Source organism: Actinoplanes octamycinicus (assembly GCF_014205225.1).
GTDB classification, from domain to species: domain Bacteria; phylum Actinomycetota; class Actinomycetes; order Mycobacteriales; family Micromonosporaceae; genus Actinoplanes; species Actinoplanes octamycinicus.
Window position 1 is genome coordinate 57672 of the sequence record NZ_JACHNB010000001.1, and the last position, 230686, is coordinate 288357.

Here is a 230686-nt window from a genome sequence, read left to right on the forward strand (position 1 = left end):
ACCGGCTGCGCGCCCCACTGCTGGTCGTGCACGGCGAGAACGACAGCAACGTGCCGGTGATCGAGGCCGAGCAGGTGGTGGCCGCGCTCGCCGCCCGGGACGCCCCGCACCGCTACCTGCTGTTCCCCGGCGAGGGGCACGAGCTGCTGCACCGGGCGTCGCGCGACGAGTTCCTCCGCGAGACGCTCGGCTGGCTGACCACCCACCTTCAGCCGACCAGCAGCAGCACGACCAGCAGGTAGCACAGCACCGCCGCGACCGCGCCGGCCCACCGTCCCGCTCTCGTCGTGGGGCTGGACCGGCGGCGCGTCATCCACATCAGCACGTTGTCCACAGGCGCGCCCCCGCGATCCCTCCTTCCGCGCCACACTGTCTTCGGGGGGCTCCCCCTGGGTGGGCGGGGACTGGCACGTGGCCGCCTGACCGGCCTCATTGCGGGTCCAGGCGCTGCTCCAACCGCTCGATCCGCTCGATCAGCGGCTGCAGGGCCTGGGCCAGCAGCTGGGCCGGGCCGGCGTCGCCGGTGTTGCGCAGCTGCGCGTAACCCTGCGCGGCGGCCGTGTTGGCCTGCAGGTGGCGGTAACCGGCCAGGGCCGAGGCGACCCCGCGGCGGGTCAGCCGCGGCTCGGCGCCGGCCGCCCGCAGCACCCGGCCGCCCGCGCCGTCCGGCTCGGCCACCAGCCCGAGCAGCAGGTGCTCACACCCGACGTAGTTGTGCCCCAGGCCGACCGCCTCGCCCACCGCCAGCTCCAGCGCGCCGGCCGCCGGGACGCTGAAGTGCACCCCGGCACCCGGGCCGGGCGGCTCGTCGGCCGGCTCCCGGTCCAGCTCGCGGGCCAGTCGGGCCGGGTCGATCTCCAGCGCCTGCAGCACGTGCAGCGACAGGTTGCCGCCCTCCTCGATCATCGCGCCGAGCAGGTGGCCGGTGCCGACCGCGGTGCGCGAGGCGGCCCGCGCGCGCTCCACGGCCAGCCCGATGACCACCCGGGCCCGGCCGGTCATCAGCGGGAAGCGCTCCTCCAGGTCGGCGCCGGCCAACTCGGACAGCGACGTCTCGCGGATCGCGGTGACCCGGCGCACCGCCTGCTCCAGGGCCCGCTGGCAGATCGCCGAGACCGGCAGCCCGGTCTCCTTGACCGCCTCGGCCAGCTCGTCCGGCAGATACACGTTGATCTTCGGCATGGGGCGCACCCTTCGTCCGGCTTGGGGTTATCAACCTATACCCCCATTGGGGTTACAACAAGCACCGGCAGTGGGCAAGCGCACGTTGCAACGTGGCGACCTGCGGAGAAGTCTGGAAACGAACCTGCTGAAGCGCGAGCGGAAGGCGCCACATGTCCCTGCGACCCGGAGCCCGGGCCTGGGCGGTGTGGGCCGCCGGCCTCGCCGCCTACGTCGTCGCCGTCCTGCACCGCACCTCGCTCGGGGTGGCCGGCCTCGACGCGCAGCACCGGTTCGACGTGGGCGCCGGCGCGCTCGCCAGTTTCGCGGTGCTCCAGCTGCTGGTCTATGCCGGCCTGCAGATCCCGGTCGGGCTGCTGCTCGACCGGTTCGGATCGCTGCGGCTGGTGGTCTGCGGCGGTCTGGTGATGGCCGCCGGGCAGACCCTGATGGCCTACGCGGACGGGATGACCGGCGCGATCGTGGCCCGGGTGCTGGTCGGCGCCGGCGACGCGATGACCTTCATCAGCGTGCTGCGCCTGGTCCCCCACTGGTTCCCGCCCCGCCGGGTGCCGGTGCTGACCCAGCTCACCGGCATCGTCGGGCAGCTCGGCCAGATCCTCTCCGCGGTGCCGCTGGCCGCGGTGCTGGCCGCCGCCGGCTGGACCACCGGGTTCCTCGGCGCGGCCGGTGCCGGGCTCGTCGTCTCGCTGGCCGCCCTCGCGGCGCTGCGCGACACCCCGGACCGGCGGATCAGCAGCGGCCACCCGATCAACCTGCGCCGGCTCGGCGAGGACCTGAGCGGCGCGTGGCGGCACCCGGGCACCCGCCTCGGCCTCTGGACCCACTTCACCACCCAGTTCACCGGCACGGTGTTCGCCCTGATGTGGGGCATCCCGTTCCTGATCGCCGGCGAGGGGCTGACCCGCGGCCAGGCCGGCAGCCTGCTCACCCTCTTCGTGATCACCGGCATGTGTGCCGGCCCGGTGCTCGGCACCCTGGTGCAGCGTTACCCGCTGCGCCGCTCGCTGCTGGTGCTCGGCATCGTCGCGATCAACCTGGGCGCCTGGGCGCTGGTCCTGCTCTGGCCCGGCCGGGCGCCGCTCCCGCTGCTGATCCTGCTGGTGGTGGCGCTCGGCTCGGGCGGTCCCGGCTCGATGATCGGCTTCGACTACGCGCGGACCTTCAACCCGCCGCACCGCCTGGGCACCGCGACCGGCGTGGTCAACGTGGGCGGGTTCGTCGCCTCGCTGCTCACCATCGAGCTGATCGGCCTGATCCTGGACGCCCGCACCGGCGGCCGTGCCGACTATCACATCGCCGACTTCCGGGTCGCGATGTCGGTTCAGTTCCTGGTCGCCGCGGTCGGCCTGGCAGGCATCCTGCGCACCCGGAAACTGGCCCGTCGCCGCCTCGAGGAGGAGGAAGGCATCGTCATCCGCCCGCTGCGGGTGGCCCTGGCCGAGCGGCGTGGTTTAGCGGCGAGCCGAGCGGTAAAGGCGGAGAGCTGGCGCGACTGAGAGGGGGCACATGACCGAGCACGCGCAATCCCGGATCTGGTCCGGCATCGACATCCCGAAAACCCTGGCCGGCACGCTCGCGGCGGTCTCCGCCGCGGTGGTCGGGTCGTTCCTCGGGGTGGCCGGCACGCTGATCGGCGCGGCACTGGTCAGTCTGATCAGCTCGATCAGCACCGAGATCTACCACCGCTATCTGGAGCGCGGCACCAAGAAGCTGCAGGCCGCCTTCGTGACCGCCCCGGCCGCCGTGGGGACGCCGGAGGTGGCCGCGGCCCCGCAGTCCCCGGCGGCCCCGCTGCCGGTGTCCTCCGCCGGCACGCCGGGATCCCCCGAGACGCCCCGCTTCGCCGCGGCTTCCGCCGGCCTTCCCGGCACCTCCGCCCTCAGCCTTTCCGGCAGCTCGCCGACCGGCCTTCCGGCCACCTCCGGCACCCTTTCCCCGGGGCCGACGCGGCGGATCCGGTGGAAGCGGATCTGGCTGGTGGCCGGCGCGCTCTTCGTGCTGGCGCTGGGCACGCTCACCGTGGCCGAGCTGCTGGCCGGCCGGTCCGCGGCGGATGTCACCGGCGGGCGGGACGGCAGCGCCCCGACCGTGTTCCACTGGACCGGCAACGACTCCGGCGACGATCAGAAGCAGGCCCCGGCCGGCACGCCGAGCGACTCCGAGCAGTCGCCGGCCCCGCAGCCCACCGAGACCGGGGAGAGCACGGGCACGACCCCGGCCGACCCGGAGACCGGCGCCACCGAGCCGGCCCCGCAGCAGACGACCGGGGCTCCGACCGAGCCGGCGCCGACCGGCGGCAGCGAGGAGGGCCCGGACCAGGGCACCGATCAGGGCACGCAGCCGGACGCCGGGACGGAGCAGCAGGGCGCCGCCGAGCAACCGCAGCAGTAGGAGGGAGACCCCGATGGACGCGCAAGGTGTGCTGACCGAGGCGTACGGTCGCCTGCCCGATCTGGTCGCTACCGCGATCGACGGCCTGACCCCGGAGCAGCTCCGCTGGACCCCGCAGCCGGGCGCCAACTCGATCGGCTGGCTGGTCTGGCACCTCACCCGGGTGCAGGACCACCACCTGGCCGAGCTGCTCGACACCGAGCAGGTCTACCTCACCGGTGACTGGGCCGCCCGGTTCGGCCGCAAGCCGGACCCGTCGGACACCGGTTACGGGCACACCGCCGCCGACGTGGCCGCGGTCGTCCCGGAGAGCGCCCAGGCGCTGACCGATTACTACCAGGCGGTCCACGACCGTACCGTCGACTATCTCGCCACCTTGACCGACGCGGACCTGGACCGCGTCGTCGACCGTCGGTGGGACCCGCCGGTGACCCTCGGCGTCCGCCTGGTCAGCGTCTACGACGACGACGCCCAGCACGCCGGCCAGGCCGCCTACCTCCGCGGCCTGCTGCCCTAGGTTCCGTCCCAGGGGATCGACGACGTTCCGTCCCAGGGATCGACGACCGTGACATCCGGTGGACCGGGCCCGTGACATCCGGCGGCCCGGGCCGGTGACAGGTGTCAGCGGTCCGCCGGCCGCACCGGCACTACCGTCGGCTGTGGAGCTGAGGGGGAGCGATGCCGGAGTATCGGGCGAGTCAGACCGCGGTGCTGGTCTGCCAGGGGCGGGCCGCGGCGCACGGGCGGCTGGCCCCGGGGCGGTTCGCCGATCCGACCGCGATGGCGCTGCTGCGCGCCAACGAGCGGGCGCTGGTCGAGCTGGTGCGCGCGGAGCGGCAGCCGGCCGACTGGAACGAGCGGGTCGGCTTCGAGATGGTGACCCGCTGCGCCGAGATGATGGTGCCGCGGACCGTGGCCATCGACGAGGCGATCCGGGAGCGTCCGGCCACCCAGGTGGTGATCCTCGGGGCCGGGCTGGACGGGCGGGCCTGGCGGCTGCCGGAGCTGGCCGACGTCCCGGTCTTCGAGGTCGACCAGCCCGCTTCCCAGCAGGACAAACGGGACCGGGTGGCGGCGCTGGACGGCAAGCCGCCGGTGTTCGTGCCGGTCGACTTCGGCCGGGACCGGCTCGGCGACGCGCTCGCCGCGGCCGGGCATCGGGCCGCCGAGCCGACCACCTGGGTGTGGGAGGGCGTGGTGCCCTACCTGACCCGGGCCGAGGTGGCGGCCACGGTCCAGGCGGTCGCCTCGCTCTCCGCCGCGGGCAGCCGGTTGATCGTCAACTATCAGGCCCGCTCGGCGAAGGCCCGGCTCGGCCGCCTCGTCGTGCAGGGCATGGCCAGGCTCGCCGGCCGCGCCAACCCGTGGGCCGCCGAGCCGTGGCGCTCGACCTGGCCGCCGGCCGCCATGGCCCGGCTGCTGAGCCGTCACGGCTTCACCGTCCGCCGCGACGACCATCTGCGCACCCTGGCCACCGGCATGCTGGACGGGCGCTCGGACACCGTCTCGTTCCGCTCCGGCCGGGTCGCCGTCGCCGACATCTGACCGCGCCCAGGCAGGACCGGTCCGGCCGGGAAGATCAGGCGGCGGCTTCCAGGACCGCTTTCAGCTCCAGGATGCCGCGTTCCACGCGGGCCCGGACCGCGGGCGCCAGGGCGTCCGGGAGGAGATCGGTCGTCCAGACGATTCGGGTACGCCCGTCGCCCTCCACCACCTGGAACGCCGCATGATGGTAGGTCAGCGGCAGCGCCTGCCCGTCGATCACCGAGTACGCCAGCCGGCGCAGCTCGTGGTCGACGGCGACGATCCGTTCCCGGATCCGGGCGCCGCCCGGCATGGTCAGGGTGCGCAGGTCGCCGTCGATCTCGGCGGCCACCACCCGCCCGGGCAGCAGCCGCTCGTGCACCGCGCCGACGTCGGCGATCGCCTCCCACGCGCGCTCCGCCGTGACGTCGACGAACGCCTCCACACGAACCGTGGCCACTCTCGGATCCCTGCCTTTCCTCGTCGATCTCGTCACTCGGGGGTCAGGGCGCCGAGCAGCCCGGCCGCGTCCGCCGCCTGCCACGGCTCGTCCGGCTGGCCGGTCACGGTCAGCGCCACCGAACCCTGCGCCACCCGGCCCGGAACGTAACCGCCGAGCGTGTCCGCGTCGGTGACGGCGGCCAGCACGGTCCGCCCGGCCGCGTCCGGCGGCGCGCTGTCCCGCGGCGCGCCGGCCAGCGCCCGGATCGCCTCCGCGGTGACCTCGGCGTCCGGCGGCAGCGTGGCGTAACCACCGTCCGGGAAGGCCAGCACCACCCGGCCGGCCCGGCCGGCGGCGTGCCAGGCGGCCAGGTCGAGCAGGGTCGGCCGGGGGCGGGCGGTGAAGTACTCCCACTGGTCGGCGGCGGCGCGGGCCAGCTGCCCGCCGTGCCCACCGGCGTCGTGGAAGGCGCCCCGGGAAGCGAGGCTGTGCTCGGTCCAGAGCAGCCGCCGCTCCTCGACGTCGATCACCATCGGCATCAGCGCCTTGGCGTTGCCCCGCAGGTCGAACCGCTGCACGACGCGCGCGGCGTCGAAGTGCCGGGCGCCGCCCGCCCAGGGCAGCGCGAACCCGGCGAACGCCTCGCTGAGCAGCTCGAACGGCACGTCGTTGTAGCTGAACACGACCGGCGCCAGGTAGCGGACGCCGAGCTCGCGGAGCGCGGGCAGGTAGAGCTCCAGATACTCGGTGGCGCCGGCCGGCGGCGGGGCCGAGGTGAAGTCCCCGGAGTGCACCGCGGCGCTGCCGTGGTAGCGCAGTCGGGTGTAGTCGCAGTGCCCCATCCGCTGCCAGGCCGCGTCGAAGAAGACGCCGGACAGGTCGAGGTCGACGCGGTGCGTCGCGGTGTCCTCCCAGTGCAGGTAGAACCGCAGCCGGTCCCCGGCCGGCAGATCACGCAGGCTGCCCCGGGGCCAGCTGGCCAGCCCGCCGGAGGAGACCCGGGCACGCAGCGGGGTGGGCACGTCGGCCAGGGTGGCGTCGAGGACGGCCAGGTCGAACCGGCCGAGCCGGGCAGCCCGGCGGGTCAGCTCGGCGTCCGCGGCCGCCCGGACCGCGGCGATCGGGGCGGACGGCAGCGGATCCCGCCGCTCCGGCTCGGTCCATGTGCGACCGACGTCGCTGGCCGGGAAGAACAGGCGCCGCGGGGTGCCGGGCGCCGGGGCCGCACCCCGCGCGGCGATCGGCGCCGCTCCCGTCCGCCGCCGGCCGAGCCGGGCAACCGCCCCGGCCGCCGCCCGGAGCACCCCACCCGCCGATCCGGCACCCGCCGCGCGCAGCGCTTCACCGACCGCGCCGCCCGGCGCCGCGCCCGCCGCCGCACGCAGCGCCTCACCCACCGCGCCGACCGGCGCGGGGGCGGCCGGGACCCGGACCGTCCGGTCGCGCCCGGCCAGCTCGGCGCTCGCGGTGGCGACCACCGCGGGTGCCACCCGGGCCACGCCCGCCCGGGCGCCGGCCTCGACCGCGGCCAGCGCCGCCGGGTCCGCCCCGGCGGCCCGCAGCAGGTGGTCGAGCCGCCGCCACAGGGTTCCCGGCCGCTCGGCGAGCAGCTGGACCGCGCCGGGCACGTCGCCCTGCTCCAGCGCCGCCTCGACCTCGCCCGCGTGGCTGCGCACCCGCACGCCGATCCGGCCGTCCGGCTCGTCGACCAGGACCAGCCGCCGCGGGTGCGCCGCCACCGCGGCCCGGACCGCCCGGCCCAGGGCGCTCTCCGCCGCCGTCCGGGTGCCGCGCAGCGCGGCGAACGCGACGGCGGCCGCCGGGAACGCGCTGACCCGCTCGAACGGGTGCAGCCGCTCGCCGATCCGCTTCCAGACCGTGGGGTGCCGCTGCAGGTCCTCGGCGGCCGCCACCCCGCACGCGTCCAGGTGGGCGAGGACCGCCCGGCGCAGCGGCCGGGTCAGCGCCCGCACCCGGGTCACCGGCACCTGCGGGCGCCGGACACCGCGGACGGCCGGCGCGGCGGTGCGCGGCGGCAGGATCAGGCCGGGGTCGCCGCCCGAGTACGCCCACAGGGTGCGCGCCGCGTCGGTCGCCGTCCGCCAGCACTCCCGGGCCTGTCCGACCACCGCGGCGTGCAGCGAGGTCAGCGCGGTGGCGTGCAGCGCCCACGCGATCACCAGCGCCCGGGTCTCCCGCGGCACCGGGCCGGGGTGGGCGTGCAGCCAGGTGAGGTCGTGCGGATCGGTGCGCGCGACGAGCGTACGCAAATCCTCTCGATCGCCGGCGCCCAAGGCCTGGGACCGCGTGACGATCCGGTCCCGCGCCTCGATCGCGGACTTCTCCGGGTCGGTGTCGAGGCGCAGCACGCGGACCCGCAGCGCGGGGCCCGGCGCGCCCGGGTCGCGCTCGGCCGTCATCGTCAGGTATCCGGAGCCGGCGGCGAGGCGGCGTCCGCAGATCGGGCAGCCGCTGAACTCGGCGGGCGGGAAGCAGGACGGGCAGACCGGGTGGCCGCACGGGTCGAGCGGCGCGCCGACCTCGTCGCGGCCGCAGAGCACGCAGGGCGCGCCCTCGGCGGCGAACAGGTGGGTCAGCAACCGGTTGACGAAGACCGTCTCGATGTCCGCCGGAGTGTCCGGAAAGGATCGGTAGAGCGGGGTCAGGTCGCGGTCCGCGCCGACCAGGTCGTCGAGGGCGGCGAGCAGCCAGCCGGCCCAGCTGTCCCGGGCCGGCGGGCGGGCGGTCAGCAGCGCGGCGCGCAGGTCCCGGTGCAGCACCCAGCCGCGGGCGGCCAGGTCGGCCTCCACCGTGGCGGTCCAGGCCGCGCCGTCCGGGACCGGTCCACCGGACGGCGGCGGCAGCACCAGGTGGTGCCGGCGCAGCATGATCGTGGCAACGGCGTCCATCGCGGGACTCCCCCGGGTCCGGGAACGAGAAGGCGATGGGCGGAGAGAAGCAGCGCTAGTCCCGTCGATTTGCAGTCGAAAAGAAGGAAGCACCGCGGAGAGCCGCCCATCGCCGGTTCCCGATCCTAGGGATCGGCGACAAGCGGCTCCACCCGATTACCCGTCAGGCCGAGGCCGGCTCGCTCAGCGGCAGCCGGACCAGGAAGCGGGTGTCGCCCGGGACCGACTGCAGCGAGATGTCGCCGCCGTGGCCGTTGACCACGATCCGGTACGAGATGTCCAGCCCCAGCCCGGTCCCCTCGCCCACCGCCTTGGTGGTGAAGAACGGCTCGAACACCCGCTTCTTGATCTCGTCGGGCACACCCGGGCCGGTGTCGCCGATCGAGACCACCACCCGGTCGTCCTCCCGGTAGGTGCGCACGGTGAGCGTGCCGGCGCCGGACATGGCCTGCACCGCGTTGTCGATCAGGTTGGTCCACACCTGGTTCAGCTCGGCCGGGTGGGCCGGGACCTGCGGCAGCGTCCGGTCGTACTCCTTGACCACCCGGACCCGGTCGCCGATCTTGTGGGCGAGCATCACCAGCGTGCTGTCCAGCCCGCCGTGCACGTCGATCCACTGGTGCGCCGAGCGGTCCACGTGCGAGTACTGCTTGGCGGCGTTGACCAGCGAGGACACCCGGCCGGTGGCGTCCTCGATGTCGCTCATCAGCTGCTCGGTCTCCAGCGCGTACCCGATCCAGTGGATCGCCTGGTCGAGCAGCTCCGGCGCCTCCAGCCGGTTCAGGATCTCGGTGAGGCAGCCGGTGTCGATGCCGCCCTGGGCGAAGATCGGGGCGACGTCCCAGCCGTTGGTGACCCCGCGCTCGTCCATCCAGTCGCCCAGCTCGTCCTCCAGGTCGGCGATCTCCATGGCGGTGCGCACCGGCGCCTTGGCGGCCCGCTCGATCACCTCCTCCTGCAGCTCGAGCAGGGCGGTCAGCCGGTCCGGGGCGACCTTGCCCTTGGCCAGCTTGCCGAGTTTCATCCGCATCGCGGCGACCCGCTCGCGCAGCGCGCCGGTGGCCCGGGCGGCGGCCGCGGCCGGGTTGTTCAGCTCGTGCATCAGGCCGGCCGAGAGCGCGCCGAGCGCCTGCAGCCGTTGCCGCTCGCCGATCGCCGCCTGCGAGTTGCGCATCCCCAGCGCCAGGCCCTCCAGCAGGTGGATGGCCATCGGGAACCACTCGCGCATCAGGTGGCCGAAGTCGCGGGCGGACAGCACGAAGAACTCGCTGTCGGAGAGCGCCCGCATCGAGCCCATGTAGTTCTGCGGCACGCCGTCGTCGCGCAGGTACGCGTTGGTGGCGCCCATGTAGACCCCGCGCTGCTCGGTGCGGACCGTCTGCACGTCGTCCTGCCCGACCCGGCGGGTCAGCGAGATGGTGCCGCTGAGCAGCACGAAGAACTGGTCGGCCGGGTCGCCCTCGCGGAGCACCAGGCCACCGGCCGGCACCCGCATGGTGCAGCCGTGCTCGGCGATCCAGGCGAGCTGCTCGCCGGTCAGTTTCTCGAACAGGAACAGGGTCTTCAGCTCGTCCGGCGTGAGCCGGCCCGGCTCGCAGGGTTCCAGCCGGATCTCGTCTGTCGCATCAGCCATCTTTACTGCGCCTCCAGGTAACGGTGGACCAGCGCGACGGCCATCGCTCCCTCGCCGACCGCCGAGGCCACCCGTTTGATCGAGTTGGCCCGGACGTCGCCGGCCGCGAAGATGCCGGGGACACTGCTCTCCAGATAGAACGGATCGCGGTCGCGATCCCATCCCCGTGGACGCTCGCCGTTGGCGAGAAGGTCCGATCCGGTACGCACGAAGCCCTTCTCGTCGCGCTGCACCGCGTCACCCAGCCAGTCGGTCCGCGGCTCCGCGCCGATGAAGACGAAGAGGTAACCGCACTCGACGGTGGCTTTCGTCCCGCCCTTGCTGTCGCAGATGGTGATCGCCTGCAGGTGCCCGTCGCCGTGCGCCCCGATCACCTCGCAGCGGGTCCGCACCTCGATGTTCGCCACCTGGGCGAGCTGCTGGATCAGGTAGTACGACATCGACGCCTCGAGCGAGTCGCCGCGCACCAGCAGGGTGACCTTGCGGGCGTACCGGGAGAAGAAGAGCGCGGCCTGGCCGGCCGAGTTGGCCCCGCCGACGATGTAGACGTCGCTGCCCGCGCAGGCCGGCCCCTCGGTGGCCGCCGAGCCGTAGAAGACGCCCGAGCCGGTCAGCCCAGCCACCCCCTCGGCCAGCAGCGGACGGTAGGAGACGCCGGTGGCGAGCAGGATCGCGTGCGCCGAGATCTCCCCGCCGTCGGCGAAGGTCAGCGTCCGGGCCGAGCCGTCCGTGCGGAGCCCGACCACCTCGCGGGTGTTCAGCGTCTCGGCGGCGAACTTGTCGGCCTGCCGCCGGGCCCGGTCGGTGAGCTGGGCGCCGGAGATGCCGTCCGGGAAGCCCAGGTAGTTCTCGATCCGGGAGCTCTGGCCGGCCTGGCCGCCGACCGCCTGCCGCTCGATCAGCAGCGTTTTCAGCCCCTCCGACCCGCCGTAGACGGCCGCGCCCAGCCCGGCCGGCCCGCCGCCCACGATGATCAGGTCGTAGAAGTCGCGGCCCGGGGTCACCGAGAGCCCGGCCGCCTCGGCGACCTCCTGCACGGTCGGCCGGGGCAGCGCCCGCCCGTCCGCGGTGACCACCAGCGGGATCGACTCCGGCCCGGCGTCGGCCGCCTCCATCAGGCGGCGGCCCTCCGGCTCGTCGGCGCCGAAGTACTTGTACGGCACCAGGTTGCGGGCCAGGAAGTCGCGGATCTGGAAGGACGGCTCGCTCCACCGGTGCCCGACCAGGCGCAGGTCAGGCAGCTCCTGGTCGCCGGTGGCCTGCCAGGCGTCGAGCAGCGCGTCGAGCACCGGGTAGAGCTTCTCCTCCGGCGGGTCCCACGGTTTCAGCAGGTAGTGGTCGACGTCGACGACGTTGATCGCCTGGATCGCGGCGTCGGTGTCGGCGTAGGCGGTGAGCAGCGCCCGGCGGGCGTGCGGGAACAGGTCCATCGCCTGCTCCAGGAACTCGATGCCGTTCATCTGCGGCATCCGGTAGTCGGCGAGCATCACGGCGACCCGGCCGCCGCGCAGTTTCAGCTCCTTGAGCACGTCGAGCGCCTCGGTGGCGGAGCCGGCCCGGATGATCCGGTACCGGTCGGCGTAGCGGCGGCGCAGGTCGCGGGCGATCGCCCGGGAGACCGAGGGGTCGTCGTCGACGGTGAGGATCGCGGGTTGGCCCATGACTGGTTACCTCAGCTCCACATCGTTGTACTCGGGGTGGCGGTCCAGATAGCCGGCCACGAACGGGCAGGTGGCGATGACCGGGACGGCCCGCGAGCGGGCGTCGTCGAGGGCGGCCCGGGCCAGCCGGCCGGCCAGCCCACGGCCGGAGAAGGCCTGGTCGATCTCGGTGTGCAGCAGCTCGATCCGGTCGCCGTGCCGGCGGTAGTGCAGCACCCCGGCGGACTCGCCGCCGACCAGCACCTCGTAGCGCTCCTGCTCGAAGCTGTCCACCACGACGGCGGTGCCGGCGTCCCAGTCGCCGGCCTGCGCGCTGCCCTCCACCCGCAGCTTGCGCCGGGCCCGCTCGTAGAACGTGGTGCGGCCGAACCGGATCACGTTGGCGGCGGCCGGGATCGGCTCGATCTCGATCGCCGCGCCGGGCTCCGCGTAGCCCTCGATGATCCCGTCCACCTCGATGGCCAGCCGGCCGCTGGTGGAGAGCACGTCCAGGCAGAGGTGCTCGGAGGTGTCCAGCACCAGGGAGCGGTTGAACGACGAGTGCGCGGCGGCGGCGCTGACGATCAGGCCCTCCACGTTCGGCGAGACGATCGGGCCGCCGGCCGAGAAGCTGTAGGCGGTGGAGCCGGTCGGCGTGGCGACCAGCACGGCGTCGGCCGCGTAGTTGACGAACCGCTTGCCCTCGACCCGGATGCCGACCGCGGCCAGCCCGTGCCCGGGCACCCGGACCAGGGCGATGTCGTTGAAGGCGGTCACCGTCCGCCCGTCCGGCAAGGTCGTGCGCACCGCGGTCCGCGACTCGATCCGGTACGCGTGGTCGTCGATCGCCGAGAGCGCGTCCTTGAGGTCGGGCAGGTCCACCTCGGCCAGGAAGCCGAGCCGCCCGACATTCACCCCGAGCACCGGGGTCTTGCGCCCCTCGACCAGCCGCATGGTGCGCAGCATGGTGCCGTCGCCGCCCAGGCTGACCAGCAGCCCGGCCCGCTCCACCATCTCCTCGGCGGAGACCGGGACCGCGGTGCAGTCGATGCGGGTGATCTCGTCGGGCAGGCCGAGCACGGTCACCCCGCGGGCGGCCGCCCAGCTCACGATGGTGTCGACGGCCGACCCGCAGTCGCGGCGCGGGTGCAGCACCAGACCCACCACTTTGATCATGCCCATCAGTGTGCGCCCCCTTCCCCGTTTCGGATGTCAGCCTCGCACGCCGGGCGCGCGATCGGCGACCGATGCCGGGGTGGCGGGAAGCACTTGAATTCTGGTGGGCAGCGCGACGTCGTACCCATGATGTTGAATGCCGGTCATGACACGGTGGCGGGCGGTAGTCACGGATCTCGACGGCACGGTGGTCGGCCCGGCCGACGCGATCAGCCCAGCCACCCTGAACGCCGCCGCTCAGCTGCGCTACCGCGGGGTGCCGCTGCTGGCCGCCACCGCCCGGACCCGGAACGGGGTGTTGCGTCTCGGCGCCTTCGCCGGACACCTCTCGGTCGCGGTCTGCCACGGCGGGGCCCTCGGCTGGTCGCCGGCCGAGGGGGACCGCACCCTGTGGCAGCGCACCCTGCCCGCGACCGAGCTGCACGACCTGGTCGCCTTCGCCCGTGACCTGCCCGGGTCCGGCCTGTGCGCGTTCGGGGTGGCGTCCTGGGACCTCACCCCGGAGTACCTCGCGCTGCGCGGCCGGCCACCCGCCGAGCCGTGGCGGGAGGTCCCGCTGGCCGCCCTCGCCGACCAGCCGGCCTTCGGCGCCGCGCTCCGGCACCGCACGCTGAGCTCGGACCAGCTGATCGAGCGACTCACCGAGGCCGGCTTCGCCGGGCGCACCACGCTCACCTACTCGGCGCCGCACCTGGTCGAGATCGGTCCGCCCGGGGTGGACAAGGCGACCGGGGTGGCCCGCGCCCTGGCCTGGCTCGGCGTCGCCCCCGCGCACACCGTGGCCTTCGGCGACATGCCCAACGACCTGCCGCTGTTCGCGCTGGCCGGGCACGCGGTGGCGGTCGGCGCGGCGCATCCGGCGGTGCTGGCCGCGGCCACCGCGCACGCGCCCGGCCTGGCCGAGGACGGTTTCGCCCGGCACCTCGCCGAGCTGGGCCTGATCGACGGCTAGCAAGGCGACCGACGGTGAGCGTGGGGTTGATCAGAGGCTCTGATCAACCCCACGTTCGTCTCCACCCCTTGTCGCTGGTCACTTGCTTCGCGTACAGTTGTCGCATGCCATCCACCACCGCCGGAAGCGGACGGAAAACGGGGAAAGGGTCCGGCGCCTCACGCCTGCCGCGTCCACAGAAAGCCATCCGGGAGTAGAGGTATGCCGTACAACCTGGCAGACACAGTGTTCGGCCGCGAGATCGCTGAGGAGAACCGGGCCCGGGGACGCGAGGAGGGACTGGTCCATTCGATGCAACTCATCCTGCAAAGCCGTTTCGGTGATGTCCCCGGCCTGGAGGATCTGGCGCAGAAACTCGTGGCCGACGATCACGCGGCGAACGTGGCCCGGATCATGAACGGCGCCTCGCTGGAAGACCTGCGGCAGTCCTGACGAATCGACGCGTCAGCACCTACCGCCCATCCCGGACGGCCAGGGCCAGGAAGCGGTCGTCGCCGTCCTCGTAGTGAGTGATGGTCCAGCCGGCGCCGGCCAGCAGCGGGGCCAGCCGGGCCTCGCCGAGCGGCTCGTCCGGGCGCAGCGTCCGCCCGTGCCGGGTGGCCAGGGCGGCCCGGCCGACCGGGTGGAAGATCGCCAGGCGGCCGCCGGGCCGGGTGACCCGGGCCAGCTCGGCCAGCCCGGCCGCCGGGTCGGGCAGATGGTTGACCAGGCCGGCGGCGAAGACCACGTCGACCGCGGCGTCGGCCAGCGGCAGCCGCCGTGCGTCCGCCACGGCCAGGCTGGCCGCCGCGTCCCGGCCGGCCCGGCGGGCCTCGGCCAGCATGTCCGGGGTGAAGTCGAGGCCGAGCACCCGCCCGGCCGGGCCGGCCGCGGCGGCCAGGGCGGGCAGCGCGCGCCCGGTGCCGCAGCCAACGTCGACCGCGACATCGCCGGGGCGGACCCCGGCCTCCCGGACCGCGGTCGCGTAGGCCGGCAGGTCGTCGCCGAACTTGACGTCCCACTGCGCTGCCCGGGCCGCGAAGAAGGCCCGGCTCTCGGACAGGTACCAGCGATCCGGATCGGCCAGATCCGGGTGCACGTGGCGGATCACCGGCCACTCCGGGTCGCGGTGGTCGATCACCACCTGGGCGCGCCGCTCGCCGTCCCCGGCGGTGAACCGGTTGCGCGGGCCGCCGCGCAGGTAGACCAGGATCTGGTCGGTGGCCGGTTCGAGCACGTTGAGCGCCGAGTCGAAACCGCCGGCCCCCGGCCCGGTCAGGCCGAGCACCGCGTCGATGCTCCAGGCCCGGGACGCCGGCGGGAACGCCGCGGCCAGCCGGGAGGCGAAGGCGGCCGCCGCGCCCGGGTCGCCGCCGTCGACGATCACGGTGAGCGGCGCGCGCGGCGCGAGCACCTCGGCCAGCAGGGCGGTGACTTCGCTAATCCGTTCCGGCACGCCCCCCAGAATGCAACCGCGATGTGACGGACGCAACGGTTCACTCACTTAACCACGCCGGTGTGAGCTGCGCATATCTCTGGATAGCGTGCCATGTATGGAATCACTGGAGCTGGCCGATTTCCGGGCCGCGGTCGCCCGCGCCTACCTCGACGCCGGTGATCTGGCGGCCTTCCGGGCCCGCCGGGACGAGCTGTTCGCCACCCACCCGCAGTCCCCGATCCCGCCGGCGGACCGGCCCGGCTTCGCCGGTCTGCGGTACTTCCCGGCGAACGACGCGATGATCGTCGACGTGCCGCTGCGGCCGGCCGAGGGCGAGCTGACCATCGACACCGGTGGGCCGGACGGGGTGGTCCGCTACACCCGGGCCGGGATCCTGGCGACCCCGTTCGGCGAGCTGACGCTCTGGTGGATCGCGGCCTACGGCGGCGGCCTGTTCCTGCCGGTCCGGGACGGGACCTGCGGGCGGGAGAGCTACGGCGGCGGCCGCTACCTGACCGACACGGTGAAGGGCACGCACGGCCGCGGCCTGCGGTGGCTGGGCGCCGACCGGGTCCGCCTCGACTTCAACTACCTCTACAACCCGAGCTGCGCCTACGACCCCCGCTGGGCCTGCCCGCTGGCGCCACCGGAGAACCGGCTCACCGACCCACTGCCGGCCGGCGAGCTGTCATACCACTAGCGGCCGGCCCGGTCCGACCAGGAGCGGCCGGTGGCCAGGTTGGTGCGGCCGCCGTCGTGGACGGCGGTGTAGACGGCCCGGGCCATCGGGGTGCCCCAGTGCGAGCGCGGGCCGCCGTAGGCCGCCGGTGGGCCGTCGAGCGGGCACAGCACGCAGACCGCGTCGGTGGCGGTGCCGGTGGCGTCCAGGCCGAGCGCGTACAGCGCCTGGGTCTTCGCCTCGGTCGCGGTGGCGACCGCGTTGATCAGCGCGCCGTCGCCGAGGCGCTGCGGGATCCAGACGACGATGTTGATGGTGCCCGGGCGGTGGGCGAAACCGGTCACACCGGGCTCGGCGGCGCGGATCGGCGCACCCAGGCCGACGGTGGCGTAGACCTGCACGCCGTCCTCGCCGGCGGCCACCACGTCGTGCACGTCGACGCCGGTCAGCAGGCCGACCCCGGGGCCGGTGAGGCTCAGCTGGGCGGCCAGCTCGGCCAGGTGCGCCTCCGGGTCGGGGCGGGCGTAGGACATCGGCACGCTGGCGTTGATCAGCCACTCGCGCGGGCCGGCGCCGCCGCCGAGGACCGCGCTGGAGGCGGCCAGCACCGGCTCGGGGAACCGCCAGAGCAACAGCGGCACCTCGTGCCCGTCTTCTCTGCGGTGCGTCAGCGAGGGCTCGGCGAACATCCCGTAAATCCTACGGTGACCAGCATCAACCGGGCCTTTCGGCCTTACTTGGGGCCCGATCGCACGGCACCATTGAGCTATGAGCGAGGTCAAGCAGGCACTGGTGCAAGCGGCGGACGCGGCTCGGTTCGCCCCGTCGATCCACAACACCCAGCCGTGGCGCTGGGTGGTCCGGGCCGACCGGCTGGAGCTGTTCGCGGTGGCCGAGCGCCAGCTGCGCGCCCACGACCCGGACGCCCGGATGTTGCTGGTCAGCTGCGGGGCCGCGCTGCACCACGCGCAGGTGGCGCTGGACGCCGAGGGGTGGTCGCACACGGTGGACCGGCCGGCGTCGCTGACCCCGGACGCGCCGCTGGCCGTGCTCACCCCGGGCGAGCAGCGGCCGGCCGAGGCGTCCGCCACCCGGCACCTGCAGATGCTCCAGGTGCGGCGCACCGACCGGCGCACGGTGAGCGAGGAGGAGGTCCCCGAGTCGGTGCTGGACGAGCTGGTCAAGGCCACCGAGCAGGCCGGCGCCGGGCTGCACGTGCTGGGCCGCGACCAGGTGCTGGACCTGGCGGTCGCGGTGGAGCGGGCGCAGGCCGCCGAGGCCGCCGACGACCGGGCCGCCGCCGAGCTGGCCACCTGGGTCGGCGGGGAGCGTCCGGAGGGCACCGGGATCCCGTCCTCGGCCCTGCCGGCCGAGGTGCCGCTGACCACGGTCGCGGAGCGCGACTTCCAGACCGCGGGCACGGTCGCGGCAGGCGAGGGGCACGACCGTTCCGCGACGTACGCCGTGCTGTACGGCACCGGTGACGCCGAGGCGGACTGGCTGCGCGCCGGCGAGTCACTGAGCCGGCTGTGGCTGGCCGCGACCGAGCACGCGGTGAGCCTGCTGCCGTTCAGCGGCCCGGTCGAGATTCCGTTCACCCGGGAGGCGCTGCGCCGGATGCTCGGCGGCACCGGCGTGCCCTACCTGGCGATCCGCCTCGGCCTGCAGGACCCGGCGCACGCCGCCCCGCCGCACACCCCGCGCCTGCCGGCCACCCAGGTCATCGAGATCGCCGACGAGGAAAAGCCCTGACGGCTGGGCAGGCCCCGCCCACCCAGGGGGAGCCGCCCGAAGACAGTCTGGCGCAGAATTCCCACCCCGCGGGGCCAAGCTGTGGACAGCGCGTGAGTGTGGAAAACCGGCACCGTGTCGGCAGCAGCAGGCGCAGCGGCACTTCGGAAACGCGCCTACCGGGGCCGAGGCGGGCGGGGTCGTGCAGCACAGGGCGCAAGGGCGCACGCGGCTTCTGTGGACGGCGGGCGGCGGTTTCCGGGCTGTCAGCGGGCCCGCATGACACGCGCCGCGGTCGTGAGCGGGGCCGGTCAGCGGGCCCGCATGACACGCGCCGCGGTCGTGAGCGGGGCGGGCCTCGCGGGCCGACTGGCACGGGGCCGGTGGTCGTACCGGAAAAGGATCCGGACGGGTGCGGGCGGCATCGCGGCAGCGGGGATGGTTCTGATCGCTGAGGCGGGCCTCAGTGCGGGTCGCCCTCCGGGCCGAAGGCGGTCAGGAAGCGGTCGCGGAAGGTGTTCATCGGCCAGACCGGGGCGTCGGGGGCCGGCTTGACGCTGCTGGTCCAGCCCCAGGAGGCGATCCGGTCGAGGATCTTCGGATCCTTGGCGACGATGGTGATCGGGACGTCGTGGCCGGCGTTCTGGCCGACCACGACCGAGGCCGGCTGGTGGTCGCCGAGGAAGACCATGACCAGGTTGTCGTCGGCGTATTCGGTGGCCCAGCCGATCAGGCTGTCCACCGAGTAGGCGATCGACCGGGCGTACTCGGTCTTGACCCGGGAGTCGTCCTTCCAGACGCTCTTCGGGTCGGTGGTCCGGGCCTGCGGGCCGTAGACGCTGCCGTCGCCGAGCCGGTCCCAGTCGAGCATGCTGGGCACCGGCGCCCACGGGGTGTGGCTGGAGGTCAGGGTGATCTCGGCGAGCAGCGGGCCGCGGCCGGGCTTGGCGTACTCGAACTTCTGGAACTGCGCCAGGGCGTACTGATCGGGCATCGGCGACCAGCTGAACTGCGGGCCGTGGTAGTTCAGCGCGGCCTTGTCGTAGACCTGGTCGTACCCGTAGAACTGGCCCTCCGGCCAGGCGAAGATGACGCCCGGCTCGATGCCGACGGTGCGGTGCCCGGCGTTCTTGAACGCCCTGGTCAGGGTGAGCCGGTCGGTCGCCATCAGGCTGCGGTAGCGGGACTCGTTGTTGACCCACATCCCGGACAGGAACGTGGAGTGCGCGAGCCAGCTGCCGCCACCCGCCGTGGACGAGGTGAGGAAGCCGCTGCGGGCGGCGAACCCGGCGGCGGCCAGTTTCCGGTCGCCGTCGCCGAGCGCGGTCAGCACCGCGCCGTTGAACGCCGGGTTCTCCACCGCGTCCCGGCCGTAGCTCTCGATGAACGAGACCACCACGTCCTTGCCGCGCAGCGCGGTGAGCAGCTGGCTGCCGGGCCGGTCGTGGTAGCGGTCGTCGGCCGCCTCGGCCACGAACCGCCGCTTGTCGGCGAGGTCCTTGGGCAGCGCCAGCGCGGTGTCCCGGGCCAGGTCGGCGGCCGCGTGCGCGGCCACCGGGATGCCGCCGATCAGCTGGTAGCCGATCGCGAACAGGGCGGCCCAGGCCACCCCGGCCGCGCCCATGCCGCTCCAGGCGAGCCGCCGGTGGCCGACCGCGACCGCGGTCAGGCGCAGCATCGCCCAGGTCATCCCGGCGATCAGCAGCGCCGCCAGCAGCACCGCGCCGGCCGCCACCCCGATCGCGGATGCCTTGCCGATCGAGTCGATCAGGAAGTGGAAGCCGTCGTCGAAGAGCGTCCAGTCCAGCACCGGGTCGAACCGGCGGGCCAGCACCGCGAAGAACCCGATGTCCACCAGCTTGACCACGGTGAGCGCGCCGAGCAGCACGCCGAGCCCGGCGGCCGTCCAGCGCCGGGCCCGGACCGGCACCAGGAGCAGCACCGCGCCGGCGACCAGCGCCTCGATCGGGATCCGGAGTAGCGCGGTGTACCAGTGGTTGCCCGGCGGCAGCCGGGTGATCTGGTCCGGCAGGATCAGCGCGACGAAGACCAGAACAGCGGCGAAACCCGTGGTCACGTGGCGGATGACCCGGCGGTACGACTTCGGTTGGCTCACATCTCCTTGATACGCCGGTCTGCCGGTCCCGGTTCGAACGCCCCCGCCCATGACAAAAGTCAGTGGATGAGTGAGTGCTCGCTCATTAGGGTGGGCGGCGTGGAATCCCGACGCAGACGACAGCCGGCCCTGGCGCCGGACGAGAGGCGGGCCGCGCTGATCGCGGCGACCATCCCGCTGCTGCACGAGCACGGCACCGAGGTGAGCACCCGGCAGATCGCGCACGCCGCCGGGGTCGCCGAGGGCACCATCTTCGGCGTCTTTCAGAACAAGAACGAGCTCGTGGTCTGCTCGGTCGTCAAGGCGCTCGACCCACAGCCGGTGCTGGACGCGCTGGACGCCATCGACCGCTCGGCCCCGCTGCGGGACCGGCTGCGCGAGGCGGCCGAGATCGTGCACACCCGGTTCGAGCGGAACGCCGGCCTGATGCACGCGGCCCGCCGCCTGTTCATCGCCGGGGAGAGCAGCCCGGAGGCCCAGCATCAGATGACCTCGACGCGGGGCAAGCTGCTGGCCGCGGTCACCGCGGTGCTGGAGCCGGACACCGACCGGCTGCGGATCACACCGGCCGAGGCGGCCCGGCTGCTGCTGCTCTACTGCGGCGCCAACACGTTCGGGCCGTTCGGCGAGGGGGACGCGTTCAACGGCGCCGAACTGGCGTCCCTGCTGCTCGACGGCATTCTTCTATCCGATTCGGGGGAGCAAGCGACGTGCTGATCAAACTGCTTCGCGTGCACCTGCGGCCGTACTGGAACACGATCGGCGTGATCGTGCTCTTCCAGTTCCTGCAGACGCTCGCGACGCTCTACCTGCCGACCCTGAACGCTGACATCATCGACAAGGGCGTGGTCACCGGCGACACGAACTATGTGATGCGGGTCGGCGCCGGGATGCTCGGCATCACCGTGCTGCAGATCGCGGCGCAGATCGTGGCGGTGTATTTCGGGGCGCGCACCGCGATGGCGGTCGGCCGCGACCTGCGCGAATCGATCTTCACCCGGGTGCAGCGGTTCTCCGCGCGTGAGGTGGGCCAGTTCGGCGCGCCGTCGCTGATCACCCGGACCACCAACGACGTGCAGCAGATCCAGATGCTGGTGCTGCTCACCTTCACGCTGATGGTCTCCGCGCCGATCATGTGCGTCGGCGGGATCGTCCTGGCGCTGCGCCAGGACCTGCCGCTCTCCGCGCTGCTCCTGGTGATCATCCCGATCCTGATCGGCGTGATCGGCCTGATCGTCAGCCGGATGCGGCCGCTCTTCCGCAGCCTGCAGGTCAAGCTCGACCGGGTGAACCAGGTGATGCGCGAGCAGATCACCGGCATCCGGGTGATCCGGGCGTTCGTCCGCGACGAGCGCGAGCGGGCCCGTTACGAGGTGGCCAACGACGACCTGACCCAGGTCTCGCTGAAAGCCGGCAAGATCATGGCGCTGATGTTCCCGACCGTCCTGCTGATCGTGAACCTGTCCAGCGTGGCGGTGCTCTGGTTCGGCGGGCACCGGATCGAGGACGGCGCCATGCAGGTCGGCGCGCTGACCGCGTTCCTCAGCTACCTCATGCAGATCCTGATGTCGATCATGATGGCCACCTTCATGTTCATCATGATCCCGCGGGCCGAGGTGTGTGCCGAGCGGATCCAGGAGGTGGTCACCACCGACTCCTCGGTGACGCCGCCTGCGGCGCCGGTCACCGAGGTGACCCGGCACGGCGAGGTGGAACTGCGCGATGTCAGCTTCCGCTATCCGGGAGCCGAGGCCGCGGTGCTTTCTGACGTACGCCTGGTCGCCCGGCCCCGGGAGGTCACCGCGATCATCGGGTCCACCGGCAGCGGCAAGACCACCCTGCTGCACCTGATCCCCCGGCTCTTCGACGTGACCGAGGGCTCGGTGCTGGTCGACGGGGTGGACGTGCGCGAGCTCGACCCGGGCCTGCTGTCGCGGCTGGTCGGGATCGTGCCGCAGCGGCCGTACCTGTTCACCGGCACGGTCGGCTCCAACCTGCGCTACGGCAACCCGGACGCCACCGACGAGGAACTCTGGGCGGCGTTGGAGGTGGCCCAGGGCAAGGACTTCGTCGAGCGGATGGAGGGGCAGCTGGACGCGCCGATCGCGCAGGGCGGCACCAACGTGTCCGGCGGGCAGCGGCAGCGGCTGGCGATCGCCCGGGCGCTGGTGCACCGGCCGGAGATCTACCTCTTCGACGACTCGTTCTCGGCGCTCGACTACGCCACCGACGCGGCATTGCGGGCGGCGCTGACCGAGCACATCGCGGACGCCACCGTGGTGATCGTGGCGCAGCGGGTCAGCACGATCCGGGACGCCGACCGGATCGTCGTGCTGGACGACGGCAAGGTGGTCGGCACCGGCACGCACGACGAACTGATGGACGGCAACCCGACGTACCGGGAAATTGTTCTTTCTCAGCTCACAGAGCAGGAGGCGGCCGCATGACCGCGCCCACCCGCCGCCCGATGGGCCCGGGAGGCGGCCCGCCGGCCGCCCGGATGATGATGGCCGGCGGACCGCCGGAGAAACTGCAGGACTTCAAGGGGTCGACGAAGCGGCTGCTCGGCATGCTCAAGCCGCAGCGGGCGCTGGTCGCGCTGGTGCTCGCCTTCGGCATCGTCGCGGTCTTCCTGTCGGTGCTCGGGCCGAAACTGCTCGGCAAGGCCACCGACGTGATCTTCGCGGGCGTGGTCGGCAAGACGCTGCCGGCCGGCGTCACCCAGGAGCAGGCCGTCGAGGGGCTGCGCCAGCAGGGCAACGACAAGGTCGCCGACATGCTGGCCGCCATGCACGGCGTGGTGCCCGGCCAGGGCATCGACTTCGACGCGCTGATCCGGGTGCTGGCCTGGGTCGCCGTGGTCTACCTGTTCGCCTGGGTGTTCGGCGTGTTCCAGGGCCGGATCACCGCGCGGGTGGTGCAGACCGCTGTCTACGACCTGCGCAACCAGGTCGAGGCGAAACTGTCCCGGCTGCCGCTGTCGTACTTCGACAAGCAGCCGCGCGGCGAGGTGCTGAGCCGGGCCACCAACGACACCGACAACATCGCGCAGACCCTGCAGCAGACCTTCGCCCAGCTGGTCACCGCGCTGCTGACGGTGGTCGGGGTGCTCGGCATGATGTTCTGGATCTCGCCGCTGCTGGCGCTGATCGCGCTGGTCACCATCCCGGTGTCGTTCTTCCTGACCACCTTCGTCGGCAAGCGGGCGCAGCCGCAGTTCGTCGCCCAGTGGAAGACCACCGGCCAGCTCAACGGGCACATCGAGGAGATGTTCACCGGGCACACCCTGGTCAAGGTCTTCGGCCGGCAGCAGGAGGCGGAGGGCGCGTTCCGGGAGCACAACGACAAGCTGTACGCGTCCAGCTTCCGGGCCCAGTTCATCTCCGGCCTGATCCAGCCGGCCATGATGTTCATCAGCAACGTGAACTACGTGCTCGTGGCGGTGGTCGGCGGGTTGCGGGTGGCGTCCGGGTCGCTGTCGCTCGGTGACGTGCAGGCGTTCATCCAGTACAGCCGGCAGTTCAGCCAGCCGCTCACCCAGGTGGCCAGCATGGCGAACCTGGTGCAGTCCGGCATCGCGTCGGCGGAGCGGGTGTTCGCCCTGCTGGACGCGCCGGAGCAGTCCCCGGACCCGGCTGCGGTGCCGCTCCCCTCGGTGCAGGGGCGGATCGCGTTCGAGAACGTGTCGTTCCGGTACACCCCGGACAAGCCGCTGATCGAGAACCTGTCGCTGACGGTCGAGCCGGGCCAGACGGTGGCCATCGTCGGACCCACCGGGGCCGGCAAGACCACGCTGGTCAACCTGCTGATGCGGTTCTACGACGTGACCGGCGGGCGGATCACCCTGGACGGGGTGGACATCGCCACGATGCCCCGCGAGCAGCTGCGCGAGCAGATCGGGATGGTCCTGCAGGACACCTGGCTGTTCGGCGGGACGATCGCGGAGAACCTGGCGTACGGGGCTGATTCTTTTGAGGAGTCCGCAGTCGTCCAGGCGGCCGAGGCGGCGCACGTCGACGGCTTCGTCCGGATGCTTCCCGAGGGCTACGAGACGAAGATCGACGAGGAGGGATCGAACGTCAGCGCCGGGCAGAAACAGCTGATCACGATCGCCCGGGCGTTCCTGGCCGAACCCAGCATCCTGATCCTGGACGAGGCGACCAGCTCCGTCGACACCCGTACCGAAGTGCTGATCCAGCGGGCGATGGCGACGCTGCGGACCGGGCGGACCAGTTTCGTCATCGCGCACCGGTTGTCGACGATCCGCGACGCCGACCTGATCCTGGTGATGGAGAACGGCTCCATCGTGGAGCAGGGCACCCACGATCAGCTGATCGAGGCGGGCGGGGCTTACGCGCGGCTCTATTCGGCGCAGTTCGCCCAGGCGGTCGTCGAGGTGGACTGACCGGCGCGGGGCGGGGTCTTCAGGACCCGCCCCGCCACTGCTCCATGCTCTCCATGAGGTGTTTCACGTTCGCCGGCGACCGGAGCAGGTAGTCCGTCTCGACGATCGAGTCCCATTCCGCCTTGCTGATCAGGACCGCAGAACCTCGCTCCGAGACGACCTCGACGGTGGTGTGGTCCTTGTTGACCCGGTCGATGAGTGAGTCGAGGGTCCTACCAGCTTCGTCGGCGCTGATTGACGCAGCCACGAAGCCCACCGTAGCCGACGAAGAGAACGGGGGCGGCCTCGCGGCCGCCCCCGTTTTTTCGGGTCAGGTGGTGCTTACTTGATGGTGATGGTCTTGGTCGCCGAGTAGCCGGACGCGATGCCCGTGCTGCTGTTGCCGGAGACCAGGGCGCGCACCGAGACCTTCGTCTTCGACTTGATCGACACGCTGGTGCGGTAACCGCTCGCCGTCGTCTTGCCGGAGCCGATGGTGGTCCACTTGCCGCCCACCAGCCGCTGGACGGTGACCGTCTGGCCGGTGGCCTTCGGGTTGCCGTAGACGATGACGCTCAGCTTGCCCTTGGTGGAGCCCAGCGTCAGACCCGGGTTCTGGGTCAGCTTCACCGTCACGGTCTTGGAGTTGATCTCCTGCGACCGGGCGACGAACGCGTACCCCTGGGCCAGCGACTTCGTGACGAACTTGAAGTTGCCACTGCCGTCCGACTTGACCCGCTCCCAGAAGGACATCTTGGTCGGGTCGGTGGTCGGCAGCGCCGACGCCCAGAGCTCGACGTAGGTGTTCGGGGCGGCCTTGCCGGTCAGGGTGACCGCTCCGGCACCCTTGGCCGGCCCGGAGGCGGACAAGGTCGGCGTGACCGCTGGGGTCTTGTCGTCGCTCTTGATCGTGACCGTCGCGTCGCCGTTGACCACCGAGCTGCCGAACGGGCCGACGTTGCCGAGACGGACCGAGAAGGTCTCGTCGTCCTCCATGTCCCGGTCATTGATCACCGGCACCTTGATGGTGCCCTTCATGTCACCGGCACGGATGGTCAGCGTGCCCTTGGTGAGCGTGTAGTCCTTGCCCACCTTGGCGGTGCCGTCCGCCGTGTAGTACGGGATCGTGGTGTCCTGGACCGTCGAGGTGGCATCCCCCGTGAAGGTCAGGTTGACCGGGATCTCCGCGTTGCCGGCGTTCTCGCTCACCGTGGCGTCCGCGATCGACACCGCCGGCGGCAGGTCCATCGGGTCGTCAGCGATCTTGACGGTGGTCGACGACGGCGCGAAACCCATCGGGATCGGGGTGATCTCGCTGGCGGTGATGACCAGCGTCTCGGTCGGCTCGTCGATGTCGTCGTTCAGGATGTCGATCGCCGGCGCCGAGTAGCCGCCGGACTGCGCGGCGAAGTTGCCGCCGCCCGTGGTCAACAGGCCTTTCTCACCCGGTCGGATCTCGGCGTCGAAGGTCGCGAGCGCGTCCGCGGCCTTGTAGTCGGCACCCGCGGTCGCCGGGTCGGTAGCACCACCACCGACGCTGAAGCCGATGTGGTACGTGTACTGCGAGATGCCGACGACCGTACCGGTCACCGCGATGCTGCCACCCTCGGTGACGGTGCCCTGCGCGAAGGTGAGCTTCGGCATGGCGTCGTCGTTCGCGATGGTCACCCGCGCCACCTTCTGGGTGACGTCCGTCGACGTGGTGACGTTGGTGGAGTTGCCGGCGTTCGAGGCGAACGTGACGTTGAACGTCTCGTCCCGCTCGTAGACCTCGTCCCCGTAGACCGGGAGGTCGAAGTACCCGACCGTGTCGCCGGCCTTGATCGTCACCGAGGTGGCGCTTGGGTGGTCGAAGTCGTTGGATCCCGCGCCGGACCCCTGGTAGGTGGCGCTGCCCGCAGGCGCGTAGGTGGCGTCGAAGACGAGATCGACGGCGGCCGGGCCGCTGAGCGTCACCGGCACCCGGGCCAGGGTCGAACCGCTGTTGCCCTCCTGCACCTTCACGTCCGCGGTGGTCCAGGTGGGCGCCGCGTCGTCGTCGTCGATGGTGAAGCTCTGCTCGCCCAGCGAGCTCTCGTCCACCACTCCGGACGGGCTGGTCAACGACAGCTTGAAGGTCTCGTCCGGCTCGGCGTTCGTGTCACCGATGATGGTCACCGGAATGGCGACGTCCTTGGTCGCGTCCTTCGGCACCGTGACGGTGCCGGCCGCGCCCTTGTAGTCCACCCCGTTCTTCGCCGTACCGTCGACGAAGGTGTAGTTCAGCACCGCGTCCTGCGGGGAGTTGGTGTCGAAATGGATGTAGATCTTCTTGTCCGACGAGCCGACGTTCCCCTCGGCGAACGTCCGGTTGGTTGGGGAGTCCGTGCCGTTCGGGGTGTTCTTGGAGTACACCAGCGTCTTGCCCGCACCGGCATCGGTGACCACACCGGTCGCCGTCGACTTGGTGCCGAGCGTGGAGGTCGCGCCGCTGACCGGCTCGCTGATCGTGACCTTGACGCCTTCCGGCCCCTCGAACGCGCTCGGACCCGTCGGGTTGGTCGTGGTCGTCAAGGACAGGTTGGTGGAGGTGGCGTACTTCGCCACCGTGACCGACGACGCCGCGGCGACAACGTCAGTGGTCGACCCATTGTCGGTCGATCCCACGATCGCAGCGGACGCGGTCCCGCCCAGGGTGTCACCGGCCACCGCGATGTCGAGCGGCACGCCCTTCTCGGAAGGGTTTGTCAAGTTGACCGGGAAGATGAGACGGCTTCCCTCGACCGCCGTCGGCGCGTCGCCGATGGTGGCGACCGGAACGGCGTCGTCGTCCTTGATCCCGATCTTCACCGAGCTCTGGGCGCTGACCACAGCGCCGCCGAGCGTCGGGCGGCTGGCGTCCTTCTTGACGACGAAGTACTGGGTGTCCGTCTCGTCCGAGTTGTCATCCCAGAGCGTCACCGTCGCCGTCCCGGACGTCTCGTTCGCCGGGATCGTGATGACCGCGTCCGCCGCCAACGCCGTGTAGTCCCGGTTTGCGCCACCCTGCGAGGTCGCCATGTCGGTGGCGTAGCTGGTTCCCGCGAAGTCGGCCGTCTGGACCGGGATGGTGACGTCGTGCGGCGCCGGATTCGTCGAGGTCGCGGTGATCGTCACCGTCTTCTGGGTACCGCTGGTCGCCGTCTCCGCGACCGTGGTCGCACCACCCAGGACGATGTCGTTGGTCGCGTCGGGCTCCCAGATCGTCCCGGTCCCGGTTGACGTGCCACTCGCACCCGTGGCGGTCAACTGGAACGTCTCGTCGGCACCTTCGCCAGGGGAGTCGGCCGTCGTATCTACCGTCACGGTGATGGTATTGGTGCCACCGGCGGCCGTGCCGGGGAAGGTGTAGCTGGCAATACTCGGCGTCCCGGTGAAGTCCGTTCCCTTGGTGGCCGTGAGACTCGGGGTCTCGGCGCTCCCGACCGTACCGAAGGCGATGCTCCCCGACGAGGTGGTCCCGGTGTAGGTGACGGTGAAGCTGGCCGTTCCCCCCTCCCAGACACCAGCGGGGCTGACGGTGAGATTATTGACCTTCGTGTCGGCGATCGTCGCCGTCGCGCTGGTCACGTAGCCGGTGTTCGCCTCCGTGGCGACCAGATTGAACGTCTCAGGGCCTTCAGCCGAAGAGTCCGCAGTCGTGGGGACGGTTACCACGATGGTGTTGGCGGAACCACCGGCGGTTGTGCCGGGGAAAGCTCCTGCGGCAATGGTGGTCGCAGGGCTACCCGTACCGCCGGGCACCGTCGGAACGGTGGTGTAGTCGGTCCCGCCGCCAGTCGCCGTGCCGGCGCTCGTAGTGAACACGATGTTATTCGCCGATGCTGCTGAACCACTGTAGGTCACCGTGAAGCTGGCCGTTCCCCCTTCGTTGACGACGGGGGAGCTGATGGTCAGGTTGGAGATGACAGTGGCGTGCGCCGGTGACGCAATGAACGTCGCGGGGACCAGGGCCACCGCCGACACCGCGACAGACGTCATAACCTGCCGGATTCGCTTACGTCCCCAGAATGTGAACGGCACTCGCTCGTGCAGCGCCGTTTGGATTGGTCGATGACGCATTCTCTTCCTGTCTCCTTCGGCGGCTGGGCTACCTCCAGCGGGGAGGCCCCTGGCTTTGCGTCCCCGCCTTACGGCGGGTTTGCCTGTTCGGGTACCGCACCTAGGGCGGTTGGGGGTGCCGGCCATACCGGCCCTCAGCAGCGCGAACACGGGACTGAAGGTCCACGTGAGGCGGAGCCATCCGTAATCTAACCGGCATATCGGACCGTTTTTGGCGGAACGCCTTTTTCCGGCGGAGAAAGCTTCACGACCGAGAGGAGCGTCACTTCACCTTGACGGTCACCGGGTCCGAGGCGCCGGAGAGGACGCCGAGGGACGGAGTGGAAGCGATCACCGCGCGGTATACGTAGGTGCTGCCGGACTTCAGGGACTTCAGCGTGGTGGTGAACTTGCCGGCCCCGTTGAGCTCGCCGGTGTCGGCCTCACGCCACTCGCCGGACACCTTCTGCTGGATGATCACCCGCTGGTCCGGCTCGTCCGGGTCGCCCTTGACGGACAGCGTCACGGTGCGCTTCGAGGAGGAGACCACGACCAGCGCCGGGTCCTGCTTCACCTGGACCGTGCGAATCGGTGAGCTGAGCCCGTTTGCCCGCGCCATCACGCGGTATCCGAGGGTGAAGTTCGGCGTGAACTGGTAGACGCCGTCGTCGTCCGCCTTCGCCGTCAGCACGGTCCGGAACGATCCGCCGGTGGTTCCGGCCGCGGTCAGCAGCTCGACCTTGGCGTTCGCCCCGGCCACCCCGGACAGGGTCACCCGGCCGACGCCGACCACGCTGGTCGGCGCGACCAGGGTGGGCGCGGACGGCTTGTCGTCGTCGACGATGGTGACCTTGGCCTCGGACTTGGCCAGTGTGACGCCCGTCGGGGACGGTGCTCCCAGCCGTACCGTAAAGGTCTGGTTCTGCTCGTCCCGCTTGTCGGCCAGGACCGGAACCCGGATGACTGCCGTCGGCGACTCCGAGGTCAGCTTCAGCTGACCGCTCGACTTGGTGTAGTCCTTGCCCGCGTCAGCCGTGCCGTCGACAGTCGCCCATGGCACGGCGATGGTCCGCTCGGTCGCCTTGGTGACGCCGCTGAAGACCAGCGAGACGGTCACCTCGGCCGACCCGTCGCTCTCCCCCACCGTCTCGTCGCCGATCGTGACGGCCGGCGGGGTGTCGCTCGGGTCGTCGGCGACCTGGAAGGTCAGCACGTTGCCGCCGAAGGAGATCTTGATGGTCTCGGTGTCCTCGTCGGTGGCGTCCCGATTGAAGTGGATCGTGCCGAGCTTGATCCGGGTGCCGCTGGGCGTGCCGCCGGGGATGGTGATGTCGTCGTCGGTGAGGTCGTAGTCCGTGTTCTCGACGGAGCTGGCCACCACCGGACGATCGAAGTCGAGGTCTCGCTGGGCCACCCCCTTGGTCGTCCCGCCCAGCTCGAAGGTGTCACCCTCGGTCAGCGTTGCCGAGGTCTGGCTCAGCGTGATCACCGGTTTGGTCTCGTCGTCCGCGATCGTCAGCTGGCCCTGCTGGGTGGGGCCGGCGGCACCGAGCTCACCAGGGGCGACCTCCACGGCGAGCCGGGCCGACTCGTCGCCCTCCCAGACGGTGTCCTGTCGGATCGGAACGTCGACGGTCGCGCTGGTGGCACCCTGCGGGATGCGCACGGTCCGAGGCGGATCGGTGTAGTCGGTCTCGCCCTCGTCATTGCCGCTCGGCGTCGCGGTGCCCGGCTGCATGCCGATCGTGAAGTCGACGTCTTCCTCGGCCCGTTCACTGAGCGTGATCCGGAAGGTGGCGACGCCGCCCTCCGGTGCCCGCGCATCGCCGGTCACCGTGAAAGACGGAACCTTCACGTCCAGGTCGCTCTCCAGGATGACGACGGCACCGACATCGCCCCCGATGGTCGCACCGGTCGGCCCGACGGAGAGCACCTGGACCTGGAAGGCCTCCGCCTTCTCCCGCAGCCTGTCGTCGACGACCGGGATCCGGATGGTGTCCTCCGGCCGGCCGGCAGGCACGGTCAGCGAGGCCACCCCGTCGGCAAGATAGTCCGCGGCGTTAGCGGTGCCCGGCAGGACCTGGTAGCTGATGGACACCGGCTGCTCGGTCGAGGTGGCGGCGTTCCCACCGGTGAAGGTCAACCGGACCGGCACGTCAGCGAACCCGGCGTTCTCCGGCACGACGGCGTCGCCGAGGCTGACCGTGGGCGGCAGATCTGCCGGGTCGTCGGTGATGGTGTAGCGGGTTTCGACCGGGGCGACCGTACCCGGCTCCAGCGTCACGTTGTCCGCAGTCACCTTGAGGGTCTCGACCGGCTCGTCGATCGCGTCGTCGAGCAGCGAAATCGTCTTCAGCGTCACCGGGCCGGTGCTGCCGGCCGGCAAGACGGCGAAGTCGGCGGAGGCGCTGTAGTCGTTCGACTCGGCGGCGTTCGCGCCGTTGGCGGCGTCACCGATCGGGATCAGCGAGTACTTCATGTCGTCCTGGGCGACGCCGGTCGGCGTGGCGACGACGTCGATGGTGCCGCCCTCCGCGCCCGCCACCGCGTTCAGCGCGATCGTCGGCGCCGGGTCGTCGTCGGTGATCACCAGGGTGCCGGTCTGGCCGGCCTCCTGACCGTCCTGCACCACCTGAAGGCCGGCCTTCTCGACCGCCTCGTACATGGAGTCACCGAGGATCGGCACGTCGATCGTTCCGCTGTCCCGGCCGGCGTCGATCTTCAACTTCATCGGCGGCTCGGTGCGGTCTCCCGCGTCGGTGCTCTCGTCGGTGAGCGTGACGTCGAAGTAGGTGTCCACCTGCGCCGCCTCGTCCAACTGCACGGTGAAGCGGGCCGGCTCGGCCTGGCCCTCGACGGCGGTCACCTCGGAGGTGACGGTGAAGCCGGTCGGCGGGGCCGGGTCGACGAGCTTCACGGTGACCTCGTTGGAGGGGGTGATCGCGGTGGCGTTCGCGCTGTCCCCGCCCTGGCTCAGCCGAACCGTGACCGTCTCGCCGTTCTCTGCCTCGTCATCCGGCAACACCTCGATCCCGAAGGACTCCTGCGCCGACGGCGGCGTGAACGTGATCTGCCGCGAGCCGAAAATGAAGCCCTGGTAGTCGACATCCTCGGTGGCCGTCTCGGAAGAGAGGTCGGGCAGCAGCACGATCGGCTTCTCGGTCTTGACCGCGGTATTGCCGTCCGCGGAGAAATCCAGATCGGCGACAAGCTCGGTCGTCTGGCCCTCGACTGCCTCGATCTCGGTCGGCACCACGACGTTCGGCGGCAGCTCGGTTTCCCCGTCCTCGATCGTCGACTCCGCCGAGTAGTGGCCCAGCGAACCGTCGGCACCCAGGTCGATCGTGACGCGGACCTTCTCGGCGAACTCGTCGGTCAGATCGACCGCCAGGTCGGTGTTGCCCAGATCGATGCGGGCGTCACCCGGAAGAAGTGAGCCGGAAAGCGTCAATCCGTCGGTGGTGAAATCGCCGGCTTCTGCCGGAGAGTCAGAGATACCCTCCACCTTCGCGGTCCAGGGAATGGCGTCCTGCGCCGTGTTGCGCACGGTGGCGCCGAGCGCCTCGGTGGCACCCTCCTCCTCGTCGAACGACGAGACAGTCAGTTCCGGGGCGTCGTCGTCGTCCGCGATCGTCAGGGCGCCGGACTGTCCGCTCTCCTCCCCGTCCAGCTGTACCTTGACGGTCGCCGTCTCGGTGGCCTCGTAGGCCGCGTCATCAAGAATCAAGACGTCCACGTCGGCGTACTCGGCGCCGGCATCGATCTTGAGCTTCATCGGTGCGGAGTAGTCGCCCACGCCGGTGCTGTCGTCGGTGAAGTAGACGTCGAAGAACTCGTCCTGGTCGGACGGCTCGGCCAGGGTGACCCGGAAGCGGGCGGGCCCTTCCTGGCCCTCGGTGGCCGCCACCTCGGGCGTGATCGTGTACTCCGGCGCGACGTAGCTCTCGTCGTCGGTGATGGTCAGCGTGACCGGGTTGTCGGGGACCCCGCTCGCGTTCTCCGGGTCCTGCAGGCTGAGCGAGACCGTCTCAGCCGACTCCCAATCATCGTCGTCCACGGTGGCGAAGTGCACGGTTCCCCGGCCGGACGGGTCGAAGTCCACCCGGCCGGTGGCCGGTTCCTGGTAATCGTCGCCCTCGGTGGCGCTTCCCGGGGTCAGCGTCCAGCTCGCCGACACCGGCTTCTCGGTCTTGGTGGCCTCGTTGCCATCACCGAACTCGAGGTCAAACGGAACTTCGTAGGACGCGCCCTCCCGCATCGCCATGTCCCCGGGCGGGGACGCCACGATCGTCGGCGGCAGCTCGTCGTCGGCGTCCTGGATCGTCCCGATCACGCCGAAGCCGTCCTGTCCGCCCACCCCGACAACGATCATGACCTGCTCGTCGAACTCGTCGGTCTTGTCGGCCAGCAGGTCGATCGAGCCGAGGTCGATGGTGTTCTGCCCGGGCTCGATGGACCCGTACTCCACCAGACGAGAGGCGTCGATGTCCGCCGGCTTCGCGGCAGGCCCCTCACCCGGGAACTGATCCGTGATCACATGGGCGTAGAACGGGGTCCGCTCGTCGACCGGATCGTTCACCGTGGCGCTGAGATCGACCGTCGAGCCCTCCTTCTTGGTGAATCCCACCGGCGTGAGCGCCGGCATGTCGTCGTCCGTCAGGATGACCGAGTGAGCCACCCCGTCGACCACCACGGAAAACGTCTCCATGGGCTCGAAGAGCTTGTCCCCGTGGATCGTCACGTCGACGGTTGCCGCACCGATATCGGAGTCGGGGTCGTAGACGACGTCGGTCTCGGCGACCGGGTCGAAGTCGACACCCGCGGTCGCGTGGCCGCGTCCCCCGTTGTCCGCCGCGTTGACGTCCTCTTCAACGGAGACACGCAGGGTGACCGGCTCGGCCGGAGCCGGTTCCGTGGTGATCGCCAGAGTCGCGGTGTGCGTGTCGGCGTCACCTTCGGCGAATTCCCCCATCCACCCGGTCATCACGGCCGGTTCGTCGTCGGCCGAAGCGGGCACCCCGATCACGAAGACCGACCCGAGACCGGCCGCCACCGCAGCCACCACCGCCTTGCGGAACCTCGCCGGTGACCACAACCGGGACGAAACCCGATAACGCATGCGGAACTCCTTAGATCACCGATGCGGCTCTGAGCTGCGGAAATACGTCACGCCGCCCTGATTATGGCCGTCGGGGATCCGGCTTATCCGGCAATCACCGTTTCCCGCGTTCATCGATCATCCGCTGTCGCCGGTTGTCCGATCCCGCACAGGCGGGACGCATGCGGCCGCCGCAAATGAACGGCAACGACCACATTCACATCCTTCATATTCGCGCGTCCGCTGTGGTGCGGACCGCATGCTCCCGGCACCCCTCTGTCAAGGGGTTGGTGTGAGGGGTGTTTTAGGGTGGTGGTTGGCGGGTCCGGGTTGTGACTTTTCCGAAGTGTCGATCTTGGGGTTTGGGTCGGCCGCGCTGGAGTTCAGAGTCGCCCCCGTGTGTCCTCCCGGACCCGTCGCTGTCTGTTGTGCCGTGTGGTCGTCTTTGATCATTTGGCGGTAGACGGTGTCGGACAGGCGTCGTTTCAACGCTCGCATGGCTTCCATCGCGGTTTTGCCTTCGGCGCGTTTGCGCTGGTAGTAGGCGCGGCCGGGGGTGTCGAAGCGGAGCTGGGTGATGGCCATGATGTGCAGGACCCGGTTGATGCGCCGGTTCCCGGCCCGGTTGAGCCGGTGATGATGGTTGTCGCCGGAGGACACGTCGATGGGGGCGGTGCCGTTCCAGGTGGCGAAGTGCCCGCGGGTCGGGAAGCGGCTGATGTCGCCGATGTCGCCGAGCAGGCGGGCGGCGCCGGAGGGGCCGATGCCGTTGAGGCTGGTCAGCTGGGTGCCGGTGGCGGCCAGCACGGTCTTCAGCTGCCGGTTGGCTGCTTTGATCTTGGTGTCCAGGGTGGTGAGCTCGTCGGCCAGGTCGCCGGCCAGCTGATAGCGGGTGGCGGTGACGATGTCGCCGGCCGGGACGCTGACGCGTTCGAGCAGGGTGCGGGCCTGGTCGGTGGTCAGGTTCTTCTTCGCGCCGCCGGGGATCAGTTCGAGCAGTAGCTGGTGCAGCCGGTTGATGGTCTCGGTGCGGGTGGCGCCGAGCTGGTCGCGGCGGTCGGCCAGCAGCCGCAGCGCGACGGTGGCGCCGTCGGCGTGAACGCGGCGCAGGCCCGGGGTGCGCAGGGCGGTCACCGCGATGTGGTGCGCGTCGTGACCGTCGGTTTTACGGCCGTGCCCGGTGTCAAAGTTGCGGGCTTTCGCGGCGAGTTTCGCCGGGACGTCCAGCACGGTTTCGCCGTCGGCGACCAGCCGCTGGGCCAGGTGCCGGCCGATGCCGTTACAGCCCTCGACCGCCCACACCCGGCCGGCGTGACGGCGGCCGGCGGCGAGCATCTGCTGGTAGCCACCGGTGTCGGTGCCGTACCTGCCACGGGCCAGCACCTGTTCACGCTCGTTGATGATCTCGATCGTCGCGGACCGCTTGTGCGGATCGACTCCAATGATCAGCTGACCCATGTACCCGTTGACCTTCCCGTCGTCGCGGCAGAACCACACCAGCGGGAGGGCAACGCTACTTACAGCTGGGCAAACCCCTCTTCAGCCACTCCGCGCCACGGTGACCGGCAGGGTCCAAGCCGGGAGAGAGCCACACCCCGCCATATGAGTGGGCAGCGCGGGCCTGAGCACCCTACCGATCACCTCGACCAAGCCTGGCCGGGCCGCGGTCGTACACCAAATTCTCTTTAAGTAGCGCGGGCCGCACGCGGCGATCTGGCCGCTGGCGCGTCCAAAGCGATCGCCGCGCGCTTCATTGCCCGTGGACGGTCACGGTCACTTCGGACGCGATGCCCGCCGCTGCTCACGATCCGCGACGCGGCCCGGCGGAGAAGGCCGGAGCAAACCGCGGCGCGACGGTGAGGGCAGAGAGGTCAGAGCAGGCCGGAATCGGCGCGGCGGGAAGGGCGGAGAGGTCAGAGCGGGCCGGGGGCGGCGCGGCGGGAAGAGCGGAGTGGTCGGAGCGGGCCGGGGGCGGAGGGGTCGGAGCGGGCGAGAACGGCGCGGCGGTGAGAGCGGACAGGTCAGAGGAGGCCGTGGCGCATGGCGGTGGTGACGGCGGCGGTGCGGTCGGCCACGTCCAGCTTGTTGAAGACCCGGAGCAGGTGGGTCTTGACCGTCGCTTCGGAGATGAACAGGCGTTTGCCGATGTCGGCGTTGGTGAGGCCGGCCGCTACCAGCTTCAGGACCTCGGTCTCGCGGGCGGACAGGGCCGGCGGGGCGGGGCTGCGGACCTGGCGGACCAACGTGGACGCCACGCTCGGCGCGAGCACCGTCTCACCCCGGGCCGCGGCGCGGACGGCGTCGGCCAGCTCGGCCGGGGAGGCGTCCTTGAGCAGGTAACCGCTGGCGCCGGCCTCGATCGCGCGGAGGATGTCCCGGTCGGACTCGTAGGTGGTCAGCACCATCACCTTGATGTCCCGGTCGCCGGCCAGGATCCGGCCGGTCGCCTCGACCCCGTCCGCGCCGGGCATCCGCAGGTCCATCAGCACGATGTCGGGTCGCTCGCGGAGTGCCAGCTCGGCCCCCTCGGCCCCGTCGGACGCCTCACCGATCACGGTCAGGTCCGGTTCGGCGTCGAGCATGCCGCGCAGCCCCATCCGGACCACCGGGTGATCGTCCACCAGCAGAATCCGGATCATGCGGCGACCTTCGAAAGACGACAGCAAGGGGTGCCGGTCATGCGGCGACCTCCGGACGACGGCGGCAAAGGGTGCGGGTCACGCGGGGACCTCCGGACGACGGCGGCAAGGGGTGCGGGTCACGCGGGGACCTCCAGCTCGATCGTGGTTCCGGTGTCCGGGTCGCTGCGGACGGTCAGCGTGCCACCCACCTGCGCGGCCCGCGCCCGCATGCCGCGCAGCCCGAAGCCGCCCGCCGCCGCGGTGTCGAAGCCCGCGCCGTCGTCCCGCACCACCACCCGCACCGAAGCCGCAGAGTACGCGAGCAGCACCGCCACCTCGTTCGCCTTGGCGTGCCGGCGGGCGTTGGTCAGCGCCTCCTGGGCTGCCCGCAGCAGCACCACCTCGACCGCGGTCGGCAGTTCCCGGGGCTCCCCGGTGACCCGGAAGCCGGCCGGCACGCCGGACTCCTCGGTGAACCGGGTGGCCTGCCGGCGTACCGAATCAGGCAGTCCGGAGGAGAGAGCGGCCGGGGACAGGGCGGCGACGATGGCCCGGCTCTCCGCCAGGTTGTCTTTCGCGGTGCGCACCGCGAGCGCGAGGCGCTCGTCGCGCAGCGCCGGGTCGGACGCCTGGATCAGCGTGATGATGCTGGTGAACCCCTGGGCCAGGGTGTCGTGGATCTCGCCGGCCAGCCGGGTCCGCTCGGCCTGCACGCCGGCCTCGTGGGAGAGCCGTTCCACCTCGGCCCGGCTCGCTTCCAGCTCGGCGATCAGGTTGGCCCGGTCGGTGCTCTGCCGGACCACCCGGACGATCCACAGGCCGAGCCAGATGCCGGAAGCGGCCGAGACCCCGGCGATCGCCAGGTCGGCTCGCAGGTCGCCGGTGCCGGTGAGCCAGTCGGCGGTCACCGGCACCGCGTTGACCAGGATCACCGTGCCGATCGCGATCTTCAGCGGGGCCATCTGGAAGATCAGCGGGATGACCGCGAAGAGCAGCCAGGTGGCGGTCGGCGTCGCGACGATCGCCACCGAGAAGAGCGCGATCTGCACGAACAGGACGCTCACCGAGGCGGCGTCGTCGGCGTTCCGGCGGATCATCCGGCGCCCGGCCACGACGTGCATCACGGCCATCGCGGCCAGGGCCGAGACGGCGACGACCCGGCGGGCCGGTGGGGCGTCCGCCACCGCGACGGCGATCGAGACGACGACCGCGATCACCGCGAAGTAGACGTCCCACCACAGTGTGTGATCGCTGTGGACCGCCTCCCGATGACTCATCGGTCCTTGTCGCTCCACCGGAAGGTCGTCAGGCACAGCACCAATCCGATCACACACCAGGCGCCGAGCACCATCGCGATCCGGCCCAGCTCCCAGGACCCGGCCGCCTCGAACTGCTTCATGCTGTCCGGCAGGAACACGTACCGGAAGCCCTGGGCCATCCATTTGATCGGGAAGAGCGAGGCCACGGTGATCAGCCAGGACGGCAGCACGGTGATCGGGGTGATGAAGACGCCGGAGATGAACTGCAGGAACACCACCGGCACGTTGAGGATCGCGCCGGCGTTGCGGGCGTGCTTGACGATCCCGCTGACCGCGATGCCGAGCAGGGTGCAGACGGTCACCGAGAGCACGAACACCCAGGCGAAGGTAAGCCAGTGGCTCGCGTCCGGCATCGGCATGTCGAAGACCAGCCAGCCGACCAGGAGCAGCAGCGCCGCCTCGGCCACCGCCAGCACGAACACCAGCAGCAGCTTGCCGGCCAGGTAGGACACCATCGGCAGCGGCGTGCCGCGCAGCCGCTTGAGGGTGCCGTCCTCCCGGTCCATCGCCAGGCCGGCGCCCATCGTGACGAAGCCGGTGGTCAGCGCGCCGTAGGCGAGCATGCTCGCGGTGTAGACCTGGCTGGCGGTCACCCCGGTGCCCTCGTAGGAGTCGCCGAAGATCGTTCCGAACAGCAGCAGGAGCATCGCCGGGAAGAGGAACGTGAAGATCACCGAGGTGCGGTCGCGGAGGAACTGGAGGATCTCCACGTGCCCGCGGCTCAGGCTCATCGAGGCGGCCGACGCGCTCCGGGCGGTGGTCGTGGCGGTCATCGGTTCGCTCCGATCAGGGTGAGGTAGGTGTCCTCGAGGGTGGGCCGGGTGATCGTCAGGGTGCGCAGGTCGATGCCGTCGGCGACCAGCTTGCGGATCAGGTCGCTCGGGTCGGCGAGTTCTTCGGTACGCGTCCGTCCCGCTTCCTGCCAGCTCACCTTGGCGCCGGCCGCGGCCCGTCCGCCGAGCGTGGCCGGGGTGCCCTCAGCGACGATCCGGCCGTCGGCCAGCACCGCGAGCCGGTCGGCGAGCGCCTCGGCCTCGTCCAGGTAGTGCGTGGTGAGCAGGATCGTGGTGCCGTCGCCGGCCAGGGTGCGGATCAGCTCCCAGAACTGGCGGCGCGCCTCCGGGTCGAAACCGGTGGTCGGCTCGTCGAGGAAGAGCAGCTCGGGCTGCCCGACGATGCCCAGCGCCACGTCCACCCGGCGACGCTGGCCGCCGGAGAGCGTACGGATCTTGCTGGTCTTCTTGGCGGTCAGGCCGACCAGCTCGATCACCTCGTCGGGCCGGCGCGGCGCCGGGTAGAAGCCGGCCACGTGCCGGACCATCTCGCCGACCGTGAGGTCGGCGGCGTCGGCGGCGTCCTGCAGCACGATGCCGATCCGGGTGCGCCAGGCCCGCCCGGCGGCGCCCGGGTCCTCGCCGAGCACCCGCACGTCGCCGGAGCTGCGGCGCCGGTGCCCCTCGAGGATCTCCACCGTGGTGGTCTTGCCGGCGCCGTTCGGCCCGAGCAGCGCGAAGATCTCGCCGCGGGCCACCACCAGGTCGATGCCCTGGACCGCTTCCTTGTCCCGATAGGTCTTGCGTAGACCGGTTACCTCGATGGCTTCCATACCGACGATCGTCGCTGTCCGGGGCGTCCCGGCGCGACGACCGCGCGGCGGTCACCGGTTGTCCACCGATCGATGGACACGCCGGTCACTCCCAGCGGAAGCTCCGGGCGGCGGCGGCCGGCCAGACCACCGCCCAGGTGGCCAGGGCCAGCCAGATCGACAGCGGGATGCTGCCGCCGTCCAGCAGGGTGTCCCGCAGCGCCTGGGCGTGCGCGGCGAGCGGCAGCAGGAACCAGCCGGCCGCGCCCAGGTCCGGCGCCGCGAACATGATCCCGCCGACCGAGAGCATCAGCACGTAGATCAGGGTGGCCGCGCCGGTCGTGGTCTCCGGCTTGAGCACGCTGGCCAGCAGCAGCGCCAGCCCGCTGTATCCGGCCGCGGCCAGCACGGTGACCCCGGCGGCGGGCAGCAGCTGGCTCAGCTCCGGCCGCCAGCCGACCAGCACGCCGACCAGGCCCAGGAAGAGCACCTGCAGGACGATCTGGACCAGGACCGCGGCGGTCTTGGCGAGCAGCAGGCCGGGGCGGGTGAGCGGGGAGGCGCCGAGCCGTTTCAGGACGCCGTAACTGCGCTCGTACCCCGTGGTGATCGCCTGGCCGGTGAACGCGGTGGACATCACGGTCAGCGCGAGCACCCCGGGCACCACGAAACCCAGCCGGTCGTCGGTGGGCAGGTTGGTGACGTGGGTCAGGCCGGCGCCGAGCAGGACCAGCAGCGGCACGCCCATGGCCAGCACCACGGCCTCGCCCCGCCGGGCGGTGAGCAGCAGCTCCATCCGGATCTGCTTGCCGATGACGGTGCGCATCGGGGCCCGGCCGGGCGCCGGGGCGAAGGTTCCGGCGCTCACTGGGCGGCTCCCACGGTGTGCTGCGAGGTCAGGGACAGGTAGACGTCTTCCAGGGTGCGGCGGCGGCTGCTCACCGCGGTGACGTGCGCGTCGGCGGCGGCGAACCAGCCGAGCACGTCGGCGAGCGCCCGGGTGTCCAGGGCGCCGGTGATCGCGTACTCCCCCGGGGAGGTCTCGGTGACCTGGTGCAGGGCCGTCAGCCCGGTCAGGTCGAGGCCCGGGTCGGCGCGCACCTCGAGCAGGTCGATGCCGGCCGCGGCGGTCAGCTCGGCCGGCGTACCGGTGGCCGCCACCTCGCCGGACCGCATGATCACCACGTCGTCGGCGAGCCGCTCGGCCTCGTCCAGCAGGTGGGTGGTGAGCAGCACCGAGACGCCGTCGGCGCGCAGCTCCTCGATCAGCTGCCAGGTGGTGTGCCGGGCCTCGGTGTCCATGCCGGCCGTCGGCTCGTCGAGGAAGACCAGCTCGGGGCGGCCGACCAGGGCGACCGCCAGGCTGAGCCGCTGCTGCTCGCCGCCGGAGAGCCGGCGGAACCGGGTCTTCTCGAATTTCCGCAGGCCGAGCCGGTCCAGCAGCATCTCCGGGTCCAGCGGGTGGGCCGCGAAAGAGGCGAACAGCCGGAGGATCTCGCCGGCCGCGGCCCACGGGTAGACGCCGCCGGACTGCAGCATGATGCCCAGGCGCGGCATCAGCGCGTCGTGCTCGGCGATCGGGTCCATGCCGAGGACCCGGGCGGTGCCGGCGTCCGGGCTCCGGAAGCCCTCGCAGACCTGGAGCAGGCTGGTCTTGCCGGCGCCGTTGTGCCCGAGCAGGGCGAGCACCCGCCCGCGCGGGGCGCTGAGCGACACCCCCTTGACGGCCGTCGTGTCGCCGTAACGCACCACGACGTCACGTATCTCCACCGCGGCCACGTCGCCACCCACCATGAGCTCCGCCCATCCGATCCGCCTCCGGCCACCATACGGCGGCGTCCCCCGACCACCATCCGGGGCAGGCCGCGGATGGTTTCGCTCACTACCCTGTCGGCCGCGCCACGCCGCCGCCTCATCCCACGGGCGCATTCCGCTCCTCCTCCGGGCCGCCGGTAGGGTTCCCGGCATGGCGGAGCGGACCCGGGTCGTGGAGATCTACACCGACGGGGCCTGCGTGCCGAACCCGGGACCGGGCGGCTGGGGCGCGGTGCTGCGCTGGGGCGCCGCGGAGAAGGATCTGTGCGGCGGCGAGGCCACCCCGACCACCAACAACCGGATGGAGCTGACCGCCCCGATCCGCGCGCTGGAGTCGCTGACCCGGGCGCCGCTGGTGGTCGACATCTACACCGACAGCGTCTACGTGCGGGACGGGATCACCAAGTGGATCCGCGGCTGGCGGGCCAACGGCTGGCAGACCTCGGCCCGGCAGCCGGTCAAGAACGTGGACCTGTGGCAGCGGCTGGACGCCGCGGTCCGCCGGCACGAGGTGCGCTGGCACTGGGTGAAGGGCCACGCCGGGCACCCGGAGAACGAGCGGGCCGACCGGCTGGCCGCCCGTGGGCTGCAGGAGGCGCTGGCCGCCGCCAAGCTCTGATCAGCCGCCGGCTCGCTGGGACAGGGCGTTGAGCGTACGCAAGAAGGCGTCCCGATCCGCCGGCGGCAGGTCACCGAGCAGCGCTGCCTCCGCCGAGCGGATCTCGGTCTGCACCGCGAGGTGCACGGCGCGGCCCTGAGCGGTCAGCCCGAGCAGCCGGACGCGCCGGTCGGCCGGGTCCGGCTCGCGCTCGATCAGCGCGCGGCGCTGCAGGTCGTCCAGGATCGGGATGAGCCGGGTCTTGTCCGCGCCGATGCTCGCGGCCAGCGCGGCCTGGGTCCGCACCGACCCGCCGGCCAGCGCGTTCAGCACCGCGTAGGCCCACATCGACACCCCGTGCCGGGCCAGGATCGGCTGCTCCATGGCGATCAGCCGCCGCCCCAGCCGGGCCATCATCGCCCCGAGATCGTCCCGCTCCACCCGCGCAGCCTTTCACGCCCGCCGGGGTTGACCGTTCATAAGCACGAGCGGATGATAAGCGTATGCATACGATTACCGAGGATCTCCGCCCGCTGCACGCCGCGGCGGTCCGCGCCACCGTCGACCTGGTCGCCCGGGCGACTCCGGCGGACCTGGGCAAGCCCACCCCGTGCGCCGGTTGGGACCTGGCCGCCCTGCTCGCCCACATGACCGCCCAGCACCACGGCTTCGCCGCGGCAGCCCGGGGCCGCGGCAGCGACGAGACCGTGTGGGCGCCGGGTCCGCTCGGCGACGACTTCATCTCCCGGTACGCCGACGCCGTCACCGACGTCCTCGACGCCTTCGCCGTCCCGGATCTGCTCGACCGCCCGTTCGTGCTGCCCGAGTTCGGCACCGACCGGCCGTTCCCCGGCCGCCTCGCGGTGACCTTCCACCTGGTCGACTACGTCGTGCACGGCTGGGACGTCGCCACCGCCCTGGGCCTGCCCTACCACCCGGCCCCGGAGATCGTGGCCGCCACGCTCCCGATCGCCCGGGCCGTCCCCGACGACGAGAACCGGCTGGCCCCGGGCGCCGCCTTCGCCCCGGCCCGGCCGGTCCCGCCCGGCGCCGACCCGCTCACCGAGATCCTGCTGCTCCTCGGCCGCCGCCCTTGATCGCTACCGTTCCACCCGCCCGGCGATCCGAGCCAGAGCACGTGTCGCCGTCCTCCGGCTGTGCGCCACAGGTGCCTCACCGCGGTTGAGACACCCGCGACAGCCAGCCGAAACACCGCAAGACGCGCTACGGCCCGGACCAGAGCGCGGGTCACGGCCGACCGGCTGGGCGCCACGGGTGCCTCACGACGGTTGAGACACCCGCGAGAGCCAGCCGAAGCACCGCCAGGCGCGCCGCGGCCCGGACCGGAGCGCGGGTCACGGTCGACCGGCTGGGCGCCACGGGTGCCTCACGGCGATTGAGACACCCGTGGAAGCCAGCCGGAACACCGCGAGGCGCGCTACGGCCCGGGCCGAAGCGCGGGTCACGGTCGACCGGCTGGGCGCCACGGGTGCCTCACGGCGATTGAGACACCCGTGGAAGCCAGCCGGAACACCGCGAGGCGCGCTACGGCCCGGGCCGAAGCGCGGGTCACGGTCGACCGGCTGGGCGCCACGGGTGCCTCACGACGGTTGAGACACCCGTGGGAGCCAGCCGGAACACCGCGAGACGCGCTACGGCCCGGACCAGAGCGCGGGTCACGGTCCACCGGCTGGGCGCCACGGGTGCCTCACGGCGACTGAGACACCCGTGACAGCCAGCCGAAACACCGCGAGACGCGCCACGGCCCGGACCAGAGCGCGCGTCACGGCCGACCGGCTGGGCGCCACGGGTGCCTCACGGCGACTGAGACACCCGCGAGAGCCAGCCGAAACACCGCGAGACGCGCCACGGCCCGGACCAGAGCGCGCGTCACGGCCGACCGGCTGGGCGCCACGGGTGCCTCACGGCGATTGAGACACCCGTGGAAGCCAGCCGGAACACCGCGAGACGCGCTGCGGCCTGGACCGGAGCGCGCGTCACGGTCGTCCGGCTGGGCGCCACGGGTGCCTCGCGACGATTGAGACACCCGTGGGAGCCAGCCGGAGAACCGCGAGGCGCGCTGCGGCCTGGGCCGGAGCGCGGGTCGCGGTCGGCTGGGGCGGGGGTGGGGCGGGCTGGGGCGGGGCGGCGCCTGCTCAGCGGCGGATGAACTGGTCGGCGGCCAGGGCCAGGTCGGCCTGCAGGGCGCGGGGGTCCCGCCGGGTGGTGTAGGCGGTCAGCGCCGCGTTGATCGCGTTCTGCCAGGGCTGGGAGCAGGCCGACCCGTGCGCGCAGGACGGGACCGGGGTGCCGGACCGCCAGTCGGCCATCGCGGACTGCTGGTAGGCCGAGAGGCCAGCGGACGGCACGTCGGTCCGGGCCGGGATCGAGCCCTTGGCGGCGTTGAAGTCGTGCTGGCCGGCGGCCGATCCGACGGTTTTCAGCCAGCACTCGGTGCCGGCCATGTTCAGCGTGCCGGTGGCCATGGTGAACGCGTCGGCCAGCCACTGGAAGGTGGTGCCGTTGCCGGGGAAGGTGAACCAGGCGTACCCGGGGAAGCCTTTCGCGGTCAGGTCGGCCGCCTCCCAGTCGCCCATCAGCTGATAACCGGCCTTGCCGTCGATCAGCAGCCGCTCGGCCTGCGGCCAGTCCAGGCTGTCCCGGTCCGGGTTGCCGAAACTCAGCAGCCGGGTGAAGTCGGCGACCGCCCGGGTCACCGCGGCGCCGGCCCAGTCGGTCTCGCCGGTGAACAGGCCGGCGAACCCGGACGCGCCCAGGTCGCTGATCAGCACCGCCTCCAGCAGCATCAACTGGGTCCAGTCCCGGCCGACGGCGAGCGGCGCCTCGACGCCGGCCGCCCGCAGCGCCGCCAGGTCGTCGAGGAAGGCCGGCAGATCCTTCGGCGGGGTGCTGGGCAGGCCGGCCCGGGCCAGCACCGCCGGGTTGGCCCAGATCACGTTGGCCCGGTGGATGTTGGCCGGCACCGAGTAGATCTTGCCGTTCACGGTGAGGTCGTCGACCAGCCCGGCGGGCAGCGCGGCGCGCAGCCCCCAGGCGTCGTAGTAGGCGGTCAGATCCTGCACCTGACCGGCGTCGATGTACTCGGTCAGCTCGGCGCCGGCGTGCGCCTGGAAGGTGTCCGGCGGATCCTTGCGGGCGATCCGCCGGGTCAGCTCCCGCTTCGCGTTCACCCCGGCGCCGCCGGCCACCGCGCCGTTCTCGAAGCGCTGGCCGGGACAGTCCGCGGCGAACCGGGCGACCAGCGCGTCCAGCCCGGCTTTCTCCCCGCCCTCGGCCCACCAGGTGAACACCTCGACGGTGCGGGGCGGGGGCGGCTCCGGGTCGCCGCCGGACCCGCAGCCGGCGGCACCCAGCAGCGCGGCCACTGCCAGAACGGCCACCATGCGCATGCCGCTCAGACTATTACCGATCGCCGCAAAGCGCCGTGTCGGATCATCCCGCGGCCAGCGCCGGCTCGGGCAGGTCGCGGCGGGCCCGGAACGGCCCGAAGGCCACGATCAGGCCGGACAGCGCATAGGTCACGGTCATCACGGCGACGGCCGGCCGATTTCCGTACGCCGTGGCGAGCACCCCGCCGAGCACCGCGCCGAGCGGGATCATCCCGTAGTTCACGAACTGCATCGCGGTGAGCACCCGCCCGAGCAGCTCCGGCGGCACGTAGGCCTGGCGGAAGCTGCCCACGATCACGTTCCCGGCGACCACGAACGCGGACACCAGCGCGGTCCCGGCGACGAAGGCGACCAGCCCGGCCCCCGGCGCGGCGAACGGGATCAGCAGCGACGACACCCCCGCCGCCACCTTGCAGACCAGCATCGCCCGGGCCGCGCCGAACCGGCCGACCAGGAACGGCGCCGCCCCGGCCGCGGCCACCCCGCCCAGCCCGGACCCGGAGAGCAGCAGCCCGACCGTGCCGGTGCCCACCCCCACCTCGCGGACCAGGAAGACCACGATGATCGCGGTGTAGCCGGTCAGCGCCAGGTTGGCCACCATGCCGTTGAGCATCAGGTTGCGCAGGTAGCGATCGTGCAGCAGCCAGCGGACCCCGGCGCTGATCTCCCGGGTCAGGTGCTGCCGGGGCGGCCGGGCGACCGGGCGCTCCGGTCGGCGGATCAGCGCCAGCCCGAGGAACGAGGCGGCGAAGCTGGCCGCGTCCACCGCCAGGCCGGCGACCGCGCCGGTGACCGCGGCGAGCAGCCCGGCCAGGGCCGGGCCGGCGATCTGGGTGGCCGCGTCGCTGCCGTGGGTCAGCGCGTTCGCCCGGACCAGATCGCCGGCGGAGAACATGGCCGGCAGATAACCGGTGTGCGCGACCTCGAAGAACACCGAGGCGACGCCGGTGAACAGGGCGACCGCGAGCAGGTGGGCGACCGTGAGGTGGCCGAGCCAGGCGGTGACCGGCACGCTGGCGACCAGCAGCGCGCTGACCACGTCGCAGGCCAGCAGGACCGGGCGCTTGGCCATCCGGTCCACCCAGGCGCCGGCCGGCAGCCCGATCAGCAGCCAGGGCAGCCACGCGGCGGCGGTGAGCAGGCTGACCGTGAACGCGTCGGCGTCCAGCACCTGCACCGCGAGCAGCGGGGTCACCACGGCGGCCACCGAACTGCCGAGCTTGCTGACCGTGAGCCCGCCCCACAGCTTGCGGAACTCCGGATCGGCGAGGATGCCGGTCATCACGGCCTCGCCGGGAAGCCGCGGCCCATCACGAACACCGGCACCCGGTCCTCCCGCGGGGCCCGGCCGCGGTACCTGAGCACCAGCGCCTCCAGCTCGGCGCCCAGCTCGGCCAGCTCCTCCGGGGACAGCAGCAGCCAGAAGTCGGCGGCGATCGCGCTGGTCACCCACGGCTCGGTGCGCGACGCCGGGCTGCCCAGCCAGGTGCGGATCAGGTCGATCTGGCGCTGCAGGCCGATCGCGTCGGCCGCCTCGGCGGCCTCCGGGGAGAAGTCGGCCGGGTTCCACGACAGGCGTGGGTCGCCCATCCGCCACCAGTGCTCCTTGCGGTTGCGGGCCAGCTCCGGGGCCTCCTCGATGAGCCCGGCGTCGGCCAGCACCCGCAGGTGGTGACTGACGTTGGCGACCGCCTGGCCGGTGGCCCGGGCCAGCGCGCTGGGCATCGAGGGTCCGTCGACGCGCAGCGTGTCGAGCAGGCGGCGGCGCAGCGGGTGGGCGACGGCCTTGAGGACGGCCTCGTCACGGATCTCAGCCATGCCCCCAGCATGCAAGGTAAAGAACTGTTGCGCAACAAGTATTTACCAATGGCGCCGGCCGTTCCGGCGGGACGGAGGCGTACCGGAAACCGGTCTTGATCGTGAATGAGCCGGGGCGCGGGCCGGCCCCCAGGCGAACCGCGCCCCGGCTGCCCACTCAGACCTCGGCGGTCAGCTCGAAGACCTGGGTGGTGGGGTGGCCGGCCCGCTCGTGCACGCGCATCACGGCCTCCTTGCTGGGCCCGGTGCTCAGGCAGAACACCTTGCCGGACTCGGGGTCGAGCCAGGCGCGCTCGAAGTGCACACCCTCCTCGCCCTCGATCTTCAGGTCGGCGTCGTGCGCCGCACTCAGCTGCTCCGGGGTGACCCCGAAGAAGCCGTCGTGGACGTCCATGAACTTCGCCATCGCCTATGTCTCCTCGCAGTGCGGCGCATCAGTGACCCGCTCAGCGTGCTCCGGCCGGCGCCGTCGGACATCGGTCATAACACCTAGGAAGCGGGTGCGGCGCTCCTAAAGTTCCGCTGTGATGCACAGCAGTCCGGTCCTCATCGGACGAGCCGATCTCCTCGACCTGGCCGGGCGGCGGCTGGCCGAGGCCGCCGGCGGCGCCGGGGCGTTGCTCTTCCTGGCCGGCGAGGCGGGGATCGGCAAGACCCGGCTGCTCGGCGAGATCAGCCGGCGGGCCACCGGCTTCCTGGTGGTCGCGGCCGGGGCCGCGCCGGGCGACGCCGGGTCGGCGGCCGGGCTGCTCACCGACCTCGGCGCCCGGCTGTCCCGGATCGCCGCCACCGCCGAGGCCGGGGCGCGGATGACGGAACGGCTGCGGGAGGAGCCGGCCGGCGACCCGGACCGGCACCGGCGGCTGCTCGTCACCGACCTTGTCGAGCTGCTCGACCAGCTCGCCGAGCGACCGGTTCTGATCACACTGGAGGATCTCCACTGGGCGGACGACCTGACCCTGGAGGTGCTCGCCCGGCTCGCCCCACGGGCCCGGTCCCGGCCGCTGCTGGTGGTCGGCACCTACCGCAGCGACGAGCTGTATCCGCGGGTCCCGATGCGGATCTGGCGCACCCGGCTGCTCACCCAGCGGCACGCCGAGGAGGTCCGGCTGCCCCGGCTCGGGCGCGCCGACACCGCGGCGCTGGCCGCCGCGATCGCCGGGAGCACGTTGCCGAATCCGGCCGTGACGGCGGTCTTCGATCGCAGCGACGGGATCCCGCTGCACGTCGAGGAGTTCCTGGCCGCGGCCGACAGGGTGCCGGACACGCTGGCCGACGCGGTGCTCTTCCGGGCCGAGCAGCTCAGCCCGGACGCGCGGGCGCTGGCCGGCGCGGCGTCGGTGCTGGGCCGGTCGTTCGACCTGGACCTGCTCGCCGCGATCACCGGCGGGCCGCCTGAGGTGCTCGACGGCGCGCTGCGCGAGCTGGGCGAGCGGTTCTTCGTGCAGGCGCGGGCGGACGGGACCGCGTTCGACTTCCGGCACGCGCTGATCCGCGACGCGCTGTACGCCGACCTGACCCCGCTGCGCCGCCGGGAGCTGCACGGACGGGCCGCCGAGGCGGCCGCGGCAGCCGGCTTCGCGGCCGCCTTCCTCAGTGACCAGTACGAACGGGCCCAGCGTCCGGAGGAAGCCTTCCGGTACGCGGTGAGCGCCGCCGCCGAGGCCGCCGCCCTCTCCGCACACCAGGAGGCGGCCGAGCTGTACCGCCGGGCGCTGCGCACGCTGGCCGCCGGGGCGTCCCGGGCGGCGCTGCTCACCGCGTTCGCCGGGGAGCTGGCGGCGATCGACGACAACGACGGGGCGGACCGGGCGTACGCGGAGGCGTACCGGCTCCGGCTCCACGCCGGGGAACCGCTGGCCGCGGCGGCGCTGCTGCCCGGGTGGGTGGCGGTGCGGCACCTGCTCGGGGACGGGCTGGACCGGCGCACCGAGATGCTCCGGGCCGGGCTGCCGCTGGCCGCCGGGGACGGCGAGGTGCTCGGTCAGCTGCACGCGGCGCTGGCGGCGGCGTACATGCTGGACCGCCGGCTGCCCGAGGCGCTCGACCACGGCCGGCTGGCGCACGGGTGCGACGTGGACGCCACGGTCGGCTCGGTGCTGCTCTTCCTGGGCCGGCTCGACGAGGGGTACGCGCTGCTGGAGAGCGTGATCGAGCGGGCCGCCGCGGCCGACCGGGAGCGGGAGGCGGCCCGGGCGTACCGGATGCTCGGCTCGTCCGCCTCGGTGCTGGTCGACTACGACCGGGCGGAGCGCTGGCTGGCCGAGGGGATCGCCTACGCCGACCGGGTGGAGCGGTTCAACGACCGCCACTACATGGCCGCCCACCTGGCCCACGTCCGCTGGGCGACCGGCGACTTCGACGGCGCCGCGGCGCGGGCCCGGGCCGCGCTCGCCGACGGCCGGGGCGGGATCACCACCCGGATCACCGCGTTGCACGTGCTCGGCTATGCCGCGCTCGGCCGCTCCGACCTGGCCGCGGCGCGGGCCGCGCTGACCGAGGCGGCCGAGCTCGGCGGCGCGATGCGCGAGCTGCAGCGGGTCTCGCCGGCCTGGTGGGGCCTGGCCGAGCTGGCCCTTCTCGAGGAGGACGCGGACGCGGCGATCGCCTGGTGCGAGGAGGGCTACGCGGCCTCGGCCGCGGTCCGGGACGCTTCCTACCTCTTTCCGTACGCGGTCAGCGGCACCCGTGCCTACCTCGCCGGGAAGGGGCCGACGCAGGCACGGGACTGGCTCGGCCGGGTGGCCGGCCTGCTCGTCGAGCGGCAGATCCCCGGAACGCTGGGCGCGCTCGACCACGCCTGGGGACTGATCCACCTGGCCGAGGGGCAGACCGGTAAGGCACGCGCCTCGCTGTCCGCGGCGGCCGCCTTCTGGGCCGGGCGGCGGCGGTTCTGGGAGGGCACCGCGGTGCTGCTCGACCAGGCCCGGTGCGCGCACCGGTCCCGCCGGCCCGGGGACGCGGCGGCGCTGGTCGCGGCGGCCCGCGCGGCCTGGGACCCGCTGCCGGCGGTCTGGCTGGCCGGCACCCCGGCGGGCGGCTCCGCCGCGCCGCCGCTGCTCACCGCGCGCGAGCTGGAGATCGCCCGGCTGGTCGCCTCCGGCCGCACCGACCGGGAGATCGCCGGGGAGCTGGTCATCTCGCCGCGGACGGTGGCGGCGCACGTCGAGCACATCCGGACCAAGCTCGGGGTGACCCGCCGCACGCAGATCGCGAGCTGGCTCGCAACGGTTGAGCCTTCGAGCTAATTCCATTGGGGTACGTCAAACGGGCCATAGCTCACGGTCTATCCGGATCGGCACAATACGCACATGACCGCTCCGGGCAACACCGTCATTCTGCTCGTCCTGCTCAGTGCGTTCGCAGGCTGCGTCGGGTATGCGGTGGGACGCTGGCACGAGCGGCGGGCCAGCGGGGACGAGCGGGAAGAGGCGTACCGGGACGGCTACGACCAGGCGGCCCGGAGAGCGTTCAGCCTGGCCGCCCGGGTGGCCGGTCGGCGCCGGCGGGGCGCGGTCCGCGCGTCGGCGGCGGTGTCCCGGTCGGGTGAGCCCGCCTCGGCCGCGCCCGCGCCGGAGCCGACCGCGCCACTCGGTCCCATCCCCGTGCCGGGCACTCCCGCGCCCGCACCGGCACCGTCCGCGGGCGCTCCGTTCCCGGCTCCCGAACCCGCACCCGCACCGTCCGCGGGCGCTCCATTTCCGGCTCCCGCGACCCCGGCCGCCCCCGCTCCGTTGGCGCCGTCCATCTCCGCCGCCGCCCCGGACCCGGTGCCGATGCCGGGCCGGCGGAGGGCTGCGGCCGCGGGTCCGCCGGAGACCCCGGTGGTCGGCTTCCCGGCCCCGGCACCGCACGTGGTGCCCGGGATCCCCGGGCCTCAGGCGGTCGGCGGGGTGCACTACTCGTCGCTGCCGGACCCGCAGTGGTCCGGGATCGCGGAGGCGGAACCGACCGCCGAAGTGCCACCACCCCGCCGGCACGCCACCTCGCCGGAGGGCGGCGGGCGGCACGGCGTACCGGAGGAACTGGTCCGGGCGGCCACCTACAAACTCACCGCCGACCGGGTGGCCCGTGCCAAGGTGCACGACCCCTCCACCCCGGCGCCGCCTCCCGAGCCCAGCTTCCCCACGTCTCCGCCTGCCTCCTCGACCTCGCCCACTCCCCCTTCCTCCGCCTCGCCGCCTTCTCCTCCGCCGGAGCCACGGAGGCGCCCACCGGTGCCCCGGCCGCGCGGTCTGTGAGCGGATTCCTGTCGTACCCGGGGTCCGACCGGGGCTGCGGCGTGGCCAGGAGCGCACCTGGCAGCGGCCCGCCACACTCCTGACCTCGCCTCGCACTCGGCCGGACCCCGGAACAGCGCTAGGTTCGGGGCATGGTCACCGTCGATGACGTTCGGCGGATCGCCCGGGATCTGCCGCGCAGCGAGGAGCACCTGATCCGGGACCGAGTGAAGTTCCGGGTGGGCAAGATCGTCTATGTCGCGTTCTCCCGCGACGAGACGACGATGGGGTTCGGCTTCCCCAAGGAGGAGCGGGCCGCCCTGGTCGCCGCCAGCCCCGCCAAGTTCCAGCTGCCCCGCGAGTCCGACATGCGCTTCAACTGGGTCGTGGCCCGGCTGGACCAGCTCGACGAGGAGGAGATGACCGAGCTGGTCCTGGACGCCTGGCGGATGGTCGTCCCCAAGAAGGTCTGGACCGCCTACCTCCCACGCCTGGCCTGACCCCGGCACCGGCTCGGCACAGCGGTGGCCGGTGGCCGGCTCGGCGGCGGCTGCTCGTCGTGGTCGGTTCAGGCGGCGGTCTGCTCGTCGCCCTCGACGAACTCGGTGAGGCGGAAGGTGCCGTGGATCTCGTCCGGGTGGGCGACCACCCAGAAACTGCTGCCGTCGTCGAAGGCCAGCTCGAAGACCGGGTCCAGCTCGCAGAGCATCGCGAAGCCCGCCCACTCCTCCTCGCTGAACTGGACGAACCGCCCACCGGCCGACCACCCGTCCGCCTCGGCGGCGATCGTCACGTCGATCTCCTCGTCGCAGAGGAAGGTGACGCTGTTCGCCTGCCAGATCAGCCGGGCCCGGCCCGCGTAGCGATCCATGGCCGCCACCCTGACAGCTCCACCGCGCCCGCGCCAGCGACCAACCGAATCGCCCGCGCGTGCCTCGGGCAGGCACGCGCGGGCGATTCGGCGTACCGAAAAGGGGCGGTCCGGGGTGGAAGCGGTCCGTCAGACGGCGGTTTCCACCGGGGTGTCGGCGCCCTCCAGGAAGAGGCGGCCGGCCTCCTGGGCCGGGACCGGGCGGGAGAAGTAGTAGCCCTGGGCGAAGCCGCAACCCATCTCGCGCAGCGCCGCCAGCTGGCCGAACTCCTCGATGCCCTCGGCGACCGTGGCCATGCCCAGGCTCTTGCCGAGGCGGACGATGGTGTCGGTCAGGGCGGTGTCGCCGGTGAGGACGCCGCCGAGGCGTTCGACGAAGGAGCGGTCGATCTTCAGCGTGTCGACCGGGAAGCGGCGCAGGTAGGCCAGCGACGAGTAACCGGTGCCGAAGTCGTCGATGGCCAGGGTGAGGCCGAGGGCCTTGAGCCGGACCAGCTGCTCCAGGTTCGCCTCGGTGTCGGTCATCAGCACCGACTCGGTCATCTCCAGGCAGAGCCGGTCGGCCGGCATGCCGGTCTCGGCCAGCACCGCGGCGACCGTCTCGGCGAAGTCGACCTGGTCGAACTGGCGGACCGACACGTTCACCGACATCTTCAGCGGCCGGCCGTCGGCGGCCTTGCTCCACTCGACCGCCTGGCGGCAGGCCTCGTGCAGGACCCAGCGGCCGAGCGGCACGATCAGGCCGGTGGCCTCGGCGATCGGGATGAAGTCCAGCGGGTTGATCATGCCGCGGGTCGGGTGCGGCCAGCGGACCAGCGCCTCGAAGCCGACCACCTGGTTGGTGTCCAGGTCGATGGTGGGCTGGTAGTGCAGGCGCAGGTCGTGGTTCTCACACGCGGCGCGCAGGTCGTTCTCCAGTTCCAGGCGTTCGACCAAGCCCTCCTGCATCTGCGGGCGGTAACTGGTGAAGATCCCGCCACCGGCCGTCTTGGCGTGGTGCATGGCCAGGTCGGCGTGCCGGAGCAGCTGGTCGCCGTCCTCGGCGGAGGCCGCGGTGGCCAGGCCGATGCTGGCCCGGACGTGGATCTGCCGGGCGCCGACCTCGATCGGCGCCTCCAGGTCGTCGAGGATCCGGCGGGCGACCCGCTCCGCCTCGGTGAACGACGCCGCCTCGATCAGCACCGCGAACTCGTCGGCGCCGAACCGGGCCACCACGTCCTCGGACCGCACGCAGGTCTGGATCCGGTCGGCGATCTGCACCAGCAGCTGGTCGCCGGCCAGGTGGCCGAGGCTGTCGTTGACCCGCTTGAAGCCGTCCAGGTCCAGGTGCAGCACGGTCAGGTCGGCGGTACGCCGCAGCGCCGCCACGGTCTGGTCACGGAACAGCGCCCGGTTGGCGAGCTGGGTCAGCGGGTCGTGGTACGCCTCGTGCACCAGCTGGTCCTGCAGTTCCTTGCGCTCGCTGATGTCCCGGGTGTTCAGCACGAAGCCGCCCACGTGCGGGTCGTCCACCAGGTTCGTGATGATCATCTCGGAGGGGCGTTTGCGGCCGTCCTGGTGGGTGTGCACCACCTCACGGGTGGCGGTGGCGTACGGCCGGGCCGCCACCTGCCGCATCGCCTCGGCCAGCCGCATCGACACCTCGGCGTCGAGCAGCTCGGTGTAGTGCCGGCCGACGAACACCTCCGGCGGGTAGCCGAAGACCCGCTGCATCGACTCGCTCTGGTAGGTCACCCGGCCGTCCGCGTCGATCACCGTGATCACGTCCGAGCTGTGCCGGATCAGCGCGTGGAAGTGCTGCTCCCGGGCGTACAGCTCGGCGGTCCGCGCCTCGACCCGGGCCTCCAGGTTCCGGGTCAGCCCGCGGTTCTCCAGCAGGGTGAGCACCTGCCGGCCGATCAGCAGCAGGATCAGCAGCGAGCGGGTGTACGCCACGAACGGGCTGCTGTGCCCGGTGGTGATGTGGAACAGCACGCTGGCGAAGAGCGCGGCCCCGACCGCCGCGTACGGCAGCATCACCCCGCCGATCCGCATCCGCGGGCTGAACTCGCTCTTCAGCGGCTCGGCGTCCTTGGGCCGGGCGGCACCGACGGTGATCAGCCCGAAGCCGATCAGCCAGCCCAGGTCGATCATCGACCCGGCCTGGTAGTCGTGGATCATCCGCAGGTAGGCGTAGCCGATGTCGGAGGCCGCGAAGGCCACCATCCCGAGCCCGAAGAAGGTCAGGTCGGCCGAGCAGCGGTAGAGCGCACGCCGCTGCGGCAGCATGTAGCCGACCATGGTGGCGATCACGATGTCGCCGAGCGGGTAGAGCAGGGTGAGGTAGAACCCGAGCCCGTCGTCGGCCGGGTCGAGCCGGCTGTCGACCACGAAGACCCAGCTCACCAGCACCAGCGAGACCGCGACCAGCATGCCGTCGAGCACGCTGCGGGCGCGGTTGACCAGCGGCTGCGCGGCGCTCGGCAGGACCAGCAGGCCGATCGGCGCCAGCGCCAGCAGACCGAGGTACCCGGCGTCGGCCAGGGACGGGATGACCGTGTCACCGCCGGTCGGCCAGAACTCGACCAGCGTGTAGCAGAGGCCGGCGCCCCAGCTCAGCACCCCGGCGCCGAGCACCGTCCAGCCCCAGCGGGCCCGGCCGGTGAAGAGCCGGGCACGCCACCAGCAGGTGGCGGCGGCGACCCCGGCGGCGGCGGCGAGTGCCCAGCTGGACAGGCCCGGCCCGCCCACCCCGGCGACGATCAGCACGGTGAGCACCGCCAGCACCGATGCGACGGCGATGCAGATCCGGACCCAGCGGCGGATGTCCGCTGGTCCTTCCGCGTTGTTGAGAGTCATCGCGACGCCTCCGCCTCGGTTTACTGGTCAACCGGGGCTATCGGGCCGGATCGCGCGGGGATGAGAGGAGGGCCGGGTGCAAAGCGGTAGCGCCCGGCCCGGGGGTCGGCGAGAGGCGGGGGCTAGACCAGCCCGTCCTCGTAGGCGGCGATAACCAACTGGACCCGGTCCCGTACGCCGAGCTTGGTGATCGCCCTGGTGATGTGCGTCTTCGCGGTCAACGGACTGATCACCAGCCGCGCGGCGATCTCGTCGTTGGACAGCCCGGTGGCGACCAGCCGGACCACCTCGCGCTCGCGCTCGGTGAGCACCGCCAGCCTGGTCCCGCCGGGCGCTGCCGCCCGGACCGGCCGGTGCGCGAACTGGCCGACCACCCGGCGGGTGACGCTGGGGGAGAGCAGCGCGTCGCCGCCGGCCACCACCCGGACCGCGGTGCGCAGGCCCTCCGGGTCGATCTCCTTGGTCAGGAAGCCGCTGGCGCCGGCGGCGAGGGCGGCGAAGACGTACTCGTCGGTCTCGAAGGTGGTCAGGATGATGATCTTGGCAGTGCTGAACTCCAGGATCCTCCCGGCGGCGGTGATCCCGTCCATGCCGGGCATCCGGATGTCCATCAGGATCACGTCCGGAGCAAGCGCCCGGGCGGCCCGCACCGCCTCGTCCCCGGTCGACGCCTCGCCGACGACCTCGATGTCCCGGCCACGCCGCAGCAGGCTGCGGAACCCGGCCCGGACCAGGTGCTGGTCGTCGGCGATGAGCACGGAGATCGGCATGTCACCCTTTCAGCAGCGGGAGGCTCGCCCGCACCGAGAAGCCCCGGGTGGTGGGTCCGGCGGTGAGCGCCCCGCCGAGCGCGGCCACCCGCTCGCGCATCCCGGAGATCCCGTGCCCGTCGGCGGCCGGCTCGGCCCCGGACCCATCGTCCCGCACGTCGACCAGCACGCCGTCCGACGCGTACCGGACGGTGACCACCGCCCGGGTGGCCCCGGCGTGCTTGACCGTGTTGGTCAGCGCCTCCTGCACCACCCGGTAGACCGCGATGGCGACCGGCGCCGGCACCTCGACCGGGTCGCCGAACTCGTTCAGCGAGACCGGCAACCCGGCCGCCCGGACCTGCTCGACCAGCCGGGCCAGGCCGCCCAGGCCGGGCACCTCGCCGCCGCGCAGCACCCCGACCAGCGCGTGCAGGTCGGTCATCGCCCGGCCGCGGACCTCCTGGGCCAGCTTCAGCGAGGCGCGCGCCTCGGCCGGGTCGTCGTCGAAGGCGTCCATCGCCACGTTCAGGTGCACGCCCACCACGGCGAGCGTGTGCGAGACGACGTCGTGCAGGTCGCGGGCGATCTCCACGTGCGCCTGCGCGGACCGGCGCTGGTCCAGCTCGGCGCGCCAGCGGGTGGTGTTCCGGTAGGCGACCGTCCCGGCCAGCGCCGCGGTCAGCCACAGCCCCTCACCCCCCAGATGGGCGAACACCCAGTCGGTGGAATGCCGGTCGACTGCCCAGTCCCAGGCGGCGCCGTACCAGAGGAAGATCACCGCGACCGCGACGGCGGTCCGCGGGTGCCCGGCCAGCACCGTGACCACCAGGGCGGCGGTGGCCGGCCACACCCAGCCGGACCCGATCAGCTCGGACGAGCGCCAGCCCGCGACGATCAGCACCGAGAGCAGCAGCGCGGTCCGCGGCCGGCGACGGGCCAGCAGCACCAGCCCGGCGAGCATGACGGCCAGTGAGACAGTCATCACATTCTGCGCGTTTCCGCCGGTCATGGCGAGACCGGCGGGGATCCCGGCGAGCGTCGCGGCGGCGGCGAGATAGATGAAGTTCATGCTCAGGACGCTAGGCGCGACGCCCGGCCCGGCGCGTCGTCCGGCAGTAGTCACCCGCATCGACGCCTCCCGCGTACGAGCTACATCGTTCGATGTATGCCGCCTCGCTGGTTAAGGTAATCGAGTGACCGCCGCGGAACTGCTCGCCGCTTCAGGCCGCTTCTCGATCGCGCCCGGCCTGTCCGATCGTGAACTCAGTGACCTGGAGGCCGAGTTCGGCTTCACGTTCGCTCCGGACCACCGCGCCTTCCTCGCGGCCGGCCTGCCCACCGGCATCGGCTGGCCGGACTGGCGAGGCCGCGACCGGTCCGCGCTGCGCGCCGCGGTGACCGCGCCGGTCGAGGGCGTGCTGTTCGACGTGGCCGAAAATGATTTCTGGTACGAGGGGTGGGGCGCCCCGTTCGGCGACCGGGTCGCCACCGCCCGGGCCGGCCTGATGATCGCGCCCCGGATGGTCCCGCTCTACGCCCACCGCTACCTGCCGGCCGCGATCCCGGGCCATCCGGTGCTCTCCATCTACCAGAGCGACGTGCTCTGTTACGGCGCCGACCTGACCGACTGGCTGAACCGCGAGTTCGGCCTCGGCGAGCCGGCCAACCGCCGGGTCCGCGCCACCGTCCCGTTCTGGAGCGCCCTGGCGTCCTGAAAGCTCAGCCTCCGGAAAGCTCAGCCTCCGGAGGCTTCCCGCTTCGCCTTGGCCCGGCGCTTCCCCTCGTGCATGGCCTGGACCCGGGCCACCGGGATGGTGTGCCCCTCGGCCACCAGATCGCCGGGCAGCGTCTGCGGCGCCGGCATCGCGGCCGCCCACGGGTCGGCGTCGCCCAGCAGCCCGACCGCGGTGTGCACGGTGAAGTCCGCCGGGGTCACGTCGTCCAGCTGGTCCCAGGAGACCGGGAACGACACCGGGACACCGGGACGGATCCGCGGGCTGTAGGCGGCCGCCACCGTCGCCCCACCGGCCCGGGTCGCGTCCAGGAACACCTTCCCGTGCCGGTCCTCGCGGATGAACGCGGTGGTCGCCAGCTCCGGGTCGATCCGCTCGGCGCGGGCCGCGACGGCCCGCTGGGCGGCCGCCACGTCCTCCGGCGCCGGGTCGCCGCCGAGCGGCACGAAGATGTGCAGCCCCTTGGAACCGCTGGTCTTCACCGCCCCGGCCAGCCCGCAGTCGGACAGCGCCTGCCGGACCAGCCGGGCCGCGCCGACCACCACCGCGAAGGAGTCACCCGGCGGCGGGTCCAGGTCCATGATCAGGTGGGTCTGCCGGTGCGGGGCGTCGATCGTGGCCAGCGCCGGGTGGAACTCGACGGCCCGCTGGTTGCCGAACCAGAGCAGGGTGCGCCGGTCGTTGCCGAGCGCGTAGACCACCTCACGGTGCGACGCCTCCGCCCACACCTTGGTCCGCGGCACCCACTCCGGGGTGTATTTCGGCAGGTTCTTCTGCATGAACTGGTCCTGGCCGCGAAGCACCCGGATCACCGAGAGCGGCCGGTCCCGCAGCACCGGGATCAGCCGGCCGGCCATCGCGTCCAGATAGTCGATCAGGTCCCGCTTGGTGGCCGCGGCCCCCGGGAAGATCTCCTGATCCAGATTGGTCAGCGGCACACCGTCGCGCTCGTCAGCCATGCCGTCCATCATCCACCGGGACAGCGGGTGTCGCCGCCGCTGCGCTCCACGCACTGCGAGATCGTCGGCGTCGGGGCAGGCGGCGGCGGTCGCCGCACGACGCCGATCTCGTCCAGCGCGACCGGCGTCATCAGTCCGCCGAGGACCAGCCCGCCCAGGGTGAGCACCGCGCACACCGAGGCGTAGATCCGCCGCCGGCCGGCCACGCCGATCAGGGTGGCCGCGAGCGGGGCGACGACCAGCAGGACCGCGCAGGCCAGCAGGAACCAGCCGCCGCGCACCGGATCCTTCGCCTCGGTGTCGGGCAGGCGGAACGAACAGCTCAGCGCCACCACGAACAGCATCGGCGCACCGACCAGCCAGACGATCAGCAGGCCGGTCATCCATCCCGCCGCCGGTCGCACGCCGGGCACGTCACTCCCCCGCGAACCGGGCGGCGAGGTCACGATGCCGGGCCACCGCCCGCGCCGAGTCCTCCCCGTCGACGGTCGCCCCGGGCATCCGGAACAGCGTCTCCAGCTCGTCGGCGAACCGCCGGTGCTGCTCGCTCGCGTACTCCCGGCAGGGCAGGCAGGTCACGCTCGCCGGGCGCGGCGACGTCATGGCCCGCGGCACCCGTTGCCCGCACCCGGTCGCCACCTCGGCCGGCAGGTCCGCCACCAGCCCGAAGGTCCGGGCCAGCAGGTTGCGCACGTCCGCCCCGGCGCGCACCAGGTTCACCTCGACGTGCACATGCGGATCGGTCACGGTCGCAGCTTCTCACGGTTGTCACTTCTCGGTACGCCCCGAGCCCGTCCCGCGGTCACCGGCGGCGGAGCCAGGCCAGCGCCAGAGCCGGCGGGAGCACGCCGACCAGGTACCAGAACAGGTCACCCGGGTCGAAGCTCACGCCGAGCACCAGCCGGGCCACCACGCTGCGCGCCGACAGCTCCGCCGGGATCGGGGTGAGCTGCAGGAACTCGACCGCCCAGCACCATCCGGCGGCGATCAGCGCGACCCGGACGACCGGCAGCCGCGGCCACAGGGCGACCACCCCGGCGAAGACCGCGCTCGCGTAGAGCGCCGTCCCGGTGGCCTGCTCGACCAGCCCGGTGCTCAGCATCGGGCTGCCGGTGACCGCCCGGATCGCGAAGGCCAGCAGCACACAGCCCACCGCGGCGCCGGCCGCCGGGAGCCGGGTGCGCAGATCGGACACGCGCAGCAGGTTACCGGGCCGGCTCAAGCCGCCGGGTAGATCCGGACCGGGGTGATCAGGACGGCGGCCCGGCGCTGCTCGGCCATGGTCCGGTCGAACTCCGGCCAGTCGTCGTGGGTGCCGCCGGCCGCCGTGAAGATCTCGCGGAGCAGCAGGCGCAGACGCTCCGGGTCGAGCCACGGCTGCGGGTCGTCCGGGCCGGCCAGCTGGGCCCGGCCCTCGACGGTGGCATAGCGCCAGCCGCTGCGGAAGGCGACCGCCAGGGCCGGCCGCTCCCGCAGGTTGCGCAGCTTCACCGGGCCGTAGGTGACGAAGGCCAGCACCCGCGAGCCGTCCGCCGGGTGGTCGATCACGCCGGTGTTGACCAGCGTGGACTGCACGGATCCGTCGGCCCGGGCGGTGGACACGATGGCCAGTCCGGTCTCGCTCCGGCTCAGCTCCCAGGCACCCTCAAGCGTGGTCACCCGCCCAAGGTAGCGGGCCGGGGGGTGGGGGCGCGCCCCCGTCCGGGGTGGGCAGCCCCCCTCGCACGGGACGGTCACGGCGCACAAGCTGCTCGCGCAGGGTCCGGAGCCCGCGCAGTAGCCTGCACGGGTGCTGATCAGTTTCGGATGTCCGGTGTCCGGCGCGTGGGCCCGGCCGGAGACGCTGACGTCGATCGCCCAGCAGGCGGAGGAGCTCGGCTACCACGGCCTCTGGGCGTTCCAGCGGCTGCTCGTCGGCCAGGAGCAGGAGCTGGCCCCGGTCTACCACAGCGTGCTCGACCCGATCGTCGCGCTGACCTGGGCCGGGGCCGCCACCTCCCGGATCCGGCTGGGCGTCTCGGTGCTCAACCTGCCCTACGTGTCACCGGCCTACCTGGCGAAACAGGCCGGGACGCTGGACCGGCTCACCGGCGGCCGCTTCGACCTCGGGCTGGGCACCGGCTGGTCGGAGCCGGAGTTCGCGGCCACCGGATCCGACCCGAAGCCGCGCGGCCGGCGTACCGAGGAGTACCTGGCCGTGCTGCGTACCCTCTTCACCGACGAGGTGTCCGCTTTCGACGGCGAGTTCTACCGGGTGCCGCCGAGCCGGATGCGCCCGCTCCCGGCCCGGGCCGGCGGGCCGCCGATCCTGCTCGGCGGCAGCGCCGAGATCGCGCTGCGGCGGGCCGGGCGGATCGCCGCCGGATGGGTGAGCAGCAGCCGGGCCAGCCTCGCCGAGATCGAGCGCGGGGCCCGGGTGGTCCGGGAGGCAGCGGCCGCGGCCGGCAAGGACCCGGATTCGGTACGGGTGGTGGTGCGCGCCGTGGTCAGCCCCGAGTGGTCCTGGGCCGAGATGCGCGCCCAGGCCCGGCGGTACGCGGAGGCCGGCGCCACCGAGCTGTTCTACGAGCCGAACTGGGATCCGCGGATCGGCGGGCCGGACGCGGATCCGGACCAGGCCGCCGCGCTCGGCAAGGAGATGCTGGTCAATCTCGCACCGGAGTGATCAGCAGGCCGGGCGGGTGTCTACCCTTGCCGGGTGGACCAACCCTCGCCGACCGTCTACCGGACCCGCTCCTGGACGAACCGGAACCGGGCGCTCGCCGGCCTGGCCGCGCTCGGCCTGCTGCTGATCGGCTACGCGATCGGGCGCTGGCAGGACACCCCGGCCGCGCCGGCCGCCGCCGCACCCGCGGCGCCCGTCTCCGCGCCCGCGTCCCCCTCGGCCGCCGCCTCCCCGTCCGCGACGCCCGAGCCGGTCCCGGTGAAGTACGGGCCGCTGCAGGCCGAGGCGGCCGACGAGCTGGCCGGGATCCAGACCCAGGACACCGAGGACGAGGGCGGCGGGCAGAACGTCGGCTGGATCAGCCGGAGCGACCACCTGCGGTTCGACGACTTCGTCTTCGGGGAGGTGCCGGCCACGAAGGCGCGGTTCCGGGTGGCGTCCGGGGCCGCGGTGTCCGGGCGGGTGCAGATCCGGCTCGACACGCTGGAGAGCGAGCCGATCGGGCAGGTGTCGGTGAGCAACACCGGTGGGTGGCAGACGTGGCGTACCGATACCGCGGCGCTGACGCCGGTGACCGGTACGCACACCGTCTTCGTGACCTTCGCCGCCGATGACGACAGCGAGTTCATGAACGTGAACTGGATCCAGTTCGACCACTGAGTGGTCGCCCTTCACCGCGTTCTCACGCGCCTGCGCCCGCCACGATCTCGATCTTGCGCGGCTTGCGCTCCTCCAGGAGCGGGATGCTCAGCGTGAGGACGCCCTGGTCGTAGCGGGCCTCCAGGCGGTCGGTGTCGAGCTTGTCGGAGAGTTGCACCTGCCGGCTGAAGACGCCGACCGGGCGCTCGGCGATCAGGTAGCGGACGCCCTCCCGCTCGGCGCGACCCCGCTGCGCCCGGACGGTCAGCACCTTGCCGTCGACGGTGATGTCGATCGACGCCGGGTCGACGCCGGGCAGGTCGATGTCGATGAAGAAGGTGTCGTCCGCGCGGTAGGCGTCGAGCCGGGCGCCCGCGGTCCGGGCGGAGGTCTCGAAGACCCGGGCGGTGAGACGCTCGAGGTCGCGCACGGTCGGGGTGCTGAGCAACATGGGTGGTTCCTCGTTCCGTTACTTGAGTGTGGGTGACTCAAGTCTGCGAACCGAGAATTTCACGCTGCGATTCCCCCACGTTGTGGTGACGGCGGCCACCACTCACGACCGGCGGGACGGGGCCGAGCGGCCGCCGGTTGCGAGCGTCAGGCCGACCGCCCAGCGCGGAGGTATTCCGCACCTCAGAACCCTTCGCCGTTTCGAACAGGTGTACTAAGCTGGCCCGGTGATCCTGCACGCTGACCTGGACTCTTTCTACGCGTCGGTCGAGCAGCGCGACGATCCGGCGCTGCGCGGCCGGCCGGTCCTGGTCGGCGGCGGCGTGGTGCTCGCCGCGTCGTACGAGGCGAAGGCCTGCGGGGTGCGCACCCCGATGAGCCTGAGCCGGGCCCGGGCGCTCTGCCCGCAGGCCGTGGTGGTGCCGCCGCGGATGAGCGCCTACTCGGCGGCCAGCAAGGCGGTGTTCGCGGTGTTCCGGGACACCACGCCGATCGTCGAGCCGATCTCGATCGACGAGGCGTTCCTCGCGGTCGACGGGCTGCGGCGGATCAGCGGGACGGCCGAGGAGATCGCCCGGCGGCTGCGCGCCGAGGTGCGCGCCCGGGCCGGGCTGCCGATCACCGTCGGCGTCGCCCGCACCAAGTTCCTGGCCAAGGTCGCCAGCGGCGTCGGCAAACCGGACGGCCTGCTGGTCGTCCCGCCCGGCGCCGAGTTGGAGTTCCTCCACCCGCTGCCGGTGGAGAAACTCTGGGGCGTCGGCCCCAAGACGGCCGCCAAGCTGCGCGAGCGCCAGATCCACACGGTCGGCCACGTGGCCCGGGTCGGCGAGGCCGCCCTGGTCGCGATGCTCGGCGCGCACGCCGGGCGGCACCTGCACGCGCTCGCCCACAACCACGATCCGCGGCGGGTCACCACCGGCGGGCGGCGCGGCTCCATCGGGGCGCAGTGCGCGCTCGGGCGGGGGCGGTCGTTCGACGAGGTGGAGGCGGTGCTGGCCGCCCTGGTCGACCGGGTGACGCACCGGATGCGCGGCGCCCACCGCGCCGGGCGCACGGTCACGCTGCGGCTCCGCTTCGCCGACTTCCAGCGCGTCACCCGGTCCCGCAGCCTGCTCAAAGCCACCATGCAGACCGGCGCCGTCCTGCGCACCGCCGTCGAGCTGCTGCACGAGGCCCGCCCGCTGATCACCGAGCGCGGCCTCACCTTGGTCGGCGTCGCCGTCAGCAACCTGGACGGCGAGGGCAACGTCCAGCTGGAGCTCCCGTTCACCAGCCCCCGCCAGGACGGCCTGGACGCCGCCGTCGACCAGGTCCGGAACCGCTTCGGAGCCACGTCCCTCCACCGAGCCGACATGCTGGGCCGCCACATGCACCCGTCCGTCCCCCTCCTCCCCGACTAAGTCCCCCTCCGGACCCGCACCGCGGCCGCGCCCGGTCCGCCACCTCCACCCGACCGCCGCACCACCCGGCCCGCCATCACCGAGACCACCGCGCCGGCACGTGCCACCCGCGACACCAGACCACCCCTCCGTCACCAGACCGCCCCGCCACCAGCACCACCGCGCTGACACTCGCCGCCCGCGACACCAGACCGGCCGACCACCAGACCACCGCCACAACCGCGCTGACCCTCGCCGCCCGCGACACCAGACCGGCCGACCACCAGACCACCGCCACGACCGCGCTGACACTCGCCGCCCGCGACACCAGACCGCCCCACCACCACCGACACCACCGCGCTGACGCTTACCGCCCCCGACACCAGACCGCCCGACCACCACGCCACCACCACCCAAACCACCGCGCTGCTACTCCCGCCCGCGACACCAGACCGCCTCCTCCACCACCGGACCGCCAACCCAGGAGACCGCCAACCCACCGGACCGCCCACACCCGGACCGGCCAGACCGCGACCGCACGCCCAGACCCCGGGTGGCACCGGACGGTGTGCCGGGGGCTGGCCGGCGCCGCGACGGCCCCCAGTTCGGCGTGGCGGGTGCCGGGCCGGTTGGGCGTGGCGGGTGCCGGGACGGCCGGCTGGGCGTGGCGGGTGCCGGGACGGCCAGTCGGACGTGGCGGGCGCCGGGACGGCCAGTCGGACGTGGCGGGCGCCGGGACGGCCAGTCGGACGTGGCGGGCGCCGGGACGGCCAGTCGGACGTGGCGGGCGCCGGGACGGCCAGTCGGGCGTGGCGGGCGCCGGGACGGCCAGTCGGGCGTGGCGGGTGCCGGGACGGGATGGTGGGGTTGATCTCCGGGACCACCCACGGACCGTGAAGAGGGCGGCGATTGCTTTGGACGCGCAGCGGCCAGATCGCCGGGCTCGGCCCGCGCGGGAGCATGCGATCCGTACCCCGGCGGACCTGCGCATCAAAAGAATTTGATCTTGATGGTGGGAATTGACGGGTGCGGATGCCGACGGCGATCAGGGTGGCGTGGTCCGGAGGATGCGGCCAGGTGAGGCTCGTCCGACGGCGGCGACCGCGGGGATCGGCGGCCAACTCGGGTGAGGCAGACTGCAGGCGTGCGGAAGATCTACGTGATTGGGATCGGGGCGGGTGACCCGGACCATCTGACCCTGCAGGCGGCCAAGGCGATCGGGCGGACCGATGTGTTCTTTCTGCTGGACAAGGGCGAGGCCAAGCAGAGTCTGATCGATCTGCGGGAGCGGCTGATCCGTGGGTATTCGCACCCGCGCAAGCGGATCGTCGAGGGGCGGGACCCTGATCGGGATCGGACACCGGCGGATTACACCGGGACGATCGCGGACTGGCGGACGCGGCGGTCGCAGGTGATCGAGGAGCTGATCGCCGAGCATCTGAAGGACGACGAGATCGGGTCGATCCTGGTGTGGGGCGACCCGTCGCTGTACGACTCGACGATCGCGATCCTCGAGGAGATCCTCGGGCGGGGGGCGGTGACCTTCGAGTTCGAGGTGATTCCGGGGATCAGCAGCGTGTCCGCGCTCGCCGCCAAGCACAGGATCGGGCTGAACCGGGTGGGGCAGCCGTTCCAGGTGACCACCGGGCGGCGGCTGGCCGAGGGCTGGCCGGAGGGCGTCGACGACGTGGTGGTGATGCTGGACGCGCAGCAGGCGTTCACCGGGCATCCGGACGCGGAGATCTACTGGGGCGCCTACGTGAGCACCGAGGACGAGATCCTCGCCGCCGGGCGGGTCGCCGACGTCGCGGACGACATCGTGGCGACCCGCACCGAGGCGCGCGAGCGGCACGGCTGGATCATGGACACCTATCTGCTGCGGCGGCGGCCGCACTAGTCCCGCCGCCACAGGCACGGCCGGAGGTACAGGCACGGCCGGTCGTCACAGGCTCGGCCGGCTGGCGCAGGCACGGCCGGGCGTCAGAGGCACGGCCGGGCGTCAGAGGCACGGCCGGCTGGCGCAGGCACGGCTGGGCGTCACAGGCTCGGCCGGCGGGCGCATGCGGCAGTCCGTCACAGGCGCGGCCGGCTGGCGCAGGCACGGCAGGCCGTCACGGGCACGGCCGGCCGGAGCGAACCGGCCGCCGGAGCGAACCGGCCCGCTGGCGCAGACCGACCGGCCGGCGCTGGCCGCGCGGGGCGGTCAGTTCAGCAGCTCGATCGCGATCGACTCGTCCGGGTTCATGATCGAGTCGATCGCGATGATGCGGCCGCCGGCCACCGTGAAGCTGAGCGCGATCCGCAAGCCCTGCTCGGTGCGGACGAACGCACCAGCCGCGCCGTCGATGAGCGCCGGCATCGCGGCCTGGGCGCGCCCGGAGAAGAACCGCGCCGCCTCGTCCGCGCCGCGCAGCCCGACCCGCCCGTCGCCGCCGCGCATCACCACGTCCGGGTCGAGCAGCGCGAGCAGGCCGGCGAAGTCACCACCGCGGGCGGCGGCCAGGAACGCGTCGACGATCTGCCGTTGCCGTGCCGCGTCCGCCGCGCCGGCCGGGGAGCCGCCCTGCACCCGGCGCCGGGCCCGGCTGGCCAGCTGTCGGGCGGCGGCCGGGCTGCGCCCGACCACCGTGGCGATCTCCTCGAAGGAGACCGCGAACAGGTCGTGGAGCACGAACGCGAGGCGTTCGGCCGGGGTGAGCGTTTCCAGGACGACGGTGAGCGCCGCCCCCACCGAATCGGCCAGCATCGCCTCCCGTTCCGGGTCCTCGGCGCTGGGCAGCTCGGTGACCGGCGGCTCCTCCCGGCGGGACGCCCGGGACCGGAGCATGTCCAGGCAGACCCGGCTGAGCACGGTGGTCAGCCAGGCCGGCAGGTTGTCGACCGCGTCGCCGCCGGTCCGGCTCAACCGCAGCCAGGTCTCCTGCACGGCGTCCTCGGCCTCGGCGCCGGAGCCGAGCATCCGGTAGGCCACCGCCCGCAGCCGCCCCCGGTTCGCCTCGAACTCGGCGGCCAGCAGCTCATCACCCATTTTTCGGTCCCCCTGTCACATCTGCACGACGCGGCGCGTCACAGGTCCGACGAAGCAAGTCCCACCGATGTGACAGGAGCGAATCATGGAACCGCGCCTCAAGAAGACCGCCCCGCAGCCGGACGTGACCAAAGCGGTGAACCTGCTCTACAAGTCGGCTTTCTCGGCCGGGGTGCCGAAGACCGTGCTGGAGCTGGTGCACCTGCGGGCCAGCCAGATCAACGGGTGCGCGCCGTGCGCCGACTCGGGCGCGCGGAGCATGCGGCAGGCCGGCGAGACCGACGACCGGCTGTTCGCGGTGCCGGTGTGGCGGGAGACGCCGTATTTCACCGAGCCGGAGCGGGCCGCGCTGGCGCTGTCGGAATACGCCACGAGGCTCGCCGACCGGCCCGACCCCGTCCCGGACGCGATCTGGGACGAGGCCGCGAAGCACTTCACCGACGAGCAGCTGGGGGCGATCGTGCTGTGGATCGCCACCAGCAACTTCTTCAACCGGATCAACGTGACCACCCGGCAGCAGGCCCCGCAGGTGTGGGGTTGAGCCCGGTGGATCAGGCGTCTTCGAGGTCGCCCTCGGTCTCGAGGTAGAGCTGCTGGAGCGCGGCCAGCGTGTCCGGCGACGGCGAGTCCCAGAGCTTGCGGTCGGCCGCCTCCAGCAGGCGCTCGGTGATGCCGTGCAGCGCCCACGGGTTCGACTTGCGCATGAACTCCTGGTTCTCGGCGTCGAGGGCGTAGGTCGTGGCGAGCTGCTCGTACATCCAGTCGGTGACCACGCCGGCGGTCGCGTCGTACCCGAAGAGGTAGTCGACGGTGGCGGCCAGCTCGAAAGCGCCCTTGTAACCGTGCCGCCGCATGGCGGCGATCCAGCGCGGGTTCACCACCCGGGCGCGGAAGATCCGCGCGGTCTCCTCGGTCAGGCTGCGGGTCCGCGTCGCGTCCGGGTTGGTGGAATCGCCGATGTACGCCGCCGGCGCCCGCCCGGTCAGCGCCCGCACCGTGGCGATCATGCCGCCGTGGTACTGGAAGTAGTCGTCGGAGTCGGCGATGTCGTGCTCGCGGGTGTCGATGTTCTTCGCGGCGACGTCGATGCGACGGTACGCGTTCTCCATGTCGCCCCGGGCCGGGACGCCGTCCAGATCCCGCCCGTAGGCGAACCCGCCCCACACCGCGTAGACCTCGGCGAGGTCGGCGTCGTCCCGCCAGTTCCGGCTGTCGATCAGGGGCAGGATGCCGGCGCCGTAGGCACCCGGGCGGGACCCGAAGATCCGGGTGGTGGCCCGCCGCCAGTCGCCGTGCTCGCCCTGGTCGCGCAGGGCGTGCTCGCGCACGTAGTTGTCCGGCTCGTCCAGCTCGGCGACCAGCTGGACGGCGTCGTCGAGCATCGCCACGACGTGCGGGAACGCGTCCCGGAAGAAGCCCGAGATGCGGATCGTGACGTCGATCCGCGGGCGGCCCAGCTCTTCCCGGGCGATCGGCTCCAGGCCGGTGACCCGCCGGGAGGCCGGGTCCCAGATCGGGCGGACTCCGATCAGCGCCAGCACCTCGGCGATGTCGTCGCCGGCGGTGCGCATGGCGCTGGTGCCCCAGGCGGAGAGGCCGACCGATTTCGGCCAGTCGCCGTAGTCGGCGCGGTAGCGAGCGAGCAGCGAGTCGGCCATCGCCTGGCCGGTCTCCCAGGCGAGCGCGCTGGGGATGGCCTTCGGGTCGACCGAGTAGAAGTTGCGGCCGGTGGGCAGCACGTTGATCAGGCCGCGGAGCGGGGAGCCGCTGGGGCCGGCCGGGACGTAACCGCCGTCGAGGGCGTGCAGGACGTTGGTCAGCTCGTCGGTGGTGCGGGCGAGCCTCGGGACGACTTCTTGGGCGGCGAACCGAAGAACCTTCCGGACGTCGTCATTGTCCGAGATCTCGGACACGTCGGTCGGCCAGCCGGCCTCTTCCATCTTGGTGATCAGCGCCCGCGCCTGCTCCTCGATCGCGTCGGTCTCCGCGGTCGTGGCTTGGTCGGCGAGGCCCAGCGCCTCCCGCAGGCCGGGCAGCGCGGCGACCTGGCCGGCCCACATCTGCCGGGCGCGGAGCATGGCCAGCACCAGGTTGATCCGGGCCTCGCCGGTCGGCGCGGCGCCGAGCACGTGCAGGCCGTCCCGGATCTGCACGTCCTTGACCTCACACAGCCATCCGTCGATGTGCATGATGAAGTCGTCGAACGCCTCGTCGTCCGGGCGATGCTCCTGGCCCAGGTCGTGGTCCATCTTGGCGGCCTGGATCAGGGTCCAGATCTGCGCCCGGATGGCCGGCAGCTTGGCCGGGTCGAGCGCGGCGATGTTCGCGTGCTCGTCGAGCAGCTGCTCCAGGCGGGCGATGTCGCCGTACGACTCGGCGCGCGCCATCGGCGGGATCAGGTGGTCGACCAGCGTGGCGTGCGCCCGGCGCTTGGCCTGGGTGCCCTCCCCCGGGTCGTTGACCAGGAACGGGTAGATCAGCGGCAGGTCACCGAGCGCCGCGTCGGTGCCGTCGGAGGCGGACATGCCCACGTTCTTGCCGGGGAGCCACTCCAGGTTGCCGTGCTTGCCGACGTGCACCACCGCGTGCGCGCCGAACTCGTCGGCCAGCCAGCGGTAGGCGGCCAGGTAGTGGTGGCTCGGCGGCAGGTCGGGATCGTGGTAGATGGCGACCGGGTTGGCCCCGAAGCCACGCGGGGGCTGCACCATCACCACGATGTTCTCGTCGCGGAGGGCGGCGAGGACGATGTCACCGTTGTCGACATACAGCTCGCCGGGCGGCGGGCCCCAATGCTGCTCGACGCTCTCCCGGAAGTCCTCGGGGAGGGTGTCGAACCACGATTGGTACCGGGATGCCGGAATCCGCACCGGGTTACCGGACAGCTGCTCCTCGGTGAGCCAGTCCGGGTCCTGTCCACCGGCCGCGATCAGGGTGTGGATCAGGCCGTCGCCGTCGTAGGAGCGGAAGTCGCCGACCTGGTAACCCCTCTCGGCCAGCGCCGCGAGCAGCGCGACCGTCGACGCCGGGGTGTCCAGGCCGACCGCGTTGCCGATCCGCGAGTGCTTGGTCGGATAGGCGGAGAGCATCAGCGCGATCTTGCGCTCAGCCGGCGGGATGTGCCGCAGCCGGGCGTGCGCGACCGCGATCCCGGCCACCCGGGAGGCCCGCTCCGGGTCGGCCACGTAGACCGACAGGCCGTCCGGGTCGATCTCCTTGAACGAGAACGGCACCGTGATGATCCGGCCGTCGAACTCCGGGATCGCCACCTGGGTCGCCGCGTCCAGCGGGGTCAGGCCGTCGTCGCTGGCCTCCCAGGCAGCCCGCGAGCTGGTCAGGCAGAGTCCCTGCAGGATCGGCACGTCCAGGTCGGCCAGCACGCCGACGTCCCACGCCTCGTCGTCGCCGCCGGCGCTCGCCGTGGCCGGGCGGGTGCCGCCGGCCGCCAGCACCGTCACCACCAGGGCATCCGCTGTGCGCAGCTCGGCGAGCAGCTCGGGCGGGGCGGTGCGGAGCGAGGCCGTGAAGATCGGCAGCGGCCGGGCGCCTTTCGCCTCGATCGCCTGGCAGAGCGCCTCGACGAAGGCGGTGTTGCCGGCCATGTGGTGGGCGCGGTAATAGAGCACCGCGACGGTCGGCACCCGCTCCTGCGCGGCGGCCTCCGGCCGGGGAAGGATGCCCCACTGCGGGCTCTCGACGGCCGGCGCGAAGCCGTTGCCGGTCAGCAGCACGGTGTCGGAGAGGAAGTCGTGCAGCGCCGCGAGATTGTCCCGGCCGCCCTGCGCCAGGTAGCGGTGCGCGTCGGCGGCGATGCCGGCCGGGACCGTGGAGAGTTTCATCAGGTCGGCGTCCGGCGCCATCTCGCCGCCCAGCACCACCACCGGGACGTCCCCGGCGAGCAGCGTGTCGAGGCCCTCCTCCCAGGCCCGGCGGCCGCCGAGGATCCGGACCACGACCAGCTGCACCCCGTCGAGCAGGGCGGGCAGGTCGGCGACCCCGGTGCGGGCCGGGTTGCCCAGCCGCCAGGCCGAGCCGCTGGCCCGGGCGCTGAGCAGGTCCGTGTCGGACGTCGACAGCAGCAGAAACACGCGTGCGCTCCCCTCGGGGTCCGCGCCCCGGGTAGTAGAGATCAACGGCGACCGGAGTTCCTGGCTCCCGGGCTTGAGCCTCGGCCGGCTCAGGGCCCGGTGACAGTGGCGGGACCGCGCCGGACTCGCACCGGCTTCCTCCGCGGCGTCGCCGCTCGATTCGGTTGTTCGCTACACGCTAGCGGACGCCCGGACGCGCCCGGCCTGTGACGCCGCTGACGATTCCGCCGCCCGCCCGGCGGGGGTGTGACGCCGCTGACGAAGTTGTGATGCTGCCGACCCGAGGCTGCGGTCCTGTCGGCGGCCGCCCGTAGTATCCGGGCCGTGACAGCCCACCGACAGTCCGACACCGACGCCTGCCCCGGCGCGCTGCGGTTGCATGCCGCCGCCGACGGGCTGCTGGCGCGTGTCCGGCTGCCCGGGGGCCTGCTGACCGGCGCCCAGCTGGGCTCGCTCGGCGAGCTGGCCGAGCAGTTCGGCGACGGTCGCCTGGAGCTGACCTCCCGGGCCAACCTGCAGCTCAGGGCCCTCCAGGAGGGTGACACGGCACGGTTGGCCGACCGCTTGCGCGCCGCCGGGCTGCTGCCGTCCCCGACCCACGACGCGGTACGGAACATCGCCGCCCCACCGCTGGCCGCCGCGCGCCTGCGGGCGCTGGTCGAGGAGCTGGACGCCGCGATCCGGGCCGATCCGGAGCTGGCCGGGCTGCCGGGCAAGTTCCTGTTCGCGATCGGTCAGGTGCCGCTCGCGGCGGATGTCGCGGCGATCCCGGACGGGCCGCGCTTCGGGCTCCGGTTCGGCGGCCACGACACCGGGCTGCGGGTCGACGCCGGCCGGGTCACCGAGGCGCTGATCGTGAGCGCGCACGCGTTCCTCGCCGAGCGCGAGGCGCAGCGCGGTGGCCGGGCGGCCGCCTGGCGGTTGCGGGAGCTGGCCGACGGGCCGGCCCGGGTCTCGGCCCGGGCCGCGGCGGCGCTCCGGCTCACGCCGGTGAGCGTGCCGGTGGCGACGCCGGCCGAGGTCGTGGACCCGGGCGCGCTGGTCGGCGTGGTGACCGACAACGATCAGGCAGCAGCCGGCGCGTTGGTGCCGCTGGGACGACTGGAGAGCGCGCAGATCCGGGTCCTGGCCGAGGCGGAGCGGCTGGTCGTCACCCCGTGGCGGGGTGTGCTGGTGCCGGGCCTCACCGGGTCCGCGGCGGCGGCCTGGATCGAGCGCCTGGCCGCGGCCGGGCTGGTGGTGACCCCGACGTCCCGGTGGACCGGGGTGACCGCCTGCGCGGGCCGGCCGGGGTGTGCGCGGTCGCTGGGCGACGTGCGGGCCGACGCCGAGGCGGCGAGCCGGTTCGTGGAGGGGCTGCCGGCGCACTGGGTGGGCTGCGCGCGGGCCTGCGGGAGCCCGGCGGGCGACCACGTGCGGATCGAGGCGACCGGGGAGGGTTACGCGGTGACCCGCCGCTCCGGCGACGGCCGGCCGGCCGGGGAGGCGGTGCCGCACGGCGAGGCCGGCCCGGGCGTTGCGCCGGCCGGCGATCCGGGGCCTCGGCGGGACGAGGCGGCCGGTCCGCGCTCGGCGAAACGGCGGGACGAGGCGGCCGGTCCGCGCCCGGCGAAACGGCGGGACGAGGACGGCCCGAGTTCGGCGAGACAGCGCGACGAGGCGGACGATCCGGGCGCGGTGCGCGGGCCGGGCAGGGCGGGGACATTCCCGGTGGACGTGCTGGGGGACGTGGTGGCGGGGGCGAGGAGAGCCTGATGGATTACATAACGGACGGCGCGGAGATCTATCGGCGGTCGTTCGCCACCATCCGGGCCGAGGCGGACCTGGACGGGCTGCCGGCCGAGGTGGCCCGGGTGGTGGTCCGGATGATCCACGCCTGCGGGATGGTGGATCTGGTGCGGGATGTCCGGTTCAGCCCCGGGGTGGCGATCGCCGCGCGGAAGGCATTGCTGGACGGGGCGCCGATCCTCTGTGACGCCGAGATGGTGGCGTCCGGGGTGACCCGCTCGCGGCTGCCCGCGGGCAACGAGGTGGTGTGCACGTTGCGCGACCCACGCGTACCGGAGATCGCCGCCCGCATCGGGAACACCCGCAGCGCCGCGGCCCTCGATCTCTGGGGTGACCGCCTCGGCGGCGCGGTGGTGGCCGTCGGCAACGCGCCGACGGCGCTGTTCCGGCTGCTGGAGATGGTCGCGGCGGGCGCGCCGCGACCGGCCGCGGTGCTCGGCATCCCGGTCGGTTTCATCGGGGCGGCGGAGTCGAAGGAGGCGCTGGCCGAGTCCGGCCTGGAGTATCTGATCGTGCAAGGCCGGCGGGGCGGCAGCGCGATGACGGCGGCCGCGGTCAACGCGCTGGCCTCGGAGGCGGAATGAGCAACGGCGCGCTCGGGACCGGCTTGGCGGTAGGCATAGCGGGGCGAGGCGCGAGGAGTGGCGTCGCGCTGTAGAGCGGCTTGGCGATAGCACGGCAGGGCGCGACGAGCGGCTTGGCGGGCACGGTGGGGCCGACGAGCGGCTTGGCGGGCACGGTGGGGCGCGAAGAGCGGCTTGGCGGTAGGCACGGTGGGGCGGGGCGCGACGAGCGGCGCGGCCTCGGGGACGAATCGGGACGATGACGGACGGCACGGCGGCGGGGCGATGACCGGCGGCGGCGCGGGAGTGGAACGGGACATGACGAACGACGTGGTTCGCGGGCGGCTCTACGGGGTGGGGCTCGGGCCCGGTGACCCGGAGCTGGTGACGGTCAAGGCGGCGCGGCTGATCGCGGCGGCCGACGTGGTGGCCTACCACGCGGCGCGGCACGGGCGCAGCAACGCGCGGGCGATCGCGGCCGGCTACCTGCGGGACGGGCAGATCGAGGAGGCGCTGATCTACCCGGTGACCACCGGGACCACCGATCACCCGGGTGGGTACCAGGGCGCCATCGACGAGTTCTACGAGCAGGCCGCGGCCCGGCTCGCCGCGCACCTGGACGCCGGCCGGGACGTGGTGGTGCTGGCCGAGGGCGATCCGTTCTTCTACGGGTCCTACATGCACATGCACAAGCGGCTCGCGCACCGCTACGAGACGGCCGTGGTGCCCGGGGTGACCTCGGTGAGCGCGGCGTCGGCGGTGCTCGGGCGGCCGCTGATGGAGCGGGACGAGGTGCTCACCGTGCTGCCCGGCACCCTGCCGCCGGACGAGCTGGCCCGCCGGCTCGCCGCGACCGATTCGGCCGCGGTGATGAAGCTGGGGCGGACCTTCGACGGGGTGCGGACCGCGCTGGAGCAGGCCGGACGGCTCGGCGACGCGTTCTACGTGGAGCGCGCGACGATGGCCGCGGAGCGGGTCGGCCGGCTGGCCGAGGTGGATCCGGCGACCGTGCCGTATTTCTCGCTAGCCCTGCTGCCGAGCCCGGCCGCGACCGTCTTCATGACCGATTCCGGGACGAGCGCCACGCCGGACGCCGAGCCCGAGCCCGGCTCCCGGGCCGGTTCCGGGACCGGGTCCCCGGCCGGTTCCGAAACCGGGTCCCAGGCCGGTTCCGAGACCCGGTCCGAGGCCGAGGCCGAGGCCGAGGCCGAGGCCGGGACGGTGACCGTGGTCGGGCTCGGGCCGGGCGCGGCCGAGTGGCTCACCCCGGAGGCGCGGGCCGCGCTGGCCGAGGCCGACGACGTGGTGGGCTACACCACCTACGTCGACCGGGTGCCGGTCGACCCGCGGCAGCGGCGGCACGCCTCGGACAACAAGGTCGAGGCGGAGCGGGCCGCGTTCGCGCTGGACCTGGCGAAACGGGGGCGCCGCGTGGTGGTGGTCTCGTCCGGCGACCCGGGGGTGTTCGCGATGGCCGCCGCGGTCCTGGAGGTCGCCGAGGATCCGCAGTGGAAGGACGTGCCGGTGCGGATCGTGCCCGGCCTGACCGCCGCCCAGGCGGTCGCCTCCCGGGCCGGCGCGCCGCTCGGCCACGACTTCTGCGTGCTGTCCCTCTCCGACCGGCTCAAGCCGTGGCCGGTGATCGAGAACCGGCTGGCCGGGGCGGCCGCCGCCGACCTGGTCATCGCGATCTACAACCCGGCCTCGCAGACCCGCAAGCAGCAGCTGGTCCGGGCCCGGGAGCTGCTGCTGGAGCACCGCGCGCCGAGCACCCCGGTGGTGGTCGGCCGGGACGTCGGCGGCCCGCAGGAGACGGTCCGGGTCACCACGCTGGGCGAGCTGGACCCGTCCACCGTCGACATGCGCTGCCTGCTGATCGTCGGCTCGTCCCAGACCAAGGCGGTGACCAGGGCAAACGGCGAGACGATGGTCTATACCCCACGGCACTACCCGGCCGCGTGACGTCCGCATGGCGGTGGCTGACCATCGGCCACCGCCGGGGAAATGAATCCCCGGCTCCCGAACCGCACCGAAGGGCAACCGCACTGCATCGACGAGTTACCTGACGGCAACGCGCCGCCGAGCCGATGGGAGGGGCCACTGGAAAGCAACTCCGTGAAGGGCTCCCCCTAACCATGTCTCTCGCCGGTCGCCGCGCTGCCATCCTGGCCTCTTCACTCCTCCTGTCCGTCCTCGCCCAGACCGGTGCGGCCGACGCCGCCACCCCCACGCCGGCCCCGGCGAAGAGCCCGGTCCCGGCGAAGACCCCGGCCCCGGCGCCGGCGAAGACGACCATGCCGGTCAAGACGACCGCACCGGCCCCGGTCAAGACCACCACGCCGGTGAAGACAACCGCGCCGGCGCCGGTCAAGACCACCACGCCGCCGAAGAGCGTCGCCAAGGACGCCACGCTGGCCACCCGCCTGGCCGCCGTCCAGGTGGCCAAGACGATCAACTACTACCCGTCGAACGCCGGCTGGTCGGCCATGTGGACCAGCTTCGACCCGGTCCGGATCGAGGCGGACCTGGCCCGGGCGAAGTCGCTGGGCGCCGACAACGTGCGGGTGATCGTCTTCCCGACCGCGTTCGGCTACCCCACCCCGAAGGCCGACTACGCCGCCAAGCTGAGCAAGTTCGTCAGCATCGCGGACGGGCAGGGGCTGACCGTCAAGCTCACCCTGTTCGACTGGTGGGCCGGTTACACCGACGCGACCGGGAGCGCCAAGTGGGCGAAGGCGGTGCTCACCCCGTACGCGACCGACCCGCGGGTGCTCTCCGTCGAGGTGCAGAACGAGTTCGACCCGACCGACGCGAAGGCGTCCGCCTGGGTCAAGAAGATCATCCCGAGCATCCGGGCGGCGGTGCCGGCCATGCCGCTGACCCTGTCCGTCTCCGGTACCACCGGCTCGAACGGCCTCACCCAGATCCGCACCGTGCTGGCCGCCTCCCCGCTCGACTACCTGGACTTCCACTTCTACGGCAACTCGGAGCGGGCGCTCGCCGAGATCACCAAGGCGCAGGCGGCGGCCGGCCCGTTCCCGATCGTGATCGGCGAGACCGGCCTGAGCACCGCCACCGGCACCGAGGGTGAGCAGGCGGTCTACCTGGCCCGGGTGTTCCAGGCGGCCCGGACGGCCGGCGTCGGCTCGGTCGCCCCGTGGACCCTGACCGACTTCAGCACCGGCGCGATCCCGGCCAACTCGGCGGTCTCGAAGATCCCGGCGCAGTACAAGTTCGGCCTGTTCCGGGCGGACGGCTCGGCGAAGGCCGCGGCCGCCGTGGTGCGGACCTACTGGTCCGGCGAGGCGATCACGAACAGCGTGCTGGACCTGGGCTTCGAGGCGACCGCCGGCAACTCGCCGTGGCGGCCCTACCTGGCCGAGGAGGGGGTCGCGGTGCGCGCCTCCGACGCCGCGCACAGCGGCGCCTGGTCGGCGAAGTTCAGCCGGACCACCCGCACCGACGGTGGCCTGCCGTCGGTCCGGATCGCCCCGATCACCCCGGTGCAGCCCGGCCAGAAGTGGCGGGCCGAGGCCTGGGCCAAGGGCCAGAACGCGACCGGGACCAACGAGATCGCGCTGAGCTGGTTCGACGCGAACGACCGGTGGCTGGGCCAGACCTCGTCGAAGCGGGTCGCGGCCGGCACCACCGGCTGGACCAAGCTGACCGTGAACGCGACCGCCCCGGCCGGGGCGGCCAGCGTCCAGCTTCACCTCAAGTCGGGCGACAACAAGGGCAGCGTCTGGTTCGACGACGTGACGCTCTCCTGACCCACCCCGATCCTCGCGAAGAGGCGCTCGTAGGCCTCCAGGGTCCGGTCCCACGAGGACGGGTCCGCGTGCCGCCGGCCGGTCAGGCCGGCGGCACCCGTGATGCCGGCGACGAGCGCGGCCGGTTCGCCCGGCGGGACGAAGACCGTGCCGGAGTACGGCCCGGCCGCCTCGACCAGCCCGCCCACCGAGGTGACCACCACCGGCAGCCCGTGGCTCATCGCGATGTGCAGCGGCCCGCTGGCCGAGCTCCGCCGGTACGGCAGCACCACCGCGTCAGCCGCCGCGAAGTACGCGTTCACCTCGGTGTCCGGCACATACCGGTTGACGAAGGTGATCCGGTCCCGGGCCGGCGACGCCGCGATCAGCTCGGCGGGCAGCGTCCAGCCCTCCCAGGTCTCCCCCACCACGGTCAGGTGGTATCCCGGGCCGAGCGCCGGGAACGCCTCGATCAGGTCCTCCAGGCCCTTGTACGGCCGGATCGTCCCGAAGTACAGCAGCCGCACCACCCCGTCCGGCCCGGGCACCCGCGCCGCCCCGGCCGCGTGGTGGTCGAACGGCCCGTGCAGCGCGATCTCGGCCGGCACCCCGTCCAGGTCGTACGCGGCGGCCAGCGCGTCGCGGTCGAACGCCGAGTGCACCACCACCCCGGAGGTCCGGCTCAGCAGCGGCCGGATCGCCGCCCGCACGTACCGGGCCGCCCACCGGTGCCGCAGCTCCCCGGTGTCCTGCACCTCGTGGAACTCGACCACCACCCGGATCCCGAGCCGGCGCGCCGCGGCCGCCAGCACCAGGTACGAGTGCAGCACCGCCCCGGTCCACCACTGCAGCACCAGCACGTCCGGCTGTCGTTCGCGGAGGAACGCGACGGCTCGCGCCAGGCTGGGCAGCGCCCACCAGTCGACGCCGTCGAAGACCGGGACGCTCTCGGCGTACCGTAAATCGCTCAATTCCTGCCCGACCCGAGCGCGCCCGGGGTAGAGGCGGGCCGGAAGCAGCCGCCGCATCAGGATCGCGCTGACCTCGAAGCGCTCCTCGAAGGCGTTGCTCAGCCGGCAGGTGTAATAGCTGATCCCGGACAGGAAGTGCCACCCCGATCCGGCGACCACCACCTTAAGACGCCGCGATGCAGGCACGGTAGACCTCCTCGATTCGGGGGACGACGCGCGCGGCGGTGAACTCCAGGCCGCGCCGCTGACCGGCCGCGCGCAGCCGCGCGGCCAGCTCCTGGTCGGTGAGCACCCGCAGCAGCGCGGCGTGCAGCGCGGCCACGTCGCCGGGCGGCACCAGCAGTCCGCTCTCGCCGTCCCGGACCACGTCGGTGAGCCCGCCGGCGGCCGAGGCGACCAGCGGCGCGCCGGCCAGCATCGCCTCCACCGCCACCTGGCCCATCCCCTCGTTCAGCGACGGGACGGCCCCGGCCGCCGCGCCCCGCCAGGCGGCCATCACCTCGGCGTGCGGCACGTCGTGCCGGATCAGCACGCCCGGCGGGGGCGGCGGGGTGTCGTCGCGGCGGGTGCCGAGGCAGACCAGGGCGGGCGCGGGCCGCGGGCCGGCCCATCCGGCGACCAGTTCCCGGTACGCGTCGAACAGCACATGGATGCCCTTGTGCGGCCCGAGCGCCCCGACGAAGAGCAGGTAGTCGCCGGTCGGCAGCCAGTCCGGGCGCGGGGTGTTCCGGGCCAGCTCGTCGAGGCCGTCCGGGACCAGGCTGGAGACCACCTGGACGGGCAGGTCACCGGGCAGCCGGGCCAGGTCCAGGGCGCGCGCCACCGAGCTGGAGATGGCGGTGAGCGCGTCGATGCCGCGGTGCCGCTGGGCGTGCAGCCCGGCCGTCAGGGCCGCCGAGCGGGGCCGGCCGTACTGCGCGGAGGCGCAGCTCACGCACCGGGACAGCCGGGGACCGGGGCACTGGCCGCCGTCCCGGGCGAAGGTCTTGCGGACGCAGGTCAGCCCGAAGTCGTGCGCGGTGTGCACGTGCGGGCGCCCCAGCCGGGACCGGCGCAGCGGCAGGTAGCTGTACATCAGCCAGTCGTGGCTGTGCACCACGTCGAAGTGCTCGGCGCGCAGCAGCCGGGCGATCGCGGCGGTGGCCAGCGGGTCCGGACACGTCGGGTGGAACGGCTTGTCCGGGTTCTCGTTCATCGCCGGGAGCAGCGTGTTCGCCACGCTGCGGACCCGGTGCACGCGCACCCCGTTGATCGTCTCGTGGCCCGGCGCGGCCGGCGTCGCCAGCGTGAGCACGGTGACCTCGTGGCCGCGCCGGACCAGCTCCTCGCTGCTGGTCGCGATGCTGCGCTCCAGGCCACCGATCACCGGGGCGTACAGATTGGACAGATGCAGGATCTTCATTTCTTGGCAGCCCTCTCCCGTGCGAAACAGGCAGCACCCACGAGCAGCGCCCCCGCCGACTGCCCGGCCAGCCAGGCGACGCCCGCGCCGGTCACCCCGGCGCCGGGCAGCAGCAGCCAGGTCAGCGCCAGGCAGGAGACCGCGCGGACCAGGTTGAGCCGGCGGCAGAGCCGGAACTCGCCGCGCGAGCGCCAGTGCGCGACGGCCAGGTTGGTGACCGCGTCCGGGAGCGCGGCCAGCACCAAAATCTGCAGCAGCAGGCCGCCCTCGGCCGCGTAGCCGGCGCTGAACAGCCCGAGGATCCGGTCGCCGGCCACGAACAGCACCCCGGCCGGGACGCCGACCATGGCGAGCACCACGAGAGCGGCCCGGCGCAGCCCGGCCCGGGCCGCGTTGGTGCGTTCCGCGTAGAGCGCCGAGGCGACCGCCGGCGACACCATGAACAGCATCGACGCGGTCATCCAGGCCAGGTAGAAGTGCGCGGTGGCGCCGGCCCCGAGCCGCGCGGTGACCAACACCGGCAGCAGCGCCGCCGGACCGGCCTGGGTCAGGTTGATCAGGTGGTGCCCGGTCAGTGCGGTCCGCAGATGCGGCAGCTCGGCGCCCAGGCCGCTGAGCCGGGGACGGGCGCCGGGCCGCAGCCGGCCCAGCCCGGAACTCAGCGTCAGGGCGCTGACCAGCAAGATCGGCAGCGTCCAGGAGAGCACCACGGCGCCGGCTGAGTGCACCCCCACGGCGAGCAGCGCGGCGAGCGCACCGATCTTCCCCACGGCGAGGACCAGGTTGCGTACGAACATCCCGTGCCCGGCGCGGTGGGCCACATAGACGTTGTCGAGCAGGGTGGTCGCGGTGACCGCGGTGGCCGCGCAGACCAGCGCCGCGGCGCCGAGCGGGTGGGCCAGGAAGCCGAAGTTCGCCGCCGCCATCGGGACCAGCACCGCACCGGCCGTGGCGACCGCCGCGGTGGCCGCGCAGCCGGCCAGCAGGCCGCCGCCGACGATCCGGGACCAGACGTCCGGGGCGCTGCCCGGCAGCCGCTGGATGAACATGTGCCCGGCGCCCAGGTTGGCGAGCATGCTGATCGCGGTGGCCGCCGAGATCAGCGCGGTGGCCGTGCCGATCTGCGGCTGCGGGACGACCCGCGCGGCGAGCATCCAGTAGAGGTAGCCGAGCCCGCCGTTGGCCACCGTGGTCGCCATGATCAACAGGCTGTTCCGGGCCAGCGAGTCGTCCAGCACCCGCCGGGTCGCGGTGATCAGCACGCCGCCCGCCCCCGGACCGCGGCGCCGGCCTGAGCGGCCTGTCCCCGGCCCGCCGCACCCGATTGGGCGGCCTGTCCCCGGACTTCCGCGCCGGACCGGGCGGCCTGTCCCTGGACTTCCGCGCCGGACCGGGCGTAGAACACGGTGCCCGCCCCGCCCACGCTGATCCCGACCGGCCGCAGGCAGCCGTCGGCCGGCAGGGCCGGCACCTGCACGCTGAGCGCGTAGACCTTTCCGGTCACCACGGTCACCTGCCGGGACGCGACGAGGGCCCCGCCGATCCGCAGCCGCAGCCACTGGGTGGTGGTCGGAAGACCGGAATTGGTCACCCGTACCGGCACCGTGAGGCCGCCCGCCGGGACCGCCACCGGGGTGCGGATCCCGGCCGCCCAGCCGTTCAGCGCCACAGTGAGATAGCCGGGCAGCTCGGGCCGCGCGCCCCGCTCCACGGCCCGGATCGCCACCCCGCCGACGGCCAGTGCCAGCAGGACCGGCAGCAGCAGCGCCGCCGCGGTCCGGGTCGCCGGCCGCGCCCGCCACCCGAGGTCGCCGCCCGGCCGCTGCTCCGGCAGGCCGGGCCGAGCCGAGCGGCGCAGCAGCGCGACCAGGGCCAGCGCGGTGGCCAGCAGCGCGGCACCGACGATCAGCGACGCCGGGCGGACCGGCACCCCGAGCGGATGCAGCAGCAGCGCCACCGCGGGCAGGGTGAGCAGCCCGGAGAGCACCACCAGGCCGGTCCGGAGCACCGGGATCCCGGCCTCGGCCGGCGGCCCGGTCACCGCGCGCACCCACAGCTCACCGATGGCGAGCAGGGCGAGCAGACCGGCCGGCAGCAGGATCGGCCACGGCAGTCCGGCGGCCGGGATCAAGATCGACAAGCTGGCGTACGCCACGACGAGCGGCCGCAGGATCGGTTTCATCAGTTCCCCTCGCGCCTCGGCAGCGGCTGCCCGCCGTCGGCCGGTCGCGGCGCCGGCTGGCCATGGGCCGGTTGCGGACCCGGCTGGCCTTGCGCCGGTTGCGGACCCGGCTGGCCTTGCGCCGGTCGGCCTTGCGCCGGTCGGCCTTGCGCCGGTTGTGACGCCGGCTGGCACGTGGGGGTGCCTCGGCCGGTCGGGGACACCCCGGGGCACCAGCCGGCGGCCGTGACCCGGTCTAGGCTGCCGAAGTCGAAGCGATAGATCGCCAGATGCGGCCCGTCGTAGATTTTGATCAGCCACGGCAGGCTGTCGAACTTGGTCAGCTGCGCCCGATCGAAGGCGGGCACGCCGTCGTGGCGCAGCGGCTCGTTCGTCTCGAAGTAGATGTTGATGTCCGGCACCTGCTCGGCCATCCGCCGGTCCACCACCAGGAACTCGAACCGCCACGCCCGCAGCTGGGCCAGCAACGCCGGCGGCATCGGCTGCCCGGGCCGCACGCGGTACAGGTCGTAGGCCGGGAAGCTGGCCGAGCCGGTGGTCGGCTGCTGCTCGCCGTAGGAGCCGAGGATCAGCCCGGAGTAGCGGTCGGCGACCAGCCGGACGCCACGCCCCTGGGTGTCGCGCAACCAGTGCGCGGCGGCCAGCACCTCCGGGGTGGCGGCCCGGGTGTCCGAGCCGTAGACCGGCGGCCCCGGGAACCGGTAGGACGGGTTCATCCCGGCGGCGTTGTTGCCGACCAGCAGCAGCGCGCAGACCGCGAGCAGTGCCCCGCCCGCGACGATTGCTCCCAGCCGGCCTTCAGCGCGGTCACTGCCGATCGATTCAAGGTGGTCGCTGTCGGATCGCCGGCCCGTCATCCACATCAGAGCGTTGTCCACAGTCCAGCCCCGGGAGATCCCGTCTCCGCGCCACACTGTCTTCGGGGAGGCTCCCCCTGGGTGGGCGGGGACTGGCGAGTGGCCGGCGGAGTCAAGGCGGGCATCGGCCCGGCCGACGGAGTCAACGCGAGCATCGGCCCGCCCGGCGAAGTCCGCGCGAGCATCGGCCCGCCCGGCGAGGTCCGCGCGAGCATCGGCCCGGCCGACCGAGTCAACGCGGGCATCGGCCCGGCCAGCGAAGTCCGCGCGAGCATTGGCCCGCCCGGCGGGATCAGCGGCGCGGCGAGGCATCCGGGACACCGCGGCCAGCCGGCCGAGCCTGATCTGGCGCGACTTGTCGAGCACGGCCACCACGACCGGAGCCACCGCGACCGCCAGCCCCAGGTAGCTGAACGCCCACGAGCGCCGGGCACCCTCCGCCCCGGCCGGGGTCAGGATGAGCAGGGTGGCCGGGAAGTAGAGGGCGCCGAGCAGCAGCATCGCGGTGGTGCCGGTCCGGGTCAGCGGCTCGTCGGTGTACCGGCGGCGCCACCACAGGCCGGCCGCGCCGGCGAAGGCGAGCAGGGCGACGCCGGGGGCGACGTACGCCGCGGTCTGCTCCCACCAGGGCAGCACCGACTTGCTGAACAGTTCCCGGCCGCCCTCCTCGCCGCCGGCCAGCCCGCTGAACTGGTCCAGCGCCCGGCCCAGGTACGGGTCCAGGTAGCTGCCGGTGCGCGGGGCCACCACGCCCAGCCAGGTGGCCACGATCAGCGCGGTGCCGGAGGTCAGCGCCCAGGCCACCCGGGCCGCGGTGATCAGCTCCCGGGCCGCGATCGAGTGGACCGTGGCGGCCAGCGCGAGCAGCCCGAGCACCCCGGTCATCCAGAGCGCGGTGAGGTGGTGCGTGGCGGTGGTGGCGGCGGCCAGCAGCAGGGTGAGCGCGGCCCAGCCGAGCCGGGCCGGGACGGTCCCGGCGTGCATCGCGCGCAGCGCCGCGGCGAGCGCCCAGACCAGGACGGCGATGGCCAGCGACTCGTAGCCGAGCTGGGTGTCGAAGAACAGGAACGAGCTGTTCAGGCTGTAACCCAGGGCGGCCGCCGCGGCGATCCGCGGGTCCGGCCAGAGCTGGCCGGCCAGCACCGCGACGCCGAGGGTGAGCAGCACGTGCGCGGTGGTCAGCACGATCAGCGCGGCCTGCCAGATGCTCAGGCCGGTGAGCGCGGCCAGTGACGCGACGCAGGCGTGCAGGCCGGGGTAGTCACCGATCACCCGGACGATCGGGTTCATCGCGAAGAGCCGGCCGTCGAGCAGGATCTCGTGGCTCTGGCCCCAGTGCGCGTACTCGTCGTGGTAGAGCGGGCCGCTCGGGTGCCGGAGCAGCTTCGGCAGGTAGGTGAAGGCGGCGTAGCCGACCAGCACGGCCAGCCGCAGCCGCGGTGAGGCGGAGCGGCGCAGCGCCCAGTAGCCGACCGGCAGCGTGAAGATCAGCATGCCGGCCCAGAACCAGTCGAACTGCCCGCCGCTGCCCCACTCGGCCCGCCGGTAGGCGATCACGATCGCGGCCGCGCCGGCCGCCCCGGCCAGCGTCAGCGTGCCCGCGCACCAGGCCGCCTCGGCCCGCCCGCGGCGCGGGCCGGCCGGCCGGGCCCCGGTGCGTCCCGGCGCCGGCCGGGCGGTGACCGCGCTCACCGGCCTCCGGCTCCCGCGCCGGCGGGCAACGGGATCCCGGTGAGCGCCGAGTACACGTCACGGGTGGCGGTGACCACGTCGGCCCAGGTGGGCAGGGGCGCCGGGGTGGCCGAGCGACCGGCCGCGACGGCGTCGCGCAGCGCGCCGGCCAGCGCCTCGGTGTCCTCCGGATCGGTCAGTCGCAGCCAGGCCGTGCTGCCGGCCAGCCCGGCCAGCTCCTGGTGGGCCGGAATCGGCGCGGCGACGGTCGGGATGCCGGCGGCGAGCGCGTCGGCCACGGTCATCCCGAACGCCTCGTGCGCCGAGGCGGAGACCGCCGCCGAGGTGCGGGCCAGGCAGCCGGCGAACGCGGCGTCGTCGAGCCGGCCGTGGAAGTCCACCCGGCCGGCCACCCCGAGGCGGCCGGCCAGCTGCTTGAGCGCCGACCGGGCCGGGCCGTCGCCGACCACGTCCAGCCGGTACGCCGGGCCGAGCGGGACCATCGCCCGGATCACCCGGTCCACCCGCTTGTAGTGTTCGAGCCGGCCGACGCAGAGGATGCCGCGAACCCCGGCCCGCCGGCCGGGCACCACCGGGCGCGGGTCGGTCCCGTTCGGGATCACCGCGATCCGGCCGGCCGTCTCCGGGAAGTCCCGCAGCACCAGGTCCCGCTCGGCACCGGTGACGCAGACGATCCGGCCGGCCCGGCTCATGATCCGCCGCCCGAACGGCCGGTACATCGGGTGCAGCGCGGCACGCAGCCGGGTGTGCCCGGTCCCGTGGTAGTGCGGCGTGAAGACCAGCGGGGTGCGGTGCCGGCCGAGCGACGCGCCCAGCGACACCAGCGCGTGGTAGCTGTGCGTGTGCAGCACGTCGTAGTCCCCGCCGTGCCGGCGCAGCCAGCGCCAGAGCGGCATCGACACCCGGTAGTCGCGGGCCGGCACGGTCAGCGGGAAGCGCCGGACCAGCACGCCGTCCACGGTCGCGGTGGACCGGGCGGCGTGCTGGGTGAGCACCTCGACGTCGTCGCCGGCCGCGGCCAGCCCGGCGCACAGGCGCCGGACGTGCGTCTCCACCCCGCCGATGTCCGGGTGGTAGGCGTTGCAGACGACGCCGATCCTCATCGGGCGGCCTGTCCGGCGACCTGCCGGGCCGCCCGCTTGCGGCCGCGCGGCCACTCCCGCGCGATGGTGCGCAGCACCCGGATCCCGTCGGTGAACGCGTTCAGGTTGCTCACCCCGTGGATCCGGTCGTGCTCGAAGCTGGTCACCTCCTCGATGACCAGGCGGGCCCGGGCGGCGCGCAGGTTGAGCAGGGTCTCGATCTCGAAACCGTCGCCCCACAGCCGGCCGTCCGCGCCGGCCGGGGCGGGCGAGGTGCTGTCCAGGTCGAAGACGTCCAGATGACACGACCAGAACGCGTTGTAGCCGTAGCAGAGGTCGCTGTACTTCGTACCGAAAAGGACATTGACCAGCAGGCTCAGCATCCGGTTGCCGGCCCGGCGCAGCCGGGTGATGTCGGCGCTGCCGCCACCGGGACGGAACCGCGAACCCTTGGCGAAGTCGGCGCCGCCGCGCAGCGCGGCGATGAAGCTCGGGATCTCGCCCGGGTCGGTCGAGCCGTCGGCGTCGATCATCACGATGATGTCCCCGGTGCACGCCGCGAATCCGCAGGCCAGGGCGTTGCCCTTGCCGCGGCGGTTCTGGGTGACGACGCGGATGTCCGGGCGCAGCTGGCGGGCGACCGCCACGGTGTCGTCGGTGGAGCCGCCGTCGACCAGGATCACCTCGTCCACCTGGGGCAGCCGGGCGAAGACGTGCGGCAGGTTGCGGGCCTCGTTGAGCGCCGGAACCACGACGCTGACGATCGGCTCCGGATCGGGTTCCGGGTCGGGTCGGGCCGGTGGCTCGACGGTGGTCTGTTCGGTGCCGGTCTCGGTGGGGAGCACACGGTCGACCGTGGGCATGTGGTGTCTCCGATCGGGCAGGGTGGAGGCGGCCTGACAGGCCGGGCGCATGGGTACGGAATGGGTGACGACGGGCGGCCGAGACGCCGCCCCGGGAGGGGGTCAGCCGGTGCCGTGAGCGGCGCCGGCAAGGACGGTCACGCCGTGGGCGCGTCGACCGTCCAGTCGTAGACGTCCTGGTGGGAGACCCGGTCGCCGGTGGCACCGGTGAAGCCGAGCCAGCCCCCGGAGACACCCGCCCAGTGCGCGAGGTCGACCTTCTCGTCGAGCATCAGCCGCTCCCGGGCGTGCTTGTGGAGTGCGCGGACGTGCACCCGCAGCCGCTGGTCGCCGGCGTCGTAGCCGATCCGGGCCAGGAACGGCTTGCCGTACAGCGGGATCGGGGCCGCGATGGACCGGTGGTGCCGGTCCGGGTTGCCGCCGAGTACCACGGCCAGGTGGTTGCTGCTCGGGTCGGCGGTGTTCTGGTAGGTGTCGAACTCGACCGCGACGCTCTTCCGGATGCCGCGGTAGCCGAGGCCGCCGCCCCAGCCGCCGAGCGCGCGCGGCCCGTGGCCCTGGGCGAGGAACGCGATGCCGTCCGCGCCGGGCCGGTTGTGGTGCAGGAACGCCTTGAACGACGTGCGGAACGACCGGTTCAGGCCGACCTTCTCGGTGGACCAGGCCGAGCCGGTCTGCTTGTAGCCGCCGGTGGTCAGCTGGATGACCCGTTTGCCGGTGCTGGTCCGGGTGATCATGGCGGCGGTGCCGTTGAGCTCCAGGTGTGTCCCGGAGCCGTCGGTGATCGGGTGACTCTCGTGGAGGGCGCGAGGTGCGGCGACCGCGCCCGCGGCGGGCGCGGCGGCGACTATGGACAGGACGGCGGCGGCCAGTCGGCCACCCCGCGCCAGTCTCGACGTACGAGAGAGACGCACTACATGCTCCATTTCAGTCGATTTGCCCGACTAAGACCTGGCCTAAGGTAGGGCAGACTCCGGAGCCGCGTGAGCGAGTCCTGGTTATTTACCCAAGACGGTCCCCCGGTCGTGACCGGCCCGGCCCGCCACCGCACCGCGACGACCCGCCCCGCCCGACCCGATTTCCGCAATTCCACAAAGACGTGCGTCGAATTCAGCGACGGCCCCGAATGTGGACCGCCACCGATCCGGGAAAATCTGGGCGGTCGCGCCGCCGTGTCGCGGGCCGTTTACTCTGCGCTGCGGGTGTGGTTGCATTAGAGCAGGTCAGCGAAATCTGGCGCGATCTCGTTGAACCCTCGGCATCATCCGTTCGGAGGATGCCCGGGGTTCACCACCCCGCCGCTGTTTTTCTTTAAGTTTCGGTCGCGGAAACCTTAAATAATGTTCCGGAATTGATTTCTGTGAGAGCTGCTCCTAACGTCTGCTCGTCGGCGCCACACAATGGCGAACGCCACATCACCGAAGGGCACGTCATGGGAAGCTCGGGTCACCGTCGTTCCGGTCTCGCAGTCGCGGGCTCGGGGCGTACCCGACTGCTGGCCGCCGGGGCCTTGGTCGTCGCCGTGGGCGGCGCGATCGGATTCACCCAGCTGTCGCGCGCCGACGAGACGCCGTCGACGAAGGCCGCCAGCGAGAGCGGCGCCGGCAAGATCGTCAATGGCCAGAAGATCCTCACCGACACCTGCATCGACAGCCGGCTCACCGCGCACGACGGCTTCCAGAAAGGTGACCGCTGCGTCTCCACCGAGTTCGGTGAGGTGGCCTCGGCCGCCAACAACGCGGCGCTGCTGATCACCGAGTCGCCGCGCCAGGTCGCGCCGAACACGCCGTTCACCCTCAAGGTGAGCACCCGGAACCTGATCCGCGACCGGTTCCTCGCGGCCGGCAAGGGCGGGTACTACGTCGAGTCGAGCGTCCTGCAGAACGGCATCGTGCGCGGCCACTTCCACACCGCGTGCCGGATGCTGGACAGCACCCGGGAGGCGCCCAACCCGGAGCCGGTGCCGGCGTTCTTCGTCGCCACCGAGGACCAGAAGGGCGGGCGGGCGCCGGACACGGTGACCATCCAGGTCCCGGGGATGCCGGCCGAGGGCACCGCGCAGTGCGCGTCCTGGGCCGGTGACGGCTCGCACCGCACGCCGATGATGGAGCGGGCCAACCAGACGCCGGCCATCGACGCCGTGCGGATCACGGTGCGCGCCGCGGCCGGCGGCAACCAGGGCGGCGGCAACCAGGGCGGCGGCAACCAGGGCGGCAACCAGGGCGGCGGCGACCAGAACAACGGCGGCAACCAGAACAACGGCGGGAACACCGGTGGCAACAACACGGGTGGCAACACCGGCGGCAACACCGGGGGAAACAACACCGGCGGCAACACCGGGGGAAACAACACCGGCGGCAACAACACGGGTGGCAACAACAACACCGGCGGGAACAACACCGGCGGTCAGGCGACCGCCACCCCGCGGGTGACCACCAAGACCACCGTCTCGCCGGGCGCCACCAAGAACAACAACGGTGCGGGCACCGGCGGCAACACCGACCAGGAGACGACCGGCACGACGAAGACCACCACCGAGCCGGCCGCGTCCCCGACCGCCACCACCAAGGCGCCGACCACCAAGTCGACGAAGTCCACCAGCGGCAACTCCACCACGTCGAATTCGGACACCGAGGCCGATGAGCCGGCGGAGACCACGGCGCCGGCCACCAAGAAGCCGAAGCCGCAGGTGACCGAGAGCGAAGAGGCGCCCGCGGCGGACTACGGCGTGGACGGCGGCGCGCCCGACCAGGCAGCGCCGGCCAGCACCTCGGACGACGTGCAGCTCGCCGACCCGCCGGCCGGCGGCGGCGAGAAGGGCGGCCCGCTCACCCTGCTGAGCGAGCACCCGGCGTGGTTCGGCGGCGGCGCGGTCGTGGTGCTGCTCGCGGTGATCGGATTCTCCTTCGCCCGGTCCCGGCCGCGGCGGTACTAGAGCCTTTCAGCTCCGGCGGTGTCCCGGGCGGGCGCGAACTCCTCCGCGCCGCTCGGGACACCGCATTTTTTCGGTACGCCGGGCGCGCGCTCCGGTCGTACCGAAAAGCGTCTCTGCCGTTTGTGATCGTGGGATGCGTCCCGCGCATCCGAGGAATGCGTGCGCGGGTCGGCTGATCGCGGAGAATAAGGGTAGCCTTACCAGCCGATGATCCGGTGACCGGCAGTGAGGTGCGAAACATGTCGAACAGACCGGCGCGGCCCGCGCATGTTGGCGTGGTGACGCGGGTGGAGCAGCTCACCCCGCACATGGTGCGGGTGGTGGTCGGTGGCGAGGCGATCGCCCGGATCGACGCCAGCCGCTGCACCGACCACTACATCAAGGTGATCTTCCCGCAGCCCGGCGTCGACTATCCGGAGCCCTTCGACATGGGCGAGATCCGGGAGACGCTGCCGCGGGAGAGCTGGCCGGTGGTGCGGACCTACACGGTGCGCAAGTGGCTGCCCGAGGCCGCCGAGATGTGGGTGGACTTCGTGGTGCACGGCGACGCCGGCATCGCCGGGCCGTGGGCGGCGCGGGCCCGGGTCGGCGAGCCGTTCCGGTTCATGGGCCCGGGCGGTGGCTACTCGCCGGACGCCGACGCCGACTGGCACCTGCTGGCCGGTGACGAGAGCGCGCTGCCGGCGATCGGTGCCGCCCTGGCCGGCATGCCGGAGGGCGCGCCGGTGCGGGCGTTCATCGAGGTCGACGGGCCGGACGAGGAGCAGAAGCTGGAGTCCCCCGGCGCCGCCGAGATCGTCTGGCTGCACCGCGGCGACCGGCCGGTGGGCGCCGCCCTGGTCGAGGCGGTGCGCGGGCTGGACTTCCCGGCCGGGCGGGTGCAAGCGTTCGTGCACGGCGAGGCCGCGTTCGTCAAGGAGCTGCGCGGGCACCTGCGGCTGGACCGCGGCCTGAGCATGGACCAGCTGTCCATCTCCGGCTACTGGCGGCGCGGGCTGAACGAGGACGGCTGGCAGTCCAGCAAGCGGGAGTGGAACGCGCAGGTCGAGCAGGAACAGGAGCGGGCCGCCCCGGCCACCGCGGGGTAAGGACCGAAGCCCGGGTGAGGCCTTCGTCTCATCCGGCGTTCCCGCAGGTCTCCGGTCCACCGCCGTCGGACGATGATGGTGCTGTGGCAGTGCTCGACGAACAACCGACCCGGTCCCGTCGCGGGCGGGCCTTCGCCCTCGTGGCGCTGGTCCTCGCGGCGGTGAACCTGCGGCTCGCGGTGACCAGCGTGGGCCCGGTGCTCACCGAGATCCGCGACGGGCTCGGCATGAGCTCGACGGTGGCCGGGTTGCTGACCTCGGTGCCGGTGGTCTGCTTCGCCTCGGTCGGGCTGCTGGCGCCCCGCCTGGCCCGCCGGCTGGGCGCCGCCCCGGTGATCGCCGGCGGCATGCTGCTGCTCGTCGCCGGGCTGGCCGCCCGCCCGTTCGCGCCCGGCTCGGCACTGTTCCTGCTGCTGAGCGCGGTCGCACTGGCCGGCATCGCGCTGGTCAACGTGCTGCTGCCGTCGGTCGTCAAGGACCACTTCCCGACCCAGGTCGGCACCGTCACCGGGCTCTACTCGGTCGCACTGAACCTCGGGGCGACCGCGGCGGCCGCCGCCACCGTGCCGCTGACCAGCAGCTTCGGCGACTGGCGGCTGGGGCTGGGCTGCTGGGCGCTGGCCGCCTTGATCGCGCTGCCGCCGTGGCTGCTGATGGCCCGGGAGCGCTCCGCGACCCCGGCGCCGGATGCCAGCACGCCGCCGGTGCGGGTCAGCCGGCAGCCGGTGGCCTGGGCGCTGGCCGTCTACTTCGGGATGCAGTCCACCTCGGCGTACGTGATCATCGGCTGGCTGCCGCAGATCTACCGGGACGCCGGGCTCTCCGCGGAGCTGGCCGGGGTTCTCTTCGCGACCACCTCGCTGCTAGGGGTGCCGCTCGGGATGGCGCTGTCGGCGGTGGCCGGAAAAGTGCGGTCGCAGAGCGGTATTGCTGTTGCTTTGGGGCTTTTTGGAATTGCTGGTTATTCCGGCCTATGGGCCGATCCGGCCGCCGCGCCGTGGCTCTGGGCCATTCTGCTGGGCATCGTGAACACGGCTTTCCCGCTCGTTCTGACGATGATCGCGCTGCGCGGCCGGACGCCGGCCACGGTGGTCAGGCTGTCCGCGTTCGCGCAGGGTGTCGGCTATCTGATCGCCATCCCCGGCCCGATCCTCATCGGCGCGCTGCACGACGCGACCGGCGGCTGGCGGGCTCCGCTGGCGGTCATGGTGGCTTTGATGGTGCCGCAGATCACTGCGGGATTTTTCGCCGGCCGTAATCGCCAGATTTAGGTCTTGGCTCAGGTTCCGCGAAGCTGAATCGGCGGACCTCAAGGGCGTGCGCCGCTGGCCGATAGTGACCCCAGGCTATCCACAGCCGGTCCCCGGGTCGTCAACCCGATCTTTCAAAGGTGGATCAGGTTCACTATCCTTCCGGCGGCGGGCTGGACCCACGCCCTGCCGTTTCAGTCAAGGAGTCACGCATGCCAGCGGCAACCGACCGGACCGACGGCCGTCAGCCTCTGGCAGACGGGGCACCGGGCAAGAAGAAGAAAAAGGCCAAGGGCCCGAAAGCACCGCTGTGGACCAAGCTGGTCACCGCGTTCGGCGCGGTGCTGCTGATCACCAGCGGCGGCACCGGCGTCACCGCGAACTACCTGCTCAGCCAGGTGACCGACAACGTTCAGACCACCACGTCGGCGCTCAGCCAGTCCGGTGGGGTCGGCGCGGCGCAGCAGAACGGCAAGCTGCCGGACGGCGCGATCAACCTGCTGATGCTCGGCCTGGACACCCGGGACGGGTGGGAGAAGTCCGGTGAGGGCTCCCGGTCGGACACCATCCTCGTGCTGCACATCCCGGCCGCCCGGGACAAGGCGCAGATGATCTCGATCCCCCGGGACACCAACGCCGAGATCCCGGCCGACAAGGACCTCGGCTTCGGCGGCGCCACCGAGAAGATCAACAGCGCGTTCTACTTCGGCTCCCGGAACAAGGGCGGCGTGGCCGGCGGCATGAAGCTCGCCGCCAAGGCCGTGCACAACCTGACCGGGATCAGCTTCGACGGCGTCATCGTGATCAACTTCAACGGCTTCAAGGACATCCTGGAGGCGCTCGGCGGCGTCTACATGTGCGTCGACCAGGACTCGTGGTCCAGCCACTACGTGGTGAACAACGGCAAGGTGGAGTACGCGAAGGGCGCCGACCCGACGTCCCCGCCCAGCAACGCCCTGTGGTTCAAGAAGGGCTGCCGCAACATGAAGGCCTGGGAGGCGCTGGAGTTCTCCCGGATCCGGCACTCCGCGCACGGCGACTACGACCGGCAGCGGCACCAGCAGCAGCTGCTCCGCGCCATGATGAAGAAGGCCACCAGCAGCGGCGTGCTCACCGACCTCTCCAAGGTGTCGAAGCTGCTCTCCGCGGCCGGCTCGTCGCTCACCCTGGACACCAACAACGTCCCGGTCTCCGACTTCTTCTTCGGGCTCAAGGGGCTGGCCAGCGCCGAGCTGCTGCCGATCCGGAGCAACAGCGGCAGCTTCTACAGCACCTCGGACGGCAAGGCCGAGCTGATCAACGACGTGACCAAGCAGCTGTTCGAGGCGACCGCCAAGGACAAACTGGACCCGTTCCTGCTCAGCCACCCCGAACTGGTCATCAACAGCAGCAGCTGAGGTCGTAGGGTCGGGGGATGGCGGGCATCTCCTGGCAGGCCGGTGACGCCTACGAGGCGTATGTGGGCCGGTGGAGCCGCCAGGTCGCGCGGCTCTTCGTGGCCTGGCTGGGTCCGTCCGCCGCGTCCGGGCCGCGATGGCTGGACGTGGGCTGCGGGACCGGGGCGCTCACCGGGCAGCTGCCGTCGTCCGGGCTGGTCGTCGGGGTGGACTCGTCGGCCGGATTCCTGGCCGCGGTGCCGCCCTCGCGGGTGACCCGGTGCGCCGGCGACGCCGCGGCGTTGCCGCTGGCGAGCGGGCGGTTCGACGTGGTGGTCAGCGGGCTCGCGCTGAACTTCGTGCGCCCTCCGGAAGCGGCGGTCGCCGAGTTCTGCCGGGTGGCCGCGCCGGGCGCGACCGTCGCCGCCTACGTCTGGGACTACGCCGGCGGCATGGCGATGATGCAGCACTTCTGGGCGGCGGCCGGCGAGCTCGACCCGGAGCTGGGCGAGCGGGACGAGTCGCTCGGCTACGGGTTCTGTCGCGCGGAGGTGCTGGCCGGGTGGTGGTCGGCGGCCGGGCTCCGGGAGGTGGCCACCCGGCGGCTGGAGATCCCGATGGTGTTCCGCGACTTCGACGACTACTGGCGGCCGTTCCTCGGCGCGCAGGGGCCCGCCCCGAGTTACCTCGCCACCCGGTCCCCCGCACAGCGCGACGCCCTGCGGTCGTCAATCCGCCAGCGGCTCCCGATCCAGGCGGACGGGTCGATCCCCCTCACCGCCGCCGCCCACGCGGTCCGCGGCCGCAAACCCTGACCACCCGCCGTCAGCGCCCCCGGTCATCCGCCTCACCGCCCGTTCGCGTCCCCTCCTCGCCGCCGCTTCTCACCGTCTCCTCGCCGCCCCTTCGCGTCCTCCCCTCGCCGCCTCTTCTCACCGTCTCTTCGCCGCCCCCTTCGCGTCTCCTCCTCGCCGCCTCTTCTCACCGTCTCTTCGCCGCCCTTCCCGCGGCGGCCGAGCGAGGACCGGCCCGCGGATCTCGGACCGGCTGGGTCAGGCGCTGACCGCATCCATGGCGCGAAGGCGCTGGAGAACCGGGGCGAAGGCCTCCATGAACATGCCGTTCACCGCGATATAGGAGAAACCGCCCACCGAGCGCCGGCGCCGGAGTTCCTCGGCGGCCTGGTCGGCATCCCCGATCAGGAAAGCCGCGGCGCCCGACGCGGCCATCTCCCGCGGATCGCCGCCGACCTGCCGGGACAGCCACTCCGGCAGCGCGAAGATGCTCGGGGCGAACGCGGTCACCCCGACGAGCAGCTCGACCCGGTCGGCGCGGGCCGTCATCGACCGGAACGCGTCCGCGGCCCGGAACAAGTCGGTCGGCGTGGTGGCCGGCGGCAGGCCGAAGGTCACCGTGTCCGCCTCCTCCGCGGCGAGCCGCATCATGCCCGGTTTCGACGCCGCGACCAGCACCTCCGGCGGGACCGGCAGGGCCCGGGCGGCGGCGATCACGTCGGCGGTCCGGCGCAGCCGCTCGCCCGGGGTGCCCCACATGCCGCCGAGCGCGGCGGTGTCCGCCTGCCCGTTGGGGCGGCCACCACCGACGCCCAGCTCGAACCGGCCGTCGCTGATCGTCTGCAGGCTCCGGGTCTCCCAGGCGACGTGCGCCGGGGTGCGGTTGGGCGAGTTCAGGACGTAGGTGCCGACCCGCAGCGAACTGGTCGCCGCGGCGGCCGCGGCGAGTGCCGGGAACGGCGACAGGGTGAACAGGGTGTCCGGGAGGAGCAGGATGTCGTAGCCCAGCTCCTCGGCCCGGTGCGCGGTCGCCGCCCACTCCGCGCCGGTGCGAGCCTGCCCGGCGATGACCCCGAATCGAAACGCACGCTCAGTCATCCGCCCACTGTCGCGGACGCGCCACCCGACCGCGTCCACTCAGGGAGGACTTCCGGCGTACGCCCTCCGGCGTACCGAAAACAACGGCCTGCGCCCCCGGGCGGACCCGCCACCGAACCGCTCCCCACAGCCGAAAGCCGAAACGACCGGCGGGGCGAGTCGGCCCCGATCCGAAGAGGCCGGCCAGCCGCAGACCGATCGGGCCGGGCGGGTCACTCGGGCCAAAAACGGGCGGGCGGGTCAGCCGGCCCGAGAAGAGGCGCGCGGGTCAGCCGACCCGAGAACGCGCGGGCGGATCAGCCGATCCCAGAACGCGCGGGCGGATCAGGAGTAGTGCTGGAGCGACGGCCAGAGGACGTGCCAGGGAACCGCCAGGTGGCAGACATAGATGTGGGCCTCCTCTGTCTCCTCATTCGCCACCCCGGCGGCGTTGCGCAGCGCACCGTGCTCGGTGCAACTGCCGAACATCCGGGCGACCCGGTCCGGCTCGGCCTGCAGCACCGCGATCACGACGGTTTTGTCGTCCGGCGGCGGGCCGAAGTGGTGCAACTCGTTGTGTCCGCTGTAGATCTCGGGCAGGCCCAGCGGGCGGCCGAACCGGTCCAGGGCGCCGGCCTCGCCGTAGTTGCCGGTGAACAGCACCGCCCGGGACTGCTCGCCGGCGGGCAGCGCGCGATGGACCGCGGCGACCTGAGCGACATACTCCGGCCAGCCGATCTGGTCGGCCACCGTCTCGTTGGTCTCGGCCTGGGTCGTGCCGGACAAGCGGTCCTCCGGGATCACCGGCAGCGAGCCGGCGATCCCGAATGCGCTGAACAGCACCACCCCGGCGACCAGCCAGACCCGCCGGGACCGGCGGCCGGCCAGCCAGCGCACCGTCGGCACCGCACCGATCGCGTAGAGAGCCGTGAGCAGGCCGAGCGGGTAATACGGCTGACCGGCGATGATCAACAGCAGGACGAGCATCACGAGATAGGCCACCGGAAGCGCCCGGATCGGCCGCCACTCCGGCCTGCGCCACGACGCCACGATCCCGGCGATCCACACCGGAGGGAGGCTGAGCAGCAGGAGCTGGAACGGCACCAGCAGCACCCGGGACTCGTCGCCCTTGTCCTCGGCCAGCGCCCGGGCCATCTCCGCCTGCGGGAAGTCGTTGACCACCTGATAGATCAGGTTGGGCAGGCCGACGACCAGCGCGACCGCCACGCCGGCCCACAACCACGGCGAGCGCAGCACCCGGCGCGGGCCGACCAGCAGCAGCCCGGCCGCCAGGCACAGCAGGAGCAGCACGACCAGGTGCTTGTTGTAGAGGCCGAGCCCGGTGACCAGGCCGGCCCCGAGCCAGGACCGTGGCCGGTCGTGCAGCAGCGCGCGCACCGCGAAGAGCAGCACGCCCAGCCAGACCAGCAGGTCGGGCGCGGCGGTCGAGCCGACGTGGGCGGCGGTGAGCGGGAACGTGCCGAAGACCACCGAGGCGGCCAGCGACTGGGCGCCCGCGCCGCCGCCGACCTCCCGGGCGAGCGCCGCGGCCAGCAACGCGGCCAGGCCGATCATCAACGCGCCGGGCACCCGGATCACCCACAGCGAGTCATCGAAGATCTCGATCGCCAGCCGGTCGACCAGCGGGGTGAACGGTGGCTGGTCGACATAACCCCAGGCCGGATGGCCGCCGAGGAGCCGGAAATAGAGCTCGTCGCGGTGATAGCCATAGCGCCCGGCGGTCACCAGCAGGAGCAGGGTCGCGGCGAGCGCGATCAGGCCGACCGGCACCCAGGCCATCGGCCTGCGGCCGATCTCCGCACGGGGCGTCAGCGTTTCGGTCACGGCGCCCAACCTACGGGCCGCCACCGACAATTTCCGGTACGTCTCTCCGCCCTGTGGAAGACCCGGCAGACCGACCGCCGCCCGTGGCGACGGGGGCCGCGGCCGCCGAGCGCAATCCGCCCTGGGTTCGATGTTCCGAGTCGACCGGTGGTGTCACGATGGGTGCCTGTTTCGTCGTTGTCCACGAAGGACGGAAACGTGCCCGAACCCGATGCCACCCCGGACCCCGCCGAGCGCGCCCGCGCCGGCGTGCGAGCCTGGGTGCGCGAGTCCGGCCGCCGCACCCGGCAGCGGCTGCGCGGCGCGAGTCCGTACGCGATTCTGGCCTTCCTGACCGCCTCCGCGGTCGCCCCGGTGGCCGGCGCCGGGCTGGGCGCCTCGGCCGCGTTCACCGTGGTGCTGGCCCAGCTCGGCGGCCTGGGCAGCAACTTCCTCGCCGACATCCTGGCCGGCACGGCGCAGCGGCTGCGCGGCACCGGCCCGATCACCGAGCAGCAGTGGCGGGACGCGGTCGCCGCCGACCTGCTGCCGGCACTCGCCGCCGGCGACGAGGAGAGCCGCCGGTTGCGGGCCGAGGTCTCCGCGGTGCTGCACGAGATCGACGCGGTCGCCACCGCGCTGACCGAGGCGGCCGACGCCGACGAGGAGCTGCGCCGGCAGCTGGAGCAGGTCTTCGAGGAGCTCGGTGGCGACGTCGGCGAGCTGCACTGGATGGTCACCGACGTCCGCCGGTCGATCGACGACCTGCGGCAGCAGTTCGCCGGGCAGAGTCTGCTGCTGACCCGGCAGCTCGAGCAGGTCCGCCGCCAGCTGCTCGCGGTGACCGGCGAGCCGCCGCCGGCCGCCCCGGCGGTCGCCTCCTCGGTGCCGCCCTATCCCGGACTGGCCAGTTTCGAGCCGGCCGACGCGCCCTGGTTCCGCGGTCGCGAGACGCAGGTGGCCGAGCTGCTGGCCCGGCTCAGCGAGCAGATGGTGGGCGCGCCGCCGCTGGTCGTCACCGGCGTGTCCGGCGCCGGCAAGTCCTCGCTGCTGCGGGCCGGTCTGCTCCCGGCGATCGGCACCGGCCGGCTGGGCGAGGCGGCGGCCGGCTGGCCGTGGGTCCTGCTGACCCCGGGCCCCACTCCGCTGCGCACCCTGGTCCAGCAGCTCAGCACCCTGCTCACCGACAGCCCGGCCGCTCCCGGTGTCAGCGAAGCCACGTCGGCGGCCACGCCGGGCAGGACCGTCGACGCGGCTGAGCGAGGGATGGGCGAGCCCAGGCCCGGCACAGATGCCGACGAGCCCGGCGCGCCCGGCGACCCCGGTGAGCCGGGCGACGCTGTGACCGACTCGGGTCCGGGCGGGGCGGGTGGACGGGGCGAGGCTGTGAGCGGCGGGGTTCCGGCTGAGGGACGGCTCGGGTCCGGGGAGAGCCGGGCCGCGACGCTCGACGAGCTGGTCGCGGCGGTGCGCCGGGAGCCGCAGCAACTGGGCACGCTCGCCCGCCAGGCGGCCGCCCGGGGGCGGCGGCCGGTGATCGTGGTGGATCAGTTCGAGGAGCTGTTCACCCAGGGGGCCGGCCCGGCCGAGCGGCTCGCCTTCGCGGCGGCGCTGACCGCGGCGGCGCCGGCGCTCGTGGTGATCGCGGTGCGGTCCGACTTCTATCCGGCCTGTGTGGAGCTTCCGCCGCTGGCCGAGCTGCTGGCCGCCGGGCACGTGGTGCTCGGGCCGCTGGACGCCGAGGCGGTGCGCCGGGCCGTGGTCGAGCCCGCCGAGCAGGCCGGCCTGACCGTCGATCCGGGCCTGCCCGAGCTGATGCTGCGCGACCTCAGCGACGGCGACAGCTACGAGCCGGGCACGTTGCCGCTGCTGGCGCACGCGCTGCGGGCCACCTGGGAGCGCCGCGAGGGCGACCGGCTCACCGTCGAGGCCTACCGGGCCACCGGCGGGATCCGGCACGCGGTCGCCGAGACCGCCGAGCGGATCTACCTGGAGCTGGACCCGGACGACCGAGCGACGCTGCGCACCGAGCTGCTCGCGCTGGTCACGGTGACCGGCAACGGCACGGTGGTCCGGCGGCGCGGCGAGCGCGGCGCGGCCGGTTCCCGGGTGCTCGACCGGCTGGTCACCGAGCGGCTGGTCACCGCCGGGGCGGACACTGTGGAGATCAGCCACGAGGCCCTGCTCACCGGCTGGCCCCGGCTGGCCGGCTGGGTCGCCGAGGCCCGCGCCGACCTGGAGCTGCGGCAGCGGGTGATCGAGGCGGCCGCCGACTGGGAACGCTCCGGCCGCGACCCGGACCTCCTGCTGCGCGGCGCCCGCCTGCTCGCCGCCCGCGAACGCCTCGTCGACCGGAGCCCCGGCCCCGAGCCATCACCGGCCGGGCACACAGATCCGGCCCGAGACACTCCGGCGCCGCCGGACCGAGAGACCTCGGCGCCGCCGGACCGGGGCACTCCAGCGCCGCCGGACCGGGACACTCTGGCACCGTCAGCCCGGGACACTTCAACGCCGCCGGACCGGGACACCCCGCACACCGCGACCCCACCGGCACCTTCCGATCAGGACGGTCCGGCGACGGGCTCGGCTGACCGGGGCAGCCCGCCGGTTCCGGGGACGCTGCCGGCGTCGGCGATGGCCTTCGTCGCGGCCGGAGTCGACGCGGCCGAGGCGGCCGAGGCAGCGCGGCGCCGGGCCACCGGGCGGCTGCGGCGACTCGCCGCCGGACTCGGGGTGGCGCTGCTGCTGGCCGTCGCCGGCGGCCTGGTCGCGCTCAACAAGCAGCAGGTCGCCGCGGACAAGGAGCAGGAGGCGCAGACCGCCCGGCACGACGCGGCGTCCCGCCAGGCCGCCGCCGAGGCGGTGAACGCGCTGGACCGCGACGAGGTCACCGCCGTGCGCCGGGCACTGGACGGCTGGCAGGAGGCGCACACCGCCCAGGCGCGCGGCGCGCTGCTCTCCGCCCAGATGGTCAACTCGCTGGGCACGCTGGGCACCGAGACCGGTGGTCACTCGGTCGCGTTCAGCCCGGACGGCTCCCGGATCGCGATCGGTTACGGCGGCGGGGTGGTCCGGCTCTGGGACGCCGTCACCTTCACACCGATCGGCGAACCACTCGTCACGCCGCAGAAGGCCGCCCGGAACATCGTGGTCTCGGTGGCGTTCTCGCCGGACGGCCGATTCCTGATGTCCAGCGCGTTCGCCAAGGACAGCCTGCAAATCTGGGATGCCGCCACCGGATCGCCCGTCCGCACCCTGCCGGGCGCCGCCGCCGCGGCCTGGTTGCCCGTCGCCGGCACGGGCGCCGGCACCGGAGCAGGCGCTCCTGCCGCCGGCACCGTGCTGGCTCTGCGCACCGATCCCAAGGCCACCGGATTCCAGCTCGGCATGTGGGACGCGGCCACCGGCCGGCTGAGCCGGTCGATCCCGATCGACGACTACTACCCCTACGACCTGGCGGTCAGCCGGGACGGGAAGCATGTCGCGATCACCAAGGGCCCGGGCTCCGCGGCGCGGGTCTGGCGGCTGAGCGACGGCCGAGCGGCGACCACCATCCCGGACACCAGCCACCTGGCATTCGCACCGGACGGGACGCTGGTCGGCATGAACCGGCTCGGACAGCTCTTCCAGTGGGAGGTGCCGTCCGGGCGGCGGCTACGGACCCTGTTCGAGGCGACCAGCACGCCCGGGGCCAGCCGATTCACGGTCACCGCCGACGGGATGGCGGTGGCCAACGTCGGGTCCCGCCTGGTCGCCACATTCTCGCTCGCCGACGGCACCAACACGGTTCAGGACACCGGGGTGTCGGCCTACCCGGCGGTGGCGGCCTCGCCGGACGGCCGCCTGATCGCGGTGACCGGCCTCGACGCCCCGACGGCGGTGTTCCGGCGGGCGACCACCTGGCTCCCGCACGGCGGCATGGTGGCCGGCAGCAGCTTCTCCCCGGACGGCCGGCGACTGGCCGCGGCCGCTGACGACGGCCGGATCCGGGTCTGGGACGTGGCCTCCCGTGACCTGGTCACCGACGTCCGGTCCGGCGGGGTTCCGGTCCGGGTCGCCTTCGCCGCCGGGGGTCTGCTGGTGGATGCCACCATGGACGCCGGGCTGGAGGTCCGGGAAGCGGCGACCGGGCGGCTCCGGGAGACCGTGCCGCTCGCCGGGGCCACGAACGATCTAGCCGTCTCCCCGGACGGCTCCCTGGTGGCCGTGTCGACCGGCCCACTCCCCTCAGGGCTCTTCCAACCCGGGGCCCGGGCGGAACAGCACGAGCGGATCCTGGTCTATGACGTGGTCAAGCGCGAGGTGCGCACCCGGCTCCAGCCGGTGGAAGCACCGCACGCGGTGGCGTTCAGCCGAGACGGCACGCAGCTGCTGGCGACCACGACCGACCCCTACACCTCGACCGGGATCTTCCACTCGGCGCTGCACGCCTGGCGCACCAGCGACTTCACCCGGATCGGCAGCTATCGGCTCGGCGACTATCAGGCCACTGACCTCGCCGTCTCCCCGGCCGACGGTGCGATCGCGGTGGCCGGGACGAACGGACAGGTCGAATTCCGCAGTCCGGACGGCACGCAGCCTCGGTGGCAGACGCGACGGCAGGTCCAACAGATCGACGCCATCGCGTTCGCGCCCGACGGCCGGACGCTGGCCGTGAGTGACTTCGACGGTCGTATCCATCTCTGGGACACCGCGAGCCGGACCGAGTCCGCCACGTTGAACGGGCATCGCACCCGGGTCGCCTCGCTGAGCTTCGCACCGGGCAGCGGGTTGCTGGCGAGTTCCGAGCTGGAGGGCACGTTCGGGCTGTGGCGGATGGATCCGGCGGAGGTCGTACCGGAAATCTGCCGGGTCGCGATCATCGCGGACCGCAACGATGGCGGCGGTCTGTCACCACTCTGCCGGTGAACCGCCCGGAACGACGACGCAGTCAGTGGCAGACGGCGGTGACTATCAGGCCCTGGGAGACCAGGAAACGGCCGGTCATCCGGGTGATCGGGGCGTCGTCGAGCAGGATGTGGCCGGTGAAGTCGCCGGTCGCCGGGTCGATCTCCAACGAGGCGTCCTCGAAGCCGAGCCAGCGGCCGGTCACCGGGTACCAGGCCTTGTAAATCGACTCCTTGGCGCTGAAGAGCAGCCGGTCCCAGCAGGTTTCCGGGTGGGTCACCGCGAGGCGGGCCAGCAGGTCGCGGTCGGGGGCGGTGGTGACCGCGCCGAGGACGCGCGGCGGCAGCGGGGCGTGCGGTTCGGCGTCGAGGCCGACGCTCGCCACCTCGGCGACCCGGGCCACCGCGGCCGCCCGGAAGCCGGCGCAGTGCGTGATGCTGCCGGTGATGCCGGCCGGCCAGAGCGGTTCGCGGCGCGGGCCGCGGAGGATCATGGCAGGCGCGTGCCCGAGGGCGAGGAGTGCCTCGCGGGCGCAGCGGCGAGCGGTCAGGATCTCCCGGCGGCGGCCCGGTGCGGTGCTCGCGACCAGCGCTTCCTCACCGGGGTAGCAGGCCTCGTCCGGATCGTCGGAGTAGGCGACGGCGAAGCGCACCGGGTGCGGCAGGAGCTGATCGAGCACCTGCGGAGTGTCCCACCTCCTCCGCCGGAGGGTGCGGGCCCGCCTGCTGACTACGCGGGGGTGACCTGGGCGCCCAGCTCCAGGTGGCCGGGTTCGAGCACGTCGGCGTAGACGCCGAAGCAGGCGCCCTTCCCGGTTCCGAAGACCTCCATCCGGTAGTGGCGGGCCAGGGTTCGGAGCACGGCGGGATCGGCCGGCAGGCTGTGCTGCGGCAGGCTCGGGATCACGCAGCGTGGGGTTCGGAAGAGGATCCGCAGGACGACGTCGCCGATGGCCAGTTCGGTGCCGGGCTCCGGGTCGGCGTCGGCGGCGATCAGCAGGTTGGGGCGGAAGCGGTCCGGTGGGACCGGGTGGCCGGTCTTCTCCGCCAGGTCGGCCAGGGCTCCGGTGGTGACCAGGTGCACCGCTCCGAAGTCGACGAACCGGCCGGTCCGGGCGTGGCCGCCGGCCTCCTCCACCCGTTCCTGGCCGGGGCCCAGGTCGGCGAACCAGTCCGGGACCATCCCGGCTTCGGACGGCAGCAGCCGATGGATCCGCGGGGCGTCCGGCGCGGTGCGGGTCAGCCGGACCGGGCGGCCCAGGTGGTCGCCGAGCGCCTTGTCAGCTTCCGCGCTTCCAGCCGCATAGCGCGTCCCGCCGACCTCGATCGTCGCCGGGTCCCCCGAGGCGGCCACGGTGAGCAGGCCACCCCAGCGCCGCGGGTGCTTGGCGCTGCCGATCGTGCCGTCCTGGTCGTCGACACACGCCCAGGCCCGGTCGCCGGCCAGGCCGCCGGGCTCGACCGGTGTCTCGCCGAGCGCCTCGCCGCGGGCGCTCTTCACCGGATACCGCCAGATCCCCGTCACCTGTCCCATGACCGTCCTGCTTACCAGAGCCGCCGCTTCCCCTCGACGCCATAACGGCTCCGCGGGAGGAACGGGCCGTACGAAGCGAACGATGGCGGCCCGTCGGATTGGCAGCTTCGTGAGTGTCGCGGGTCTGGTTGCGGTCTTGGCGGGAGTGGCGAACGCGCACGTCAGCGACCCGGGCCGGACGGGTGGGCGGGGGCTTCTTCGCCGCGTGGAACGGCGAACGTCAGCCGTTGGAAACGTGGTCGCGGCAGAATGGGCCGCATGGATCTTCGCCAAGGCATCGGTCTGCGACGACTGGGCACCACCGCGGACGAGTTCCAACAGGATCTGCTGAGCAGCCTCTACTACCGGCGGGGGACGACGGTCGAGTCGGCCAGCCCGCGGGACGCCTACGAGGCGCTGGTCCTGACCGTGCGCGACCGCCTCGCCGATCGGCGGGCCCGGACCGCGGCCGCGCACTTCGCCAGCAACCCGCGCTGGGTCTACTACCTCTCCGCGGAGTACCTGCTGGGCGCGCAGCTGGAGCAGAACCTGCTCTACTCCGGCACCGGCGAGGTGGCCGCCGAGGCGGTCAAGGTGCTCGGCCGGTCGCTGGAGGAGATCGAGGACCTGGACGTCGAGCCGGGCCTGGGCAACGGCGGTCTGGGCCGGCTGGCCGCCTGCCTGGTCGACTCGATGGCCACCCGGGACATCCCGGCGGTCGGCTACGGCATCCGCTACGACTTCGGCATCTTCCGGCAGTCGCTGGAGGGCGGCGCGCAGGCGGAACGCCCGGACGACTGGGCGTTCCAGGGCAACCCGTGGGAGTTCCCGGCGCCGGACGACCGGCAGGTGGTGCACTTCTACGGGCACACCGAGCCGGTCGCCGGCTCACCGATCCGCAAGCGCTGGGTGCCCGGCGAGATCGTCCTCGGCGAGCCCAGCCACATGCTGGTCCCCGGTTACGGCACCGAGACGGTCAACATCGTCCGGCTGTGGCGGGCCCGCGGCAGCGAGGCCTCCTTCGACCTGTCCCGGTTCTCCGCCGGGCAGTACGCCGAGGCCGTGCAGGAGGCGGTCCGCGCCGAGAACATCAGCAAGGTGCTCTACCCGGACGACAGCACCGAGCTGGGCCGCGAGCTGCGGCTCAAGCAGCAGTACTTCCTCTGCTCCTGCTCGCTGCGGGACATCATCCGGCGGTTCCGGATCCGCAACCAGAACTGGGACGACTTCGCCGAGAAGACGGTCATCCAGCTCAACGACACGCATCCGACGATCGCCATCCCGGAGCTGATGCGGCTGCTCGTCGACGAGTACGAGCTGGACTGGGACAAGGCCTGGTCGATCACCCGGCGGACGTTCGCCTACACCTGCCACACGCTGCTGCCGGAGGCGCTGGAGACCTGGCCGGTGCACCTGTTCGAGCGGCTGCTCCCCCGCCATCTGGAGATCATCTACCTGATCAACATGCTGTTCCTGCGCGAGGTGGAGGACCGCTTCCCGGGCGACACCGACCGGATCCGCCGGATGTCGATCATCGGCGAGGAGGGCGAGCGGCGGGTCCGGATGGCGCACCTCGCGGTGGTCGGCACCGAGGCCGTCAACGGGGTCGCCGAGCTGCACTCCAAGCTGCTCCGGGAGACCGTGCTGCAGGACTTCGCCGACCTGTGGCCGGCCAAGTTCCAGAACGTCACCAACGGGGTCTCGCCCCGCCGGTTCGTCAAGCTGGCCAACCCGCGGCTCTCCGACCTGATCACCGAGGGGATCGGCGACGACGGCTGGCTCACCGACCTGGACAAGCTGGCCGGGCTGGAGCGGCTGGCCGGGGACGCGTCGTTCGCCGAGCGCTGGCGGGCGGTGAAACGCGCCAACAAGATCGACCTGGCGGCCGGCGACCCGGACGCGCTCACCGACGTGATGATCAAGCGGTTCCACGAGTACAAGCGGCAGCAGCTCAAACTGCTCCACGTGATCACGATGTACCACCGGATCCGGGCCAACCCGACCGGCGACTGGGTGCCCCGGGTGGTGCTCTTCGCCGGCAAGGCGGCGCCCGCCTACCACGCCGCGAAGAGCATCATCCGGCTGATCAACGCGGTCGGGGCGACGATCGCGGCGGATCCGGTGGTCGCGCCGTACCTGAAGGTGGTCTTCGCGGAGAACTACAACGTCACGCTGGCCGAGCGGATCATCCCGGCCGCCGACCTCTCCGAGCAGATCTCCCTCGCCGGCAAGGAGGCCAGCGGCACCGGCAACATGAAGCTGGCGCTCAACGGGGCGCTCACCATCGGCACGCTGGACGGCGCCAACATCGAGATCCGCGCGCGGGTCGGCGAGGACAACTTCTTCCTCTTCGGGCTCGACGCCTTCGAGGCCGCCGAGATGCGGATCCGCGGCTACCACCCGCGCGAGTTCTACGACCGGGACGCGGAACTCAAGACCGCCCTGGACTCGATCATGTCGGGCGCGTTCGGTGGCGTCGGGCACGAGGTGGCGGAGTCGCTGCTCGGCTGGGATGAATACCTCACGCTGGTGGATTACCGGTCATATCTGGAATCTCAGGACGAGGTGGAGGCGGCCTGGCGGGACCGGGACCGCTGGACCCGCATGTCGATCCTGAACACGGCGCACAGCGGCTTCTTCTCCGCGGACCGCACAGTGTCCGACTATGCCGCCCGGATCTGGCGGGTGGCCCCGGTCACGGTGCCCCGCGAAGACTGACAAACCTCAGATCAAATTCCGCATATACGCAGGTCCGCTCGGGTGCGGATCGCATGCTCCCGGCACCCCTCTGTCAAGGGGTTGGTGTGAGGGGTGTTTTAGGGTGGTGGTTGGCGGGTCCGGGTTGTGACTTTTCCGAAGTGTCGATCTTGGGGTTTGGGTCGGCCGCGCTGGAGTTCAGAGTCGCCCCCGTGTGTCCTCCCGGACCCGTCGCTGTCTGTTGTGCCGTGTGGTCGTCTTTGATCATTTGGCGGTAGACGGTGTCGGACAGGCGTCGTTTCAACGCTCGCATGGCTTCCATCGCGGTTTTGCCTTCGGCGCGTTTGCGCTGGTAGTAGGCGCGGCCGGGGGTGTCGAAGCGGAGCTGGGTGATGGCCATGATGTGCAGGACCCGGTTGATGCGCCGGTTCCCGGCCCGGTTGAGCCGGTGATGATGGTTGTCGCCGGAGGACACGTCGATGGGGGCGGTGCCGTTCCAGGTGGCGAAGTGCCCGCGGGTCGGGAAGCGGCTGATGTCGCCGATGTCGCCGAGCAGGCGGGCGGCGCCGGAGGGGCCGATGCCGTTGAGGCTGGTCAGCTGGGTGCCGGTGGCGGCCAGCACGGTCTTCAGCTGCCGGTTGGCTGCTTTGATCTTGGTGTCCAGGGTGGTGAGCTCGTCGGCCAGGTCGCCGGCCAGCTGATAGCGGGTGGCGGTGACGATGTCGCCGGCCGGGACGCTGACGCGTTCGAGCAGGGTGCGGGCCTGGTCGGTGGTCAGGTTCTTCTTCGCGCCGCCGGGGATCAGTTCGAGCAGTAGCTGGTGCAGCCGGTTGATGGTCTCGGTGCGGGCGACACCGAGCTGGTCGCGGCGGTCGGCCAGCAGCCGCAGCGCGACGGTGGCGCCGTCGGCGTGAACGCGGCGCAGGCCCGGGGTGCGCAGGGCGGTCACCGCGATGTGGTGCGCGTCGTGACCGTCGGTTTTACGGCCGTGCCCGGTGTCAAAGTTGCGGGCTTTCGCGGCGAGTTTCGCCGGGACGTCCAGCACGGTTTCGCCGTCGGCGACCAGCCGCTGGGCCAGGTGCCGGCCGATGCCGTTACAGCCCTCGACCGCCCACACCCGGCCGGCGTGACGGCGGCCGGCGGCGAGCATCTGCTGGTAGCCACCGGTGTCGGTGCCGTACCTGCCACGGGCCAGCACCTGTTCACGCTCGTTGATGATCTCGATCGTCGCGGACCGCTTGTGCGGATCGACTCCAATGATCAGCTGACCCATGTACCCGTTGACCTTCCCGTCGTCGCGGCAGAACCACACCGGCGGGAGGGCAACGCTACTTACAGCTGGGCAAACCCCTCTTCAGCCACTCCGCGCCACGGTGACCGGCAGGGTCCAAGCCGGGAGAGAGCCACACCCCGCCATCTGAGTGGGCAGCGCGGGCCTGAGCACCCTACCGATCACCTCGACCAAGCCTGGCCGGGCCGCGGTCGTACACCAAATTCTCTTTAAGTAGCGCGGGCCGGGCCCGGCGATCTGGCCGCTGGCGCGTCCAGGACGATCGCCGGGCCCTTCATTGTCCGTGGGTGGTAGCGGCCTGAAGATCAACACCCCACCTCCCGTTGCGGCGGATGATGCCGCATCATGCATCGATGCGTCGTCAGATCGAGTTGGCCGTCGTGGCCGTGGTAGCCGCCGTGGTGGGCGCGCTCATCCATCACATCGCCTACCGCTGGCCGGGTGCGCACTCCGAAACCATCTCGATCCCGGCGGCCACCTTCCGGATCAGCGGAGGGCCGGTCTCGATCAGCGGAGGGGGGATCGAGATCGACGACAGTCCGATGCCCATCGTCTTCGAGGTGACTGGCACCGGGGAGGCGGACGTCACCTACTCCCCCGGACCGAACGGGACGACGGCCTACGCCAGGGTCAAGACGCCCTGGAAGGAGACGGTGATGGTGCCGGGGAACATTCCGGCCAGAGACATCACGCTGCTCGCCATCAGCGCGAGCGCCCGGGCCGACGCCGAGATCACCTGCCGGATCGGCGTCGCCGGGACGGAGTTCGCCGGCGTCGCCATGGCCGAGGACACCGGCTACGGCCCGCACGCGGCGGCCGACTGCAAGTGAACTCAGCCCGCCGGGAAGAAGTTGCCGTAGACGTCAAGGGACTGACCGGCGGCGGTGGTGGCGACCGCCTCATAGGTGTCGCCGCCCGCGTTCCGGCCGCCTGCGGGATAGCTGTACTTCGCGGTGAAGGTGTAGGTGCCCGGGGCGATCTCGTCGGCCGAGGCGAGCGTGAACGTGTAGAGCAGCGCGTCCGGCCGGTCGGTGACCGCGCTGGTCACGCTCGCGCCGGGAACCGACTTGGTGCCGCCACGTGAGGTCAGGCCCGGAGTCTTCGCGACGCGGACGGTCACCGTCAGGGCGGTCAGCTTCTCGGTGGACTTCAGGGTGATCACGCCGGCGCCCTGGGTGTCGCCGCTGTCCGGGTCGATCGAGCCGTCCGACCAGAGCGGGCCCTGCTCGACCCGGGTGAAGCCGGGCTGGCCCTTGGTCAGCGCCGGCGCCGGGGCCGGTGGAGTCGTGGTCGAGCCGGTCGCCGGGGCGGTGGTCCCCGAAGCGGTCGGCTTGGTGGTCGCGGACGGGGTACCGACGGGTCCCGAGGAGGCCGGCGCACCGGACGAAGCGGACACCCTGGGGGCGGGCGCCGACGGTGACGCCGGAGCGGTCGCCGAGACCACCGGGGTGGCCTGATCGTTGTCGGTCGCGCCGGCCAGGGCCCACTGCGCCGCGAAGCCACCGCCGCCGAAGAGCGCGACCAGCGCCCCGACGACCGCGAGCCGCAGCCGCGAACCCGGGCGCCGCTGGACGGGCACCGGCCCGCTCATGGCACGCGACGTGATCCGGGCCAGCATCGCCTCCCGGTCCGGTTGGTGAGCGGCCGCCTCAGCCCGCAGAACTGACCGCAACTGATCATCCGAGAGCGCCGCCGATCCGCCGTGCCGTCCCGGACGCCCGGCGGCGTGCGAGTCGCCGCGGCGGGCTTCGGACCGCGCCGGGTCACCGTGGCGGCCGGTTTCGGGGCGAGCCGGATCGCCGTGGCGGCCGGTTTCGGACCACGCCCGGTCGCCGTGGCGGCCGGCTTCGGACCGCGCGGGGTCGCCGTGGCGGCCGGCTGCCGGGCGCGCCGGGTCGCCGTGGTGGTCGTCCGAGGGCCTCATCGGGCCGCCTCCCAGCCGTCGATCCGGGTGACCGCCCCGCCCAGCAGGTCGGCCAACTGTTTCGCACCCCGAGAGGTGGCGCTCTTCACCGCGCCGACGGAGATGCCCAGCGTCGCGGCGACCTCGCGCTCGGACAGGTCGAACGCGTACCGCAAGACTACGCAGGCCCGCCGCCGGTGCGGGAGCTTGCGCAGGGCGCTGCGGACGTCGAGCACCGCGGGCACGTCGCTGCCGCTCGGCGCGCGGCCGGCGAGACCGAGACCGAGCAGCCGTTCCCGGCCCCGGCGGCGGACCCACTGACGGGCCAGGTTCATCAGGATCCCGTGCCCGTAGGCGACCGGATCATCCGCCGCCTGCACCCGTTCCCAGTGCCGCCACACCTCGGTGAGCGCGTCCGCGGCCAGGTCGTCGGCAACCGTCGACTCCCCGGTCATCAGGAAGGCCAGCCGCGACAGCGACGCGTGATGCCGCTCGAAATACGCGCGGAACGCGTCGTCGCGCATCGGCATCTCCCGTAGCCACTGGCCGGTTTCTTTCCCGAACAAATCCCGGACCGGACGACGCTAGAGAAGATGTGAACGTTCACGCAAGATCCGACCGACCGATGAGACGCAGCCGTCGATCCAGCGCGAACGAGCCTTCCGGACAACGCTTTCCCGCCGGTCCCACCATTGATCCGTCACACTGCCGAAAAGAGCCACGCCGGCCAATGCAGCGCCGCAGGGCCGGGTGCCGGTGTGCGGGCTGGGCCGTACGGGTGCCTCGAAGGCTCCGAGACACCCGTACGACCCAGCCACGAGCAGAGCGCTCCGGGGCTCCCTGCGTCGGAGCCACCAAGGTGACCGCTCCGGGGCTCCCTGCGCCGGAGCCACCAAGGTGACCGCTTCAGAGCTTCCTGCGCCGGAGCCACAACGGTGACCGCTTTCGGACGGCCCGGCGGGCACCGCCTCGATCGCGAGCAGCGGGTCGGGACTCGGCGGCGGGTCGAGACCCGGCGGCCGGTCGGGACCCGGCGCGGGTCAGGACTTGACGTATTCGGCGAGGTGTTCGCCGGTGAGTGTGGCGCGGGTGGTGACCAGGTCGGCGGGGGTGCCCTCGAAGACCACCCGGCCGCCGTCGTGGCCGGCGCCCGGGCCCAGGTCGATGATCCAGTCGGCGTGCGCCATCACGGCCTGGTGATGCTCGATCACGATCACCGAGCGGCCGGCGTCGACCAGCCGGTCGAGCAGGCCGAGCAGCTGCTCCACGTCGGCCAGGTGCAGGCCGGTGGTCGGCTCGTCGAGGATGAAGACGCCGCCCTTCTCGCCCATGTGCACGGCGAGCTTGACCCGCTGCCGCTCGCCGCCGGAGAGCGTGGTGAGCGGCTGGCCCAGGGTCAGGTAGCCGAGCCCGACGTCGGCCAGCCGCTCCAGGATCTTGTGCGCGGCCGGGTTACGCGCGTCGCCGGCCGCGAAGAACTCGACCGCCTCGCTGACCGGCATCCGCAGCACCTCGCTGATGTCCCGGCCGCCGACCTTGTAGTCGAGCACCGACGCCTCGAACCGGCGCCCCTCGCACACCTCGCAGGTGGTGGCGACCCCGGCCATCATCCCCAGGTCGGTGTAGATCACCCCGTTGCCGTTGCAGTTCGGGCAGGCGCCCTCCGAGTTCGCGCTGAACAGCGCCGGCTTCACACCGTTGACCTTGGCGAACTGCTTGCGGATCGGCTCCAGCAGGCCGGTGTAGGTGGCCGGGTTGCTGCGCCGCGACCCCTTGATCGCGCCCTGGTCGACGGCGACCACGCCGTCCCGCCCGGCCACCGACCCGTGGATCAGCGAGCTCTTGCCGGAGCCGGCCACGCCGGTGACCACGACCAGCACGCCGAGCGGGATGTCCACGTCGACGTCCCGCAGGTTGTGCCGGCCGGCGCCGCGCACCTCGAGGAACCCGGACGGCTTGCGGACGTCGGGTTTCAGCGACGCCCGGTCGTCCAGGTGCCGCCCGGTCAGCGTGCCGCTGGCCCGCAGCCCGGCCAGGGTGCCCTGGAAGACCACCTCGCCACCGGCCGCGCCGGCCCGCGGGCCGAGGTCGACGACGTGGTCGGCGATCGCGATCGCCTCCGGCTTGTGCTCCACCACCAGGACCGTGTTGCCCTTGTCGCGCAGTTGCAGGAGCAGCTCGTTCATCCGCTGGATGTCGTGCGGGTGCAGGCCGATGGTGGGCTCGTCGAAGACGTAGGTGACGTCGGTCAGCGACGACCCGAGGTGCCGGATCATCTTGGTGCGCTGCGCCTCGCCGCCGGACAGGGTGCCGGCCGGGCGGTCCAGTGACAGGTAGCCGAGGCCGATCTCGATGAACGAGTCCAGCGTGTGCTGCAGTTTGGCCAGCAGCGGGGCGACCGACGGCTCGTCCAGCCCGCGCACCCACTCGGCCAGGTCGCTGATCTGCATCCGGCAGGCGTCGGCGATGCTCACCCCGCCGATCTTCGAGGAGCGGGCGCCCTCGCTGAGCCGGGTGCCGTCGCACTCCGGGCAGGTGGTGAAGGTGATCGCCCGGTCGACGAAGGCCCGGATGTGCGGCTGCATCGCCTCCCGGTCCTTGGCCAGGAAGGATTTCTGGATGGCCGGGATGATGCCGCTGAAGGTCAGGTTGATCCCGTCCACCTTGATCTTGGTGGGCTCCTTGTGGAGCAGGTCGTTCAGTTCCCGCTTGGAGTAGTCGCGGATCGGCTTGTCCGGGTCGAAGTAGCCGCAGCCGCGGAAGATCCGGCCGAACCAGCCGTCCATGCTGTAGCCCGGGATGGTCAGCGCGCCCTCGTTCAGCGACTTGCTGTCGTCGTAGAGGGCGCTCAGGTCGAAGTCGGTGACCGAGCCACGGCCCTCACAGCGCGGGCACATCCCGCCGGTGACGCTGAAGCTGCGCCGCTCCTTGGTGGTGACGCCGCCCTTCTCCATGGTCACCGCGCCGGCGCCGGAGATCGACGCGACGTTGAACGAGTACGCCTGCGGGGAGCCGATGTGCGGCTGGCCGAGCCGGCTGAACAGGATCCGCAGCATCGCGTTGGCGTCGGTGGCGGTGCCGACGGTGGAGCGCGGGTCGGCGCCCATCCGCTCCTGGTCGACCAGGATCGCCGTGGTCAGCCCCTCCAGCACGTCCACGTCGGGACGGGCCTGGGACGGCATGAAGCCCTGCACGAAGGCGCTGTACGTCTCGTTGATCATCCGCTGCGACTCGGCGGCGATGGTGCCGAAGACGAGCGAGCTCTTGCCGGAGCCGGAGACCCCGGTGAAGACGGTCAGCCGCCGTTTCGGGATCTCGACGCTGACGTCCTTGAGATTGTTGACGCGCGCGCCGTGCACGCGGATGAGGTCGTGGCTGTCGGCGACATGCGTCTTCTCCATGGCGGCAAGGCTAGTGGCGGCCCCGCGGCCGTGCTTCTCCTTTCCTGATCAGTTTCCCGACTGAAAAGGGCCGGCCGGCGGAGAAGCCGGCCGGCGGAGAAAGGCGAGCCGGGGCATCGGTGCCCCGGCTCGCCCTCCTCTCAGTTCTCGATCACGTCGCTCAGCGGACTGGAGTTGCTGATGTCCGGCGGAGCGTTCCACTTCTGCAGCTCGTTGCTGCTGCACACGGCCACCTTGACCTTGCTGGTGCCGTCCGAGTGCAGATCCACGTTCTTCACCCCGGTGGCCAGGTCGGCCGGCTGCAGGCAGAGACCCTTCTTGTCCTCGATGCGGTAGCTGGTGGTGTAGCTGCCGGTGTTGTGCTTGACGTTCCAGATCAGCTCGTTGGGGATGCCGGTAAGGCTGGTCACGGTGGTCTGCGGGCACCCGGTCGTGGTCACCGACACCCAGCTGCTGGACGTCGCCACCAGCGGCGACTTCAGGCAGTACCGCTTGCCGCCGGTGCTCACGTAGATGACGCCCTCCTTCGACGTCTCCTTCGCGGAGTCGTTCGGCATCGGGTGGTACCAGGTCTGGTTCCAGTCGACGACGCCGTTCGGGTCCTGCTTGCAGAACCAGGCGATCATGTACGTCGAGCTGGTCGACCGGTTGGTGACGTCCAGGCAGCGGCTGAACTGGGAGTAGTTGACCAGCTGGTTGGTCTCCTCACCGGCCATGCCGGCGCCGACCCCGGCGTCGAACCGCCAGATGTTCAGCGTGGAGCTGCTGCCGCACGAGCCCAGGATCAGCGGTGTGTCCACCTTGCTGGCCGTGGTGAGGCTGATGCAGTAGTTCTCCACGGCCCGGGTCGGGCTGGTCGACTTGAGCGCGCTGTTGTTGTCCAGGCTCCACTGGTAGTCGGCCACGATGCTGCCGGTCGAGCTGGGGCACTGCTGCAGTACGACGGCCTTGCCGACGGCGTGCGGCGTGGTGCCGAAGACGCACATGCCGTTCGGGTAGGTGTCCGTCTCCGAGTTGACCAGCTTGATGTAGAGCTCCGGGGTGTACCGGAACTGCTGGGTGCTGCTGCCGTCGCAGAGCCGCATCTTGACCGGCGCGCCCGCGGCCGGGGTCTTCGACACCGCGTCCATGCACAGGTTGCCGACCGAGGAGCTGTCGATCCGGATCGAGCCGCCGGTGGCCTTGCGGGTGTCGTTGTCGAGCGCGAAGGTGTAGTCACCTTCCAGGCTGCGCGAGGTGTACTGCGGGGTGCTGCCGGCCGGGGCGAGGTTCATCGCGCCCTGGCCCTGCGAGGTCAGCTTCGCTGTCTTGGGCGCCGTCTTGAGCGGGCAGCCCATCGGTTTGCCGTCCTTGTCGAAATAGGTGACCGTGACGGAGTACTCCATCTTCTCCTGGCCCACACCGACGTCACCGGTGATCGGCTTGTCGCACGGCGGCAGGTCCTCGAGCAGACCGGTGGTGTCGTAGGCGGCCGCGGCGATCCGGGCCATCACCACATCCATGCCGATCCGGGCGCCGGCCAGGGCGGTGCTGCGGTCCGCCATCGTACGGGCGGTGGTGAACTGCCGGAGCAGCATCGGCAGGACCGCGACGGAGAGGACCAGTCCGGTGGCCACCACCATCATCGCGATGGGCAGCGAGCCGCGGTCGTCGCCGGAACGGCGGTGCGGTTTCATGGCTACGGCCTCCCTACGGTGCTGCACTGCTGGAGCGTCGGATCGATCAGCTCCGGGTTGTCGTCCTTGCCGTCGAGGTCGGTCTCCTCGCCGATGTTCTGCGTGGTGAAGACGTTGTCGAACCGCTGTGTCACCTCACCGGCGGTGGCCTTGAAGTGCACCCGGACCATCAGGTACGTGGCGTTGAACTGGGCGCCGACCCCGGTGGTCCCGGCACTCGCCGCGATCCACGGCGTGTCCCCCGGCTTGTAGACCTCGAACGGCTTGGCGTTGTTGTCCAGCGACACGTCGGTGGCCAGCGTGGCCGGCGTCCCCGGCGTGGTGCTGGGCAGCTCCCAGTTCTTGATCGTCAAGATCTTCTTGGCGGTGTCGAACATCAGCTGCCGGCACCGGGGCTGCGGGTCGGTGAGGTCCGTCGGCTTCTTCTCCCGGGGCGGGATCGCGAACTCCAGGTAGAACCGGGTGGTCACCCCGGCGGGGCTGCCGACCGCGGACACGTACGTGGCGTAGCGCAGCTCCCGGTCCAGCCGCCCGAAGCTGGTGTCCAGCTGGTCGCCGGTGATCGAGTTCTGCTCGATCTGCTTGGTGCCCGAGTAGATCTGGATGATCGCGGTCACCGCCACCAGCGTCACGACCGACAGGATCCCGGTCGTGACCAGCACCTCCATCAGCGAGAAGCCGTGATCGTCGCGCTTGCGCACGCGGCCTCCTCCCCGGTTCACAGGACGGTCCAGACGAAGGTGTACTTGCTGGTCTGGGAGTCCTTGCCGCCGGTGGTCGCCTGCAGCGTGACGGTGTAGACACCCGGCAGGGTCGGCTTACCGCTGATCTTGTCGCCCTTCCCGCTCAGGTTGACGCCGAGCGGCAGACCGGTGGCGTCGATGCTCTTGATGTTGACGCCGATGTCGTCGGCGTTGGTGGCGACCGTCAGCGTCACCGACTGCAGCTTCGAGGAGGTCACCACCACACCCGGCGACGTGAATTGCAGGGTGCTGGTGGGCGAACCCACCTGCATCGCGAAGCTGGCAGTCTGCGTCGCGCCGGTCCCGTCCTTCACCGTGACTGTCGGCAGGTACCGGCCGCCGATGAGGACCGGCCCACCGGAGATCACCCCGGTGGTGGCGTTGATGCTCAACTCCGCCGGCAGACCGGTCGCGGTGAACGTGTACTTGCCGTCCCCACCCGTGACGGTCGTGGCCAGGTTGACCGTCGACAGCAGGTCGACCTGCTGATCGGCGATCGGCTGCAGGGCCAGCGGCTGGATCACGGTATGCGTGAACTTGAGCTCGAAGGGATGGTCGATGGTGGCGGTGCTGGCGGTGACCATGATGCTGGCGGAGTAGGTGGTGCTCGCCGTGCCGGTGATCGCGCCGGTGGCCGGGTCGAAGGTCAGTCCGGCCGGCAGCACGGAGGTGAGCGCGTACTTGTAGGACACCGCGCTGTTGGTCTTGTCGACGACGATCGCCGGCAGGGACACCGGGTCGCCGACGTAGCTCACCGGCGCCGGCACCGCGAGTTTCGGCTGATCGATCACCTGCCACTTGGTGCCGAGCGCCTGGTCGTTGTCCGACCGGGGCGACAACGTGCCGACCGGCGGCGCGCTCTCCACCACCTTGACGTAGGTGCCGGTGGTGGCGTAGGTCCAGACGCCGGCCTTGGTCGGCGTCCCGGTGACCACCCCGGTCGACGCGTTGATGGTGAGGCCGTCGGGCAGTTTGACGGCGCTCCAGGTGTTGGGCAGGTTGCCGCCGGTGGCCTTCATGTAGACGGCCGTGCCGTCGGCTTCCTTGGCCTCGATGCCGCGGAAGAACAGCTTCATGTCCGGCGGCCGGATCTTCGGGATGGCCCGCGTCGAGCTGTACTTGGCGTCGTCCTTCTTGCTGGAGACCAGGGTCGAGGCGAGGTAGGAGCACTGGTTGTCGGGAGCCGTGCAGCTCTTGTGCTGCCAGGTCTCCAGCACCACCACCCGGAAGTACTCCAGGATCGAGGTGGTGTCGGCGGGGCGCTTGGGATCGCCCTCGGCGAGCGGCCGGACACAGTCGTCGGTACGGGTCACGTAGACCTCGCACTTGCCGACCAGGATGCTCTGCTGGAAGCTGACGCCCCCGGCGGTCACCGTCTTCGGCACGGTCGGCAGCGCCGCGTTCTGGCCCTCGGTGCTGTTCGGGATGCCCTCCTGCGACATGGTCGCCAGGTACGGCGTCAGCTTGTCCTTGTACGGCCCGGTCTGCAGGTCCGCCCACTGCTGGTCGACGCTCGACTGGCCACGGCCGTCCAGGAGCGCGGACGGCTCGAGGGCGCGCACCTGCTCCAGCGCGTTGCTCGCCAGCCGCACCGCGTTGCGCTGGTCACGCTGCTGAGCGGCGGTCAGCGCACCGTTGACGAAGAACGCGCCCAGCCCGGCCATGGCGGTGCTGATCACTGCCAGCGCCACCAGGACCTCGAGCAGCGTGAAGCCCTCGTCCATGCGACGGTCGGACGGTTGGCCGCGCATCCCACTCCTCAACTGATCCTCCGGCGCCCAGCGGGGAGCCTGCCAACAAGCACCATCGGCACGCCGGCGCGGAAGTGGAGTGGTTTTACTCGATTCGCAGCGCCTCGGGCGAACCTGACCAGTGGAAACGCAGCAGCCGGTGCACCTGCTCGGTGGCGCCGACGATGCGCAGCCGGTGTGTCCCGGCGGCGGCCGGCCCGAGCAGGATCCGGGCGGCCGCCGAGTCGGCGAACCGCAGCCCGGACAGGTCCAGCGTCAGCGGTGCCCCGGGCGCCTGCTCCTCGATCAGGTGCTCGACCATCGCCCGCAGCGCCTCTCGGTTGGATAGGTCGGCCTCGCCCTCCAGGGACAGGCCGAGCGGCTCACGGGTGCGCACGCCGCGCAGCAGCGGTACCCGGGCCGGGTCGGTGGTGCCGGTGATGGTCGCCGGGTGGGAAAGGGTCAGCCGCCGCAGCTCCGGCTCGCTGAACAGGCGACGGTCGTAGAGGCAGATGCCCATCGCGTACCCGTCGGCGAAGACCCGGTTGACCTGAGCCTCGTACCAGGAGAGCTGATCGACGCCGTCCAGCCGGCGGGCCCAGGACATGTCGCCGATGCCGCGCATCCCGCGGTACCCGGCGGCCCGGGCCTTGTCCGCCTCGCCCCGTAACGTGGCCAGGCTCGCCTCGGCGTCGAAGAACCCGCCGCGCACCGGCCCGGCCAGCGTCAGCTGCCCGCTGTCCAGCGCGGCGGTGACGTTCACCCCCTGCCCGGCCAGCACCGCGGGCAGCCGTTCGGCGCTCTGCCCGTGGTAGAGGATCCGGTGATGCTGACGCAGCCCGGCCCGGATGTACGCCGCCACGCTGCGGGCCCGGAGCGGCTCGTCGTCGAAGACGAGACAGGCGTGATCACCCGGGCTCAGCTGGTCGAGCGGGCTGGCCTCGGCCATCGTGACCCCTCGCTGCTGGAGACCCCGTGACGAATTGGTTGGGCCCCACCGTAACCACGCCCGCGCGCCCGTACTATCGCTGAATCGGGTGCCCGGCAGGCCGCTGACGACGGAGGACAGATGACCCTCACCGACCCTCTCGCACTGCTCGACATCGCCGGTCTGCTGAGCGACGAGGAGCGGCAGATCCAGGAGACGGTGGCCCGGTTCGTCACCGACCACATCCGGCCGCACGTGGCGGAGTGGTTCGAGGCGGGCACCTTCCCGACCCGGGAGCTGGCGCCGGAGCTGGGCAAACTCGGGGTGCTCGGGATGCACCTGGAGGGTTACGGGTGCGCCGGGACCAGCGCGGTCGCCTACGGCCTGGCCTGCCTGGAGCTGGAGGCCGGCGACTCCGGCCTGCGCAGCTTCGTCTCGGTGCAGGGCTCGCTGGCGATGTTCTCGATCTGGAAGTACGGCTCCGAGGAGCAGAAGCAGGAGTGGCTGCCGCGGATGGCGGCCGGCGAGGCGATCGGCTGCTTCGGCCTGACCGAGCCGGACTTCGGCAGCGACCCGGCCAACATGCGCACCCGCGCGGTCCGCGACGGCGACGACTGGGTGCTCACCGGCACCAAGATGTGGATCACCAACGGCAGCATCGCGGACGTCGCGACGGTGTGGGCGCAGACCGAGGACGGGATCCGCGGCTTCCTGGTGCCGCGCGGCACCCCCGGCTTCACCAGCCGGACCATCAAGCAGAAGCTGTCGCTGCGGGCGTCGATCACCGGCGAGCTGATCCTCGACGAGGTGCGGCTGCCCGACTCCGCGCGGCTGCCCGGGGCGCGCAGCCTCGGCGCGCCGCTGAGCTGCCTGAACGAGGCCCGGTTCGGGATCATCTTCGGCGCGACCGGGGCGGCCCGGGACTGTCTGCAGACCGCGATCGGCTACGCGAACACCCGGGTGCAGTTCGACCGGCCGATCGCCGCCTTCCAGCTCACCCAGGAGAAACTGGCCGACATGGCGGTCGACCTGAACACGTCCGCGCTGCTGGCGCTGCACCTGGGCCGGCTCAAGGACGCCGGCTCGATCAAGCCGCACCAGGTCAGCGTCGGCAAGCTGAACAACGTGCGCAAAGCGCTCGGCATCGCCCGGCAGTGCCGCACCATCCTCGGCGGCAGCGGGATCACCCTGGAGTACTCGCCGCTGCGGCACGCCAACAACCTGGAGTCGGTGCTCACCTACGAGGGCACCTCGGAGATCCACACGCTGGTCATCGGGCAGGCGCTGACCGGCCACTCCGCCTACCGCTGAGGGCCGCTCCGTCCCGCACGTCCCGCCCGCGGAGACTTCGCAGCGTGCGGCCGGTCGCCTGCTTGAACAGGTACTCGGCGCGCTCGTAGGAGAGCCGCCGCCGGCCGGTCTCCGGGCAGAGATCGGCCGGGCCGGGGCGGCGGGCCGGGGCGGGGCGCCGGTCCGAGAGGAAGAGCGGGCCGCGGGTGCGACCCGCGATCAGATCGGGCAGCAGGGCGGCGGTCTGCTCGCCCCAGGTCACACCGGGGCCGCGGCGGCCGGAGAGATCCAGATCGTCGACGTCCAGGGCGAGGACGGCCCCGATCGTCGCGGTTGACTCCCGCACCATCGACCACAGAACCCGTTCCCGCAGCGAGACGCCCGATCGCGGGCGCGGCTCCGGCTCCCCGCCGCTCGGGCGACCGCCCACCACCCGGTCCGATTCGTCGGGCAGGGCGCGATTTCTCAGGTCGGCCGCGAGATGCGGGAAACCGGCCCACGCGGTGAACGACCGCACTGCGGCGAGATGCCGATTCCACCCCCGGGGCGCCGCGTCCGGCCAGATCGCGGCCACGGCCGCGGCCACCCCCGCGGGATCGAGGGTGGCCAGGGGAGTCCGCTCCCCCAAGGCCCGCCGCACCCGGCCAAGACTCTTCCGGTACGCGAAAGCCGTCGCCTCGCCCAGCCCCACCAGGAACTCATCAACGGCCGGCCCCAGCGCCGGCCCCGCACCGGCCCCGGCGGCCGGGTCGCCGGACTCGCCGGTCGCGTCGTGGGAACCGACGGTCGCGTCCACCCGGGCCCGCAGGAAGTCCCGCTCCGCCACGTTCCGGGTCAGCGACGCCGCCCGCTCCAACTCCAGCCGCGCCTCGGCCACCCGCCCGAGCCGCAGCAGCAGATCCCCGCGCACCCCCGGCAGCAGGTGGTAGTCCCGCAGCACCGGATCCGCCACCAGCTCGTCCACCAGCGCCAGCCCGGCCTCCGGCCGGTCCGCGAAGCCGACCGCCACGGCCCGGTTCAACCGCACCACCGGCGTCGGCAGCAGCCGCTCCAGCGCCCCGTAGAGCGCCGCGATCCGGCCCCAGTCGGTCTCCGCCGCGGTCCGCGCCTGGGCGTGACAGACCGCGATCGCGGCCTGCAACACATACGGCCCCGGCGCTGCCGTGGCGCCGGCCGCCCGGGCCCGCAGCATCGCCGCGAAGCCCCGGTTGATCAGCAGCCGGTCCCACCGCCCGCGGTTCTGCTCGTGCAGCTGGACCGGCTCGCCGTGCGGCCCGGTGCGGGCCGCCGACCGGGACTGCTGGATCTCCATCAGCGCGACCAGGCCGTGCACCTCCGGGTCGTCCGGCGCCAGCTCGGCCAGCAGCCGGCCCAGCCGCAACGCCTCCAGGCACAGGCCGGGCCGGATCAGGTCGTCGCCCGAGGTGGCCGCGTAGCCCTCGTTGAAGACCAGGTAGACGACCTCGAGCACCGAGGTCAGCCGGCCGCTCAGCTCGGCGCCGGACGGCAGCCGGTAGGCGGCCCCGGACTTGGCCAGGGTGCGTTTCGCGGCGGCGATCCGCTGGGTGATCACCGGCTCGCCGACCAGGAAGGCACGGGCGATCTCGGCGGGGCTGAGGCCGGCGACGACCCGCAGGGTCAGGGCCGCGCGGGCATCCCGGTCCAGCACCGGATGGCACGAGATGAACATCAGCCGCAGCACGTCGTCGCCGGACGACTCCCCGGCGGTGTCACGGGGCTCGACGGCCGTACCGTCAAGCCTCTTGGCGCGCCGTAAGTGATCGACGGCCTTGCGCCGGGCGATCGTGGTCAACCAGGCGCCCGGATTGTCCGGAACGCCGTCGACCGGCCACTGCTCCATGGCCGCGACCAGCGCGTCCTGCGCGAGCTCCTCGGCCAGGCCGACGTCGTGAACCATCCGCAGGAGCGCCCCGACGATCCGCGCGGACTCCTGCTTCCAGACGACGCCGACCGTGGCCCGGACCTCGGACATGTCAGCCGAACACCTGGTGGATCAGGCTCTCCCCGTCCCCGACGATCTTGCGGAACCGCCGGCCCAGCTCGATCGCCTCCTCCCGCGACCGCACCTCGACCAGCGCGAACCCGCCGATCGCCTCCCGCGCCTCGGTGAACGGCCCATCGGTGACCGTCACCTCGTCCCCACGGGAAGCGATCTTGAACCCGGCCGGGTCCAGGCCGCCGGTCGCCAGCAGCACCCCGGACGCGGTCATCTCCTCGATGAACGCCGCCATCTCGGCGAACAGCTTCTCGTCGGGCTGGGTGTCCTGCATCTTCGACAGCATCAGGTAGCGCATCGTTTCTCTCCGTCCCTCAAGGTCGCTTGCACCCTGACGTCGCCCGACCTCATGTGACAGGTAATCACGCCCCGCCCGCCCCGGACACCCTCGCGCCCGGGTCCGCTCCCCGCACGGCCGCTCGCCGATTACCTGTCACATCGACCGGATCGACGAGTGGGCAGACACCCCGTTGAGAAGGAGCCCCGCGATGACCTCCACCAGCACCCACCCGGCCACCGCCAGCACCCGCACCCCGGCCTCTCGTCCCGCCGCGCCCAGCAACCGCACCCGTCGTGGCACGCGGTTCCTGCTCGGCGCGCTCGCGGTCGCCGGTCCGCTCTGGGCCACGGTCTCGCTGGTCCAGGCCGCGACCCGGGACGGTTTCGACCTGACCCGGCACCCGCTGAGCCTGCTGAGCACCGGTTCGCTCGGGTGGCTGCAGATCACCAACTTCGTGCTCGCCGGCATCCTGCTGGTCGCTGGCGCCACCGGCCTGCGCCGCGCGGTCACCAGCCGTTGGGCCCCGCGCCTGGTCCGGGTCAGCGGCCTCGGCATGATCGCCGCCGGCCTCCTGGTGATGGACCCGGCCGACGGCTACCCGATCGGCACCCCGCCCGGCATGCCCCCGGCGATGAGCTGGCACAGCATCGGTCACATGGTCGCCGGCTCGATCACCTTCACCGCCCTGATCGCCGCCTGCTACGTCCTGGCCCGCCACTTCGCCGTCCTGGCCGGTCACTCCGGAACCGCCGGCGCCCGTCGCACCGCCGTCGCCGCCGCCCTCTCCGGAACCGCACTCCTGGCCGGCGACATCTGGGCCATGACCGGCGCTCCGGCCGGCTCCCTCACCCTCGCCGCCGGTGCCATCACCGCGATGTGCTTCCTCACCGTCGCCGCGATCCGCACCCGCCCCTGACCGTTGATCCGCGTTCGCATCACCGCTCCCGGCGGCGCTCCCGATAGGGCGCCGCCGGTGGCGCGACGCGGGTCACTGCGGCTTGGGCGAGGTGATCGCGGCGGGCAGACTGGGCGGCGGTCTACGGCACGGTGGGGGAACTCGGGATGGATCTCGACCTGGACGCGCCCGGGCTCGTCGGGCGGACCGGGGTGTGGGCCGAGCTGATCGCGCTGCTGGAGCGGGACCGGCGGGACGGCTCCGGCGCCCTGGTGCTCGGCGCCGCCGGCATCGGGAAGAGCGCGCTGGTCGAGCAGTTCGCCGCGCATGCCCGCAGCCTCGGCTTCCCCGTCCGCACGGCGAGCGGGGAGACCGGCGCGGAGCCGTATGCCGGGTTACGTGCCCTGTTCTCCGAGGCGGACCTGGCCGACCTGCCGCCTGGACAGCGTCAGGCCCTCGGGACGGCTCTCGCCGCCCGGACCCGGGGCACCGCAAGCCCACGGACTCCCGCCGGCCGGGAGAGTCCGCCCACCCGAGCCGGGCGAGAACAGGCAGCGCCCAGCACCCCGACCGCGAACGCCGCGAGCCCGGACGGGCGAGGGCGGACAGAGGTTGCCGCACGGACCGGGAACGGCGGGGTGACCGAAGGGGCGGCGGAGGGCGAGCCGCGGGTCGATCTGCTGGCGTTGCGGGCGGCGGTTTGTTCGGTTTGTTCGGTGCTGGCCGGGGAGTTGCCGCTGGTGCTGGTGGTCGACGACGTGGACCGGGTCGACGCGCCGACCCTGGACCTGCTGATCACGGTGGCTTCGGTGCTCAGTTGGCGGCAGCTTCCGGTGATCGCGCTGTTCGCCAGCCGGACCGAGCGGGTGCCGGTGGAACTGGCTGAGCTGCTGCGGCAGATTCCGGTGCCGGCGCTCACCGACCGGGAGGCCGAACGGCTGCTCGACCGGCTCGCCGCACCCGGCGGTTCGGCCCGGCTGGAGATTCTCCGGCGGGCCGCGGGCAACCCCTTGGCCCTGCACGAATACGGCGCCGGGATCCCGGAGCGGGACCGGGCCGCGGGCGGTGGTCTCGCCGCAGGCACCCCGACCGCGGAGGGCACGGTCAGTGAGCGGACCGCGGCTGCGGAAGGTGGCGTCACCGAGGTCTTCGCTCGTCGGGTTCGGGACCTGCCGGAGATGTCGCGGCGGGCATTGACGCTGGCTGCGGCCGGTGAGCGCAGCGTGGCCGTGCTGTCGCGGGCCGAGCCGGCGCTGACCCCCGCGGTCTGGCAGCCCGCCGAGGAGGCCGGACTGGTCACCGTGGTGGACGCGGTGGTGCGGTTCCGGCATCCGCTGGTCGAGTTCGCCGTCCTGGACGCGGCCGGGGCGGGGGCGCGGCGGCGGGCGCATCGGATGCTCGCCGAGGCTACGGCGGACCCACGCCGGGCGCTGTGGCACCGGGCGGAGGCGGCCGACGGCACCGATCCGAAACTCGCCGCCGAGCTGATCGCGGCGGCTCGGCCGTTGAACGGGGCGGCCGCGGTGACCGCGGTCGGCCTCCTGGAGCAGGCCTGCGACCTGCTTCCGCTCACGGAACGGGCGCCGGTGCTCCTGGAAGCGGGCGTTCGGGCCGGCGCGATCGGACGGATCCGGTGGGCCGCCGACATTCTCGCGCGCGCCCGGGCCGTGCCCGGCGTGGATCCGGCGCTGCGCGCCTCCACGGATGCCTTCGCCTCGTGGGTGCTGACCATGCGTGGCCGGGTGACCGAGGCGGCCGATCTGCTGGTCGCCGCCCTCAACGAATACACCGCCCCGCACCTTCCCGGCTCCACCGCACCCGCCCAGCTCGGCTCCACCACACCCGCCCAGCTCGGCTCCACGACATCCACCGACGTGACCGGCACGGCGAGTCTCGGAGAGACGGCAGAAGCTCGCAGCGAACTGACCGACGTGACCGGCACGGTGAATCGCGGGGAGACGGCAGAGGCTCCCGATGAGCTGGCCGCCGTGACCGGTGAGGCGGATCGAGGAGAGGCGGTGGAGGTTCCCGGTGAGCTGGTGGAGACCAGTGCGCTGCCGGCGTTTCTGCTGGGGTACGGGCCGCTCAGTGACGCCCTGACCGCCGTGCTGGCGAGGGCGGGTGGGCGCCGGCTCTTCCCGGCGGCGCTGCTGCGGCCGGATGACGACGTGCGGGCGGCGATCCTGGCGGTGCCCGAGCCGGTGGCCGCCGGCGAGATCGGTCCGGCTGCGGCGATCGGGGCCGGGGCGATGCTGCTCGACGAGCCGGAGCAGGCGTTGCGGCTGCTCGGGCCGGCGGTTCGGGCGGTGCGTGAGGGGACGGCGGCCAGCGCCTTTCTCACCGCGCCCGGCGCGGCCGCCTGGGCATTGATCGATACCGGTCGGTGGGTGGAGGCGGAGGGGCTGCTGGTGCCGCTGCTCGCTTCGCCGGCACTGGCCGAGGCGAGCATGGTCCGGGCCGGCGCCGAGGTGCAGCTCGCGGTGATCCGCTACGGGCGCGGACGGCTCGACACGGAGCACGAACCACTCGGTTCCACGCCGCTGGAGCACAGACGGCTCGACGCCAGGCGGACGGAGCACGAACCACTCGATTCCGCGCCGCTGGAGCACGGACGGCTCGACTCCGGGCGGACGGAGGACGAACCACTCGATTCCACGCCGCCGGAGCACGGACGGCTCGACTCCGGGCCACCCGAGCGCGAACCGTTCGGCTCCGGGTCGCCCGAGCGCGGGCTGCCGGCGATGGGGCTGCGGCTGTACTGGGCTCGGGGCGTTGCCGCGGCCGCCGGTGGGGACCATGCCGCGGCGTATCGGTGGCTGCGGGCCGCGGCCGAGGTGCGGCACCCCTGGCAGCCGCTGGTGCTGCCGGATCTGATCATCGCGGCGCGGCACGACGGGCGGGCGGAGGCGACGCGGGACGGGCATGAGCGGATGCTGACGTCGTACCGGAAAGCCTGGTTGACCGGACGGCAGCGGATCCGGCTGGCCGCGGCCGCAGCCTTGTTGATCGCGGACCCGGCGGAGTCGGCGGAGCGGCTGGCGGCGGTGCTGGCGACGGCGGGTGCGGAGCGGTGGCCGTTCGAACGGGCGGTGCTCGCGGTGGAGCTGGCCGACCGGCTGCGGCGCGCCCAGCAGCCGACCCGGGCGAAAGAGGTGCTGGTCGGGGCCTTGGACACGTTCGAGCGGCTGCGGGCGGCGGCGTGGGCCGCGCGGGTTCACGCGGAGCTGCGGATCGCGGTTCCGGCGGCGGACGGGCCGGATTTCGCGGCGCTGACGGCGCAGCAGGAACAGATCGTCCGGCTGGCGGCCCGGGGCCTGACGAACCGGGAGATCGGTGAGCGGCTGTTCCTCTCGCCGCGGACCGTCGGATCGCATCTGTACCGGCTCTTTCCGCAGCTCGGCGTGACCAACCGGACCCAGCTCGGTGAGCTGGTCGCGGCGGTCGACCGGACCTCGGCGGGATGAGCGGCGTCGGCGCCACCGTCGGTAACGGCTGCCGGGGGCCGCGGTGGTGACGCTGATCGGGCGGTCCGGGCAGCTGACGGCGATCGCGGCGGCGTTGCGGACCGGGCGGTCGGTGCGGGTGGCCGGGGAACGGGGCACCGGGCGGTCCGCGGTGCTGGCCGAGGCTGCCGCCCGGCATGCCGGGACCGGGGTGGCGGTGCTGGCGGTACGGGGGCTGCCGGGGGACGCGGCGCTGCCCGGGGCCGGGTTGCAGCGGCTGTTGACGCCGGTGCAGCACGAGACCGGTGCGCTGCCCGGCGCGGCGGCGGCGGCGTTCGCCGGGTTGTTCCGGACGGAGGCGCCCGCGGTCACGCCGATGCCGGTGGATCAGGCGGTGGCGGTGCTCGCGGCGCGGCTGGCCGGGCGGGGGCGGTGGCTGTGGTGTGTGGACGATGAGGATCGGCTGGACGAGCTGTCCCGTACCGTGATCGGGTCGCAGCGGCACATCGCGGTCCTGGCCGCGTCGCTGCCGCAACCCGCGGCCGACCCGGCGGAGGAGGTCGTGACGCTCGGGCGGTTGAGCCGGGTCGAGGCCGAGCGGATGCTGGCGGCGCGGCCCGGGGTGCGGACCCACCCGGCGGCGCGGCTGGTGCTGGCTCAGGCAGCCGGAAATCCGCTGGCGCTCGACGAACTGGCCCGGCACCTGCCGGCGGCCGCGGAGATCACGCCGACCATGACCGAGCTGCCGGTGCCGCCCCGGCTGCGCCGGGCGCTGGCGTCCGGAGTGGACGACCTGGACGAGACCCAGCTCCGGTACGCGGTCCTGGTGGCGCTGGCCGCCGAGACGCCCGGGACGTGGGTCGACATGGCGCCCGAGGTCCGCGCCGAACTGGTGGCGCGCGGGGTGCTGCGGCCCGGGCGGCGGCTGCGGTTCCGGCATCCGGTGGTGCGCGCCGCGGTGCTGGACCGGGCCGGGTCGGGGCTGGTCCGGCAGGCTCGGCATCGGCTCGCCGCCCGGCTGCCGGCGGGTGCTCCGGCCCGGGCGTGGCACCTCGCGCGGGCTGAGCCGGCCGCCGACGAGTCGCTGGCCGGCGTGCTGGCACGGGCCGGCACCGAGCTGGTCCGGGCGGGCCGGGCGCGAGCCGCCGCCTACGCGCTCAGCCTGGCCGCCGCGCGCACACCGGAACCGGGACTCGCCGACGCCCGCCGCCGCCTGGCCGCCCGGCACGCCCGCCTCGCCGGCGAACCGGCCTGGGAGAGCCAGCTGACCGACATCCCCGCCGGGGAAAGGCAGGTGAGCAGCATCCCCGCCGGCGAGAGCCGGCTGACCAGCAGCCGGCTGAGCAGCGAACCGGCCGGGCAGAGCGAGCCGGCCAGCGGACCGGCGCACGGAGACCAGCGCCCGCTCCCGGAGCACACCGTGCAGGACCTCGGGCAGCTGCTCCGGATCGCCTGGCTGCGCGGCGACGAGCCGACCCGGGCCGGGATCCGGGCCCGGATCCCGGCCGCGCCGACCGCGCTGCTCGCCACCTGGGCACGGGCCGTGGTCGACGACGCCGACCCGGACGGCGCCATCCGGCGGCTGATCGGCGGAGACCACCCGGACCGGATGGCGCCCGACGAGCACGCCGTCGTGCTCGGCACCATCGCGCTGGCCCGGCACGAGACCGCCCTGGCCGCCCGGCACCTGTCCCGGGCCGCCGCGTCCGCCCCGCCCGGCGGCCTGATCCGGCCGATCGCGCTGGGCGCGCTGGCCTGGGCCCACCTCGACGCCGGTGAGCTGGACGCGGCGCGGGCCACGGCGGAGCGGACGCTGCGGGTGGCCGACGCGGCCCGGCACGGGGTGGCCACCGCCGACACCCGGGCCGGCGCCCTGGCCACGCTCGCCGCGATCGCCGTGCTGCGCGAGGACCCGGACGCCGCGGACCGGCTCGGCGCCGCCCGGGACGCGCTCCAGCCGGGCCACCACGCGCTGCACGACCTGCGGCTGGACCGGGCGCAGGGGTTGATCGCCGGGATCCGCGGGGAGCACGCGCTGGCCTTCCACCGGTTGCGGCGGCACTTCGACGGCGACGGCCGGCCGGTCCATCACCGGATCGCCGATCTGTGCTTGGCGGATCTGGCCTCGGTGGCGGGGGCGGCCGACCGTACCGACGAGGTCGCCGCGATCGTCGCCGCGGCCGCGACGCGGGCGCGGACCCTGGGCTCGGCGCGCCTGACCGCGATCTGGCATCGGGCCCGGGCGTTGCTGGCCGGGCCGGACCCGGGCGCCGAGTCACTGTTCCGGCGGTCGCTGGCCGAGCCGGGGGCCGGGCAGTGGGCCGTCGAGCGGGCACTGACCAGGATGGACTACGCGCAGTGGCTGCGCCGGCGGCAGCGCCCGGCCGAGTCGCGGCCGCTGTTGCGGGCGGCCCGGGACGTGTTCGCGGCGGCCGGGCTGACCGCCTGGCGGGAACGGGCCGACGCGGAGCTGGCCGCGGCGGCCGCGCCACCCCGGCCGGGCACGCCGGCGGCCGGGCTCACCCCGCAGCAGCGGCAGGTGGTGACGCTGGCCGCGCAGGGCTTGACGAACGCCCGGATCGCGGCCCGGCTGGGCCTCTCCGCGCGCACCGTGGGCACCCATCTGAGCAGGGCTTATCCGATTCTCGGGGTGACCCGGCGGACGCAGCTGCCGTCGCTGCAGTCATTCGACGGACGACGCGCGGAGGACGACCCGGCACGCTGAGGGCATGAGCTACCCGAAGCCGGTCCTGGAGCCCGCGGCCGAGCAGTTCGCCCGGGAGTGCGCGTCGCCGCCGTACCCGGCGGATCTGGACGTCGAGCGGGCCCGCAAGGAGCTGGTCGCGGCGCAGGACCCGCCGCGGCCCGCGGACGCCGGCCTGGAGGTGGAGCCGGTCGAGGTCGCGGGGGGCCCGGCCGGGCGGGTGCGGGTCCGGATCGTCCGGCCGGGCCAGGCCCGCGGGGAGCTTCCGGCGATTCTGTACGCCCACGGTGGCGGCTGGGTGGCCGGCGACTTCGGCACCCACGGGCGGCTGGCCGGCGAGCTGGCCGGGCAGGCCCGCGCCGCGGTGGTGTTCGTCGAGTTCAGCCGGGCGCCGGAGGCCCGCTACCCGATCGCGGTGGAGGAGCTCTACGCGACCCTGGAGTGGGTGGCCGTGCACGGCGCCGCGCACCGGCTGGACCCGTGCCGGATCGCCGTCGCCGGCGACTCGACCGGCGGGAACCTGGCCGCCGCGGTGGCCATCCTGGCGAAGCAGCGGTCCGGTCCGGCGCTGGCCGCGCAGGCCCTGCTGACCCCGGTCACCGACGCCGCGTTCGGCACCGACTCCTACCACCAGTTCGCCGAGGGGTACGGGCTGCGCCGCGACACCATGCCGTGGCTCTGGGACCAGTACCTGCCGGACGTGCCGCTCCGGGCGGAGATCACCGCGTCGCCGCTGCGGGCCACGGCCGAGCAGCTGGCCGGGTTGCCACCGGCGCTGGTCGTGGTGGCGGAGGCGGACGTGCTGCGGGACGAGGGCGAGGCCTACGCCGCGAAGCTGCGCGCGGCCGGCGTCCCGGTGACCGCGGTCCGCTACCAGGGCGCCGTGCACGACTTCCTGGCCCTGGACGCCTTGCGCGAGACCCAGGCGGCCCGCGCCGCGACCGCCCAGACCGCCGCCTTCCTGCGCGACGCCCTGCGCTGACCACCTGACCGATGGCGTCCGGCACGCCACATCCCGGATTCTCGGACGGCACGACGAAACCCCGTCGGAGATTCGCGAGGTGCCGATGCCGGACGAACCTGTCCTGTGCGGAGAAGATCACCCCAGATGACTGGCGCGGATCGGCGGAAGAATTCGGTGATGACAGCCGCGTGGCGATGACCGAAGAGGCTTTTCGGTACGACGGCGCGCTCCGGGCGTACCGGAAATTGTCTGCTGGGATCTTGGGTGGGGTGTCGGATCGGGGTGGGGGTGTTCGTAGCAGAGTTGTGAGGCGGTCCGGAGGGGGCCGCCGGGGCTTCGGGAGATGATCGCGATGGCGCAGTATCTGATCAACGTGCTGCACGACTCGGGCGAGCGGGCCACCGAGGCGGAGATGGCCGCGATCGACGTGTTCAACGAGCAGCTCCGGGCGGACCGGCAGTGGGTCTTCGCGGGCGGCCTGGGCGGGCCGGACGCGGCCACCGTGATCGACAGCCGGGGCGCGGAGACGGTGGTCACCGACGGGCCGTTCGTGGAGTCGAAGGAGTTCGTGATCGGCTTCTGGATCGTCGAGGCGCCGCACCTCGACGTGGCGCTGCGGCTGGCCGCGCGCGGGTCGGCGGCCTGCAACCGGCGGGTCGAGCTGCGACCGTTCCTGGACGCGTGACCACCGTCGCGGAGACCCTCACCCGGGTCCACCACGAGGAGTGGGCCCGGGTGGTGGCGACCCTGGCCCGCCGGTTCGGCGACCTCGACCTGGCCGAGGAGATGGCCGCCGAGGCGTTCGCGACCGCGGTCGAGCGCTGGCCGGTCGACGGCGTCCCGCCCGCGCCCGGCGCCTGGCTGACCACCACCGCGAACCGCAAGGCGATCGACCGGCTCCGCCGCGAGGTCCGGCGCGACGAGAAACACCGGGAGGCCCTGATGCTGTCCGGCACGCCGGAGCCGCTCGGCGCGATCGACGACGACCGGCTCCGGCTGGTCTTCACCTGCTGTCATCCGGCGCTCGCCATGGAGGCCCGGGTGGCGTTGACGCTGCGGATGGTCGGTGGGCTGACGGTGTCCGAGATCGCCCATGCGTTCCTGGTCCAGGAGACCGCCATGGGCCAGCGGATCACCCGCGCCAAAGCCAAGATCAAGACCGCCCGGATCCCGTACGGCGTGCCGCTGCGCGACGATCTGCCGGCCCGGGTCACCGGGGTGCTCGCCGTGCTGTACCTGATCTTCAACGAGGGGTACCTGGCGTCCGGCCCCGGCACCCCGGCGGTGCGTGCCGACCTGACCGCCGAGGCGATCCGGCTGACCCGGCTGGTCCACGCGCTGCTGCCGGCCGACGGGGAGGCCGCCGGGCTGCTGGCGCTGATGCTGCTCACCGAGGCCCGCCGGCCCGCCCGGGTGTCCGCGAGCGGTGAGCTGGTCACCCTCGCGGAGCAGGACCGCGGCGCCTGGGACCGGCAGCTGATCGCCGAGGGGCACGCCCTGGTCCGGGCCCGGCTCGCCGCCGGGGAGCCGCCCGGGCGCTACCAGATCCTGGCCGCGATCAACGCGGTGCACACCGACGCCCGGGACGTCCGGGACACCGACTGGGCGCAGATCCTCGCCCTCTACGAGCAGCTGATCCGGATCGACGCGTCGCCGATCGTGCGGCTGAATCGGGCGATCGCGGTCGCCGAGCTGGACGGCCCGGAGGTCGCGCTGGCCCAGATCGCCGGGCTGCCGCTCACCGACTACCACGCCTACCACGCGGTGCGCGCCGAGCTGCTGCGCCGGCTGGGCCGCAGCGACGAGGCGCGGGCGGCCTACGACCGCGCCGTCGAGCTGAGCGGCAACACCGCCGAGCAGGCCCACCTGATCCGCCGGCGCGACCAGCTGGCCGGGTAGGGCCTACGAGGCGTAGATGGAGAACTTCGCGGTCCAGCGGCTGGCCGTGCCGAACGTCGCCGGCCAGGTGCCGAACGTCGTCGGCGCGCTCCACGCGCCCTGGTTCGCGGCGCCGGTGTCGTAGCTCAAGTTGTTGTCGCCGTTGGTGTTGTAGACCAGCCAGTAGGCGGTGTTCGGGGCCAGGGTGGCGGTGATCGGCCGGCTGTTCCAGGCGTTGGCGGTCAGCGTGCCCGAGGTGCTCGACGCGACCAGCGCGCCGGGCGAGCCGTTCGCGTCGGCGTAGATCGCCACCTGGTACTGGTTGGCCGGCGCGGCCTGCACCGACTTCGCGTAGACCGAGATCTGGCTGACCGGGAACGCGGTCGCGCCGGTGACGAACCGGGAGCCGTTCCGGTAGTTCGCGTCGCCGGAGTCCAGCGCGGCGCCCACCTGGTCGTACCCGAAGCGCGGGGCGCTCGCCGCGGCCGTGGTGAAGGAGAACTGGTGGGCGGTCGTGAGCGGGTTGCCGGCCGCGTCGGTCACGCCGGTCCGGACGGTCACCGTGTACGCCGTGGCGGCGGCCAGCGGCGCGGACGGCGTGATCGTCGCCGACTGGTCCGCCGGGTCGTAGGTGACGGTCCGGGTGACCAGGGCGCCGCCCGGGCCGCGCAGTTCCAGGTTGGCCGGCGTGACGGTGCCGGCCGCCAGTCCCTCGCTGAACCGCACGGTCATCGGCGCGGTCGTCGCCACCCCGGTGGCGCCGCCGGCCGGGACGGTGGTGGTCACCGCCGGCGCGGTGGTGTCCACGCCGGTGGTCGCGTAGATCGAGAACTTCGCGTTCCACCGGCTGGCCGTGCCGAACGTCGCCGGCCAGGTGCCGAACGTCGTCGCGGCGCTCCACGCGCCCTGGTTGGCGGCGCCGGCGTCGTAGCTCAGGTTGTTGTCGCCGTTGGTGTTGTACATCAGCCAGTAGGCGGTGTTCGGCGCCAGGGTGGCGCTGATCGGCCGGGTGTTCCACGCGGTGGCGGTCAGCGTGCCGGCGCTGCTGGCGGCCACCCGGGTGCCGGGCGAGCCGTTCGCGTCGGTGTAGATCGCCAGCTGGTACTGGTTGTTCGGGGCGGCCTGCACGCCCTTGGCGTACACCGACATCGAGGTGACCGTCGCCGGGTCGGCGCCGGTGACGAACCGCGAGCCGTTCATGTGGTTCGCGTCGCCGGAGTCCAGCGAGGCGCCGATCCCGGTGAACCCGATCCGCTGCTGCGCCGGGGTGGTCGTGTAGGTCGCGGTGTACGTCGTCGCGGTCGCCGGCGCGGTCACGATGTGGGTCTGCGCCCCGCCGTCCGACCAGGACGCGAACGCCGAGGCGCCCTGCGGCGACGGCGCGGACACCGAGTTGGTCGAACCCTCGATCACCGTGCGGGTGAACGGCGTGACGCTCGACGAGGAGCCGACCGCGAGCTGGAGCCCGGCCGGGACGGTGGTGAAGGTCAGGTCCACCGTCTTCGGGTCCAGCCGCCGCGACACGGTGTGGGTCAGGCCGCCCTGGTCGGTGGCGACCAGCTTGAGCTCCAGATAGGACGGGTACTCGTGGTCGGGCGCCTCGAACGACCCGGACGCCACCCCGGTCCACCGGCGGATGTCGTGCTCGTGGCAGTTGTCCGGCGCCGAGCAGTGGTGCATCACCAGGTCCCAGTCGAGGCGCGCGGCGGGCAGGCCGCCCTCCTGCGGATCGGTGGCGTGGCCGGTGAAGGCGATGGTGTCGCCGACCTTCCAGGTGGTGCCGGCGGCCGGGGTGTCGATCACCCCGGTCGGCGCCTCGTTGCCGGGCGTGATGGTCACCGTGCTGGTGCCGGTCGCGTTCAACGTGTCGGTCACGGTCAGCTTGGCGGTGTGCGTGCCCGGCGTGGGATAGGTGAAGGTCGCGGTCGGCGTGGTGGCGTCGGTGACGCCGTCGCCGGTGAAGTCCCAGGCGTACTTCAGGCGGCCCTCGTCGGCCGGATCCGGGTCGGACGAGGCGACCCCGTTGAAGGTCACGGTCAGCGGCGCCGGGCCCTGCGTCGGGGTCGCGTCGATCACCGCGGTGGGCGGCTGGTTGCCCGGGAAGTAGCGCACCCGGCGGACGGTGCCGCCCAGGTCGGCGTAGTACAGCTCGCCGCCGGGGCCGACCTCCAGGTCGACCGGGCCGGCCGCGTCGGAGACGAAGGTGCGCAGGTTGGCCGGATCGGGCAGGCCGCCCGGGGTGGACGGCAGCGACGCCCAGATGCACCGGCGCGAGTAGTCGGCGAAGAAGATCGCGCCCCGGTACTCGGCCGGGTAGGGGCCGCCGGCCGCCGGGTAGAACGCCACCCCGGTCGACGAGGAGCTGCCGGTCGGGCAGGCCTCGCCGGCGATCAGCTTGCTGGAGTGGTTCCAGGCGACGAACGGCGCCGTGGTGGTGCCGGCCGGCGCGGTGTAGAGGGTCTCGCAGATCGGCAGGTTGGCGCTGTCGTACCCGGACTGCCGGGCGTTGCCCTCGTAGCAGGGCCAGCCGAAGTTGGTCACGCCGGCGGTCGGATCGACCACCCGGTTGACCTCCTCCCAGGTGTTCCACCCGGTGTCGGAGATCCAGGTCTCGCTGGTGCCCGGCCGCATCGTGATCCGGTACGGGTTGCGCAGCCCGTGGGCGACGATCCGGCGGGTGTCCGGGTCGGCGGCGCCCAGGTTCGGGTTGCCCGGGGCGGCCGCGCCGGTGGCCGGGTCGAGCCGCAGCAGCGCGCCGTCCAGCTGGGTCTCGTCGCCGGCGGTCCGGACGTCCTGCGAGCGCAGCGCCCCGCCCTCGTTCGCCGGGTCGGCGCACGGGTTGGTCGGCGCCCCGGTGGGGAACTGGCCGTAGTCGACCGCGCTGAAGCTGGCGCCGTCACCGGCCGCGACGTAGAGCATCCCGTCGGCGCCGAACGCGATGTCCCCGATCGAGTGGCTCGGGAACTGCTGGCACCAGTCGTGCAGCAGCACCTGCTCGCTGCCGGTCATCGTGTTGCCGCCGGCCTGCAGCCGGGAGAGCCGGCCGGTGACCACGCAGCGCCCGTCGTTGGCGTTGGCGCACACGTCGTTCCAGACCGGGGCGGTCTGCCCGGGCGGCGCGTCGTAGGTGTAGAGCACGTAGACGTACGGGTTGGCCGGGAAGCCCGGGGCCAGCGTCATCCCGAGCAGGCCGCGGTCCCACTGGTTGTGCACATTGGACGACAAGTCGGCGAAGACCGTCGGGGTGGTGTCGGCCAGGTCGTCGAAGACCTTGATCCGGCCGCCCTTCTCGGCGACGAAGACCCGCCCGTCCGGCGCGAACTCCAGGTCGACCGGCGAGCTGAGCCCGCTGAAGACGATCTGCTCCTGGAAGCCGGTCGGCAGCGCCACCGCGGCGGCCGGCTGCGAGGTGGTGAACGACGACATCGCCACCACGGTTGCCAAGGCGACGATCCCACTCAGCGCACGCCGGAACACGGCATTCCCCCGACCGTCACACGTTCCTGACAGATTGAGGAATCCTAATTGGACGCGGTGCGGCAGCGGCGTCGGCTGTCCGACTCGACCGCCCGCCGACCGGTCAGATCCGGGCGGCCGTCCGGCTGATCCCTGTCGATCCCCGGCTGGTGCCGGACACCTGAAGGTGCTTGCATGCCCCGGTGATGGTGCGCGCACTCGGCCGCTCGGTGGCCCACCGGCGGTGGCTGGTCCTCGGCGTCTGGCTGATTCTGACCATCGCCGGGGTGGTCCTCGGCGGGCAGCTCTTCGACCGCCTCGCGACCACCGGCAGCCTGCGGCCGGACGCCCCGTCCCAGCTCGCCGACCGGCGGCTCGACCAGCTGCAGCCGGAAGGCCCGACGGTGGTCGCGGTGGTCGGCGGGCGCGACGTGTACGACCAGGCGCTGGTCGACGACGTCACCGCGGTCGCCGCCGCGATCCGGGCGATCGACGGCGTCACCGAGGTCGAGGACCTCTACAGCGCGCCGGGCGGCCGGATCGGCGCCGACAACCGCAGCTCGCTGATCCGGGTCGAGCTGGACCGCGGCCTGCCCGACGACCGGCGGGAGCGGGTGGAGGACGCGGTGGCCGCCGCGCTGCACCGGATCGACGCGCCGCAGGTTCTGGTCGGCGGCGAGAAACTGGCCGAGCGCGCGTTCGCCGACCAGGCCGTCGCGGACGCGGCGCTCGGCGAATCGGTGGCGCTCGTGGTCCTGCTCGGCCTGCTGGCGCTGCTGCTCGGCGGCGTCACGGCCGGCGCGATCCCGGTCGCCGCCGCGCTGGGCACCGTGGCGGTGACGCTGCTCGGCCTGACCGGGCTGTCCGCGCTCACCGAGGTCAGCGAGTTCGCGGTCAACGTGGTCACGCTGCTCGGCATCGGGCTGGCGGTGGACTACGCGCTGCTGATCGTCGCCCGGTTCCGCGAGGAACGGGAGGCGGACCACGACGCCCCGGTCGCCGAACTGCTGGCCCGGACCATGGCGACGGCCGGCCGTACCGTGCTGATCGCCGGGCTCGCCGTCGGGGCCGCGATGGCCGGCCTGTCCGCGTTCGCCGAGCCGCTGCTCGGGGCGATGGCGCTGGGCGGGGCGGTCGCGGTGCTGGTGGCCACCGGGGCGGGGCTGACCGTCGTACCGGCGCTGATCGCGGTGGCGCACCGCCGCATCCCGGCGGCCCGCCGGTCCCGCCCCGGCCCCGGCCTGCTGGCCCGGCTCGCCGCGGTCGCGCAGGCCCGGCCGGCGCCGGTCGCGCTCGCGGTCACGGCCGGCCTGCTCGGGCTCGCGCTGCCGTTCCTGGTCGCGGTCAACCTGGAGAACTCCGACGCCCGGGCGCTGCCCGCCGCGGCCGAGGCCCGCCAGCTGCGCGAGACGGTGCAGCGCGACTTCAGCGGCGGCCAGGCCGACCCGATCGTGGTGGTCACCGGCGCCGACCCGGACCGCGATTTCCTGGACGCGGTGAACCGGCTGGACGGCGTGCTGCGGGTCGAGGCCCGGCCGGACATCGCCGCCGGGGCGGCCGTCCTCGACGTCACGCCGGAGGGCGAGACCGCCGGCCCGGCCTCCCGGGACGTCGTCCGCGCGATCCGGGCGATGGATCCGCCGTTCCCGGTGCTGGTCGGCGGCGCCGCCGCGGAGCTGGTCGACTACCGCGACTCGGTGGCGAGCCGCTTCCCGCTCGCGCTGCTGGTCGTCCTGCTGCCCACGGCGGTGCTGCTGTTCGTGCTGACCGGCTCGCTGGTCGTGCCGCTCAAGGCGCTGCTGATGAACGCGCTCACCCTGCTCGCCACTCTCGGCGTGCTGGTCGTGGTCTTCCAGTGGGGTGTCGGCGACGCCCTGCTGGGCTTCGACTCGTGGGGCGCGATCGACGTCACCACCCCGGTCCTGCTGTTCGTCTTCGTCTTCGGGCTGTCGATGGACTACGAGGTGTTCCTGCTCGCCCGGATCCGCGAGGAGAGCCTGGCCGCCCCGGCCGCCGGGACGACCGGGACCACCGGGACCGCCGGCGACCGGGCCGTGCGGGCCGGCCTGGCGAAGTCCGGGCCGGTGGTCACCGCCGCCGCGCTCGGCATCGGCGTGGTCTTCCTCGGCTTCCTGCTCGGCGACCTGATCGCGGTCAAGGAGATCGGCTTCGCGATGGCGGTCGCCCTGCTCCTCGACGTCACGGTGGTCCGCGGCCTGCTCCTGCCCGCCGCGATGAGCCTGCTCGGCGACTGGAACTGGTGGGCGCCACCCACACTGCGCCGCCTGCACGACCGCTGGTTCACCGGCCGATGACCGGCGTCGAGCGGCCCTGGTCCACCGCGTACTCGCCCGCGGCGACCGTCCCGACGGACGCCGGGGTCAGGGTCAGCGCGACGACGCCGCCCGGCAGGACACGCGTGGTCTCCTCGACGGTGAAGGCCGCCGGGGTCGCGCCGTCCGGGAACAGGCGCTTGCCGGCGCCGACCACGACCGGGAACTGGAGCAGGCGGTAGCGGTCGACCAGCCCGGCCCGGTGCAGCGCCTGCACCAGCTGCCAGCTGCCGTGCACCTGGAGTTCCGCGCCGGGCAGCTCCTTGAGCCGGCGCACCTCGTCGACCAGGTCGCCGCGGAGAACCGTGGCCGGACCCCACCCGGCCTGCTCGTCGGTCAGCGTCCGGCTGACGACGTGCTTCGGCAGGGTGTTCAGGCTGGCGGCGATCGGGTCGTCCGGCGCGGTGACCCGCGGCCAGTACGCGCCGAGCAGGCCGTAGCTGGTACGCCCGAAGAGGAAGGCGCCCGCCTCCCGGAACCAGCCCCGCACGACCTCGTCGGTGTGCCCGGACGCGTGCGGGACGAGCCACCCGCCGCGGTCGAAGCCGCCGGAACGGTCCTCGTCCGGATGTCCCGGTCCTTGCACGACCCCGTCGAGGCTGACGAAGATGTTGACGCTGAGCAGCACGGTTTCCTCCGATTCCGGGTGGTCGGGGGAAAGCTAGCTGCCCGGCTCGGCACCGGTCTTGTACAGGAACGACATCGAGGCGTCGCCGCCCGCCCGCAGGCCCCGCGCGGTCTGCCCGATGTAGCGCCGCAGCGCGTGCCCGAGGTGCGCCTGGTCGAAATACCCGAGCTCGTCGACGACCGCCCGCCAGTCCCGGCCGGCACGCAGCATCATGGCGGCGGCGTTCGCCCGGTCGATCTGCCCGACGGCGGTCGGGGACAGCCCGGTGATCGCCCGGTGCTGCCGCTGCCGGGTCCGCTGCGACGGATAGCCCTGGAGTCGCGCCCGCACCAGCAGCCCCGCCTCCCGCAGACGAAGGACGAAATGCTCGACATTGTCGTACGCCGGCACCTCCCACTCCGCGCCGCCGATGACCACCCGGCCCGACCCGGTCACCGGGAAGGACACGTGCCCGTCGACGATCGCGACCGCCGGATGCGGCCGGAGAACGGCGCCGAGCGCCAACCGCACCCCGAGGAACTCGGCGTCCGGCGGCACCGGCGCAACGGTCGCCCTGGTCTCCGGCCCGCGCAGGTCGACGCGCAGCTGTCCCCGCGTCCGCGTGACGATCAGCTGGCAACACGTCCGGGCCGCCGACGTCATGGTGCCTTCGGCGTCACTACGGGTCCGCCACACCCGGTCGACGATGCTCACGCCGCTCGCGGCGTCACGATGCTCGAAGAGCAAGCCCACGGCCGTCACCACCGTAACGCGGGGTTTCCGGGCGCTCGGCCCCCGAGCAGACAAGACGAGGGGCCCCGGTCCGCGCTTCCCGCGGACACAGAGCCCCTGTCACTCGTGGGCGATACTGGGATCGAACCAGTGACCTCTTCCGTGTCAAGGAAGCGCGCTCCCGCTGCGCCAATCGCCCGCAGTTAGCGAGGTGGAGACGGGATTTGAACCCGTGTACACGGCTTTGCAGGCCGTTGCCTCGCCTCTCGGCCACTCCACCGAGCAGGCCGGTGCCCAATGGAACCGGCAACAGCCTCTCCGAGCGGAAGACGGGATTCGAACCCGCGACCCTCACCTTGGCAAGGTGATGCGCTACCACTGCGCCACTTCCGCATCGCCGCCCGGTTTCCCCGGCGACGGATGAAACATTAGCCGAGCCTCGAACCGGATGCCAAAGCGGGTCCCGATTCGGGGCTCGGCCACCGCGACGAAGCGCGGAAAGCGCAGGTCAGAGCTGCCACGTGTGCCAGATCCGGCCCTTCTCCCCCAGCCCGAAGAGCTCCAGCCGGCCGTCCGCGCCGGGATGCACGGCCAGGGTGGTGAGGACGTCGCTCTCGGCGTGCAGCTCCCGCCACGCGCCGATCCAGGTGGTGTCCGGGCGGATCTGCCAGGTGTGCTGGACCCGCCCCGCGGCGTCGATCCCGAAGAGTTCGATCCGGCCGTCCCGGTTCCGGGCGGCGCGCAGCGTGCGCAGCCGGTCCGCCTCCCGGTAGAGCTCGGCCCAGCCGCCGTTCCAGGCGCCGCCGGGCGAGGTCTGCCAGGTGTGCCAGATCCGGCCCTCGCCGTTGACGCCGAAGACCTCCAGCCGGCCGTCCGCGTTGGCCGTCACATCGAGCATGGCCAGCCGGTCGATCTCGCTGTGCAGCTCGGACCAGCCGTCCACCCAGCCGCCGCCGGGCTGGACCTGCCAGGTGTGCCAGATCCGGCCCTCGCCGTTGATCCCGAAGACCTCCAGCCGGCCGTCCGCGTTGCGGGCCGCGCGCAGCGTGCTGAGCCGGTCGACCGGGCTGAACAGCTCCGCCCAGCCGTCGCCGGGCTTGCCCTGCCAGGTGTGCCAGATCCGGCCCTCGCTGTTGACCCCGAAGACCTCCAGCCGGCCGTCCTGGTTGGCGATCACGTCGAGGCCGGCCAGCCGGTCGGTCTCGCTGTAGAGCTCGGCCCAGCCCCCGGCCCAGGCGCCGTTCGGGGCGTTCTGCGCGGTGTGCCAGATCCGGCCCTCGCTGTTGATCCCGAAGACCTCCAGGCGGCCGTCCGCGTTCCGCGCGGCCCGCAGGGTCACCAGGCGGTCCGGGTCGCCGTAGAGCTCGGCCCACCCGCCGGTCCAGCCGCCGCCGGGCCGGGTCTGCCAGGTGTGCCAGATCCGCTCGTCGGCGCCGATCCCGAAGACCTCCAGCCGGCCGTCCGCGTTGGCCGCCACGTCGAGCGAGCCGAGCTGGTCGTTCTCGCTGTACAGCTCGCTCCAGCCGCCGGCCCAGCCGTTGCCGAGGATCGCCGCGTACATCTGGTGCACCCCGGCGACGTCGCCCGGGGAGAGCCGGACGCGCTGGCCGATCGGCGCGTCCGGCCGCAGCGGCACGATGGTGTCCTGCCCGTTGGCGCTGAACGCGGTCCGCGGGTAGTGCATGATCGAGCCGTAGTCGTACCCGCCCAGGTCGTCCCCGTCGGTGACGTGCTGGTCGAAGTTGTGCTCCATCCCGGGCTGGATGTTGGCCCAGTTGATCCGGACGAACATGTCCCGGTCCTCGCGGCTCTGCTCGTGCCACAGCCCGATGGCGTGCCCGATCTCGTGGATCGCGTTCCCGGTCGAGCAGCCGCCGCCCAGGCTGATCGTCTGCGCGCCGGTGCCCTGCATGCCGACGAAGGACCAGCAGCCGCCGGCGTCGCTGAACCGCACGAAGTCGGGGAACTGCCCGGCGTTGGCCGGGGTCCGGGCGACGAATCGGATCCGGGTGTTCGCCTCCCAGTGCGCGATCGCGTCGGTCACCCGCCGCTGATTCGGCAGAGACGGATCTATTTCGTACGGGATGAGCGCGTTCGGCCAGCGGAACCGCGTCCCGCTGATCCCCACCGCCGAGGCGATGTCCCCGGCCACGGCCTGTTCCCGCGCCTCGGCGAGCTGCTGTTCCAGGCGCTCGACGGTGCCGAGGGCGATGTCCCCCTCGAAGATCGCCAGTCCGTTGATCTCGCTGAAGACCACCGGTTTCGGGCGGAACGTGACCCCGGAGATCATGGCGGTGCCGCGCTCGCCGCCCCGGAACTCGCCCCGGCTACGCCATGGACCGGGCTCAGCCACCTGTGTCATCGCGTGTCCTCCTTCGCGTCCGTGCGAATGGTTCAGAGATGACCCCGTCACTCGACGCGGCGCACCGGCACCTCGAGACCGCTGGAGAAGCCGGAGACCGGGTACGCCCGGGTGGACACGAAGTCACCGGCGGTGACCCGGCCCGACCCGGTCACGTCCACGTGGAAGCGCAGCGTGCAGCGTCCGGCGGCCTCGGCGGGCAGCCGGATCTCGAACGGCACGGCGCCGTCCCCGCCGGGCAGTGGCACCGACTCGCGGACCGCCTCGGCGACCAGCACCGCGGGCGCGTCGGCCCGGAGCGTGTCCTCGGCCCGGGTGATCACCCGGGCCGCGTGGGCCGGCCGCTCGCCGGGCGGCAGCAGGATCCGCCCGCGCACCACGAACTCACCGGCCATCGGATCACCCCCGGGCAGCGCCGCCGAGCGTCACCGTCAAGCCTGGTCAGCCGCGGGCCGCGGGTGGTCCCTCGGGTCGGTGATCCGACAGGCGATCCACGCTCCGGCTCAGTGGGCGTCCCCCAGGAGGCGGCGCACCTCGGCGACCAGCTCGGCCTGGAACGCCGCCACGCTGCCGTCCACCACACCGATCCGGTAGTCCGAACCGGTCTCCGGGTCGTCGGCGAGCTGCGCGTCACGTCGGCCGGCCGAGCCGTCGGCGTGGCCGGCGGTGTACGCCAGAAATGCTTCTTCCATCATCGGGGCCTCCTCGAACACGCGCGCCAATCTCGCATGAGTACGGATCGCGAGGGGCCATCCGTTCGATCGGTCCGCGTCGGTGGAACGTCCGCCCGGGTCGAGCCGCCGGGACGGACCGAACCGGGCGCCCGGCCGCACCTTGCCACCGTTCAGTTGATCAAGGAAGGCGTCGGCGAGCAGCATGCCCGGGATCCCGGCCGGCGACCCGCGCGGCTCAACCGGACCCGCCCGGGGACCGCCGGCGGGCCGGGACCGGGCCGCGGTTCCACCACAGCGAGAGCCCGGCGCCGGTGGTCACCAGCAGCGCGCCGGCCAGCACGAACCAGAAGCTGATCTCGACGTTCTGCTGGTGCAGGCCGATCTCCTTGGGCAGGTCGCCGAGCACGCCGTTCAGCTCGTCGGCGTCCTGGGCCTGGAAGTAGCGGCCGCCGGTCAGGTCGGCCACCTGGGTCAGCGCGTCCTCGTCGATCTCCTGGACCCGGCCGCGGCCGCCACCGGGGAAGCCGCCACCGCCCGGGAACCCGCCGCCACCGGTGAAGCCGTCGCCGCTGACCTGATCGGGGGTGCAGACCATCGGGGACGGCTCGGTGGTGCCGAAGCCGATCGTGAAGACCCGCACCCGGCGGGCCGCGGCCTGCTCGGCCGCGGTCACCGGGTCTACGCCGGTGGTGTTCGAGCCGTCGGTGAGCACCACGATGGTGTCCGGCTGGTAGTCGCCCGGCGGGGCCGAGCCGCCCGGCGCCGGCGCGGCGTCGCCCAGGTCGACCCCGGTGGCCGGGACGTCCGGGTTCATCTCCGCGATCGCGTCGATCGAGGTGAGGATGGCCTGGCCGATCGCGGTGCCGCGGGCCGTCTTCAAGGTGTCGATCGCGTCGATCAGCTGGTCCTTGTCGGTGGTCGGGGTGACCAGCAGCCCGGCGATGCCGGAGAAGGCGACCAGGCCGATCTTGGTGCCGTCGCCCTGCGACCTGACGAACTCGCGGGCCGCGTCGGTCGCCGCGGCCAGCCGGTTCGGCGTCACGTCGGTGCTGCACATCGAGCCGGAGACGTCGATGGCCAGCAGGATCGAGGTGTTGTTGGCGGGCACCGCGAGCCGGGCCTGCGGCCGGGCCACGGCGCCGGCCAGGGCCAGCAGACCGGCCAGGAAGAGCAGGACCGGGACCCGGCGGCGCCAGGCGGACCGGCCGGGCAGCGCCGCCCGGATCAGCGCCACGCTGGAGACCGTCACCGCGGTCCGCTTCCGGCGCCGGTTCAGCCACCAGCGGGCGGCGAGCAGCAGCGGGACGACCAGCACCGCGGCCAGCGCCCACGGCCAGTGGAACGACATCACACGATCCTTCCGTGCCAGCGGGAGCCGAGCAGGCCGCCGAGCGCGAGCAGCAGCAGCGCGGCCCCGGCGAACGGCGCGGTCAGCTCCAGCGGCTCCTTCTTCGTGGTCAGGCGCAGGTCGATCGACGCGGTGGTGTCGTTGAGCGTGTCCGGGTCGCCGGCCGCGTGGTAGGAGCCGCCGGTGACCTGGGCGACCGCGGTCAGCGTGCTCTCGTCCAGCGCGGTGTTCAGCTGGTAGCCGTCGACCTCGACCGGCGCGCCCCGGGCGGTGCCGACACCGACCGTCTGGATCCGCACCCCGGCCGCGGCGGCCAGCTCGGCGGCCGCCTCGACGTCCGGCCCGCCGGTGTTCTCGCCGTCGGAGAAGACCACGATGGTCGCCGACGGCCAGTAGCCGAGCGCGCTGGTGTCCGGCGCCGAGCCGTCCGCCGGGAGGCTGATCGGCCGGCCGGTGATGGTGCCGAGCGCGACCAGGATGGCCTGGCCGAGCGAGGTGCCGCCGCTGGGCCGGACCCGGCCGATGGCGGCGGCCGCGGCGGCGTGGTCGTCGGTCGGGGCCTGGGTGAGCAGCGCGGTGTCACCGAAGACCAGTACCCCGACGTCGACGCTGTCCGGCTGGTCCTCGACGAACCGGGTGGCGGCCGCCTGCGCGGCGGCCAGCCGGGTCGGGGCGACGTCGGTGGCGGCCATGCTGTTCGAGATGTCGAAGGCCAGCAGCACGGTGCCGGAGACCCGCGGCACGGCGACCTCGGCCTGCGGCCGGGCCAGTCCGACCAGGAGGATCGGCAGGGCGGCGAGCAGCAACGCGTACGGCAGATGGCGCCGCAGGCCCCCGCCCGCCAGCGTGCCGAAACCGGCCGATCGGAGCGCCGCGGAGCGGCGGCGTTGCAGCGCGACGTAGGCCGCGATCGCGCCGCCGGTCACCAGCACCGCGATCACCAGGACGAACGGGTGGAGGAAGCTCATCGGCGCACCTGCCCGGCGGTCCGCACCATCTGCACCAGGGCGGAGAGCAGGTCCTGGTCGGTGGTGATCCGGTGGGCGGCCACCCCGGCCCGGCGCATGGCGCCGGCCAGCTCGGCCTCGCGGGCGTCGACCTGACCGGCCAGCCGGTCGCGCAGCAGCGGATCGCTGGTGTCGACCAGCAACTGCTCGCCGGTCTCGGCGTCCTCCACCAGGATCAGGCCCAGGTCGGGCAGGTCCAGCTCGGCCGGGTCGACGACCCGGATGACCACCACCTCGTGCCGGTGGGTGAGCACGCCGAGCGGGCGGTCCCAGCCCGGGTCGCCGATGAAGTCGGACATCAGGAAGATCAGGCTGCGCCGGGTGGCGGTGGTCTTCGCCGCCAGGTTCAGCATCGCGGTCAGGTCGGTGGTGGCGGCCGGCTCCGGGGAGCGTTTCGGGCGCCGCGCCACCGGGGACGGTTTCAGCAGCTCCTGGGCGATCCGCAGGATCTGGTCGCGGCCGGTGCGCGGCGGGATGACCCGCTGCACCGCGTTGTCGAAGAGGATCGCGCCCACCCGGTTGCCGCCCTGCGACACCAGCCGGGCCAGGCTGACCGCCAGCTCGGTGGCGACCGAGTCCTTGCCCTCGTGCCCGCCGAACCGCATCGAGGCGGACTTGTCCACCACCAGCCAGGCGGTCAGCTCGCGGTCCTCGGTGTACTGCCGGACGAACGGCTCGTCCAGCCGCGCGGTGACGTTCCAGTCGATGTGCCGGACGTCGTCCTCCGGCGTGTAGGCGCGCAGGTCGGTGAAGTCGATCCCGGTGCCGTGCCAGACCGTGCGGTAGGCGCCCTGCAGCCGCCCGTCGAGGCGGCGGCCGAGCCGCCACTCCAGGCGCCGCAGCAGCCGCTCCGGAGGGCTGCTCATCGCGCCGCCTCCGCTCCGCTCCGGCGTCGCGACGAGCTGACACCTGTGCCCATGGATTCGCTCGCAAGCTCGCTCATCGGGGTCAGCGGCCCCGGCCGGCGGGCTCCGGGAACGGCAGATTCGCCAAAATCTTGGCGAGGATCACGTCGGCGGTGACGTCGTCGGAGAGCGCCTCGTAGGAGAGCACCATCCGGTGCCGCATCACGTCCAGCGCCAGGTCGGAGAGGTCCTCCGGGATCACATATTCCCGGCCGCGGATGTAGGCCAGGGCGCGGGCGGCGAGCACCAGGCTGATCGACGAGCGCGGGCTGGCGCCGAAGGTCACGTAGCGGGCCAGATCGCTGAGGCCGACCCGGGCCGGGTCACGGGAGGCGTTGGCCAGCTGCACCGCGTAGTCGATCAGGGACGGGTCGACGTAGACCTGGTCGGCGGCCTGCTGCAGACCGACCAGGGTGTCCGGGTCGATGATCCGCTGGATCGCGCCGGGCGGGGTGAGCGCCCGCTCGACCACCACGAACTCCTCGGTCGGGCTCGGGTAGCCGATCACCACCTTCATCATGAACCGGTCGACCTGGGCCTCCGGCAGCGGATAGACGCCCTCGTTCTCGATCGGGTTCTGGGTGGCCATGACCAGGAACGGGTCGGGCAGCTTGTGGGTCTCCCGGCCGATCGTGACCTGCCGCTCCTGCATCGTCTCCAGCAGCGCGCTCTGCACCTTGGCCGGCGCCCGGTTGATCTCGTCGGCCAGCAGCAGGTTGGTGAAGACCGGGCCGAGCTGCACCTGGAACTCGCCGGTGGGCTGGTGGTAGATCCGGGTGCCGACGATGTCCGCCGGGACCAGGTCGGGGGTGAACTGGACCCGGTGGAAGTCCCCGCCGATCGCGGTGGCCAGCGATTTCACGGCGAGCGTCTTGGCCAGGCCGGGGACGCCCTCGACCAGGATGTGGCCGCGGGCGAGCAGCGCCACGACCAGGCGCTCGAGCAGGATGTCCTGGCCCACGATGGTCTTCTTGACCTCGTAGAGCACCTTCTCGATCGGTCCGGCGGAGGCCGGCGGGGCGTCGGTCCAGCTCATCAATCCGTCCCTCGGTTCGGTGGTGCCTGTCGTGCCGTCACAGCGGTGGTGCCCGGCCGGGGCCGTTGTCGCCGCCGCCCAGGGCGGCGCCGATCGGCACGGCGAACCCGATGCCGATGAAGGTGCCGGCGTCGGTCGGGTTGGCCAGGGCCACCACGATGCCGACCACCTGACCCTGGTCGTTGACCAGCGGACCGCCGGAGCTGCCCGGGTTGACCGCGGCGTCGAACTGGATCAGCCCGGCGATGTCGTCCTGCTTGTCGCGGGTCAGCTTGCGGTCCAGCCCGGAGACCACGCCGCTGCTGGTGGACCCGGTCAGGCCGAGCGGGTTGCCGATCGCCACCACCGCGTCGCCCACCTCGACGCCGCCGCCGAGCACCGCCGGGACCAGCGTCTCGGGCAGTCTGGCCGGGGTCAGCGTGGCGATGTCCTGCGCCGGGTTCCGGGTGGCGACCCGGGCGGTCGTGGTGGTGCCGTCGGTGTAGGTCAGTTTGATCGTCTCGGCGCCGTCGACCACGTGGAAGGCGGTCAGCACGGTGCCGTCGGCGTTCGCGATCACGCCGGTGCCGGTGGCCGACTCGGCCGCCTGCTTCGCGTCGTGGCCGGTGGTCTGGATCAGCACCACCGAGGGCAGCAGGGTCTGGTAGACCTCGGCGACGGTGAGCGGGCCGGGCGACGCGGACGGCGCCGGCGTGGCGGCGGCTCGCGGCTCGGCGCCGCTGTCCCCGCCCCGGGTGAACGCCACCCAGGTGATCACCACGGCCCAGACGGCGACCAGGGCGATCAGTGCCCGGCGGCGGCGCACCGGGGTGTTCAGGCTGCTCAGACGGCTCGGGGTAGGCTCCTCCACGGCCGGCTCCGGGGGATCGGAACCGTCCGGCCGGAGCACGGTCATCACGGCACGACCGCCACACTCAGCATTTCTTGACGCTACAAGCGATTTCTAAGAATTCCCCGTGAGTCCCCTAATGGTTTCCGGTACGCAAGATCGGCCATCTCCTCACAAAGCGGGTATACCGCCGCCCTGCCGGATCTGACAGCCGGGGCCTGCGGCGGGGACCGAGTCCACATGAGTCGGACGGTGACACCTGGTCCGCTCGAGCTGAGAAGCCCCGATGAACCAGCCCGACGACGCCACGCTGCCGGCCGGCACCCTCCTCCAGGACCAGGGCACCACCCGCCAGTATTCCGCCGGGAGCGGCGGCGCCTGAGCACGATGAGGCGCGCCCGCGGCGGGCGCGCCTCACGTCGTACCGGAAACCGGTCTAACCGGCCGCGCCGACCTCCGCGAGATAGGCGGTGGCCTTCTCCGGGTCGACGAACCAGTTCAGGAAGTCGTTCGGGTCGACGAAGCCGGCCGCGAAGCGGGCGGCGATCCGGTCGTTCTGCGAGGCGGCGCCGAGCAGCTGCTGGACGTGCGGCGGGAGCGGCTGCAGCATCGCGTTGGTCCAGCCGGTGACCGCGGCGCCGTGCGCGGTCCAGAACCCTTCGAAGGTCTCGGTCATCCACTGCTCGTCGAACGGCTGCTCGCCGTGCGCCAGGATGGCCCGCAGGTAGTGGTCGGCGGCCTTGGCGGCGGTGTTGCTGCCCTGGCCGGTGATCGGGTCGTTGGCGATCACCACGTCGGCCAGCCCGAGCACCTTGCCCCCGCCGGGCAGGTGCGCGACCGGGCGCCGGACGGTCGGCGTGTACCGGCCGTGCAGGGTCGCCTTGGCGTCGGTGAGCTGCACGTTCGTCGCGCGCTCGGCGACCCAGGGCAGGTTCTCCCGGATCAGCTCCAGGGTGATCGCCAGGTGCTGCGCCGGGTCCATCCGGCCCGGGTGCCCGGCCCAGCGGTCCAGCGGGCCGCCCGGCACCGCCTCCCAGAACAGGATGTCGCACGGGCCGGAGTGGGTCAGGCCGGGGATCACGAACAGCTCGCCGAGGCCGGGCACCGCGTGGAAGCCGACGTGCGGGTCCGGCCACCGCGGGTCCGGTGCCAGGCCGTGCACGTAGGCCACCGCCAGCCCGCGCTGCGGCTCCGAGTACGGCGACCGGCTCGGGTCCCGGTCGAACATCGCCACCAGGTCGCCCTTGCCGGCCGCGACCACGGTCAGGTCGTACCGGCCGAGCTGGGTGATCGCGTCCAGGTCCTGGGTGGTGGCCGCGTTGTAGATCACCTCGACGCCGCGCTCCTCGGCGTCCTCCAGCCAGCGGGCCATCTTGATCCGCTGGTCGGTGGACTGGGCCGGGCGCTGGAACGGCGCGTTGAACGCCAGCGCCAGGTTCCCGGGCGGCGCGGCCAGCTGCACCCGCAGACCGTGGATCGGCGGGGTGACCTCCTCCCAGTGGTTCAGCTGGTAGGCCCGCTCGGTGTCCAGCGCCAGCTCGAACATGGCCTGGGTCGAGGTGGGCCAGCCGGAGCGGATCTCCTCCGGCGTGCGCGCCGACATCAGGGTCACCTCGTAGCCCTCGGCCCGCAGGCTGAGAGCGAGCTGGAGACCGGCCTGGCCGGCTCCGACGATCAGGATCTTGCGCATGGGGGGTGCCTCCAGTGGTGCTGTTAACCGATGGCCTGTGCCGTCGCGTGGTCCACGACGGCCAGCAGGGCGTGGGCGACGTCGCGGGGGTCGCGGATGTCACCGGCGATCAACGGAACGTGCGCGGGCAGCGTGAGCGCCTCACGAACCTCGGCCAGGTCGTGGGTCCGCACACCGTGGAACAGGTTGACGCAGACGATCCAGGGCACCTCCGCATCATTCTCGAAATAATTGACCGCGGCGAACGAACTCTCCAGGTGGTTGGTGTCGACCAGGACCAGCGCGCCGACCGCGCCCCGGACCAGGTCGTCCCACATCGGCCAGAAGCGCGGCTGGCCGGGGGTGCCGAACAGATAGAGCACCAGCGAGTCGTCGATGGTGACCCGGCCGAAGTCCATCGCCACCGTGGTGGTGACCTTGTCGATGCCCGGGTCGAGCCGGTCGATCTGGGCGGCCGCCGCGGTCATCCAGGACTCGGTGCGGATCGCCGGGATCTCCGAGATGGCCTCCACCGCGGTGGTCTTGCCGACCCCGAAGCCACCGGCGATGACGATCTTGGCGCTGCTAAGTGAGTCGGAGTAGGCCTGCACGAAGTCTCTCCAGGAGTGCCAGATCTTGTGACGGCCGGGACTCGTGCACGACGAGCTGGCCGATTCTGAGCAGGTCGTTGATCAGCAACCGGGTCAGGCCGAGCGGCAGCCCGCAGGCCGCCGACAGCTCGGCCACCGAGCACATCCGGCGGGCCTGCTCGTAGAGCGACCGGGAGGCCGGCGCCAGGCTGGCGGCGAGCACCGGGTCGTACCGGTTGCCGGTGGACACCAGCGTGTGGATCAGCAACGGGTTGCGGCCGCCGGTCCGCCCCTTCGCGGTCATGTACGGGCGCACCTTCCAGTGCAGCCCCGGCCTTCGGGCCATACCGGACCTCCGATCAGCGGGCCGGGGCCGGCAGGGTGCCCTGGTGCAGCGTCTGCCGGGTCTCCGGGGTGAGCGCGTGCCCGACCGCCTGGCTGAAGGTGGTCATGGCGTAGCCGAGGTGGCCGATCTGGGTCTGCGGCTGGGCCGCCACCAGCAGCGCGGCGACGAACTCGCCGGCCTGGTCGTCGATCCGCAGGAAGGCCAGGTGGCCGTGCGGATAGCGGATGCTCAGGTTCTCCGGGGCGCCGAGCTGCAGCAGGCCGCCGAGCTGGCCGGTGATGCCGAGGAAACCGGCGGCCAGGGCGGCCACGCTCTCCGCGTGCTCCCGGCTGAGGTGGCCGGAGGAGGCCAGCTGCAGGCCGTCCGCGGAGACCAGGACGACCGCGGTGATGGTCGGCACGTCGCGGACGAGTTGCCCGATCAGCCAGGAGACGTCCGGTTGGCCGTCAGGGTTGCGGTAGTCGGTCATCAGGGTCCTTCTGTTTCTGGGGGGCTCGTGCACGGGCGGCGTCGACGCCCGCGTTGAAGTCCGCGGCGTCGTCCTGCCACGCGGTCCGGTGCACCTCGGTGGTGGCCGGCGGCGGCGGGGGCTCGGTGCCGCGGACACTGGCCGGGACCCGGCGCGGCATCGGTTTCGGGGCCGCCCGCTGGCCCGGCCGCTGCACCGGGAGCACCATGGTCACGTCGTTCTGATGGTTCGGCGTCGGGGCCGGGACCGGCTCCGGCACCACCTGCGGCGTCTCGCAGAGCAGGTCGGCGCCGATCAGCAGCATCGCGACGGTGCCGCGCGGCTGGCGCGGCACCAGCCGGACCCGCAGCGACGGGTGCCGGTGGGTGAGCACGGCGGCCACCGAGAGACCCAGGTGGGCCGGGCGCAGCTCGTCGGGGGCCGGGCCGTCCGGGCCGGACAGCAGCCGCTCCAGCCACGGCAGATGCGCCGGGTTGAGGCCGATCCCGCTGTCCTCGACCCGGATCACCACGTCGCCGTCGCCGGTCAGGTGCGCGGCGATGGTGACCGCCTCGGTGGGCGGCGAGTACCGGTCGGCGTTGTCGATCAGCTCGGTGAGGATCCGGATCACGTCGTCGGCGGCGGACGCGGCCACCGCGAGATCCACCATCGGGCCGAAGTGCAGCCGCTCGTAGTGCTCGACCGCGGCGCCGGCCGCGTGCGCCACGTCGTGCAGCGAGGTGATCTGCGGATCCGGGTCGTCCAGCGGCTCGCCGGTGAGCACCCGCAGGTTCTCCGCGAGCCGGCGGACCCGGGTGACCGAGTGGTCGATCCGGAACAGGATCTTGCGCCGTTCCGGATCCTGCTCGCGGAATTCGGCTTCCCCGATGTGATGAACCGCCTCCCACGAAAGGGTGAGCAGGCGGAGCGCGAACTCGCCGGCGACCGGGCGCCACGGATCGCTCGGCAAGGCCAGATCATCTTTCGGTACGGCCGGGGGCTGGACCGGCTCGGGGCCACGTCGTCGCAGCCAGCTCAACCAGCGGCGCGCCTCGGGCATCGATTGCTCCCCATTCAGCCTTCTGTCCTATCGAAACGGAAGAAGATCACCGGTCACGGAGTCTGTACCGTACCCGCCTGATTGTCGGGCTGGCTATCGCCCGGGTTGCGGTAGTACCTCACAGGTTCGACAGTGACCGGCGTCTTGCTTTGATAACCGCCAAAGCGTGCCCGCGGTCACGCTCCGGCCCCCGCTTTTCGCAGCCGCGACCGTGCCGCGGACTCGGTTTTCCGTCGCCGTCACCGTCCTCCGAACCCTGTTTTCCGTCGCCGCCACCGTCCTCCGGTCCCCGCCTTTCGCGCCCCGGCAACGTCCTCCGGTCCCGCCTTTCGTGCCCCCGGCAACGCGAACGGGCCGGTCCATGATGGACCGGCCCGTTCGCGCGACAGTGCCCAGCCGAGCACGGTGACCTTGCCGCTGTCCAGGTCGTAGCGGGCGCCATGCGCCGATGGCGATCGCACCGACCGTGACCTCGGCCGCGCCACACCGCTCGTGGCCGAGAACGATCAGCAGCGGCGGGATGACCCCGCCAGATCAGCAAGCTCCTGCAGGCGCCGGATCACGTCAGCCTTCCCGTCACCGTCCGGCAGTTCCTGTCGCCCGGCCTCGACAAGCTCGTGGCGCAACAGTTCCATCGCCTCGTCCCGCGCCGCCGGCGACAACTCGGCGAGCCAGAACGACCCCAGGTTGTTGTCGACAATCTCCCGAAGGTGAGCCTTGGCCTCCGGCGCCGAGATCCGCGCCCGCAGAAACTCCAGCACCCAGTCGAACAGCCCGCCACTGACCACCCAGTCGGCTCCCGGGCCCAGAACGAGCAGACCCGCCATCACGCCCCCTGATCTTCTGGCAGGAAGCAGCCGTGGTCCTGGAGCGGGGTGGTGACGTCGAGGTTGATCTCGCTGATCGTGCCGGCTGGGGAGAGGCCGTCGGGGCGGTCCGGCACGCGGTCGCCGGGCAGCCAGCCGACGCCGCCGGACATCTGTCGCCGGGTGGTCGCTCCGCCGGCGACCTCCGGGTGGTCGGAGCCCAGCGAGCCGTAGCGGTCGAGCAGCGCGTGCACCGCGTCGTAGACGTCCGCGATGTCGGCCGGGTCCGCGTCCGGATGGTCGGCGAGATGGGCCCGGCGCGCCGCCGCCAGGAACCGTTCCGGGTCGACGACCACCACGTCCTCGCGGCTGCGCACGCTGATCACCATGCCGGCCCGCGGAACCGCACCCGGCTCACCGTCATCCATCGCGCGAGCCTACGGGCTGCACCGGCGCGCTGACGTCATCACTTTCGGCCGGCTTACGGCGTACCGGAAATCAGCGGCCGCGGACCGTGACCAGAAGATCGAGGGCGCAGCCCGAGTGAGGGAAAACCAGCGGCGGACCCGGCGGCGATCAGAACGGCCCCCGGAGTAGAAATGACGAGCGCCCCCGGTCCGCGCTTTTCGCGGACAGAGGGCGCTGTTAGCTCGTGGGCGATACTGGGATCGAACCAGTGACCTCTTCCGTGTCAAGGAAGCGCGCTCCCGCTGCGCCAATCGCCCCGCATTAGCGAGGTGGAGACGGGATTTGAACCCGTGTACACGGCTTTGCAGGCCGTTGCCTCGCCTCTCGGCCACTCCACCGAGTCGGCCCCGCACGGTTACCTGTGAAGGCCTCTCCGAGCGGAAGACGGGATTCGAACCCGCGACCCTCACCTTGGCAAGGTGATGCGCTACCACTGCGCCACTTCCGCGTCGCCGCCCGGTCTCCCTGGCGACGGACAAAACCATAGCCGGTCACCTGGGCCTTCGCCAAACCGGGGTCCCCCGGCGTGTCGTGAGCAGCGCGAACGTGACCGGCGACAGGAGCGGCGGGGGGCCGGGAAATGGGGGCGCGCGGCCCGGCGCGGGTCCGATTGGATGGGAGGCATGCAGATCCGGCAGATCAGCGCCGCCGAGCGGACCGCGACGATGTTCCCGCTCCAGGCCTACGCGTGGCTCCCCTCCCCGACCACGAGCGCCGACGAGGAGGCGAAGCACCGGGCCAACGCGCCGTTCTTCGAGACCACCACGATGCTGGTCGCCGAGGCTGACGGCGACACGCTGGCCTGCGCCGCCTCGCTGCCGATGCGGCAGAACGTGCGCGGCCGGGTGCTGGAGATGGCCGGGATCGCGTCGGTCACCTCGCGGCCGGAGGCGCGCCGGCAGGGGGTGATCCGGCAGCTGCTGGAGCGGCTGCTCCGGCAGGTCCGCGAGGAGGGCGCCGCGGTCAGCGCGCTCTACCCGTTCCGGCCCAGTTTCTACGCCCGGTTCGGCTATGTCGGGATCCCCCGGGTGCGGGTGGCCCGGTTCACCCCGGCCAGCCTCGGCGACCTGCTGCGGCGGGACCTGCCCGGGGAGGTGCGGCGGTGGTCCGGCGCGGAGGCGTTCGACGACTATGACGCCCTGGTCCACCGCCTGCTGGGCGAGCGGCACGGGTTCGCCGTCTTCGACGAGAAGCGCACCGGGGTGCTCCGCCAGGAGCCGGTCTGGATCGCGCTGGCCCGGGCCGGCGGCGAGGTGGTCGGCGGCCTGCGGTACCGGATCGACCAGCACGGCGGTGACCTGATCGCGTCGAACCTGTTCAGCACCGGCCCGCTCGGCCGGGCGCTGCTGCTGCAGTTCCTGGCCCGGCACGTCGACCAGGTGGCCACGATCGAGCTGCTGACCGGGGCGGACGAGCTGCCCGAGCTGTGGGGCACCGACATGACCGTGACGGTCACCGGGACGGTGGAGAACCCGCGGCGGAACGCGCCGATGGTCCGGGTGCTGGACGTGCCGGCGCTGGCCGGCAGCGAGGTGGGCAGCGGCTCGGTGACCGTGGCGGTGACCGGCGACGAGCTGACCGGCGGGGTGTGGCAGCTGGGCGCGGACGACGGGCGGCTGACCGTGAAGCCGGGCGGCACGCCGTCGGTGACGCTGACCGCGGCCGGGTTCAGCGCGCTGGTCTACGGGGTGCTGGATGCCACCGAGGTGTTCACCCGGGGGCTGGGCGAGCTCGAACCCGCGCTGGACACGCTCTTCCCGCGGCGGATCCCGTACCTGTTCGCCGATTTCTAGCTCGCGACCGGCAGCCCGGGCGAGGTGAAGGCCCGGCCGTCCTCGGTCACCGCCGCCGACTCGTATCCCTCGGCGACCCGCCCGGCCAGCCAGGACAGCCCGGCCTCGCCCATCGCCAGGGCGGCGGTGGCGTAGGCGTCGGCGACCGCCAGGTCCGGGCCGGTCACGGTGACCGAGCACAGCCCGGTGGCCGGCCGGCCGGTGCGCGGGTTCCAGACGTGCGCGCCGCGCTCGTAGGTGCCGGAGGTGGCCACCGCGCCCTCCCGGACGGCGAGCACCCAGGCGAGCTTGTCGGCCTGCCAGGGGTGCCGGATGCCGACCCGCCACGGGCCGCCGTCCGGGGCGCTGCCGCGCATCCGGATGTCGCCGCCGGCGTTGATGTGGTGCCGGGTGGAGCCGGCCTCGGCCAGCCGGGCCGAGGCGACCTCGACGGACCAGCCCTTCACGTAGCCGGACGGGTCGAGCGGGCCGCCGGCGTACGCGTCGAACCAGCCGTCGGTCTCCCGCCACAGGTCGGCGCAGCGGTCCAGGACCAGGCGCAGGTCGGCGGAGCCGGCGGCCGGGGTCAGCTCGCCGCGGCGCAGCCGGCTGACCTCGCTGTCCTCCTTGTACGTGCTGAACCGCGCGTCCACCTCGTGCAGCCAGTCGCAGGTCCCGGCGATCAGCTCACGCAGCCGCTCGGCGGGCAGGTCGTCGGCGATGTCGATGCTGACGACCGTTCCCATGACGTGTTCGACGTGGCGCACGCTGATCGACGTTACGCCCCGGCGGCGTCCAGGGCAGCCTGCAGGGAGGTCTTGTACGACCCGCTGGTGAGGGTGGCGCCGGAGACCGTGTCGACGTCCGCGCTCTGTGCCTTGAGGGTCGCCTGGTTGAGCTTGGACACCGCGTCCGGGTTGATCGTGCCGCTGTAGCCGGCCTTCGGGTACGTCGCGTTCGCGCTGGAGATCTTCCCGCCGCTCACCTTGATGGTGACCTGGACGGTGCCGTACGGATTCTGCGCGGCCTTGCCCTTGTAGGTGCCGGACTTGAGGCCGCCCTCGTCCTCCTCCGGCTCGGCCGTCTTCTTCTTCTTGTCGGACGGCTTGTCGGCCGGCTTCTTCGACGGCGCGTCAGCGGGCGCCGGCTCCTCGGTCACCTCCTGGGCGGCCGGCGCGGCCTCCACCGGGGCCGCCGCGGGCTGCACGCTCAGGCGGACCCCGAGGATCAGGGCCGCGCCGGTGAGGGTGCCGACGGCTGCTGCGGTACTACGGCGCATGGCGGGACTCCAAGACGTCGGGGATCAGAATTCGAACGGGTCGAGGTGGAGCTGGCTGTCCGGGACCTCGAGCTGCTTGAGCGTGGCGACCGCCGCGCCGACCAGCCCGGGCGGCCCGCACAGGTAGACGTCGCGCCGGTTCACGTCGGGCACCAGGCCGCGCAGCCCGGCCTCGGTGAACAGCCGCCGCGGCCCCGGGTCGGTCCGGGACCCGACGATGTAGCGCACCCAGGCGTCCCGCTGCTCGGCCAGCTCCTCCAGCTCGGCGCGGAACACCAGCTCGTCCGGCCGGCTGGCCCGGTAGATCACGATGGTGTCCGGCGGCATGTCCTCGAGCAGCGCCCGGATCGGCGCGATGCCGCTGCCGCCGGCGATCAGCAGCGCCCGCCGCCGGGTCCGCCGCTGGGCGGTGAACGTGCCGAACGGCCCCTCCGCCCAGACCGGCGTGCCCGGCCGCAGGTCGCCCAGCTTGGCGGTGTGCCCGCCGGCCACCGTCACGGTCAGCCGCAGCCACTGCTCGTTCGGCGCGGCGGAGAGCGAGAACGGGTGCGACTGCCACCAGCCGTTGGCGTTCAGGAACCGCCAGCGCATGAACTGGCCGGCCTGCGCGGGCAGCTTGTCCAGGTTCTTCGCGGCGATGTAGATGGAGAACGTGTTGGCGCCCTCGGCGACCACCTCGGCCACGCTGAACCGGTGCCGGGCGTTCAGCCAGACCGGCTCGACGACCCGGCCCCAGACCAGCGCGGCCAGCACCAGGGCGCCCAGGCCGGGCCAGAAGTAGGAGGCGAACCGGCCGCTCAGGTCCGCGCCGGTGGCGACCTGGTGGCCGTAACCGAGCAGCAGGACCAGGTAGCCGGTGAGGTGGATCAGGTGCCAGAGCTCGTACGGCAGGTGGGTGCGCAGCCAGCGGATCGAGGTGAAGGAGAGCAGCACCAGCAGGCCGGTGGCGACCGTCGCGCTGATCATCTCGGGGAACGTGGTGATCACGCTCCACGCCTGGTCGACCACGGTGGTCTGGGCCAGCAGCGCGTAGCCGTAGACGATCGTGACGATGTGCGCGAGCACCGCGACCAGCAGCGAGGTGCCCAGCCAGCGGTGCCAGCGGAGCAGGTCCCGGGAGCCGACCCACTCCTCCAGCCAGGACACCCGGCTCATCATCAGCAGCTGGATGAAGAGCAGGTAGCCGCCGACCAGTCCGGTGACCCGGCCGGCCGCCAGCATCATCGTGGCGGTGTCGTTGACCGCGCCGGCCTGGGTGTCGAAGAGCCAGAGCGCGACGCTGGTGGCCAGCCCGGAGAAGAACAGCATCACGGTGAACAGCCGGTTGCCCGAGGTCGCCTCGGCCGGCGGCCGGTCGTCCTCCGGCATCGGGAAGCCGGTGCCGGCCTTCCAGCCGGTCGGCGAGGTGTTCGACTCGACCACGATGGCGTCGCGCCGGTAGGGGTCGGCCGGCGTGGAGAGCGGGCCGGGCTCCTGGTCCGGCCACTCCGGCAGCGCGTCCCAGGAGGGCGGCGCGGCGGCGTGCGACGGGCCGTTCCAGGCCGGCCGGTCGGCGGGGCCGGCGAAGGAGTCCCAGGAGTCGCGCGGATCCGCGCGCAGGCCGGCGAAGTAGCCGTCGTCGTCGTCCGGCAACTCACGCTGGTCCTGGAAGGCCGGTATGGCCATCGTCCTCACCCCAGTCGTCCCACGGCGCCCGCCTTTCGGAGCCGTCAGGAATGCGTACGCACGTGGCTTGCGGATGGCTCAACCCCGGACCGGAAAATTCCGGATCCCGGGACCGGATAGGTTCTCCGGGTGCGTCATGAGAACCCCGCGGTGGTCACGGTTGTCGGGATCGGCGCCGGCGGGTTCGACGAGCTTTCCGGTACGGCCCGAGCACTGCTGGCCGACGCTGAAGTGATCTTCGGTGGTCCCCGGCAGCTCGATCTGCTGCCCGCCGGGGTGACCGGCGACCGGCGGCCCTGGCCGTCCCCGATGCTCCCGGCGCTGGCCGGCCTGTTCGAGGCGGAGCGGGACCGCCGGGTCTGCGTGCTGGCCAGCGGCGACCCGATGTTCCACGGCATCGGCGCGACCCTGTCCCGGATCCTCGGCCCGGACCGGCTGCGGGTCCTGCCGCACCCGTCGTCGGTGTCGCTGGCCGCCGCCCGGCTCGGCTGGGACCTGGCCCGGACCGACGTGGTGAGCCTGGTCACCGCCCCGGTCGCGACCCTGGGCCGGGTGCTGAACCCGGGCCGCCGCGTGCTGGTCCTCGCCGCCGGCGCGGACACCCCGGCCGCCGTCGCCGCCTACCTCACCTCCCGGGGTTATCCGGAGGCCCGGCTCACCGTCCTGGAGCAGCTCGGCGGCCCCGGCGAGCGCCGGGTCGCGGGCGCGGCCGGCGACTGGGCGATGCCGCCCGGCGACCCGCTCAACGTGATCGCCGTCGAGTGCGGCGACGGCCCGCCGGTCGCGCTGGTCCCCGGTCTGCCCGACGACGCCTACGAGTCGGACGGCCAGCTCACCAAGCGTGAGGTCCGCGCGGTGACGCTGGCCGCGCTGGCCCCGGCGCCGGGCGCGCTGCTCTGGGACGTCGGGGCCGGGTCCGGCAGCATCGGCATCGAGTGGCTGCGCAGCCACCCGGACTGCCGGGCGGTCGCGATCGAGTCGGACGCCGGCCGGGTCGCCACGATCACCGCGAACGCCGCCGCGCTGGGCGTGCCCGGCCTGCGCGTCGTGCACGGCCGGGCCCCGGACGCGCTGGACGGCCTGGACCCCCCGGACACCATCTTCATCGGCGGTGGGCTGACCCGGGACGGCGTGCTGGACCGCTGTCTCGCCGCGCTGCGCCCGGGCGGCCGGCTGGTGGCCAACGCGGTGACCGTGGAGTCGGAGGCGGTGCTGGCCGCGGCGTACGCGAAGATGGGCGGCGAGCTGACCCGCCTGACGGTGCAGCGCGGCTCGCCGGTGGGTGGTTTCACCGGCTGGCGGTCCTTCATGCCGGTGACGATCTGGGCGGTAACCCGATGACCGTACATTTCATCGGCGCCGGTCCCGGCGCCGCCGACCTGATCACGCTGCGCGGCCACCGGCTGCTCGGCGCGGCCCCGGTCTGCCTCTACGCCGGCAGCCTGGTCCCGGCCGAGCTGCTCGCCGCCTGCCCGCCCGGCGCCCGGCTGGTGGACACCGCGAACCTGACCCTCGACGAGATCATCGCCGAGATGGTGGCGGCCACCGGGCGGGGCGAGGACGTGGCCCGGCTGCACTCCGGCGACCCGTCGGTGTTCAGCGCGGTCGCCGAGCAGATGCGCCGCCTGGACGCGGCCGGGGTGCCGTACGACGTGACGCCCGGCGTCCCGGCCTTCGCCGCGGCGGCCGCCACGCTGGGCCGCGAGTTCACCGTGCCGGAGGTGGCCCAGACGGTGATCCTGACCCGCACCGCGGAACGGGCCACCGCGATGCCGCCCGGCGAGGACCTGGCCACCCTGGGCCGCAGCCGGGCCACCATGGTGCTGCACCTGGCCGTGCAGCGGATCGACGCGGTGGTCGCCGAGCTGACCGGCAACTACGGCGCGGACTGCCCGGTCGCCGTGGTGGCCCGGGCCAGCCGGCCGGACGAGCTGGTGGTCCGGGGCACGCTCGCCGACATCGCGGCCCGGGTCAAGGAGGCCGGGATCAAGCGGACCGCGGTGATCGTGGTGGGCGCCGCGCTGACCGCCGGCCAGTTCCCGGACAGCCACCTCTACTCCGCGGACCGCTGCCGCTCGTGAGGGTCCTGATCCTCGGCGGCACCACCGAGGCCCGTGAGCTGGCCGGGCTGCTCGCCGGCGAGCACCAGGTGATCACCTCGCTGGCCGGGCGGACCAGCGCGCCGCGGCGGCCGGCCGGCGAGGTCCGAGTGGGCGGGTTCGGTGGGGCGGACGGGCTGGCCGGCTACCTGGCCGAGCGGCGGATCGAGGTGCTGGTCGACGCGACGCACCCGTTCGCGGCCACGATGACCGGGCACGCGGTGGCCGCCGGGGCGGCGGCCGGCGTACCGGTAATGATCTTGCGAAGGCCGGGCTGGACCGCGTCGCCGGGCGATGTGTGGCACCGGGTCGCGTCGCTGGCCGAGGCGGCCGCGGTGCTGCCCGGGCTCGGCCGGCGGGTCTTCCTGACCACCGGGCGGCAGGGCATCGGGGCGTTCGCCGGGCTGGACGAGTGCTGGTTCCTGGCCCGCTCGGTGGAGCCGCCCGCGCCACCCGTGCCGCGGCGGCTGGAGGTGCTGCTCGACCGCGGGCCGTTCACCGTCGCCGGCGAGCGCGAGCTGCTCACCCGGCACCGGATCGACGTGCTGGTCAGCAAGGACAGCGGCGGCTCGGACGCGAAACTGGTCGCCGCCCGGGAGCTGGGCGTACCGGTGCTGCTGGTGGATCGGCCGCCCGTGCCGGCGGCCGCGACGGTGACCGGCGCGGAGGCCGCCGCGGAGTGGATCAGACAGCGATCGGCTCGGTGACGCCGTAGCGGACCACCCGGTTCTTGCCGCCCGCCTTGGCCGCGTACATCGCCAGGTCGGCGTGGCGCATCAGGTCGGTGACCGAGATGCCGGGCTCGGCCAGCGCGACGCCGACGCTGGCCCCGACCCGCACCGGGCCGGTGGCCAGCCCGACCGGCACACCCAGGTCGGCGCAGAGCCCGCGGGCCAGCTCGGACACCTCCGCCTCGGCCGCGAACCCGGTCAGCAGCAGCGCGAACTCGTCGCCGCCGAACCGGGCCGCGAGACCCCGCTCGCCGGCCGCCGCGGCGATCCGCCCGGCCACCGCGACCAGCAGTTCGTCACCGGCCGCGTGCCCGTGCTCGTCGTTGATCCGCTTGAAGCCGTCCAGGTCGATGGTGAGCAGCGCGACCGGGCCGCTGCCGGCCACCGCGGCGCCGGCCGCGCGCAGGAACTTCGCCCGGTTCGGCAGGCCGGTCAGGTGGTCGTGGTGCGCGCGGTGGTCCAGCTCGGCCCGCGCCCGGTTCGCCTCGTCGGCGAGCATCACCTGGTAGGACAGGCTGCGGAAGGCGTCCACCAGGTCGGCCGGGACCCGCCGCCGGCCGCCGACCGCCATCAGCACCGGCGCGGTCTCCGGCTCCGCGCCGAGCGGGTCGACCTGCCAGTCCGGGAAGCCCGGCGCCAGCTCGGCCAGCTCGGCCGGATCCGGCACCGGGCCGGTCAGGCGCTGCCCGGTGAGCTCGGCCGGCGCGCCCGCCGGGAACCCGATCGTCAGCCCGTCCGCGTCCCGGTACACGATCAGCAACGCCACGCCGGGATGCAGCCGGACCAACTCCTCGGCGGTGCCCTCGCCGGCCTGCCGGATCTGCTCGCCGCCGGTCGCCGCGAGCAGCTCCCGGCCGGCCCGGACCAGCGCCGCGTCCCGCGCGCCGGCCCGCTCCTGGCGGATCAGGCCCGCATAGAACGCCCGGGTCAGGACGCCCATCAGCAGAATCTGCGGGAGCAGGCCGAGCACCGTGGCGGAATGCCACGAGGCGGCCTGGCTGACCACGTCCGGCGAGACGGCCACCGCGGCCGGCATCGCGACCAGCGCGCCGGCCACCCGGGCGAGCCAGCGCCGGGTGGTGTCGTAGAGCGAACAGACGATCAGGGTGGCGATGGCGAGCGAGGTGCCGGCCAGCGGATCCCGCAAGCCGGCGGCGGCCACCGCGACCAGCACCGGGATCACCGGCACGGTCCACCACGAGGTCCGCCCGCGATGCTGCGCCCGCACGGTCAGGACCACCAGCAGGATGAGCGCGGCCCCGGCGAGCCGGGTGAACTCCGCCGAGCGCAGCGCGTTGCCGAGCTGGCCCAACTGCATGAGCATGGCGAGGCTGCCGATGCCGGTCGCGGCCAGCCGGGTCCGGTCCACGGTCCGGGTCGGCAACGACAGCCACTCTCTGCGCACGGGCGGGACGATCGGCCGCGGCCCGGCCGATCTGAGCGATCACGGCGCTGCGGAAACCCGACAGTTCACGACTGCCACATCGGTGCGACGCTGCAAGTATGTCGCCGGTCCGCGCGCTGCCCGCCGAACTGGGTGCCGTGCGCGCGCTGATCGCCGAGGGCCTCGCCGAGGTGAACCGGGCGGCCGACGACCCCGAGCAGTTCTGGATCCGATCGGCGATCACCCGGCTGGCTGCCGCCGACGCCACCCTGGCCGATCTACTCCCCCGCCGCCGCCCACGGATCGCATCCCCGGCCGCCTCTCTGTCGCGGTCCTCGGCGGCCGCGGCTCTGTCGGCCACCGTGCTGGTCGCGGCGGTGACCGCGGGCGGCGCGGCGCTGGCCCGGGCCGCGGGAGCCGGGCCGGGCGGGGCGCTCACGGTAGGCGGAACGTTGCTGCTCCTCACCCTGTACCTGGCCGGTTCGGTCCGCCGTCGCGAGCCCACGCCCACGCCGCCCCCGCCGCCGGACACGCCCGGTCTGGGGTTGATCGCGGTGCCGCCCGCCCTGGACCGTGCCCGGGTCCGCCTGGTCTCCGCCGCCCTGCGCCGCGCCGGTCCGGCGAACTGGCCGGTCCCGGCCCTGCGCCGGGCGGTGGCGGCGGATCCGGTGCTGGATCGGCTGGCCCACGCCGACCTGCTGCTCTGCCAGGCCATCGACTGCCTGGACCGCTACCTCGACGACCTGGAGAAGGACTGGCCGTGAGTCGCGACGATCCGTTCACCGGTGGAGTGGCGCCCCGGCTGCGGCGCCTCGACCGCGAACTGGCGGCGACGGTCACCGACGCGCAGTGCCGCGACTGGGTGGCCGACCGCCCGGACCGGGTCGGGTTCGCCCGGCTCGGCCAGGCGCGCCAGGAGATCCGCACCGCCGCGGCCCGCTACCGGGTCGCTCCCCCGCTCACCGACCGCGTCACCGTGCTGTCCGCGCTGGCCGCCGGCCTGATCGTGGTGCTGCCGCTGCTGCTCGTGGTGCCCGGCCCGACCCGGCCGCTGACCCTGGCCGGGATCGCGGTGGCCGGACTCTGGGCGACGCTGGGCCTGCGCACCGCCCTGCGCCGGCTGCGGATCCGCTCGGCCCGAGGCGCGCCGGACGGTCCGGCGCCGATCGACGACCCTTACCTGTACGCCCGCCAGCGCCACGGCATCGAAGCCTGCGCCCTGTCCGCCCGAGCCGACCGTTCCTACCGCCGCCGCGCCGCCGCGACCGACCTGGAATACGCCCTCGACTGGCTGGCCGCCGCCCAGGAGGAACTCCCCCGCCTCCGCTGAGCCGGCAGCCCAGCACCGGCACTCCGCCGGCCGGCGATGCCAGTCGGCCGGTCAGACCTTCGCCTTGAAGGTGCTGCGGTAGCTCTGCGGGGTCGTGGTCAGGCGCTGGGTGAAGTGGTGACGGAGGGTCTGGGCGCTGCCGAAACCGGAGCGGGCGGCGATCGCGTCGATGCCCAGGTCGGTCTCCTCCAGCAGGCGGCGGGCCAGCAGGACACGCTGGCCGGTGAGCCAGTCGTGCGGGGTGGCGCCGGTCTCGGCGCGGAACCGGCGGGCGAACGTGCGTGGGGCCATGTGCACCAGGTCGGCCATGGTCTCCACGGTGTGCTCGCGGTCCAGGGTCTCCAGCAGGTGGGTGAGCAGCGGCTGCATCGTCTCGCAGGAGACGGTCGGCATCGGGGTCTCGATGAACTGGGCCTGGCCGCCGTCCCGGTGCGGCGGCACCACCATCCGCCGGGCGATCTGAGCGGCGACCGCCGAGCCCTGTTCCTCGCGGATCAGGGCCAGCCCGCAGTCGATCGCGGCGGCGGTGCCGGCGCTGGTCAGCACGGTGCCGTCGGCGACGTAGAGGACGCCGGGATCCACTTTGGCGCGCGGGAAGCGGGCGGCCAGGCGGTCGGTGTGCCGCCAGTGAGTGGTGCACCGGCGATCGTCCAGCAGGCCGGCCTCGCCCAGCGTGAACGCGCTGGTGCAGACGCTCATCACCCAGGCGCCACGGGCGTGCGCGCGGCGCAGCACCTCGAGCACCTCGGGTGGCGGCTCGAGCATCTCGTTGGGCGCCACGGCGACCAGGTCGGCGGTCTCGGCCGGGCTGAGGTCGTGACTCGGGTTGATCGAGAAGCCGGAGCGGGTCATCACCGGCGCGCCGTCGACGCTGCAGACGGCGAAGTCGTAGTGCGGCAGGCCCTCCGGGGTGCGGTCGTAACCGAACAGTTCACAGAGGACACCCAGCTCGAAGACCGCCACCTCGGGCATGGCGATTACGGCAACACTGCGCAGCATGCCGCCACCGTACCGCAAGGTTGGCAGTTTCTTGAAGATGTATGGCATTCCTGCCACTGGTCCGGAGGCGGCCGCGGGACGACGCTTGATGCATGGAAATCGCAGCGCTTGTCTTCTTCGTCCTACTATTGATCGCTTCCCTGGCGGGCCTGACCGTGGACAGCCGGGACAGCGCCGATTGGAAGCCCAGTGTCGACGGCCGTCGCGCCGCATGACGCCCCACCGGGCAAAGCCGCCGGACACCGCCGGGCTGATCCGGGGAAAGCCGCCGGACCACCCACGAACACCGGCCCGGCGGCCGTCCCACACAGTGCCCTCGGCCGGCAAGAACCGAAGAATCAGACCCCGGCGACCGCGAGACTGCGGGTGACCACCGAGCCACGCCACTGCGGCACCTCGATCGCCGGGGAGGCGACCGGCGCCCGGCGGGCGGCCAGCACCGCGCAGACGGTCAGCGCGCTGCTCAGCCCGACCAGCGCGGCCGCCCAGACCGCCGGCTGGCCGGTGCCGAGCCCGTAGACCAGCCACGACCCGCTGGCCGCGGCGGCCAGCCGGAACCGGGCCGGGGACAGCCCGGACACGTCCTGCGTCCGGTCCCGGAGCAGGGCCATCGGCTGCGGCAGCGCGGACAGGAACGATCCGGTCGCCAGCACCGCGCCCAGCAGCCCGGCCGCCCGGGCCGCGGTGACCTGCGGCAGCGCGGCGGCCGCGGTGGCCGTGCCGATGGCGAGCAGCACCGCGCCGGACAGTCCACCGGCGCCGCGCAGCGTCCGGGCCGAGCGCAGCCGCGGCTGGGTGGCCAGCAGCGCGGCGAGCACGGCCACCCCGGCGACCAGGTTGAGGACGTTGGTGACCACCTGGAGCCGGTCCCCGATCAGCAATCCGTAGGTCACCCAGCCGACCGGCATCACCAGGCCGAACAGGCACGCGGCCGGGGACAGTCCCCCGGTGCGGCGCCGGACGCAGGAGAGGAACACCTGGGGCCAGGCGATGGACATGGACAGGGCGGCTCCGAGGAAGCCGAAGGCGTGCGCAGACATGATCCGTTTCCGAGTCGGTGCGGCAGGAACACCGACCGGTTCGGCAGCGGCCACGCCCCGCTGATCGTCGGCACCCGGACCGCAACCGGCCGCACCGGGAAGGCAACCGGACCCACGATTTGGCACAGTGGACTCATGCTGACCGACGTGGACCTGCCCGCGCCCGGACTGCTCTGGACCCGCTGGGCGACGCTGAGCGCCACGATGACCGGCATCGACCGTGGTGAGCGGTGGTCCGTCGACGAGCGCGGCGCGCGACGCGACGACCCGGAGCTCGGCTGGGCCCGGTTCGCGCTGCTCGACGGCCGCCGCGCGGTGCTCTACGGCGCGCGCGCCGACCACCACACCGAGACCGGCCTGGACGCCGACCCGCTCACCGGCGCGCCGGACTGGCTGCCCTGGGCCGACCTGGGCCCGCTGGCCGAGAGCGACCGGCTGGGCTTCGTGATCTGGCACGAGAACGGCCGCTGGTCCCGGGTGCGTCAGCAGCGGCACTACGACGACGGGATGGCCGGCCTGCTGGCGCCGCTGCTCACCGAGGAGCAGACGGTGACCGCGCTGCGCGGCGTGCTGCCCGCCACCGAGCTGCGCGGACTGCGCGACATCGCGGCCGAGCTGCTGCACGCGGCGGTCCGCGGCGAGGTGGACGCCGAGCACTTCGAGGCGCTGCTCGGGGACGCGGTGGACATCGGGGCGGCGCTGGCCGCCGCGGCCCGGGGCGGGATCGTGCCGGGCACCCGGCCGCCGCGGATCGAGCCCGGGCAGCGGCCGCCGATGCGCCGGGTCCGCCGGCTCAGCCAGGGCGAGCACGACCGGCTGGTCTGGGGCGCCATGCACGAGGCGACCGAGCTGCGCCGCCCGCCGCCGCCGGACACCGAGGAGCTCGGCGCGCTGGTGCACTGGCTGCAGGAGCGGGCGCCGGGCGGGGACGGCCGGTGCTCCCTGCTGGCGTACGCGGATGCCACCAGCTTCAGCGCGCAACCCGGCGAGCACCCGCCGGCCGATCAGCCGGGCGAGGAGCGGTACGCCGGGTTCCGCCGCCTCACCGAGCTGGTCCGGGCGTTGCGCCGGGCGGAGAGTGACCCGCGCTACGGCCGCTGGCTCTTCCTCCGGGTGGAAACCAGCGCCACCAAGTTCCGGGTCGAGCGCTGCTACGACTCGTGGCCGGCCTGGTGGCACGACGACGGCGTCTCCGGCCCGTGGCGGACCAACCTGCAGGAGGAGATGGAGGCGCGGGGCCGGCAGTGGCGCCCCCCTTGGACGCCACTGCTCGACCCCGAGGTGGCCTACCGCCCCACCTCCTGAGCTCCCGCTCCGGCCGCCCGGATCAGAACGGGCTGAAAGTGATCGCGGCGGCGCGCGGGTCACCGTCGTGCACCAGGGACTCCTGGTTCTGCACGTCGTCGAAGGCGAAGGCGTACGCCTTGCCGTCGACCATGTTCTGGTGGATCACCTTGGCGTACAGGTTGGCCGGGTCACCCTGGTAGAAGTCGGCGGCCGTGCCGCTCGGCTGGACGTCGAGCCGGCCCAGCGTGGTGCGCTGCAGGGCGGCGCAGAGGGTCCGCGCGATCGGCCCGACCACCTGGTCGTTCGGGGCGCCGAGGGCACCGTCGCAGCCCCACACGTTGGCGGTGGACGGCTTGGTGAACGAGGCGACCGTCTTACCGGAGCCGTCGGTGAAGCTCATCACGCCGCCGGCCGTGCGACCGGTGTACTTCACGTTCGGGCGGTCGGTGAACGGCGTGACGATCAGATTCTTCTTCTCGTACGCCGACCAGGCGCTCGTGATGTACGGATCGAGGTAGGTCGGGCTCATCAGGCCGGCGTCGGCCGCCTTGCCCGGGGCCAGCACCCGCAGCACGGTGCCGTCGGCCCGGGTGACCACGCTCTTGGCGAAGGCCGGGCTGGCCTTGATCGCGTCGATCACCCTCTGCCGGCCGTTCTGCTTCACCTCGCCGGTAACGCTGGTCACGCCGCTGCTGCCGGTGACGCTGACGACGTGCGGGACCGCGAACATGTCCACCTGCGAGCTGTTCAGCCACAGGCCGGACGAGTTGACGGTGAACTCGCTCCAGTCGAAGAGGATGTCGTGGTTCGGGTCGCCGCCGGCCCACGGCGCGGGCTGGACCAGGCCGTCGGTGGTGAGCCGGAAGTCGAGCTTCTGGCCGAACGAGAAGTAGAGCCGGCCGGAGAGGTTGCGCGGCACCCGGATCGTGGTGCTGCCGCCGTTGGCCGGGCCGGCGATCGAGACGTCCGGGGCGGATGCCGGCACCGCGGCGCCACCGGTCCAGGCGGTGAACCTGCCGGCCTTGTCGACGTAGCCGAGCTTGCCGGTCTCCAGGTTGACGCCGAGCACGTAGAGGTGGACGGCGTCACCGCGGCCGGTCTTGTTGGTGACCGTGACCGGGAGCAGGTCCTCCTTGGGCGGCACGGTGGTGGCGGGCGCCGTCGTCGCCGTCCTGGTCGGCGCCGCGGTCGCGGTCTTCGTCGGCGCCGCGGTCGTCACCACCGGCGCGGCCGTGGTGCGGGTGACGGTCGGGGCGACCGTCGCCTCACCGCCGCCGCAGGGCTGGCCGTTGAGCTTGCAGTTGACCGGCTGGCCACCGCTGCCGACGAAGCCGAACGTCACCTTTCCGCCGACCGGAATGGCGCCGTTCCAGCTACTGTTCGTGAATGTCCGGTGACTGCCCTGGGCGGCCATCTGGGTGTCCCAGAAACTGCCGATCGTGGCCCCGGCGGGCAGGTCGAATTCGACTTTCCACGAGGTCATCGCGGATGTTCCGGTGTTGCTCACGACCACCTCGTCCTGCCAGCCGGAGCCCCAGTCGGAGACCGTACGCAGGGACGCCGTGGCCGCGGCGGCCGAGGCGGGCAGGGCGAACCAGGCGGTGCCGAGCGCGGCCGCGGTCGCCAGCGAGGTGAGCAACAACGTTCTTTTCCGGCGCATCAGGAATAGCCTCCGGGGATAGTGGATCAGGGGGTCCCCAGTATGGAAAATCCGCGCGGAAATCGGTCTGTTGTTTAAGGTTCCTTTAACGTGACGTCTTTTTTCGGCGTCGATAACAGTTTCTCAAGATTTTTTGTTGAGCGGGACTGCGCGAACGGCGGCGGGCGGGTTATCGTACGGATTCGGTGCCCATAGACCGTCGTGGCACGTCTTCGGCGCGTCACGGGATGGTCGCACCACCGATTCCGCCGCCCTCACTCCCCCGCACGCCGCTTGCCCGATGCCGCCGCACCAGGAGGTCGGATGACCACCGCACTCGACGCGATGATCGCCGCACAGCCCGCCGCGCTGGAGGCCCTCGCCGATCCCGAACCCACCGCGAAACCGGCCGCCCTCCTCGACCCGGCCACGCGGATCTGGCTGGTCGGCACCGGCACCAGCCAGCACGCCGCCGAGCTCGGCGCGGCCGCGCTGCTCGACGCCGGGCGCGATGCCCGGTGGATCCCGGCGACCGGCTTCACCGACCGGCTGCTGCGCCCCGGCGACGCCGTCGTGGTGATCACCCACACCGGACAGACCGCCTACGCCCGGCGGGCCCGCCAGATCGCCCTGCGCGCCGGAGCCCCGCTGGTCACCATCGCCGGCCCGGAGGCCGGCGCCGGCGTCGCACGACCGGATGCCGGCGGTGACGGTACCGGGGACCTCGTCGCCGGGGCGGCGGCCCGCACGCCGGTGGCCGAGGAGTGGGCCGAGGCGATCCGGACGCCGGTGGCCGAGGCCTCGGAGACCTACACGGTGAGTTACACCGCGGCGCTGGCCGTGCTCGCCCAGCTCGCGCATCACCTCGGCGCACCCGGATACGGGCCCGAGGCGATCCGCGCGACGGCCGGCCGGGTCCGGGCGGTGCTGGAGTTCCCCGGGCTGGCCGGGGTGCCGATCCCCGGCCGGGCGATGGCGATCACCGGGCCGGGCGCCTGGTCGGTGACCGCCCGGGAGGGCGCACTGAAGATCCGCGAGGGCGCCCGGATCCTGTGCGAGGGCTTCGACCCGGAGCGTTTGCTGCACGGCGCGGCGGTGCCCTACACCTCGGCGGACTCGCTGCTGGTGCTGCAGCCGGGTGCGGACCCGGACGGGCTGACCGCCGCGGTCGCCGAGGCCGCCCGCCGCGAGGGCATCCACGTGACCACGCTCGCCGAGCCCCCGTCCGAGCTGCCCGACCTGCTGACGCAGATCCCGATGACGGTACGACTCCAGCTCCTCGCCCTCCGCTTCGCCCGCATGCGCGGCCAGAACGCGGACGTCGCCATCACCGGCGCCTGGGCCGACCCGTCCCTCTGGCGGCTCGGCACTCCCTGACCCACGGCGGTCCAGGGGTGCTGTTGATCGCCGGCCGGCCCATGACAGCGGCCCCGGCTGGCCAATTCAGGGCGGCCCGGACCGATTCGGCCGCTCTCCGCCGAGCAGCGGCCGCGCGCCACTTCCCTGTCCCCGCCCGCCACTTCCCAGTCCCCGCCGTCCCTTCGCAGTCCCCCCGCCACTTCCCTGTCCCCGCCCGCCACTTCCCAGTCCCCGCCGCCCCTTCCCAGTCCCCCCGCCACTTCCCAGTCCCCGCCCGCCCAGGGGGAGCCGCCCGAAGACAGTGTCGCGCGGAAAGGCGGCCGCACGGGGGCGGGCTGTGGACTACGCGCTGGTGTGGATAAAGCCGCACACCGTGTCGGCGGGCCACCGCGTCGACGGCGACCACGCCCTATTAGCCGTCGGTGGCCTCCACACCCCGGGACACCCCGGACGCCGGCCACTTTCGCCCGGAATTCCTGCCGCCGTCCCGGCCCCGGCTGGCTCCCAAGGGTGTCTCAACGCACGTGAGAGACCCTTGGGAGCCAGCCCACCACAGTGAGCTGACTTCGGCCCGGAGCCGAGCGGACCCGCACAGCGGCCCGGAGCCGAGCGGGCCCGCACGACACGCACGGCGACCCGGAACCGAGCGAACCGCACGACACCCACAGCGACCCGGAACCGAGCGAACCGCACGACACCCACAGCAGCCCGGAGCCGAGCGGACCCGCACGACACGCACGGCAACCCGGAGCCGAGCGGACCCGCACGACACGCACGGCAACCCGGAGCCGAGCGGACCCGCACGACACCCACAGCGGCCCGGAGCCGAGCGGACCCGCACGACACCCGCAGCGGCCCGGAGCCGAGCGGACCCGCACGACACGCGCAGCGGCCCGGAGTGGCCGCGGCCTCGCGGGCCGATCGGCACGGGACTCCGAGTCGTACCGGAGAAGGGTGTCAGCGGAGGCGGAGGGACTGCCCGGCGCCGGGAGATCGTTGGCGGTCAGGGGTGGGTGAGGCGGAGGGCGGTCCAGGAGACTCGGGGCAGGGTCAGCGTGACGGTGCGGCCTTCGGTGGTGACCGCGCCGGTCGAGATGTCGCTGGTGGGGCGGAGGGTGACGCGGTCCGGGGTGTCGCTGGTGTTGGTGGCCCGGACGTCGTCGTCGGTGAGGGTCCACGAGTCGGCGACCACCAAGGGCTGATCGAAGGCGGACAGGTCCACGGTGAACTCGACCGGGTCGGTGACGTCGCGGTTGACCACGAAGACGGTGACGTCGCCGGTGGTGGCGTCGTGTGTGGCGACCGCGTCGACCAGGGCGGCCTCGCCGTAACGAGCGGTCTGGTAGGTCGGGCTGTCGATCCGGGTCTCCAGCACGTCGCCCTTGGCCAGCGCGGCGGTCCGGGCGAACGGGTGGAAGATGGTCTGCCGCCAGGCCGGGCCGCCGGGCTCGGTCATGATCGGGGCGATCACGTTGACCAGCTGGGCCTGGCAGGCGGCGGTGACCCGGTCGCTGTGCCGGAGCAGCGAGATCAGCAGGTTGCCGACCACGACCGCGTCGGCCACGTTGTACCGGTCCTCGATGACGCGCGGCGCCACCTCCCACTCCGAGGGCAGCGGGGCGTTCTGGAAGCGGGAGAGGTACCAGACGTTCCACTCGTCGAACGAGAGGTTGATCTTCTTGGTGCTCTTCAGCCGGGCGCCGACGGCGTCCGCGGTGGCCACGATGCTGGTCACGAAGTGGTCCATGTCGACCGCGCTGGCCAGGAACGAGCCCAGGTCGCCGTCGTGCTCCTCGTAGTAGGCGTGGCAGGAGACGTACTCCACCACGTCGTACGCGTGCTCCAGCACGGTCGACTCCCAGGCGCCGAAGGTCGGCATCGACGAGCTGGAGCTGCCGCAGGCGACCAGTTCCAGGTCCGGCTCGGCGGACTTGAGCGCGCGGGCGGTGGACGCGGCGAGCAGGCCGTATTCCTCGGCGGTCTTGTGCCCGGTCTGCCACGGTCCGTCCAACTCGTTGCCGAGGCACCAGAGCTTGATGCCGTACGGCTTCTCCGCCCCGTTCGCCCGGCGTCGCTCGGAGAGCGCGGTGCCTTCCGGGTGGTTGAGGTATTCGTGCACGTCGAGCGCCTCCTGGACGCCACGGGTGCCGAGGTTGACCGCGTACATGATCTCGGTGCCGGCCTTCTCCGCCCACTTGGCGAACTCGTCGATGCCGACCTCGTTGGTCTCGATGCTGCGCCAGGCCAGGTCCCGCCGGCGGGGGCGCTGCTCGCGCGGGCCGACCCCGTCCTCCCAGCGGTAGCCGGAGACGAAGTTGCCGCCCGGGTAGCGGATCATGGTGACGCCCAGTTCGCGGGCGAGCGCCAGCACGTCGGTGCGGAACCCGTCCTCGTCGGCGCTCGGGTGGCCCGGCTCGTAGATGCCGGTGTAGACGCAGCGGCCCATGTGCTCGACGAACGAGCCGAAGGTGCGGCGGTTGACGGGCGCCACGACGGCAGCCGGATTCAAGGCGACACGCGCACGGTGCATTTTGTTCCTTTTAATGGCGTTTTCTGGGGGAAGCTTTATTTGACGGCGCCGATGGTCAGGCCACCGCGCCAGTACCGCTGCAGGAGCAGGAAGGCCACGATCAGCGGGACGATGGCCACCAGGGCGCCCGTCACGATCACGTTGAACAGGGCCTCGCCGCCGTTGCCGAGGGTGGCCGACATGTACCAGGTGCGCAGCCCGACGGTCAGCGGGAAGAGATGGTCGTCGCTGAGCATCACCAGCGGCAGGAAGAAGTTGTTCCACGACGCGACCATCGAGAACAGCAGCACGGTGACCAGGGCCGGACGCATCGCGGGCAGCGCCACGCTGGTGAACACCCGCAGTTCCCCGGCGCCGTCGATCCGGGCCGCCTCGAGCATCTCGTCCGGCACCGACTCGTGTGTGTAGACCCGCAGCAGGTAGACGCCGAACGGGTTGAGCAGCGACGGCAGGATCACCGCCCAGACCGAGTCGACCAGCCCGGCCTTCGACATGAGCAGGTAGGTGGGCAGCACCAGCGCCGTGGCCGGGACCATGATCAAACCCAGGAGCAGGGCGAAGATTTTCGTACGCCCGGGGAACCGCAGTTTCGCGAAGGCGTACCCGGCGAGCGCCGAGACGGCCGTCGCGCCGATCCCGCTGACCACCGCGTACAGCGCCGAGTTGCGCAGCCAGACCAGGTAGATGCCGTTCTCCTGGGAGAACACGGTCGTCAGGTTGTCGGTCAGGTGGAAGTCGGAGAACCACAGCGGCGCGGACAGGAACAGCCCGTCGTTGTCCTTGGTCGCGGCGACCAGCAGCCACCAGAACGGCAGCAGGAAGTAGATCGCCAGCACGCCCATCACGACGTGCGGGACGACGCCGGCGCGCTCTTTCTTGGCGGTCACAGCGCGCTCCGTTTCCTGGTCGCGAAGAGGAAGAGGTACGACCCGACGAAGACCACCGCGCCGAGCAGGAACGAGATCGCCGCCGAGTAGTTGTACTGCTGGAACGAGAACGCCTGGTTGAAGGCGTAGACGTTGGGCGTGTAGTGCTGGGTGATCGAGCCCGGGTTGAGCGGCTGCAGGATCAGCGGCTCGGTGAAGAACTGCAGCGTGCCGAGGATGGTGAAGAGGGTGGCCAGGACGAGCGCCGAGGAGATCATCGGCGTCTTGATCCGCCAGGCGATCTGCACCGGGCCGGCCCCGTCGATCCGCGCCGACTCGTAGACCTCGCGCGGCAGGCCCTGCAGCGCCGCGTACAGCACGATCATGTTGTAGCCGGCCCACTGCCAGGTCACCACGTTGCCGAGCGAGGCGAGCACCCACGAGCTGGACAGGAAGTCGAGGGGCAGCACCGCGCTCAGCGGGCCGGTGTCCTTGCTGTAGAGGAAGCCCCACATCAGCGTGCCGATCACCACCGGGACCGCGTACGGGACGAACGCGGCGAGCCGGAAGATCCGGGAGAACCGCGAGGTGGCGTGGTCGATCAGCAGCGCCGCGAGCAGCGCCAGGCCGATCATCACCGGGGTCTGGACCAGCCCGAACACGATCACCCGGAGCACGCCCTCGCGGACCAGCGGGTCCTGGAACGCCTGGGTGTAGTTCTCGAAGAGGGCGAAGTGCTCCCCCTCGATCAGGGTGGACCGGTAGAGGCTGAGCTTGAACGCGTACGCCATCGGCAGCAGCAGGAACGCGATCAGCAGGACCACGAACGGGGTGACGAAGAGCCAGCCGGTCGCGGCCTCCCGTTTTCTTGGAAAACGCGGCGCCGGGGGGCCCGCGGCCGCCGGAGCGGCCGCGGGTTTGGTCTGCACCTGCGTCATCACTGGGCCTTGAAGCCCTGCTGGGTGGCGTACTGCGAGACGTTGGCCTGTGCGGTGTCCAGCGCCGCGGTCCACGATGTCTTCTTCTCGATGGCGCCGTTGATCCCGGTGGTCAGCTGGTTGAAGTTGTAGCTGTTGAACGGGCTCCAGCTGAACGGGGCGATCGCCTTGTAGGCCGGCACGAAGACGTCATTGACGGTCTGGCCGCCGAAGAAGTCGTACTTCTTCTTCAGGAACGCGTCCGACTCCAGCACCGGGGTGGCGGTCGGGAACAGGTACGCCTCGTCGATGCCGATCTTCCAGGCCGCGGTGTTGCTCGCGCCGAAGACCTCCATGGCGACCTTGGTGGCCGCCTCCGGGTTCTTCGCCTGGTCGGTCACCGCGAACGACGAGCCGCCCCAGTCACCCTGGTCGTTGGCGCCGGCCGTCCACTGCGGCAGCGGGGCCGCGCGCCACTTGCCGGAGGTCGTCTTGGCCACGCTGGCCAGGTAGCCCGGGCCCCAGCCGGCGGCCAGGTAGGTGACGTACTTGCCGGAGCCGAGGCCGTTGTAGAAGTCGGTGGTCCCGTACGCCTTGGTGTCGGCGAGGCCGCTGGCGACCATGCCCTCCCAGTAGGTCATCACCTTCTTGGCCGGCTCGTCGTTCACCGCGATCCCGATGGTCGACGGGTTCGCCGTGTCATAGGTGTACGGCTTGCTGCCCGCCTGCCAGGTGAGGCCGGTCATGAAGCCGCCGTCGTTGCCGCCGAAGTCGGTGATGAACGCCTTGCCGCCGGACGCGGTCTTCAGCTTCTCGGCCTGCTGCTTGTACTCGTCCCAGGTCTTCGGGACGGTCAGGCCGTACTGCTTGAACAGGTCCTCGCGGTAGAGCATCGCCATCGGGCCGGCGTCGACCGGGATGGCGTAGACCTTGTCGCCCTGGCTGACCTGTTTCCAGGCCCAGTCGACGTACTGGCTCTTGAGGTCGTTGGCGCCGTACTCGCCCATGTCGACCAGGTGCTTGGTGAGCTGGTAGGTGGGCAGCTCCTGGAACTCCAGCATGACCACGTCGGGCGCGCCCTTGCCGGCCTTGAGCGCGGTCTGCAGCTTGGTGTACTCGTCCTGGCCGGCGCCGGCGTTGGTCCACTCGATCTTGATGTCGGTGTGCGTGGCGTTGTAGAGGTCGACGACCTTCTGGAAGGACGGGTACCACGCCCAGACCTTGACGGTGACCGGGCCGTTCTGCGTCCCGGCGCCGGAGTCGCCGTCGCCGCTGCTGCACGCGGCGAGAGTCAGCGCGGTCACAGCCGCGACCACGGCGGCCGCCGATCGCCGTACACTAAACTTTCTGACGTTCACTGGGTCCTCACAAGGTTAGTGATGGGTCAGAAGCCGGCCTCCGGTGCTGGCACACCGGGGGTCGGCAATCAGCTCTTCACGTTTCACGTCTCTTTGTTGCTACGCTTTTGCAGCGCTGCAAAACAGCATGCACGGACGTCCAATCGACGGCAAGGGGTAACCTGCCGGAAACTTGGCGCGGCAGAGGGGGCACCATTGCGTCGAGAAGTCACGCTACGTGACGTGGCGGAACTGGCCGGGGTTTCCAGCCGAACCGTCTCCAACGTGGTGAACGGGTACGCGAACGTGACCGAACGGACCAAAGCCCGGGTCCAGCGTGCGGTCGACGAACTCGGGTACCGGCCCAACGTGCTGGCCCGCAACCTGGCGCAGGGCCGGTCCGGGCAGATCGCGCTGGTGGTGCCCTACCTCGACACGCCCTACTTCTCGGAACTCCTGCAGAGCGTGATCCGGGCGGCCCGGGCCCGCGGCTACAACGTGCTGATCGACCAGACCGACGGCGACCCCGAGCACGAGCGTGCGTTCATCGCGCACGGCTCCCGGCGGCTGCTCTTCGACGGTGTCATCTTCAGCCCGCTCGGCCTCGACCAGCAGGCGCTCGCCGACCACGACCCGAACCTGCCGCTGGTCATCCTGGGCGAGCGCAGCAGCGACGGCACCTTCGACCACGTCGGGATCGACGACGTGGCCGCCTCCCGGCAGGCCACCGAGCACCTGCTCGACCTGGGCCGGCGGCGGCTCGCCGCGATCGGCGACCAGCCCTACGCCACCGGCGAGGCGGCCCAGCTGCGCACCCGCGGCTTCCGCGAGGCGCACGCGGCGCGCGGCCTGACCGCCCGGGAAGACCTGATCATCAGTACCCCCCGGTTCAACCGGAAGGACGGCGCCCAGGCGATGGCCGCCCTGCTGGACCTCCCGGAGCCGCCGGACGCGGTCTTCTGCTACTCCGACCTGGTCGCGCTCGGCGCCATCCACACCCTGGTCAGCCGGGGTCTGCGGGTGCCGGAGGACGTCGCGGTGATCGGCTACGACGACATCGAGGACGGCGCCTACTCGAACCCGACGGTGAGCACGATCTCCCCGGACAAGGAGATGATCGCGACCACCGCGGTGGAGCGGCTGCTGCTGCGGATCAGCAGCCCGACCCCGCCGCCGGCGCTGGAGCTGCGCGCTCCGCACAAGTTGGTGATCAGGGAGAGCACGGCGGGGCGAGTGGCCGTACCGTGAAGCGGATCTAGGTCTTGGGCACTTCCGGGGTCTCCAGGCCGGCCTGCTCGTCGCGCTCGGCCCAGTCCAGCAGCGTGGCCAGGGAGTGGTGGGTGTCGTCGATGGCGGCGTGCAGGTCGCCCAGCTCGGCGAAGCGGGCCGGGACGGTGCGGATGGTGAAGGCCCGCGGGTCGACGTCCGGGATCTCGTCCCAGGTGATTGGGGTGGAGACGGTGGCCTGCGGGACGCCGCGGACCGAGTAGGCGCTGGCGATGGTGTGGTCGCGGGCGTTCTGGTTGTAGTCGATGAACAGCGCCTTCGGATCGCGGTCCTTGCGCCACCAGGTGGTGGTGACGTCCTCCGGGGCGCGGCGCTCCACCTCCCGGGCGAAGGCGAGCGCGGCCCGGCGCACGTCGGCGAACCCCCAGCGCGGCTCGATCCGCACATAGATGTGCAGTCCCCGGCCGCCGGACGTCTTCGGGAAGCCGACCATGCCCAGCTCGTCGAGCACCTCCCGGACCACCGGAGCGATCTTCTGCACGGTGCCGAACGGGCAGTCCGGCATCGGGTCCAGGTCGATCCGCCACTCGTCCGGGCGCTCGGTGTCCGCCCGCCGGGAGTTCCACGGATGGAACTCCACGGTGGACATCTGGACCGCCCAGATCACGTCGGCCGGTTTGGTCACGCACAGCTCGTCGGCGTGCCTGTGGTAGCGCGGGAACGTCACCCGGACCGTCTCCAGCCAGGGTGGTGCGCCGTTCGGCACCCGTTTCTGGTGCACCTTCTCCCCGGCCAGGCCGTCCGGGAACCGGTGCAGCATGCAGGGGCGCTCGCGCAGCGCGCGGACGATCCCGTCGCTCACCGCCAGGTAATACTCGACCAGGTCGAGCTTGGTGGCGCCGAGCTCCGGGAAGTAGATCCGGTCCGGGTTGGAGACCCGGACGTCGTGGTCGCCGACTTCGATGACGGTGGCTTTACCGGCCATCCGTCGAACCTAACCCAACCAGGCGTCCTCAAGGTCGAGAAGCAGCGTGTCGCCCGAGTCGAGCAGGTCCAGCATCGGGCCGATCCGGGGCAGCTCGTGGGTGACGAAGTACTTCGCGGCCAGCCGCTTGCCGTCGTAGAAGTCGCCCGGCTTGTCCCCCGCGGCCAGCGCCTGCTCCAGCCACATCCAGGCGATCACCAGGTGGCCGGCGGCGTCCAGGTAGGCGGTGGCGTTGACCAGCGCGGTCGACGGATCGACCCAGAGCTTCGCGGTGGTCGCGGCGAGCCGGTCGCAGGCCTTCTCCACCGGGCCGCCGAGCTCGCTCTTGGCCGCCGCCGCCCGGATCCGGTCCAGCAGCAGCGCCAGCCCGGCGCCGCCACGCTGGGTGACCTTGCGGCCGAGCAGGTCGAGCGCCTGGATCCCGTCGGTGCCCTCGTGGATCGAGTTCAGCCGGTTGTCCCGGTAGAACTGCTCGACCGGGTACTCCCGGGTGTAGCCGTAGCCGCCGTGGATCTGGATGGCGTGGTCGTCGGCGAGCCGGCACCACTGCGACGGCCACGCCTTGACGATCGGGGTCAGCGTGTCGAGCAGCAGGTCGTGCTCGGGTGACGGCTCGTCGAGCAGTTTCGCCGCGTAGAGGACAAGAGCCAGACCCCCTTCGACGTACGACTTGGAGGCGAGCAGCATCCGCCGGACGTCGGGGTGCTGGACGATCGGGACCGGCGGAGCCGCGGGATCCTTGTCGCCGATCGGCCGGCCCTGCTGGCGCACCCGGGCGTACTCGAGGGCGTGCAGATAGCCGGTGTACCCGAGCGCGACCGCGCCGGACCCGACCCCGATCCGCGCCTCGTTCATCATGTGGAACATGTACTGCAGGCCGCGACCCTCCTCGCCGACGAGTTCGCCCACGGCGTCGTCGAAGGCGAGCACGGTGTTGGTGGTGCCGCGGTAGCCCATCTTGTGGTTGAGCCCGGCGAGGGTGACGCCGTTGCGCTTCCCGTCGATCAGCTTCGGCACGATGAAGAGCGACAGACCCTTGACCCCGGCCGGCGCGCCGGCGACCCGGGCCAGGACCAGGTGGATGATGTTCTCGCTCAGCTCATGGTCGCCGCCCGAGATCCACATCTTGCCGCCGTTGAGGCGGTATTTGCCGGTTTCGTCGTCCCGGACGGCCTTCGTCGCGACATCGCTGAGCGAGGACCCGGCCTGCGGCTCGGAGAGGCACATGGTGCCGGTGTACCGGCCCTCGATCATCGGCAGCACGTAGCTCCGGATCTGCTCCTCGGTGCCGTGCGCCAGCAGCAGGTGCGCGTTCCCCGAGGTGAGCATCGCGTAGGCGGAGGTGGCCGTGTTGGCCGCCTGGAACCAGAGGAAGCAGGCCCGGCCGACCACGATCGGCAGCTGCGACCCGCCACGCTCGGCGTCCAGGGTCGCGGCGAGCAGCCCGGACTCGGCGAAGACCCGCAGCGCCTTGGCGACCTCCGGGATGATCGTCACCCGCTCGCCGTCGAAGGTCGGCTCGGTCAGGTCGTTCTTCCGGTTGTGCGGGGCGAAATCCCGCTCGGCGATCTGCTGGGAGACGTCCAGGAACGCGTCGAACGTCTCCCGCGAGTGCTCGGCGAACCGCTCGCGCCCGGTCAGCGACTCCACGTCGAGCCATTCGTAGAGCAGGAAGTCGAGGTCCCGGCGGGACAGCACCTTGGAGTTCATGCACCCAGTGTGCACTAACTTTAGTCGGCTGCGCGATGCCGTCCGATTCTCTCCAGCACGGTACGCAGCGCGCGGCTGCCACCGGACCGCTTGATCTCGTACATCGCGTGGTCAGCGGCGCGCAGCGCGGAGTCCGGGTCCTCGGCCGGGCCGGCCATGTGCACGCCGACGCTGGCGCCGATGCAGATCTGCTGCCCGGCGATCCGGAACGGCATCTCCACCACGGTCCGCACCCGGTTCGCGGTGGCCGCCACGTCGTCCGCGCTCAGCACCCCGGGCATCAGCACCACGAACTCGTCGCCGCCGACCCGGGCCAGCACGTCGCCGGCCCGGATGCAGCCGCTGAGCCGCTCGGCCACCTGGCGCAGCAGTTCGTCGCCGGCCTCGTGCCCGTGCACGTCGTTGACCGGCTTGAACCCGTCCAGGTCGACGAAGAGCACGGCGACCGGGTCGCGGCGCAGCGAGCTGCTCAGCGCGTCCTGCATCCGGCGCCGGTTCGGCAGGCCGGTCAGCGGGTCGTGCTGCGCCTCGTGGGCGAGCCGCTCCTGGAACGCCCGGTTCTCCGAGATGTCCCGGGCGTTGATCACCACGCCGTTCAGCGCCGGGTTGGCCATCTGGTTGGACGCGGTGAAGTCGAACCAGCGGTAGTGCCCGCTGGCCGCGCGGACTCGGCACTGCAGCCGGAGCACCGCGGCCGGGTCGCTGAGCAGCGCCTCCAGCCGTTCCCGCATGGCCGGTTGGTCGTCCGGGTGGACCATGCCGAAGACGCTCTGCCCGGCGAGCATGCCGGGCTCGAACCCGAGGATCGCTGCCGAACTGGGGCTCGTGAAGATCATCGTGCCCTCCCGGTCGATCACCGTGACGATGTCCGGGGCGTGCTGGAACAGCGCCTGGAACCGCTCGTCGGCGCGGCGCCGCTGGATCTGGGTGCGATAGCCGAGCACCGAGATGCCGACCACCCCGATCAGCAGCATGGCGACCAGCGTGATGTTCACCGTCTGGCTGCGCCGGTGCACCGCGCCGTCGAAGTCCGACTTGGTCTGGGTGCGGACATAGGAGTAGCCGCTCGGCAGGCCGCCGACCACGATCGCGATCATGTCGGTGCTGCCCACCCGGTACTCCACGAAGTGGGTGCCCGCGCGGCCCAGCTCGGCGACGATCGCCGCGTCGGTCCGGCCGCCGATCAGGTCCGCCACGCTGCTGGCGGCGACCACGCCGGACCGGTCCACCACGTCCGTCCGGTGCTTGTCGCTCTGCAGCTGCTGGGTGTACTTCTGCAGCGAGGTGGTGGCGACCTGGTTGAAGCCGACCAGGAAGCCCGCCGGGGAGCCGCCGGCCAGGACCGGCACGGCCACCGCGGCCAGCGCGATGTTGTCCACCGTCATCACCGAGGAGAACCCGACCTGGGCGCCGTCGGTGAACATCCGGCGCATCGGGGCCCAGCCGGCGTTGTCGGCGGCCGGCAGCCCACTGGCCCGGCTGGCGTTCAGCACCGAGCCGTCCAGGGCGGTGAGCATCATGCCGTACTGGAAGGTGGAGCTCTTCGACGCGGCGTTGACCAGCACGGCGTGGTCGGTGGCGTCGCCCCTGACCAGGCTCAGCGGGTGCTCGGCCAGCACCTGCGCCAGCTCCTGCGCGGAGAGCAGCTGCAACTGCCCGGTCAGGGTGGCGTTGTTGGTGCCGAGCTCGGTGCTGTCGGCACGGTGCACCGTGTCGGCCGCGTTCAACGCCCGACGGTTCACGGCAATGGCGATCCCGCCGGCGGCCGCCAGCAGGAGCACGCTGACCACCACCGCGATCCAGTTCCGTACCCGCATCGCTTCCTCCTCACCGCAAGTCATCGGCAGCGAGAAGCCCGGCTGAATGAACCTGTGACACAAAACCGCCCGAAAACGGGGCGGCGCGCAGCACCATCGACCCCCGATGATGGGAGAGGCACCCGAAACCGACGTCCCCCGTCGATGATCGGAGCACCGCATGCGTCTCGCGCCACCCGCGGACCGGCTCACCTCGCTGCGCGCCCGGATCCCCCGGCCCCGGACCCCCGCCGACCAGACTCCGCCGCCGCGCCCGCGGATCATGCGGGCCCCGCTCAGTCTCACCGGCGCCGGACTGGCCGCCTTCTTCTTCTGCCTGGCCTTCACCCCGTCGCTGCTGCCCCGCACCGGGATCCTGCAGGGGGTGGTCGCCGGGATCACCGCGGCCATGGGCTACGCGCTGGGCACCGCGATCGGCGCGCTGATCCGGCTCCGGTTCCGATTCTCCGGGCGGACCGTGCGGATCTGGTGGCGGGTGCTCGCCGTGCTGCTGCTCCCGATGATCGCCACCTGCCTGGTGCTCGGCGTGCGCTGGCAGCGCGAGCTGCGGTTGCGGCTGGGGATGCCACCGGCCCAGGAGTACGACATCGTCCGCACCGTCGGCGCCAGCCTGCTCACCTTCGGGCTGCTGCTGCTGATCGCCCGGACGCTGCGGCTGGCCACGCACGGCTGCGCCCAGGTGTTCCGGCTGATCGTGCCGGACCGGGCGGCGTACTGCGCGGGGACCGTGGTGGTGGCCGTGCTCAGCTACAGCGCCTTCGACGGGCTGCTGGTCGCGCACCTGTTCGCGGTCGCCGACCGATCGGCCGCCGTGATCAACAACGGCACCGGGAACGGGGTGCACCGGCCGGACTCGGCGCTGCGCTCCGGCGGCCCGCAGTCCCTGGTGGCGTGGGACACGCTGGGCCGGCAGGGGCGCTCCTTCGTGGCCGGGGCGCCCAGCCGGCCGGAGCTGACCGAGTTCGCCGGCCGGCCGGCCACCGAGCCGATCCGCATCTACGCCGGGCTGGCCTCGGCGGAGACCATGCGGGCGCGGGCCGACCTGGTGGTCCGCGAGATGGACCGGACCGGCGCCTTCCAGCGCGACGTGGTGGCGGTGTTCACCCCGACCGGCACCGGGTGGGTGGACAACCGGGTCACCCAGTCGCTGGAGTACATGTACGCCGGGAACACCGCGCTGGTCTCCATGCAGTATTCCTACCTGCCCAGCTGGATCGCCTTCCTGGGCGACCGGTCCGGGGTGGTGGACGCGGCGTCGACGCTGATCACGGCGGTGCGCGAGCGCTGGGCGGCGCTGCCCGCGGCGCACCGCCCCAAGCTGCTGCTGTTCGGCGAGAGCCTGGGGACGTACGGGATCGAGGCGACCTTCGGCAGCGCCGGCGCTCTGGTCGGCGGGGCGGACGGGGTGCTGATGGAGGGCCCGACCTTCGCCAACCCGGTGCACCAGCGGCTCACCCGGGACCGGGCGGCGCCCTCCCCGGTCTGGGACCCGGTCGTCACCGGGCTGCCGATCGACTTCGCCGACGACGCCACCGAGCTGCGCGACCGGCCCGGCGCCCCACCGAAAGTGGTCTACCTGCAGAACTCGTCCGACCCGATCGTCTGGTGGAACTGGGACCTGCTGTGGCGCCAACCGGCCTGGCTGCACGGCGAGCGCGGACCGGACGTCACCCCGGCGATGCACTGGTTCCCCTGGGTGACCTTCTGGCAGACCACGTGTGACCTGGTCTTCGCCAACCAGGCACCGACCGGGCACGGGCACGTCTACAAGTCGGCGACGGTGGACGGGTGGGCCACGGTCGCGCCGCCGCCGGGCTGGACCGTGGCCGACACGGTCCGGCTGCGCGACCGGCTCGGCGACTAGCGCCTGCCCTGGAGCCAGGGTTGCAGGACGCGGGTGATCCGCGGCAGCACCAGGTACGTCATGATCGGGGTCAGCACCAGGGTGCTGATCAGGGTGCGCAGCACCAGGTTCAGGCTGGTCAGGTGCGGCGCCAGCAGCCAGCCGGAGAGCAGGCTGACCGGGAAGAAGCCCAGCCAGATGGTGGTCGCCTGCTTCCACCGGGCCGGCGCGGCCGGCGCCTGCTGATCGACCTGCAGCTCGCGGGGCGGGTCGAACCAGCCCTCGATCCCGGTGCGCTTCTCCCGCCGGGTGTGCTCGACGAAGCCCTCGGCCGAGGAGAGCCACCACTGCCGCTGCGGCGACTCCTCCCAGTCACGCAGCGACTCGGCGTCGGCGAAGCGGTAGAGCATGTGCCACTCCGGGGAGCGCGGCTCCGGGCGGACCCAGCCGGTGCCGAGGAAGCCCGGGAAGGTCTCGGCCAGCGAGGCGCCGGCCCGGACCCAGGCGGCCATCTCCGCGTCCCGGGACGGATCGGCCCGCCGGGTGATGGCGACGGTGACGGCTAGCTGCGGCGGCGATTGCATGTCTCACATTGTGGTAAGCCCAGATTTCCGGCGCGTGGCATCCCGTGGATCAGTGTCGTGCCCCACGCTCCCGGGACGGGTAAGTTCTGCGGACATGACGATCAAACGAAGGTTGTCGATTGCCCTGCTGGCGGTGGCGGCGATCGCCGTCCCCGCGCCCGCCGTGGCCACACCGGGCACACCGCACGCCTGGCAGCTCAGCGAGACCGGGTCCACCGCGCGGTTCCGGGGGCTCGCCCCGGTCAGCGCCTCGGTGGCCTGGGTGGCCGGGAGCGCCGGAACGGTCCTGCGGACCGTCGACGGCGGCCGCAGCTGGTCCTCGGTCGGCCCGGCGGACGCCGCCGCGCTGCAGTTCCGGGACATCGAGGCGTTCGACGCCCGGCACGCGGTGGCGCTGACCATCGGCTCCGGGACCGACTCGCGGATCTACACCACCTCAGACGGCGGCCGGTCCTGGACCCGCACCTTCCAGAACGAGGACCCGGCCGCGTTCTACGACTGCATGACGTTCCTCGACCGGCGGCACGGCCTGGCCCTGTCCGACCCGGTCGACGGCAAGTTCCGGGTCCTCGCCACCCGGGACGGCGGCCGGTCCTGGTCGGTGCTGCCGGACGTCGGCATGCCGGCCGCCCTGGACGGCGAGTTCGCCTTCGCGGCCAGCGGCACCTGCCTGGTCTCGTCGGGTGGCCGTGCCCACTTCGCGACCGGTGGCGGCGCGACCGCCCGGGTGTTCAGCTCCGGCGACTTCGGGCGGAGCTGGCGGGTGACCGGCACGCCGGTGCCGAGCGGCCCGAGCGCCGGCATCTACTCGCTGGCCTTCCGCGACCCGTGGCACGGCCTCGCGGTCGGCGGCGACTACACCGTGCCGGACGCGGCCCCGTCCGGCGCCGCCCGCACCCGCGGCCGGGACTGGCTGGTCGCCGCCACCCCGCCCGGTGAGTACCGCTCCGGCGTCGCCTGGTCCGGCCCGCGCACCGCGATCGCCGTCGGCCCGACCGGCAGCGACTACACCCGCGACGGCGGCGTCACCTGGCGCCGCTTCGACACCGGCAGCTTCGACGCCGTCGCCTGCGTCCGGCACGCCTGCTGGGCCTCCGGCGAACAGGGCCGAGTCGCCCGAACCCGCTCCTAGGCACGCCGGAAACGCCAGCCCGAGGCCCAGCCGCGCTCCCTCCCCCGGCTGGGCCGCGCGGGTCCCTCAGAGCCACTGAGACACCCCTCAGAACCAGCCGACCGGCCCGGCAGCGCGACCGGCTGGCTTCCAGGGGTCCCTCACGGCCGCTGAGACACCCCTCAGAACCAGCCGACCGACCCGGCAGCGCGCCACCGCCCGGCAACGAGACCGGCTGGCGACCAGGGGTCCCTCACGGCCGCTGAGACACCCCTCAGAACCAGCCGACCGACCCGGCAGCGCGCCACGGCCCGGCAACGGGACCGGCCGGCGATCAGAGGCCCCGCACGTCCGCCGTCGTGGCGGGGGGATTGCGCGTGAGCAGGGTCGCCAGCCGATGGACGATCTGGTGCGGGGCGCGCAGCACATCACCGGCTGTGAACCGGAGCACCGTCCACCCCGCCTCCCGCAGTGCCTCGTACCGGCCGACGTCCCGACGGAACTGCGCTCGTTCCCGGTGGTGGTCGCCCTCGTACTCGGCCACCACCCGGGCCTCCGGCCAGCCCAGGTCGACGCGGGCCAGCCACCGGCCCCGGCCGTCGTGGATCTCCAACTGCGGGTGCGGGGCGGGCAGCCCGGCATCGTGCAGGAGCAGCCGGAGGCGAGTTTCCATCGGCGACCCGGCGCGACCGTCGCCCAACGCGAGCACCTCACGCAACCTCCCGGTACGCGGCCACCGCCGGCGCTGCCGGGACAGCTCGGCGACCGCGACGACATCGACCGCCTCCTGCCGCAGCATCCCGTCGAGCAGGATCAGTGCGTCGGTACGCCCCAACCGCCGTCCCAGATCGAAGACTGTCCGCTCCGGCGTGGTCACCCGGATGCCGTGCAGCACCGTGACGTCCTCGCCGGCCAGGACCGTGTGATGGGCAAGGATCCGGGGATGCCGGTTGATCCATCCGTCGCGCGGCGTCACCACGGAGACGGGCGGCTCGTCGGACAGCAGGTCGGCGCCCCACAGGTGAGCGGCGCTCGGACCGCCGATCGCGGCGCCGGGCGGCAGGGCCGACGCGACGGCCGCGCACCACGTCCGGTGGTCCAGCGGGCAGTCACGGTGCAGGTAGACGTCCGGCAGCAGACGTTGCCAGACGCGGCTGCGCAGCATGGTGCTGGTGAGCAGGCCGGCGGCGACCGCGGCGGAACCGCGGAACGGCGCCCGCGCCAGTGCGTCGGGAACACGTGGGGTGACCGGCATGCCCACAGAGTCCCGGTTCTCCGGAACCCCCGCTCCGGCGCTGTGGACAACCGGCTGTTGTGGAGAACGCCATGCGGTCGGCTGGCTCTCACGTGTGCCTCAAGGTCCTTGAGGCACACGTGAGAGCCAGCCGACCGACCCGGCGGCGCGCTGCGCACCGAACCCGTGGCGGACCGCGCGCGACACCGCTGCTCGGCACGGGTTGCCGCGCGGGTCCCGGCTCCGGCTGGTTCTCACGGGTGTCTCAGGGCCTTCGAGACACCCGTGAGAACCAGCCGACCGGCCCGGCGGCGCGCATCGGCCGGGCCACGGGCGGTCTTGCGGAGGGGTGGCGCGGGAGTGGGCGAGGGCGGGGGCTGCTGGCGTACCGGAAGGGGTCAGGCGTTGAGGTAGGTGAGGACGGCCAGGACCCGGCGGTTGTCGTCGTCGGAGACCGGCAGGTCGAGCTTGGTGAAGATGTTGTTGATGTGTTTGCTGACGGCTTTCTCGCCGATGAAGAGCTTGCCGGCGATCGCCCCGTTGGAGCGCCCCTCGGCCATCTGGCCCAGTACCTCGCGCTCCCGGGTGGTCAGCGCGGAGAGCGGCGACTGGCGGCGGGCCAGCAGCTGGTAGACCACCTCGGGGTCCATCGCGGTGCCGCCGGAGGCGACCCGGCGGACCGCGTCGATGAACTGGGCGACGTGCGAGACCCGGTCCTTGAGCAGGTACCCGACGCCGCCGGCCCGGTCGGAGAGCAGCTCCCGGGCGTAGAGCGGCTCGACGTGCTGGCTGAGCACCAGCACCGGCATCCCGGGGATCTGCTCGCGGGCGGCGATCGCGCCCTGCAGGCCCTCGTCGGTGAAGGTCGGCGGCAGCCGGACGTCGACCACGGCCACCTCCGGCCGATGCTCGATCAGGGTGGGCAGCAACGCCGGTCCGTTGTCGACGGCGGCCACCACCTCGCAGCCGTGCGCGGTGAGCAGGCGGGTCAGCCCGTCCCGGAGGAGGGCGTGGTCTTCGGCGAGGACGACGCGCAAGGCAACTCCATGGTCACGACAGTCGGTCCGCCCGGCGGGCTGGACAGGCTCATCGTGCCATCGAACGCGGCGAGACGGCGTTCGATGCCTCGCAGGCCGCTGCCACCGGACGGGTCGGCGCCGCCGAGACCGTCGTCGCTGACCCGCATGACCAGCGACGACCCGGTGTGCCAGAGCTCGACCTGGGCGGTCCGGGCGAAGCTGTGCCGGGTCGCGTTGGCCAGCGCCTCGGCGACCGCGAAATAGGCGGCCGACTCGACCGGGGTGTCCAGCCGGCCGGGCAGCGCGGTCTCCACCGTGGTCGGGATCGGCACGGCAAGCGCCAGGGCGCGCACCGCGCCGTCCAGCCCGCGCTCGGCGAGCACCGGCGGGTGGATGCCGCGGACCAGGTGGCGCAGGTCGGCCAGGGCCGCGGAGCTGGTCTCCCGGGCCTCGGCCAGCAGTTTGCGGGCGCCGGCCGGGTCGCCCTCGACCATCTCCTCGGCCAGCCCGATGGTCATGCCCAGCGACACCAGCCGGACCTGGGCGCCGTCGTGCAGGTCACGCTCGATCCGGCGCAGCTCGGCGGCCTGCGCGTCGACCGTGTCGGCCCGGGTCACGGTCAGCTCGCTGACCCGCAGGCGCAGCTCGGCGTTCCGGGTCGGGCCGAGGAACAGCCGGCCGAAGTGGGCGTCGAAGCGGCGCAGGTAGGGCGCGACCGCGATGCCGACGGAGAGGATCAGCGCGCCCTGCGGCAGGGAGAGGAAGCCCTCGCCGACGGTCTCGATCGGCCAGATCGCGCCGTAGCCGTACCAGTCCGTGCCGAGCGAGATCCACAGTGGGATCAGCAGCACGCCCTCCAGCCCGTAGACCGGGAGCGCCAGGGTGAGCGCGCCGAGCGCGACGCCGGCCACCGCACCGGGCACCAGCCAGGCGAGGTCGCGCCAGGTGGCCGGGTCGGTGACGATCCACTTGTAGTAGCGCCAGCCGCCCACGATCGCCCGCTCGGGCGGCGGCAGGTAGGGCCGGCGGATCGGCACGCCGGCCCGCCCGGCGAGCCGGCGGGCCAGGTCGGCGCGGGCCCGGACCAGCAGGGTGACGCCGGGGAGGGCGAGCATCCCGAGGCCGGGCACGATGCTCAGCACCAGGGCGGCCACCGACAGCCCGAACAGCGGCAGGTTCAGCACGGCCAGCGGGATGGCGAGCAACCCGCTGAGCACCGCCCGCAGGCCGTCGCGGATCCAGTCACGCGAGTCCATGCCGCCCATCCTGCTCGCCCCGCGGACGTTTGTCGGTAGTGCCAGCACCACCTCCGAACCGGGGGGCTGGCACTCCTGACCCGCGCCCGCGAAGGCGGAAGGCTGGCCGCATGACAACGACGACCGAGCGCCCCCGGACGGCCGGGAGTGATTTCGCGGAGCTCAACCGACGGATCAACGTGGCCGGGCTGATGCGCCGGCGGCCCGGTTACTACGTCCTGCGCCTGACCCTGGTCGCGCTCGCCCTGATCGGCGGCTGGACGGCGTTCGTCCTGGTCGGCGCGTCCTGGTGGACGCTGGTCGTGGCGGCCTTCCTGGCCGTGGTGTTCGCCCAGGTGGCGCTGGTCGCCCACGATCTGGCGCACCGGCAGGTGTTCCGCACCAACAAGCCGAGTTCGCGGGCCGGGCTGCTGGCCGGCAACCTGGCGATCGGGATGTCCTACGGCTACTGGATGGACAAGCACACCAAGCACCACGCCAACCCGAACCACGACGATCTGGACCCGGATGTCGGCCCGGGCGTGCTGGTCTGGTCGCGGGAGCAGGCACGCGGCGGCGGTTTCGTGCAGCGGCACCAGGCGTGGCTGTTCTTCCCGCTGCTCACCCTGCTCGGCATCTCACTCAAGCGGGACAGTGTGCGGGCGCTGCGGAGCGGCTCGGTGAAGCAGCGCGGCCTGGAGTGGACGCTGCTCGGCGCGCACTTCGTGGGGTATGCCGCGGCGCTGCTGCTGGTGCTGAGCCCGCTGCAGGCGCTCGCCTTCTTCGTGGTGCACCAGGCGCTGTTCGGGGTCTACCTGGGGATGACCTTCGCGCCGAACCACAAGGGGATGCCGCATCCGGACGGCACCGAGGACTTCCTCCGCAAGCAGGTACTGACCTCGCGGAACGTGCGAGGCGGCCGGCTCGTCGACGTGGCGCTGGGCGGGCTGAACTACCAGATCGAGCACCACCTGTTCCCGGCGATGCCGACGCCCAACCTGCCGAAGGCGCAGCCGATCGTGCGGGCCTACTGCGCGGAGATCGGGGTGCCCTACGAGATGACCGGGCTGGTCGAGTCGTATCGGCAGGCCCTGCGTCACCTGCACGAGGTGAGCGCGGACCTGCGGTCCTGAGGGAAGGATCGCGGCCCGGGGGCGCGCTTCGCTGCGCGCCCCGCGGCCGCTTCATCTTTTTTCCGGTACGGCCTCAGCCGATGCCGATGTTGTTGTGTGCGCTCACCGGGGCGAACCGCCGGTTGCCCAGCCACACCGCGTCGTAGCCGTTGACCAGCAGGTTGGCCAGCGACACGGGCGGCGGGACCGGCCCGTTCTTGCACTCCGCCCAGCCACCGAAGTCGGTGGTGGCCTCGCAGAGCGGGAAGCGCTCACCGGTGGTGGTGAACTGGATCGGCAGGCCGGCCACCGGGCGGCCGTCCCAGGTGGTGAAGTGCGCCTTGAGCCCGAGGGTCTCGCGCGCGATGACGTCGAGCGTGCCGTAGTAGGCGGTCGCGTTCATCCGGATCGGTCGGAAGTTCGGGGCGGCCTGCGCGGGGGCGGGGCTGGAGACGGCGATGCCGGCCAGCGCCACGGCCGCGGCGAGCCACCGCATGGTCGTGTGCTTCATGGAGCACGAAACTAGGCGAAGCGGGCGTTTTTCCCAAACCGACACACCTCCGGGTGACTCACGTCCTCCCCGACCTGCACCGGAACAACGCGCGAAACCGTCCGGGGGGACACGCGGTTAATACTGGCGGGTGATCCCGAGGTAAAGATCACACAGGACGGGGCGGGAGTGCTTTAGCTTTGGCTGGAAGCTGCGGAAGGTCTGTTGAAAACGCCGTAGCGGCTTCCGTGAAAAATCCCCGGCGTGGGTTAGCCTCTGCGAACAAAGCGCATCCCGCCATCGGCCTGTTCCGCGCTTTATTTGGCCGCTCACCGCGGACCTTCAGGCACGCAAGCATGGGGAACTTCATTGGACATTGCCATCGTCGGCCTATCCTGCCGTTTTCCGGGGGCGCGCGACGTGGTCGAGTTCTGGGCGAACTCACTGGCCGCCGCTCACCAATTCCGGCCCGTACCGTCGACACGTTGGAATCACGAGACTTTCTATTCGACGAATTTCCGTGACACGCATTCCACGTACACCGACCGGGTGGCCTTCCTGGACGAGGTCGAGAGATTCGCCGCCCTGCACCACCGCATCCCGCCGCGGCGTGCCAAAGCCATGGATCCGCAGCACCGGCTCCTGGTCGACCTGGCCCGGGAGGCGGTTCAGGACGCCGGCTGGGAGCGGCGGCCGTTCGACCGCTCGACCACCGGTGTCTTCGTCGGCCTGAGCACCGCCGACTACAAGGACATGACCGGGGCCCGGCTCACCGCGAGCATGCTGGCCGACGGCTCGCTGTCGCCGAACGCCAACGACCCCGAGCTGCTGGCCGCGATCGCCGAGGCGGCGAAGGCGGCGATCGACCCGCCGCAGTCGTTCTCGATGGCCGGCTCGCTGCTCAACATGGCCCCGGCCACCGTGAGCGAGCTGCTCGACCTGGGCGGCCCGTCGTTCGCGGTGGACGCCGCCTGCTCGTCCGCGCTGGTCGCCATGCACGAGGCGGTCAACCACCTGCGTACCGGCTCGTGCAGCGCGGCCCTGGTCGGCGGGGTGTTCCTCAACCTCACCCCGAACGCGCTGGTCGGCTTCTCCCGGGTGGGCGCGCTGTCGCCGGCCGGGGTGTGCCGGCCGTTCGACGCCCGGGCCGACGGGTTCGTGCTCGGCGAGGGCGGCTCGCTCGCCGTGCTCCGGCCGCTGGACGACGCGCTGGAGGCGGGCGACCGGATCTACGCGGTGCTCAACGGCATCGGCACCGCCAACGACGGCAAGGGCGCCGGGCCGATGACCCCGCGCGCCGAGGGCCAGGAGGCGGCGATGCGGGCCGCGTACCGGGACGCCCGGGTGGAGCCGGGGGCGATCGACTTCCTGGAGGCGCACGGCACCGGCACCACGGTCGGCGACAAGGTGGAGATCGAGGCGATCCGCCGGTTGCGGGCCAAGTCGGCGGACCGGCCGTGCTACCTCTCCTCCGGCAAGGCGATCATCGGGCACACGCTGCCGGCGGCCGGCGCGGCCGGCGTGCTGCGCACCGCGCTGGCCCTGCACCACCGGACCGTCCCGCCGCAGCCGGCCGTGGACTCGCACCCGGAGCTGCCGCTGGCCGAGGCCGGGCTGGAGATCACCATCGCGCCGAAGGCGTGGACGCCGCCGGCCGACGACCGGCGGCGGGCCGCGGTCAGCTCGTTCGGCTTCGGCGGGACCAACGTGCACGCGGTGCTCAGCGAGGCGCCGGAGCCGGAGACCGACGGCGAGGACGCGGACGGGGCCCGGCCCTGGGTGGTGCTGCTCTCCGCGGACGACGGGGGGCTGCTGGCGTCGTACGCGGAGCGGTTGTCCGGTCTGGTGGCCGCCGACCCGGCGCTCACCCCGGCCGCGGTGGCCCGCACCATGGCCAGCCGCCGGCTGCTCAACGCCCGCCTGGCGGTGATGTGCCGGACCCGGGCCGAGCTGGCCGACCGGCTCGCCGTCGCGGCCCGGGAGCTGACCGCCGGCGTCACCGGGCGGCTCGCCGCCGGCCTCTACGCCAGCACCGCGCCGCTCACCCCGGAGCAGCGCTCGCTGGCCTTCCTCTACCCCGGCCAGGGCTCGCTGCGCCCCGGCGTGCTGCGCGACCTGGTGGCCCGCTTCCCGGCGCTGGCCGAGCACGTCCGGCCGCTCGCCGACCGGGTCGACGAGCGGACCGGGGCGCCGGTCACCGACCTGCTCTGCGACACCCCCGGACCGGGCGCCGACGAGCAGGTCAGCGCCACCCGGATCTGCCAGCCCGGCCTCGGCGTGGCCGGGATCGGGATGACCCAGCTGCTCGCCGAGCTCGGAGTGACCCCGCAGGTGACCCTCGGGCACAGCGTCGGCGAGCTGGCCGCGGCGGTCGCGGCCGGGGCGCTGACCCCGGACGACGGCATCGAGTTCCTGATCGAGCGGGGCGCCGCGGTCACCTCCGGCGAGGAGCCGGAGCCGGGCACGATGGCCGCGGTCCGGGTCGACGCGGCCGGTTTCGAGCAGCTGCGGATCGGCATCGACGGGGTCTGGGCGGGCTGCTACAACCACCCGACCCAGATCGTCGCCAGCGGACGCCGGGACGCGGTCGGCCGGCTGGTCGAGCGGTGCCGGGACCGGGACGTCCCGGTGGTGCCGCTGCGCGTCTCGCACGCGTTCCACTCGCCGCTGATGTCCGAGGTGGACTCGCGGGTCGCCGCGCACGTGGCCGAGCTGCCGGTGCGCAAGCCGATCCGGACGCTGATCTCCAGCGTGGACCCGGCGGCGCCGGCCGAGCCGGAGACGCTGCGCGAGTTGTGGAGCCGGCAGGGCTCGGCGCCGGTGCTGTTCCGCGACGCGGTGGACGCCGCGGTGACCGCGGGCGCGAAGATCCTGGTGCAGGTCTCCGCCGGCGACGCGCTGCTCGGGATGGCCGCGCAGACCCCGGCGGCGCGCGGGCTGGACTCGATCGCGCTGATGCCGGCCGAGCCGGACGACGGGTACGCCCTGCTCGAGGGGTTGGGCCGGCTGGCCGTGGCCGGGGTGCCGGTGGATCTCACGCCGCTCTTCGAGGGACTCGGGGTGCCACTGGCGACGCTGCCGCCGTCACCGCTGGCCACCCAGCACTACTCGATCCGGCGTACCGAGAAGAAAGCGGAAGTGGCCCGATTTGTCCGCAAACACGAAATTCCTTCCCCGGCCGCGCGCGAGGCGCAGCCGGCTGCCGTGACCAGGAACGGAGCGCCGATTCCGATGAACGACGTCATCTCCCTGCTGCGCGAGCAGCTCGCGGTCCTGCGCGACATCGGCGCCGAGCCCGAGGTAGCCGCGTCGGTCGCGGTCCCCGCCGCGCTCACCGCCGAGCCCGCGCCCGCACCCGCGCCGGCCGTGACCCCGGCGCCCGCACCGGCGCCGGCTCCGGCCCCGGCTCCGGCCCCGGCCACCCGGGTCGCCCTGCCGACCCAGCCGAAGAAGGCCGAGGACCGGCAGGTGTTCGCCGAGGTCGCGGCAATGGTCGGCAAGATCAGCGCGTACCCGGCCGACATGGTCCGCCCGGACCAGTCGTTCAGCGGCGACCTGGGCTTCGACTCGATCATGACGGCCGAGCTGATCGCCGCGGCCAAGCGCCGCTGGCCGGACCTCGACCTGGCCCCCGAGCAGGTCTTCGGGATCGCCACGGTGGGTGAGATGACGCAGCTGCTGGCCGAGGCGCTGGGCCTGGCCGTCGCGCCGGCCCCGGTCGCCGCCCCGGCCCCGGAGCAGGCGCTGGTCCCCCGGATGGACGCGAAGCGAGCCGAGGTCGCGGACGTGACCAAGCTGCCCGAGGTGGTCCAGTTCGAGGCGCGCGGCACCATCCTGGAGAAGGTCGGCGTCGCCAACCCGTACTACATCGTGCACGACTCGGTGATCAACAGCCGGACCTCGGTGCAGGGCCGGCAGCTGATCTCCTTCTCCAGCTACAACTACCTGGGCCTGTCCGGGCACCCGATGGTCAACTACGCGGTGAAGGAGGCGGTCGAGCGGTACGGCTCCTCGGTCTCCGCCGCCCGCATCCTCTCCGGTAACCGGGCCCTGCACGACGAGCTGGACCGCGGCCTGGCCGCCCTGGTCGGCGCCGAGGACGCGATCTCGCTGCTCGGCGGGCACTCCACCAACGTCGGGATCATCGGGCACATGGTCGGCCCGGAGGACCTGATCGTGCACGACGCGCTCGCGCACGACAGCATCCTGCAGGGCTGCCGGCTCTCCGGGGCCAACCGGCAGCCGTTCCCGCACCAGGACCTGGCCGCCCTGGACGCGCTGCTCACCCGGATCCGGGACCGGTACCGCCGGGTGCTGATCATCGTCGAGGGCGTCTACAGCATGGACGGCGACATCTGCGACCTGCCGGCCCTGATCGCGCTGAAGCAGAAGCACGGCGCGCTGCTGATGGTCGACGAGGCGCACAGCATCGGCGTGCTCGGCGCCCGCGGCGGCGGCGTCGGTGAGCACTTCGGGGTGGACCGCACCGACGTCGACATCTGGATGGGCACCCTGTCCAAGTCGCTGGCCAGCTGCGGCGGCTACATCGCCGGCCGGCACGAGCTGATCGAGTACCTGCGCTACACGCTGCCCGGCTTCATCTTCAGCGCCGGGATGAGCCCGGCGAACGCGGCCGCCGCGCTCGCCGCCCTGCACATCCTGCGCGAGGAGCCGCAGCGGCTGAAGGTGCTGCACGACCGGGCCGCGACCTTCCTGCGGCTGGCCAAGCAGGCCGGGCTGGACACCGGGCCGAGCAGCGGCACCCCGGTCGTCCCGTGCATCACCGGCGACTCGGTGCAGGCCCTGAAGCTGGCCGACACGCTGCTCAAGAACGGGGTCAGCGCGAACCCGATCATGTACCCGGCGGTGAAGGAGCGGCTGGCCCGGCTGCGCTTCTTCGTCACCGCCGAGCACAGCGTCGAGGACATCGAGACCACCGTGGACCTGGTGGCCCGGCACCTCGACCCGGCCCGCGTGCCGCAGCCGGCCTGAGAGCGCCACCCGCGATGACCTCTCTGACTACCAAGCCGCCACGGGCCGGGGACGACCAGCCGGTCGCCCCCGGCCCGGTGCTCCGGCTCACCGCCCGCCGCCCCAAACTCGTCCTGCTCCTCGCGTTGCTGCTGGCCGGTCTGGCGGTGGCGTTCAGCGGCGACGTGGTGACCGCGTTGAAGACCGGCGGCTTCGACGACCCGGACTCCGATTCGGTACGCGGCCGCCAGGTGCTCTCCGAGCATTTCCGCACCGCGGACCCGAACCTCGTGGTGCTGATCGGCAAGTCCGGCGGCAGCGTGGACGACCCGGACGTGCGGGCCGCCGCCCAGCGGGTGACCCAGCGGCTGGCCACCGCCGACGGGGTGACCGTGGCCGGGTCCTACTGGGTCGACCACCTGCCCCAGCTGGCCAGCCGGGCGCACGACACCGGCATGATCCTGGTGCACGTGGACGGCGACGAGGACACCGGCGCGGACCGCACCGCGGCCCTGCACGACCAGCTCGCCGTGGACGGCCCGGTCAGCGTCCGGTTCGGCGGCTTCACGCAGATCAACAACGACATCAACGAGCAGGTCACCAAGGACCTGGCCACCGCCGAGTCGATCGCCATCCCGATCACCCTGGTGCTGTTGCTGCTGGTCTTCGGCACGGTCGGGGCGGCCGGGGCGCCGCTGCTGATCGGCATCTTCTCGATCGTCGGCACACTCGGGGCGCTCCGGCTGCTGGCCGCGATCACCGACGTGTCGGTCTTCTCGGTGAACATGGCCACCGCGCTGGGGCTCGGCCTGGCGGTGGACTACAGCCTGCTGTTCGTCTCCCGCTACCGGGAGGAGCGGCTCCGGTCGGCGGACCTGACCACCGCGCTGGCCGCCACCATGCGGACGGCCGGCCGCACCATCCTGTTCAGCGCCGCGACCGTGGCGGTCGCGCTGTGCAGCCTGCTCGTCTTCCCGCAGTACTTCCTGCGCTCGTTCGCCTTCGCCGGCATCGCCGTGGTGCTCACCACGGTCGGCGCCGCGCTGTTCGTGCTGCCCGCGCTGCTCACCCTGCTCGGGAACCGGATCGACCGGTGGGCGCTGTGGCGGCCGCGCGCCTCCTCGGACTTCTGGGCGCGCCTGGCCGCGTTCGTGCTGCGCCGCCCGGTGCTCACCGCGGCCCCGGTGATCCTGATCCTGGTCTTCCTCGCGCTGCCGTTCGGCCACGTGCGGTTCGGCGTGGCCGACGACCGGGTGCTGCCCAAGGAGGCGGAGAGCCGGGTGGTGGCGGACACCGTCCGGACCCAGTTCGCCGACACCGGCAGCGGCGCCACCGTGGTGGTGGCCGAGCACTGGGGCACCGGCACGGACGCCCGGATCCGGGTCGCCGACTACGCCGCCCGGCTCTCCGAGGTGCCCGGGGTGACTCGGGTGGACAGCATGGTCGGCACCTACCAGCACGGGGTGATCGTGGTCGCCCCCGGCCACCCGGACCCGCGCTTCGTGGCCGGCGACGCCACCTGGTTCTCGGTGGTCAGCGAGGTGGAGCCGTACTCGGACGAGGGCGCCGACCTGGCCCGCGGGGTACGCGCGGTGCCGGTGCCGAGTGAGGTCCCGGTGCTGGTCACCGGGCCGGCCGCGCAGCTGGTGGACATCACCGGCTCGATCGGGGCCCGGCTGCCGCTGGCCGCCGTCCTGATCGCGGTCAGCACCTTCGTGCTGCTGTTCCTGCTCACCGGCAGCGTGCTGCTGCCGATCAAGGCGCTGCTGCTGAACACCCTGACGATGGGCGCGGTGTTCGGCGTGGCGGTCTGGGTCTTCCAGGACGGGCACTGGTCGGCGCTGCTCGGGCAGACCGGGGCGCCGCTCGCGGTGGCCATCCCGGTGCTGCTGTTCTGCGTGGCGTTCGGCCTCTCGATGGACTACGAGGTGTTCGTGCTGTCCCGGGTGATCGAGCGGCACGAGCAGGGCGCCGACCTGCACACCGCGGTGGTCGAGGGGATGTCGCGCAGCGTCCGGGTGATCAGCGCGGCGGCCGGCATCCTGTCGGTGTCGTTCCTGGCCATGCTCACCTCCGGGGTGTCGCTGATCCAGTTCTTCGGGCTCTGCGCCAGCCTGGCGATCATCCTGGACGCGCTGCTGGTCCGGCCGGTGCTGGTGCCGGCGTTCATGCGGGCGGCCGGACGGTGGAACTGGTGGGCGCCGCGTCCGCTCCGTGCGGTGCACGCCCGGCTCGGCCTGCGCGAGAACGGATGATCTTTTGTACCGATTCGGGCGGCGCGCGGCGAGGGCCTCGCGCCGCCCGGCGAGTATCCTGGACCGACAATCGACCGCCCAGCAACGCCGGTCGTCCCACCCCCCGCAACAACCGTGGGGCCACATGGCGTTTCCACACAATTAGGGTCTAGAGTGCCGCCCGTGAAGGTGACCTTGCAGGAAATCCGGGAGCGCACCTACAAGCCGATCGATGCCTGGTGGACCGTGCTTCTGGTCGACCCGCTGGCGTCCCGGCTGGTGCGTATCGTGGCGCCGTATCGGTGGATCACGCCCAATGTGCTGACCTTGATCGCGACCATCATCGGCGCGGGTGCCATGGTCAGTTTCGCCCAGGGCGACCAGCAGTGGCTGATCGTCGGCGCGATCCTGTTCCACCTCAGCTTCGTCGTGGACTGCATGGATGGCAAGATCGCCCGACTGAACGGGACCGGCACGGTCTTCGGCCAGTGGCTGGACTTCGTCCTCGACCGGGTGCGGGTCTTCTTCTGCGCGATCACCCTCTTCGGCGGGCAGTACGCGCAGCACCACGATGTGAAATACCTGTGGCTGATGTCCGTCGCGATCTTCCTGGACCTGATCCGTTACCTCAACGGCAGCCAGGTGGCCAAGGTCCGCCGCGGCATGAAGGAGAACCTGGACGCGCTGAAGTTCCCGGTCGAGGTGCACCCGGACTCGCCGGTGGACATGGCCGAGCCGGGCGACGAGGCGGCCGACGACGAGCCGGCCTCGACCACCCGCCCGCAGTCGCTGAAGGGCCGGATCGGCGCCACCCTCAAGCGCAACCGGATCCGCACCCACCTGTTCAGCGGCATCGAGTACGAGATGTTCGTCTACATCCTGGCCCCGCTGACCGGCCTGATCTTCCCGATCACCCTCTTCTCCGGCGCCGCCATGCTGGCCTTCGAGCTGCTGGTGATCTACAAGCTGTACCAGGCCACCAAGTCCTACCCGGCCAAGCTGAAGGCCGCCCAGGAGCGGTTCGACGCGTACCGGGAGGGCCGCGTCACCAGCACGGTCTGATCCACCTGTTCGGCCCGAGCGCCCCCGGCGGTTTCGCCGGGGGCGTTCCGTCGTTCCGGGCCGCGGCGCAGAATGGCAGTCATGGTCGAGAACGAGGGTCACCTCACATTCCGCCGCGCCCGCGACTTCCTGCTCGATCATCGCGAGGACTACCCGGGGGCCCGTGCCGGCTTCGAGTGGCCCCGGCTCGACACCTTCAACTGGGCGCTGGACTGGTTCGACGTGATCGCCGCCGGCAACGACGCGCCGGCGCTGTGGATCGTCGAGGAGGACGGCACCGAGCAGCGGCTCTCCTTCGCGCAGCTGTCCGAGCGCTCCAACCGGGTGGCCAACTGGCTGCGCGAGCAGGGGGTGCGCCGCGGCGACCGGATCGTGGTGATGCTCGGCAACCAGGTGGAGCTCTGGGAGACCGTGCTCGCCGGGATCAAGCTGGGCGCGGTGCTGATCCCGGCCACGCCGCTGCTCGGCCCGGCCGACGCCGCGGCCCGGGTGGAGCGCGGCGGCGCCCGGCACGTGATCGCGATGGGCTCGGCGGCCGGCAAGTTCGACCAGGTGGATCCGGCCGTGACCCGGATCGCGGTGGGCTCGGCGCCGGGTTGGCTCGATTTCGGTACGGCCTCCGCGTCCCGCCCCGACTTCACCCCGGACGGCGTCACCCGGGCGGACGACACGCTGCTGCTCTACTTCACCTCGGGGACCACCGCCCAGCCCAAGCTGGTCGAGCACACCCACGTGTCGTACCCGGTCGGCCACCTCTCGACGATGTACTGGATCGGGCTGCGCCCCGGCGACGTGCACCTCAACATCTCGTCCCCGGGCTGGGCCAAGCACGCCTGGAGCAACGTCTTCGCCCCGTGGAACGCGCAGGCCTGCGTGTTCATCTACAACTACACCCGGTTCGACGCGGGCCGGCTGATGGCCGAGATGCAGCGCTGCGGGGTGACCAGCTTCTGCGCCCCGCCGACCGTCTGGCGGATGCTGATCCAGGCCGACCTGACCGAGCTGAAGACGCCGCCGCGGATCGCGGTGGGCGCCGGCGAGCCGCTCAACCCGGAGGTGATCGAGCAGGTCGCGGCCCAGTGGGGGGTGACCATCCGGGACGGGTTCGGGCAGACCGAGACGTCGGTGCAGATCGCCAACACGCCGGGGCAGCCGGTCAAGGCCGGGTCGATGGGCCGGCCGGTGCCGGGCTTCCGGATCGCGCTGCTCGACCCGGTCACCGGGGCCGAGGCGGAGGAGGGCGAGATCTGCGTGGCGATGGACCCGCGGCCGGTCGGGCTGATGGTCGGCTACCACGGCGACCCGGAGCTGACCGCGGAGCGGATGGTCGACGGCTACTACCACACCGGGGACGTGGCGAACCGGGACGAGGACGGCTACATCACCTATGTCGGGCGCACCGACGACGTGTTCAAGGCGTCCGACTACCGGATCTCGCCGTTCGAGCTGGAGAGCGTGCTGATCGAGCACGAGGCGGTGGTGGAGGCCGCGGTGGTGCCGTCGCCGGACCCGGTGCGGCTCGCCGTGCCGAAGGCCTACGTGCTGCTCGCCGAGGGGTGGCCGGCCGACGAGTCGACCGCGGCGGCGATCTTCGCGCACGCCCGGGAGCACATGCCCCCGTACGCCCGGATCCGCCGCCTGGAGTTCACCGACCTGCCCAAGACCATCTCCGGCAAGATCCGCCGGGTCGAGCTGCGCGCCGCCGAGCGGGAGAAACACGCCGATCCGGCGGCCACCCCGCCGGGCGAGTTCACCGGCTGAGCCCTCGGCTATCTTTGCCCGATGCCCCGACGACGACTGTTGTACCTGCTCGCCGTCGTGGCGATGCTCGGGCAGATGGCGTTCGCCATGATCACCACGGCGACGCAGCAGACGCCGACCATCGACGAACCGGTCTACATCGCCACCGCCGAGGTCTACACCCAGCAGCACAGCCTGCGGTTCAACCCGGAGCACCCGCCGCTGGGCAAGCTGATCCTGGCGACCGGGCTGGCGTTCGCCGGCGTGGCCCGGCTGGACCCGGCGTACCCGGGCAGCCAGACCGCGCTCGGCCGGCACCTGCTCTACGAGAGCGGGAACAACCCGTTCCGGGTGCTGCTCGCCGCCCGGCTGCCGGTCATCCTGCTCACGCTGCTGTTCGGGCTGGTGGTGCTGGCGTTCGCGCGGGACCTGGCCGGGCCGGTGGGCGGGCTGATCGCGCTCGGGCTCTACGCGTTCTCGCCGGACGTGATCGCGCACGGGTCGCTGGCCACCCTGGACGTGCCGGCCGCCGGGCTGCTGCTGACCGCGTTCTGGCTGGCGTGGCGGGCGCGCGAGCGACCTCACCGCTACCTGCCGCTGGCCGGGCTGGCGCTCGGCGGCGCGCTGGCCACCCGAGCCAGTGCGCTTCCGGCCGTACCGATAATCGTCCTGCTGGCGGCCCTGTCCACCTGGCATGCGCAACGGACCCGCCCACCCTTCCTCCCGACGCCGCTCCGGCGGCGTCTGCTGACCAGCGCCGGAGCCCTGATCGGCACCGGGCTGATCGCGGTCGCCGTGGTCTGGGTGGTCTACCTGATCGCCGACCCGCAGCTGCGCTGGACCACTCCGCCACGGCTGCCGCACCCGGGCGGGCTCAAGGGGCTGGCCGTCGACTGGCTGCCGTTCCCGCAGGCCTACCGGGACGGGCTGCTGATGCAGTTCAAGTTCGAGCGGCAGACCTTCAACGGCTTCCTGCTCGGGCAGGCCTACCAGGGCAACCTCTGGTACTACCTGCCGGCCGCGCTGCTGATCAAGACGCCGCTGGGGATGCTGGCGCTCTGGCTGGCCGGGGCGCTGACCATGCTGCTGGTCCCCCGGCTGCGGGCCGCGTCGCTCTACGTGCTGCCGGTCTCCGCGGTGCTGCTGCTGGTCGCGATGACCGGCGCCCGGGACTACGGCACCCGGTACGTGATCTTCCTGCCGCTCTTCCTGGCGGTCGCGGCCGGCACCGTGGCATTGCTGCGGTTCCGCTGGGTGCGGCCGGCCGCGGCGGTCCTGGTGCTGCTGACCGCCGCCAGCTCATTACGGACTTTCCCCTTTTATCTGCCCTACTCCAATGAGGCGTTCGGCGGCACCGCGAAGACCCACACCAATCTGCACGACTCGAACGTCGACTGGGGGCAGGATCTGGCCCGGCTGTCCCGGAAGCTGAAAACCGACTACCCGGGCCAGAAGATCTGGCTGATCTACAAGGGCAGCGGCGTTCCGGCCTACTACGGGATCACCGCGGCCCACCCCTACTCGGTCCCGTTCGACCAGGTCCACGGCATCCTGGTGGTCTCCGACTCGCGGATCGCGCTGGCCTCGCCCAAGCTCCGGCAGCTTCTCGACACCAGCACCCCGATCGACCAAGTCGGGTATTCCATGACGATCTACAAGCGATAAAAATCGGGTCTGGTGGTTACCGGCCGGTAATGCTTAGGTGATGCGATGACGGATTACGACATCGTGATCGTGGGCAGCGGCTTCGGCGGCAGCGTCAGCGCACTGCGACTGTCCGAGAAGGGTTACCGGGTCGGCGTGCTCGAAGCCGGCCGCCGGTTCACCCCGGACACGCTGCCGAAAACGTCATGGGACCTGAGGAACTTCCTCTGGGCGCCGAAACTGGGGATGCGCGGCATCCAGCGGATCACCCTGCTCAAGGACATCATGGTGCTGTCCGCGGCCGGAGTCGGCGGCGGCTCGCTGGTCTACGCCAACACGCTCTACCAGCCGCCCGCCCCGTTCTTCGCCGACCCGCACTGGTCCGGCATCACCGACTGGGCCGACGAGCTGGCCCCGCACTACGACCAGGCGTCCCGGATGCTCGGGGTGACCGAGCAGCCCACGATGACCCCGTCCGACGTGGTGATCAAGCAGGTCGCCGAGGACATGGGGGTCGGGCACACCTTCCGCAGGACGCCGGTCGGGGTGTTCTTCGGCGAACCGGGCAAGACCGTGCCGGACCCGTACTTCGGCGGCGCCGGCCCGGACCGCACCGGCTGCGTCGAATGCGGCAACTGCATGATCGGCTGCACCGTCGGCGCCAAGAACCGGCTCGACGTCAACTACCTCTACCTGGCCGAGCGCAAAGGCGCGACGATCCACCCGGACACCGAGGTCACCGCGATCCGGCCGGACGGCGAGCGCTGGCGGGTGGAGACCCGCAACGGCACCTTCACCGCCGGTCAGGTGATCCTGTCCGCCGGGGCGCTGGGCACCCAGCGGCTGCTGCACGCCATGCGCGACACCGGGGTCCTCCCCCGGCTCTCCGCCCGGATCGGCTCACTGACCAGGACCAACTCCGAGGCGCTGCTCGGCGCGGAGACCAAGAAGGTGCCGGCTGAGCCGTTCAGCAAGGGCGTGGCGATCACCTCGTCGTTCCACCCGGACGCGAACACCCACATCGAACCGGTCCGCTACGGGCCGGGCAGCAACGCGATGGGCCTGCTCTCCACGCTGCTCGTCGACGGCGGCGGCCGGGTGCCGCGGCCGCTCAAGTTCCTCTGGGAGTGCCTGCGCCACCCGGTGGTGCTCGCCTACTCGCTGTCCGCCCGGCGGTGGAGCGACCGGACCATCATCGCGCTGGTCATGCAGACCCTGGACAACTCGCTGACGGTCCGCCGGACCAAGCGCGGGCGGCTCACCACCAGCCCCGGGCACGGCGACCCGAACCCGACCTGGATCCCGGTCGGGCACGAGGCGGTCCGGCGGATCGCCGACCGGATCGACGGCTTCCCCGGCGGGACGGTCGGCGACATCGCCAACATCCCGATGACGGCGCACATCCTGGGCGGGGCGACGATCGGCGCCGACCCGGAGTCCGGCGTGGTCGACGCGTACCACCGGGTCTTCGGCTACCCGGGCCTGCACGTGGTGGACGGGTCGGCGGTGCCGGCCAACCTCGGGGTGAACCCGTCGCTGACGATCACGGCGATGGCGGAGCGGGCCATGTCGCTGTGGCCGAACAAGGGGGCGGAGGACGGGCGGCCTCCGTTGGGGGCCGAGTATCGGCGGGTGGAGCCGGTGGCGCCGCAGTCGCCGGCGGTGCCGGCGCACGCTCCGGCGGTGCTGCGGATCCGTTCGTCCCGGTAGGTCCGCTCTTTCCCCGGCCGCCGGCCACCGCGCGGCCGCTCCTCGGCCGCCCTCCCCGGACGGGTTGATCTCGTCGGCTGCCTTCCCTGGGGCCGGTTCATCTCGTCGGCTGCCTTCTTCGGGTGGGTTGATCTCGTCGGCCGCCTTTCCGGGCGGGTTGATCTCGTCGATCGTCTTCTCGGTGGCGGCCGCATTGGTTAGCGTCGATCGCATGACGCTTACGGGGAAGACAGCGCTGGTCACCGGAGGCTCGCGCGGCATCGGGCAGGCCATCGTGCGCCGCCTCGCCGCGGACGGCGCCCGGGTGGTGTTCACCTATCGGACCAGCACCGAAGCGGCGGAGAAGCTGGCCGCCGAGATCGGGAACGGCGCGGTGGCGGTGCGCTGCGACCAGGCCGACCCGGCAACCCTGCCGGCGATCTTCGAGCCGGTCCGGGACGGTCTGGACATCCTGGTCAACAACGCCGGGACAGCCGACCACACCCCGATCGCCGAGGTGACCGAGGCGGACTTCGACCGGGTGCTGACGATCAACACGAAGTTCCCGCTGCTGGCCATCCAGGCCGCCGCGCCCCTGCTCCGCGACGGCGGTCGGATCATCAACCTGTCCACCCTGAACACCGTGGTGGCCGGCCCCGGAATGGTCCTCTACTGCGCCAGCAAGGCCGCCCTGGAGCAGGTCACCGCGGTCGCCGCCAAGGAATTCGGACCGCGCGGCATCACCGTGAACACGGTCTCCCCCGGCGCCACCGACACCGACATGCTCCGCAGCGTCAACACCCCCGAGGGCCTGGAGGCGTCGGTAGGCTGGACCGCCCTTGGCCGCCTGGGCCAGCCGTCCGACGTGGCGGCCGTTGTGGCGTTCCTGGCCGGCCCGGACTCAGCCTGGGTCACCGGCCAGAACATCCGCGCCACCGGAGGCCTCGTCCTGTAGCCCCCTCCCGGCTTCCCGTCGCGGCTTCCCGTCGCGGCTTCCCGTCGCGGCTTCCCGTCGCGGCTTCCCGTCGCGGCTTCCCGTCGCGGCTTCCCGTCGCGGCTTCCCTCAAATCCGGGTTTCCGTCGCGGCTCCCCAGACCGCGGCTTCCCGTCGTGGCCCGAAATCGCGGCTTCTCGTCGTGGCCCGAGGTCGCGGCTTCTCGTCGCGGGTGCTCGTCGCGGCCCCAGGTCGCGGGTGCTCGTCATAGCCCCAGGTCGGGGCTTCCTCAGATCGCGGTTTCCGGTCACGGCCTACCGCCGACCACCATCCCCGCTGCCGCGATGCCCCCCGATTCCTTCCGGATCTTTTCCGGTACGACTGCCGGCCCCGTGCCAGCCGGCCCGCGATGCCCGGCCCACTCACGACCGCAGCGCGTGTCGTGCGGGTCCGCGTGACACACCGCGAAGAAATCCACACCAGCAGCTTGTCCACAGGCCACCCGCGCGATCTCGCAAAATTTCGCCACACTGATCAGCGGGGGCTACCCCCTTGGGTGGGCGGGACCCTGAGTAGGCGCGGCCATGAGTAGGCGGGACCCTGAGTAGGCGGGACCCTGAGTAGGCGCGGCCATGGGTGGGCGCGGCCATGACTAGACGGGACCCTGAGTAGGCGCGGCCATGACTAGGCGGGACCCTGAATAGGCGGGGCCGCGGGTGGACGCGGCCATGGGTGGGCGCGACCTGAGTAGGCGCCCCCATGAGCGGGCGGGCCGCGGGTAGGAGCGGCCATGGATGGGCGAGACCGCAACAGCCAGCACCGCAGGGATTCAGAACCGCGAGAAGGCGAGACCGCGGGGAGGCGGGACCACGAGAAGGCAGGACCCCGGGGAGGCGGGACCACAAGAAGGCAGGAGCGCGAGAAGGCGGGACCGCGGATGAACGGACCGTGAGTGGACCGTCGGCGCGCGGAACCCCGGGCGGAGCCGAGATCAACCCCGGCAGGGCCGTGGCGTGGACGAACCGCCCCGGCACCGGAGAATCGGCGACGAGGCGGCTCGGGTCGGCGGGCCGCGGGCTGGCGGGGCAGCTAGCGCGAGCGGATGTGGCGGGTACCCTCGGCGGCGGGTGGGGCGGGCGCCGGTGTCGGGTCCGGCGGGACGGGACGGGCGGTGACCACCGCGGTGGCCGTCGCGAAGGCCACCGGGGCGGTCAGGGCGGTTGCCCGGACAGCGCGTCTCATCGAGTCTCCTGAGGGTCTGGGAGCGCTCCCAGCAGCGACGTTACCGCACATTCACGAGTTCGAAAAGAGTCTCCGGGCAGCCATTACCGGCGGAGGCGACCACCCTCCGCTTACGGGTGGATGCGCAGCGGAATTGCGACATGCCAAGACCAGCAATTTGCAATAGCCACCGGGTGCGCGACACAATAATGCGACGACGACTAATCGCGGCACCCCCATCGCTCGCGTACAGCCGTCACCCGAATGACATCGCTGTAGGAGCGAACACGACATGGCCAAGCAGATAATTACCCTTCTGACCGACGACCTCGACGGCGGGGAGGCCGACCGCACTGTCGAATTCGGACTCGACGGCGTGAACTACACGATCGACCTGTCCGAGAAGAACGCCGGCAAGCTGCGCAAGGCTCTGGAGCCGTTCCTCTCCGCGGCCACCCGGCTGGGTCGTTCCGGGGTGCCGCCGACGGTTGCCCGGCGGGCCGCGCCGGCCGCCTCGAGCCGGACCAGCCGCGACCAGAATCAGGCCATTCGCGAGTGGGCCAACAAGAACGGATACTCGGTTTCCGAGCGGGGCCGGATCCCGAGCAACGTCGTCGAGGCGTACCACGCCAAGCGCTGATTGACCGCAGGCCGGGAAACGGCGTCACCGGATCACCCGGTGGCGCCGTTTTTCTTGTCCGGCCGCAGGTCAGGCCGGGTGGCAGCGGCAGCCGGCACCGGGCGTCGACCGGCTGCGGAACGCCGGCCGGCCGATCCGGACCGAGCGGTTCCACCGATGACCTGGGTCAATCCCCGCCGCTCCCCGGCGATCGAAGATCAACCACCTCGGATGATCATCAGAATCGGGGTGGGATCGACGGAACTCATTCGGCGTGTTTCGAGAGGCACGACAATAGTCCCGGCGAACGCGCCGTCCGGCCGGAAATCACCCTGCGCCCCGGTGGAACGGTGCGGTACCGGCCTGTCCGGAATGGCCGGGCACGGCAATCGGAAGACCGGGCCGCCACCGGCCCGGCGCCGGTTCGGCCGAGAATGCGGAACGCCGGTCCGGGACCGGTTCGACCGGAATGCGGCACGCCGGGTCGCACCGGTTCGGCTGACAATGCGAACGCCGGGCCGGTCCTGGCGCGACGCAAATGACGAGCGCCGGGCCGGTACCGGTTCGGCCCGGCGGCGCCACGGTCACCGGTGCGAAAACGGCCACCCACGGGACCCCCGAAAGTCGCCCGGCACCCGGCCGTACCGAAACCGGCGAGCGCCCGAAACCGGCCGGCGGAGCGTACCGAAAACCTGTGGAAACGGCCCGCACCGACGGGCCCAACCTGGGGAAAAGCCCGCCCGGAAAACCTGGGACCACGGAATGGTGACGGGAATCCGATTCGATCGCGCGCCGCCGGGTACGCCTTCGGTCATGCGTGTCGTCATCGTGGGCGCGACCGGCAACGCCGGCACCGCCCTGCTGCGCCGTCTCCGTGCCGAGCCGGACGTCGAGGCGATCGGGATCGCCCGGCGCACCCCGGCGGACAGTGGCCCGTACGCCGACATGGAGTGGCACTCGGTCGACATCGGCCGGGAGGACTCCCTGGACCCGCTGACCCGGATCTTCGACGGCACCGATGCCGTGGTGAACCTGGCCTGGCAGATCCAGCCCAGCCACGACGCCCGGCGGCTCTACCGGACGAACGTGCTGGGCAGCCGCACGGTGTTCCGGGCGGCGCTGCGGGCCGGGGTGGGCACGCTGGTGCACGCCTCGTCGGTCGGGGTCTACGCGCCCGGCCCGAAATGGGCCTATGTCAAGGAGACCTGGCTGCGCACCGGCGTCCCGGAGTCGTCCTACAGCCGGCACAAGGCGCTGGTCGAACGGATGCTGGACGAGATCGAGTCGGATCACCCGACCCTGCGCGTGGTGCGGCTGCGGCCCGGCCTGATCTTCCAGCGGGACGCCGGGACGGAGATCGGCCGGTACTTCGCCGGGCCGCTGGTGCCGGCCCGGCTGCTCCGGTTCGGCTGGGTTCCGCTGCTGCCGGCGAACCCGGGACTGCGGTTGCAGGCGGTGCACGCAGACGACGTGGCCGAGGCCTACCTGCGGGTGCTGCGGGCCGACGTCCGGGGCGCGTTCAACATCGCGGCCGGGCCGGTGCTCGATCCGGCGGTGCTGGCCAAGGCGTTCCACGGGCTGCCGGTGCCGGTTCCCGGGTTCGCGCTGGAGGGCGCCGCCGCGCTGAGCTGGTGGCTGCGGCTGCAGCCGGTCGACCGGGGCTGGGTGAAACTCGCCCTGAAGGCGCCGCTGATGTGCTGCGACCGGGCCGTCGAGGAGCTCGGATGGCAGCCTCGGATGGACGCGGTGGCCGCGTTGCACGAGGTGGTGGCCGGGTTGGCGGAGCGGGCCGGGCAGGCGGAGAGCCCGCCGCTGAACGCGGGCGGGAGTCAGCCGGGCCGGCTCGGTGGGCTGCTGCGCGGGCGGTTGCCGGGAACAGGAAATCCGTATTGAGAGCACCATTTTCCGTACGCGAAAAGCTCTGCCAAGCGGGCCGAAGCGGGCCGTGAGTGTCAGGCCACCGCCGCGGCGCCGGTCATCCAGGCCAGCACCTCGGTCGGCCCGAGCGGGCTGGAGAACAGGAAGCCCTGCCCGAGCGGGCAGCCCAGCCGGACCAGCAGATCCCGGTGCGCCGCGTCCTCGATGCCCTCGGCGACCACCGTGAGCTGCAGGTTCCGGGCCAGGGTGACGATGCCGCTGACCAGCGCGAGCGGCTGCGGACTGGTCACCATGTCGTCGATGAAGGTCTTGTCGATCTTCACGACGTCGATCGGCCGCTGGCGCAGGTAGCCGAGCGAGGAGTAACCGGTGCCGAAGTCGTCGATGGCGATCCGGATGCCCATCTCGCGCAGCGTGCTCAGGTCGGCCCAGACCCGCTGCTCGTCGTCCTTCATCAGCAGCGTCTCGGTGATCTCCAGCATCAGCGACTCCGGCGGCACCCCGGTGTGCTGCAGCGCGGTGCGCACCTGGTCGACGAAGCCGGTCTCGCGGAACTGCCGGACCGAGACGTTCACCGTCACGTAGGGCGCCGGGCCGGGCAGCAGGATCCGGCGCCAGTCGGCGACCGTGCGCAGCGCCTCCTCGAGCACCCAGCGGCCCATCGGCACGATCAGCCCGCTCTCCTCGGCCACCTCGATGAACTGGTCCGGGGTGATCACGCCACGCTGCGGGTGGTGCCAGCGGACCAGCGCCTCGAAGCCCACCGCGACACCCGAGGCCAGGTCGACGATCGGCTGGTAGTGCAGCAGGAAGTGGCCCTCGTTGACCGCGTGGTCGAGCGCCGAGCGCAGCTCCAGCCGCTCCACCATCTCGTCGTGCAGGTGCCGCTGGTAGCGCCGCCACTGGTTCTTGCCGGCCCCCTTGGCCACATAGAGCGCCAGGTCGGCCTGGCGCAGCAGCTCGTTCGCGTCGGCCGCCTCCAGGGTGGTGGTGATGCCGATGCTGGCCACCGCGTGCAGCGGCTTGGCGTCGGTGTCGATCGGGGACGCCAGCGCGGTCAGGATCCGGTTCGCGGTCTCCTCCACCGCACCCGGGTCGTTGACGTTCTCCACCAGCGCGGCGAACTCGTCGCCGCCGAGCCGGGCCGCGGTGTCGTCGGCGCGCAGCGAGCCGGCGATCCGGTGGGCCACCGCGATCAGCAGCTGGTCGCCGACCGCGTGGCCGAGCGTGTCGTTGACGATCTTGAAGTCGTCCAGGTCGATGAAGAGCACCCCGACCACCGAGCCGTCCCGCGCGCTGCGGGCCAGCGCGTGCTTGAGCCGGTCGTGGAAGAGCACCCGGTTGGCCAGCCCGGTCATCGCGTCGTGGAACGCCTGGTGGGTCAGCTCGCGTTCGAGCTGCCGCTGCTCGGTGACGTCCCGCATGGTGACCACCAGACCGGCCACGCTCTGGTCGGCGCGCAGGTCCCGGCAATGCATCTCGAGCAGCACCTCGGTCCGCCCGGCCCCGACCGCCCGGAAGTCCAGCAGCCGCATCTCCTCGCCGCCGCGGACCCCGGCCAGCGCCTCGGCCAGCCGGCTCTGGTCCGCCGGGTGCAGCACGTCCGGCAGCCGGTAGCCGGTCGGGTCGGCGCCGAAGACGCCGAGAGCGGACGGGCTGGCGTACCGGATCCGGTCGTGCTCGTCCAGGATGGTGATCACGTCGGCGGTGTTCAGGATCAGCGTCCGGAAGTACGCCTCGCTGTTGCGCCGGGCCACCTCGTGGCTGAGCGCGATCCGTTCCAGCGCCAGCGCCACCTGCCCGGCCAGCACCTCCACCGAACGCTGCAGCTCGCGCAGCGCCCAGGCCGGGGCGCCCACGTGCAGCACGCCGACCAGCGGATCACCGGTCGGCCGGTCCTGCAGCACCATCGGGCAGCGCAACGTCTCGGCGAACTGGGTGAGCCGGACCGAGACCGCCCAGTCCACGTCCCGGGTCTGCACCAGCCGGGCGGCGGTGCCGGTGGCCCGGTCCACCGCGGCCTGCGCGGCCGCCTCCGGCGACAGCGGCTCGGACTGGGCGATGCTGATCGCCAGCACCACGCCGTGCGGCACGTCGCCGGGCAGCAGCTGGGCCACCGTGGTGCGGACCGCCAGCCCGACCGCCTCGGCGTCGGCCGCCGAGACCAGCGCCGCGGACGCCTCGCGCAGCGCCCGCTCCCGGGCCATCGCCTGCCGGTGGCTGGCCATGATGCCGGACATCCGGGCCAGCACCAGCATCAGCATCAGCAGGCTCAGCACCGCGACCAGGAACAGGCCGGCCACCTGGCTGTCCTGGAACATCTTGACCATCAGCACGGTCGGCGCGGCCAGCGCGGCCACCGCGAGCAGGGCCAGCCGGCCCCGGCTGGTCTCCGCGGCCGGCGCCGCCGACGCCCGGGTCAGCTCGGCCATCGACGGGATCAGCGCGGCCATCCCGGCAGTGGCGTAGAGGGCGAACTGGCCGTGCGCCGAGGCCCGCACCACGTCGGCGACCAGCATCGCGCCGGTGCCCGCGCCCAGCCAGTAGCCGGAGGCGACCAGCCGGCCGGGCACCGTGGCCAGCCGGATCAGCAGGCCCAGGCAGAGCAGGTCGGCGACCGGCAGCAGCTGCTCCAGGCCGTTCACCGAGGCGTCCGACATCCGCGGGCCGATCACGAACGTCCAGACCAGCAGCGCCACCCCGGAGGTGACGATGGCCGCGTCGAGCAGGCCGGGCAGGTCCCGGGACGAGCCGGTACGGCGGCGGACGAAACCGGCCAGCGCGACCGCCAGCACCGGGTAGGAGCAGAGCAGCAGCGCGGTGCCGACCGGCTCCAGCCAGAGCAGCCAGTTGGTGATGAACGAGGGGGCGTTGCCGATCGCGGCGCCCAGCCCGGAGAGCCCGGTCGCGGCGGACAGCAGCCACCACGGCATCCGGTCGTCCGGCTGGCTGCGGTAGGTGCCGACCAGGACGGCGACCAGCGCGGACAGGCCGCCGGCCAGGATCAGCCAGCCGTGCAGGGCGGGCTGCAGCGGGTAGACCACGGCGAGGAGCACGATCCAGGCGCCGAAGAGGGCCGCCGGCCACCGCGTCGGCATCCCGTGTCCCTCCCGCCTTCCTCCGTCTCCGCCCTGATCGGCTCCGGGATCACCGATCTGAGGGAAAGGGCACAATCGTCGGGTGCTACTCGATTTCGTACGCGCCCACACGGTCCTGGCGCCGGTCCCGTTCATCCCGGAGATCCACCTCCGGCAGGCCGAGGAGCCGATCGCGCTCTGGGAGGCCACCGAGGCCGGCGGCGCCGAGCAGCCGCCGCCGTTCTGGGCGTTCGCCTGGGCCGGCGGGCAGGCGCTCGCCCGGCACATCCTGGACGAGCCGGAGCTGGTCGCCGGGCGCAGCGTGCTCGACCTGGCCACCGGGTCCGGCCTGGTCGCGGTCGCCGCCGCGCGGGCCGGGGCGCACCCGGTGGTGGCCAACGACATCGACCCGCTGTCGCTGGCCGCGGCCGCGGCCAACGCCGCGGACAACCAGGTGGCGGTGCAGACCGTCGAGGCCGACCTGCTGGACACCGACGACCGGTACGGCGTGGTGCTGGCCGGCGACGTCTTCTACAGCCGGGAGATGGCCGGCCGGGTGCTGCCCTACCTGCGCCGGGCGGCCGGCCGTGGCTCGCTGGTGCTGGTCGGCGACCCGGGCCGGGCCTACCTGCCGGAGGGCCTGGTGAAACGCGCCGAGTACGACGTGCCGGTCACCGAGGCGCTGGAGAGCTGCACGATCCGCCGCACCGCGGTCTGGCAGGTGGTCAGCTGAGCAGCGCGGCCAGAGCGTGACCGTCCTCGACGATGACATCCGGGTCCGGGCTTCCCGGCGGGTCGGCCCGCCCGGACGGCATCAGGATCGCCCGGGCGACGTCGGCGCGGCGGGCGCAGGCGACGTCCCGCCGCCGGCTGTCCCCGACGAACCAGCAGCCGGCCGGCGCCACCCCGAGCGCGTCGGTGGCCAGCCAGATCATCTGCGGGTTGGGTTTCCGGACGCCGGCCTCGTCGCTGTAGACCTGCACCGCGAAATAGTGGCTCAAGCCGGTCTTGGCCAGGTAGTCCCGGTGCGCGGCGCCGCTGAGCGTGTTGCTGACCACGGCCATCGGGACGCCGGCCGCGGCGTAGGCGGCCAGCGCCTCCGGGATGCCGGGACGCAGCGCCCAGTCGTCGCGCCGCGCCCAGTCGTAGCTGAGCTTGCCGATCGCGCCGCGGACCGGCACCGCGGCAGCCGGCGGCCAGCCCTTGATCACGAAGCGCTCCCAGACCTCCGCCTGGGACAGCTCGTCCGGATGGTCCTCGTCCCGCCAGCGGGCATGGGCGGCGGCCCCGTCGGTGAGCGCCCGCTGGATCTGCCCGGGCTGCAGCGCGCCCCGGGTCAGGTTGTAGATCCGCAGCACCAGCTCGGGCGGGGCGGCCCGGAACGGCCCGGTGGAGTCGGCGAGCACCCCGCCGAAATCGAGCAGGAGAGCCGCGGGCGTCACCGCTGCCCCAGCGTCCAGGCACGCACGCCGCCGACGATGCCGGCCGTGTTCGGCACCACCACCACGTCGTCGCCCATCCGGGCCAGCTGCGCCGGAGTGATCAGCCGGGAGTTGCCACCGCCCAGGTAGACCCGGTCCCAGAGGAAGACCGGGCGCAAGCCCTCCACCACGTTGCGGACCCGGCGGGACCAGAGCGCGTCACCCAGGCGGCGGCGCTCGTGCTCGCCGATGTAGGTGTCGTAGGACATCCCCCAGCGCACCGGCGCCTGCGACATCTCCAGGTGCGGAGCCAGCTCGCCGCCGTCGAAGAGGGCGCAGCCCAGCCCGGTCCCCAGGGTCAGCACCAGCTCGCACCCGGTCCCGGCGACCACCCCGGCGCCGTGCACCTCGGCGTCGTTGAGCACCAGGGTGGGCAGCCCGAACGCCTCGGCCAGCGCGGTCCGGGCGTCGAACCCGCGCCACGCCTCGAACAGGTCCGGGTCCACCTTGGTGCGCGGGCCGCTGCGGGTCACGTAGTGCGGGGTGGCCACCACCACGCCGTGCCGGATCATGCCCGGCATCCCGACCGTGACCCGGTCCGCGGCCGGCAGCTGCGTGCCGAGATCGACCAGCGTCTTGACGAACAGGTCGGGCGGCAACGGGTACGGCGTGGGCACCCGGATCGGATGTGCCCGCATGGTGCCCGCGTCATCGAGCACGGAACCCTTGATCCCGCCGCCGCCACAGTCGATCGTGAGGGTGAAAGTCACGCCGCCAGTCTGCATCTCGACCACCTCCCGGCACCGCAATTGTGCCGGGACACACGGCTAGCCCGCCTCTTCCGCCCAGACCCGCCAGTTGTCCAGGACACCGTGCAGGGCGGGGGTCAGCCAGCCCGGCGCGGAACGGCGGAAGACACCCGGATCCATCGATCCGGCGCCGGCCGGCAGCGCGCCGACCAGGTGCGGGACCAGCTCGCTGAGGTTGGCCCAGTGAACCAGCTCGGGCTCGGCCGGCCAGGCGCCGAGGATCACCTTGGCCGGCACGCCGCGGCGGCTGAGCGCCTCCAGGGTGAGCGCCGTGTGGTTCAGCGTGCCGAGCCCGGCGCGGGCCACCACCAGCACGTTCGCCCCCAGCGTGGTGGCCAGGTCGGCGAAGGTCCAGGTCTCGCCGGAGGGCCGCACGCCCATCGGGACCAGCAGGCCGCCGGCGCCCTCGACCAGCACCAGGTCGTGCTTGTCGGCCTCGGCCCGGATCGCGTCGACCACCGCGTAGAGCTCCAGCGGCGGCAGCTCGGCGACCTTGGCGGCGGCCAGCGGGGCGAGCGGCTCGGGATACTCCGCCAGGGTCTTCACCGTGTCCGGGCCGGCCAGCCGGGTGACCACCTCGGCGTCGGTCGGCGCGCCGGTGACGGTGCCGGTCTGGCCCGGCTTGACCACGGCCACCCGCAGGCCGGCGGCCTGGGCGGCGGCCGCGACCGCGGCGGTGCTGATCGTCTTGCCGACCTCGGTGTCGGTGCCGGTGACCAGGACGATCCCGTGCCACTCCAGCGGGTCGGCGGCACGGCGCGGCTGCGCCTCGGACGATTTGTCCACGTCCGTCGTTTCTTCCGCCTGCGGCGTCGCCTCCGGATCCGCCGCGGCCGGGGTCGGCTCGTCGGTGGCCGGCTCGCTCATGTCCTCCGACGGTACGCCCTCAGCCGGCCCCCCGACGTCCTCCCGGTGCGGCTCCCCGCCGTCCGGGTCCGCGGGCGGCTCGCCGGCGCGCCGGTCCTCAGCGCGCTGCTCGCCGCGCCGGTCCTCAGCGCGTCGCTCGCCGCGCGGGTCCTCAGCGCCTCGCTCGCCGCGCGGGACCTCCGCGTGCCGCTCGTCAGCGCGCCGCTCACCGGCGCGTGGGTCCTCAGCGCGCCGCTCACCGCGCGGATCCTCGGCGCGCGGCTCGCCGGCGCGTGGGGCCGCGGCCGGGACGTCCGGCATGTGGTGCCCACCGCCGTGCGCGAGCAGCGGATCGGCCACCGGGCCGGGCACCCGGGCCGGCGGCGCGGCGGGCAGCCCGTGCCCCCCGCTGCGCCAGCCGCGCGGCAGCGGGGTGACCGCGACACCCGGGTAGGCGGCGGTCCGGAGAGAGTCGGCGTTCATGGTGCGCACTCCACGATCACATCCAGTGCCCGGGCGAAGTCCGCCTCGGGCACGCCCGCGTTCACCGTCAGGCGCAGCCGCGAGCTGCCGTCCGGGGTCGACGGCGGCCGGAAACAGCCGACCGCTACCCCACGATCCCGGCAGTCCGCGGCCCAGCCGACCGCGGCCTCCGGGCCCGGGGCGGGCACCGAGAGCACCCCGGCGGCCGGGTCGGCCACCGGGAAGCCGGCCGCGCGCAGCCGCGCGGCGATCCGGGCGCCCCGCTCGAACAGCGTGGCGCGCCGGTCGTCGGCGGCGACGGCCAACTCGACCGCGGCGTGCACCCCGGCCACCACGGCCGGCGGCGGGGCGGTGTCGTAGATGAACGTGCGGCCGGTGTCGACCAGGTGGCGGATCACCGGCTCGGCGCCGGCGATCACCCCGCCCGCGCCACCCAACGACTTGGACAGCGTGGCGGTGACGATGACGTCGGGCCGCTGCGCCAGACCGGCCGCCGCGACCCCGCCGGCCCCGGCCGGGCCGAGCAGGCCGAGCGCGTGCGCGTCGTCGACGATCAGCAGGGCGCCGCGGGCCGAGGTGACCGCGTGCAGCTCGGCCAACGGAGCCAGGTCGCCGTCGACCGAGAAGACCGACTCGGTGACCACGGCCGCGGTCCGGCCCGGGTGCGCGTCCAGGATCGCGGCGACGCCGGCCGGATCGTTGTGCGGGGCGACCGTCACCGGCAGCCCGGAGATCTTGCAGCCGTCGATCAGCGAAGCGTGGTTGTAGGCGTCCGAGACGACCAGGTCGCAGACCGCGGCGGCGGCCCGGATCACGGCCAGGTTGGCCAGGTAGCCCGAGGAGAAGACCAGCGCGCTCTCCGTGCCGAGCCAGCCGGCCAGCGCGGACTCCAGGGCGGCGTGCGCGTCGGTGCTGCCCCGGACCAGGCGGGAACCGGTGGCGCCCAACCCGTACCGCGAAAGGGCCTCCCGTGCCGCGTCGACCACCGCGACGTGGCCGGACAACCCCAGGTAATCGTTGCCGGCCAGATCGATGACCTGGTCATCGGCCGGCCGCGGCCGGAGCTGACGGGTGAGCCCCGCCTTGGCCCGCTCGCGGGCCAGGCGATCGAGCGACCCCAACCAGTCCACGACGCCCCCAGAGATCACGAGAACCGGAAACTATCACTCACGTCCGACAGTTCTGCCGGGCCGGGAAGTCTGTAGGGTACGGACATGCCTCAGATCCTCGACCGGGCACGTGCCCGGGTCCTCGCCGACGGGGTCGGCCTCGACCAGGCCGAGATCCTGGAGATCCTGCAGCTGCCCGACGAGGACCTGCCCGAGCTCCTCCAGCTCGCCCACGACGTGCGGATGAAGTGGTGCGGTCCGGAGGTCGAGGTCGAGGGGATCGTCTCGCTGAAGACCGGCGGCTGCCCGGAGGACTGCCACTTCTGCTCCCAGTCGGGGCTGTTCGCGTCCCCGGTCCGGGCCGTCTGGCTGGACATCCCGTCCCTGGTGGAGGCCGCCCGGCAGACCGCCGCGACCGGCGCCAGCGAGTTCTGCATCGTGGCCGCGGTGCGCGGGCCCGACCAGCGTCTGATGGACCAGATGCGGCAGGGCGTCAAGGCGATCAAGGAGGCGGTCGACATCCAGGTCGCCGCCAGCCTCGGCATGCTCACCCAGGAGCAGGTCGACGACCTGGTCGACATGGGCGTGCACCGCTACAACCACAACCTCGAGACCTGCAAGTCCTACTTCCCGAACGTGGTGACCACCCATTCGTGGGAGGAGCGCTGGTCCACGCTGACGATGGTCCGCGAGTCCGGCATGGAGGTCTGCTGCGGCGGCATCCTCGGCCTGGGCGAGACCGTCGAGCAGCGCGCCGAGTTCGCCGCGCAGCTGGCCGAGCTGGACCCGCACGAGGTCCCGCTGAACTTCTTGAACCCGCGCCCGGGCACCCCGCTCGGCGACCGCCCGGTGGTCGAGGGCAAGGACGCGCTGCGCGCGATCGCCGCCTTCCGGCTGGCCATGCCCAAGACCATCCTTCGGTACGCCGGCGGCCGCGAGATCACCCTCGGCGACCTGGGCACCCGGGAGGGTCTGCTCGGCGGCATCAACGCGGTGATCGTCGGCAACTACCTGACGACGCTGGGCCGCCCGGCAACCGCCGACCTGGAGCTGCTCCAGGACCTGAAGATGCCGGTCAAGTCGCTGTCCGCCACCTTCTGACGGCTACCGCGAGGCGGCCGGTCCCGGATCGGCCGCCCAGCGAGCCCACCCCTTCTGATCGGCCGTCCGCGAGGAAGAGATCCACGAGTTGACGTACTGCGATCGGTGCGGCGAGCCCGCTGCCACGGGCGATCACGGCGCGTGCACAGCGGCCCGCGAGCTGGAGCCGCCGCGCTTCTGCCCGGACTGCCGCCGCCGGATGAAGGTGCAGGTGGTCCCCACCGGTTGGTCAGCGACCTGCGTCGAACACGGCATACGCCACAGCTGACCCTGCCCACCTCACGGCAGTCAGCTCGCGCCCACGGGTCCCTCCACCCGCCCGAGACACCCCTCACCACCAGCCGAACCCGTAACCCACGCAGTACCCGGACCCCAGCCCACCTCGCGGCACTCGGCTGGCGCCCAGGGGTGCCTCCACCCGCCCGAGACACCCATCACCGCCAGCCGAACCCGTGAACCACGCAGGGCCCGGACCGCAGCGCGCCTCGCGGCAGCCGGCTGGTGCCCAAGGGTGCCTCCACCCGCCCGAGACACCCATCGCCACCAGCCGAAGCCGTGACCCACGCAGGGCTCGGACCGCAGCGCGCCTCGCGGCAGCCGGCTGGCGCCCAGGGGTGCCTCCACCCGCCCGAGACACCCGTCACCACCAGCCGGAGCCGTGACCCACGCAGCGCTCGGACCGCAGCCCGCCTCGCGGCAGCCGGCTGGCGCCCAGGGGTGCCTCCACCCGCCCGAGACACCCGTCACCACCAGCCGGAGCCGTGACCCACGCAGCGCTCGGACCGCAGCCCGCCTCGCGGCAGTCGGCTGGCGCCCAAGGGTGCCTCCGCTTACCGTGACCCGGACAGGGCTCGCCCTGCGGCAATCGGCTGGCGCTCAGGGGTGTTTCCGGTGCTCCGAGACACCCATGACGACCAGCCGAGGGCTCCGCGGTGGGGCGGTGCGCCGGAAGGCCCTGGGCGGCGGGCCTGAACCAGAACCCGCCGCCCCTCTCACCCGCTAACTCGACGTCGCGGGAGTCTCGTCGGCGACCGGCTGACCGGCCGTCGGGAGGGTGACGCTGACCAGGGAGCCGTCGCGCTCCAGCGGGCCGTGGCCGAGGCGGCGCAGGGTGCGCAGCATCGCCACGTTGTCCGCGGCGGTGTGCGCGACCAGGGCGGCGAACCCGGCCCGCTCGGCGTGCACGCGCAGCCGGCGCAGCAGGGCGGTGCCCAGGCCGCGGCGCTGCCAGTCGTCCTCGACCAGGATCGCGATCTCGCCCAGCTCACCCTCGGCGCACAGGCTGGCCGTCGCCACCGCGCGGCCGCCCGGCGTGACGGCGAGCAGGGTGACCCCGCCGGCCGGCTCGAGCAGGCGGCGCAGCCGGGACTCGCCGGGCGCCACGCCCAGGTAACGCCGGCGCAGGGTGCCGGCCGAGCAGTGGTCGTGCAGCTCACGCAGGGCCGGCAGGTCGTCGGCGCCGGCCGGGCGCACGGTCACCTCGGCGCCGTCGGGCAGCATCAGGGTGACCGTCTCCCGCTGGTGGCGGGTGACGCCGGCGGCCAGCTCGACCAGGGCCTGCGCCCGGGCGAACTCGGCCGGGGTGAACGCGGGCAGCGCCCGGAGCACCTCATAGGACCCGCCGGCCGGGTCGGTCAGGGTCATCCGGCCGCCGTGCACGCCGGGCGCCTCGGCGGACGGCCGCGGGCGCCAGCGCACGTCGGTCGCGTCGAGCAGAGCGACCAGGGTCTCGCCCAGCGCCTCCGGCTCGTGCACCAGGCGGCCGGCCAGCGCCAGCGCGCGGGTCGGCTGGTCGGCCAGGCCCTGTGCCTCGGCGCGGGCCACGAACGCGTCCCGGCCGCGCCCCTTGGTCACCGCGGCCAGCAGATCCGCCTCGGTCATCGCCTCCGGGGCGTCGACCAGGAAGTCGTCGACCGCACCGGCCTCGGTGGTGTGCACCTGGACGGCCAGGATGTTGATCGATTTCAGGGCGAGACTCGCGGTCAGCACGGACAGGTAGCCGGGACGGTCGTCGACCGTGGCCCGGACACGCCACAACGCCATGCGGGGCACTCCTTTCGCTCTGCCTCAAGAGTGCCCCGGCGTTGTTGCCGTGTTATTGCCTGAGCTGCGATTTTCCGGGTTAGGACGATCACACCTGGGCGATCGTGGCGGGCGTCACGGCGTCCAGCCGGTCGCCCAGGATCACTGCGGCGGCGCGCACCAGCTGGGCCACCCGGTCCACCTCGGTGACGTGGAACGCGGCGGCCGGCAGGTCGTCCTCGTCGGTGCGGGCGACCAGCAGGACCAGCCCGCCGCGGCCGAACGGGGCGACCGCGTACCGCGCGCCGCCCGGCTCGGCGAACGGCCGGGCCCGCAGCGGCGTCACCTCGGGCAGGTGCAGCGGCGACGGGGCACGCCAGCTGGCATAGGTCACCCGCGGCCCGCCGCCGACCCCGTTGGCGCCGCTGCGCGCCGCCCAGTCGGCCGGGACCACGGCGGCCGCCGCCCAGTCCGCGGCGAGCAGCCCGGGCACCGCGTCGACCAGGGTGGCCAGCCCGTCCGCCGGGTTCGCTGCGATCTGAGCCAGCAGCTCGGCGTCGTGCCCACCGTTGACCGGGGCGCCGATCGCCTTCCACACCCCGTCCACCTGGACCCCGGGGATCGCGGCCAGCCCGGCGAGCAGCCGCTCCACCCGGGCCGCACCCGGCCAGACCACGGTGAAGTCGTCGACCGCCCGCCCACCGAGCCGCTCCAGCACCACGACCTGCACGATGTCCGCGCCGGCCACGCCCAGCGTGCGCGCGACCTGGCCGAGGGCGCCGGGACGGTCCGGCAGGGTGACTCGAACCCGCAGCAACATGGAACTCCTCCCGTCGCGGACGACCGGTGCCGCCGTCCTGGCTTCTCACCCTGCCGATCCGGCGTTTCGGACCCATTGCGTGGTCATGTCCCGACCGTCAAGCCGAGCAAGATATGCCGTAAGTCACAACGCAGCGTAAGCGGACCGAGCTGCGCCGCCCCCACTCCGTGTCGGGTGTCGGACACGTCCCCGCCCTCCAGGGGGCAGCCCACCCACGAAGGCGAGTGTCCCGAGAAATCTGCAAGATCACGAATGCGGCTGTGGACAACCGGCCGCTGTGGACGACCAAGCCGTCACTCGGCTGGACAGCCCGGGAGCGGGGGAATCCAGCGGAAACCGGACATCGGGAGCGCTCGGGGCGTACCGGAAAGGGGCGGCCGGAAGCGGAAGCGGGCCGTGCGTGCCAGGCTGGGCCTAGAGTCGAGGGATGATCTGCCAGCCTTGCCGGGAGCGGCGGCACGACGAGTGCAAGGGTGGATCGTGGTGTGACTGCCAGCACCGCGAGCCCGAGCCGGTCCCGCCGGTGACCGGGCCGCCCGGACCGTGAGCACGCCGCCCGAGGACCAGGCGGCCCGGACCGTGAGCACGCTGCCGGCGGACCGGGACGGGCTGGTCGCCCGCTATCCGCGGCACGACCGGCCGGTGCTGCGGGTCAACTTCATCGCCAGCGCCGACGGGGCGGTCACCGTCGACGGCCTCTCCGCCGGCCTGCAGGGGCCCGGTGACAAGGAGGTCTTCGACACCCTGCGGATGGTCTGCGACGCCCTCGTCGTGGCGGCCGGCACGGTGCGCGCGGAGCGTTACGACGCGCTGCGGCTGACCGCCGACGCGCGTGCCTGGCGGCGGGAGCGGGGGCTGCCGGAGTTCCCGCTCATGGTGATCGTCTCCCGGTCGCTGGACCTGGACCCGGCGCAGCTGGTCTTCGCGGACGCGCCGGTCCGGCCGATCGTGCTGACCTGCCGGGCCGCGCCGGCCTCGCCGATCGCCGAGGTGGCCGAGGTGGTCGCGGTCGGCGACGAGCGGGTCGACCTGGCCGCCGGGGTGCGGCTGCTGCACCGGCGCGGGGCCACCCAGCTGCTCTGCGAGGGCGGCCCGGCGCTGCTCGGCTCGATGGTCGCGGCGGATCTGGTCGACGAGTTGTGCCTGACCATGGCGCCGCTGCTGGTCGGCGGCCGGGCCGGCCGGATCGCCACCGGTCCGCCGGCACCGCCTCGGCCGATGTCGCTGCGGCACGCACTGACCCGGGACGACATGCTGTTCCTCAGGTACGCCCGGAGCCGCTGAGCGGGGCCCACCGGATGGTGTGCCACCCGGGCGCGCCTCCGTCGATTGATCAAGATCTTGTGCATAACTCTGTGGATGAACACCAGAAGTTGTGGAAAACCCGACCGGGTGACCCACCGACGGGCAATCTGTCGTACCCCTGAGGCACCATGATCGGCGTGTCTGACGAAACTGGGCCCGTCCGCGGCGGAAAACAGAGTGACAACCCGGACTTGAACCCGGTCGGGCGGGTGCTGGGTACCGCGGATGCCACCCCGCTGCAGTTCTGGACGGCCGTCGCCCCGGGCAGCTACCTGCAGCTCGACGACGTCGTGGTGACCCAGCGTGAGCTGCCGGACCGCGAGCCGGTGACGATCGCCGGGGTGGTCACCCAGGTCCGGGCCCGGCACGAGGGCGCGCAGTTCGACTCGGACGTGTTCGCCATCGCCGACGGCACGCTGCCGGCCATGGTCCAGGAGGCGGCCGAGATCACCACCACCCGGGTCGATCCGGAGCTCTACGTGCCGCCGGCCCCGGGCGCGGTCGTGCACCGGGCCTCCGGCGCGGACCGCGACGCCGCCCTGCACTTCGACCGGATGGAGCGCCGGGTCCCGATGGGCACCGGCCGCGACGGCGTCCCGGTCTTCCTGAACGCGGACTTTCTCGACGGCACCCGCGGCGCGCACGTCTCGATCTCCGGCATCTCCGGCGTGGCCACCAAGACCAGTTTCGCCACGTTCCTGCTCTACTCGGTGTTCCGTTCCGGCCAGCTGGGCGCCGACGGGGCGAACGCACGGGCGCTGATCTTCAACGTCAAGGGTGAGGACCTGCTCTTCCTCGACCACCCGAACACGAAGCTGGACGAGCAGACCCGGGCCTATTACAAACTGCTCGACCTGCCGGACAGCCCGTTCACCGACGTCCGGGTCTACGCTCCGCCGCGGGCCGGCGACCCGTCCGGTGCCCCGGACGTGAGCGGCCGGCTGACCGGGGTGGACGCGTTCTACTGGACGCTCGACGAGTTCTGCTCGGCCAAGCTGCTGCCCTACGTCTTCGCCGACGCCGACGACGAGCGCCAGCAGTACACGATGGTGGTCCACTCGGTCACCGCCCACCTGCACCGGTTCGCGGTCCCGGCCGAGGGCGGGATCAGCATCGACGGCCGCCGGATCGGGTCCTACGGCGACCTGGTCGACCACATCGTCGATCAGCTCACCGACGACGAGACCCGGTCGATCTGGGCCGGCAGCGCGATCAACATGGGCACCGTGAACGCGTTCGCCCGCCGGCTGATCGGCAGCAAGCGCGACCTGTCCCGGCTGATCCGCGGTGACCTGGCGCAGCGCCGCCCGCACCAGATCAAGACCGCGGACAGCGCCCAGGTCACCGTGGTCGACCTGCACAACCTGCCGGACCGGGCGCAGCGGTTCGTGGTCGGCGTGACGCTGAAGAGCGAGTTCGAGGAGAAGGAGAAGTCCGGCACCGGCCGCCCGCTGCTCTTCGTGGTCCTCGACGAGCTGAACAAGTACGCGCCTCGCGAGGGCTCCTCCCCGATCAAGGAGGTGCTGCTGGACATCGCCGAGCGCGGCCGCTCGCTGGGCGTGATCCTGATCGGCGCGCAGCAGACCGCCAGCGAGGTGGAGCGGCGGATCGTCACCAACTCGGCGATCCGGGTGGTCGGCCGGCTCGACCCGGCCGAGGCCTCCCGCCCGGAGTACGGCTTCCTGCCCCCGGCCATGCGCCAGCGCGCGCTGCTGGCCCGGCCGGGCACCATGTTCGTCAACCAGCCGGACATCCCGGTCCCGCTCTGCGTGGAGTTCCCGTTCCCGGCGTGGGCCACCCGCAAGTCGGAGTCCGGTCCCCCGCCGGCCGAGTCGCTCCGCTCGATCGTGCAGTCCGCCGACCCGTTCGCGGTGATCGGCGGGCGGGCCGGATCGGCCGACGACGACATCCCGTTCTAGGTCTAAGGTTCTCTCGATGCGCATCCTGCACACCTCCGACTGGCACGTCGGAAAGGTTCTCAAGGGCCGCAACCGGCACGAGGAGCACATCAAGGTGCTCGCCCAGGTGGTGGAGATCGCCCGGGCGGAGAAACCCGACCTGGTGATCGTCGCCGGTGACCTCTACGACACGGCCGCGCCGACCGCGGATGCCACCCGCCTGGTCACCCGGGCGCTCTCGGCGCTGCGGAAAACCGGTGCCCGGGTGGTGGCGATCGGCGGCAACCACGACAACGGCCAGGCCCTGGACGCGCTGCGGCCGTGGGCCGACGCGGCCGGCATCGAGTTGCGCGGCTCGGTCCGGGACAGCCTCGGCGACCTGCTGATCGAGGGCACCACCGAGGGCGGCGAGCGGTGGCGCCTGATCGCGCTGCCGTTCCTCTCCCAGCGGTACGCGGTCCGGGCCGCCGAGATGTACGAGCTCACCGAGGCCGAGGCGAACCAGACGTACGCCGATCTGATGGCCCGCCTGATCGGCAAGCTGAGCGAGTCGTTCGCCGAGCCCGGCGTGGTCAATCTGATCACCGCGCACCTGACCATGGTCGGGGCGAGCACCGGCGGCGGCGAGCGCGAGGCGCACACCATCATGGGCTACGCGGTGCCCTCCACGATCTTCCCGCAGAACACGCACTACGTCGCGCTCGGTCACCTGCACCGGTCGCAGCGGGTGATCGGCCCGTGCCCGGTCCGCTATTCCGGCAGCCCGCTCGCCATCGACTTCGGCGAGGAGGAGAACGTCTGCTCGGTGGCGATCGTCGAGGTCGGGGTGGACAAGGCGGCTCAGGTCCGGGACGTGCCGGTGACCTCGGCGCTCACCCTGCGCACCGTCCGGGGCACGCTGGACCAGCTCGCCACGGTGAACCTTCCGGACGCCTGGCTGCGTGTCCTGGTGCGCGAGGCGCCCCGCCCCGGCCTGCGCGAGGACGTGCAGGAGCTGCTGCCGAACGCTCTGGAGGTCCGCATCGACCCGGACATGCTGCCCGACCGCGCGGGCGCCCGCTCGGCGGAACGCGCCGGCCGCTCCCCCCGCGAGCTGTTCGGCGACTACCTGGACAGTCGCGGCAACGCCGAGGAGGGCGTCCGCGAGCTCTTCGACGAGCTGTACGACGAGGTGAGCAGCAACCAATGAGGCCCATCCGGCTGGACATGTCCGGGTTCACGGTGTTCCGTGACCAGACCACCGTGGACTTCACCGACGCGGACTACTTCGCCCTGGTCGGCCCGACCGGCTCGGGCAAGTCGACGGTGCTGGACGCGATCTGTTTCGCCCTCTACGGCCAGGTCCCGCGCTGGGGCGGCGCCCGGGGCATCGGCAACGCGCTCGCCCCGTCGGCCACCGAGGCCCGGGTCCGCCTGGTCTTCGAGTCGGCCGGCGACCGCTACGTCGCGACCCGGGTGGTCCGGCGCGACGGCCGGGGCAACGTGAAGACGTCCGGCGCCGGCCTGCAGCTGATGCCGGCCGGCTTCGACGTGACCAAGCTGGACACCGGGATGGACCTAGCCGACCTCGGCGAGGTGCTGGCCGGCGTCCCGGCCGAGATGGACGACGCGGTGCTGCACGCGGTCGGCCTGCCCTACGAGCAGTTCACCAGCTGCGTGGTGCTGCCGCAGGGCCAGTTCGCCGACTTCCTGCACGCCAAGCCGGCCACCCGCCAGCAGATCCTGGTCAACCTGCTGGGCCTGCAGATGTACGAGCAGGTCCAGGTCAAGGCGGCCGAGCGGAGCAAGGCCGCGGAGGCCAAGCTGACCGTGGTGGACCAGGCGCTGGTCGCCCTGGAGGACGCCACCGACGAGGCGGTCGAGGAGGCCGCCGGGCACCTGGGCCGGATGCGCGAGCTGACCGCCGCGGTGGAGGCCGCGGTGCCCGGGCTGCGCGCCGCCCGGGCGGCCGAGGAGGACGCCCGGGAGACCCGCGACACCCTGGACGCCGAGCTGCGGCTGCTGGCGTCGGTGCGCACCCCGGCGAACCTGACCGAGGCGACCACCGCGATCACCACGGCCCGGACCGCCGCCACCGAGGCGGCCGAGGCGGTGCACGAGGCCGAGGAGGCCGAGGAGAAGGTCCGCGGCGAGCTGACCGCGGCCGGCGACGCCGGCTCGCTGCGGCTGGCCCTGGACCGGTACACCGAGCTGGAGCGGCTCACCGAGCAGGAGGGCTGGTTCGCCGGCACGGTGTCGGTCGCCGAGGTGGAGTGCCGGGACGCGCGCGCCTCGGCCGACCTGGCCGAGTCCGAGCACATCGGCGCTCAGCAGCTGCTCGAGCAGGCCCGGCAGGACTATCGCGACGCCCAGCAGCGGGACCGCGCGGCCGCGCTGCGCGGGCACCTGACCGCCGGTGACGACTGCCCGGTCTGCGAGCAACCGGTCACCGTGGTGCCGGAGGTGCCGCGCGAGTCGGCGGTGCGGCTGGCCGAGGCGGCCGGGGCGGCCGCCCGGCAGGCCGCCGAGGAGGCCACCGCCCGCTGGCAGCAGCGCGACGCGGTGGCTCGCAACCTGGAGTCCGACCTGGAGCGCAAGCGCGGGCAGTACGAGCACCACCTGACCCGGCTCGCCGAGGTGCGCAAGGCGGTGCAGGGACTGCCCGGGGTGGAGGCGATCCAGCAGCAGCTCGCCGAGTTCGGCCGGTTGCAGGGCCGGCTGGAGGACGCCACCGGCGCGGTCCGCGCCGCCCGGGACCGGCTGCGGTCGGCGCAGACCGCGGTCCGGGCCGCCGAGGAGCAGCAGCGCACCGCGTGGCGCCGGTTCGACGAGGTGCGCGACGGCCTGGCCCGGTTCCAGCCGCCGCCGGCCGACCGGGACGACCTGGCCGCCGCCTGGCAGAGCCTGGTCGACTGGGCCCGGGCCGAGCACGCCGCCCGGTCCGCGGCCCGCACCGAGGCGGAGGCCGCGGTCAGCGCCGCGCACCAGGCCACGGCCGGCGCCCAGGCGGCGATCACCGCGTTGTTCACCGAGGCCGGGATCCAGCCGCCGGCGGTGGCTGCGGCCGACGCCGAGGCCACCCTGATCCGGGCCGCCGCGGTCACCGCCGAGCGGGCCGAGGCGGCCTGGCAGCGCCTGGTCGAGCGGCTCGAGCAGGCCCGCGAGATGCAGGACCAGCGGATGGCCCTGCAGCAGGCCGGCCGGGTGGCCAAGTCGCTGGCCGGGCACCTGCGGGCGAACAACTTCGAGCGCTGGCTGCTGGAGGAGGCGCTGGACCTGCTGGTCGACGGCGCCTCCCGGATCCTCCGCGAGCTCACCGGCGGGCAGTACGAGTTGATGCACGACAAGGGCGAGTTCTTCGTGATCGACCACCACGACGCCGGGCTGCGCCGGGGCGTGCGCACGCTCTCCGGCGGCGAGACGTTCCAGGCCTCGCTGGCGCTCGCGCTCGCCCTCTCCGAGCAGCTCGCCGGGATGAGCACCACGGCGGCCAGCCTGGAGTCGATCGTGCTGGACGAGGGCTTCGGCACCCTGGACGCGGCCACCCTCGACGTGGTCGCCGCGACCCTGGAGAATCTGGCCGCCCGCGGCGACCGGATGGTCGGGCTGGTCACCCACGTGCACGCCCTGGCCGAACGGGTACCGGTCCGGTTCGAGGTGCACAAGGACGCACGCACCGCGCACGTCGAGAGGGTCGGCCTGTGACACGGATGTTCGTCGACGCGTGGGACCCGGCGTACGGGGCCTCCTTCGAGGGCGGGGACGGCGAGGGGCCGGCCTCGCCCAGCAGCGCCCAGGTGGACGTCGACGTGGAGGTGCCGGCCGCCGAGTGGGCGCCGGTCGACGTGCCGGCCGGCACCCGCCGCCCGGACGTGGTGTTCCTGGTCGACGGGGTCCGGCGCAACGACGCGCAGATCTGGACCGCGGAGGACGACGGCACCTCGTTCGCCGGGCTGGCCGCCTCGTTCGCGGCCGGCGTGGTCCGCTGCGACCTGGCGCACGGCGCGGCCGAGCTGGTGGCCGCCCGGGTCGGCCGCGGCCTGTTCACCGCGAGCCCGTCGGTCTCCGGCGTGCAAGCCGGCTCGGTGCACTACGAGATCCACCGAATCGCCGGGACCGGTGAGGCGAGCAAGCTGCAGGCCGCGGTGCAGGGCCCGCTGACCGCGCTGGAGATCGACATCTCGTCGGAGGCGCGCTCCCGCGGGTCGGACGGCGCCGATCTGCTGATCGTGGACGGCCCGTTGCGGGACCGGCGGCAGCTGCCGCGCACCATCGGTTACATCAAGACGCAGAAGAGCCGCTATCTGCCGGCCGCCCAGGAGGCGGTGGTGCCCCGGTTGCGGGCCGGCCAGCGGACCCCGGTCTTCCACCTGGGCACCCGCTGGGGCGGCTGGTCGTGGTACCTGCGCCTGCCGAACGGGACCGGGGCGCCGTGGTCCGGGATCGTCCGGGTGGAGTGCTCCCCGGAGCTGAGCGTGGAGCAGGCGATCGAGCTGGCCGGGTTGTCCGGGGCGACGCTGCCGAGGTTCGCCTCGGCGTCGTACAAGGATCCGCGGGCCCCGCAGAACCTGGTGCCGATCGCCGGTCTGGAGCGGCGGTTGCGCGGGATGCTCGGCGATTCCCGGGTGTTGCATCGGGCGCTGGCTCTGGCGTCCGCGCGTTCACGATGAGGCATCCCCGACGGGTTTCCCATTTCCCGGGACCTCCGACCGCATGCCGGTACGGATAAGGCCGTCGCGCGAAATTCACCGGAGCGCCTGGGCAAAAGGTCCGGACCAGCTGTCGCCGGGGCCGGCCGCGGCGTTCCGGTAAACAATCGCTTACCGGATCGACACGCGCCAGAGCTGCAAGATCGAAAGATGGGAGCGCTCCCCACCGGGTGTCGCCCGAAAGAGTCCAAGAGATATCCGGGCATCCTCCGAACGGTCCCGGGAGCGCGCCATTCACCACACAATACTCATCCACCAACACCCAGTGGAATGGATCGCTCACGGAGCGAGATCGCGCTCTCCCTGGTCGGGCGAAATTATTTCCACAGCCGTGTCTCCACCCCTGTACTACTGAGTATCATTCCGCCTTACCTGGCGTCCGAATCGGCGTAGATCAATCCCCCATGATCCGCGACCGGCACGCCGTCACGATCGTCATCACAGCGGAGGACCCTTGAGACCGAGTGTCCCGGAAAATCTCGCGCCGGCTTTGATCCCGGCCGGGCCCCCCAGCCGTATCTCAGGCGACGGGGAAAGGTCCGGGCGGAGGTATCGATGCATGCGGTGGCCGAGAAGCGGCTCACGCCGGAGAGGGTGCGTGTGATGGCGCGACACTCCGGAAACAGGTGGCAAGCACTCGACGGAGGCCGTGGTGCGCAGGATGACGGTTCGGTGATCCCCCGCCAGACGGCTCGCCACGAGGCGCCGGCCAGCAGTGCCAGCCACGAGGACACGCTGGTCAAGATGCTCTACGAGGAGCACGCGGGGCCGTTGCTGATGTTCGTGCTCCGGCTCACCGGCGGCGACCGGCAGCGGGCCGAGGACATCGTGCAGGAGACCCTGCTGCGGGCCTGGCGCAACGCGCACCGGCTCGGCGCGCAGGGCCAGCAGTCGCTGCGCCCATGGCTGGTCACGGTGGCCCGGCGGATCGCGATCGACGAGCACCGCAGCGCCAACGCCCGGCCGGCCGAGACCTACGACCGGGAGCTGGAGAGCTTCCCGACCACCTCGGACGAGACCGATCGCGTGCTGCAGTCGATGACCGTGTCGGACGCGCTGCGCCAGCTGAGCCACTCGCACCGGGAGATCCTGATCGAGACGTACTTCCGGGGCCGCACGGTGCCCGAGGCGGCCGAGGTCCTGAACCTTCCGCTGGGCACCGCCAAGTCCCGGGTGTACTACGCTCTGCGTGCGCTGCGTACCGCTCTGCAGCAGCGGGGGGTGACGGAATGACACAGGAAGAGCACTACGACGTCGCGTCGTACGCCCTCGGCGTGCTCGACGACCGCGACGCCGCCCGGTTCGAGGACCACCTCATCGAGTGCCCGCAGTGCGCGTTCGAGCTGGAGTCCTTCGTCCAGGTGGCGGACGCGCTGGCCGACGTCGACGCGGAGGCGCTGCTCGCCGCGGAGAAGTCCGAGCAGGACGGCATCCTGCTGAACAAGATGTTCCGTGAGGTGAAGGTGGAGCGGCAGCGGGCCAACAGCCGCCGGCTCTACTCGCTCGCCGCCGCGGTGGTCATCTTCGCGATGCTGTCGATCGGCGCGCTCTTCGCCGGCGGCAAGTGGCTCGGCGGCGGCACCGCCAAGGACCCCGGCCAGATCGCCCAGCGCGGCAGCGACAAGCTCGACCCGCTGCCGGACAGCGACGGCGTCGGCATCGGCGGTCTCCCGCTGCCCGGGCAGAACTACAACGGCACCGACTCGCGGACCGGCGTGGCCACCGTGGTCGGCCTGGAGAAGAAGGACTGGGGCACCCAGGTCTCCTTCGCGGTCTCCAACATCAAGGGCCCGAAGACCTGCGGGCTGGTCCTGGTGCACACCGACGGCACCTCGGAGCGGGTGGCCACCTGGACGATCGGCGAGAAGGGCTGGGGCACCGCCGCCAACCCGTCGCCGCTGCTGCTGCAGGCGACCACCGGCACCCCGCGCGAGGACATCGCCCACGTGCAGGTGCAGGAGCTGACCGCGAACGGGACCGGGGAGACGCTGATCAGCGTTCCGTAATCGTCCGATCACGAATAGGGTCCAGCCGACTCCGGCTGGGCCCTTTTTCGCTGCTCGGGCCATTTCTATACGGACCGGGACCCCGCCAGGGTTCAAACAAAAATTCCCCAATTTGATCGAGCCGAATGTTCAACCGCCACCGCGCACATCCCGTACTACTGCGCGGAAATGGCAGAGGTATCGATCAGCTGGAGGACCCAGTGGTACCGGAGAAGCGCAAGTTGATGGTCGCCGTTGCGGCGCTCGCTGCGATGGTCGCACTACCCGGCTGCGCGCCGGCCGGACTCGACACGGCCGACTACGGCAACGCCGCTGAGCCCGCCGCAGCTGACGTGGCGGCCACCCCCGGCGCCGAGGCGACCGGCGGCGCGGTCGACCCGAACGCGGCCGCCGCCGACCCGGCGTCCACCGCCGAGCCGGCCCCCGGCGACGCCGGTTCCGAGGTCGCCGACGACCTGGTGACCAAGTCGCTCACCGGCAGCTCGGTGCCGAAGATGGGCAAGGTCGTCGAGGACCAGGACGGCTTCGTGCTCTACCGGTTCGACAACGACGGCGACGACCCGTCCAAGTCGAACTGCAACGGCGACTGCGCCAAGGTCTGGCCGCCGGCCGTGACCAACGACGGCAAGCCGAAACTCAAGGGCGTCGACCAGAAGCTGGTCGGCACGGTCACCCGGGCGGACGGCACCAAGCAGCTGACCCTCAAGGGCTGGCCGCTCTACCGCTACGTCGGCGACAAGAAGCCCGGGGACTGGAAGGGCCAGAACGTCAACGGCAAGTGGTTCGTGATCACGCCGGCCGGCACCAAGAACCTCACCTGCCTCCCGAAGATCTCGAAGCCGGTCGCACCGCCCGCGGACGCCGCGGGTGGTGACTCCAGCGACGCCGGCGACTCCGGCAGCGACTACAGCTACTGAGGAACCGCAGATGACCAAGATGAAGTCCTGGCTGATGGGCGCCGCGGCCGTCACGTTGGCCTTCATGCTGACGCCGGCCGGCCCGGCCCGCGCGGACGACGCGGTGCCGGTGCCGCCGAACACCGGGCTCACCGACACCGCGAGGGGAACGGTCAGCGCCGCTGACGCCGACTTCGTGATCAAGGTACGGCTGGCCGGTCTCTGGGAGATCCCGGCCGGCAACATGGCCCAGGAGAAGTCCGACGACCCGAACATCGTCAAGATCGGCAAGTCGATCGCGGCGCAGCACGTCGCCCTCGACAGCCTGGACCGGCTGGCGGCCAAGAAACTCAACATCGACCTGCCCAACAAGCCCAACGGTGACCAGCAGTTCTGGTTGAGCGAGATGCAGGCCGCCGAGGGCAAGCAGTTCGACCAGATCTTCGTCGACCGGCTCCGCGCCGCGCACGGGAAGATCTTCCCGGCCATCGCCACCATCCGGGCGACGACTCGCAACGACACCGTCCGGAAGCTGGCTCAGCAGACCAACCAGTTCGTCATGACCCACATGACCCTGCTGGAGAGCAGCGGCATCGTCGACTACGCCGGGCTGCCCACCGCACCGGCCCCGGCCACCGGGCAGAAGGGCCCGGTGCCGATCGACAACCAGATGCTGGCCGCCGCCACCAACGGCGGCGGAGTGCCGGGTCTCAGCAACACCGTGATCCTGCTCGTCCTTGCCGCCGCGCTGGTGATCGGCGTGATCACCACGATGCGCATCTTCCGCGCGCGGTAGCCCCGAGAGACATCGCCCCGACGGCGACGAAGAAAGGTGTCACCCATGCGAAGGTCCAAGTACCGGCGCGCCAGTAACCCCACGTGGTTCAGCGGGCGTCGCCGGATCATCGCCGTGGCGGCCACGCTCGCGGCGTTCGGCGGCATCGTCACGGTCACCCAGATCTCCAGCGCCAGCACCAGCACCAACACCAAGTCGGCGCTGGCGGCCTGCGACAACCTGAAGGCCGGCGGTCAGACGAAGCTGTCCACGCAGACCCGGCGTGGCACGTACACCACCAACAACGGCGCGGTCACCCAGCACCCGGACGACGGGGCCGGGGACGTGGCGACCACCGAGCAGGTGCGCGCCCGCTGCCGCGACTGGGTGATGAAGAACGTCGCCAACGCGGAGAACCAGACCAACCGGCGCCGCAACCGCGGCAACGGCGGGAACAACAACAACACCGGCGGGAACAACAACAACACCGGCGGGAACAACAACGGCGGCGCCGCGACCAGCGCGCCGGCCAGCGCCCCCGCCACCGGTGAGGCCTCCGAGGGCGCCTCCGCTCCGGCCTCCGGCGAGCCGACCGAGGGCCAGAACAACGGCGGCAACAACAACGGCGGCAACACGGGCGGGAACAACAACGGTGGCAACACCGGCGGGAACAACAACGGCGGTGGCGACACCGGGGGCAACAACAACGGTGGCGGCGACAACGGCGGGAACACCGGCGGCGGCGACAACGGGGGCAACAACAACGGCGGCAACAACGGCGGCGCGACCGCCGCGCCCACCGCGCCCCCGCCCGGCGCCGGCCTCGGCATCCTGACCAACAGCTGCGACACCAGCAACCTGCCGCGGCACGACGGCTTCCAGAAGGGCGACCGGTGCGTCTCCACCGAGTTCGGTGAGGTCGGCTCGGCTGCCAACAACCCGTCGCTGCTGATCACCCAAGCGCCCCGCGTGATCAACCGGAACCAGGCCTTCACCCTCCAGGTGAGCACCCGGAACCTGATCCGTGACCGGTTCCTCGCGGCCGGCCAGGGCGGCTACTACGTGGAGTCCAGCGTCCTGCAGAACGGCCTGGTCCGCGGCCACTTCCACACCGCGTGCCGGATGCTGGCCAGCACCAACGAGGCGCCCACCCCGGAAGGCGTCCCGGCGTTCTTCGTGGCGACCGAGGACAGCAAGGGCGGCCGCACCCCGGACAGCGTGACCATCCAGGTGCCGGGTCTGCCGCAGTCCGGCACCGCGCAGTGCGCGTCCTGGGCCGGTGACGGCTCGCACCGGATCCCGATGATGGAGCGCGCCAACCAGACCCCGGCCTTCGACGTGGTGCGGATCCGGGTGCGCTGATTCGTCTTCTGCTCGCGGAGCACAGTCGCCCGGCGGGCCCGAACCGGAGAGGCACCTACCCACGGTGCCGATCCGGGACCCCCCTTCGGGTCCGCCGGCCCGTCCTTCCCCCTGCCGGACGAGAACCGCGGCTGCCCGGCCTCCACCCGGGGCACCGCTCCGCAACCGGGTGATCGATCCGATCACCGCCCGATGGCCCTGACCCCAGCACCGGGGACAGGGCCATCGGCTTGTCCGGCACCGGAGCGAGGCTCGTCAAACCGGCCCTGACGTGGCACAGTTTGCGGGTGACCGCCGAGGTGAGCCGCCGCCTGACGCCGCCGGAGCGGTACCAGTTCGGCGCGTCGGTGCGGTCCCTGCTGGTGCCCAAGCACGACCCGTGCGGCCTGTTCCGCGACGGCGAGCTGTGGCTCGCGGTCCGCTCCCCCGACGGCCCGGCGACCCTGCACCTGGCCCGGTCCGGCGGCGAGCTGGTGGCCACCGGGCACGGGCCCGGGGCCTCCTGGGTGCTCGACCGGGCGGACGCGATCGCCGGTCTGCGCGACGACGTCACCGGCTTCGCCGAGCTGGCCCGGCGCAACCCGCTGGTCGCCCGGCTGGCCAAGACCTTCGCCGGGGTGCGGATGCCGGCCACCGGCCAGGTGTTCCACCGGCTGCTGCGGGCCATCCTGGAGCAGAAGGTGACCGGCACCGAGGCGCACCGGTCGTACCGGAAGATCTGCCGACACCTGGGCGAACCCGCACCCGGGCCGGTGCCGCTGGTGCTGCCGCCCGATCCGGCCGCCGTGGCGGCCCGGCCCTACTGGGAGTTCCATCCGCTCGGCGTCGAGCAGCGGCGCACCCAGGCGCTGCTGCGGGCCGCGCTGGTCGCCGCCCGGCTCGAGGAGTGCGCCGACTCGGCCGAGGCCACCCGCCGGATGACCGCGCTGCCCGGGATCGGTCCGTG

Annotated in this window: 181 protein-coding genes, 6 tRNA genes, 1 pseudogene and 2 riboswitches (2 of these 190 only partly in view); of the genes and pseudogenes, 78 read left to right on the forward strand and 110 right to left on the reverse strand. The window is 72.7% G+C overall.

Features of this window, described 5'->3' with window-relative positions; all coding sequences use genetic code 11:
• On the forward strand, positions 1-242 hold the 3' end of the coding sequence (locus BJY16_RS00230; protein ID WP_185037119.1) for an alpha/beta fold hydrolase. The gene continues 1582 nt to the left of window position 1, outside the view; only the last 242 of its 1824 coding nucleotides appear in the window; the start codon falls outside the window, past its left edge; the stop codon is at positions 240-242.
• Here BJY16_RS00230 and BJY16_RS46765 read toward each other — a convergent pair.
• Both BJY16_RS46765 and BJY16_RS00235 read right to left on the reverse strand, forming a co-directional pair.
• Positions 209-334, reverse strand: coding sequence for a hypothetical protein (locus tag BJY16_RS46765; protein ID WP_260418243.1), 126 nt, complete (start codon positions 332-334; stop codon positions 209-211). The genes BJY16_RS00230 and BJY16_RS46765 overlap by 34 nt on opposite strands.
• Before the next feature lie 95 nt (positions 335-429).
• Positions 430-1182, reverse strand: coding sequence for a Clp protease N-terminal domain-containing protein (locus BJY16_RS00235; protein WP_185037120.1), 753 nt, complete (start codon positions 1180-1182; stop codon positions 430-432).
• Between the two features lie 152 nt (positions 1183-1334).
• On the opposite strand from BJY16_RS00235, the gene BJY16_RS00240 reads away from it, so the two are divergent.
• From BJY16_RS00240 to BJY16_RS00255, 4 genes are all read left to right on the forward strand, one after another.
• Positions 1335-2681, forward strand: a complete 1347-nt coding sequence (locus BJY16_RS00240; protein WP_185037121.1) for an MFS transporter — start codon at positions 1335-1337, stop codon at positions 2679-2681.
• A gap of 10 nt (positions 2682-2691) precedes the next feature.
• Entirely contained in the window at positions 2692-3576 is an 885-nt protein-coding gene (locus BJY16_RS00245; RefSeq protein ID WP_185037122.1) for a hypothetical protein, read from the forward strand.
• A 13-nt stretch (positions 3577-3589) separates the two neighbouring features.
• On the forward strand, positions 3590-4093 hold the full coding sequence (locus tag BJY16_RS00250; protein WP_185037123.1) for a mycothiol transferase: 504 nt from the start codon (positions 3590-3592) through the stop codon (positions 4091-4093).
• 161 nt (positions 4094-4254) lie between these two features.
• Positions 4255-5121 carry a class I SAM-dependent methyltransferase gene (locus tag BJY16_RS00255; RefSeq protein WP_185037124.1) on the forward strand — a complete coding sequence of 289 codons (867 nt, stop codon included), beginning with the start codon at positions 4255-4257 and terminating at the stop codon, positions 5119-5121.
• A 34-nt stretch (positions 5122-5155) separates the two neighbouring features.
• Here BJY16_RS00255 and BJY16_RS46770 read toward each other — a convergent pair whose 3' ends face one another.
• From BJY16_RS46770 to BJY16_RS00280, 5 genes are all read right to left on the reverse strand, one after another.
• On the reverse strand, positions 5156-5560 hold the full coding sequence (locus tag BJY16_RS46770; protein WP_185037125.1) for an SRPBCC family protein: 405 nt from the start codon (positions 5558-5560) through the stop codon (positions 5156-5158).
• 32 nt (positions 5561-5592) lie between these two features.
• Positions 5593-8451 (reverse strand): MXAN_6230/SCO0854 family RING domain-containing protein, encoded by a 2859-nt coding sequence (locus BJY16_RS46775; RefSeq protein ID WP_185037126.1) that lies wholly within the window; start codon positions 8449-8451, stop codon positions 5593-5595.
• 163 nt (positions 8452-8614) lie between these two features.
• Positions 8615-10084: an ATP-binding protein gene (locus BJY16_RS00270; protein WP_185037127.1), complete on the reverse strand. Its 1470-nt coding sequence runs from the start codon at positions 10082-10084 to the stop codon at positions 8615-8617.
• Positions 10085-10086: 2 nt separating this feature from the next.
• Positions 10087-11745 carry an NAD(P)/FAD-dependent oxidoreductase gene (locus tag BJY16_RS00275; protein ID WP_185037128.1) on the reverse strand — a complete coding sequence of 553 codons (1659 nt, stop codon included), beginning with the start codon at positions 11743-11745 and terminating at the stop codon, positions 10087-10089.
• A 6-nt stretch (positions 11746-11751) separates the two neighbouring features.
• Positions 11752-12900, reverse strand: coding sequence for an NAD(+)/NADH kinase (locus BJY16_RS00280; protein WP_239177974.1), 1149 nt, complete (start codon positions 12898-12900; stop codon positions 11752-11754).
• Between the two features lie 145 nt (positions 12901-13045).
• Here BJY16_RS00280 and BJY16_RS00285 point away from each other — a divergent pair, with 145 nt between their 5' ends.
• Complete coding sequence (locus BJY16_RS00285; protein ID WP_185037130.1) at positions 13046-13852, forward strand: HAD family hydrolase; 807 nt, start codon at positions 13046-13048, stop codon at positions 13850-13852.
• Between the two features lie 201 nt (positions 13853-14053).
• Positions 14054-14284, forward strand: coding sequence for a hypothetical protein (locus BJY16_RS00290; protein WP_185037131.1), 231 nt, complete (start codon positions 14054-14056; stop codon positions 14282-14284).
• A 19-nt stretch (positions 14285-14303) separates the two neighbouring features.
• Here the strand turns inward: BJY16_RS00290 and BJY16_RS00295 are convergent, their stop codons facing one another.
• Positions 14304-15287, reverse strand: coding sequence for a class I SAM-dependent methyltransferase (locus BJY16_RS00295; protein ID WP_185037132.1), 984 nt, complete (start codon positions 15285-15287; stop codon positions 14304-14306).
• Positions 15288-15384: 97 nt separating this feature from the next.
• Between BJY16_RS00295 and BJY16_RS00300 the strand changes: the two genes are divergently transcribed.
• Positions 15385-15969: a DUF1684 domain-containing protein gene (locus BJY16_RS00300; RefSeq protein ID WP_185037133.1), complete on the forward strand. Its 585-nt coding sequence runs from the start codon at positions 15385-15387 to the stop codon at positions 15967-15969.
• Here the strand turns inward: BJY16_RS00300 and BJY16_RS00305 are convergent.
• Positions 15966-16637 carry an adenosylcobinamide amidohydrolase gene (locus BJY16_RS00305; RefSeq protein ID WP_185037134.1) on the reverse strand — a complete coding sequence of 224 codons (672 nt, stop codon included), beginning with the start codon at positions 16635-16637 and terminating at the stop codon, positions 15966-15968. The genes BJY16_RS00300 and BJY16_RS00305 overlap by 4 nt on opposite strands.
• A 79-nt stretch (positions 16638-16716) precedes the next feature.
• Between BJY16_RS00305 and BJY16_RS00310 the strand changes: the two genes are divergently transcribed.
• Positions 16717-17700: an Acg family FMN-binding oxidoreductase gene (locus BJY16_RS00310; RefSeq protein WP_185037135.1), complete on the forward strand. Its 984-nt coding sequence runs from the start codon at positions 16717-16719 to the stop codon at positions 17698-17700.
• A gap of 442 nt (positions 17701-18142) precedes the next feature.
• Here BJY16_RS00310 and BJY16_RS00315 read toward each other — a convergent pair whose 3' ends face one another.
• Entirely contained in the window at positions 18143-19795 is a 1653-nt protein-coding gene (locus BJY16_RS00315) for a sulfatase-like hydrolase/transferase (protein WP_185037136.1), read from the reverse strand.
• A 99-nt stretch (positions 19796-19894) separates the two neighbouring features.
• On the opposite strand from BJY16_RS00315, the gene BJY16_RS00320 reads away from it, so the two are divergent.
• The 3 genes from BJY16_RS00320 to BJY16_RS00330 are packed head-to-tail and all read left to right on the forward strand — an operon-like array spanning position 19895 to position 24200.
• Entirely contained in the window at positions 19895-20512 is a 618-nt protein-coding gene (locus BJY16_RS00320; protein WP_185037137.1) for a TetR/AcrR family transcriptional regulator, read from the forward strand.
• Positions 20506-22242, forward strand: coding sequence for an ABC transporter ATP-binding protein (locus BJY16_RS00325; protein WP_185037138.1), 1737 nt, complete (start codon positions 20506-20508; stop codon positions 22240-22242). Before BJY16_RS00320 ends, BJY16_RS00325 begins: the two co-directional genes overlap by 7 nt.
• Positions 22239-24200: an ABC transporter ATP-binding protein gene (locus tag BJY16_RS00330; protein WP_185037139.1), complete on the forward strand. Its 1962-nt coding sequence runs from the start codon at positions 22239-22241 to the stop codon at positions 24198-24200. The genes BJY16_RS00325 and BJY16_RS00330 overlap by 4 nt, the downstream gene beginning before the upstream one ends.
• A gap of 19 nt (positions 24201-24219) precedes the next feature.
• Here the strand turns inward: BJY16_RS00330 and BJY16_RS00335 are convergent, their stop codons facing one another.
• The 10 genes from BJY16_RS00335 to BJY16_RS00380 all read right to left on the reverse strand — a co-directional run bounded on the left by BJY16_RS00335 (position 24220) and on the right by BJY16_RS00380 (position 40631).
• Entirely contained in the window at positions 24220-24447 is a 228-nt protein-coding gene (locus tag BJY16_RS00335) for a type II toxin-antitoxin system Phd/YefM family antitoxin (RefSeq protein ID WP_185037140.1), read from the reverse strand.
• Positions 24448-24521: 74 nt separating this feature from the next.
• Positions 24522-28154: a Calx-beta domain-containing protein gene (locus BJY16_RS00340; RefSeq protein WP_185037141.1), complete on the reverse strand. Its 3633-nt coding sequence runs from the start codon at positions 28152-28154 to the stop codon at positions 24522-24524.
• Positions 28155-28274: 120 nt separating this feature from the next.
• Positions 28275-28353: riboswitch (cyclic di-GMP riboswitch) on the reverse strand.
• Between the two features lie 168 nt (positions 28354-28521).
• Positions 28522-33357: a Calx-beta domain-containing protein gene (locus BJY16_RS00345; protein ID WP_185037142.1), complete on the reverse strand. Its 4836-nt coding sequence runs from the start codon at positions 33355-33357 to the stop codon at positions 28522-28524.
• A gap of 258 nt (positions 33358-33615) precedes the next feature.
• Positions 33616-34833: an IS110 family RNA-guided transposase gene (locus tag BJY16_RS00350; RefSeq protein WP_311775284.1), complete on the reverse strand. Its 1218-nt coding sequence runs from the start codon at positions 34831-34833 to the stop codon at positions 33616-33618.
• A 524-nt stretch (positions 34834-35357) separates the two neighbouring features.
• Entirely contained in the window at positions 35358-35975 is a 618-nt protein-coding gene (locus BJY16_RS00355; protein WP_185037143.1) for a response regulator, read from the reverse strand.
• A 119-nt stretch (positions 35976-36094) separates the two neighbouring features.
• On the reverse strand, positions 36095-37234 hold the full coding sequence (locus BJY16_RS00360) for a sensor histidine kinase (protein ID WP_185037144.1): 1140 nt from the start codon (positions 37232-37234) through the stop codon (positions 36095-36097).
• Positions 37231-38049 (reverse strand): ABC transporter permease, encoded by an 819-nt coding sequence (locus BJY16_RS00365; RefSeq protein ID WP_185037145.1) that lies wholly within the window; start codon positions 38047-38049, stop codon positions 37231-37233. Before BJY16_RS00365 ends, BJY16_RS00360 begins: the two co-directional genes overlap by 4 nt.
• Positions 38046-38882, reverse strand: a complete 837-nt coding sequence (locus BJY16_RS00370) for an ABC transporter ATP-binding protein (protein WP_185037146.1) — start codon at positions 38880-38882, stop codon at positions 38046-38048. Before BJY16_RS00370 ends, BJY16_RS00365 begins: the two co-directional genes overlap by 4 nt.
• Before the next feature lie 85 nt (positions 38883-38967).
• Complete coding sequence (locus BJY16_RS00375; RefSeq protein ID WP_239177995.1) at positions 38968-39729, reverse strand: ABC transporter permease; 762 nt, start codon at positions 39727-39729, stop codon at positions 38968-38970.
• Positions 39726-40631, reverse strand: a complete 906-nt coding sequence (locus tag BJY16_RS00380) for an ABC transporter ATP-binding protein (protein ID WP_239177994.1) — start codon at positions 40629-40631, stop codon at positions 39726-39728. The genes BJY16_RS00375 and BJY16_RS00380 overlap by 4 nt, the downstream gene beginning before the upstream one ends.
• 196 nt (positions 40632-40827) lie before the next feature.
• Between BJY16_RS00380 and rnhA the strand changes: the two genes are divergently transcribed.
• Complete coding sequence (gene rnhA, locus BJY16_RS00385) at positions 40828-41295, forward strand: ribonuclease HI (RefSeq protein ID WP_185037148.1); 468 nt, start codon at positions 40828-40830, stop codon at positions 41293-41295.
• Here the strand turns inward: rnhA and BJY16_RS00390 are convergent, their stop codons facing one another.
• Positions 41296-41715 (reverse strand): MarR family winged helix-turn-helix transcriptional regulator, encoded by a 420-nt coding sequence (locus BJY16_RS00390; RefSeq protein WP_203759364.1) that lies wholly within the window; start codon positions 41713-41715, stop codon positions 41296-41298.
• A 62-nt stretch (positions 41716-41777) separates the two neighbouring features.
• Between BJY16_RS00390 and BJY16_RS00395 the strand changes: the two genes are divergently transcribed.
• Positions 41778-42371: a TIGR03086 family metal-binding protein gene (locus tag BJY16_RS00395; RefSeq protein ID WP_185037149.1), complete on the forward strand. Its 594-nt coding sequence runs from the start codon at positions 41778-41780 to the stop codon at positions 42369-42371.
• Positions 42372-43430: 1059 nt separating this feature from the next.
• Here the strand turns inward: BJY16_RS00395 and BJY16_RS00400 are convergent.
• The 4 genes from BJY16_RS00400 to BJY16_RS00415 form a co-directional block, all read right to left on the reverse strand.
• Positions 43431-44684 (reverse strand): ABC transporter substrate-binding protein, encoded by a 1254-nt coding sequence (locus BJY16_RS00400; RefSeq protein WP_185037150.1) that lies wholly within the window; start codon positions 44682-44684, stop codon positions 43431-43433.
• Between the two features lie 43 nt (positions 44685-44727).
• A complete protein-coding gene (locus BJY16_RS00405) occupies positions 44728-45966 on the reverse strand; it encodes an MFS transporter (RefSeq protein ID WP_185037151.1) in 1239 nt (412 codons plus the stop codon).
• A complete protein-coding gene (locus BJY16_RS00410; RefSeq protein ID WP_185037152.1) occupies positions 45966-46502 on the reverse strand; it encodes a winged helix-turn-helix domain-containing protein in 537 nt (178 codons plus the stop codon). Before BJY16_RS00410 ends, BJY16_RS00405 begins: the two co-directional genes overlap by 1 nt.
• 157 nt (positions 46503-46659) lie before the next feature.
• Positions 46660-46908: an SCO4226 family nickel-binding protein gene (locus tag BJY16_RS00415; protein ID WP_185037153.1), complete on the reverse strand. Its 249-nt coding sequence runs from the start codon at positions 46906-46908 to the stop codon at positions 46660-46662.
• Between the two features lie 121 nt (positions 46909-47029).
• On the opposite strand from BJY16_RS00415, the gene BJY16_RS00420 reads away from it, so the two are divergent.
• From BJY16_RS00420 to BJY16_RS00430, 3 genes are all read left to right on the forward strand, one after another.
• The gene (locus BJY16_RS00420) at positions 47030-49750 is read left to right on the forward strand and encodes an ATP-binding protein (protein WP_239177997.1); all 2721 of its coding nucleotides are present in this window, start codon (positions 47030-47032) and stop codon (positions 49748-49750) included.
• Between the two features lie 63 nt (positions 49751-49813).
• Positions 49814-50743: a hypothetical protein gene (locus BJY16_RS00425; RefSeq protein WP_185046990.1), complete on the forward strand. Its 930-nt coding sequence runs from the start codon at positions 49814-49816 to the stop codon at positions 50741-50743.
• 131 nt (positions 50744-50874) lie between these two features.
• A complete protein-coding gene (locus BJY16_RS00430; RefSeq protein WP_185037155.1) occupies positions 50875-51222 on the forward strand; it encodes an MmcQ/YjbR family DNA-binding protein in 348 nt (115 codons plus the stop codon).
• 68 nt (positions 51223-51290) lie between these two features.
• Here the strand turns inward: BJY16_RS00430 and BJY16_RS00435 are convergent, their stop codons facing one another.
• The 4 genes from BJY16_RS00435 to BJY16_RS00450 all read right to left on the reverse strand — a co-directional run bounded on the left by BJY16_RS00435 (position 51291) and on the right by BJY16_RS00450 (position 56252).
• Positions 51291-51593, reverse strand: coding sequence for a hypothetical protein (locus tag BJY16_RS00435; RefSeq protein ID WP_185037156.1), 303 nt, complete (start codon positions 51591-51593; stop codon positions 51291-51293).
• A 129-nt stretch (positions 51594-51722) separates the two neighbouring features.
• Complete coding sequence (locus BJY16_RS00440; RefSeq protein WP_185037157.1) at positions 51723-54431, reverse strand: putative bifunctional diguanylate cyclase/phosphodiesterase; 2709 nt, start codon at positions 54429-54431, stop codon at positions 51723-51725.
• A gap of 122 nt (positions 54432-54553) precedes the next feature.
• A complete protein-coding gene (locus tag BJY16_RS00445) occupies positions 54554-55201 on the reverse strand; it encodes a response regulator transcription factor (protein ID WP_185037158.1) in 648 nt (215 codons plus the stop codon).
• Position 55202: 1 nt separating this feature from the next.
• The gene (locus tag BJY16_RS00450; RefSeq protein ID WP_239177993.1) at positions 55203-56252 is read right to left on the reverse strand and encodes a sensor histidine kinase; all 1050 of its coding nucleotides are present in this window, start codon (positions 56250-56252) and stop codon (positions 55203-55205) included.
• A 124-nt stretch (positions 56253-56376) separates the two neighbouring features.
• On the opposite strand from BJY16_RS00450, the gene BJY16_RS00455 reads away from it, so the two are divergent.
• Positions 56377-56898, forward strand: a complete 522-nt coding sequence (locus BJY16_RS00455; RefSeq protein WP_185037160.1) for a hypothetical protein — start codon at positions 56377-56379, stop codon at positions 56896-56898.
• 20 nt (positions 56899-56918) lie between these two features.
• On the opposite strand, the gene BJY16_RS00460 is transcribed toward BJY16_RS00455, so the two are convergent.
• Genes BJY16_RS00460 through BJY16_RS00480 form a run of 5 tightly spaced genes read right to left on the reverse strand, consistent with a single transcriptional unit; the run spans position 56919 to position 59534 of the window.
• Positions 56919-57884, reverse strand: coding sequence for a DNA polymerase domain-containing protein (locus BJY16_RS00460; protein WP_239177996.1), 966 nt, complete (start codon positions 57882-57884; stop codon positions 56919-56921).
• On the reverse strand, positions 57884-58279 hold the full coding sequence (locus tag BJY16_RS00465; protein WP_185037161.1) for a hypothetical protein: 396 nt from the start codon (positions 58277-58279) through the stop codon (positions 57884-57886). Before BJY16_RS00465 ends, BJY16_RS00460 begins: the two co-directional genes overlap by 1 nt.
• Positions 58280-58289: 10 nt before the next feature.
• Complete coding sequence (locus BJY16_RS00470; protein ID WP_185037162.1) at positions 58290-58622, reverse strand: hypothetical protein; 333 nt, start codon at positions 58620-58622, stop codon at positions 58290-58292.
• A gap of 55 nt (positions 58623-58677) precedes the next feature.
• Positions 58678-59070 carry a ribosomal maturation YjgA family protein gene (locus BJY16_RS00475; protein WP_203759360.1) on the reverse strand — a complete coding sequence of 131 codons (393 nt, stop codon included), beginning with the start codon at positions 59068-59070 and terminating at the stop codon, positions 58678-58680.
• A 23-nt stretch (positions 59071-59093) separates the two neighbouring features.
• A complete protein-coding gene (locus BJY16_RS00480) occupies positions 59094-59534 on the reverse strand; it encodes a TIGR03618 family F420-dependent PPOX class oxidoreductase (protein ID WP_185037163.1) in 441 nt (146 codons plus the stop codon).
• 130 nt (positions 59535-59664) lie between these two features.
• Here BJY16_RS00480 and BJY16_RS00485 point away from each other — a divergent pair, with 130 nt between their 5' ends.
• Both BJY16_RS00485 and BJY16_RS48220 read left to right on the forward strand, forming a co-directional pair.
• A complete protein-coding gene (locus BJY16_RS00485; RefSeq protein WP_185037164.1) occupies positions 59665-60540 on the forward strand; it encodes a TIGR03619 family F420-dependent LLM class oxidoreductase in 876 nt (291 codons plus the stop codon).
• Positions 60541-60573: 33 nt separating this feature from the next.
• Positions 60574-61200 carry a carbohydrate-binding protein gene (locus tag BJY16_RS48220; RefSeq protein ID WP_185037165.1) on the forward strand — a complete coding sequence of 209 codons (627 nt, stop codon included), beginning with the start codon at positions 60574-60576 and terminating at the stop codon, positions 61198-61200.
• Positions 61201-61222: 22 nt separating this feature from the next.
• Here BJY16_RS48220 and BJY16_RS00495 read toward each other — a convergent pair whose 3' ends face one another.
• Positions 61223-61630: an Hsp20/alpha crystallin family protein gene (locus BJY16_RS00495; protein ID WP_185037166.1), complete on the reverse strand. Its 408-nt coding sequence runs from the start codon at positions 61628-61630 to the stop codon at positions 61223-61225.
• 226 nt (positions 61631-61856) lie between these two features.
• Here BJY16_RS00495 and dinB point away from each other — a divergent pair, with 226 nt between their 5' ends.
• On the forward strand, positions 61857-63029 hold the full coding sequence (gene dinB / locus BJY16_RS00500; protein ID WP_185037167.1) for a DNA polymerase IV: 1173 nt from the start codon (positions 61857-61859) through the stop codon (positions 63027-63029).
• A gap of 1123 nt (positions 63030-64152) precedes the next feature.
• The gene (gene cobF, locus BJY16_RS00505; protein ID WP_185037168.1) at positions 64153-64905 is read left to right on the forward strand and encodes a precorrin-6A synthase (deacetylating); all 753 of its coding nucleotides are present in this window, start codon (positions 64153-64155) and stop codon (positions 64903-64905) included.
• Between the two features lie 306 nt (positions 64906-65211).
• Here the strand turns inward: cobF and BJY16_RS00510 are convergent, their stop codons facing one another.
• A complete protein-coding gene (locus BJY16_RS00510) occupies positions 65212-66036 on the reverse strand; it encodes a sigma-70 family RNA polymerase sigma factor (RefSeq protein ID WP_185037169.1) in 825 nt (274 codons plus the stop codon).
• An 85-nt stretch (positions 66037-66121) separates the two neighbouring features.
• Between BJY16_RS00510 and BJY16_RS00515 the strand changes: the two genes are divergently transcribed.
• The gene (locus tag BJY16_RS00515) at positions 66122-66577 is read left to right on the forward strand and encodes a carboxymuconolactone decarboxylase family protein (protein WP_185037170.1); all 456 of its coding nucleotides are present in this window, start codon (positions 66122-66124) and stop codon (positions 66575-66577) included.
• Between the two features lie 10 nt (positions 66578-66587).
• On the opposite strand, the gene cobN is transcribed toward BJY16_RS00515, so the two are convergent.
• Positions 66588-70121 (reverse strand): cobaltochelatase subunit CobN, encoded by a 3534-nt coding sequence (cobN, locus tag BJY16_RS00520; protein ID WP_185037171.1) that lies wholly within the window; start codon positions 70119-70121, stop codon positions 66588-66590.
• Positions 70122-70175: 54 nt separating this feature from the next.
• A riboswitch (cobalamin riboswitch) is annotated at positions 70176-70262 on the reverse strand.
• Between the two features lie 183 nt (positions 70263-70445).
• Between cobN and BJY16_RS00525 the strand changes: the two genes are divergently transcribed.
• The 4 genes from BJY16_RS00525 to BJY16_RS00540 all read left to right on the forward strand — a co-directional run bounded on the left by BJY16_RS00525 (position 70446) and on the right by BJY16_RS00540 (position 76242).
• On the forward strand, positions 70446-71876 hold the full coding sequence (locus BJY16_RS00525; RefSeq protein ID WP_185037172.1) for a ferredoxin-like domain-containing protein: 1431 nt from the start codon (positions 70446-70448) through the stop codon (positions 71874-71876).
• The gene (locus BJY16_RS00530; RefSeq protein ID WP_185037173.1) at positions 71876-72493 is read left to right on the forward strand and encodes a precorrin-8X methylmutase; all 618 of its coding nucleotides are present in this window, start codon (positions 71876-71878) and stop codon (positions 72491-72493) included. The genes BJY16_RS00525 and BJY16_RS00530 overlap by 1 nt, the downstream gene beginning before the upstream one ends.
• 297 nt (positions 72494-72790) lie before the next feature.
• On the forward strand, positions 72791-74434 hold the full coding sequence (locus tag BJY16_RS00535) for a precorrin-2 C(20)-methyltransferase (RefSeq protein WP_185037174.1): 1644 nt from the start codon (positions 72791-72793) through the stop codon (positions 74432-74434).
• Positions 74435-74607: 173 nt separating this feature from the next.
• A complete protein-coding gene (locus BJY16_RS00540; RefSeq protein ID WP_185037175.1) occupies positions 74608-76242 on the forward strand; it encodes a cellulase family glycosylhydrolase in 1635 nt (544 codons plus the stop codon).
• Here the strand turns inward: BJY16_RS00540 and BJY16_RS00545 are convergent.
• The 8 genes from BJY16_RS00545 to BJY16_RS00585 form a co-directional block, all read right to left on the reverse strand.
• Positions 76182-77378 (reverse strand): glycosyltransferase, encoded by a 1197-nt coding sequence (locus BJY16_RS00545; RefSeq protein WP_185037176.1) that lies wholly within the window; start codon positions 77376-77378, stop codon positions 76182-76184. The genes BJY16_RS00540 and BJY16_RS00545 overlap by 61 nt on opposite strands.
• The gene (locus BJY16_RS00550; RefSeq protein ID WP_185037177.1) at positions 77356-78594 is read right to left on the reverse strand and encodes a glycosyltransferase family 4 protein; all 1239 of its coding nucleotides are present in this window, start codon (positions 78592-78594) and stop codon (positions 77356-77358) included. The genes BJY16_RS00545 and BJY16_RS00550 overlap by 23 nt, the downstream gene beginning before the upstream one ends.
• A complete protein-coding gene (locus tag BJY16_RS00555; RefSeq protein ID WP_185037178.1) occupies positions 78591-79856 on the reverse strand; it encodes a lipopolysaccharide biosynthesis protein in 1266 nt (421 codons plus the stop codon). The genes BJY16_RS00550 and BJY16_RS00555 overlap by 4 nt, the downstream gene beginning before the upstream one ends.
• On the reverse strand, positions 79850-80776 hold the full coding sequence (locus BJY16_RS48225; protein ID WP_185037179.1) for a hypothetical protein: 927 nt from the start codon (positions 80774-80776) through the stop codon (positions 79850-79852). The genes BJY16_RS00555 and BJY16_RS48225 overlap by 7 nt, the downstream gene beginning before the upstream one ends.
• Positions 80776-83325, reverse strand: coding sequence for a hypothetical protein (locus tag BJY16_RS46785; protein ID WP_239177992.1), 2550 nt, complete (start codon positions 83323-83325; stop codon positions 80776-80778). The genes BJY16_RS48225 and BJY16_RS46785 overlap by 1 nt, the downstream gene beginning before the upstream one ends.
• Positions 83322-84428 (reverse strand): glycosyltransferase family 4 protein, encoded by a 1107-nt coding sequence (locus tag BJY16_RS00575; protein ID WP_185037180.1) that lies wholly within the window; start codon positions 84426-84428, stop codon positions 83322-83324. The genes BJY16_RS46785 and BJY16_RS00575 overlap by 4 nt, the downstream gene beginning before the upstream one ends.
• Positions 84425-85270 carry a glycosyltransferase family 2 protein gene (locus BJY16_RS00580; RefSeq protein ID WP_185037181.1) on the reverse strand — a complete coding sequence of 282 codons (846 nt, stop codon included), beginning with the start codon at positions 85268-85270 and terminating at the stop codon, positions 84425-84427. Before BJY16_RS00580 ends, BJY16_RS00575 begins: the two co-directional genes overlap by 4 nt.
• A gap of 137 nt (positions 85271-85407) precedes the next feature.
• Complete coding sequence (locus tag BJY16_RS00585; protein ID WP_185037182.1) at positions 85408-86184, reverse strand: L-type lectin-domain containing protein; 777 nt, start codon at positions 86182-86184, stop codon at positions 85408-85410.
• A 704-nt stretch (positions 86185-86888) separates the two neighbouring features.
• On the opposite strand from BJY16_RS00585, the pseudogene BJY16_RS46790 reads away from it, so the two are divergent.
• The 5 genes and pseudogenes from BJY16_RS46790 to BJY16_RS00610 all read left to right on the forward strand — a co-directional run.
• A pseudogene (locus BJY16_RS46790) lies at positions 86889-87428 on the forward strand (hypothetical protein); the annotation flags it as partial.
• Between the two features lie 1016 nt (positions 87429-88444).
• Positions 88445-89293 (forward strand): siderophore-interacting protein, encoded by an 849-nt coding sequence (locus tag BJY16_RS00595; protein WP_185037184.1) that lies wholly within the window; start codon positions 88445-88447, stop codon positions 89291-89293.
• An 83-nt stretch (positions 89294-89376) separates the two neighbouring features.
• On the forward strand, positions 89377-90564 hold the full coding sequence (locus BJY16_RS00600) for a CynX/NimT family MFS transporter (RefSeq protein WP_185037185.1): 1188 nt from the start codon (positions 89377-89379) through the stop codon (positions 90562-90564).
• Between the two features lie 191 nt (positions 90565-90755).
• The gene (locus BJY16_RS00605; RefSeq protein WP_185037186.1) at positions 90756-91940 is read left to right on the forward strand and encodes an LCP family protein; all 1185 of its coding nucleotides are present in this window, start codon (positions 90756-90758) and stop codon (positions 91938-91940) included.
• 17 nt (positions 91941-91957) lie between these two features.
• A complete protein-coding gene (locus BJY16_RS00610; RefSeq protein ID WP_185037187.1) occupies positions 91958-92734 on the forward strand; it encodes a class I SAM-dependent methyltransferase in 777 nt (258 codons plus the stop codon).
• A gap of 237 nt (positions 92735-92971) precedes the next feature.
• On the opposite strand, the gene BJY16_RS00615 is transcribed toward BJY16_RS00610, so the two are convergent.
• Positions 92972-93811, reverse strand: coding sequence for an LLM class flavin-dependent oxidoreductase (locus BJY16_RS00615; RefSeq protein ID WP_185037188.1), 840 nt, complete (start codon positions 93809-93811; stop codon positions 92972-92974).
• 324 nt (positions 93812-94135) lie between these two features.
• Positions 94136-95635 (reverse strand): glycosyltransferase family 39 protein, encoded by a 1500-nt coding sequence (locus BJY16_RS00620; RefSeq protein WP_239177991.1) that lies wholly within the window; start codon positions 95633-95635, stop codon positions 94136-94138.
• 198 nt (positions 95636-95833) lie between these two features.
• On the opposite strand from BJY16_RS00620, the gene BJY16_RS48230 reads away from it, so the two are divergent.
• Positions 95834-100522 carry an nSTAND1 domain-containing NTPase gene (locus BJY16_RS48230; RefSeq protein ID WP_185037189.1) on the forward strand — a complete coding sequence of 1563 codons (4689 nt, stop codon included), beginning with the start codon at positions 95834-95836 and terminating at the stop codon, positions 100520-100522.
• Positions 100523-100544: 22 nt separating this feature from the next.
• On the opposite strand, the gene BJY16_RS00630 is transcribed toward BJY16_RS48230, so the two are convergent.
• On the reverse strand, positions 100545-101180 hold the full coding sequence (locus BJY16_RS00630) for a 4'-phosphopantetheinyl transferase family protein (protein ID WP_185037190.1): 636 nt from the start codon (positions 101178-101180) through the stop codon (positions 100545-100547).
• 50 nt (positions 101181-101230) lie between these two features.
• Entirely contained in the window at positions 101231-102034 is an 804-nt protein-coding gene (locus BJY16_RS00635) for an MOSC domain-containing protein (protein WP_185037191.1), read from the reverse strand.
• Between the two features lie 258 nt (positions 102035-102292).
• Between BJY16_RS00635 and BJY16_RS00640 the strand changes: the two genes are divergently transcribed.
• Positions 102293-104731: a glycogen/starch/alpha-glucan phosphorylase gene (locus tag BJY16_RS00640; protein WP_185037192.1), complete on the forward strand. Its 2439-nt coding sequence runs from the start codon at positions 102293-102295 to the stop codon at positions 104729-104731.
• Positions 104732-104804: 73 nt separating this feature from the next.
• Here BJY16_RS00640 and BJY16_RS00645 read toward each other — a convergent pair whose 3' ends face one another.
• Positions 104805-106022 (reverse strand): IS110 family RNA-guided transposase, encoded by a 1218-nt coding sequence (locus BJY16_RS00645; RefSeq protein ID WP_311775285.1) that lies wholly within the window; start codon positions 106020-106022, stop codon positions 104805-104807.
• Positions 106023-106354: 332 nt separating this feature from the next.
• Between BJY16_RS00645 and BJY16_RS00650 the strand changes: the two genes are divergently transcribed.
• Positions 106355-106831, forward strand: coding sequence for a hypothetical protein (locus BJY16_RS00650; RefSeq protein ID WP_185037193.1), 477 nt, complete (start codon positions 106355-106357; stop codon positions 106829-106831).
• A 2-nt stretch (positions 106832-106833) separates the two neighbouring features.
• On the opposite strand, the gene BJY16_RS00655 is transcribed toward BJY16_RS00650, so the two are convergent.
• The 7 genes from BJY16_RS00655 to BJY16_RS00685 all read right to left on the reverse strand — a co-directional run bounded on the left by BJY16_RS00655 (position 106834) and on the right by BJY16_RS00685 (position 116403).
• Entirely contained in the window at positions 106834-107673 is an 840-nt protein-coding gene (locus BJY16_RS00655; RefSeq protein ID WP_185037194.1) for a hypothetical protein, read from the reverse strand.
• A 248-nt stretch (positions 107674-107921) separates the two neighbouring features.
• On the reverse strand, positions 107922-108428 hold the full coding sequence (locus BJY16_RS00660; RefSeq protein ID WP_185037195.1) for a SigE family RNA polymerase sigma factor: 507 nt from the start codon (positions 108426-108428) through the stop codon (positions 107922-107924).
• 516 nt (positions 108429-108944) lie between these two features.
• Positions 108945-111305 carry an ATP-binding cassette domain-containing protein gene (locus BJY16_RS00665; RefSeq protein ID WP_185037196.1) on the reverse strand — a complete coding sequence of 787 codons (2361 nt, stop codon included), beginning with the start codon at positions 111303-111305 and terminating at the stop codon, positions 108945-108947.
• A 140-nt stretch (positions 111306-111445) separates the two neighbouring features.
• Positions 111446-112981: a ricin-type beta-trefoil lectin domain protein gene (locus BJY16_RS00670; RefSeq protein WP_185037197.1), complete on the reverse strand. Its 1536-nt coding sequence runs from the start codon at positions 112979-112981 to the stop codon at positions 111446-111448.
• A 2-nt stretch (positions 112982-112983) separates the two neighbouring features.
• Positions 112984-113682: a PulJ/GspJ family protein gene (locus BJY16_RS00675; protein ID WP_185037198.1), complete on the reverse strand. Its 699-nt coding sequence runs from the start codon at positions 113680-113682 to the stop codon at positions 112984-112986.
• Between the two features lie 17 nt (positions 113683-113699).
• Positions 113700-115475: a putative Ig domain-containing protein gene (locus BJY16_RS00680; protein WP_185037199.1), complete on the reverse strand. Its 1776-nt coding sequence runs from the start codon at positions 115473-115475 to the stop codon at positions 113700-113702.
• 85 nt (positions 115476-115560) lie between these two features.
• Entirely contained in the window at positions 115561-116403 is an 843-nt protein-coding gene (locus BJY16_RS00685) for an MEDS domain-containing protein (protein ID WP_185037200.1), read from the reverse strand.
• Positions 116404-116523: 120 nt separating this feature from the next.
• Here BJY16_RS00685 and BJY16_RS00690 point away from each other — a divergent pair, with 120 nt between their 5' ends.
• Positions 116524-117693, forward strand: a complete 1170-nt coding sequence (locus BJY16_RS00690) for an acyl-CoA dehydrogenase family protein (RefSeq protein WP_185037201.1) — start codon at positions 116524-116526, stop codon at positions 117691-117693.
• Here BJY16_RS00690 and BJY16_RS00695 read toward each other — a convergent pair.
• Positions 117653-119665, reverse strand: a complete 2013-nt coding sequence (locus tag BJY16_RS00695; protein ID WP_185037202.1) for an RNA polymerase sigma factor — start codon at positions 119663-119665, stop codon at positions 117653-117655. The genes BJY16_RS00690 and BJY16_RS00695 overlap by 41 nt on opposite strands.
• Position 119666: 1 nt before the next feature.
• Positions 119667-119987: a YciI family protein gene (locus tag BJY16_RS00700; protein WP_185037203.1), complete on the reverse strand. Its 321-nt coding sequence runs from the start codon at positions 119985-119987 to the stop codon at positions 119667-119669.
• Between the two features lie 190 nt (positions 119988-120177).
• Between BJY16_RS00700 and BJY16_RS00705 the strand changes: the two genes are divergently transcribed.
• The 6 genes from BJY16_RS00705 (at position 120178) to BJY16_RS00730 (ending at position 129874) form a co-directional block, all read left to right on the forward strand.
• Positions 120178-120885 (forward strand): DUF998 domain-containing protein, encoded by a 708-nt coding sequence (locus tag BJY16_RS00705; RefSeq protein ID WP_185037204.1) that lies wholly within the window; start codon positions 120178-120180, stop codon positions 120883-120885.
• A gap of 146 nt (positions 120886-121031) precedes the next feature.
• Positions 121032-124328 (forward strand): helix-turn-helix transcriptional regulator, encoded by a 3297-nt coding sequence (locus tag BJY16_RS00710; protein ID WP_185037205.1) that lies wholly within the window; start codon positions 121032-121034, stop codon positions 124326-124328.
• A 43-nt stretch (positions 124329-124371) separates the two neighbouring features.
• Positions 124372-127032 (forward strand): helix-turn-helix transcriptional regulator, encoded by a 2661-nt coding sequence (locus tag BJY16_RS00715; protein WP_185037206.1) that lies wholly within the window; start codon positions 124372-124374, stop codon positions 127030-127032.
• 4 nt (positions 127033-127036) lie between these two features.
• Complete coding sequence (locus tag BJY16_RS00720) at positions 127037-127993, forward strand: alpha/beta hydrolase (RefSeq protein ID WP_185037207.1); 957 nt, start codon at positions 127037-127039, stop codon at positions 127991-127993.
• A gap of 334 nt (positions 127994-128327) precedes the next feature.
• Positions 128328-128660: a YciI family protein gene (locus BJY16_RS00725; RefSeq protein ID WP_185037208.1), complete on the forward strand. Its 333-nt coding sequence runs from the start codon at positions 128328-128330 to the stop codon at positions 128658-128660.
• Positions 128657-129874, forward strand: coding sequence for an RNA polymerase sigma factor (locus BJY16_RS00730; RefSeq protein ID WP_185037209.1), 1218 nt, complete (start codon positions 128657-128659; stop codon positions 129872-129874). Before BJY16_RS00725 ends, BJY16_RS00730 begins: the two co-directional genes overlap by 4 nt.
• 3 nt (positions 129875-129877) lie before the next feature.
• Here the strand turns inward: BJY16_RS00730 and BJY16_RS00735 are convergent, their stop codons facing one another.
• Positions 129878-133288, reverse strand: coding sequence for a PQQ-dependent sugar dehydrogenase (locus BJY16_RS00735; protein ID WP_239177669.1), 3411 nt, complete (start codon positions 133286-133288; stop codon positions 129878-129880).
• A 227-nt stretch (positions 133289-133515) separates the two neighbouring features.
• On the opposite strand from BJY16_RS00735, the gene BJY16_RS00740 reads away from it, so the two are divergent.
• Positions 133516-135624, forward strand: a complete 2109-nt coding sequence (locus BJY16_RS00740) for an MMPL family transporter (RefSeq protein WP_239177671.1) — start codon at positions 133516-133518, stop codon at positions 135622-135624.
• Here the strand turns inward: BJY16_RS00740 and BJY16_RS00745 are convergent.
• From BJY16_RS00745 to BJY16_RS00855, 23 genes are all read right to left on the reverse strand, one after another.
• On the reverse strand, positions 135611-136270 hold the full coding sequence (locus BJY16_RS00745; protein ID WP_185037210.1) for a dihydrofolate reductase family protein: 660 nt from the start codon (positions 136268-136270) through the stop codon (positions 135611-135613). The two genes, BJY16_RS00740 and BJY16_RS00745, sit on opposite strands and share 14 nt — an antisense overlap.
• Positions 136271-136303: 33 nt before the next feature.
• Positions 136304-137002 carry a helix-turn-helix domain-containing protein gene (locus BJY16_RS00750; protein WP_239177663.1) on the reverse strand — a complete coding sequence of 233 codons (699 nt, stop codon included), beginning with the start codon at positions 137000-137002 and terminating at the stop codon, positions 136304-136306.
• 106 nt (positions 137003-137108) lie between these two features.
• Positions 137109-137180: transfer RNA gene (locus BJY16_RS00755), tRNA-Val, on the reverse strand.
• Between the two features lie 10 nt (positions 137181-137190).
• Positions 137191-137261, reverse strand: a tRNA-Cys gene (locus BJY16_RS00760).
• A 41-nt stretch (positions 137262-137302) separates the two neighbouring features.
• Positions 137303-137374: transfer RNA gene (locus BJY16_RS00765), tRNA-Gly, on the reverse strand.
• Positions 137375-137489: 115 nt separating this feature from the next.
• Positions 137490-139343, reverse strand: a complete 1854-nt coding sequence (legP, locus tag BJY16_RS00770; protein ID WP_185037211.1) for a Dot/Icm T4SS effector Zinc-dependent metalloprotease LegP — start codon at positions 139341-139343, stop codon at positions 137490-137492.
• Between the two features lie 47 nt (positions 139344-139390).
• Entirely contained in the window at positions 139391-139738 is a 348-nt protein-coding gene (locus tag BJY16_RS00775) for a hypothetical protein (protein ID WP_185037212.1), read from the reverse strand.
• A 108-nt stretch (positions 139739-139846) separates the two neighbouring features.
• Positions 139847-140221, reverse strand: coding sequence for a hypothetical protein (locus BJY16_RS46800; RefSeq protein WP_239177665.1), 375 nt, complete (start codon positions 140219-140221; stop codon positions 139847-139849).
• 31 nt (positions 140222-140252) lie between these two features.
• Entirely contained in the window at positions 140253-141365 is a 1113-nt protein-coding gene (locus tag BJY16_RS00785) for a VWA domain-containing protein (RefSeq protein ID WP_185037213.1), read from the reverse strand.
• Positions 141365-142333 carry a VWA domain-containing protein gene (locus tag BJY16_RS00790; RefSeq protein ID WP_185037214.1) on the reverse strand — a complete coding sequence of 323 codons (969 nt, stop codon included), beginning with the start codon at positions 142331-142333 and terminating at the stop codon, positions 141365-141367. The genes BJY16_RS00785 and BJY16_RS00790 overlap by 1 nt, the downstream gene beginning before the upstream one ends.
• Entirely contained in the window at positions 142330-143238 is a 909-nt protein-coding gene (locus BJY16_RS00795; RefSeq protein WP_185037215.1) for a DUF58 domain-containing protein, read from the reverse strand. The genes BJY16_RS00790 and BJY16_RS00795 overlap by 4 nt, the downstream gene beginning before the upstream one ends.
• Before the next feature lie 82 nt (positions 143239-143320).
• Positions 143321-144313, reverse strand: coding sequence for an AAA family ATPase (locus tag BJY16_RS00800; RefSeq protein ID WP_185037216.1), 993 nt, complete (start codon positions 144311-144313; stop codon positions 143321-143323).
• A 37-nt stretch (positions 144314-144350) separates the two neighbouring features.
• A complete protein-coding gene (locus BJY16_RS00805) occupies positions 144351-145208 on the reverse strand; it encodes a S1C family serine protease (RefSeq protein WP_185037217.1) in 858 nt (285 codons plus the stop codon).
• A 370-nt stretch (positions 145209-145578) separates the two neighbouring features.
• Entirely contained in the window at positions 145579-146832 is a 1254-nt protein-coding gene (locus tag BJY16_RS00810) for a styrene monooxygenase/indole monooxygenase family protein (protein WP_185037218.1), read from the reverse strand.
• Between the two features lie 23 nt (positions 146833-146855).
• Positions 146856-147422, reverse strand: coding sequence for a GTP-binding protein (locus BJY16_RS00815; RefSeq protein ID WP_185037219.1), 567 nt, complete (start codon positions 147420-147422; stop codon positions 146856-146858).
• Positions 147397-147705 carry a DUF742 domain-containing protein gene (locus BJY16_RS00820; RefSeq protein WP_185037220.1) on the reverse strand — a complete coding sequence of 103 codons (309 nt, stop codon included), beginning with the start codon at positions 147703-147705 and terminating at the stop codon, positions 147397-147399. The genes BJY16_RS00815 and BJY16_RS00820 overlap by 26 nt, the downstream gene beginning before the upstream one ends.
• 55 nt (positions 147706-147760) lie before the next feature.
• On the reverse strand, positions 147761-148216 hold the full coding sequence (locus BJY16_RS00825; RefSeq protein WP_185037221.1) for a roadblock/LC7 domain-containing protein: 456 nt from the start codon (positions 148214-148216) through the stop codon (positions 147761-147763).
• Positions 148194-149255 (reverse strand): sensor histidine kinase, encoded by a 1062-nt coding sequence (locus tag BJY16_RS00830; protein WP_185037222.1) that lies wholly within the window; start codon positions 149253-149255, stop codon positions 148194-148196. Before BJY16_RS00830 ends, BJY16_RS00825 begins: the two co-directional genes overlap by 23 nt.
• A gap of 506 nt (positions 149256-149761) precedes the next feature.
• Positions 149762-150082, reverse strand: a complete 321-nt coding sequence (locus BJY16_RS00835; RefSeq protein ID WP_185037223.1) for a hypothetical protein — start codon at positions 150080-150082, stop codon at positions 149762-149764.
• Entirely contained in the window at positions 150082-150489 is a 408-nt protein-coding gene (locus BJY16_RS00840; protein ID WP_185037224.1) for a hypothetical protein, read from the reverse strand. The genes BJY16_RS00835 and BJY16_RS00840 overlap by 1 nt, the downstream gene beginning before the upstream one ends.
• Positions 150490-150714: 225 nt before the next feature.
• Positions 150715-150786 (reverse strand) — tRNA-Val (locus tag BJY16_RS00845).
• Positions 150787-150796: 10 nt separating this feature from the next.
• Positions 150797-150867: transfer RNA gene (locus tag BJY16_RS00850), tRNA-Cys, on the reverse strand.
• A gap of 38 nt (positions 150868-150905) precedes the next feature.
• A tRNA-Gly gene (locus BJY16_RS00855) sits at positions 150906-150977 on the reverse strand.
• 175 nt (positions 150978-151152) lie between these two features.
• Between BJY16_RS00855 and BJY16_RS00860 the strand changes: the two genes are divergently transcribed.
• A complete protein-coding gene (locus tag BJY16_RS00860; RefSeq protein WP_185037225.1) occupies positions 151153-152322 on the forward strand; it encodes a GNAT family N-acetyltransferase in 1170 nt (389 codons plus the stop codon).
• On the opposite strand, the gene BJY16_RS00865 is transcribed toward BJY16_RS00860, so the two are convergent.
• From BJY16_RS00865 to BJY16_RS00875, 3 genes are read right to left on the reverse strand one after another with little or no spacing between them, the layout of a single operon-like run.
• Complete coding sequence (locus BJY16_RS00865; RefSeq protein WP_185046202.1) at positions 152319-153047, reverse strand: FAD:protein FMN transferase; 729 nt, start codon at positions 153045-153047, stop codon at positions 152319-152321. The genes BJY16_RS00860 and BJY16_RS00865 overlap by 4 nt on opposite strands.
• A gap of 32 nt (positions 153048-153079) precedes the next feature.
• Positions 153080-153580 (reverse strand): FMN-binding protein, encoded by a 501-nt coding sequence (locus BJY16_RS00870; RefSeq protein WP_185037226.1) that lies wholly within the window; start codon positions 153578-153580, stop codon positions 153080-153082.
• A gap of 24 nt (positions 153581-153604) precedes the next feature.
• Complete coding sequence (locus BJY16_RS00875; RefSeq protein WP_185037227.1) at positions 153605-155245, reverse strand: ferredoxin reductase family protein; 1641 nt, start codon at positions 155243-155245, stop codon at positions 153605-153607.
• A gap of 129 nt (positions 155246-155374) precedes the next feature.
• On the opposite strand from BJY16_RS00875, the gene cbiE reads away from it, so the two are divergent.
• Genes cbiE through BJY16_RS00890 form a run of 3 tightly spaced genes read left to right on the forward strand, consistent with a single transcriptional unit; the run spans position 155375 to position 158051 of the window.
• Positions 155375-156586 carry a precorrin-6y C5,15-methyltransferase (decarboxylating) subunit CbiE gene (cbiE, locus tag BJY16_RS00880; RefSeq protein ID WP_185037228.1) on the forward strand — a complete coding sequence of 404 codons (1212 nt, stop codon included), beginning with the start codon at positions 155375-155377 and terminating at the stop codon, positions 156584-156586.
• Positions 156583-157326 carry a precorrin-4 C(11)-methyltransferase gene (gene cobM, locus BJY16_RS00885; RefSeq protein WP_185037229.1) on the forward strand — a complete coding sequence of 248 codons (744 nt, stop codon included), beginning with the start codon at positions 156583-156585 and terminating at the stop codon, positions 157324-157326. Before cbiE ends, cobM begins: the two co-directional genes overlap by 4 nt.
• Positions 157323-158051, forward strand: coding sequence for a cobalt-precorrin-6A reductase (locus BJY16_RS00890; protein ID WP_185037230.1), 729 nt, complete (start codon positions 157323-157325; stop codon positions 158049-158051). Before cobM ends, BJY16_RS00890 begins: the two co-directional genes overlap by 4 nt.
• Here BJY16_RS00890 and BJY16_RS48235 read toward each other — a convergent pair.
• On the reverse strand, positions 158029-159480 hold the full coding sequence (locus BJY16_RS48235; protein ID WP_185037231.1) for a GGDEF domain-containing protein: 1452 nt from the start codon (positions 159478-159480) through the stop codon (positions 158029-158031). The genes BJY16_RS00890 and BJY16_RS48235 overlap by 23 nt on opposite strands.
• A 98-nt stretch (positions 159481-159578) precedes the next feature.
• On the opposite strand from BJY16_RS48235, the gene BJY16_RS00900 reads away from it, so the two are divergent.
• Together BJY16_RS00900 and BJY16_RS00905 are read left to right on the forward strand one after the other, a co-directional pair.
• Entirely contained in the window at positions 159579-160223 is a 645-nt protein-coding gene (locus BJY16_RS00900) for a hypothetical protein (RefSeq protein ID WP_185037232.1), read from the forward strand.
• Positions 160220-160789, forward strand: coding sequence for a hypothetical protein (locus tag BJY16_RS00905; RefSeq protein ID WP_185037233.1), 570 nt, complete (start codon positions 160220-160222; stop codon positions 160787-160789). The genes BJY16_RS00900 and BJY16_RS00905 overlap by 4 nt, the downstream gene beginning before the upstream one ends.
• 51 nt (positions 160790-160840) lie before the next feature.
• Here BJY16_RS00905 and BJY16_RS00910 read toward each other — a convergent pair whose 3' ends face one another.
• Positions 160841-161788 carry a GlxA family transcriptional regulator gene (locus BJY16_RS00910; RefSeq protein ID WP_185037234.1) on the reverse strand — a complete coding sequence of 316 codons (948 nt, stop codon included), beginning with the start codon at positions 161786-161788 and terminating at the stop codon, positions 160841-160843.
• Between the two features lie 338 nt (positions 161789-162126).
• Positions 162127-162828, reverse strand: coding sequence for a SemiSWEET transporter (locus BJY16_RS00915; RefSeq protein WP_185037235.1), 702 nt, complete (start codon positions 162826-162828; stop codon positions 162127-162129).
• Between the two features lie 135 nt (positions 162829-162963).
• On the opposite strand from BJY16_RS00915, the gene BJY16_RS00920 reads away from it, so the two are divergent.
• Positions 162964-164133, forward strand: a complete 1170-nt coding sequence (locus BJY16_RS00920) for a hypothetical protein (protein ID WP_185037236.1) — start codon at positions 162964-162966, stop codon at positions 164131-164133.
• Positions 164134-164155: 22 nt separating this feature from the next.
• Here BJY16_RS00920 and BJY16_RS00925 read toward each other — a convergent pair whose 3' ends face one another.
• Positions 164156-165775 carry a beta-1,3-glucanase family protein gene (locus BJY16_RS00925; protein ID WP_185037237.1) on the reverse strand — a complete coding sequence of 540 codons (1620 nt, stop codon included), beginning with the start codon at positions 165773-165775 and terminating at the stop codon, positions 164156-164158.
• 303 nt (positions 165776-166078) lie between these two features.
• On the opposite strand from BJY16_RS00925, the gene BJY16_RS00930 reads away from it, so the two are divergent.
• Entirely contained in the window at positions 166079-167131 is a 1053-nt protein-coding gene (locus BJY16_RS00930) for an SIS domain-containing protein (protein ID WP_185037238.1), read from the forward strand.
• Positions 167132-168116: 985 nt separating this feature from the next.
• Here the strand turns inward: BJY16_RS00930 and arfA are convergent.
• The 4 genes from arfA to BJY16_RS00950 are packed head-to-tail and all read right to left on the reverse strand — an operon-like array spanning position 168117 to position 172730.
• Positions 168117-169643 carry an arabinosylfuranosidase ArfA gene (arfA, locus tag BJY16_RS00935; protein ID WP_185037239.1) on the reverse strand — a complete coding sequence of 509 codons (1527 nt, stop codon included), beginning with the start codon at positions 169641-169643 and terminating at the stop codon, positions 168117-168119.
• Between the two features lie 35 nt (positions 169644-169678).
• Complete coding sequence (locus BJY16_RS00940) at positions 169679-170530, reverse strand: carbohydrate ABC transporter permease (RefSeq protein WP_239177674.1); 852 nt, start codon at positions 170528-170530, stop codon at positions 169679-169681.
• Positions 170527-171447 carry a carbohydrate ABC transporter permease gene (locus BJY16_RS00945; RefSeq protein ID WP_185037240.1) on the reverse strand — a complete coding sequence of 307 codons (921 nt, stop codon included), beginning with the start codon at positions 171445-171447 and terminating at the stop codon, positions 170527-170529. Before BJY16_RS00945 ends, BJY16_RS00940 begins: the two co-directional genes overlap by 4 nt.
• Positions 171447-172730 carry an ABC transporter substrate-binding protein gene (locus tag BJY16_RS00950; RefSeq protein ID WP_185037241.1) on the reverse strand — a complete coding sequence of 428 codons (1284 nt, stop codon included), beginning with the start codon at positions 172728-172730 and terminating at the stop codon, positions 171447-171449. The genes BJY16_RS00945 and BJY16_RS00950 overlap by 1 nt, the downstream gene beginning before the upstream one ends.
• Positions 172731-172979: 249 nt before the next feature.
• On the opposite strand from BJY16_RS00950, the gene BJY16_RS00955 reads away from it, so the two are divergent.
• A complete protein-coding gene (locus BJY16_RS00955; protein WP_185037242.1) occupies positions 172980-174011 on the forward strand; it encodes a LacI family DNA-binding transcriptional regulator in 1032 nt (343 codons plus the stop codon).
• A 7-nt stretch (positions 174012-174018) separates the two neighbouring features.
• On the opposite strand, the gene ligD is transcribed toward BJY16_RS00955, so the two are convergent.
• From ligD to BJY16_RS00970, 3 genes are read right to left on the reverse strand one after another with little or no spacing between them, the layout of a single operon-like run.
• Positions 174019-174975: a non-homologous end-joining DNA ligase gene (gene ligD / locus BJY16_RS00960; protein WP_185037243.1), complete on the reverse strand. Its 957-nt coding sequence runs from the start codon at positions 174973-174975 to the stop codon at positions 174019-174021.
• Between the two features lie 9 nt (positions 174976-174984).
• On the reverse strand, positions 174985-176685 hold the full coding sequence (locus BJY16_RS00965; protein ID WP_185037244.1) for an acyl-CoA dehydrogenase: 1701 nt from the start codon (positions 176683-176685) through the stop codon (positions 174985-174987).
• Positions 176686-176705: 20 nt separating this feature from the next.
• A complete protein-coding gene (locus BJY16_RS00970; protein WP_185037245.1) occupies positions 176706-178502 on the reverse strand; it encodes a sensor domain-containing diguanylate cyclase in 1797 nt (598 codons plus the stop codon).
• A gap of 160 nt (positions 178503-178662) precedes the next feature.
• Here BJY16_RS00970 and BJY16_RS00975 point away from each other — a divergent pair, with 160 nt between their 5' ends.
• On the forward strand, positions 178663-180366 hold the full coding sequence (locus tag BJY16_RS00975; protein WP_185037246.1) for an alpha/beta hydrolase: 1704 nt from the start codon (positions 178663-178665) through the stop codon (positions 180364-180366).
• Here BJY16_RS00975 and BJY16_RS00980 read toward each other — a convergent pair.
• Positions 180363-180929, reverse strand: a complete 567-nt coding sequence (locus BJY16_RS00980; protein WP_185037247.1) for an antibiotic biosynthesis monooxygenase — start codon at positions 180927-180929, stop codon at positions 180363-180365. The genes BJY16_RS00975 and BJY16_RS00980 overlap by 4 nt on opposite strands.
• Before the next feature lie 94 nt (positions 180930-181023).
• Between BJY16_RS00980 and BJY16_RS00985 the strand changes: the two genes are divergently transcribed.
• On the forward strand, positions 181024-182061 hold the full coding sequence (locus BJY16_RS00985) for a beta propeller repeat protein (protein WP_185037248.1): 1038 nt from the start codon (positions 181024-181026) through the stop codon (positions 182059-182061).
• A gap of 313 nt (positions 182062-182374) precedes the next feature.
• Here the strand turns inward: BJY16_RS00985 and BJY16_RS00990 are convergent, their stop codons facing one another.
• The 3 genes from BJY16_RS00990 to BJY16_RS01000 form a co-directional block, all read right to left on the reverse strand.
• Complete coding sequence (locus BJY16_RS00990) at positions 182375-183295, reverse strand: type IV toxin-antitoxin system AbiEi family antitoxin (RefSeq protein ID WP_185037249.1); 921 nt, start codon at positions 183293-183295, stop codon at positions 182375-182377.
• A gap of 377 nt (positions 183296-183672) precedes the next feature.
• Positions 183673-184311 (reverse strand): response regulator transcription factor, encoded by a 639-nt coding sequence (locus tag BJY16_RS00995; protein WP_185037250.1) that lies wholly within the window; start codon positions 184309-184311, stop codon positions 183673-183675.
• Positions 184263-185549: a sensor histidine kinase gene (locus tag BJY16_RS01000; protein WP_185037251.1), complete on the reverse strand. Its 1287-nt coding sequence runs from the start codon at positions 185547-185549 to the stop codon at positions 184263-184265. The genes BJY16_RS00995 and BJY16_RS01000 overlap by 49 nt, the downstream gene beginning before the upstream one ends.
• 110 nt (positions 185550-185659) lie before the next feature.
• Between BJY16_RS01000 and BJY16_RS01005 the strand changes: the two genes are divergently transcribed.
• Complete coding sequence (locus BJY16_RS01005; protein WP_185037252.1) at positions 185660-186661, forward strand: fatty acid desaturase family protein; 1002 nt, start codon at positions 185660-185662, stop codon at positions 186659-186661.
• A 73-nt stretch (positions 186662-186734) separates the two neighbouring features.
• Here the strand turns inward: BJY16_RS01005 and BJY16_RS01010 are convergent, their stop codons facing one another.
• Positions 186735-187151 (reverse strand): hypothetical protein, encoded by a 417-nt coding sequence (locus tag BJY16_RS01010; RefSeq protein WP_185037253.1) that lies wholly within the window; start codon positions 187149-187151, stop codon positions 186735-186737.
• Between the two features lie 348 nt (positions 187152-187499).
• On the opposite strand from BJY16_RS01010, the gene BJY16_RS01015 reads away from it, so the two are divergent.
• The 7 genes from BJY16_RS01015 (at position 187500) to BJY16_RS01045 (ending at position 201425) form a co-directional block, all read left to right on the forward strand.
• Entirely contained in the window at positions 187500-192122 is a 4623-nt protein-coding gene (locus tag BJY16_RS01015; protein ID WP_221501850.1) for a type I polyketide synthase, read from the forward strand.
• Positions 192123-192136: 14 nt separating this feature from the next.
• On the forward strand, positions 192137-194356 hold the full coding sequence (locus BJY16_RS01020) for an MMPL family transporter (protein WP_185037254.1): 2220 nt from the start codon (positions 192137-192139) through the stop codon (positions 194354-194356).
• Between the two features lie 168 nt (positions 194357-194524).
• Entirely contained in the window at positions 194525-195397 is an 873-nt protein-coding gene (locus BJY16_RS01025; protein WP_311775286.1) for a CDP-alcohol phosphatidyltransferase family protein, read from the forward strand.
• Positions 195398-195478: 81 nt separating this feature from the next.
• Positions 195479-197158: an AMP-binding protein gene (locus BJY16_RS01030; RefSeq protein WP_185037256.1), complete on the forward strand. Its 1680-nt coding sequence runs from the start codon at positions 195479-195481 to the stop codon at positions 197156-197158.
• 21 nt (positions 197159-197179) lie between these two features.
• On the forward strand, positions 197180-198802 hold the full coding sequence (locus tag BJY16_RS01035) for an ArnT family glycosyltransferase (RefSeq protein WP_185037257.1): 1623 nt from the start codon (positions 197180-197182) through the stop codon (positions 198800-198802).
• Between the two features lie 45 nt (positions 198803-198847).
• Positions 198848-200491, forward strand: a complete 1644-nt coding sequence (locus BJY16_RS01040; RefSeq protein WP_185037258.1) for an FAD-dependent oxidoreductase — start codon at positions 198848-198850, stop codon at positions 200489-200491.
• Positions 200492-200702: 211 nt separating this feature from the next.
• Entirely contained in the window at positions 200703-201425 is a 723-nt protein-coding gene (locus tag BJY16_RS01045) for an SDR family NAD(P)-dependent oxidoreductase (RefSeq protein ID WP_185037259.1), read from the forward strand.
• Positions 201426-202493: 1068 nt separating this feature from the next.
• Here BJY16_RS01045 and BJY16_RS01050 read toward each other — a convergent pair.
• Positions 202494-202646: a hypothetical protein gene (locus BJY16_RS01050; RefSeq protein ID WP_185037260.1), complete on the reverse strand. Its 153-nt coding sequence runs from the start codon at positions 202644-202646 to the stop codon at positions 202494-202496.
• A gap of 271 nt (positions 202647-202917) precedes the next feature.
• On the opposite strand from BJY16_RS01050, the gene BJY16_RS01055 reads away from it, so the two are divergent.
• Positions 202918-203265 carry a histone-like nucleoid-structuring protein Lsr2 gene (locus BJY16_RS01055; RefSeq protein WP_185037261.1) on the forward strand — a complete coding sequence of 116 codons (348 nt, stop codon included), beginning with the start codon at positions 202918-202920 and terminating at the stop codon, positions 203263-203265.
• Positions 203266-204057: 792 nt separating this feature from the next.
• Positions 204058-205137 (forward strand): NAD-dependent epimerase/dehydratase family protein, encoded by a 1080-nt coding sequence (locus BJY16_RS01060; protein ID WP_185037262.1) that lies wholly within the window; start codon positions 204058-204060, stop codon positions 205135-205137.
• A 59-nt stretch (positions 205138-205196) separates the two neighbouring features.
• On the opposite strand, the gene BJY16_RS01065 is transcribed toward BJY16_RS01060, so the two are convergent.
• Positions 205197-208220 (reverse strand): putative bifunctional diguanylate cyclase/phosphodiesterase, encoded by a 3024-nt coding sequence (locus tag BJY16_RS01065; protein ID WP_185037263.1) that lies wholly within the window; start codon positions 208218-208220, stop codon positions 205197-205199.
• A gap of 82 nt (positions 208221-208302) precedes the next feature.
• On the opposite strand from BJY16_RS01065, the gene BJY16_RS01070 reads away from it, so the two are divergent.
• The gene (locus tag BJY16_RS01070; protein ID WP_185037264.1) at positions 208303-208932 is read left to right on the forward strand and encodes a class I SAM-dependent methyltransferase; all 630 of its coding nucleotides are present in this window, start codon (positions 208303-208305) and stop codon (positions 208930-208932) included.
• Here BJY16_RS01070 and BJY16_RS01075 read toward each other — a convergent pair.
• The 4 genes from BJY16_RS01075 to BJY16_RS01090 all read right to left on the reverse strand — a co-directional run bounded on the left by BJY16_RS01075 (position 208925) and on the right by BJY16_RS01090 (position 212888).
• Positions 208925-209641: an HAD family hydrolase gene (locus tag BJY16_RS01075; RefSeq protein ID WP_185037265.1), complete on the reverse strand. Its 717-nt coding sequence runs from the start codon at positions 209639-209641 to the stop codon at positions 208925-208927. The genes BJY16_RS01070 and BJY16_RS01075 overlap by 8 nt on opposite strands.
• Positions 209638-210390, reverse strand: a complete 753-nt coding sequence (locus BJY16_RS01080; RefSeq protein WP_185037266.1) for an ROK family protein — start codon at positions 210388-210390, stop codon at positions 209638-209640. The genes BJY16_RS01075 and BJY16_RS01080 overlap by 4 nt, the downstream gene beginning before the upstream one ends.
• Positions 210391-210447: 57 nt before the next feature.
• Positions 210448-211170, reverse strand: a complete 723-nt coding sequence (gene bioD, locus BJY16_RS01085; protein WP_185046205.1) for a dethiobiotin synthase — start codon at positions 211168-211170, stop codon at positions 210448-210450.
• A 584-nt stretch (positions 211171-211754) separates the two neighbouring features.
• Entirely contained in the window at positions 211755-212888 is a 1134-nt protein-coding gene (locus BJY16_RS01090) for an 8-amino-7-oxononanoate synthase (protein ID WP_373873468.1), read from the reverse strand.
• 84 nt (positions 212889-212972) lie between these two features.
• On the opposite strand from BJY16_RS01090, the gene bioB reads away from it, so the two are divergent.
• On the forward strand, positions 212973-213968 hold the full coding sequence (gene bioB, locus BJY16_RS01095; RefSeq protein ID WP_185037267.1) for a biotin synthase BioB: 996 nt from the start codon (positions 212973-212975) through the stop codon (positions 213966-213968).
• Between the two features lie 88 nt (positions 213969-214056).
• Positions 214057-214236: a biotin synthase auxiliary protein BsaP gene (gene bsaP / locus BJY16_RS46810; protein ID WP_239177678.1), complete on the forward strand. Its 180-nt coding sequence runs from the start codon at positions 214057-214059 to the stop codon at positions 214234-214236.
• A 731-nt stretch (positions 214237-214967) separates the two neighbouring features.
• Here the strand turns inward: bsaP and BJY16_RS01100 are convergent.
• Both BJY16_RS01100 and BJY16_RS01105 read right to left on the reverse strand, forming a co-directional pair.
• Complete coding sequence (locus tag BJY16_RS01100) at positions 214968-216011, reverse strand: GNAT family N-acetyltransferase (RefSeq protein ID WP_185037268.1); 1044 nt, start codon at positions 216009-216011, stop codon at positions 214968-214970.
• A gap of 88 nt (positions 216012-216099) precedes the next feature.
• Complete coding sequence (locus BJY16_RS01105) at positions 216100-216810, reverse strand: ACT domain-containing protein (RefSeq protein ID WP_185037269.1); 711 nt, start codon at positions 216808-216810, stop codon at positions 216100-216102.
• Positions 216811-217389: 579 nt separating this feature from the next.
• Between BJY16_RS01105 and BJY16_RS01110 the strand changes: the two genes are divergently transcribed.
• The 11 genes from BJY16_RS01110 to BJY16_RS01160 form a co-directional block, all read left to right on the forward strand.
• Complete coding sequence (locus BJY16_RS01110) at positions 217390-218094, forward strand: pyrimidine reductase family protein (protein ID WP_373873469.1); 705 nt, start codon at positions 217390-217392, stop codon at positions 218092-218094.
• Between the two features lie 149 nt (positions 218095-218243).
• On the forward strand, positions 218244-220034 hold the full coding sequence (locus tag BJY16_RS01115; protein WP_239177681.1) for an ATP-binding protein: 1791 nt from the start codon (positions 218244-218246) through the stop codon (positions 220032-220034).
• Between the two features lie 16 nt (positions 220035-220050).
• Positions 220051-221202, forward strand: coding sequence for an exonuclease SbcCD subunit D (locus tag BJY16_RS01120; protein WP_185037271.1), 1152 nt, complete (start codon positions 220051-220053; stop codon positions 221200-221202).
• Positions 221199-223697 carry an AAA family ATPase gene (locus BJY16_RS01125; RefSeq protein ID WP_185037272.1) on the forward strand — a complete coding sequence of 833 codons (2499 nt, stop codon included), beginning with the start codon at positions 221199-221201 and terminating at the stop codon, positions 223695-223697. Before BJY16_RS01120 ends, BJY16_RS01125 begins: the two co-directional genes overlap by 4 nt.
• Positions 223694-224662 carry a hypothetical protein gene (locus BJY16_RS01130; protein ID WP_185037273.1) on the forward strand — a complete coding sequence of 323 codons (969 nt, stop codon included), beginning with the start codon at positions 223694-223696 and terminating at the stop codon, positions 224660-224662. Before BJY16_RS01125 ends, BJY16_RS01130 begins: the two co-directional genes overlap by 4 nt.
• A 594-nt stretch (positions 224663-225256) precedes the next feature.
• Positions 225257-225934 (forward strand): sigma-70 family RNA polymerase sigma factor, encoded by a 678-nt coding sequence (locus BJY16_RS01135; RefSeq protein ID WP_185037274.1) that lies wholly within the window; start codon positions 225257-225259, stop codon positions 225932-225934.
• A complete protein-coding gene (locus BJY16_RS01140) occupies positions 225931-226707 on the forward strand; it encodes a zf-HC2 domain-containing protein (RefSeq protein WP_185037275.1) in 777 nt (258 codons plus the stop codon). The genes BJY16_RS01135 and BJY16_RS01140 overlap by 4 nt, the downstream gene beginning before the upstream one ends.
• A gap of 224 nt (positions 226708-226931) precedes the next feature.
• Positions 226932-227624, forward strand: a complete 693-nt coding sequence (locus tag BJY16_RS01145) for a COG4315 family predicted lipoprotein (protein ID WP_185037276.1) — start codon at positions 226932-226934, stop codon at positions 227622-227624.
• A gap of 19 nt (positions 227625-227643) precedes the next feature.
• Complete coding sequence (locus BJY16_RS01150) at positions 227644-228399, forward strand: DUF4142 domain-containing protein (protein ID WP_185046208.1); 756 nt, start codon at positions 227644-227646, stop codon at positions 228397-228399.
• Positions 228400-228444: 45 nt separating this feature from the next.
• Positions 228445-229740 carry a Pecanex-like protein 1 gene (locus tag BJY16_RS01155; RefSeq protein ID WP_185037277.1) on the forward strand — a complete coding sequence of 432 codons (1296 nt, stop codon included), beginning with the start codon at positions 228445-228447 and terminating at the stop codon, positions 229738-229740.
• Positions 229741-230021: 281 nt separating this feature from the next.
• Positions 230022-230686, forward strand: the 5' portion of a protein-coding gene (locus BJY16_RS01160) for a DNA-3-methyladenine glycosylase family protein (RefSeq protein ID WP_221501852.1). Its footprint extends 250 nt past the window's final position; 665 of the gene's 915 nt are visible here — the first part of the coding sequence; it begins with the start codon at positions 230022-230024; the stop codon falls past the right edge of the window.

Excerpts from the sequence above, each read along its gene's own strand:
- BJY16_RS00495 (WP_185037166.1), bottom strand. The coding sequence starts at position 61,630 with ATGTTGCTCAGCACCCCGACCGTGCGCGACCTCGAGCGTCTCACCGCC.
- legP (WP_185037211.1), bottom strand. The coding sequence starts at position 139,343 with ATGACACAGGTGGCTGAGCCCGGTCCATGGCGTAGCCGGGGCGAGTTC.
- BJY16_RS00360 (WP_185037144.1), bottom strand. The coding sequence starts at position 37,234 with ATGAGTCATCGGGAGGCGGTCCACAGCGATCACACACTGTGGTGGGAC.
- BJY16_RS01135 (WP_185037274.1), top strand. The coding sequence starts at position 225,257 with ATGCATGCGGTGGCCGAGAAGCGGCTCACGCCGGAGAGGGTGCGTGTG.
- BJY16_RS00435 (WP_185037156.1), bottom strand. The coding sequence starts at position 51,593 with ATGGATCGCTACGCGGGCCGGGCCCGGCTGATCTGGCAGGCGAACAGC.
- BJY16_RS00790 (WP_185037214.1), bottom strand. The coding sequence starts at position 142,333 with ATGAGCTTCCTCCACCCGTTCGTCCTGGTGATCGCGGTGCTGGTGACC.
- BJY16_RS00900 (WP_185037232.1), top strand. The coding sequence starts at position 159,579 with ATGTCGCCGGTCCGCGCGCTGCCCGCCGAACTGGGTGCCGTGCGCGCG.
- ligD (WP_185037243.1), bottom strand. The coding sequence starts at position 174,975 with ATGGCCGGTAAAGCCACCGTCATCGAAGTCGGCGACCACGACGTCCGG.
- BJY16_RS01140 (WP_185037275.1), top strand. The coding sequence starts at position 225,931 with ATGACACAGGAAGAGCACTACGACGTCGCGTCGTACGCCCTCGGCGTG.
- BJY16_RS01100 (WP_185037268.1), bottom strand. The coding sequence starts at position 216,011 with ATGGCGTTGTGGCGTGTCCGGGCCACGGTCGACGACCGTCCCGGCTAC.
- BJY16_RS00640 (WP_185037192.1), top strand. The coding sequence starts at position 102,293 with ATGGATCTTCGCCAAGGCATCGGTCTGCGACGACTGGGCACCACCGCG.
- BJY16_RS01150 (WP_185046208.1), top strand. The coding sequence starts at position 227,644 with ATGAAGTCCTGGCTGATGGGCGCCGCGGCCGTCACGTTGGCCTTCATG.
- BJY16_RS00860 (WP_185037225.1), top strand. The coding sequence starts at position 151,153 with ATGCAGATCCGGCAGATCAGCGCCGCCGAGCGGACCGCGACGATGTTC.
- BJY16_RS00945 (WP_185037240.1), bottom strand. The coding sequence starts at position 171,447 with ATGACGCAGGTGCAGACCAAACCCGCGGCCGCTCCGGCGGCCGCGGGC.
- BJY16_RS01030 (WP_185037256.1), top strand. The coding sequence starts at position 195,479 with ATGGTCGAGAACGAGGGTCACCTCACATTCCGCCGCGCCCGCGACTTC.
- BJY16_RS00830 (WP_185037222.1), bottom strand. The coding sequence starts at position 149,255 with ATGCCCGAGGCGCGCCGCTGGTTGAGCTGGCTGCGACGACGTGGCCCC.
- BJY16_RS00460 (WP_239177996.1), bottom strand. The coding sequence starts at position 57,884 with ATGGACGGCATGGCTGACGAGCGCGACGGTGTGCCGCTGACCAATCTG.
- BJY16_RS00980 (WP_185037247.1), bottom strand. The coding sequence starts at position 180,929 with ATGCAATCGCCGCCGCAGCTAGCCGTCACCGTCGCCATCACCCGGCGG.
- BJY16_RS00930 (WP_185037238.1), top strand. The coding sequence starts at position 166,079 with ATGACCACCGCACTCGACGCGATGATCGCCGCACAGCCCGCCGCGCTG.
- BJY16_RS01155 (WP_185037277.1), top strand. The coding sequence starts at position 228,445 with ATGCGAAGGTCCAAGTACCGGCGCGCCAGTAACCCCACGTGGTTCAGC.
- BJY16_RS00795 (WP_185037215.1), bottom strand. The coding sequence starts at position 143,238 with ATGAGCAGCCCTCCGGAGCGGCTGCTGCGGCGCCTGGAGTGGCGGCTC.
- BJY16_RS00610 (WP_185037187.1), top strand. The coding sequence starts at position 91,958 with ATGGCGGGCATCTCCTGGCAGGCCGGTGACGCCTACGAGGCGTATGTG.
- BJY16_RS00635 (WP_185037191.1), bottom strand. The coding sequence starts at position 102,034 with ATGGGACAGGTGACGGGGATCTGGCGGTATCCGGTGAAGAGCGCCCGC.
- BJY16_RS00235 (WP_185037120.1), bottom strand. The coding sequence starts at position 1,182 with ATGCCGAAGATCAACGTGTATCTGCCGGACGAGCTGGCCGAGGCGGTC.
- BJY16_RS00515 (WP_185037170.1), top strand. The coding sequence starts at position 66,122 with ATGGAACCGCGCCTCAAGAAGACCGCCCCGCAGCCGGACGTGACCAAA.
- BJY16_RS48225 (WP_185037179.1), bottom strand. The coding sequence starts at position 80,776 with ATGAAACCGATCCTGCGGCCGCTCGTCGTGGCGTACGCCAGCTTGTCG.
- BJY16_RS00445 (WP_185037158.1), bottom strand. The coding sequence starts at position 55,201 with ATGCCGATCTCCGTGCTCATCGCCGACGACCAGCACCTGGTCCGGGCC.
- BJY16_RS00700 (WP_185037203.1), bottom strand. The coding sequence starts at position 119,987 with ATGCGCTACCTGATGCTGTCGAAGATGCAGGACACCCAGCCCGACGAG.
- cobM (WP_185037229.1), top strand. The coding sequence starts at position 156,583 with ATGACCGTACATTTCATCGGCGCCGGTCCCGGCGCCGCCGACCTGATC.
- BJY16_RS00720 (WP_185037207.1), top strand. The coding sequence starts at position 127,037 with ATGAGCTACCCGAAGCCGGTCCTGGAGCCCGCGGCCGAGCAGTTCGCC.
- BJY16_RS00285 (WP_185037130.1), top strand. The coding sequence starts at position 13,046 with ATGACACGGTGGCGGGCGGTAGTCACGGATCTCGACGGCACGGTGGTC.
- BJY16_RS00920 (WP_185037236.1), top strand. The coding sequence starts at position 162,964 with ATGCTGACCGACGTGGACCTGCCCGCGCCCGGACTGCTCTGGACCCGC.
- BJY16_RS01115 (WP_239177681.1), top strand. The coding sequence starts at position 218,244 with ATGATCGGCGTGTCTGACGAAACTGGGCCCGTCCGCGGCGGAAAACAG.
- BJY16_RS00690 (WP_185037201.1), top strand. The coding sequence starts at position 116,524 with ATGACCCTCACCGACCCTCTCGCACTGCTCGACATCGCCGGTCTGCTG.
- BJY16_RS00805 (WP_185037217.1), bottom strand. The coding sequence starts at position 145,208 with ATGACCGTGCTCCGGCCGGACGGTTCCGATCCCCCGGAGCCGGCCGTG.
- BJY16_RS00925 (WP_185037237.1), bottom strand. The coding sequence starts at position 165,775 with ATGCGCCGGAAAAGAACGTTGTTGCTCACCTCGCTGGCGACCGCGGCC.
- BJY16_RS00990 (WP_185037249.1), bottom strand. The coding sequence starts at position 183,295 with ATGCCGGTCACCCCACGTGTTCCCGACGCACTGGCGCGGGCGCCGTTC.
- BJY16_RS00785 (WP_185037213.1), bottom strand. The coding sequence starts at position 141,365 with ATGTCGTTCCACTGGCCGTGGGCGCTGGCCGCGGTGCTGGTCGTCCCG.
- BJY16_RS00510 (WP_185037169.1), bottom strand. The coding sequence starts at position 66,036 with ATGGGTGATGAGCTGCTGGCCGCCGAGTTCGAGGCGAACCGGGGGCGG.
- BJY16_RS00605 (WP_185037186.1), top strand. The coding sequence starts at position 90,756 with ATGCCAGCGGCAACCGACCGGACCGACGGCCGTCAGCCTCTGGCAGAC.
- BJY16_RS01125 (WP_185037272.1), top strand. The coding sequence starts at position 221,199 with ATGAGGCCCATCCGGCTGGACATGTCCGGGTTCACGGTGTTCCGTGAC.
- BJY16_RS00680 (WP_185037199.1), bottom strand. The coding sequence starts at position 115,475 with ATGCGCGGCCAACCGTCCGACCGTCGCATGGACGAGGGCTTCACGCTG.
- BJY16_RS00775 (WP_185037212.1), bottom strand. The coding sequence starts at position 139,738 with ATGGCCGGTGAGTTCGTGGTGCGCGGGCGGATCCTGCTGCCGCCCGGC.
- BJY16_RS00840 (WP_185037224.1), bottom strand. The coding sequence starts at position 150,489 with ATGGATGACGGTGAGCCGGGTGCGGTTCCGCGGGCCGGCATGGTGATC.
- BJY16_RS00250 (WP_185037123.1), top strand. The coding sequence starts at position 3,590 with ATGGACGCGCAAGGTGTGCTGACCGAGGCGTACGGTCGCCTGCCCGAT.
- arfA (WP_185037239.1), bottom strand. The coding sequence starts at position 169,643 with ATGCACCGTGCGCGTGTCGCCTTGAATCCGGCTGCCGTCGTGGCGCCC.
- BJY16_RS00410 (WP_185037152.1), bottom strand. The coding sequence starts at position 46,502 with ATGGCTGAGATCCGTGACGAGGCCGTCCTCAAGGCCGTCGCCCACCCG.
- BJY16_RS00875 (WP_185037227.1), bottom strand. The coding sequence starts at position 155,245 with ATGGCCATACCGGCCTTCCAGGACCAGCGTGAGTTGCCGGACGACGAC.
- BJY16_RS00820 (WP_185037220.1), bottom strand. The coding sequence starts at position 147,705 with ATGACCGCGAAGGGGCGGACCGGCGGCCGCAACCCGTTGCTGATCCAC.
- BJY16_RS00275 (WP_185037128.1), bottom strand. The coding sequence starts at position 11,745 with ATGGGCCAACCCGCGATCCTCACCGTCGACGACGACCCCTCGGTCTCC.
- BJY16_RS00800 (WP_185037216.1), bottom strand. The coding sequence starts at position 144,313 with ATGAGCTGGACCGACGCCCCGCCGGCCTCCGCCGGACCGATCGAGAAG.
- BJY16_RS00310 (WP_185037135.1), top strand. The coding sequence starts at position 16,717 with ATGAGCGAGGTCAAGCAGGCACTGGTGCAAGCGGCGGACGCGGCTCGG.
- BJY16_RS01035 (WP_185037257.1), top strand. The coding sequence starts at position 197,180 with ATGCCCCGACGACGACTGTTGTACCTGCTCGCCGTCGTGGCGATGCTC.
- BJY16_RS00400 (WP_185037150.1), bottom strand. The coding sequence starts at position 44,684 with ATGCGCATGGTGGCCGTTCTGGCAGTGGCCGCGCTGCTGGGTGCCGCC.
- BJY16_RS00530 (WP_185037173.1), top strand. The coding sequence starts at position 71,876 with ATGGATTACATAACGGACGGCGCGGAGATCTATCGGCGGTCGTTCGCC.
- BJY16_RS00575 (WP_185037180.1), bottom strand. The coding sequence starts at position 84,428 with ATGAGGATCGGCGTCGTCTGCAACGCCTACCACCCGGACATCGGCGGG.
- BJY16_RS00810 (WP_185037218.1), bottom strand. The coding sequence starts at position 146,832 with ATGCGCAAGATCCTGATCGTCGGAGCCGGCCAGGCCGGTCTCCAGCTC.
- BJY16_RS01105 (WP_185037269.1), bottom strand. The coding sequence starts at position 216,810 with ATGTTGCTGCGGGTTCGAGTCACCCTGCCGGACCGTCCCGGCGCCCTC.
- BJY16_RS00835 (WP_185037223.1), bottom strand. The coding sequence starts at position 150,082 with ATGGCGGGTCTGCTCGTTCTGGGCCCGGGAGCCGACTGGGTGGTCAGT.
- BJY16_RS01055 (WP_185037261.1), top strand. The coding sequence starts at position 202,918 with ATGGCCAAGCAGATAATTACCCTTCTGACCGACGACCTCGACGGCGGG.
- BJY16_RS00670 (WP_185037197.1), bottom strand. The coding sequence starts at position 112,981 with ATGAAACCGCACCGCCGTTCCGGCGACGACCGCGGCTCGCTGCCCATC.
- BJY16_RS00975 (WP_185037246.1), top strand. The coding sequence starts at position 178,663 with ATGCGTCTCGCGCCACCCGCGGACCGGCTCACCTCGCTGCGCGCCCGG.
- BJY16_RS00365 (WP_185037145.1), bottom strand. The coding sequence starts at position 38,049 with ATGACCGCCACGACCACCGCCCGGAGCGCGTCGGCCGCCTCGATGAGC.
- BJY16_RS00595 (WP_185037184.1), top strand. The coding sequence starts at position 88,445 with ATGTCGAACAGACCGGCGCGGCCCGCGCATGTTGGCGTGGTGACGCGG.
- BJY16_RS00290 (WP_185037131.1), top strand. The coding sequence starts at position 14,054 with ATGCCGTACAACCTGGCAGACACAGTGTTCGGCCGCGAGATCGCTGAG.
- BJY16_RS01000 (WP_185037251.1), bottom strand. The coding sequence starts at position 185,549 with ATGGACTCGCGTGACTGGATCCGCGACGGCCTGCGGGCGGTGCTCAGC.
- BJY16_RS00420 (WP_239177997.1), top strand. The coding sequence starts at position 47,030 with ATGCACAGCAGTCCGGTCCTCATCGGACGAGCCGATCTCCTCGACCTG.
- bioB (WP_185037267.1), top strand. The coding sequence starts at position 212,973 with ATGCCTCAGATCCTCGACCGGGCACGTGCCCGGGTCCTCGCCGACGGG.
- BJY16_RS00965 (WP_185037244.1), bottom strand. The coding sequence starts at position 176,685 with ATGAACTCCAAGGTGCTGTCCCGCCGGGACCTCGACTTCCTGCTCTAC.
- BJY16_RS00245 (WP_185037122.1), top strand. The coding sequence starts at position 2,692 with ATGACCGAGCACGCGCAATCCCGGATCTGGTCCGGCATCGACATCCCG.
- BJY16_RS00255 (WP_185037124.1), top strand. The coding sequence starts at position 4,255 with ATGCCGGAGTATCGGGCGAGTCAGACCGCGGTGCTGGTCTGCCAGGGG.
- BJY16_RS01050 (WP_185037260.1), bottom strand. The coding sequence starts at position 202,646 with ATGAGACGCGCTGTCCGGGCAACCGCCCTGACCGCCCCGGTGGCCTTC.
- BJY16_RS00870 (WP_185037226.1), bottom strand. The coding sequence starts at position 153,580 with ATGCGCCGTAGTACCGCAGCAGCCGTCGGCACCCTCACCGGCGCGGCC.
- BJY16_RS46775 (WP_185037126.1), bottom strand. The coding sequence starts at position 8,451 with ATGGACGCCGTTGCCACGATCATGCTGCGCCGGCACCACCTGGTGCTG.
- BJY16_RS00665 (WP_185037196.1), bottom strand. The coding sequence starts at position 111,305 with ATGGAGAAGACGCATGTCGCCGACAGCCACGACCTCATCCGCGTGCAC.
- BJY16_RS01120 (WP_185037271.1), top strand. The coding sequence starts at position 220,051 with ATGCGCATCCTGCACACCTCCGACTGGCACGTCGGAAAGGTTCTCAAG.
- BJY16_RS01020 (WP_185037254.1), top strand. The coding sequence starts at position 192,137 with ATGACCTCTCTGACTACCAAGCCGCCACGGGCCGGGGACGACCAGCCG.
- BJY16_RS00300 (WP_185037133.1), top strand. The coding sequence starts at position 15,385 with ATGGAATCACTGGAGCTGGCCGATTTCCGGGCCGCGGTCGCCCGCGCC.
- BJY16_RS00695 (WP_185037202.1), bottom strand. The coding sequence starts at position 119,665 with ATGTCCGAGGTCCGGGCCACGGTCGGCGTCGTCTGGAAGCAGGAGTCC.
- BJY16_RS00985 (WP_185037248.1), top strand. The coding sequence starts at position 181,024 with ATGACGATCAAACGAAGGTTGTCGATTGCCCTGCTGGCGGTGGCGGCG.
- BJY16_RS00740 (WP_239177671.1), top strand. The coding sequence starts at position 133,516 with ATGGTGCGCGCACTCGGCCGCTCGGTGGCCCACCGGCGGTGGCTGGTC.
- BJY16_RS00330 (WP_185037139.1), top strand. The coding sequence starts at position 22,239 with ATGACCGCGCCCACCCGCCGCCCGATGGGCCCGGGAGGCGGCCCGCCG.
- BJY16_RS00370 (WP_185037146.1), bottom strand. The coding sequence starts at position 38,882 with ATGGAAGCCATCGAGGTAACCGGTCTACGCAAGACCTATCGGGACAAG.
- BJY16_RS00915 (WP_185037235.1), bottom strand. The coding sequence starts at position 162,828 with ATGTCTGCGCACGCCTTCGGCTTCCTCGGAGCCGCCCTGTCCATGTCC.
- BJY16_RS01065 (WP_185037263.1), bottom strand. The coding sequence starts at position 208,220 with ATGCCGACGCGGTGGCCGGCGGCCCTCTTCGGCGCCTGGATCGTGCTC.
- BJY16_RS00825 (WP_185037221.1), bottom strand. The coding sequence starts at position 148,216 with ATGACCGACTACCGCAACCCTGACGGCCAACCGGACGTCTCCTGGCTG.
- BJY16_RS00685 (WP_185037200.1), bottom strand. The coding sequence starts at position 116,403 with ATGGCCGAGGCCAGCCCGCTCGACCAGCTGAGCCCGGGTGATCACGCC.
- BJY16_RS00395 (WP_185037149.1), top strand. The coding sequence starts at position 41,778 with ATGCATACGATTACCGAGGATCTCCGCCCGCTGCACGCCGCGGCGGTC.
- BJY16_RS00440 (WP_185037157.1), bottom strand. The coding sequence starts at position 54,431 with ATGACTCTCAACAACGCGGAAGGACCAGCGGACATCCGCCGCTGGGTC.
- rnhA (WP_185037148.1), top strand. The coding sequence starts at position 40,828 with ATGGCGGAGCGGACCCGGGTCGTGGAGATCTACACCGACGGGGCCTGC.
- BJY16_RS00550 (WP_185037177.1), bottom strand. The coding sequence starts at position 78,594 with ATGAAGATCCTGCATCTGTCCAATCTGTACGCCCCGGTGATCGGTGGC.
- BJY16_RS00710 (WP_185037205.1), top strand. The coding sequence starts at position 121,032 with ATGGATCTCGACCTGGACGCGCCCGGGCTCGTCGGGCGGACCGGGGTG.
- BJY16_RS00615 (WP_185037188.1), bottom strand. The coding sequence starts at position 93,811 with ATGACTGAGCGTGCGTTTCGATTCGGGGTCATCGCCGGGCAGGCTCGC.
- BJY16_RS00280 (WP_239177974.1), bottom strand. The coding sequence starts at position 12,900 with ATGATCAAAGTGGTGGGTCTGGTGCTGCACCCGCGCCGCGACTGCGGG.
- BJY16_RS01045 (WP_185037259.1), top strand. The coding sequence starts at position 200,703 with ATGACGCTTACGGGGAAGACAGCGCTGGTCACCGGAGGCTCGCGCGGC.
- BJY16_RS46800 (WP_239177665.1), bottom strand. The coding sequence starts at position 140,221 with ATGCTGCTCGCCGACGCCTTCCTTGATCAACTGAACGGTGGCAAGGTG.
- BJY16_RS00705 (WP_185037204.1), top strand. The coding sequence starts at position 120,178 with ATGACCTCCACCAGCACCCACCCGGCCACCGCCAGCACCCGCACCCCG.
- BJY16_RS00580 (WP_185037181.1), bottom strand. The coding sequence starts at position 85,270 with ATGCCCACGGTCGACCGTGTGCTCCCCACCGAGACCGGCACCGAACAG.
- BJY16_RS00270 (WP_185037127.1), bottom strand. The coding sequence starts at position 10,084 with ATGGCTGATGCGACAGACGAGATCCGGCTGGAACCCTGCGAGCCGGGC.
- BJY16_RS00450 (WP_239177993.1), bottom strand. The coding sequence starts at position 56,252 with ATGAACTTCATCTATCTCGCCGCCGCCGCGACGCTCGCCGGGATCCCC.
- BJY16_RS00415 (WP_185037153.1), bottom strand. The coding sequence starts at position 46,908 with ATGGCGAAGTTCATGGACGTCCACGACGGCTTCTTCGGGGTCACCCCG.
- BJY16_RS01060 (WP_185037262.1), top strand. The coding sequence starts at position 204,058 with ATGCGTGTCGTCATCGTGGGCGCGACCGGCAACGCCGGCACCGCCCTG.
- BJY16_RS01040 (WP_185037258.1), top strand. The coding sequence starts at position 198,848 with ATGACGGATTACGACATCGTGATCGTGGGCAGCGGCTTCGGCGGCAGC.
- BJY16_RS01145 (WP_185037276.1), top strand. The coding sequence starts at position 226,932 with ATGGTCGCCGTTGCGGCGCTCGCTGCGATGGTCGCACTACCCGGCTGC.
- BJY16_RS00305 (WP_185037134.1), bottom strand. The coding sequence starts at position 16,637 with ATGTTCGCCGAGCCCTCGCTGACGCACCGCAGAGAAGACGGGCACGAG.
- BJY16_RS00535 (WP_185037174.1), top strand. The coding sequence starts at position 72,791 with ATGACGAACGACGTGGTTCGCGGGCGGCTCTACGGGGTGGGGCTCGGG.
- BJY16_RS00970 (WP_185037245.1), bottom strand. The coding sequence starts at position 178,502 with ATGCGGGTACGGAACTGGATCGCGGTGGTGGTCAGCGTGCTCCTGCTG.
- BJY16_RS00650 (WP_185037193.1), top strand. The coding sequence starts at position 106,355 with ATGCGTCGTCAGATCGAGTTGGCCGTCGTGGCCGTGGTAGCCGCCGTG.
- BJY16_RS00240 (WP_185037121.1), top strand. The coding sequence starts at position 1,335 with ATGTCCCTGCGACCCGGAGCCCGGGCCTGGGCGGTGTGGGCCGCCGGC.
- BJY16_RS01010 (WP_185037253.1), bottom strand. The coding sequence starts at position 187,151 with ATGAAGCACACGACCATGCGGTGGCTCGCCGCGGCCGTGGCGCTGGCC.
- BJY16_RS00660 (WP_185037195.1), bottom strand. The coding sequence starts at position 108,428 with ATGCGCGACGACGCGTTCCGCGCGTATTTCGAGCGGCATCACGCGTCG.
- BJY16_RS00430 (WP_185037155.1), top strand. The coding sequence starts at position 50,875 with ATGGTCACCGTCGATGACGTTCGGCGGATCGCCCGGGATCTGCCGCGC.
- BJY16_RS00725 (WP_185037208.1), top strand. The coding sequence starts at position 128,328 with ATGGCGCAGTATCTGATCAACGTGCTGCACGACTCGGGCGAGCGGGCC.
- BJY16_RS01005 (WP_185037252.1), top strand. The coding sequence starts at position 185,660 with ATGACAACGACGACCGAGCGCCCCCGGACGGCCGGGAGTGATTTCGCG.
- BJY16_RS00865 (WP_185046202.1), bottom strand. The coding sequence starts at position 153,047 with ATGGGAACGGTCGTCAGCATCGACATCGCCGACGACCTGCCCGCCGAG.
- BJY16_RS00910 (WP_185037234.1), bottom strand. The coding sequence starts at position 161,788 with ATGCTGCGCAGTGTTGCCGTAATCGCCATGCCCGAGGTGGCGGTCTTC.
- BJY16_RS00355 (WP_185037143.1), bottom strand. The coding sequence starts at position 35,975 with ATGATCCGGATTCTGCTGGTGGACGATCACCCGGTGGTCCGGATGGGG.
- BJY16_RS00345 (WP_185037142.1), bottom strand. The coding sequence starts at position 33,357 with ATGCGTTATCGGGTTTCGTCCCGGTTGTGGTCACCGGCGAGGTTCCGC.
- BJY16_RS00540 (WP_185037175.1), top strand. The coding sequence starts at position 74,608 with ATGTCTCTCGCCGGTCGCCGCGCTGCCATCCTGGCCTCTTCACTCCTC.
- BJY16_RS00405 (WP_185037151.1), bottom strand. The coding sequence starts at position 45,966 with ATGACCGGCATCCTCGCCGATCCGGAGTTCCGCAAGCTGTGGGGCGGG.
- BJY16_RS00425 (WP_185046990.1), top strand. The coding sequence starts at position 49,814 with ATGACCGCTCCGGGCAACACCGTCATTCTGCTCGTCCTGCTCAGTGCG.